Origin of the sequence: Priestia sp. SIMBA_032 (assembly GCF_046535215.1) — a bacterium.
Classification (GTDB): Bacteria; Bacillota; Bacilli; order Bacillales; family Bacillaceae_H; genus Priestia; species Priestia aryabhattai.
Genome location: NZ_JAWRXD010000002.1, coordinates 632898 through 821410 on the forward strand (window position 1 = coordinate 632898; position 188513 = coordinate 821410).

General features: G+C 39.3%; 178 protein-coding genes, 2 pseudogenes and 1 riboswitch (1 of these 181 only partly in view). Of the genes and pseudogenes, 168 read left to right on the forward strand and 12 right to left on the reverse strand.

The window, feature by feature from the left end:
- The 17 genes from SB717_RS09215 to spoVM form a co-directional block, all read left to right on the forward strand.
- Window positions 1–2526, forward strand: the 3' portion of a protein-coding gene (locus SB717_RS09215; RefSeq protein ID WP_071270982.1) for a cation-translocating P-type ATPase. It extends 153 nt beyond the left edge of the window; the window shows 2526 of its 2679 coding nt (coding positions 154–2679); its start codon lies beyond the left edge, outside the window; it ends in the stop codon at window positions 2524–2526.
- Between the two features lie 153 nt (window positions 2527–2679).
- Window positions 2680–3555: a YicC/YloC family endoribonuclease gene (locus tag SB717_RS09220; protein WP_028411458.1), complete on the forward strand. Its 876-nt coding sequence runs from the start codon at window positions 2680–2682 to the stop codon at window positions 3553–3555.
- A 46-nt stretch (window positions 3556–3601) separates the two neighbouring features.
- A complete protein-coding gene (locus tag SB717_RS09225; RefSeq protein WP_013084831.1) occupies window positions 3602–3862 on the forward strand; it encodes a DUF370 domain-containing protein in 261 nt (86 codons plus the stop codon).
- A 13-nt stretch (window positions 3863–3875) separates the two neighbouring features.
- On the forward strand, window positions 3876–4490 hold the full coding sequence (gene gmk / locus SB717_RS09230; RefSeq protein WP_013058927.1) for a guanylate kinase: 615 nt from the start codon (window positions 3876–3878) through the stop codon (window positions 4488–4490).
- 2 nt (window positions 4491–4492) lie between these two features.
- Window positions 4493–4714 carry a DNA-directed RNA polymerase subunit omega gene (gene rpoZ, locus SB717_RS09235; RefSeq protein WP_013058926.1) on the forward strand — a complete coding sequence of 74 codons (222 nt, stop codon included), beginning with the start codon at window positions 4493–4495 and terminating at the stop codon, window positions 4712–4714.
- A gap of 180 nt (window positions 4715–4894) precedes the next feature.
- Window positions 4895–6112, forward strand: coding sequence for a bifunctional phosphopantothenoylcysteine decarboxylase/phosphopantothenate--cysteine ligase CoaBC (coaBC, locus tag SB717_RS09240; RefSeq protein WP_410903602.1), 1218 nt, complete (start codon window positions 4895–4897; stop codon window positions 6110–6112).
- On the forward strand, window positions 6109–8523 hold the full coding sequence (priA, locus tag SB717_RS09245) for a primosomal protein N' (protein WP_074677325.1): 2415 nt from the start codon (window positions 6109–6111) through the stop codon (window positions 8521–8523). The genes coaBC and priA overlap by 4 nt, the downstream gene beginning before the upstream one ends.
- A gap of 70 nt (window positions 8524–8593) precedes the next feature.
- The gene (gene def, locus SB717_RS09250) at window positions 8594–9067 is read left to right on the forward strand and encodes a peptide deformylase (RefSeq protein WP_013084828.1); all 474 of its coding nucleotides are present in this window, start codon (window positions 8594–8596) and stop codon (window positions 9065–9067) included.
- A gap of 10 nt (window positions 9068–9077) precedes the next feature.
- The gene (gene fmt / locus SB717_RS09255; protein ID WP_045290181.1) at window positions 9078–10016 is read left to right on the forward strand and encodes a methionyl-tRNA formyltransferase; all 939 of its coding nucleotides are present in this window, start codon (window positions 9078–9080) and stop codon (window positions 10014–10016) included.
- On the forward strand, window positions 10009–11349 hold the full coding sequence (gene rsmB / locus SB717_RS09260) for a 16S rRNA (cytosine(967)-C(5))-methyltransferase RsmB (RefSeq protein WP_410903603.1): 1341 nt from the start codon (window positions 10009–10011) through the stop codon (window positions 11347–11349). Before fmt ends, rsmB begins: the two co-directional genes overlap by 8 nt.
- A 2-nt stretch (window positions 11350–11351) precedes the next feature.
- Complete coding sequence (gene rlmN / locus SB717_RS09265) at window positions 11352–12443, forward strand: dual-specificity RNA methyltransferase RlmN (RefSeq protein WP_074677967.1); 1092 nt, start codon at window positions 11352–11354, stop codon at window positions 12441–12443.
- Between the two features lie 4 nt (window positions 12444–12447).
- On the forward strand, window positions 12448–13191 hold the full coding sequence (locus SB717_RS09270) for a Stp1/IreP family PP2C-type Ser/Thr phosphatase (protein WP_410903604.1): 744 nt from the start codon (window positions 12448–12450) through the stop codon (window positions 13189–13191).
- A gap of 5 nt (window positions 13192–13196) precedes the next feature.
- Window positions 13197–15242: a Stk1 family PASTA domain-containing Ser/Thr kinase gene (gene pknB, locus SB717_RS09275; protein ID WP_182003761.1), complete on the forward strand. Its 2046-nt coding sequence runs from the start codon at window positions 13197–13199 to the stop codon at window positions 15240–15242.
- A gap of 13 nt (window positions 15243–15255) precedes the next feature.
- Entirely contained in the window at window positions 15256–16137 is an 882-nt protein-coding gene (rsgA, locus tag SB717_RS09280; RefSeq protein ID WP_045290176.1) for a ribosome small subunit-dependent GTPase A, read from the forward strand.
- A gap of 2 nt (window positions 16138–16139) precedes the next feature.
- A complete protein-coding gene (rpe, locus tag SB717_RS09285) occupies window positions 16140–16796 on the forward strand; it encodes a ribulose-phosphate 3-epimerase (RefSeq protein WP_410903605.1) in 657 nt (218 codons plus the stop codon).
- A 116-nt stretch (window positions 16797–16912) separates the two neighbouring features.
- Window positions 16913–17560: a thiamine diphosphokinase gene (locus tag SB717_RS09290; protein WP_074677319.1), complete on the forward strand. Its 648-nt coding sequence runs from the start codon at window positions 16913–16915 to the stop codon at window positions 17558–17560.
- Window positions 17561–17639: 79 nt separating this feature from the next.
- A complete protein-coding gene (gene spoVM / locus SB717_RS09295) occupies window positions 17640–17720 on the forward strand; it encodes a stage V sporulation protein SpoVM (protein WP_016765421.1) in 81 nt (26 codons plus the stop codon).
- 57 nt (window positions 17721–17777) lie between these two features.
- On the opposite strand, the gene rpmB is transcribed toward spoVM, so the two are convergent.
- Window positions 17778–17966, reverse strand: a complete 189-nt coding sequence (rpmB, locus tag SB717_RS09300; RefSeq protein ID WP_013058914.1) for a 50S ribosomal protein L28 — start codon at window positions 17964–17966, stop codon at window positions 17778–17780.
- A 313-nt stretch (window positions 17967–18279) separates the two neighbouring features.
- On the opposite strand from rpmB, the gene SB717_RS09305 reads away from it, so the two are divergent.
- The 127 genes and pseudogenes from SB717_RS09305 (at window position 18280) to spoVK (ending at window position 151813) form a co-directional block, all read left to right on the forward strand.
- A complete protein-coding gene (locus SB717_RS09305; protein WP_013058913.1) occupies window positions 18280–18642 on the forward strand; it encodes an Asp23/Gls24 family envelope stress response protein in 363 nt (120 codons plus the stop codon).
- Between the two features lie 16 nt (window positions 18643–18658).
- Window positions 18659–20326, forward strand: a complete 1668-nt coding sequence (locus tag SB717_RS09310; RefSeq protein WP_410903606.1) for a DAK2 domain-containing protein — start codon at window positions 18659–18661, stop codon at window positions 20324–20326.
- A 197-nt stretch (window positions 20327–20523) separates the two neighbouring features.
- Window positions 20524–21552, forward strand: coding sequence for a PTS sugar transporter subunit IIC (locus tag SB717_RS09315; RefSeq protein WP_074677317.1), 1029 nt, complete (start codon window positions 20524–20526; stop codon window positions 21550–21552).
- Window positions 21553–21764: 212 nt separating this feature from the next.
- On the forward strand, window positions 21765–22427 hold the full coding sequence (sdaAB, locus tag SB717_RS09320; RefSeq protein WP_014458409.1) for an L-serine ammonia-lyase, iron-sulfur-dependent subunit beta: 663 nt from the start codon (window positions 21765–21767) through the stop codon (window positions 22425–22427).
- 98 nt (window positions 22428–22525) lie between these two features.
- A complete protein-coding gene (gene sdaAA, locus SB717_RS09325) occupies window positions 22526–23413 on the forward strand; it encodes an L-serine ammonia-lyase, iron-sulfur-dependent, subunit alpha (protein WP_014458410.1) in 888 nt (295 codons plus the stop codon).
- Window positions 23406–25454, forward strand: a complete 2049-nt coding sequence (recG, locus tag SB717_RS09330) for an ATP-dependent DNA helicase RecG (RefSeq protein ID WP_074677315.1) — start codon at window positions 23406–23408, stop codon at window positions 25452–25454. The genes sdaAA and recG overlap by 8 nt, the downstream gene beginning before the upstream one ends.
- Window positions 25455–25952: 498 nt before the next feature.
- Complete coding sequence (fapR, locus tag SB717_RS09335; RefSeq protein WP_013058909.1) at window positions 25953–26516, forward strand: transcription factor FapR; 564 nt, start codon at window positions 25953–25955, stop codon at window positions 26514–26516.
- A 20-nt stretch (window positions 26517–26536) separates the two neighbouring features.
- Window positions 26537–27541 carry a phosphate acyltransferase PlsX gene (gene plsX / locus SB717_RS09340; RefSeq protein ID WP_074677313.1) on the forward strand — a complete coding sequence of 335 codons (1005 nt, stop codon included), beginning with the start codon at window positions 26537–26539 and terminating at the stop codon, window positions 27539–27541.
- Between the two features lie 3 nt (window positions 27542–27544).
- Complete coding sequence (gene fabD, locus SB717_RS09345) at window positions 27545–28489, forward strand: ACP S-malonyltransferase (RefSeq protein ID WP_410903607.1); 945 nt, start codon at window positions 27545–27547, stop codon at window positions 28487–28489.
- A gap of 1 nt (window position 28490) precedes the next feature.
- Window positions 28491–29231, forward strand: coding sequence for a 3-oxoacyl-[acyl-carrier-protein] reductase (gene fabG / locus SB717_RS09350; protein WP_013058906.1), 741 nt, complete (start codon window positions 28491–28493; stop codon window positions 29229–29231).
- Between the two features lie 138 nt (window positions 29232–29369).
- Window positions 29370–29603, forward strand: a complete 234-nt coding sequence (acpP, locus tag SB717_RS09355; protein ID WP_013058905.1) for an acyl carrier protein — start codon at window positions 29370–29372, stop codon at window positions 29601–29603.
- A gap of 181 nt (window positions 29604–29784) precedes the next feature.
- Complete coding sequence (gene rnc, locus SB717_RS09360) at window positions 29785–30531, forward strand: ribonuclease III (protein WP_045290166.1); 747 nt, start codon at window positions 29785–29787, stop codon at window positions 30529–30531.
- A gap of 77 nt (window positions 30532–30608) precedes the next feature.
- A complete protein-coding gene (gene smc, locus SB717_RS09365) occupies window positions 30609–34169 on the forward strand; it encodes a chromosome segregation protein SMC (RefSeq protein WP_410903608.1) in 3561 nt (1186 codons plus the stop codon).
- Between the two features lie 25 nt (window positions 34170–34194).
- Window positions 34195–35193, forward strand: a complete 999-nt coding sequence (gene ftsY, locus SB717_RS09370) for a signal recognition particle-docking protein FtsY (RefSeq protein ID WP_013058902.1) — start codon at window positions 34195–34197, stop codon at window positions 35191–35193.
- A gap of 273 nt (window positions 35194–35466) precedes the next feature.
- Window positions 35467–35799 (forward strand): putative DNA-binding protein, encoded by a 333-nt coding sequence (locus SB717_RS09375; RefSeq protein ID WP_013058901.1) that lies wholly within the window; start codon window positions 35467–35469, stop codon window positions 35797–35799.
- Window positions 35800–35811: 12 nt separating this feature from the next.
- Window positions 35812–37155 carry a signal recognition particle protein gene (gene ffh / locus SB717_RS09380; RefSeq protein ID WP_013058900.1) on the forward strand — a complete coding sequence of 448 codons (1344 nt, stop codon included), beginning with the start codon at window positions 35812–35814 and terminating at the stop codon, window positions 37153–37155.
- Window positions 37156–37291: 136 nt separating this feature from the next.
- Entirely contained in the window at window positions 37292–37564 is a 273-nt protein-coding gene (rpsP, locus tag SB717_RS09385; protein WP_013058899.1) for a 30S ribosomal protein S16, read from the forward strand.
- Window positions 37565–37575: 11 nt separating this feature from the next.
- The gene (locus tag SB717_RS09390) at window positions 37576–37806 is read left to right on the forward strand and encodes a KH domain-containing protein (protein ID WP_013058898.1); all 231 of its coding nucleotides are present in this window, start codon (window positions 37576–37578) and stop codon (window positions 37804–37806) included.
- Window positions 37807–37957: 151 nt separating this feature from the next.
- Window positions 37958–38341 carry a YlqD family protein gene (locus tag SB717_RS09395; RefSeq protein ID WP_074677965.1) on the forward strand — a complete coding sequence of 128 codons (384 nt, stop codon included), beginning with the start codon at window positions 37958–37960 and terminating at the stop codon, window positions 38339–38341.
- A 12-nt stretch (window positions 38342–38353) separates the two neighbouring features.
- On the forward strand, window positions 38354–38866 hold the full coding sequence (gene rimM / locus SB717_RS09400) for a ribosome maturation factor RimM (RefSeq protein ID WP_074677305.1): 513 nt from the start codon (window positions 38354–38356) through the stop codon (window positions 38864–38866).
- On the forward strand, window positions 38866–39606 hold the full coding sequence (gene trmD, locus SB717_RS09405; RefSeq protein WP_057243091.1) for a tRNA (guanosine(37)-N1)-methyltransferase TrmD: 741 nt from the start codon (window positions 38866–38868) through the stop codon (window positions 39604–39606). The genes rimM and trmD overlap by 1 nt, the downstream gene beginning before the upstream one ends.
- Window positions 39607–39767: 161 nt before the next feature.
- Window positions 39768–40112, forward strand: a complete 345-nt coding sequence (rplS, locus tag SB717_RS09410) for a 50S ribosomal protein L19 (protein ID WP_013084808.1) — start codon at window positions 39768–39770, stop codon at window positions 40110–40112.
- Between the two features lie 181 nt (window positions 40113–40293).
- Window positions 40294–40845, forward strand: coding sequence for a signal peptidase I (lepB, locus tag SB717_RS09415; RefSeq protein ID WP_013058893.1), 552 nt, complete (start codon window positions 40294–40296; stop codon window positions 40843–40845).
- A 21-nt stretch (window positions 40846–40866) separates the two neighbouring features.
- A complete protein-coding gene (gene ylqF, locus SB717_RS09420; RefSeq protein WP_025750333.1) occupies window positions 40867–41733 on the forward strand; it encodes a ribosome biogenesis GTPase YlqF in 867 nt (288 codons plus the stop codon).
- Between the two features lie 107 nt (window positions 41734–41840).
- On the forward strand, window positions 41841–42608 hold the full coding sequence (locus tag SB717_RS09425) for a ribonuclease HII (protein WP_074677301.1): 768 nt from the start codon (window positions 41841–41843) through the stop codon (window positions 42606–42608).
- A gap of 369 nt (window positions 42609–42977) precedes the next feature.
- Window positions 42978–44138, forward strand: a complete 1161-nt coding sequence (sucC, locus tag SB717_RS09430) for an ADP-forming succinate--CoA ligase subunit beta (RefSeq protein WP_013058890.1) — start codon at window positions 42978–42980, stop codon at window positions 44136–44138.
- A gap of 18 nt (window positions 44139–44156) precedes the next feature.
- Window positions 44157–45059, forward strand: a complete 903-nt coding sequence (gene sucD / locus SB717_RS09435; protein ID WP_013058889.1) for a succinate--CoA ligase subunit alpha — start codon at window positions 44157–44159, stop codon at window positions 45057–45059.
- Between the two features lie 63 nt (window positions 45060–45122).
- Window positions 45123–46004: a DNA-processing protein DprA gene (gene dprA, locus SB717_RS09440; RefSeq protein WP_074677299.1), complete on the forward strand. Its 882-nt coding sequence runs from the start codon at window positions 45123–45125 to the stop codon at window positions 46002–46004.
- 154 nt (window positions 46005–46158) lie between these two features.
- Window positions 46159–48234 carry a type I DNA topoisomerase gene (topA, locus tag SB717_RS09445; protein WP_028411437.1) on the forward strand — a complete coding sequence of 692 codons (2076 nt, stop codon included), beginning with the start codon at window positions 46159–46161 and terminating at the stop codon, window positions 48232–48234.
- A gap of 206 nt (window positions 48235–48440) precedes the next feature.
- Complete coding sequence (gene trmFO / locus SB717_RS09450; protein ID WP_025750330.1) at window positions 48441–49745, forward strand: FADH(2)-oxidizing methylenetetrahydrofolate--tRNA-(uracil(54)-C(5))-methyltransferase TrmFO; 1305 nt, start codon at window positions 48441–48443, stop codon at window positions 49743–49745.
- A 65-nt stretch (window positions 49746–49810) separates the two neighbouring features.
- Window positions 49811–50713, forward strand: a complete 903-nt coding sequence (gene xerC, locus SB717_RS09455; protein WP_074677297.1) for a tyrosine recombinase XerC — start codon at window positions 49811–49813, stop codon at window positions 50711–50713.
- 14 nt (window positions 50714–50727) lie between these two features.
- The gene (hslV, locus tag SB717_RS09460; protein ID WP_013058884.1) at window positions 50728–51270 is read left to right on the forward strand and encodes an ATP-dependent protease subunit HslV; all 543 of its coding nucleotides are present in this window, start codon (window positions 50728–50730) and stop codon (window positions 51268–51270) included.
- Between the two features lie 16 nt (window positions 51271–51286).
- Complete coding sequence (gene hslU / locus SB717_RS09465; protein WP_057243086.1) at window positions 51287–52687, forward strand: ATP-dependent protease ATPase subunit HslU; 1401 nt, start codon at window positions 51287–51289, stop codon at window positions 52685–52687.
- Between the two features lie 28 nt (window positions 52688–52715).
- Window positions 52716–53495, forward strand: a complete 780-nt coding sequence (gene codY, locus SB717_RS09470) for a GTP-sensing pleiotropic transcriptional regulator CodY (protein WP_013058882.1) — start codon at window positions 52716–52718, stop codon at window positions 53493–53495.
- A gap of 442 nt (window positions 53496–53937) precedes the next feature.
- Entirely contained in the window at window positions 53938–54327 is a 390-nt protein-coding gene (flgB, locus tag SB717_RS09475) for a flagellar basal body rod protein FlgB (protein ID WP_074677295.1), read from the forward strand.
- Window positions 54328–54329: 2 nt separating this feature from the next.
- Entirely contained in the window at window positions 54330–54779 is a 450-nt protein-coding gene (flgC, locus tag SB717_RS09480; protein WP_410903609.1) for a flagellar basal body rod protein FlgC, read from the forward strand.
- Window positions 54780–54791: 12 nt separating this feature from the next.
- The gene (fliE, locus tag SB717_RS09485) at window positions 54792–55082 is read left to right on the forward strand and encodes a flagellar hook-basal body complex protein FliE (RefSeq protein ID WP_014458432.1); all 291 of its coding nucleotides are present in this window, start codon (window positions 54792–54794) and stop codon (window positions 55080–55082) included.
- Window positions 55083–55131: 49 nt separating this feature from the next.
- Entirely contained in the window at window positions 55132–56724 is a 1593-nt protein-coding gene (gene fliF / locus SB717_RS09490) for a flagellar basal-body MS-ring/collar protein FliF (RefSeq protein ID WP_410903610.1), read from the forward strand.
- An 11-nt stretch (window positions 56725–56735) separates the two neighbouring features.
- Window positions 56736–57755: a flagellar motor switch protein FliG gene (fliG, locus tag SB717_RS09495; RefSeq protein WP_410903611.1), complete on the forward strand. Its 1020-nt coding sequence runs from the start codon at window positions 56736–56738 to the stop codon at window positions 57753–57755.
- Window positions 57748–58536: a flagellar assembly protein FliH gene (gene fliH / locus SB717_RS09500; protein WP_410903612.1), complete on the forward strand. Its 789-nt coding sequence runs from the start codon at window positions 57748–57750 to the stop codon at window positions 58534–58536. Before fliG ends, fliH begins: the two co-directional genes overlap by 8 nt.
- Window positions 58511–59824, forward strand: a complete 1314-nt coding sequence (fliI, locus tag SB717_RS09505; protein WP_074677285.1) for a flagellar protein export ATPase FliI — start codon at window positions 58511–58513, stop codon at window positions 59822–59824. Before fliH ends, fliI begins: the two co-directional genes overlap by 26 nt.
- A 2-nt stretch (window positions 59825–59826) precedes the next feature.
- On the forward strand, window positions 59827–60270 hold the full coding sequence (gene fliJ, locus SB717_RS09510) for a flagellar export protein FliJ (protein ID WP_410903613.1): 444 nt from the start codon (window positions 59827–59829) through the stop codon (window positions 60268–60270).
- Window positions 60271–60279: 9 nt separating this feature from the next.
- Window positions 60280–60912, forward strand: a complete 633-nt coding sequence (locus tag SB717_RS09515; RefSeq protein ID WP_410903614.1) for a MotE family protein — start codon at window positions 60280–60282, stop codon at window positions 60910–60912.
- 17 nt (window positions 60913–60929) lie between these two features.
- Window positions 60930–63170, forward strand: a complete 2241-nt coding sequence (locus tag SB717_RS09520) for a flagellar hook-length control protein FliK (RefSeq protein ID WP_410903615.1) — start codon at window positions 60930–60932, stop codon at window positions 63168–63170.
- 9 nt (window positions 63171–63179) lie between these two features.
- The gene (gene flgD / locus SB717_RS09525) at window positions 63180–63608 is read left to right on the forward strand and encodes a flagellar hook assembly protein FlgD (protein ID WP_410903616.1); all 429 of its coding nucleotides are present in this window, start codon (window positions 63180–63182) and stop codon (window positions 63606–63608) included.
- Between the two features lie 25 nt (window positions 63609–63633).
- A complete protein-coding gene (gene flgG, locus SB717_RS09530) occupies window positions 63634–64428 on the forward strand; it encodes a flagellar basal body rod protein FlgG (protein ID WP_410903617.1) in 795 nt (264 codons plus the stop codon).
- A gap of 35 nt (window positions 64429–64463) precedes the next feature.
- Window positions 64464–64673, forward strand: coding sequence for a flagellar FlbD family protein (locus SB717_RS09535; RefSeq protein ID WP_098433307.1), 210 nt, complete (start codon window positions 64464–64466; stop codon window positions 64671–64673).
- A gap of 3 nt (window positions 64674–64676) precedes the next feature.
- Window positions 64677–65108 carry a flagellar basal body-associated protein FliL gene (gene fliL / locus SB717_RS09540; protein ID WP_029715053.1) on the forward strand — a complete coding sequence of 144 codons (432 nt, stop codon included), beginning with the start codon at window positions 64677–64679 and terminating at the stop codon, window positions 65106–65108.
- Window positions 65109–65128: 20 nt separating this feature from the next.
- On the forward strand, window positions 65129–66130 hold the full coding sequence (gene fliM / locus SB717_RS09545) for a flagellar motor switch protein FliM (protein WP_274447539.1): 1002 nt from the start codon (window positions 65129–65131) through the stop codon (window positions 66128–66130).
- The gene (gene fliY, locus SB717_RS09550) at window positions 66120–67250 is read left to right on the forward strand and encodes a flagellar motor switch phosphatase FliY (protein WP_410903618.1); all 1131 of its coding nucleotides are present in this window, start codon (window positions 66120–66122) and stop codon (window positions 67248–67250) included. Before fliM ends, fliY begins: the two co-directional genes overlap by 11 nt.
- 21 nt (window positions 67251–67271) lie before the next feature.
- Complete coding sequence (locus tag SB717_RS09555) at window positions 67272–67634, forward strand: response regulator (RefSeq protein ID WP_045290124.1); 363 nt, start codon at window positions 67272–67274, stop codon at window positions 67632–67634.
- Between the two features lie 63 nt (window positions 67635–67697).
- The gene (locus SB717_RS09560) at window positions 67698–68339 is read left to right on the forward strand and encodes a flagellar biosynthetic protein FliO (protein WP_410903619.1); all 642 of its coding nucleotides are present in this window, start codon (window positions 67698–67700) and stop codon (window positions 68337–68339) included.
- The gene (fliP, locus tag SB717_RS09565) at window positions 68332–69000 is read left to right on the forward strand and encodes a flagellar type III secretion system pore protein FliP (protein ID WP_098622938.1); all 669 of its coding nucleotides are present in this window, start codon (window positions 68332–68334) and stop codon (window positions 68998–69000) included. The genes SB717_RS09560 and fliP overlap by 8 nt, the downstream gene beginning before the upstream one ends.
- Before the next feature lie 10 nt (window positions 69001–69010).
- Complete coding sequence (fliQ, locus tag SB717_RS09570) at window positions 69011–69280, forward strand: flagellar biosynthesis protein FliQ (RefSeq protein ID WP_016765390.1); 270 nt, start codon at window positions 69011–69013, stop codon at window positions 69278–69280.
- 2 nt (window positions 69281–69282) lie between these two features.
- Window positions 69283–70059, forward strand: a complete 777-nt coding sequence (gene fliR, locus SB717_RS09575; RefSeq protein ID WP_098622939.1) for a flagellar biosynthetic protein FliR — start codon at window positions 69283–69285, stop codon at window positions 70057–70059.
- A 2-nt stretch (window positions 70060–70061) separates the two neighbouring features.
- Window positions 70062–71144 carry a flagellar biosynthesis protein FlhB gene (gene flhB / locus SB717_RS09580; protein WP_098622940.1) on the forward strand — a complete coding sequence of 361 codons (1083 nt, stop codon included), beginning with the start codon at window positions 70062–70064 and terminating at the stop codon, window positions 71142–71144.
- Between the two features lie 30 nt (window positions 71145–71174).
- Entirely contained in the window at window positions 71175–73211 is a 2037-nt protein-coding gene (gene flhA / locus SB717_RS09585; RefSeq protein WP_410903620.1) for a flagellar biosynthesis protein FlhA, read from the forward strand.
- On the forward strand, window positions 73211–74308 hold the full coding sequence (gene flhF, locus SB717_RS09590; RefSeq protein WP_410903621.1) for a flagellar biosynthesis GTPase FlhF: 1098 nt from the start codon (window positions 73211–73213) through the stop codon (window positions 74306–74308). Before flhA ends, flhF begins: the two co-directional genes overlap by 1 nt.
- Entirely contained in the window at window positions 74301–75170 is an 870-nt protein-coding gene (locus SB717_RS09595; RefSeq protein ID WP_410903622.1) for a MinD/ParA family protein, read from the forward strand. The genes flhF and SB717_RS09595 overlap by 8 nt, the downstream gene beginning before the upstream one ends.
- Window positions 75171–75179: 9 nt before the next feature.
- On the forward strand, window positions 75180–76223 hold the full coding sequence (locus SB717_RS09600; protein WP_410903623.1) for a protein-glutamate methylesterase/protein-glutamine glutaminase: 1044 nt from the start codon (window positions 75180–75182) through the stop codon (window positions 76221–76223).
- A 14-nt stretch (window positions 76224–76237) separates the two neighbouring features.
- Window positions 76238–78217: a chemotaxis protein CheW gene (locus tag SB717_RS09605; protein WP_410903624.1), complete on the forward strand. Its 1980-nt coding sequence runs from the start codon at window positions 76238–76240 to the stop codon at window positions 78215–78217.
- 30 nt (window positions 78218–78247) lie between these two features.
- Window positions 78248–78676, forward strand: a complete 429-nt coding sequence (locus tag SB717_RS09610) for a chemotaxis protein CheW (protein WP_074677253.1) — start codon at window positions 78248–78250, stop codon at window positions 78674–78676.
- 50 nt (window positions 78677–78726) lie between these two features.
- The gene (locus SB717_RS09615) at window positions 78727–79221 is read left to right on the forward strand and encodes a chemotaxis protein CheD (RefSeq protein WP_410903625.1); all 495 of its coding nucleotides are present in this window, start codon (window positions 78727–78729) and stop codon (window positions 79219–79221) included.
- 56 nt (window positions 79222–79277) lie between these two features.
- Window positions 79278–80039: a FliA/WhiG family RNA polymerase sigma factor gene (locus SB717_RS09620; RefSeq protein ID WP_074677249.1), complete on the forward strand. Its 762-nt coding sequence runs from the start codon at window positions 79278–79280 to the stop codon at window positions 80037–80039.
- 15 nt (window positions 80040–80054) lie between these two features.
- Window positions 80055–80582 carry a hypothetical protein gene (locus SB717_RS09625; RefSeq protein ID WP_410903626.1) on the forward strand — a complete coding sequence of 176 codons (528 nt, stop codon included), beginning with the start codon at window positions 80055–80057 and terminating at the stop codon, window positions 80580–80582.
- Between the two features lie 158 nt (window positions 80583–80740).
- On the forward strand, window positions 80741–81460 hold the full coding sequence (gene rpsB / locus SB717_RS09630) for a 30S ribosomal protein S2 (RefSeq protein ID WP_013058850.1): 720 nt from the start codon (window positions 80741–80743) through the stop codon (window positions 81458–81460).
- 107 nt (window positions 81461–81567) lie between these two features.
- The gene (gene tsf, locus SB717_RS09635) at window positions 81568–82449 is read left to right on the forward strand and encodes a translation elongation factor Ts (protein ID WP_013058849.1); all 882 of its coding nucleotides are present in this window, start codon (window positions 81568–81570) and stop codon (window positions 82447–82449) included.
- 76 nt (window positions 82450–82525) lie between these two features.
- A complete protein-coding gene (pyrH, locus tag SB717_RS09640) occupies window positions 82526–83248 on the forward strand; it encodes a UMP kinase (RefSeq protein WP_028411409.1) in 723 nt (240 codons plus the stop codon).
- 2 nt (window positions 83249–83250) lie between these two features.
- Window positions 83251–83808, forward strand: a complete 558-nt coding sequence (frr, locus tag SB717_RS09645; RefSeq protein ID WP_013058847.1) for a ribosome recycling factor — start codon at window positions 83251–83253, stop codon at window positions 83806–83808.
- A gap of 134 nt (window positions 83809–83942) precedes the next feature.
- Window positions 83943–84725 carry an undecaprenyl pyrophosphate synthase gene (gene uppS, locus SB717_RS09650; RefSeq protein ID WP_028411408.1) on the forward strand — a complete coding sequence of 261 codons (783 nt, stop codon included), beginning with the start codon at window positions 83943–83945 and terminating at the stop codon, window positions 84723–84725.
- An 18-nt stretch (window positions 84726–84743) separates the two neighbouring features.
- On the forward strand, window positions 84744–85535 hold the full coding sequence (locus SB717_RS09655) for a phosphatidate cytidylyltransferase (RefSeq protein ID WP_074677245.1): 792 nt from the start codon (window positions 84744–84746) through the stop codon (window positions 85533–85535).
- 35 nt (window positions 85536–85570) lie between these two features.
- Window positions 85571–86719, forward strand: coding sequence for a 1-deoxy-D-xylulose-5-phosphate reductoisomerase (dxr, locus tag SB717_RS09660; RefSeq protein WP_074677243.1), 1149 nt, complete (start codon window positions 85571–85573; stop codon window positions 86717–86719).
- A gap of 78 nt (window positions 86720–86797) precedes the next feature.
- On the forward strand, window positions 86798–88057 hold the full coding sequence (rseP, locus tag SB717_RS09665; protein WP_025750292.1) for an RIP metalloprotease RseP: 1260 nt from the start codon (window positions 86798–86800) through the stop codon (window positions 88055–88057).
- 105 nt (window positions 88058–88162) lie between these two features.
- The gene (locus SB717_RS09670; protein WP_098622950.1) at window positions 88163–89860 is read left to right on the forward strand and encodes a proline--tRNA ligase; all 1698 of its coding nucleotides are present in this window, start codon (window positions 88163–88165) and stop codon (window positions 89858–89860) included.
- Window positions 89861–89978: 118 nt separating this feature from the next.
- The gene (locus tag SB717_RS09675; RefSeq protein WP_410903627.1) at window positions 89979–94289 is read left to right on the forward strand and encodes a PolC-type DNA polymerase III; all 4311 of its coding nucleotides are present in this window, start codon (window positions 89979–89981) and stop codon (window positions 94287–94289) included.
- A gap of 365 nt (window positions 94290–94654) precedes the next feature.
- Window positions 94655–95125 carry a ribosome maturation factor RimP gene (rimP, locus tag SB717_RS09680; RefSeq protein WP_045290087.1) on the forward strand — a complete coding sequence of 157 codons (471 nt, stop codon included), beginning with the start codon at window positions 94655–94657 and terminating at the stop codon, window positions 95123–95125.
- A gap of 37 nt (window positions 95126–95162) precedes the next feature.
- Entirely contained in the window at window positions 95163–96275 is a 1113-nt protein-coding gene (nusA, locus tag SB717_RS09685) for a transcription termination factor NusA (RefSeq protein WP_013058839.1), read from the forward strand.
- 13 nt (window positions 96276–96288) lie between these two features.
- Entirely contained in the window at window positions 96289–96570 is a 282-nt protein-coding gene (rnpM, locus tag SB717_RS09690) for an RNase P modulator RnpM (protein ID WP_013058838.1), read from the forward strand.
- The gene (locus SB717_RS09695; protein ID WP_014458470.1) at window positions 96570–96869 is read left to right on the forward strand and encodes a YlxQ family RNA-binding protein; all 300 of its coding nucleotides are present in this window, start codon (window positions 96570–96572) and stop codon (window positions 96867–96869) included. The genes rnpM and SB717_RS09695 overlap by 1 nt, the downstream gene beginning before the upstream one ends.
- Window positions 96870–96891: 22 nt before the next feature.
- Window positions 96892–98760 (forward strand): annotated as a pseudogene (gene infB / locus SB717_RS09700) (translation initiation factor IF-2); the annotation flags it as partial.
- Window positions 98757–99035: a DUF503 domain-containing protein gene (locus SB717_RS09705; protein WP_013058835.1), complete on the forward strand. Its 279-nt coding sequence runs from the start codon at window positions 98757–98759 to the stop codon at window positions 99033–99035. The pseudogene infB and the gene SB717_RS09705, both read left to right, overlap by 4 nt.
- A 14-nt stretch (window positions 99036–99049) precedes the next feature.
- Window positions 99050–99415, forward strand: a complete 366-nt coding sequence (rbfA, locus tag SB717_RS09710; protein WP_013058834.1) for a 30S ribosome-binding factor RbfA — start codon at window positions 99050–99052, stop codon at window positions 99413–99415.
- 92 nt (window positions 99416–99507) lie between these two features.
- Window positions 99508–100425 (forward strand): tRNA pseudouridine(55) synthase TruB, encoded by a 918-nt coding sequence (gene truB / locus SB717_RS09715; RefSeq protein ID WP_033579797.1) that lies wholly within the window; start codon window positions 99508–99510, stop codon window positions 100423–100425.
- 28 nt (window positions 100426–100453) lie between these two features.
- Window positions 100454–101410 (forward strand): bifunctional riboflavin kinase/FAD synthetase, encoded by a 957-nt coding sequence (ribF, locus tag SB717_RS09720; RefSeq protein WP_074677233.1) that lies wholly within the window; start codon window positions 100454–100456, stop codon window positions 101408–101410.
- Between the two features lie 149 nt (window positions 101411–101559).
- Window positions 101560–101829, forward strand: coding sequence for a 30S ribosomal protein S15 (gene rpsO, locus SB717_RS09725; RefSeq protein WP_013058831.1), 270 nt, complete (start codon window positions 101560–101562; stop codon window positions 101827–101829).
- A 168-nt stretch (window positions 101830–101997) separates the two neighbouring features.
- Window positions 101998–104124, forward strand: a complete 2127-nt coding sequence (gene pnp / locus SB717_RS09730) for a polyribonucleotide nucleotidyltransferase (RefSeq protein ID WP_014458473.1) — start codon at window positions 101998–102000, stop codon at window positions 104122–104124.
- Window positions 104125–104266: 142 nt separating this feature from the next.
- Window positions 104267–105247 carry a polysaccharide deacetylase family protein gene (locus SB717_RS09735; RefSeq protein ID WP_410903628.1) on the forward strand — a complete coding sequence of 327 codons (981 nt, stop codon included), beginning with the start codon at window positions 104267–104269 and terminating at the stop codon, window positions 105245–105247.
- Between the two features lie 28 nt (window positions 105248–105275).
- Complete coding sequence (locus SB717_RS09740; RefSeq protein WP_176343469.1) at window positions 105276–106520, forward strand: insulinase family protein; 1245 nt, start codon at window positions 105276–105278, stop codon at window positions 106518–106520.
- 98 nt (window positions 106521–106618) lie between these two features.
- A complete protein-coding gene (locus tag SB717_RS09745; protein ID WP_028410846.1) occupies window positions 106619–106885 on the forward strand; it encodes a YlmC/YmxH family sporulation protein in 267 nt (88 codons plus the stop codon).
- A gap of 188 nt (window positions 106886–107073) precedes the next feature.
- On the forward strand, window positions 107074–107973 hold the full coding sequence (gene dpaA / locus SB717_RS09750) for a dipicolinic acid synthetase subunit A (RefSeq protein ID WP_013058826.1): 900 nt from the start codon (window positions 107074–107076) through the stop codon (window positions 107971–107973).
- Window positions 107973–108578 (forward strand): dipicolinate synthase subunit B, encoded by a 606-nt coding sequence (locus tag SB717_RS09755; protein ID WP_013058825.1) that lies wholly within the window; start codon window positions 107973–107975, stop codon window positions 108576–108578. Before dpaA ends, SB717_RS09755 begins: the two co-directional genes overlap by 1 nt.
- A gap of 191 nt (window positions 108579–108769) precedes the next feature.
- Window positions 108770–109813, forward strand: coding sequence for an aspartate-semialdehyde dehydrogenase (gene asd / locus SB717_RS09760; RefSeq protein ID WP_013058824.1), 1044 nt, complete (start codon window positions 108770–108772; stop codon window positions 109811–109813).
- 39 nt (window positions 109814–109852) lie between these two features.
- Window positions 109853–111085, forward strand: coding sequence for an aspartate kinase (gene dapG, locus SB717_RS09765; protein WP_074677229.1), 1233 nt, complete (start codon window positions 109853–109855; stop codon window positions 111083–111085).
- 75 nt (window positions 111086–111160) lie between these two features.
- The gene (gene dapA / locus SB717_RS09770; RefSeq protein WP_013058822.1) at window positions 111161–112033 is read left to right on the forward strand and encodes a 4-hydroxy-tetrahydrodipicolinate synthase; all 873 of its coding nucleotides are present in this window, start codon (window positions 111161–111163) and stop codon (window positions 112031–112033) included.
- Between the two features lie 194 nt (window positions 112034–112227).
- Window positions 112228–113895 (forward strand): ribonuclease J, encoded by a 1668-nt coding sequence (locus tag SB717_RS09775; RefSeq protein ID WP_410903629.1) that lies wholly within the window; start codon window positions 112228–112230, stop codon window positions 113893–113895.
- Window positions 113896–114000: 105 nt separating this feature from the next.
- Window positions 114001–114753: a ClpP family protease gene (locus tag SB717_RS09780; protein WP_013058820.1), complete on the forward strand. Its 753-nt coding sequence runs from the start codon at window positions 114001–114003 to the stop codon at window positions 114751–114753.
- A complete protein-coding gene (locus SB717_RS09785; RefSeq protein WP_028411391.1) occupies window positions 114750–114959 on the forward strand; it encodes a YlzJ-like family protein in 210 nt (69 codons plus the stop codon). The genes SB717_RS09780 and SB717_RS09785 overlap by 4 nt, the downstream gene beginning before the upstream one ends.
- A gap of 138 nt (window positions 114960–115097) precedes the next feature.
- Window positions 115098–117455, forward strand: coding sequence for an FtsK/SpoIIIE family DNA translocase (locus SB717_RS09790; protein ID WP_047749914.1), 2358 nt, complete (start codon window positions 115098–115100; stop codon window positions 117453–117455).
- A 641-nt stretch (window positions 117456–118096) separates the two neighbouring features.
- The gene (locus SB717_RS09795) at window positions 118097–118822 is read left to right on the forward strand and encodes a GntR family transcriptional regulator (RefSeq protein WP_410903630.1); all 726 of its coding nucleotides are present in this window, start codon (window positions 118097–118099) and stop codon (window positions 118820–118822) included.
- A 133-nt stretch (window positions 118823–118955) separates the two neighbouring features.
- On the forward strand, window positions 118956–120044 hold the full coding sequence (locus tag SB717_RS09800; protein WP_074677221.1) for a BMP family lipoprotein: 1089 nt from the start codon (window positions 118956–118958) through the stop codon (window positions 120042–120044).
- Between the two features lie 119 nt (window positions 120045–120163).
- Entirely contained in the window at window positions 120164–121693 is a 1530-nt protein-coding gene (locus SB717_RS09805; protein ID WP_144643975.1) for an ABC transporter ATP-binding protein, read from the forward strand.
- Window positions 121690–122751 carry an ABC transporter permease gene (locus SB717_RS09810; RefSeq protein WP_074677217.1) on the forward strand — a complete coding sequence of 354 codons (1062 nt, stop codon included), beginning with the start codon at window positions 121690–121692 and terminating at the stop codon, window positions 122749–122751. Before SB717_RS09805 ends, SB717_RS09810 begins: the two co-directional genes overlap by 4 nt.
- A complete protein-coding gene (locus SB717_RS09815) occupies window positions 122748–123707 on the forward strand; it encodes an ABC transporter permease (protein WP_013084750.1) in 960 nt (319 codons plus the stop codon). The genes SB717_RS09810 and SB717_RS09815 overlap by 4 nt, the downstream gene beginning before the upstream one ends.
- Before the next feature lie 257 nt (window positions 123708–123964).
- The gene (gene yfmF / locus SB717_RS09820; protein WP_074677215.1) at window positions 123965–125260 is read left to right on the forward strand and encodes an EF-P 5-aminopentanol modification-associated protein YfmF; all 1296 of its coding nucleotides are present in this window, start codon (window positions 123965–123967) and stop codon (window positions 125258–125260) included.
- A complete protein-coding gene (gene yfmH / locus SB717_RS09825; RefSeq protein WP_410903631.1) occupies window positions 125247–126530 on the forward strand; it encodes an EF-P 5-aminopentanol modification-associated protein YfmH in 1284 nt (427 codons plus the stop codon). Before yfmF ends, yfmH begins: the two co-directional genes overlap by 14 nt.
- Before the next feature lie 63 nt (window positions 126531–126593).
- Window positions 126594–127319, forward strand: a complete 726-nt coding sequence (gene ymfI / locus SB717_RS09830) for an elongation factor P 5-aminopentanone reductase (RefSeq protein WP_410903632.1) — start codon at window positions 126594–126596, stop codon at window positions 127317–127319.
- A 65-nt stretch (window positions 127320–127384) separates the two neighbouring features.
- Window positions 127385–127645 (forward strand): DUF3243 domain-containing protein, encoded by a 261-nt coding sequence (locus SB717_RS09835; protein WP_013058809.1) that lies wholly within the window; start codon window positions 127385–127387, stop codon window positions 127643–127645.
- A gap of 213 nt (window positions 127646–127858) precedes the next feature.
- The gene (locus SB717_RS09840; protein WP_074677211.1) at window positions 127859–128650 is read left to right on the forward strand and encodes a DUF3388 domain-containing protein; all 792 of its coding nucleotides are present in this window, start codon (window positions 127859–127861) and stop codon (window positions 128648–128650) included.
- Between the two features lie 12 nt (window positions 128651–128662).
- On the forward strand, window positions 128663–129670 hold the full coding sequence (locus tag SB717_RS09845) for a helix-turn-helix domain-containing protein (protein WP_410903633.1): 1008 nt from the start codon (window positions 128663–128665) through the stop codon (window positions 129668–129670).
- Window positions 129671–129814: 144 nt separating this feature from the next.
- Window positions 129815–130399: a CDP-diacylglycerol--glycerol-3-phosphate 3-phosphatidyltransferase gene (gene pgsA, locus SB717_RS09850; RefSeq protein ID WP_028411382.1), complete on the forward strand. Its 585-nt coding sequence runs from the start codon at window positions 129815–129817 to the stop codon at window positions 130397–130399.
- A 16-nt stretch (window positions 130400–130415) separates the two neighbouring features.
- Window positions 130416–131657, forward strand: coding sequence for a competence/damage-inducible protein A (locus tag SB717_RS09855; protein ID WP_074677208.1), 1242 nt, complete (start codon window positions 130416–130418; stop codon window positions 131655–131657).
- Window positions 131658–131856: 199 nt separating this feature from the next.
- Window positions 131857–132894 carry a recombinase RecA gene (gene recA, locus SB717_RS09860; RefSeq protein ID WP_013058804.1) on the forward strand — a complete coding sequence of 346 codons (1038 nt, stop codon included), beginning with the start codon at window positions 131857–131859 and terminating at the stop codon, window positions 132892–132894.
- Between the two features lie 281 nt (window positions 132895–133175).
- On the forward strand, window positions 133176–134735 hold the full coding sequence (rny, locus tag SB717_RS09865) for a ribonuclease Y (RefSeq protein WP_013058803.1): 1560 nt from the start codon (window positions 133176–133178) through the stop codon (window positions 134733–134735).
- An 81-nt stretch (window positions 134736–134816) separates the two neighbouring features.
- A complete protein-coding gene (locus SB717_RS09870) occupies window positions 134817–135614 on the forward strand; it encodes a TIGR00282 family metallophosphoesterase (RefSeq protein WP_028411380.1) in 798 nt (265 codons plus the stop codon).
- A gap of 223 nt (window positions 135615–135837) precedes the next feature.
- Window positions 135838–136098, forward strand: coding sequence for a stage V sporulation protein SpoVS (gene spoVS, locus SB717_RS09875; protein ID WP_003181955.1), 261 nt, complete (start codon window positions 135838–135840; stop codon window positions 136096–136098).
- Between the two features lie 76 nt (window positions 136099–136174).
- Window positions 136175–137092 (forward strand): dipeptidase, encoded by a 918-nt coding sequence (locus SB717_RS09880; RefSeq protein WP_144643979.1) that lies wholly within the window; start codon window positions 136175–136177, stop codon window positions 137090–137092.
- 376 nt (window positions 137093–137468) lie between these two features.
- The gene (locus SB717_RS09885; protein WP_013058800.1) at window positions 137469–139226 is read left to right on the forward strand and encodes a 2-oxoacid:acceptor oxidoreductase subunit alpha; all 1758 of its coding nucleotides are present in this window, start codon (window positions 137469–137471) and stop codon (window positions 139224–139226) included.
- Entirely contained in the window at window positions 139213–140079 is an 867-nt protein-coding gene (locus tag SB717_RS09890; protein ID WP_071271139.1) for a 2-oxoacid:ferredoxin oxidoreductase subunit beta, read from the forward strand. The genes SB717_RS09885 and SB717_RS09890 overlap by 14 nt, the downstream gene beginning before the upstream one ends.
- 254 nt (window positions 140080–140333) lie before the next feature.
- A complete protein-coding gene (gene miaB / locus SB717_RS09895; RefSeq protein ID WP_074677200.1) occupies window positions 140334–141863 on the forward strand; it encodes a tRNA (N6-isopentenyl adenosine(37)-C2)-methylthiotransferase MiaB in 1530 nt (509 codons plus the stop codon).
- Window position 141864: 1 nt separating this feature from the next.
- The gene (locus SB717_RS09900; protein WP_013058797.1) at window positions 141865–142296 is read left to right on the forward strand and encodes a YlbF/YmcA family competence regulator; all 432 of its coding nucleotides are present in this window, start codon (window positions 141865–141867) and stop codon (window positions 142294–142296) included.
- A gap of 224 nt (window positions 142297–142520) precedes the next feature.
- The gene (locus SB717_RS09905) at window positions 142521–143066 is read left to right on the forward strand and encodes an outer spore coat protein CotE (protein ID WP_013058796.1); all 546 of its coding nucleotides are present in this window, start codon (window positions 142521–142523) and stop codon (window positions 143064–143066) included.
- Window positions 143067–143243: 177 nt separating this feature from the next.
- Entirely contained in the window at window positions 143244–144641 is a 1398-nt protein-coding gene (bcaP, locus tag SB717_RS09910) for a branched-chain amino acid transporter BcaP (RefSeq protein WP_013084740.1), read from the forward strand.
- 163 nt (window positions 144642–144804) lie between these two features.
- Window positions 144805–147465 (forward strand): DNA mismatch repair protein MutS, encoded by a 2661-nt coding sequence (mutS, locus tag SB717_RS09915; protein WP_074677198.1) that lies wholly within the window; start codon window positions 144805–144807, stop codon window positions 147463–147465.
- 18 nt (window positions 147466–147483) lie between these two features.
- Window positions 147484–149361, forward strand: a complete 1878-nt coding sequence (gene mutL, locus SB717_RS09920; protein WP_410903634.1) for a DNA mismatch repair endonuclease MutL — start codon at window positions 147484–147486, stop codon at window positions 149359–149361.
- Window positions 149362–149461: 100 nt separating this feature from the next.
- Window positions 149462–150412 carry a tRNA (adenosine(37)-N6)-dimethylallyltransferase MiaA gene (gene miaA, locus SB717_RS09925; protein ID WP_074677963.1) on the forward strand — a complete coding sequence of 317 codons (951 nt, stop codon included), beginning with the start codon at window positions 149462–149464 and terminating at the stop codon, window positions 150410–150412.
- Window positions 150413–150444: 32 nt separating this feature from the next.
- Entirely contained in the window at window positions 150445–150669 is a 225-nt protein-coding gene (gene hfq, locus SB717_RS09930) for an RNA chaperone Hfq (RefSeq protein WP_013058791.1), read from the forward strand.
- Between the two features lie 205 nt (window positions 150670–150874).
- Window positions 150875–151813, forward strand: a complete 939-nt coding sequence (spoVK, locus tag SB717_RS09935) for a stage V sporulation protein K (protein ID WP_234483756.1) — start codon at window positions 150875–150877, stop codon at window positions 151811–151813.
- 31 nt (window positions 151814–151844) lie between these two features.
- Here the strand turns inward: spoVK and SB717_RS09940 are convergent, their stop codons facing one another.
- Window positions 151845–152456, reverse strand: coding sequence for a trimeric intracellular cation channel family protein (locus SB717_RS09940; protein WP_013058789.1), 612 nt, complete (start codon window positions 152454–152456; stop codon window positions 151845–151847).
- 277 nt (window positions 152457–152733) lie between these two features.
- On the opposite strand from SB717_RS09940, the gene hflX reads away from it, so the two are divergent.
- The 7 genes from hflX to SB717_RS09975 all read left to right on the forward strand — a co-directional run bounded on the left by hflX (window position 152734) and on the right by SB717_RS09975 (window position 162448).
- A complete protein-coding gene (gene hflX, locus SB717_RS09945; RefSeq protein ID WP_081350893.1) occupies window positions 152734–153996 on the forward strand; it encodes a GTPase HflX in 1263 nt (420 codons plus the stop codon).
- A 14-nt stretch (window positions 153997–154010) separates the two neighbouring features.
- Window positions 154011–155273, forward strand: coding sequence for a methionine gamma-lyase family protein (locus tag SB717_RS09950; protein ID WP_074677959.1), 1263 nt, complete (start codon window positions 154011–154013; stop codon window positions 155271–155273).
- A gap of 190 nt (window positions 155274–155463) precedes the next feature.
- Complete coding sequence (locus tag SB717_RS09955) at window positions 155464–155871, forward strand: MerR family transcriptional regulator (RefSeq protein ID WP_013058786.1); 408 nt, start codon at window positions 155464–155466, stop codon at window positions 155869–155871.
- Between the two features lie 83 nt (window positions 155872–155954).
- The gene (gene glnA / locus SB717_RS09960) at window positions 155955–157289 is read left to right on the forward strand and encodes a type I glutamate--ammonia ligase (RefSeq protein ID WP_013084732.1); all 1335 of its coding nucleotides are present in this window, start codon (window positions 155955–155957) and stop codon (window positions 157287–157289) included.
- Between the two features lie 733 nt (window positions 157290–158022).
- Window positions 158023–159039 carry an N-acetylmuramoyl-L-alanine amidase gene (locus tag SB717_RS09965; protein WP_410903635.1) on the forward strand — a complete coding sequence of 339 codons (1017 nt, stop codon included), beginning with the start codon at window positions 158023–158025 and terminating at the stop codon, window positions 159037–159039.
- A gap of 191 nt (window positions 159040–159230) precedes the next feature.
- Window positions 159231–159371: riboswitch (cyclic di-AMP (ydaO/yuaA leader) on the forward strand.
- Window positions 159372–159534: 163 nt separating this feature from the next.
- Entirely contained in the window at window positions 159535–161361 is a 1827-nt protein-coding gene (locus SB717_RS09970; RefSeq protein WP_074677190.1) for an APC family permease, read from the forward strand.
- Window positions 161362–161470: 109 nt separating this feature from the next.
- Window positions 161471–162448 carry a cation diffusion facilitator family transporter gene (locus SB717_RS09975; RefSeq protein WP_410903636.1) on the forward strand — a complete coding sequence of 326 codons (978 nt, stop codon included), beginning with the start codon at window positions 161471–161473 and terminating at the stop codon, window positions 162446–162448.
- Window positions 162449–162486: 38 nt separating this feature from the next.
- Here the strand turns inward: SB717_RS09975 and SB717_RS09980 are convergent, their stop codons facing one another.
- The 5 genes from SB717_RS09980 to lexA all read right to left on the reverse strand — a co-directional run bounded on the left by SB717_RS09980 (window position 162487) and on the right by lexA (window position 168197).
- On the reverse strand, window positions 162487–163464 hold the full coding sequence (locus SB717_RS09980) for a glycosyltransferase family 2 protein (RefSeq protein WP_410903637.1): 978 nt from the start codon (window positions 163462–163464) through the stop codon (window positions 162487–162489).
- 14 nt (window positions 163465–163478) lie between these two features.
- Complete coding sequence (locus tag SB717_RS09985; RefSeq protein WP_410903638.1) at window positions 163479–163853, reverse strand: GtrA family protein; 375 nt, start codon at window positions 163851–163853, stop codon at window positions 163479–163481.
- A gap of 20 nt (window positions 163854–163873) precedes the next feature.
- A complete protein-coding gene (locus tag SB717_RS09990) occupies window positions 163874–165379 on the reverse strand; it encodes an ArnT family glycosyltransferase (protein WP_410903639.1) in 1506 nt (501 codons plus the stop codon).
- A 543-nt stretch (window positions 165380–165922) separates the two neighbouring features.
- Window positions 165923–167368 (reverse strand): magnesium transporter CorA family protein, encoded by a 1446-nt coding sequence (locus tag SB717_RS09995; protein WP_410903640.1) that lies wholly within the window; start codon window positions 167366–167368, stop codon window positions 165923–165925.
- Window positions 167369–167579: 211 nt separating this feature from the next.
- Window positions 167580–168197, reverse strand: a complete 618-nt coding sequence (lexA, locus tag SB717_RS10000) for a transcriptional repressor LexA (RefSeq protein WP_013058778.1) — start codon at window positions 168195–168197, stop codon at window positions 167580–167582.
- 146 nt (window positions 168198–168343) lie between these two features.
- Between lexA and yneA the strand changes: the two genes are divergently transcribed.
- The 8 genes from yneA to SB717_RS10040 all read left to right on the forward strand — a co-directional run bounded on the left by yneA (window position 168344) and on the right by SB717_RS10040 (window position 176410).
- A complete protein-coding gene (gene yneA, locus SB717_RS10005) occupies window positions 168344–168673 on the forward strand; it encodes a cell division suppressor protein YneA (RefSeq protein ID WP_074677180.1) in 330 nt (109 codons plus the stop codon).
- Window positions 168674–168726: 53 nt separating this feature from the next.
- Window positions 168727–169395 (forward strand): YneB family resolvase-like protein, encoded by a 669-nt coding sequence (locus SB717_RS10010; RefSeq protein WP_410903648.1) that lies wholly within the window; start codon window positions 168727–168729, stop codon window positions 169393–169395.
- Window positions 169396–169464: 69 nt separating this feature from the next.
- Window positions 169465–169695, forward strand: coding sequence for a DUF896 domain-containing protein (locus SB717_RS10015; protein WP_013058775.1), 231 nt, complete (start codon window positions 169465–169467; stop codon window positions 169693–169695).
- 167 nt (window positions 169696–169862) lie between these two features.
- Window positions 169863–171869, forward strand: a complete 2007-nt coding sequence (gene tkt, locus SB717_RS10020) for a transketolase (RefSeq protein WP_013058774.1) — start codon at window positions 169863–169865, stop codon at window positions 171867–171869.
- 148 nt (window positions 171870–172017) lie between these two features.
- The gene (sirA, locus tag SB717_RS10025) at window positions 172018–172458 is read left to right on the forward strand and encodes a sporulation inhibitor of replication protein SirA (RefSeq protein WP_074677174.1); all 441 of its coding nucleotides are present in this window, start codon (window positions 172018–172020) and stop codon (window positions 172456–172458) included.
- 90 nt (window positions 172459–172548) lie between these two features.
- Complete coding sequence (locus SB717_RS10030; protein WP_013058772.1) at window positions 172549–172761, forward strand: YneF family protein; 213 nt, start codon at window positions 172549–172551, stop codon at window positions 172759–172761.
- 90 nt (window positions 172762–172851) lie between these two features.
- Window positions 172852–174615 carry an ABC transporter transmembrane domain-containing protein gene (locus SB717_RS10035; RefSeq protein ID WP_410903641.1) on the forward strand — a complete coding sequence of 588 codons (1764 nt, stop codon included), beginning with the start codon at window positions 172852–172854 and terminating at the stop codon, window positions 174613–174615.
- Complete coding sequence (locus SB717_RS10040; RefSeq protein WP_410903642.1) at window positions 174605–176410, forward strand: ABC transporter ATP-binding protein; 1806 nt, start codon at window positions 174605–174607, stop codon at window positions 176408–176410. The genes SB717_RS10035 and SB717_RS10040 overlap by 11 nt, the downstream gene beginning before the upstream one ends.
- 21 nt (window positions 176411–176431) lie before the next feature.
- On the opposite strand, the gene SB717_RS10045 is transcribed toward SB717_RS10040, so the two are convergent.
- Entirely contained in the window at window positions 176432–176608 is a 177-nt protein-coding gene (locus SB717_RS10045) for a Spo0E family sporulation regulatory protein-aspartic acid phosphatase (protein ID WP_410903643.1), read from the reverse strand.
- Between the two features lie 140 nt (window positions 176609–176748).
- Between SB717_RS10045 and SB717_RS10050 the strand changes: the two genes are divergently transcribed.
- From SB717_RS10050 to SB717_RS10060, 3 genes are all read left to right on the forward strand, one after another.
- Window positions 176749–177456, forward strand: coding sequence for a cytochrome c biogenesis CcdA family protein (locus tag SB717_RS10050; RefSeq protein ID WP_045290019.1), 708 nt, complete (start codon window positions 176749–176751; stop codon window positions 177454–177456).
- 211 nt (window positions 177457–177667) lie between these two features.
- Window positions 177668–178231, forward strand: coding sequence for a DUF2179 domain-containing protein (locus SB717_RS10055; protein WP_074677167.1), 564 nt, complete (start codon window positions 177668–177670; stop codon window positions 178229–178231).
- Window positions 178232–178336: 105 nt separating this feature from the next.
- The gene (locus tag SB717_RS10060) at window positions 178337–178828 is read left to right on the forward strand and encodes a CcdC family protein (RefSeq protein ID WP_013084715.1); all 492 of its coding nucleotides are present in this window, start codon (window positions 178337–178339) and stop codon (window positions 178826–178828) included.
- Window positions 178829–178859: 31 nt separating this feature from the next.
- On the opposite strand, the gene SB717_RS10065 is transcribed toward SB717_RS10060, so the two are convergent.
- The gene (locus tag SB717_RS10065) at window positions 178860–179285 is read right to left on the reverse strand and encodes a DUF2621 domain-containing protein (RefSeq protein ID WP_074677165.1); all 426 of its coding nucleotides are present in this window, start codon (window positions 179283–179285) and stop codon (window positions 178860–178862) included.
- A gap of 276 nt (window positions 179286–179561) precedes the next feature.
- Here SB717_RS10065 and gabT point away from each other — a divergent pair, with 276 nt between their 5' ends.
- From gabT to SB717_RS10080, 3 genes are all read left to right on the forward strand, one after another.
- Window positions 179562–180917, forward strand: coding sequence for a 4-aminobutyrate--2-oxoglutarate transaminase (gene gabT / locus SB717_RS10070; protein ID WP_074677163.1), 1356 nt, complete (start codon window positions 179562–179564; stop codon window positions 180915–180917).
- 148 nt (window positions 180918–181065) lie between these two features.
- A complete protein-coding gene (locus SB717_RS10075) occupies window positions 181066–182436 on the forward strand; it encodes a sigma-54 interaction domain-containing protein (RefSeq protein ID WP_410903644.1) in 1371 nt (456 codons plus the stop codon).
- 31 nt (window positions 182437–182467) lie between these two features.
- Complete coding sequence (locus SB717_RS10080; protein ID WP_047930751.1) at window positions 182468–183892, forward strand: NAD-dependent succinate-semialdehyde dehydrogenase; 1425 nt, start codon at window positions 182468–182470, stop codon at window positions 183890–183892.
- Between the two features lie 36 nt (window positions 183893–183928).
- Here SB717_RS10080 and SB717_RS10085 read toward each other — a convergent pair whose 3' ends face one another.
- Window positions 183929–184171, reverse strand: a complete 243-nt coding sequence (locus tag SB717_RS10085; protein WP_016765337.1) for a hypothetical protein — start codon at window positions 184169–184171, stop codon at window positions 183929–183931.
- 123 nt (window positions 184172–184294) lie between these two features.
- Here SB717_RS10085 and SB717_RS10090 point away from each other — a divergent pair, with 123 nt between their 5' ends.
- Together SB717_RS10090 and SB717_RS10095 are read left to right on the forward strand one after the other, a co-directional pair.
- A complete protein-coding gene (locus SB717_RS10090) occupies window positions 184295–184462 on the forward strand; it encodes a hypothetical protein (protein ID WP_165573659.1) in 168 nt (55 codons plus the stop codon).
- 107 nt (window positions 184463–184569) lie between these two features.
- Window positions 184570–185064: a metal-dependent hydrolase gene (locus tag SB717_RS10095; protein WP_228459494.1), complete on the forward strand. Its 495-nt coding sequence runs from the start codon at window positions 184570–184572 to the stop codon at window positions 185062–185064.
- A 36-nt stretch (window positions 185065–185100) separates the two neighbouring features.
- Here the strand turns inward: SB717_RS10095 and SB717_RS10100 are convergent, their stop codons facing one another.
- Together SB717_RS10100 and SB717_RS10105 are read right to left on the reverse strand one after the other, a co-directional pair.
- Window positions 185101–186333: an ATP-binding protein gene (locus SB717_RS10100; protein WP_410903645.1), complete on the reverse strand. Its 1233-nt coding sequence runs from the start codon at window positions 186331–186333 to the stop codon at window positions 185101–185103.
- Between the two features lie 213 nt (window positions 186334–186546).
- Window positions 186547–187974, reverse strand: coding sequence for a cryptochrome/photolyase family protein (locus SB717_RS10105; protein WP_410903646.1), 1428 nt, complete (start codon window positions 187972–187974; stop codon window positions 186547–186549).
- Between the two features lie 165 nt (window positions 187975–188139).
- Here SB717_RS10105 and SB717_RS10110 point away from each other — a divergent pair.
- Window positions 188140–188513 (forward strand): annotated as a pseudogene (locus tag SB717_RS10110) (hypothetical protein); the annotation flags it as partial.

Consider the following 188513-nt stretch of genomic DNA (forward strand, 5'->3'; position numbering starts at 1 on the left):
TTTCTAGAGCAGTTTAAAGATTTTATGGTACTGGTTTTACTAGCTGCTACGCTTATTTCAGGGCTTTTAGGAGAATACATCGATGCGATTGCTATTATTGCCATTGTGGTAATTAATGGATTTCTAGGGTTCTTCCAAGAAAGAAAAGCAGAGAAATCTCTTCATGCATTAAAAGAGCTTTCTGCTCCTCAAGTAGCAGCCATGCGTGAAGGAAAATGGGTTAAGTTACCGTCTAAAGAGCTGGTAGTAGGAGACATTGTAAAGTTTTCGAGCGGAGACCGTATAGGAGCTGACGTTCGGATTATGGAAGCCAAAAGTCTAGAAATTGAAGAATCAGCGCTTACGGGAGAGTCTTTGCCTGTTGCTAAGCAAATAAAAGCATTGTCAGGAGATGAAGTACCGCTTGGAGATCAGGACAATATGGCGTTCATGGGTACCCTTGTAACGCGAGGAAGCGGAACAGGTATCGTTGTAGGGATTGGAATGAAAACAGCAATGGGACAAATTGCTGATTTACTTCAAAATGCTGAAGCCATGATTACTCCTCTTCAACGGAAATTAGAGCAATTAGGCAAAATTTTAATCGTTGTAGCTCTTGCACTTACTGTATTAGTTGTCGGTATTGGTGTGCTGCAAGGCCATGATTTATACAGTATGTTCTTAGCGGGAGTGTCCTTAGCTGTTGCTGCCATACCCGAAGGTCTTCCTGCTATCGTAACCGTAGCGCTATCACTTGGTGTACAGCGCATGATTAAGCAAAGATCCATTGTTCGCAAACTTCCTGCTGTTGAGACACTAGGGTGCGCGTCAGTCATTTGCTCAGACAAAACGGGCACATTAACGCAGAATAAAATGACGGTTACTCACCTCTGGTCGGGAGGGATGACGTGGAGAGTATCAGGGACAGGGTATGAACCTACTGGCATATTTTCCCGAGAGGAAAGAGAAGTGGATACACGGAGTGAAAAACCGCTGCAGCAGCTTTTGGTGTTTGGTCTGCTTTGCAATCAAACGTCCATTTCGAGAAAAGATAAAGAATATGTTATCGACGGGGACCCTACTGAAGCGGCTTTGCTTGTTGCCGCGATGAAAGCGGGGCTGACAAAAGAAAATATTCAAAAGCAGTTTACGATTATTGAAGAGTTTCCATTTGATTCAACGCGTAAAATGATGAGTGTAGTCATTGAAGACGCATCTCATAAGCGCTATGTTATAACAAAAGGTGCTCCGGATGTGCTGCTTATAAACAGCAAAAATGTTCTGTGGGAAAGCAGACAACAAACGCTGTCGGTAACGGTTCATAATGAAGTAAAAGGAGCGATTGATCAGTTAGCTAGCCAAGCGCTTCGAACCATTGCTATTGCTTATCGGCCGTTAGGAGACCATGAGAGTGTTCATACAGAGAAGGAAGCAGAAAAAGACCTGACTTTCCTCGGGCTTCAAGGAATGATTGATCCGCCAAGACCAGAGGTCAAGCAAGCGGTCAAAGAATGCCGAGACGCAGGCATCAAAACCGTTATGATTACAGGGGACCATGTTATTACAGCACAGGCGATTGCAAAACAGCTCGGAATTTTACCGAAAAACGGTCAAGTCTTGGAAGGAACGGATTTATCCAAAATGACGCAGGAAGAGCTAGAAGAAGTAGTAGATGATGTTTATGTATATGCGAGGGTATCACCTGAGCATAAGCTTAAAATTGTTAAAGCTCTTCAAGCAAAAGATCACATTGTAGCGATGACGGGCGACGGCGTAAATGACGCACCGGCTATTAAAGCAGCAGACATAGGCATTGCGATGGGCATCACTGGGACAGACGTAGCAAAAGAAGCGTCTTCGCTCGTTTTGCTTGATGATAATTTTGCCACTATTAAATCAGCGATCAAAGAAGGGCGAAATATCTATGAAAATATTCGGAAGTTTATCCGTTACTTGCTTGCATCAAATGTAGGCGAAATTCTAGTTATGCTCTTTGCGATGATTTTAGCACTTCCGCTTCCCCTAGTGCCGATTCAGATACTATGGGTAAACTTAGTAACAGACGGTTTGCCTGCGATGGCTCTTGGCTTAGACCAGCCAGAGGACAACGTGATGAAGCGCCATCCGAGGCATCCGCGCGAAGGTATTTTTGCAAGAGGATTAGGATGGAAAGTAGTCAGCCGTGGATTTTTAATTGGAGCTGCTACACTTGCTGCGTTTATGATTGTCTACGACAATGACCCAGATCGGCTGCAGTATGCTCAGACGATTGCATTTGCCACGCTTGTTATGGCGCAGCTTATTCACGTATTTGACTGCCGAAGTGAAAAATCAATTTTTGATCGGAATCCATTTCAGAACTTATATCTTGTAGGAGCTGTTATTTCATCTATTATCCTTATGCTGGTGGCTATCTACTATCCGCCGCTGCAGCCTATTTTCCATACAATGGCCATTGCACCGCGGGAATGGCTCGTTATTTTAGGGCTTGCAAGCCTTCCAACTTTTTTACTTGCTGGTTCACTTTTAACAAGAAAACCTTCATAAATTGTGCTATACTTTAATACAGGCTGTCCCAAATGAGAAAACTCATGAAGGCAGCCTTTACAGGTTGAATAAAGAAGAGAGATTTCTTTTTTTTGCTAACACTTTCTTTTATGATACTTTTTATGTAAGATGTACATAGTGGATGTGATGATAATGATAAAAAGTATGACTGGTTTTGGCCGCGGAAAAGCGGAAGTGGAAAATCGATCAGTAACAGTGGAAATGAAGTCTGTTAATCATCGTTTTTGTGAAATTGTTATCCGTATGCCAAGACAATTAATTGAAATTGAAGATAAAATAAAAAAAATCGTTCAAACATACATAAAACGTGGTAGAGTAGAAGTATTTGTTACTATTTCAGGTGAAGAAATGGCAAAAAAGAAACTGCAGACGGATTGGCAGCTGCTTGATGAATACATGAATGCATTACAGCAAGTGAAAGAAAAGCACGGGCTATCACAATCTGTTCAAATTCAAGACATTTTACACATGCCTGAAGTGATGACAACTTATGAAGAAGAAGCTGATCAGACGAGTATTCATGGTGCAATCTTTGAAGCCGTTGAAGCTGCTGTTCATCAGTTAGTGGATATGCGGAAACGAGAGGGATCAGAGCTGTATCACGATTTAATGGGATACTTACAGGACATTCAAGATATTCGCGAAAAAATCACACAGCTTGCTCCTGAAGTTGCTGAACAATATCGCGAGCGTATTAAAAGAAAGCTGAGCGACTATTTAGAAGGTACTTTCGATGAGCAGCGAGTGCTGACTGAAGTAGCTATTTTTGCTGAAAAAGCAGATATTAGCGAAGAACTTACGCGAATTCAAAGTCATGTTTCACAATTTATTCAAGCATTAAATACACCTGATTCAGTAGGACGCAAGCTGGATTTTCTTGTTCAAGAGCTGAATCGTGAAATGAATACAATCGGTGCGAAGGCAAACAATGGTACTATTGCTCAGTATGTTATTAGTATGAAAGCACAATTAGAACGCATAAAAGAGCAAGTTCAAAATATTGAATAGCCTTCGTGTAAGATAAAGATTATATTGGTATAGCAGGAGGCTTCTTATGAGCGGTAAATTAGTGAACGTTGGATTTGGAAATTTTATTTCTTCTAATCGTATAATCTCTGTCGTTCATCCTGAATCAGCTCCAATCAAACGCATTATTCAAGATGCAAAAGATCGAGGCTCTTTAATAGATGCAACGCAAGGACGCAAAACACGATCTGTTATTGTTATGGATAGCGATCATGTTATTTTAGCTCCTGTACAGCCAGAAACTGTGTCGCAGCGACTTATAAACAAAGAAGAATTATTAGAAGGGTAGGTCACTTGAACCGATGATTGAAAGAGGTTTATTAATTGTTCTTTCCGGACCATCAGGTGTTGGAAAAGGAACGGTACGAAAAGCATTGTTTGAGCAAGAAGACATTAAATTGCAGTATTCTATCTCTGCAACAACAAGAAAGCCCCGCGAAGGTGAAGTAGACGGCGTTGACTATTTCTTCAAACCACGCGAAGAGTTTGAGCGCATGATTGAAAACAAGAAATTATTAGAGTGGGCTGAATACGTAGGCAACTACTACGGTACCCCAGTTGATTATGTAGAACAAACGTTATCTGAAGGCAAAGACGTATTTCTAGAAATTGAAGTGCAAGGTGCTCTTCAAGTGAAAGAAGCATTTCCAGAAGGTTTATTCATCTTCTTGGCACCGCCGAGTTTATCAGAGCTTAAAAGTCGTATCGTAAACCGCGGTACTGAAACAGAAGACTTAATCAATAACCGTATGCGCGTGGCAAAAGAAGAAATTGAACTTATGGACGCCTACGATTATGTTGTAGAAAATGACAAAGTAGAAAATGCTTGTGCTCGCATCCGTGCTATCGTAACGGCTGAACACTGCCGTCGTGATCGTATTTCTGCGCGCTATAAAAGAATGCTGGAGGTAGAATAAACATGCTTTATCCATCAATTGATTCCCTAATGGAAAAATTAGATTCTAAGTACACGCTTGTGACAGTAGCTGCAAAACGTGCTCGTCAATTACAGCTTCACAATGATACGCCGATTGAAAAGCCGGTTTCTTATAAGTTCGTAGGCTGTGCTTTAGAAGAAATTAATGCTGAACAATTAAGCTATAAGCAAGGTGTAGCAGAAGAAGATTCTAAACATCAGTAAGTGAAAAAATAACAACCTACTTTATAGGTTGTTATTTTTTTGATGCTTTTGTTTGTATTCAAGCAGGATAGTGAATGTCTCACTGCAAAAATGGTATAATAATTGAATTGAAAAGCTTTAGATAGTTACCCGAGTAAACAAGCGGATGCTGGTTGAGCGGGATAAATAGATGGGGGCATAATGATGAAGGGAAAACGAATTTTATTATGTGTTAGCGGCGGAATCGCCGTATATAAAGCTGTAGCTTTAACAAGTAAATTAGTACAAGCAGGAGCGGAAGTTAAAGTAATGATGACTGCTTCAGCACGCGAGTTCGTAACGCCGCTTACGTTTCAAGCTCTGTCTCGAAACCCAGTTTATACAGATACGTTTGATGAAAAAGATCCATCTGTAATTGCACATATTGATTTAGCAGATTGGCCCGATTTAATTTTAGTGGCTCCTGCTACGGCTAATATGATAGGGAAAATAGCAAATGGTCTTGCAGATGATATGATTTCCACAACGCTGCTGGCCGCTACTGCACCTGTGTGGATTGCGCCTGCAATGAATGTTCATATGTACGATCATCCCGCTGTTAAAAAAAATATGAGCACTCTTTCATCATTTGGTTACTCTTTTGTAGAACCAGGAGAAGGGTATTTGGCATGCGGTTATGTAGGAAAAGGTCGCCTTGAAGAGCCAGAAACAATTGTTTCACTAATCGGCTCTTATTTTTCCAAAGTATCAGATACACAAAAAATCCTTGAAGGTATTAATGTATTGGTTACAGCAGGACCTACGGTAGAACGCATTGATCCCGTCCGATTTTTCACCAATCGCTCTACCGGGAAAATGGGCTATGCCCTTGCAGAACAAGCTGCTAAGTTTGGTGCATCGGTAACACTGGTAACGGGACCGACGAATTTAGAGTATCCAAAAGGGGTTCAGGTTGTTCAAATTGAAAGTGCGCAGCAGATGCTTGAAGTTGTTATGCAGCGCTATCATGAAGCAGATGTTGTCATTAAATCAGCCGCAGTGGCAGATTACCGGCCAAAGCATGTGTTTGATCAAAAGATGAAAAAGCAGCCTGGTGAAGCAGTATTAGAGCTAGAGAGAACAACAGATATTTTACGCACACTTGGAGAGCGAAAAGAACACCAGCTTTTAGTCGGCTTTGCAGCAGAAACAGAACAAGTGGATGAATATGCACAAAAGAAACTTGCATCTAAAAACTTGGATATGATTGTAGCCAATAACGTGACGACAGAAGGAGCAGGTTTTGGGACGGACACAAATATTGTGACGCTCTATAAGCGAAGCGGAGAGTCTAAAGAACTTCCCATTCTTTCAAAACACGATGTAGCTATCGAGGTGTTAAAAGAAGTGAAGGAAATGTTAGAAGGGCTGAGAAAATGAGTGTAGCTAGTGTAATTGTGGACGTGGCTGCTAAACAAACAGACCGTGCTTTTGACTACGCTATTCCTGACAAATGGAAAGGCATTATTGTTCCGGGTATGCGAGTTGTCGTTCCGTTTGGTCCTAGAAAAGTTCAAGGGTTTGTGGTGGCCCTTAAAGAAGAGGCCGAAGTCAAGCGTGTTAAACCAATTGCTGACCTGCTTGATTTAACGCCGGTTCTGACTCCTGAACTGTTAGAGATTGGGCACTGGCTAACCGAAAAAACGCTTTGTTTTATGATATCAGCTTTTCAAGTCATGCTACCTGCGGCGATGAAAGCAAAATATGATAAAGAACTGTCACTCCTTTCAAAAGAGGCATACGAACAGCTTCATGAGCAAATAAAGCCGTTTTTTCAGTCAAGATCCTCGCTGAAGTGGAGTGAAGTAGAAAAAACAGCCGCTGCTCCTGCTTTTCACCGTGATATTCAAAAAGGTCTAATTGAAGTCGTCTATGTCGTGAAAAACAAAGGAAACAAAAAAACGGCAAAAGGCGTAAAACTGAATCAAGGCCTTGAAGACATTCAGCAGTTTATGAGTGAGTTAAATAAGCAGGCAGAAAAGCAAAAACAAGTGCTGTCTTTTATGCTCGAGCGAAATGAAGAAGTAGCCATAAAAGAAATAGCGGAAGATTTGCAGATTACCTCCGCTCCTATAAAAGCGTTGATTAACAAAGGACTCTTAGCGGAAACGGAAATTGAAATATACCGTGATCCTTATCAAGATCGATACTTTGCACCATCAAAGCCATTTCAATTGACCGATGAACAAGCTGAGGCAATTGCACCGATTCTGCAGGACATCGAAGAAAATCTTCACGATGTGTTTTTAATGTACGGAGTGACCGGAAGCGGAAAAACAGAAGTGTATCTCCAATCAATTGATCAAGTGCTGAAAAAAGGAAAAGAAGCGATTATGCTTGTTCCGGAGATTTCACTTACCCCTCAGATGGTCAAGCGGTTTAAAGAGCGGTTCGGCTCAAAAGTTGCTGTGCTTCATAGCGGATTGTCCACTGGAGAAAAATACGATGAATGGCGAAAAATTCAGCGAAAAGAAGTATCCGTTGTAGTAGGGGCCCGCTCTGCTGTATTTGCTCCATTTGAAAATTTGGGTCTTCTTATTATCGATGAAGAACATGAGACGAGTTATAAACAAGAAGAAAACCCTCGTTATCATGCAAGAGATGTAGCCATTTACCGAGGGCAGCATCATCAGTGTCCCGTCATTTTAGGAAGTGCAACCCCAACGCTTGAGTCATTTGCACGAGCGCAAAAAGGTGTGTATAAGCTGCTGACGTTAAAGCAAAGAATGAATAAGTCATCAATGCCGTCGGTGGATATTGTGGATATGAGAGAAGAGCTTCGCAGCGGCAATCGCTCTATGTTTTCAACTATGCTGTTTGAAAAAATGAAAGACCGTTTGGAAAAAGGAGAGCAAATCGTTTTATTTTTAAATAAAAGAGGTCATTCTTCTTTTGTTATGTGTAGAGACTGCGGTTACGTTCCGACATGTGAGCACTGTGAAATTTCATTAACGTATCACCGCTATCAAAATAAATTAAAGTGCCATTACTGCGGACACGAAGAACATGTGCACACTGAGTGCCCAGAATGCCACAGCGAACATATCCGCTTTTTTGGATCTGGTACACAAAAAGTGGAAGAAGAGTTAACAAAAGTGCTGCCTGAGGCTAGAGTCGTTCGAATGGATGTTGATACGACGAGCAGAAAAGGCGCGCATGAAAAGCTCCTGAACAAGTTTGCAAATGGAGAAGCGCAAATTTTATTAGGGACGCAGATGATTGCCAAAGGACTGGACTTTCCAAACGTCACGCTTGTAGGCGTTTTAACAGCAGATACGATGCTGAACTTACCTGACTTTCGTGCATCTGAAAAAACGTTTCAGCTTTTAACTCAAGTAAGCGGAAGAGCAGGACGCCACAAGCTCCCAGGAGAAGTAGTGATTCAAACGTACACGCCTGAGCACTACAGCATTCAACTTGCGAGTCAGCATGATTACGATGCGTTTTATAAACAGGAGATGGAAATTCGTAAAATGCATAAATATCCGCCTTTTTTTTACTTGGCGCTTGTAACGGTATCTCATGAAAATATTGCAAAAGTGGTGTCTGTTACAGACAAAATTTCGCAGTATCTGCGTCAGAAACTTTCGCCGCAAACAACAATCTTAGGGCCAGTCGCATCTCCGATTGCTAAGATAAAAGATAGATATCGCTATCAATGCATGTTAAAATACAAGCTGGAACCAAGCCTGATTCCGCTGTTGAAATATATATTAGAACGTTATCAAGCGGAAATGCAGAAGGAAAATTTAACGATCACTATTGATTTGAATCCATACTCGATGATGTAACTAGTCGTCTTGATGGCGTTAAAGAAGAAGGTTTTTGGATATAAATAGAAAGAATAAAGGAGGTGCCTATTTGGCTAAGCTTAAGCTTGTTTACCATCCTAATGAAGTACTTGAACAAGAGTGTGAAGTCGTTAAAAACTTTGATAATAAATTAGCGAAATTACTAAACGGCATGTATGATTTAATGCTTGAAGCAGACGGTGTGGGTCTGGCTGCTCCTCAAGTAGGAGTTCTGCAGCAAGTGGCAGTGGTAGACGTGGATGATCGACACGGTAAAATTGAGTTAATTAATCCGGTAATTATTGAGCAACGAGGCGAACAAATCGGTCCAGAAGGCTGCCTAAGTTTTCCGGGCCTTTTTGGTGACGTGGCTCGAGCTGATTATGTGAAAGTACGTGCGCAAAATCGTAAAGGAAAACCTTATTTTATAGAAGCAAAAGGTTTTTTAGCACGAGCAATTCAACATGAAATTGACCATTTACACGGTGTATTGTTCACGGAAAAAGTAACAAAGTATTACGAAGAGGATGAACTAGAAGGGTAGGTTTTACACGATGAAAGTCGTATTTATGGGAACGCCGGATTTTTCAGTGCCGGTTTTACAAACATTACTTAAAGATGGATATGAAGTGGTCGCAGTGGTTACACAGCCGGACCGACCAAAAGGACGCAAGCGCGTATTAACACCTCCTCCTGTGAAAGTTGAGGCGTTAAAACATGAAATACCTGTACTGCAGCCAGAAAAGATTCGTTTAGAAGAAGAATATCAGCAAGTGTTAGCGTATGAGCCTGACCTAATTGTAACAGCGGCTTTTGGTCAAATTTTACCAACCCCTATTTTAGAAGCGCCTAAATACGGCTGTATTAACGTGCATGCTTCTCTGTTACCTGAACTGCGCGGAGGCGCGCCGATTCACTATTCAATTCTACAAGGTAAGCCGAAAACTGGTGTTACAATTATGTATATGGTAGAAAAATTAGATGCAGGTGATATCTTAACACAGGTAGAAGTTCCGATTGAAGAACGTGATCACGTGGGCACACTTCATGATAAACTCAGCGCTGCTGGTGCAAAATTGCTTTCTGAAACCATTCCTTCTCTTGTGAAAGGTGAAATTACGCCGGTTAAACAAAACGATGACGAAGCGACATTTGCTTCTAATATTAAGCGTGAACAAGAGAAAATTGATTGGGCCCGTACAGGAGAAGAAATTTATAACCATATTCGCGGACTTCATCCTTGGCCCGTTGCTTATACAACAGCAGACGGTCAGGTCATGAAAATTTGGTGGGGAGAGAAAGTATCCGCATCAGGCAAACCCGGTACCGTTTTATCACTTGAAGAGGACGGATTTGTAGTAGCAACTGGGAATGAAACAGCTATTAAAGTGACGGAACTTCAGCCGGCTGGAAAAAAACGTATGGATGCAGCGCAGTATTTACGAGGTACATCCGTTGAAGTCGGAACAGTATTAGGGGATGTCAATGAGTAAGTACAACGTTCGAGACATAGCTTTAGATATTTTACTAGCTATTGAAAAAAATCAGGCATTCAGCAATCTATTGTTAAATAACAGTATACAAAAACGTGGTATTCAAGGGAAAGATGCGGGGCTGTTAACGGAAATTGTGTATGGAACGATTCAAAGACGTGATACGTTAGATTACGGGTTAGCCCCTTTCTTGAAAAATCCCAAAAAACTTCAGCCTTGGGTGCGTGTGCTGCTCCGTTTATCTCTTTATCAGATGGTGTATTTAGACCGAGTACCTGACCGGGCAATCCTTCATGAAGCAGTAGAAATTGCTAAAAAACGCGGTCACAAAGGAATTGCCTCGATGGTAAACGGCGTTTTACGAAATATTCAGCGCAGCGGCACGCCTTCTTTAGAAGAAATACAAAATCCTGTGGAACGCTTGGCAATTGAAACGAGTCATCCAGTATGGCTTGTAAAACGCTGGGTGGAACAATATGGATTGGACAAAACACGCGGAATCTGTTTAGCTAATTTAATGGCCCCTAAACAAACAATCCGAGTAAACAGTGCACGCTTTACGCAAAATGAAGTAAAAGAAGCGCTTGAAAGAGAAGGTATTGTTGTAGAACCAGGCCATTTTGTAGAAGAAGCGCTAGAAGTTCAAAAAGGAAATGCAGCTCATACACAAGCATTTCGTGAAGGAATGTTTACCGTTCAAGATGAAAGCTCTATGTTAGTAGCTCATGCGCTAGGCGCAGAGGCAGAAGAGCTGATTTTAGATAGCTGTGCTGCACCGGGAGGAAAATCAACTCATATTGCAGAGCAGCTTAAAAACAGTGGTAAAGTTATTTCCTTGGACATTCATGACCATAAAGTAAAGCTGATTGCTCAGCAGGCAGAGCGTCTGCATCTTACCAATATTGAGCCGACGGTTCAAGACAGCCGCAAAGCCGGCGAACAGTTTGATAAAGAAATGTTTGACCGCATTTTAGTGGATGCTCCGTGCTCAGGTTTTGGTGTGATGAGACGTAAACCTGATTTGAAATATACAAAAACTGAGCAGGATGTAAAGCAGCTGGCGCGTATTCAACAAGATATTTTAAATGCGGTTGCGCCTTTATTAAAAAAAGGTGGGACCCTTGTATATAGTACATGTACAATTGACCGGGATGAAAATGGAGATGTTGTAGCAGCATTTTTAGTAGATCATGCTGATTTTCAAAAAGACGAAACACTTGCTGCACGCATGCCGCAAAAGCTTAAACAAAACGTAAAACATGGTGAAATTCAATTGCTGCCAGATGCACAAAGCGATGGATTTTATATTGCATGTTTACAGAAGAAGGTGTAAAAATGGAAGAAGTAGCTAAAAGAAAAGCAAAAGCAGAAGAAAAAACGCAAAAACCATCTATTTATTCATTAGAAATGAACGACCTAGAAAATTGGTTAGTGGAACACGGAGATAAGAAGTTTCGTGCTAAACAAATTTTTGACTGGTTATACGTTAAACGCGTAACGGACTTTGACGATATGTCAAACTTATCTAAAGGATTACGTGAACAATTAAAAGACAAATTTGCATTAACGACATTAAAAACAGTTGTTCAGCAAACGTCTGGAGACGGCACGATGAAGTTTTTATTCGAACTCCATGACGGTTATACGATTGAAACAGTGCTTATGCGTCATGAATACGGAAATTCTGTCTGTGTAACAACTCAAGTTGGCTGCCGTATCGGCTGTACGTTCTGTGCGTCTACTCTTGGAGGTTTAAAGCGTAACTTAGAGGCTGGAGAAATCGTAGCACAAGTGGTAAAAGTACAAAAAGCGCTAGATGAACAAGGAGAACGCGTGAGCTCTGTCGTAATTATGGGTATTGGGGAGCCATTTGATAACTATGATGAAATGATGCGCTTCTTAAAAACAATTAACAGTGATGATGGATTAAATATTGGTGCACGCCATATCACGGTATCGACAAGTGGAATCATTCCAAAAATCTATAAGTTTGCTGATGAAAAAATGCAAATCAATTTTGCGATTTCACTTCACGCTCCAAATAATGACATCCGCTCACGCTTAATGCCGATTAACCGCGCGTATAAACTTCCAGATTTAATGGAAGCCATTAAATATTATACGGATAAAACGGGAAGACGTATTAGCTTTGAGTATGGTCTATTCGGAGGAGTAAACGATCAAGTAGAGCATGCGGAGGAATTAGCGGATTTGATTAAAGACGTTAAATGTCACGTGAACTTGATTCCGGTAAACTATGTGCCTGAGCGTGATTATGTTCGTACACCGCGTGAACAGATTTTTGCATTTGAACGTACGCTTAAAAAGCGTGGCGTTAACGTGACTATTCGACGTGAGCAAGGTCATGATATCGATGCAGCTTGTGGCCAATTACGTGCGAAGGAGCGTAAAGAAGAGACGAGGTGATTGTATGGCAACTGTCTTCATGACAGACCGAGGGAGAGTTAGACAACACAATGAAGATAACGGAGGGGTATTTTTGAACCAACACAATCAGCTGCTTGCAATTGTGGCTGATGGTATGGGAGGTCATCGAGCTGGCGACGTCGCCAGTGGGATGGCGGTTCAAAAATTGCAAATAGCGTGGGAAGAAGCGGACAAAGTAACGTCTCCTGATGAGGCGACGCAGTGGATTCGTACGCATGTTTCGCAAATTAATCAAGATATTTATCAGTATGCTCAGGAGCATGAAGAGTGTAAAGGGATGGGTACAACAGTTGTACTTGCTTTATGCACCGGTACGTTTTGTGCGATTGGTAATATAGGCGACAGCAGATGCTATATTTCCAATGAATATGGATTTCAACAAGTAACAGAAGATCATTCTCTTGTGAATGAACTCGTAAAAAATGGTCAAATCACAAAAGAAGATGCTGAGCATCATCCACGAAAAAATATCTTATTGCGAGCACTAGGTACCGAAGAAAATGTTAGTTTAGATGTAAAAACAATTGAAGTGGAAAAAGAAGATCGATTATTATTATGTTCAGATGGACTGACAAATAAGGTAACGGAACAAAAGCTGAACGAAACGTTATCAACAAGTTCATCACTTCACGAAAAGGGTACGAGCCTGATTCAATTAGCAAATGAGCTTGGTGGAGAAGACAATATTACACTTGCAATTGTGGACTTTACATCTGAAAGTGGGTGAGAGTGTTGCTAATAGGTAGACGGCTAAACGACCGTTATAAGGTATTGCAAGTAATTGGTGGAGGCGGAATGGCAAACGTCTATTTAGGTCGCGACATGATTTTGGATCGTGATGTGGCAATTAAAGTGCTTCGCTTAGACTTTGCAAGTGACGATGCGTTTATAAAGCGTTTCCATCGAGAAGCACAATCTGCTACGAGTATTGCTCATCCTAATATTGTCAGCATTTATGATGTTGGAGAAGAAGAAGATATTTACTATATCATCATGGAATATGTACCGGGTATGACATTAAAGCAATACATTCTGCAAGAATCACCATTATCTCTTGATAAAGCCATACATATTATGACGCAGATTACATCAGCTATTGCCCATGCTCATCAGTACGGAATTATTCACCGGGATATTAAGCCTCAAAATATTTTAATTGATCATGATGATACCATTAAAGTTACTGACTTCGGCATTGCCGTAGCACTAAGTTCTACAACCATTACGCATACTAATTCTGTTTTGGGCTCTGTTCATTATTTATCTCCTGAACAGGCAAGGGGAGGGCTTGCGAATAAGCGTTCTGATATTTATTCGCTTGGCATTGTCCTATTTGAATTGCTAACGGGTCGAGTCCCTTTTTCTGGGGAATCGGCTGTGTCAATTGCATTAAAACATTTACAGACAGAAACACCTTCTCCAAAAAGGTGGAATCCATCTATCCCTCAAAGCGTGGAGAATGTTGTATTAAAAGCAACAACTAAAGATCCATTTTACCGATACAGTTCCGTCGAAGAACTCGAAGCGGATTTACAGTCTGCTGTTCATCCAAATCGTTATAATGAACAAAGGTTTACGGTGCCTGATGATGAAGAAGTGACAAAAGCCATTCCAGTTATTAAGGAGGATTTTGTTGAATCCGAAGAAACGCATGTACCTGTGAGAAAACCACCTCACTTAGAGCGTGAAGAACAAGAGGAAGAAGAATTAAAGCCTAAGAAAAAAAAGAAGAAAAAGAAAAAAGGCAAAAGCAAGCTGATTGTAACGCTTGTTTTAATTTTTTTGCTGCTGGCAGCTGCTAGCGTAGCCGCCGTTACATTTATTCCGGCTTTATTACTGCCAAAAGACGTAAAGGTTCCTGATTTACATAATCAAGATTATGAATCAGCAGTAACCGATTTAGTTTCTTTAGGCTTTAAAGTGAAGAATCCTAAAGATATATCCGATAATGAGGTGGAAGAAGGCGACGTGGTTAAAACAATGCCAGAAGCGGGAGACGTTATCAAAGAAGGATCTAACGTCATTATTTATCGAAGTACAGGAAAGAAAAAAGAAGCATTTAACCGGTACATTGGAAGAAGCTTTACGGAAGTAAAGAGTCTGTTAGAGAAGCAGAATTATAAAGATATCCAATCCATCGAAGTTGAAAGCACAGAGCCAAAAGGCAATATTACAGATCAGACGCCTAAAGAAACCGAACAAGTCGTGCCGGAAGATACAACGGTTACGCTATGGGTAAGTAAAGGTCCGCCTAAGATTACATTAAAGGATTTCTCGGGCTGGACGGAAAAAAGCGTAAAAGATTATGCATCAGATGAAGATATTGAAGTGGACGTAAAAACAGCATATTCCGACACTGTTGAAAAAGGTCTTGTGATGTCTCAAAAGCCTGCAGCGGAGCAGAGTATCGAGCAAGGTGATAAGCTCACTATTACGGTCTCAATGGGCAAAGAGCCAAAAGCTCCTCAAACGGTGTCAGTGGATGTGACTATTCCGTATAAAGAAGAGGCTGACACGGAAGCAAGCACGGAACAAGGCGACGCAACGGAAACAGGCGATGTCACCGAAACAGAAGAGGAAAAGCCAAAGCCGCAAAAAGTACAAATTTATATCGAAGATGCAGATAACGATATGTCGGTTCCTGCTAAAGAACTAACGATTACTGAAACAACGAAAGAATCATTCGATGTTTTAGTTGATGAAAATGAAAAAGCGTCTTATAAAATTGTCCGAGACGGGGAAGTTATTGAAGAAAAAGACGTTGAATATCCAGAGTGATAGGAGTGAGGTTATGCCAGAAGGAAGAATTATTAAATCCCTTAGCGGATTTTATTATGTTCTTCATGACGGACAAGTAACGCAATGTCGTGGACGAGGTGTTTTTCGTAAAAAGAAGGTAACACCTTTAGTCGGTGACAATGTAGTATTTCAGGCGGAAAATAAGCTTGAAGGATATATACTTGAAATTAAAGAACGTAAAAATGAATTAGTTCGTCCCCCTATTTCAAATGTTGATCAGGCGCTGCTTGTTTTTTCAGCGATTGAACCTGATTTTAGTACAATGCTTCTTGACCGATTTTTAGTGTTAGTGGAGTCTAATCATATTGAACCTATTATTTGTATTTCAAAAGTAGATCTTTTATCACAGCAGCAAAAGCAAGAAATCGAGCAATATGCCGAAGAATATCGTAAAATAGGATATGAGGTCATTTTAACGTCGACAGTCACAGAAAAAGGCATGGAACAAATTCAGCCGTTATTTGAAGATCGCGTAACGGTTATTGCCGGACAGTCAGGTGTAGGTAAATCTTCACTGTTAAATACACTTAAACCAGAGCTTGAGTTAAAGACAAATGATATTTCAATGTCACTTGGAAGAGGAAAGCATACAACACGTCATGTAGAACTGATCTCCTTTGGTGAAGGTTTAGTAGCCGATACGCCAGGCTTTAGCTCATTGGAATTTTTAACGTTAGAAGTAGAAGAGTTAACCGATTGTTTTCCTGAAATGTCGCGTTTGAGTGAACAGTGTAAATTTCGAGGTTGTTTGCATGTGAAAGAACCAAAATGTGCGGTGAAAGAAGCATACGAACAAAAAGAAATTCCGAGTTATCGCTACGAACATTACTTGCAATTTGTTGAGGAAATTAAGCAAAGAAAGCCGAGGTATTAAAAATGACAAAAATCGCACCTTCCATTTTATCTGCCAATTTTTCAAAGCTTGCTGAAGAAATTCGTGAAGTTGAAGCAGGTGGAGCAGACTACATCCATATAGACGTTATGGATGGCCACTTCGTTCCTAATATTACAATTGGACCGCTTATCGTTGAGGCTGTACGCCCTGTCACAACACTGCCATTAGATGTACATTTAATGATTGAAAACCCAGATCAATACGTTCCAATGTTTGCAAAGGCAGGTGCCGATATTTTAACGGTACATGCTGAAGCGTGTACTCATTTGCACCGCACCATTCAATTAATTAAAGAGCACGGCATGAAAGCAGGCGTTGCTTTAAATCCTGCAACGCCAATTGACGTGGTGAAGCATATCTTAGAAGATATCGATCTTATTTTATTAATGACGGTGAACCCAGGCTTTGGAGGACAAAACTTCATTCCAAGTGTACTGCCGAAAATTGAGCAAATCTCTCAGCTTATTGAAATTCGTCAACTTTCTATTGAAGTAGAGGTTGATGGAGGAATTAATGAAGAAACAGCAAGAAAATGTGTGGAAGCAGGAGCAAATGTTTTAGTGGCTGGCTCAGCTATTTACAATCAAGAAGATCGAGCTGGCGCAATCAGTCAAATTCGCACAACTGTTCAAGCGTAAGTAATAAAAGCTGCTGTGTACAACGGGTAGAACTTGTACACAGCAGCTTTTTCTTTTAGGATAAAGAAAACATATTGATTTCGTTCATTTTTTAATAGAAAAGGAGCATATACATAATGAAAATTCATATTCTAGCAGGGGGACCGGATGAACATATGCCACCCCTGCACCAATCAAATGATGTAAAGTGGGTAGGAGTAGACCGCGGCGTATTCCTTCTTCTTCAACAAGACATTTTGCCCGTGAAAGCATTCGGAGATTTTGATTCCATTACAAATGAGCAGCTTAAGCTAGTGAGAGAAGCATTACAAGATGTTGAATTGTATCCTGCGGAAAAAGATGCAACTGATTTGGAACTTGCTTTTGAGTGGGCAATAGAGCAAAAACCGGACAGTATTTGTATCTTTGGAGCAACAGGTGGAAGGCTTGACCACATGTTTGGAAGCATTCAGCTCCTGTACAAAGGGTTAAAAAAGAAAGCGAATGTACAAATGATTGACAATCAAAACGTCATTCAATTGTTTGAACCAGGCACTTATCATGTTGATCGTTTAAAGGAGTTTCACTATATTTCATTCGTTCCTTTTGCAGGCGGTGTAAAAGAGCTTACGCTAGAAGGTTTCAAATATCCGCTCAATAAGCATGAAGTAGAACTCGGCTCAACTTTATGTATTAGCAATGAACTTATTCAACAAAGAGGTACTTTTTCATTTACAAAAGGCATATTAATGATGGTAAGAAGCAATGATAAACGTTGCTTGTGATGAAGTATGGAAAATGAGAGCAGGACATAGGGCTTTCTTTAAAAGGAGATAAAGTGTGGAGACGGTTAGGAGGGACAGTATGAAATTCTATACAATCAAACTTCCAAAGTTTTTAGGTGGCATCGTAAAGGTCATGCTTAATTCGTTTAAAAAAGATTAACAACGCCGGAATAATAAAAGAAGCACCATAAAATATGGTGCTTTTTCATTATAAAGATTAAACGCGTTGAACTTTACCAGACTTAAGGGCTCTAGCTGAAACGTACACACGTTTTGGTTTACCGTTCACTAAGATACGTACTTTTTGAACGTTAGCACCCCATTTACGCTTAGTAGCGTTCATTGCGTGAGAACGTGCGTTACCTGAACGAGCTTTTCTACCAGTTACTACACATTTGCGTGCCATGATTTTCCCTCCTAACACCAAAAAAACTACTCAATTCTGTTTTGAGAAATACTATATTAATTTATCACAGCCTTAAAGAGAATGCAATAGTTCTGGAGAAAAGCTTTCAAGAAATTTTCCTTGACATATAAAATGAATCTATGTTCAATAATATAGAGAGTAGAAATAGGTATAACTTGGCTATTACTTATTTTAAGACAAGTTGATACCTGATACTGTCATCTTTAAAAGGGACAAGCTGGACGCCTCTTTTAAAACGAGATTGATTATAGTAGAATATTTATAACCTATGAAAGTAGAAAGGGGAACGAGTATGTCCATCGAAATGAAAACGAAGTATGGTCAAATTGATATCTCTACAGATGTAATTGCAACAATTGCTGGAGGAGCAGCTGTTGATTGTTACGGGATTGTCGGAATGGCTTCAAAAAATCAGCTTAAAGATGGTCTTACAGAAATTCTTCGCAAAGAAAACTTTACACGAGGTATTGTGGTAAGACAAGAAGAGGATGACGTACATATCGATATGTACATTATCGTAAGCTATGGAACGAAAATTTCTGAAATTGCTCATAATGTGCAAACAAAAGTAAAATACACACTGGAACAAACGGTTGGTCTAACGGTTGATTCAGTAAATATTTATGTGCAGGGTGTTCGTGTAACGAACGTTTAATTAAGGAGGAAGATTCGTGTCAATGACAACGTTGGACGGAAAGCGATTTAGAGAAATGGTGCTTCAAGGGGCCCAGCATCTATCTAACAATGCAGATTATGTAGATGCGCTGAACGTTTTTCCTGTACCAGATGGTGATACTGGAACAAATATGAATTTATCGATTACGTCTGGTGCTAAAGAAGTAAAAAATAAACTATCTGATCACATCGGCCAAGTGAGTCAAGCTTTGTCTAAGGGCTTATTAATGGGGGCGCGCGGTAATTCAGGAGTTATTTTATCTCAATTATTCCGCGGTTTTGCGAAATCGGTTGAGCAAAAGTCAGCGATTACAACAGTTGAGTTTGCTGAAGCTCTTGAGCTTGGTGTAGAAACTGCTTATAAAGCTGTTATGAAACCAATCGAAGGAACCATTTTAACAGTAGCTAAGGATACTGCTAAAAAAGCAGCGGCTGTTGCTAAAAAGCAATCTGATATGATTCTGTTCATGGAAGAAGTACTGAAGGAAGCTAATGCTTCGTTAAATCGCACGCCAGATCTTTTACCCGTGTTAAAAGAAGTAGGTGTAGTGGATAGCGGAGGTCAAGGGCTTGTTTTAATTTATGAAGGGTTTTTAGCTGAATTAAAAGGTGAAAAACTTCCGGGTGTACCCATGTCAGCTCCTTCAATGAATGAACTTGTAAATGCTGAGCATCATAAGCATGCGCAAAGCCATATGAATACAGAAGATATTGAATTTGGCTATTGTACAGAATTTATGGTAAGGCTGGAAGAGGATAAGCCCGCAGCTAAAACATTCTCTGAAGAAACGTTTCGCCAAGATTTAAGTAAATGGGGCGACTCATTGCTTGTCGTATCTGATGATGAAATTGTGAAAGTTCATATTCACGCCGAGCATCCTGGAGAAGTGTTAAACTACGGGCAGCAATATGGAAGTTTAATTAAAATGAAGATTGAAAACATGAGAGAACAGCATAGCAGCATCGTTTCAGATGAAGAAAAGCCTGCAGTAAAAAAGGCTGAAAAACAGCCTTTTGGCATTGTTACTGTATCAATGGGAAAAGGAATTGCTGAATTGTTCAAGAGCCTTGGGGCAACGGTTGTCATTGAAGGCGGACAAACAATGAATCCAAGTACGGAGGATATTGTCAAAGCGATTGAAGAAACAAATGCTGAACAGGTACTTATTTTACCTAATAATGGAAATATTGTGATGACTGCTAACCAAGCGGCTGCTGTTGCCGGCAGTCACGTTTCGGTTGTCCCGTCTAAAACGGTTCCTCAAGGAATGACAGCGCTGCTATCATTTAATCCTCAGCAAAGCTTAAAAGAAAACGAGGAAGTAATGACAGAAGCTCTGCAACACGTGAAAACAGGACAAGTAACGTATGCAGTTCGCGATACAAATATTGATGGCCTTGAATTAGCTAAAGGCGATTTTATGGGTATTGCCGAAAAGAAAATCGTCGTAAAAGATTCAGAGAAATTAGAAGCAGCGAAAAAGCTATTGACTTATATGATTGATGACGAAGCGGAAATCCTTACGATTCTTCAAGGAGAGGATGTCTCAGACGATGAAGCTGAAGCGCTAACATCGTTTGTAGAAGAAACGTTTGAAGAAGTTGAGGTAGAGCTTCATAAAGGAGATCAACCTTTATATTCTTACATTTTTGCAATTGAATAACAAAAAAGAAGCGCCCCTTGGAAGGGGCGCTTCTTTTTTTGGTGTTTTTCAAGTTAAATACGAACTATTTTATTTTTGTATGTTGTAATTGTTCGGTATATTAGGTATATTAGTTGAAAAGAACCCGTTTGTATGATAGTTTTGAAAACTGATTGAGTCAAATGTGAAAGAAAACAGCATGAGAGGAGAGACAAAAAGTGGATATTTTAAAAGGAACAGGTTTATTGTTATTAGTTTTATTTTTATTTTGGTTGTTTAGCAATAAGGCACCTTATGGCATGAAAGCAATGGGGGCTCTGGCAAGCGGAGCGGTAGCTGCGTTTCTTGTAGAGGCCTTTCAGTCATATGTAGGAGGAGATTTACTAGGTATTTCATTCTTAGGTGAAGTTGGAAAGGCTGCAGGAGGAATGGGAGGAGTTGCGGCGGCAGCACTAGTTGCTTTGGCGTTAGGAGTATCCCCTGTATATGCTCTTATGATGGGTGTGGTGTGTTCAGGACTAGGCTTGCTACCTGGATTTTTTGCGGGATACCTTATGGCGTTTGTAGTGAAATTTATTGAGAAAAAGGCACCTGCTGGTCTAGATTTACTAGGCAACATCTTAATTGCAGCACCTTTAACAAGATTAATTGGTAATGCATTCTCACCTATTGTAGATGCGACGCTTTTAAATATTGGGGGAATTATTAAAGATACAACAAGTGCTAGCCCTATTTTGATGGGAATTATTTTAGGGGGAGTTATTACAGTAGTAGCAACGGCTCCGCTTAGCTCAATGGCTTTAACGGCTATGCTAGGGTTAACGGGATTGCCTATGGCGATTGGAGCTCTTGCTGTGTTTGGTTCTTCTTTCATGAACTATGTGCTGTTTGATCGATTAAAAATTGGGGATCGTCGTACAACCATTTCAGTGGCAGTTGAACCTTTAACACAGGCGAATATTATTTCAGCAAATCCGATTCCTATCTACATTACAAACTTTGTTGGAGGTGCACTAGCCGGTGTGGTTGTGGCTCTGTTCGGGTTGGTAAATGATGCTGCAGGCACGGCAACGCCAATCGCAGGACTTGCAGTAATGTTTGGGTTTAATGACCCTATGAAGGTCACAATTTGTGCAGTACTTTGCGCACTAGCGGGCGCATTAGCTGGATTTATAGGTTCAGTTGTTTTTAAAAACTTTAAAATTAAAACAGTGGACGATGTAGCTTCCGAGCAAAAAGCAGCTTAAGGAAATCATCTTTTTCTGCATAATATAGCAAAAAAAGCGGTGTGCTTATCCTATTTTTATGGATAAATACACCGCTTTTTTTGTGCGTGAATCTCTAATAAAAATGAGAATTTTTAAATTTTTTAAGAGCGTGAAACAAAGCTTCCAAAAAGTCGAAAGCTCAAGTAACATATAAGTAATAACAATGTCTAAATAGCAGGGGGAAAATCCTTATGAAATATAAATCTGTCTTTGATATTATTGGTCCGGTCATGATTGGACCATCTAGCTCACATACAGCTGGTGCAGCGCGTATTGGACGAGTTGCTCGAACACTTTTTGGCAAGCAGCCCACAAAAGTTGTGGTTTCATTATACGGTTCTTTTGCTCAAACGTATAAAGGGCACGGAACAGATGTAGCGTTGATTGGCGGTATTCTAGATTTTGATACATTCGATCAGCGTATTCCGCAATCTTTGGACTTAGCTAAAAAAGAAGGAATCGACGTCACATTTGTTGAGGAAGCGGCAATCACAGATCATCCGAATACTGCTCGCATTAAAATGAGCGACGGATTAAAGGAAATTGAAGTTGTTGGAATTTCAATTGGCGGGGGGAAAATTCAAATTACGGAGCTAAACGGATTTGAATTAAATTTATCAGGCATGAATCCAGCTATTCTCGTTGTGCATAATGACCGATTTGGTGCCATTGCGACCGTTACAAATATTTTGATGAAACATTCAATTAATATCGGACATATGGAAGTATCTCGCAAAGAGCGCGGAGAAGTAGCGCTCATGGCAATTGAAATGGATACGAATATTGAAGATGATGTAATTGAAGAGTTAAAAACATTGCCTCATATTATTCAAGTAACAAGAATGGTTGAGTAGGATAGAGCGAATAGGAACGGCTTGAGAGAATAACTGAAGCCGAGTGTTTATAGATGATTCTAAAGTGAAAATAAGACAGAATAATAGCGGAGGTTACTATGTTTCGAAACGTAGCAGAACTAGTAGAATTAGCAGAAAGTCAAAATGTAAAAATTGCAGAGATTATGATTCAACAGGAAATAGACATCACGGGAGTTACCCGTGAAGAAATCATGGAAAAAATGGATCGGAACTTAACGGTTATGGAAGAAGCGGTTGAACGCGGTTTAAAAGGGGTACAGTCTGTTACAGGTTTAACAGGCGGGGATGCAGTGCTGCTTCAAAACTATATTCAAAGTGGAAAATCTTTATCTGGAAATTTAATCTTAGATGCAGTCAGCAAAGCTGTAGCGACAAACGAAGTAAATGCGGCAATGGGGACAATCTGTGCAACGCCTACCGCTGGATCTGCGGGGGTAGTGCCAGGAACGCTGTTTGCAGTGCAAAATAAGCTAAACCCAACTCGTAAAGAAATGATTGAATTTTTATTTACATCAGGTGCTTTTGGGTTTGTTGTAGCCAATAATGCGTCTATTTCAGGAGCAGCAGGCGGATGTCAAGCAGAAGTTGGTTCAGCTTCAGGTATGGCAGCTGCAGCGATTGTTGAAATGGCAGGAGGTACACCGAGTCAGGCAGCCGAAGCAATGGCAATTACTCTCAAAAATATGCTAGGATTAGTATGTGACCCAGTAGCGGGGCTAGTAGAAGTTCCATGTGTGAAACGAAACGCAATGGGAGCAGCGAATGCAATGATTGCAGCAGATATGGCCTTAGCAGGCATTACAAGTCGTATTCCATGTGATGAAGTCATTGATGCTATGTATAAAATTGGTCAAACAATGCCGGTTGCATTACGAGAAACTGCACAAGGAGGCTTAGCGGCAACACCAACAGGTCGCGAGCTTGAAGCGAAGATCTTTGGTATTGCATTAAATAAAAGTGAATGAACTAACAACTATTTCAATTAAAACCATTAAAGGTATTGGAGAGGAAACAGCACAAGCATTAGAGGATATGCATATTCACAGTGTGCATGACTTGTTAGAACATTTCCCATACCGCTATGAAGATTATGAGTTAAAAGATTTGGCTGAAGCAAAACACGACGAAAAGGTCACCGTAGAAGGAAAGGTTCACAGTGTCCCCTCGCTTACGTATTACGGAAAAAAACGTTCGCGCCTTACGTTTCGGCTGCTAGTAAACCGCTATTTGATTACGGTTACTTGTTTTAATCGCCCTTACTATAAATCAAAGTTAGAAATCGATCAAACTGTTACGGTTACGGGGAAATGGGATCAGCATCGGCAAACGATTAACTTGCAGGAGCTTCAATTTTCTCCGTTTGTTAAAAATCAAACGATTGAGCCTGTTTACTCGGTTAAAGGCAGCTTAACGGTCAAAGGAATGCGGAAGTTCGTCTCTCTTGCGTTGAAGAATTATGGCAGTAGCATTCAGGATATGCTCCCGGCCTCTATTCGTTCTAGATACAAACTAGTAACGCGTGAAGAAGCGGTTAGAAGTATTCACTTACCTCGTGATCATGAAGATTTAAAACAAGCAAGACGTCGATTTGTCTATGAAGAATTTCTACTTTTTCAATTAAAAATGCAGGCGCTTAGAAAGCGCGAAAGAGAAGAAACGCCTGGAATGAAGCAAGCATTTGATTCAACTGAGCTGGTAAACTTCACGAACTTGCTGCCGTTTCCGTTAACAAGCGCTCAAAAACGTGTAGTAAACGAAATTACGCACGATATGAAATCGCCTTATCGCATGAATCGCTTGCTGCAAGGTGATGTAGGGTCAGGTAAAACAGTCGTAGCAGCGGTTGCTTTATACGCCACTGTTTTAGCAGGGCATCAAGGTGCTTTAATGGTACCGACTGAAATTTTAGCTGAACAGCATGCTGAGTCATTGACTGCGATGCTGGAAAAGGTAGGAATCAGCGTAGGTTTGCTAACAGGGTCTGTTAAAGGAAAAGCAAGAAGAGAGCTGCTTCAGCGAGTGAAAGACGGAGATGTTCATGTATTAGTAGGTACACATGCCTTAATTCAAGACGAAGTTATATATAATAGTTTAGGGCTCGTCATTACGGATGAACAGCACCGCTTTGGAGTTGGACAGCGTCGGGTTTTACGTGAAAAAGGAGAGAGTCCGGATGTACTGTTTATGACGGCGACTCCTATTCCAAGAACTCTTGCTATTACGGTGTTTGGAGAAATGGATGTGTCCATTATTGATGAAATGCCAGCAGGACGTAAGGCAATTGAAACATACTGGGTAAAACATGATATGCTTGAACGTATTTTACATTTTGTTGAAAAAGAAATACATGACGGCAGACAAGCTTACGTTATTTGTCCGTTGATTGAAGAATCAGACAAGCTGGATGTTCAAAATGCAATTGATGTACATGCAACACTCACTCACTATTTTAATGGAAAAGCAAGCGTTGGTCTCATGCACGGAAGATTGTCACCTGATGAAAAAGAAGAAGTGATGAAACAGTTTAGCGTAAATGGCGTGCAGATTTTAGTATCAACAACGGTTGTAGAAGTAGGAGTGAACGTTCCGAATGCAACTGTGATGGTCATTTACGATGCAGAGCGCTTTGGGTTATCTCAGCTTCATCAGCTAAGAGGACGCGTAGGGCGAGGAGATGCACAGTCGTATTGTATTCTGCTGGCGGATCCGAAATCAGAAGTTGGAAAAGAACGAATGACCATTATGACGGAAACAAACGATGGATTTGTATTATCAGAAAGAGACTTAGAGCTTCGTGGGCCTGGTGATTTCTTTGGTAGAAAACAAAGCGGGATGCCTGAGTTTAAAGTAGCTGACATGGTGCACGATTACCGTGCGCTTGAAGTAGCTCGAGAAGATGCTGCTAAGCTTGTAAATTCCGACAGCTTTTGGACAGAAGATCAGTTTGCACTGCTGAGAATACAATTAGAAGCAACAGGCGTATTAACTGGAGAAAAATTTGATTAGTAAAAGAGACTGAAACAAAGTATTTTAGTTGAAGGAAAATCCGAGCGATCAATCGTTCGGATTTTTTTCCTTGTGATGATGAACGTAGATTTCATGTAGGTGATAGGTATGTAGGTGCTTCTAACTGTCGAGTAAAGGGCAAGGCACTCCTGCGGGGAAAGCGGAATAGATGAGACCCCGCAGAAGCGTAAGGGACGAGGAGGATCACCGGCCGGCCGCGAGCGCAGTCTTGCACGGAAATCAGCAGCGGTGTAATAAGCAATCTATACGAGCTTCTTTATTCCATTTGTTGATCTTTAGATTGAATTGATCTAGTTATGTTTCAATCTCTTTTCGTCTATAAAGATAAAAAGCGGCTTAGAGTGAAAGAGTTAGCGGCTGGTGGCCATTAATACGACGTCAATGCACAGAATACAGCATGTGAAAAATGTTGCAATTAGAAGGCAATGATTATATACTGCTATTAGTACCTAGTATTAAAAGTTCGGATGGTGGACAATGAAGCGCAGTAAAAAAGAAAGACAGCAGCTATTAAAAACGACAATTGAAGAAAACCCATTTATTACGGATGAAGAACTAGCAGACCGTTTTTCAGTGAGCGTTCAAACAATTCGATTAGACCGCCTAGAGTTGTCGATTCCTGAACTGCGAGAACGTATTAAGCATGTAGCTTCAAAACAACTAGACGAGGAAGTGCGCTCGCTTCCGATTGAAGAAGTAATTGGAGAAGTTATCGACATTGAACTAGATCAATCAGCGATATCTATTTTTGATGTGAAAACAGAGCATGTGTTTCAGCGTAATCAAATCGCTCGTGGTCACCACCTTTTTGCGCAAGCTAATTCGTTAGCTGTCGCTGTTATTAACAACGAACTAGCGCTCACAGCAGATGCGTCGATCCGTTATCATCGCCCTGTTAAGCTTCATGAACGAGTGATAGCAAAAGCGAAAGTTCTGTCAACTAGTGAAGTGCGAACCACCGTTGAGGTAAACAGCTATGTAGGACAAGAGCAAGTGTTCTCTGGCACTTTTAAAATGTATCGTTCTACAAAGGATAAATAATAAAAAGGATGAGACGCAACATGAAACTAGCTATTGATGCAATGGGCGGAGATCATGCACCGAAAGCCATTATTGAAGGTGTAGAAAAAGCTACTGCTCAATTTAAAGAATTACATATTACGTTAATTGGAAACGAATCAGAAATAAAGAAGTATTTAACGAATTCAGATCGTATTTCGATTATTCATACAGAAGAAACCATTAATGCAACTGATGAGCCAGTGCGAGCTGTGCGCCGTAAAAAACAAGCATCTATGGTATTAATGGCAAATGAAGTAGCCGAAGGTCGTGCTGATGCTTGTATTTCAGCAGGGAATACAGGTGCGTTAATGACAGCGGGACTTTTTATTGTAGGTCGCATCAAAGGCATTGAACGTCCAGCACTTGCTCCGACGCTTCCGACACTAGATGGAAAAGGCTTTTTAATGCTAGACGTTGGTGCAAACGTTGATGCCAAGCCTGAACATTTGCTCCAGTACGCTGTGATGGGGTCTGTGTATGCCGAAAAAGTACGCGGCATTCAAGCTCCTAGAGTGGGACTGCTGAACATTGGAACTGAGGATAAAAAAGGAAATGATTTAACAAAGCAAGCTTTTCAGCTATTAAAAAACGCTGATCTCAATTTTGTAGGCAACGTGGAATCCCGTGATTTGCTAAATGGCGTAGCGGATGTGGTTGTAACAGATGGTTTTACAGGGAATATGACTCTTAAGAGCATTGAGGGAACGGCGCTTTCCTTGTTTTCAATGATTAAACAAGAATTAATGAGCACGTTAAAAAGTAAGTTAGCTGCAGCGGTGCTAAAGCCTCAACTGCAGGGTTTAAAAGCGAAAATGGATTACAGTGAATATGGAGGAGCAGGGCTGTTTGGATTGCATGCGCCTGTTATCAAAGCGCACGGTTCGTCGGATGCGAATGCAGTATTTAGCGCGATTAAGCAAGCTGTGAATATGGTGGAAAACAATGTGTCCTCCACTATTCAAAAAGCAATCGAACAAACTGCTAATGAAGAAAAGGAGAGATAAGAAATGGGGAAAATTGCTTTTATCTTTCCAGGCCAAGGGTCACAAACTGTTGGTATGGGAAAAGATTTATATGATGGAACAGAGGAAGCGAAAAAGCTGATTCATACAGCTGATGAAGCTTTAGGGTTCAGTCTTTCAAACATTATTTTTGAAGGGCCTCAAGAAGAATTGACTTTAACTTATCACGCTCAACCTGCTCTTTTAACAACGAGTATAATGCTGCTTGAAGCATTTAAAACGAGCGGAATTACACCCGACTTTGTTGCGGGTCACAGTCTAGGAGAATACAGTGCGCTTGTAGCTGCTGAGGTTTTATCGTTTAAAGATGCTGTTGTTGCTGTTCACAAAAGAGGTCGCTATATGGACGAAGCTGTACCAGCAGGTCAAGGTACAATGTCAGCGGTGCTTGGCATGTCAGCGGAAGATCTAGAAGCCGTTACCGCTCAAATTACAAGTGAAGGCGACGCTGTTCAGCTTGCAAATATTAACTGTCCGGGTCAAATTGTTATTTCAGGTACGGTAAATGGCGTAGAAAAAGCAGGAGCTCTTGCCAAAGAAAAAGGTGCAAAACGCGTGATTCCTCTAGTGGTAAGCGGTCCGTTCCACTCTAGTTTAATGAAGCCAGCTGCTGAAAAATTACGTGATACGCTAGAAACAGTGGGCTTTAGCGATGCGAAAGTTCCAGTCATAGCAAATGTAACAGCAAAGCCGGTTACTGACAGTCAAGATATTCAAAACAAGCTAGTGGAACAACTTTATTCGCCAGTGAGATGGGAAGAAACAGTTGAGACGCTTCTTGCAGAAGGTGTAGATACATTTGTTGAAATTGGACCAGGAAAAGTATTATCAGGTCTTGTGAAAAAAGTAAATCGCCGTGCGGCTGTTTATGCTGTTAATGATCTTACATCATTAAAATCAACGATTGACGCACTAAAAGGGGGAGAATAACATGTTACAAGGGAAAGTTGCGGTTGTAACAGGCGCTTCTCGCGGAATTGGTCGTGCCGTTGCAATTGAGCTGGGAAAGCTTGGTGCTAAAGTAGTTGTAAACTATTCTGGCAGCGAAGCGAAAGCTCTTGAAGTTGTGGATGAAATTAAAGGATTAGGAACGGATGCAATTGCTGTACAAGCAAATGTGGCAGAAAGTGATTCTGTACAAGCGATGATAAAAGAAGCGATTTCTACATTCGGTTCAGTAGATATTTTAGTGAACAATGCGGGCATCACACGTGATAATCTTCTTATGCGTATGAAAGAAGATGAATGGGATGATGTTATTAATACAAACTTAAAAGGCGTATTTTTGTGTACAAAAGCGGTTACTCGTCAAATGATGAAGCAGCGCGCGGGACGCATCATTAATATTTCATCAATTGTCGGCGTCAGCGGTAATGCTGGACAAGCAAATTATGTAGCAGCAAAATCAGGTGTGATTGGTTTAACAAAAACAACTGCCAAAGAATTAGCAAGCCGCAATATTACAGTGAATGCAGTTGCTCCTGGTTTCATTGCAACAGACATGACGGATAAATTGAATGAAGAAGTGCAGGCGGAAATGTTAAAGCAAATTCCTCTTGCAAGCTTCGGCCAGCCAGAGGATGTTGCGAACGCAGTTGCGTTTTTAGCATCAGATGCAAGCCGTTATATTACGGGTCAAACGATTCACGTTGACGGCGGAATGGTGATGTAAAAAAGACACTTTACGAAAAGTGTAATTTGGTGATAAAGTACAAAGGGACGTTTACTAGGCGACCGATAAACTTTATTATTCAACCATAGTATTTTAGATGGAAATCATCTATAATGACTTGAGGGGAGGTGAAGAACAATGGCAGAGGTACTAGAACGCGTAACAACAATCATTGTTGATCGTCTTGGTGTAGACAAAAGTGAAGTGAAACTAGAATCTAGTTTCAAAGAAGACTTAGGTGCTGACTCTCTAGACGTAGTTGAATTTGTAATGGAGCTTGAAGAGGAATTCGATATCGAAATTTCTGACGAAGAAGCTGAAAAAATTTCAACTGTAGGAGATGCAGTTAATTACATACAGAGCCAAATTTAATCTGTAGTATATGTATGAAAAGCCCCGTTAAACAGCGGGGCTTTCTCTTCTTTTTAAGATTTTCAAAAAAAGACCTCTTTTTTTTGAAAAGGTAGTGTATCTTTTAGGATACCTCGTTTTATAATGAGAGATGTTAGGAAAAAACTACGAAACAATTGAAGCAGGTAAGCGGAGGTATTTTATGCCTAAACAATATTCAAATCGAGATCGAAAGATGAACGTGAAATTCAAGCAAAATTTTGCAGAGTTTCAAAAGGAAATTGGTATTCAGTTTACAAATGAAGCGCTTCTTTTTCAAGCATTTACACATTCATCCTATGTGAATGAGCATCGCAGAAGACCGTATGAGGACAACGAGCGCCTTGAGTTTTTAGGAGATGCCGTATTAGAGCTAACCGTATCACAGTTTTTATTTAAAAAGTATCCAACGATGAGTGAAGGTGAGTTAACGAAGCTTCGTGCAGCAGTTGTGTGTGAACCGTCGCTTGTTACTTTTGCAAATGAAATGGATTTTGGTAAACTAGTGTTACTTGGAAAAGGTGAAGAGATGACAGGCGGCCGATCTAGACCGGCTTTACTGGCCGATGTGTTTGAAGCATTTATCGGAGCTCTTTATTTAGACCAAGGGCTTGATACGGTAGTAACGATTCTAAAAAAAGTTGTCTTTCCAAAAATTAATGAAGGTGCTTTTTCTCATGTGATGGATTTCAAAAGCCAGCTTCAAGAAGTGATTCAGCGTGATGGAGTTGGACAGTTAGAATACAAAGTTTTGCAAGAAAAAGGTCCAGCGCATAATCGCGAATTCTTATCTCGCGTATCGTTAAATGGTGAAGAGCTCGGCATTGGTGTAGGCCGTTCGAAAAAAGAAGCAGAGCAAAAAGCAGCTCAAGTAGCTATTACGAAAATTAGAGCAAGTCAAACGAAATAAAATGATCCCCCTCTTAACGTATTCGTTATAAAGGGGGATTTGCTATGAAAAGATTACATGTGTGAGGGGGGATTTCTATGTTCCTCAAACGATTAGATATTGCAGGGTTCAAATCGTTTGCAGAAAAAGTATCGATAGATTTTGTGCCAGGTGTAACGGCGGTAGTAGGACCGAATGGAAGCGGAAAAAGCAACATTACGGATGCTATACGCTGGGTGCTTGGAGAACAGTCAGCCAAATCGCTTCGTGGAGGGAAAATGGAGGACATTATTTTTGCAGGAAGCGAATCACGCCGTGCGGTAAACGTGGCTGACGTAACGCTGACTTTGGAAAATGATGACCAGTTTCTCCCGCTTGATTATCATGAAGTTAGTATTACAAGGCGCGTGTACCGCTCAGGAGACAGTGAATTTTTTATTAACAACCAGCCGTGCCGTTTAAAAGATATTGTCGATTTATTTATGGACTCAGGACTTGGAAGAGAAGCTTTTTCGATTATCAGTCAAGGAAAAGTAGAAGAAGTACTAAGCAGTAAATCTGACGAGCGCCGTAAAATCTTTGAAGAAGCAGCAGGTGTATTAAAATACAAAACGCGTAAACGAAAAGCGGAGCTTCGACTTCTCGAAACGCAAGAAAATTTAAATCGAGTGGTAGATATTCTTCATGAAATTGAAGGTCAGTTAGAGCCTTTACAGATTCAATCGTCTATTGCAAAAGATTATTTGCAGAAAAAAGAAGAATTAGAACACATTGATGTGGCTGTTACGGTATTTGAAGTTGAAGATCTTCATCAGAAATGGGAAAAATTAAAAGCTGAAATGGCTCAGCACGAGCAGCTTGAAGAGTCTCTCGCGACGAATATTCGCACGCGTGAAGGAGAAATCCAGACTCTTCGTTTGCATATTCAGCAAATCGATGAACAACTAGACTCTTTACATAAAAAACTATTATATGTAAGTGAAGAAGTGGAAAAGCTAGAAGGCAAAAAAGAAGTATTAAAAGAGCGCAAGAAAAATGCTTCTCAAAATAAAGAGCAGCTGGAGCGTTTAGTAAAAGAGTATACTCATAAGCATCAAGAATTAAGTAAAGCAAAAGATAACGAAGGAAAAGATCTTGAGCAGTCTCAAAAAGAAGTGCAAGAGATACGTCTAAAGCTTACTGAGCAGGAGCAGTTGTTCAGGCAGTACAGTGAGAATTTAGAAGAAAAACTTGAACAGATGAAAAGCGAGTATTTTGAATTAGCGAACGCTCAAACATCCGCTCGAAATGAAATTTCATTTTTAGAGCAGCAAAAAATGCAAACGTTTGAAAAAGAGCAGCGTTTAACAAAATCCAACGAGCAATACGTAGAACAGCGCCGTGAATTAACGCAGCGAAAAGAAGCGGCGATCAAAAGGCTTGCTCAGTTTCGTCAAGAGCTTCAGCAGGCTATACAAGTGTATAAGCAGCAAGGAGAGAAGCTTGAGTCATTGAGGCAAGCCTATCGTAAACAAGAGTCTACGCTTTATCAAGCGTATCAGTACGTGCAGCAGACAAAATCACGAAAAGAAATGCTTGAAGAGATGCAAGAAGACTATGAAGGTTATTTTCACGGTGTAAAAGAAGTATTAAAAGCGCGTGATGAGAAGCTTGCAGGTATCAAAGGCGCCATTGCTGAGTTAATCAATGTTCCAAAAGAGTATGAAACAGGGCTTGAAATTGCGCTTGGAGGAGCAGCTCAGCATATCGTTGTTCAAGACGAACAAAGTGCACGTCAGGCAATTGGCTTTTTGAAACAAAACGGTTACGGAAGAGCTACATTTTTACCACTGACGTCTGTAAAAGACCGTTATGTTCCGGCTCAAACCATTTCTATGCTAGAGAGTCACGAAGCGTATGTAGGAATCGCTTCATCTCTTATTAAATACGAAGCTACCTACGACCGAGTTATTAAAAATTTGCTTGGCACCGTTATTGTTGTCAATGATTTAAAAGGTGCGAATGAACTTGCCCGTCTGGTGCAGCACCGCTATCGTTTTGTGACCGTTAAAGGAGATGTCGTCAACCCCGGCGGTTCGATGACAGGCGGTTCCATGAAGCAAAAGTCCAACTCTTTGTTAGGCCGTCAGCGTGAAGTGGAAGCCATTACGGCAAAAATAGAAGAGATGGAACAAAAGACGCTTGTGCTCGAGCAAGATGTGAAAGATAAAAAGTCACAGATTGAAGAGCTTCAACAGGAAATTAATAAACAGCAGGCATTTGTGGAACGCTTGAAAGAAAAAGAGCAGGAATCTGACCGAGAAGTAAAGCAAATTGACATCGAAGAAAAAGCAGTGAATGACCGCTTAACCATGTATGATCATGATATTGCTAGCTTTAGACAAGATCAAACAAACTTGTCCGCTCGAATTGATGAGCTGCATACGAGTTTGCAGGGAAACCAGCAGCAGGCAAATGTATTAGAGAAAAACATTGAAGAGTTAGCTGCACGCAAGCATACGCAGCAAACGTCTAAAGAAACGGTTCAACATGAGCTTACAGAAGTAAAAGTGCTTCTTGCGAAAAAAGAACAGTTCCTCACAAATCAGCAAGAAAAATATGAAAGAGTGTGCTTTGAGCTTGATCAAACCATTCAGCGTTTGTCCGAAGCTACAGATGATCTTTCTCTTTTAACAAGTGAAATCACGAGCAACGACTCGGGTGAGCTTCAGCTTGAAGAGGCGGCGCATGAGCGAATAAAAGAAAAGACAGAAACGTTACAATTAATGGATGACTGCAGATCAGAGCGCTTGAAAGCTCAGAATAAACTTGAAGACGAAGAGAGAATTGTAAAAGAGCTGCAGCGTCAGTACAAACAAATTACGGATGCTTTAAAAGATGAAGAAGTCAAAATCAATCGAATTGACGTAGAGCTAGACAGCCGTCTGCAGCAGCTGACAGAAGAGTACGAAATTAGCTTTGAAGCAGCAAAAGAAAAGTATCCTTTAACATTGGATATTCAAGAAGCAAGGAAAAAAATCAAGCTCATTAAGCTGGCAATTGATGAATTAGGAACCGTAAACTTAGGTTCTATTGAACAATACGAACGCGTTTCAGAGCGCTATGAATTTTTAAATACGCAGCGAGCGGACCTCGACGAAGCGAAAAATACCCTGTATCAAGTGATTGAAGAAATGGACGAGGAAATGAAGAAACGTTTTTCTGATACGTTCACTCGTATCCGCAATGAATTTGGTACAGTGTTCTCTTCCCTATTCGGAGGAGGAAAAGCGGATTTGAAATTAACGGATCCGAAAGATTTATTAAATACAGGGGTGGAAATTGTTGCCCAGCCTCCTGGGAAAAAACTGCAGAATCTAGGGTTGCTGTCAGGCGGCGAGCGTTCGTTAACGGCCATTGCCCTCCTGTTTTCTATTTTGAAAGTACGTCCAGTGCCATTTTGTGTGCTAGATGAGGTGGAAGCGGCGCTTGATGAAGCAAACGTTCATCGCTTTGCTACGTATTTACGCAAATTTAGTAATCAAACGCAGTTCATTGTTATTACTCACCGAAAAGGTACAATGGAAGAAGCTGATGTACTGTACGGTGTGACAATGCAAGAATCTGGCGTATCGAAATTAGTCTCTGTTCGTTTAGAAGAATCAAAGCAATATGTTTAACTCATAGAATGAAAGGGTGGTACGAATGAGCTTTTTTAAGAAACTAAAAGAAAAAATTACAATGCAAACCGATTCTGTTACACAAAAATTTAAAGATGGACTATCCAAAACGCGCAATTCTTTTTCAGAACGCGTCAATGATCTAGTGTCTCGCTATCGTCAAGTAGACGAAGAGTTTTTTGAGGAATTAGAAGAAATTTTAATTAGCGCTGACGTCGGTGTGGCTACCGTGTTGGATCTAATTGATGACTTGAAATCGGAAGTGAAACGCCGTAATATCAAGGACCCTCAAGATGTACAGGCTGTCATCTCTGAGAAATTAATTGATATTTATGAATCTGGTGAAGAGCAGATTGGTGAATTGAATATGCAGCAAAATGATTTAACGGTGATTTTGTTTGTAGGGGTAAACGGCGTTGGAAAAACAACAACAATTGGGAAGATTGCGCATAAATTCAAACAAGAAGGCAAAAAAGTCGTAATGGCGGCAGGAGATACGTTTCGTGCCGGTGCGATTGAGCAGTTAGAAGTATGGGGAGAACGCGTTGGTGTTGATGTTATTAAGCAATCTGCAGGCTCTGATCCTGCCGCTGTCATGTATGACGCTGTTCAGTCAGCCAAGGCTCGAAAAGCAGATGTTTTATTATGTGATACAGCAGGGCGCCTTCAAAACAAAGTGAATTTAATGAAAGAATTAGAGAAAGTAAAGCGTGTTATTGAGCGAGAAATTCCTGGTGCTCCTCATGAAGTACTCCTGGTGCTTGATGCGACGACGGGTCAAAACGCTTTAAGTCAGGCTAAAACATTCTCAGAAGCAACGAACGTGACGGGAATTGTGTTAACAAAACTAGACGGTACGGCTAAAGGCGGAATTGTTCTTGCCATTCGAAACGAACTGAAGCTTCCTGTTAAATTCGTTGGACTTGGAGAAAAAGTAGACGACCTTCAGCCGTTTGACACAGAGCAATATATCTATGGATTATTTGCCAATGCTGTAGAAGAAGAAACAGAAAAAGAGGCATAAGCTCAAAAGAGACTGGGATAAAAGTATCTAAGTTGAAGAAAGATCCGAACGATTAATCGTTCGGATTTTTTCATTGGTAGGGTGGACGCAGTTCTCATATTTATTCGTCTTTAAACTGAAGCAATTTAGTTATGTTACCATCTCTTTTAAGTGGGAAAATGTGAGGTGTTAAGGAAAAAACTTGACATTCAAACCTAGCCTAGTTAAACTAATAACATGTAAAGGCTTTTCACTTAACAAGGGGGCGGTCAGATGGTTGAAAAGAGCGTGCATATGCTCGAGAAAACAACAAGAATGAATTACTTATTTGACTTCTATCAGGCGCTGTTGACGCCCAAACAAAGAAGTTATATGTCACTTTATTACTTGGATGATTATTCCCTCGGTGAAATAGCGGAAGAATTTGATGTGAGTCGTCAAGCAGTTTATGATAATATAAAACGTACAGAGCAAATGCTTGAACAATATGAGGAAAAGCTATTGTTATTTCAACGGTTTCAAGAGCGTCAATCAATTGTTCAACAACTGAAAGACGAACTTGCAGCCGATTTAAACAAGAACAGTAAGCTTTCTTCTCTTCTTGATTCGCTCGAGAAATTAGATTAGGGGGCGGCGCATATGGCATTTGAAGGATTAGCCGACCGTTTGCAAAGCACACTGCAAAAGTTAAAAGGAAAAGGAAAAGTTAACGAAGCTGATGTTAAAGAAATGATGCGTGAAGTTAGACTTGCCCTTTTAGAAGCCGATGTAAACTTTAAAGTAGTAAAAGACTTTGTTAAGCGCGTAAGCGAACGTGCTGTAGGTCAAGACGTTCTTAAGAGCTTAACGCCTGGACAGCAAGTTATTAAGGTTGTACAAGAAGAATTAACTGCACTTATGGGCGGAGAGCAAAGCAAGATTGCAGTAGCTCCAAAAGCTCCAACTGTAATTATGATGGTTGGACTTCAAGGTGCAGGTAAAACAACAACAACTGGTAAACTTGCCAATTTATTACGTAAAAAATATAACCGTAATCCATTGCTTGTAGCAGCAGATATTTATCGTCCGGCAGCTATTAAACAGCTTGAAACACTAGGGAAACAGCTTAGCATGTCTGTTTTTTCATTAGGTGATCAAGTAAGTCCTGTGGAGATTGCGAAACAAGCTATTGCTCATGCGAAAGAAGAGCATCACGATTATGTATTAATTGATACAGCGGGACGTTTGCATGTTGATGAAAATCTAATGGAGGAGTTAGAACAGATCAAAGAGCTTTCTAACCCAGACGAAATTTTCCTTGTTGTCGATGCGATGACGGGTCAAGATGCAGTAAATGTTGCGGATAGCTTTAATAAGCAATTAGGATTAACTGGAGTTGTATTAACGAAACTAGACGGCGATACGCGCGGTGGTGCAGCGCTTTCTATTCGTGCAGTAACTGATACACCAATTAAGTTTGTCGGTCTTGGAGAAAAGATGGATGCTATTGAAGCATTCCATCCAGAGCGTATGGCTTCCCGTATCTTAGGTATGGGTGATGTGCTGACGCTTATCGAAAAGGCTCAGGCAAATGTAGATGCTGAAAAAGCAAAAGAGCTTGAAGCTAAGCTGCGCACGCAGTCATTTACATTTGATGACTTTTTAGATCAACTTGCTCAGGTGCGTCAAATGGGACCGCTTGATGAGCTAATTGGTATGCTTCCGGGCGCCAATAAAGTAAAGGGGCTCAAAAACCTGCAGGTTGATGAAAAGCAAATTAATCATGTAGAAGCAATCATTCGTTCTATGACGAAAGCGGAAAAAACAAACCCTGAAATCATTAATGCAAGTCGAAGAAAGCGTATTGCAAAAGGAAGCGGACGTTCTGTACAAGAAGTCAACCGTTTGCTTAAACAATTTGAAGACATGAAAAAAATGATGAAACAAATGACAAATATGTCAAAAGGTAAGAAAAAGGGTATGAAACTTCCATTCTTTTCATGATAAAACGCTTAATTTGGACTGAAAAACTAAAGAAAATAAAATATTTTTCTAGTGTTAAGAAAAAAACCTTTACAAACATTTTATCTATTTGATATTATATTATCTTGTTGAAACATATTCGGAGGTGCTTTATAAAATGGCAGTAAAAATTCGTTTAAAACGTATGGGAGCTAAAAAATCTCCTTTCTATCGTATCGTAGCAGCAGACTCTCGTTCACCACGTGATGGACGTTACATCGAAGTAGTTGGAACTTACAATCCTGTAGTTCAACCAGCTGAAGTTAAAATTGATGAAGAGCTAGCTCTTAAATGGTTACAAAATGGTGCTAAACCATCTGATACAGTTCGTAACCTTTTCTCTAACGAAGGCATCATGGAAAAATTCCATAATGCTAAATTAGGAAAATAATTTCACTCGAGATGACATCACTAATCGAAACAATTGTAAAGCCGCTTGTTGATTATCCAGCTGATGTTAAAGTGGAGGAACAAGAAGATGAACGTCAAGTGACGTACATCCTTACTGTTCACCAAGAAGATGTCGGCAAAGTAATCGGCAAACAAGGCCGCGTTGCAAAAGCGATTCGAACTGTTGTGAATGCAGCAGCATCACAGCAAGGTAAAAAAGTGTATGTGAAAATTCAAGAGTAATCAAAAAGGGAGAGGGATAACCTCGCCCTTTTTTTATGTTATGATAAGATGAACGTTTTAATCATAGTAAGTCTTTTGCGAGCAAGAAGCAGCTATTTCAATATGCATGCAAAAAGCACAAGGTCACTATCTTGAGGGCGGAGGGAACGTTTTGAACATTATTCAAAAAGTGGTTGTGAAACAAGTGTTAACTGAAGCAAGCAAACAAGATCTTGAAAATCGTTTTATACACCGCAAGCAGGCGCTTGAAAAGGAAATGGAACAGCTAAAATTTCAGTTAAAGCACATGGAAAAAGCCAATAAAGGTTCTTCTTTATTACATAGTCAATTTGAAAAAGAAAAATCCGCTCGCCTTGAAAAAATTGAAGTGTTGAACTTTCAGCTGACGCAATTAGAAAAGCTTCCTTTAGGGAGCGAACTTGTTGAAACGGAACTGGATGCCTTAGTAGAGGTAAAAATCGGCGATGATTGGGAAAAGATAAAAGAAAGTAAAACAATTATTATAAAAGATAGCAAAGTTGTTGAGATTAGATAGAGGTGAAGAAGCATGAAATGGTTTAAGGTTGGAAAAATTGTGAATACCCATGGTGTAAAAGGAGAAGTTCGTATTGTATCAACTACGGATTTTGCTGATGAGCGCTATGAAAAAGGAAATAAACTTTATATCTTCAAAGAAAAGCAAAGCGAGCCGGTAGAAGTAACGGTAGCAAGCCATCGCAGGCATAAAAATTTTGATCTGCTTACATTGGAAGGCTATCATAACGTAAATGATGTTGAGCAGTATAAAAACTGCGAAGTGAAAATTCCTGAGGATCAGCTAACGGATTTAGAAGATGGTGAATTCTATTTCCACGAAATTATTGGCTGTACGGTAAAAACAGAAGACGGAGTAGAGGTAGGAACGGTAAAAGAAATTTTAACGCCGGGAGCTAATGATGTGTGGGTCGTTAAAAAAGGCGGAAAAGAAGTTCTTATTCCTTACATCGACGACGTTGTACAATCTATTGATATAGATGAAAAAGAGATTGTTATTACAGTAATGGAAGGGTTATTGGACTAATGAAAATTGATGTACTATCGCTATTTCCTTCTATGTTTGACGGTGTTTTTGGTGAATCAATTTTAAAAAAAGCACAGGAAAAAAATGCGGTTGAACTGAATGTGGTTAATTTCCGAGAATATTCTACGAACAAACATCAAAATGTGGACGATTATCCTTACGGCGGAGGTGCTGGAATGGTATTGACACCTCAGCCTATTTTTGACGCTGTAGAGAAGCTGACTGAAACAGCTAAGAAGCCCCGGGTGATTTTGCTTTGTCCGCAAGGAGAACGCTATACGCAGGCAAAAGCAGAAGAGCTAGCAGCAGAAGAGCATTTAATTTTTATTTGCGGTCATTACGAAGGATATGATGAACGAATTCGTGAGCAGCTGGTAACTGATGAGATTTCAATTGGTGACTATGTATTAACTGGAGGAGAGCTTGGTGCAATGGTTGTGATCGATAGCGTTGTTCGCCTGCTTCCTGATGTGCTCGGCAATAATCATTCAGCTGTACAAGACTCACACAGTACAGGTTTACTAGAGCACCCTCACTATACGCGTCCTGCTGATTTTAGAGGCTTAACAGTTCCTGAAGTACTTATGTCAGGAAATCATAAAAAAATTGAACAGTGGCGCCAAAAAGAGTCTTTAAAGCGCACGTTGCTTCGAAGACCGGATATGCTTGAAAAAATGGAGCTAACAGAAGAGCAAAAGAAACTAGTAGCTCAATTAAAAGAAGAAAACCAGCTTTCATAAATCCATAAAATTTATGCATAAACTCTGTTGCATACGGTATAAGAGTGTGCTAAGATAGATTTTGTGGCTTGGGCAGATGTCTGGTCACCTATAACGATGTTCCGCTGCAATGATTGAAAAGCATTGGTATGAGCGTCTGTTGGAAGGAGTTGAAACACGCGATGCAAAAATTAATCGAAGAGATTACAAAAGAACAATTAAAAACAGATCTTCCTACGTTCCGTCCTGGTGATACTGTACGTGTACACGTAAATATCGTTGAGGGTACTCGTGAACGTGTTCAGGTATTTGAAGGTGTTGTTATTAAGCGTCGTGGCGGTGGTATCAGCGAAACATTTACAGTACGTAAGATTTCTTACGGTGTAGGTGTAGAGCGTACATTCCCACTTCATACGCCAAAAATTGCAAAAATCGAAGTAATGCGCCGCGGTAAAGTACGCCGTGCGAAACTTTATTACCTACGTGAATTACGTGGTAAAGCTGCGCGTATTAAAGAAATTCGATAATAGTAAAGGGGAGCTTGTTCATACAAGCTCCTTTTTTCAAATGTTTTTTTAGAACGATTCGTTCTCTGACAGGAAAAAATAGACGTACAAGTCATCATTTTTTTATTCTATTTTATTTATTAGGCGTTTCAAACATTATCGTTTAAAATAAAGGTATGACATAAGAGTTGGAGGACTGAAGATGGCTCGAAAGAAAAATGAACTGTGGGAATGGATAAAAGCAATCGCCATTGCCGTACTGTTAGCTGTTGTAATTCGCTATTTTTTGTTTGCCCCGATTGTAGTAGATGGACTTTCTATGATGCCTACGCTGCATGATCAAAATCGAATGATTGTAAATAAGTTCTCCTATAAGATTGGTGATCCTGATCGCTTTGATATTATTGTTTTTCATGCTACAGCGGAAAAAGATTACATAAAACGTATTATCGGACTGCCGGGTGATCATATTGAGTATCGAAATGATACGCTGTATGTAAATGGAAAAGCTTATAAAGAGCCCTATTTAGATCAGTATAAAAAAGAAGTGATTGACGGTAATTTAACCGAAGATTTTAAACTAGAAGACGTAACGGGTAAAAAGACCGTGCCAGAAGGCTATTTGTTCGTGATGGGAGACAATCGACGCTACAGTAAAGACAGCCGTCAGATTGGCTTTGTGAGCATGGACAAGGTGCTTGGTAAAACGAGCGCTGTATACTGGCCGATTAAAGAAGCGCGTTTTGCAAAGTAAAATATAAAAGGTGAGTAAAATATGACAATTCAATGGTTTCCTGGTCATATGGCCAAGGCCAGAAGACAAGTAACTGAAAAGCTAAAATTGATTGATATTGTATACGAACTGGTTGATGCACGCATTCCGCAATCATCGCGAAATCCGATGATTGATGAGATTATTGTGAACAAGCCGAGAATCGTATTGCTGAATAAAGTGGACAAAGCGGATCCGCGCGTTACTCAGCAGTGGTTAGATTATTATAAAGAACAAGGTATTTATGCCTTAGCTATTGACGCACAAGCAGGTAAAGGAATGAAACAAATTGTTTCGTCTTCCAAAGAACTTCTTCAAGAGAAGTTTGACCGTATGCGCGCAAAAGGGGTTAAAAAACCCCGCGCTATTCGTGCGATGATTGTAGGGATTCCTAATGTCGGTAAATCAACGCTGATTAATCGCCTTGCCAGCAAAAAAATCGCCAAGACGGGAGACCGTCCAGGCGTGACGCAGGCACAGCAGTGGATTAAGGTAGGAAATGAGCTGGAGCTGCTTGATACGCCAGGTATTTTGTGGCCTAAGTTTGAAGATGAAACAGTTGGATATAAGCTTGCGACAACGGGTGCTATCAAAGATACCATTTTAAATATGCAAGATGTCGCTGTTTATGCACTGCGCTTCTTAACTAGCCATTATCCAGAACAATTAAAGCAGCGTTATGATTTAAATGAAATCCCTGAAGACATTGTAGAGCTTTTTGATGCAATTGGGTCGCGCCGCGGCTGTTTAATGGGTGGCGGCATGGTGGATTACGATAAAACGGCTGAGCTTGTTCTTCGAGAAATTCGAACGGATAAAATTGGCACCTTTACATTTGATGATCCAAGTGAAGCTGAACAGCAGCTGTAAGCAATACATTGCGAACTGAAACAAAAAACGCCTCTGCCTTTTTAGCATGAGGCGTTTTTTATGTAAAGGTGCCGTGTGAAAATGTTGATATAAAGAAGGTGGAGCTAATGAAAAAAAGTATTAAGGAGATAAAAGAAGAACTAAAGCAAGTGAGAAGCCCGGAAGATGCTTTATTTAAGGCATATGCACAAGATGAGCGTAAAGGTGTGCAGCAGGTTATTATTCAAAAACAAAGGCAATTTGAAGCCGCTGAGCGTTTGAAGAAACAGTTTGATGAAATGATGGCATATGAAAACGAACTATACAATCAAGGAGCAACCTATATTGCCGGAGTAGATGAAGTAGGAAGAGGACCGTTAGCAGGACCGGTAGTAGCTGCTGCTGTTATTTTGCCTCCGGATTTTTTTCTCCCTGGTTTGACGGATTCAAAGAAGTTATCAGAGGCAAAGCGAGAAGAATTTTATGAAGAAATTTGTAAAAGCGCTGTCGCTATCGGTATAGGTATTATAGGCGCAGAGGTCATTGATTCTATTAATATTTATGAAGCAACAAAAAAGGCAATGACTGAAGCCATTGAACTGCTGGCTGTTCAGCCTGATGAACTGCTCATTGATGCGATGAAGCTGCCGGTGCCTATTTCGCAGCAGTCAATCATCAAAGGCGATGCTACAAGCATTTCGATTGCTGCAAGCTCTGTTATTGCAAAAGTGACGCGAGATCGAATGATGAAAGAACTTGGTGAACGCTATCCTGCATACGGATTCGAAAAACATATGGGATATGGAACAAAACAACATTTAGAAGCAATCGAACAATATGGAATTTTGCCAGAACATCGCCGATCTTTTGCACCGATAAAAAAACAAGTGAAATAGAACATGATACCCGAGCATATCTCTGCTTTTTAGCGCATGTTTCAATGCGGGATTCTAGGCTTAAAAAGAATATAGCGCTATGTAAGCGGAGATATTGGAGCGGGAAAAGTTCGTAAATTCTTTTTTTCTCCGCTTGCTTTAGTTATGAAGGTTGATTTACACAGTCAACCACACGTTTAACGTCCGCAGAGTCTCACCATCTTCATAAGGTATGGTTAAGTACTATCTCCATAAAAATATCAATTTTCTTATTATTTCAATATTTTTCACTAGAATAGTAGACAATTAGACAATTATTTTTATACAATGAAAGCGCAGTCTATTTTGTGCAGTATAGTTTTGTGGTTGATTATGTTAGGAGGATGGGAAATGAATATCCATGAGTATCAAGGAAAAGAACTACTCAGAAAATATGGGGTTGCAGTACCAAACGGTCGAGTAGCTTTTACTGTTGAAGAAGCAGTTGAAGCAGCAAAGGAATTAGGTTCACAAGTATCAGTGGTGAAAGCACAAATCCATGCTGGTGGACGCGGTAAAGCGGGCGGTGTCAAAGTAGCAAAAAACTTAGATGAAGTTCGTACATATGCACAAGATATTTTAGGAAAGACCCTCGTAACGCACCAAACAGGCCCTGAAGGAAAAGAAGTTAAGCGCTTGTTAGTTGAAGAGGGATGCGATATTAAGAAAGAATACTACATCGGTTTAGTTCTTGATCGTGCAACGTCTCAAGTTGTACTGATGGGTTCTGAAGAAGGTGGAACTGAAATTGAAGAAGTGGCGGAAAAAACGCCTGAAAAAATCTTTAAAGAATATGTAGATCCTGCGATTGGTTTACAAGCATTCCAAGCTCGCAGACTTGCATTTAATATTAATATTCCAAAAGAATTAGTTGGAAAAGCAGTTAAATTCATGACAGGTTTATATACAGTATTTGTTGAAAAAGACTGCTCAATTGCAGAGATTAACCCTCTAGTTGTAACAGGTGACGGAGACGTTATGGCATTGGATGCGAAGTTAAACTTTGATTCAAATGCGCTGTATCGCCAAAAAGATATTCTTGAATATCGTGACCTTGAAGAGGAAGATGCTAAAGAAATTGAAGCATCTAAATACGACTTAAGCTACATTTCACTAGACGGTAACATCGGTTGTATGGTAAACGGTGCAGGTTTAGCGATGGCAACGATGGATATTATTAAGCATTACGGAGGCGACCCTGCTAACTTCCTAGATGTTGGGGGCGGCGCAACTGCTGAAAAAGTAACAGAAGCATTCAAAATTATTTTATCTGACCAAAATGTAAAAGGTATTTTCGTTAATATTTTCGGCGGGATTATGAAATGTGATGTTATTGCAACAGGTGTTGTTGAAGCAACGAAACAAGTTGGATTAAGCCTTCCATTAGTTGTTCGCTTAGAAGGAACAAACGTTGAACTTGGAAAAGAAATTTTACAAAAATCAGGCTTAAATATCACAGCTGCTGAATCTATGGCAGACGGCGCACAAAAAATCGTTTCACTAGTGAAATAGAAAGGCTGGGGGATAGGAATGAGCGTATTTATTAATCAAGATACAAAAGTAATTGTACAAGGAATTACAGGCGGAGTTGGCCTTTTTCATACACAGCAAATGTTAGAATATGGAACAAAAATTGTTGGCGGCGTAACGCCAGGTAAAGGCGGCTTAGAAGTAGAAGGTGTTCCGGTATTTAATACGGTTGCCGAGGCAAAAGAAAAAACAGGCGCAACGGCTTCTGTTGTATATGTTCCACCAGCATTCGCAGCTGACTCCATTATTGAAGCAGTTGACGCAGATTTAGATTTAGTTATTTGTATTACGGAAGGTATTCCAGTATTAGATATGGTAAAAGTAAAGCGTTATATGGAAGGAAAACGTACCCGCCTTGTAGGACCTAACTGCCCAGGTGTTATTACACCGGAAGAATGTAAAATTGGAATTATGCCAGGGTACATTCACAAAAAAGGTCATGTAGGTGTAGTTTCTCGTTCTGGTACATTAACATATGAAGCTGTTCATCAACTTTCTGAAGCTGGCATTGGCCAATCAACAGCTGTTGGTATCGGCGGTGACCCGGTGAATGGCACGAACTTTATCGATGTATTAAAAGCGTTTAATGAAGATGAAGATACGTATGCAGTAATTATGATTGGGGAAATCGGTGGTACGGCAGAAGAAGAAGCGGCAGAATGGGTAAAAGCAAATATGACAAAACCTGTTGTCGGCTTCATTGGCGGTCAAACAGCGCCTCCAGGAAAACGTATGGGCCATGCTGGTGCGATTATTTCAGGTGGTAAAGGGACAGCGTCTGAAAAAATTAAAACAATGAATGAGTGCGGTATCCAAGTAGCTGAAACACCATCTGTTATGGGAGAAACACTTATTAAAGTGTTAAAAGAACAAGGCATTTACGAGCAGTGTAAGACTCATTAATAGAAGACATATAGCCTCCTTTGACCGGGGGCTATTTTGTCCATTTAAAAAGGAGATTGTAGAATGTCTGGTTTACGGGAAAAATTAATTCATTTAGCACATTGTCCATCTGTTAATTGGAAACAAATTTTTACGCTACTTCAACAGAATTCTTCATTACAAAATCTCTACGAGTACTCTCCATCACAGCTTCAAAAACTATTGACTCTCTCGATTGAACGTGCTAATCAAATAAAAAAAGATTTGCAAACTATTCCAATACGAGATATTCTAGATAAATATGACGCTGAGAATATTCAATGTGTCACCATCCTAGATGATGAATATCCTGAACTTTTGCGCCATATTTATGATCCGCCTTGGGTATTATTTGCAAGAGGAAACTTGTCTCTTCTACACGCTTCGGCAAGCTTGAGCGTTGTAGGAACAAGAAATCCCACTTCCTATGGAACTGCAGCTCTGACTCATATTGTAAAGCCGATGCTACATGAAGAATTTGTTGTTGTAAGTGGACTAGCCTTAGGAATTGACCAGGCTGCTCATGAACTGGCTATCGCTGAAAAAGCTAAAACGATTGCAGTTTTAGGCGGAGGGTTTTATAATATTTACCCAAGAGGAAACCAAAATTTAGCAAGACAAATTGCGCAGCATCATTTGCTGCTTTCTGAATATGCCCCGTTTATGAAGCCGACGAAATGGTTTTTCCCTCGCAGAAACAGAATCATTAGCGGATTAACAGGAGGCACGCTGGTGGTGCAAGCAAAAGAAAGAAGTGGATCTTTTATTACCGCCGACCAGGCGCTTCAGCAAGGAAGAGAAGTATTTGCCATACCGGGTTCTATTTTTGAAGAAACATCATGTGGAACGAATAAGTTAATCCAATTAGGGGCAAAACTTGTGCAAAGCGCTGCTGATATTACAGATGAAATGATGTATATAAGATGAATGTTTCAAAGTAGTCATATTCTTGCATGGTATGAAATACTAGTGAGATACGTAGGAAAATCGTATGACTTATCTTTTTGACATTTGACAAACAAGAACCAAATATTTAATAATAATGAAGATTTTATTCTACCTCTTGAGGAGGAACAAATAGATGTCTGACTACCTAGTAATTGTAGAATCGCCTGCAAAGGCTAAAACAATTGAACGTTATTTAGGAAAGAAATATAAAGTAAAAGCATCGATGGGACATGTTCGCGATTTACCTAAAAGTCAAATGGGAATTGATATTGAACAAGATTACAATCCGAAATATATTACAATTCGCGGGAAAGGCCCGGTTTTAAAAGAACTAAAAACAGCGGCTAAAAAAGCAAAAAAGATTTACCTAGCAGCCGATCCAGACCGTGAAGGAGAAGCGATTGCATGGCATTTGGCGCACAGTTTGGATGTAGACATTGCATCGGACTGCCGCGTAGTATTTAACGAGATTACAAAAGAAGCGATTAAAGAATCTTTTAAACATCCACGAGCAATTAATATGGATTTAGTAGATGCTCAACAAGCACGCCGTATTCTTGACAGGCTGGTTGGCTACAACATCAGTCCATTGCTGTGGAAAAAAGTGAAAAAAGGATTAAGTGCCGGAAGGGTTCAATCAATTGCAGTGCGGTTAATTATTGATCGTGAAAAAGAAATTGCAAAGTTTATCCCAGAAGAATACTGGACGGTAAAAGCAACCTTTCAAAAAGGAAACGACCAATTTGAAGGCCAGTTAATCGAATATCAAGGAAAAAAAGTAGAGCTATCAAATGAAGATGATGTAACCAACATTGTCAAACAATTAGATGGAAATGAATTTTCAATTTCTAAAGTAACAAAACGTGAGCGAAAGCGTAATGCGGCTCCTTCTTTTACCACGTCTTCATTACAGCAAGAGGCAGCGCGGAAACTGAACTTCCGAGCGAAAAAAACAATGATGATTGCGCAGCAATTATATGAAGGAATTGATTTAGGAAAAGAAGGTACAGTAGGTCTTATCACGTATATGCGTACCGATTCTACTCGTATTTCAGAAACAGCTCAAACAGAAGCTAGAGATTACATTACGAACGCGTACGGAAATCAGTTTGTGGCAACGGAAAAGCGTAAAGAAAAGAAGAATTCAAATGCGCAAGATGCCCACGAAGCGATTCGACCAACTTCAGCTCTTCGTAAACCAGGAGAGGTAAAAGAGTTCTTATCGCGTGATCAGTATCGACTGTATAAGTTAGTATGGGAGCGCTTCGTTGCTAGTCAAATGGCACCTGCAATTATGGATACAATGGCTGTAGATTTGAAAAATGGAGACGTAACATTTAGAGCGAACGGCTCAAAAGTTAAATTTCCAGGCTTTATGAAAGTGTATGTTGAAGGCAATGATGATCAAGTGGAGGAAAAAGAAAATCTTCTTCCAGACTTAGAAGAAGGAGAAGTAGCGTATTCTAAGGACATCGATGAAAAGCAGCACTTCACACAGCCGCCGCCAAGATATACAGAAGCTCGTTTAGTCAAGACATTAGAAGAGCTAGGCATTGGCCGACCGTCTACATATGCTCCAACACTTGATACGATTCAAAAGCGCGGATACGTAGCGCTTGATAACAAGCGTTTTGTTCCAACAGAACTTGGAGAAATTGTACTAGAGCTTGTATTGGAGTTTTTCCCGGAAATTTTAGATGTAGAGTTTACAGCTAAAATGGAAAACGATTTGGATGAAGTGGAAGATGGTAATGTTCAATGGGTGCGTGTTATTGACGAATTTTACAGTGATTTTGAAAAACGCTTAGAACATGCTGAAAAAGAAATGCGCGAAGTGGAGATTAAAGATGAACCTGCCGGAGAAGATTGTGAAGAATGCGGTTCACCTATGGTATACAAAATGGGACGCTATGGAAAATTTATGGCATGCTCTAATTTCCCTGACTGCCGCAACACAAAGCCAATTGTAAAAGAGATTGGCGTAAAGTGTCCGAAATGTGAAGAAGGAAATATCGTTGAGCGAAAATCGAAGAAAAAGCGCACATTTTATGGCTGTGATCGATTCCCGGGCTGTGACTTCGTATCTTGGGATAAGCCGATTGCAAGAAAATGTCCGAAATGTGAAAATCTGCTTGTGGAGAAGAAACAGAAAAAAGGAACTCAAGTTGTCTGTACAAGTTGTGATTATAAAGAGGAAGCTCAGCAGTAAAAGAGAATGGGATGAATTCCCACACTTTAAATTTAAAAATAGCAGTTATATAAGATGCGGCGACATTGCTTCATGTGCTAAAATGGAAACGTTATTAGCGACATTGAGTAATGTCGCATTTTCTTTGTCCCGTTAAAAAAAGAAAAGACAATTGAATGAATAAGGAAAATGATAGAAAAGATAGAAATGAAGTTGGAGGATTTACAATGAATGAACAAGTAATTAATGTTATCGGAGCAGGTCTTGCTGGAAGTGAAGCAGCTTGGCAAATCGCAAAGCGCGGTTTGAAAGTCCGTCTTTATGAGATGAGACCAGTGAAGCAAACACCTGCTCATCATACGGACAAATTTGCTGAATTAGTATGTAGTAATTCACTGCGTGCGAATACACTAACAAATGCAGTTGGTGTTTTAAAAGAAGAAATGCGATTATTAGACTCTGTAATTATTCGTTCAGCAGACGAGTGTGCGGTTCCAGCAGGTGGAGCATTGGCTGTTGACCGTCACGAATTTGCCGCTCGTGTGACGGAAAGCGTTAAAAACCATCCAAACGTAACGGTTGTTAATGAAGAGATTACGGAAATTCCGCAGGGACCAACTGTTATTGCAACAGGTCCGTTAACGTCAAAAGATTTATCGGAACAGCTGCGCGCGTTAACAAGTGAAGATTATTTATATTTTTACGATGCGGCTGCACCTATTATTGAAAAAGACAGCATTGATATGGATAAAGTATATCTTAAATCTCGCTATGATAAAGGGGAAGCTGCCTATTTAAACTGTCCGATGACAAAAGAAGAATTCCAGCGTTTTCATGAAGCATTAATCAATGCAGAGACAGTTCCTTTAAAAGAATTTGAGAAAGAAATTTATTTTGAGGGATGTATGCCAATTGAAGTAATGGCTTCACGCGGAGAAAAAACAATGCTCTTTGGACCAATGAAACCAGTTGGGTTAGAAGATCCGAAAACTGGAAAGCGACCTTATGCAGTTGTTCAGCTTCGTCAAGATGATGCAGCAGGTACACTATATAATATCGTAGGTTTCCAGACACATTTAAAATGGGGAGCACAAAAAGAAGTATTAAGCTTAATCCCAGGTTTAGAAAATGCAGAAGTAGTGCGCTACGGAGTTATGCATAGAAATACGTTTATTAATTCTCCTAAATTGTTAAAGCCTACGTATCAATATCGTGAGCGTGATGACTTATTCTTTGCTGGACAAATGACGGGAGTAGAAGGATATGTAGAATCAGCTGCGAGCGGATTAATGGCAGGAATGAACGCAGCTCGACTTGTGCTTGGTGAAGAATTGGTTGTATTGCCGCAGGAAACGGCGATTGGCAGTATGGCTCACTATATCACTCATACAAGCGCTAAAAACTTCCAGCCGATGAATGCCAACTTTGGCTTATTCAAAGAATTGGAAGTGCGAATCAAAAACAAACAAGAACGAAATGAAACGCTTGCTAAACGAGCATTGGAAACTATTCAGAATTTTACAACAAAATAATCAAAATTGTTTGCAAGGGCTACTTAATTGTGATAATATTTAGTAGCCCTTGTGAGGTGATAACATTGGAATTTGTTAAAGATGTATTAAATTCCTTTCTAGAATATTTACAAATTGAGAAAAATTATTCAAAATATACAGTTGACTGCTATGAAAAAGACATAGGTATCTTCATGTCTTTTATGCAGGAAGAGCAAATACAAAACCTACAAAGTGTTACATATGCTGATGCAAGGTTGTTTTTAACACGCCTATATGAAAAGCAGTATTCAAAAAGATCGATGTCACGCAAAATTTCTTGTTTGAGAACGTTTTATCGGTACTTAAATAGAGAAGAATTAGTAGAAGATAATCCATTTGCGCTCGTTACCCTTCCTAAAAAGGAAGAGCGAAATCCTCGCTTCCTGTATGAAGAGGAGATTGTGAAATTATTTCAAATGAATGACTTAACAACTCCGTTAGGGCAGCGTAATCAGTCTCTATTAGAATTGCTGTATGCCACCGGAATACGAGTGAGTGAATGTGCATCTATTAAGCTTAGCGATATAGATTTTTCACTTCAAACTTTGCTCGTATATGGCAAAGGGAAAAAACAACGGTACGTGCCATTTGGCTGTTATGCCAAGGACGTTCTTAGAGTATATATAGATAATGGAAGAAAGCTTCTTTTAAAAAAGGCTCCTTCTGATACTCATTCGCTCTTTTTAAATTATAAGGGGACACCGTTGACAGACCGAGGCATACGCTTAGTCATTGATCAGTTAGTAAAGAAAACCGCTGAGAATATACATATTAGTCCACACGTTTTGCGGCATACTTTTGCGACTCATATGTTAAATGAAGGGGCAGATTTACGTACAGTTCAAGAAATGCTAGGTCATGAACATTTATCAACCACTCAAATATACACACATGTGACGAAGGATCGTTTAAAGGCAGTTTATATGAATCACCATCCTCGCGCATAAAAGGAGGAGTTAATTTGTCTACTTTCCATGCTACTACGATTTTTGCGGTTCAGCATAACGGTCAATGTGCCATGTCTGGGGACGGACAAGTAACGTTTGGAAATGCTGTTGTGATGAAACATACTGCTCGAAAAGTAAGACGTCTATTTCAAGGGCAAGTTCTTGCCGGCTTTGCAGGTTCAGTAGCTGATGCATTCACTCTTTTTGAATTATTTGAAACGAAGCTTGAAGAGTATAACGGAAATCTTCAGCGTGCAGCCGTTGAGCTTGCTAAACAATGGAGAAGTGACAAAGTATTGCGAAAGTTAGAAGCAATGCTTATTGTTATGAACAAAGATAACTTACTGTTAGTATCAGGAACAGGTGAAGTTATTGAACCGGACGACGGCATTTTAGCAATTGGATCAGGCGGAAATTATGCTTTATCAGCGGGACGTGCATTAAAACAACATGCAGGCGAACATTTAACAGCTAAAGAAATTGCAAAAGCAGCTTTAGATGTAGCAAGTGAGATATGTGTTTATACAAATGATCATATTATTGTAGAAGAACTGTAGGAAAGGGGATTTTTTTATGAATTCTCATTTAACACCTCGACAAATTGTAGAAAAGCTCGATCAGTATATTATTGGTCAAACGAAGGCAAAGAAAGCGGTCGCTGTTGCGCTGCGAAACCGCTATCGACGCGGTCTGCTAGACGAATCTTTACGTGATGAAGTTGTGCCGAAAAACATTTTAATGATTGGTCCTACAGGTGTGGGTAAAACCGAGATTGCACGCCGCTTAGCTAAGCTTGTCGGTGCACCTTTTATTAAGGTTGAGGCAACAAAATTTACGGAAGTTGGCTATGTAGGACGCGATGTAGAATCAATGGTTCGTGATTTAGTGGAAACGTCAGTTCGACTTGTAAAAGAAGAAAAAATGAACGGCGTGCGTGATCGTGCAGAAGAAAATGCAAACAAGCGGATAGTAGAGCTTCTTGTTCCAAGCAAAAAGAAGCAGCAATCGTTTAAAAATCCGTTTGAAATGATTTTTTCAAACGGTACACAGTCAAGCGATACGGATCCTGATCAAGATGAGGAAACGAATATTGCCACGAAGCGCAAGCAGATTGCTCATCAGCTTGCTTTAGGAGAGCTTGAAAATCATTATGTCACAATTGAAGTAGAAGAGCAACAGCCTTCTATGTTTGATATGTTACAAGGTTCGGGTATGGAACAAATGGGCATGAACATGCAGGATGCCTTAAGTAATTTTATGCCTAAGAAACAAAAAAAGCGCAAACTTACTGTTAAAGATGCACGAAAAGTATTAACAAATGAAGAAGCGCAAAAATTGATTGATATGGATGAAGTGACGCAAGAAGCTGTGAATCGTGCAGAACAATACGGAATTATCTTTATTGACGAAATTGATAAAATTGCTCAGAAAAGTGGTAATTCATCTTCAGCTGATGTTTCACGTGAAGGCGTGCAGCGAGACATTTTACCAATTGTAGAAGGATCAACGATTGTGACCAAATATGGCGCAGTCAAAACTGATCATGTTTTATTTGTAGCAGCGGGTGCTTTCCATGTATCAAAACCGTCGGATTTAATTCCAGAATTGCAAGGTCGATTCCCAATTCGCGTTGAATTAACGAAGCTAACCGTTGAAGATTTTATAAACATTTTAGTAGAGCCCGATAATGCGTTATTAAAGCAATATGCGGCATTATTGGAAACTGAAGGTATACAAATTGAATTTTCTGACGATGCTATACGTAAGATTGCAGAAATTGCATATCAGGTAAATCAAGATACAGACAATATTGGTGCAAGAAGGCTTCATACGATTTTAGAACGTTTGCTAGAGGATTTATCGTTTGAAGCACCAGAAGTAACATTAGAGAAAATTGTGATTACTCCGCAGTACGTGGAAGAAAAATTAGAAAAAATCGCTAAAAACAAAGATTTGAGTCAATTTATTTTATAGAACTGAAATCGCAGGAGGAAGAGTACTAATGGATTTATTAGGGAAAACTAGAAAGATTAATGCAATGCTACAAAAAGCAGCTGGTAAACCAGTAAACTTTAAAGAAATGGCTGAAACACTTTGCGAAGTGATCGAATCAAACGTATTCGTAGTAAGCCGTCGCGGTAAATTATTAGGAATCGCTGTTAAACAGCAAATTGAGAATGCGCGTATGAAAGATATGTTAGAAGCACGCCAGTTCCCAGAAGAGTATACTCAAAGCCTATTTAACATTCAAGAAACATCTTCTAACTTAAACATTGAAAGTCAATATACAGCTTTCCCTGTTGAAAATAAAGACTTATTTGATGCAGGACTAACAACGATCGTTCCAATTATCGGAGGCGGAGAGCGTCTAGGTACGCTTGTACTATCTCGTTTAGACCGTCAGTTCGAAGACGATGATTTGATCCTTGCTGAATACGGTGCAACGGTAGTTGGTATGGAAATTCTTCGTGAAAAAGCAGAAGAAATTGAAGAAGAAGCGCGTAGCAAAGCTGTTGTACAAATGGCCATTAGCTCATTATCATACAGTGAGTTAGAAGCTATTGAGCACATCTTTGAAGAGTTAAATGGAAATGAAGGACTATTAGTAGCAAGTAAAATTGCTGACCGCGTTGGAATTACACGTTCAGTAATCGTAAATGCGCTACGTAAATTAGAAAGTGCTGGCGTTATCGAATCACGTTCTTTAGGAATGAAAGGAACTTACATTAAAGTTCTTAACAACAAATTCTTAGTAGAGCTTGAAAAATTAAAATCTAACTAAGTTTATGAACCAAAAAGCACACGGGCTTTGCGCGTGTGCTTTTTTTGTATGCTCTCAGTACGAAAAGATTCGCTGTGGGTTAAGACGATTCGTTCACTAGTTTATAAATCTTTAACAAGCTCCATATAAAAATCTAAAAATTATATTATAGAATCTTTAAATAGTAAAAAGATACTAGTTGATTACAAATCGTTACTTTTATTACATATTGTTCAGGACTTATGGTGTATATTTTGATTTAGAATTTAAAAAATAGAGCTAAAGTATAGCATTGATGTTAAAATATGCTTGGAAAATCGAAGAAAAATTTGGTTTATAGTCCAAAAGTTCTTAAAAAAGGATAGACATTGCATGAAGTTTTTCTTACAATAAGTTCTATGGTACTAAAGTCGAAATTTGTCTCATTTTTGAGGAAAATAGAATAGATAAGCAGGTGTAAGAATTGAGTTTGTTTTCAACTACTTTTCAAACAATTGAAAATGGAATTAGCTATGCGTCACAAAAGCAGCAGACGGTTGCACAAAATATCGCAAACGTTGATACTCCAAATTATAAATCGAAAACAGTATCGCGTACGAGTGAATTTCGAGATTTATTACATAACGAGTTAGAAGCATATCAGACTGATTCAAAACATATCCCATTTTCCGGTTCATCTCAGCGAGTAATTACCCAGCAAGGAAACACTTCCTATCAAGCAAATGGAAACAATGTGGATATGGATAAAGAGATGGCGGATATGGCTGAAAATCAAATTTACTATGAGGCGCTAGTAGATCGTTTAAATGGAAAATTTAATTCTCTTCAAACAGTCATTAGAGGAGGTAAATAAGTTTGACTATTTTTCAAAATATGAATATTACATCTTCAGCTTTAACTGCCAATCGTTTAAGGATGGACGTTGTTTCATCTAACATGGCGAATGCTGAAACGACAAGAGGGACGTACGTTAATGGTGAGTGGCAGCCTTACAAAAGAAAAATGGTTGTCATGCAGTCTAATCGTTCGCCTTCTTTTTCGTCTCTCTTACACTCCGAAATCAATAAAAGTCAAAACAATGGTGTAAAAGTCACAGATATCGTAGAAGATGATACTCCTTTTAATTTAGTATATAATCCGACGCATCCAGATGCGAATGACCAAGGGTACGTGCAGATGCCGAACGTAGATCCCTTAAAGGAAATGACGGATTTAATTAGTGCTACTCGATCCTATGAAGCAAACGTGACGGTCTTTAATACAAACAAAAGTATATTAACAAAGACGTTAGAAATTGGAAAATAAAGGAGAGATAAAATGATTAATGGTATCAGCAATCAAATAGCAATAGCAAAAACAGCAGCTTCTACTAGCACTGGACAAACAACTCAACAGTTTTCAACGTTTTTAAAAGACTCAATCAATGAGTTGAACAATACTCAACGTGCTTCGGATATAGCGACTGAAAAGCTTGCTAAAGGAGAAAATGTCGAACTCCAAGATGTGATGATTACTGCTCAAAAAGCAAGTATTACGATGCAAACGGCTCTTGAAATACGCAATAAAGCTGTTGAAGCCTATCAGGAAATGATGAGAATGCAAATGTAATTGAGCGGTTATTAAAGAAAATGAAAATAGTAATAACCGGAGGAATACCATGAATGAAAGAATAGCTCTTTATCGAGATAAGATGAAAGTCTTTTGGAATAATCGCAAAAAAGGACAGAAAATAGCCCTTATCGCTGCTCCTCTTGCGGCTGTTCTAGTCATTAGTTTAGCATCTGTTTTCTTAAACAAGGATAAATTTGTCCCTCTTTATAGCAATCTATCGGCTCAAGAAACAGGACAAATCAAAGCAGAGCTTGATGCTAGAAGCGTTCCTTCAGAAATCTCTGATAACGGAACGACCATTTCGGTGCCTGAACAAAGCGTTGACTCGCTAAAAGTTGATTTAGCTGCACAAGGAATTCCTGATAGCGGAAGTATCGACTATTCGTTTTTTGGAAAAAATGCCAGCTTTGGTATGACAGATAACGAATTTGATGTGTTAAAACTCGATGCGATGCAAACTGAATTGGCTAACTTAATGAAAAACATTCAAGGAGTCAACGATGCAAAGGTAATGATTACCCTTCCCAATGAAAGCGTATGGGCGAATGAAAAGCAGGGAGAAGCCTCTGCATCGATTGTGCTAAATACAAAGGCTGGTTATAAATTTGATGATCAGCAAATTAAATCTCTTTATCATTTAGTATCCAAAAGTGTGCCAAATCTTCCTACAGATAATATCGTCATCATGAACCAATATTTTGAGTACTTTGATTTAAAAGGTAACGAAACGAATTCAGCTTCTAGCTCATTTGCTTCGCAGAACGAAGCGAAGAAAGAAGTTGAGCGAGATATTCAGCGTCAAGTACAGCAAATGCTAGGAAGACTGGTCGGTCAAGACAAAGTAATGGTCTCTGTTACAGCAGATCTTGATTTTACACAGGAAAATCGCGAAGAAAAGCTAGTAGAGCCTGTTGATAAAGATAATATGCAAGGAATAGCCGTTAGCGCTGAAAAAATTAATGAAACATTTTCTGGTAAAAACGCTCAAGATGGAGGCGTTGCTGGAACAGGAGAAGAAGATACAACAAATTATTCATCTAGCACAGCAAGTGGAGACGGAGACTACGAAAAAAACGAGGAGCGAATTAATTATGAAGTGAATCGAATTCATAAAGAAATCGTCGAAAGTCCATACAAAATTCAAGACCTTGGCATTCAAGTAATGATAGATCCGTCCAATGCAAAAGGGAAATCACAAGTTTCCGATACGCTTGAGTCAGACGTTCAAAAAATGTTAGGTACAATTGTCCGTACTTCTATTTCAAAAGATGCAAATACGAAAGCTCTCTCGGATAACGCGGTCAGCGATAAGATTACCGTTTCCGTTCAGCCGTTTAATGGACAAGAAACAGCTGACGACACATCAAGTTCGATTCCATTATGGATGTATATAATCGGAGGAGCACTGCTGCTTGTTATTGTGGTTCTTATTGTCCTGTTGGTTAGGAAAAGGCGTCAAAACTTAGATGAAGAGGAATATGATGAAGGGTATGATGAAACGTTTGAAGCATATGAAGCGGCACAAAAAGCTCCTGTTTTAAGTGCTGAACAGCAAACAAAAAGCAATCTTGAAACGTTAGCGAAGCAAGACCCAGAAGAGTTTGCAAAACTGCTGCGAACATGGATTAGTGAGGATTAGGAGGAAAGCTAATGGTAAAGGCTATGCAAAAAAATGAGTTAACTGGAAAGCAAAAAGCAGCAATTTTGTTGATTTCTCTCGGTCCAGATGTATCAGCTTCTATCTATAAACATCTCAGTGAAGATGAAATTGAGCAACTAACGCTTGAAATTTCTTCAGTGAGAAAGTTGGAGCCGTCTCTAAAAGAAGCTGTGCTTCATGAGTTTGAACAAATAACGCTTGCTCAAAATTACCTTGAAAAAGGAGGAGTAAGCTATGCGAAACAGGTGTTAGAAAAAGCACTTGGACCAGAGCAGGCTATGATGATTATCAATCGATTAACTTCTTCTTTGCAAGTTCGTCCGTTTGACTTTGCCAGAAAAGCTGATCCTATGCAGTTGTTAAATTTTATTCAGCATGAGCATCCTCAGACGATTGCCCTTATTTTATCTTACTTAGAGCCGCCGCAGGCAGGACAAATCTTATCATCACTGCCTCAGGAAAGGCAAGCGGATATTGCAAGGCGGATTGCAACGATGGGAAGTACGTCTCCGGAAGTCATTAATGAAGTGGAGAAAATTTTAGAGAGAAAACTTTCTGCTACTGTTACCCAAGACTATACCCAAACAGGTGGTGTAGAAGCAGTAGTTGAAGTATTAAATGGAGTAGACCGAGCGACTGAAAAAATTATTATTGATACGCTTGAAATTCAAAATCCGGCATTAGCAGAAGAAATCAAACAGCGAATGTTTGTATTTGAGGATATTGTAACGCTCGATAACCGTTCTATTCAGCGTGTGATACGAGACGTAGAAAATGATGATTTATTGTTGAGCTTAAAAGTAGCAAGTGAAGAAGTGAAATCTATTATTTTTAAAAATATGTCTAGCCGTATGGTGGAAACGTTTAAAGAAGAAATGGAATTTATGGGCCCTGTGCGTTTGAAAGATGTAGAGGAAGCTCAGTCACGTATCGTTGCTGCAATTAGACGTTTAGAAGATGCTGGTGAAATTGTACTAGCTCGAGGTGGAGGAGACGATATTATTGTCTAATATCATTAAATCAACTTATACGAATAAACTTTCAGATGAAAACGCTAAGCACATTCAAGTCATTCCATTTGGTTTTCCGATACAAGATGAATTGGCAGAAGAACATCTTCAGCAAGAAAATGCACAGCACGTTATTGAACAAGCGCATAGTGAAGCTGAAATGATAAAGGTCGAGGCAGACGCTTACCGCAAACAAGCTCGAAACGAAGTTGAACGTTTGAAAAAGCAGTGGGAAGAAGAGAAGGTGCTGCTATTTCAACAAGAAAAAAAACGCGGATATGAAGAAGGGTACGAAGAAGGGCTGCTTCAAGGAAAACAAGAGTACGAACATGTATTAGCCGTATCCCGAAACATTGTTGACGAAACCAAGAACCAGTACTACGAATATATAAATCAATCTGAAGAAGTCATTTTTGAATTAGGTTTCATCCTGGCAGAAACGATTTTAAATGAGCAGCTTCAAAGAGATGAATCATTTTTATCGCTTGTTGCAAGGTCTTTAAAAGAAGTTAGAGAACATAAAGAAATCCAGCTTTTTGTTTCTCCGAAAAAATATGCATATGTATGTGAACATAAACGAGAACTGTTCGATTTACTAAACGGAGAAACCGGGCTGTTTATTTATGCAGATGAAAATCTTCAGGAAATGGATTGTGTCATCGATTCCTCTTATGGGCGTCTTGTTGCTTCTTTTGATAGTCAGTTAACGGAAATGAAGAAAAAATTAAAAGAACGTTTGTTAGAGGAGAGTAAACATGAAAGTCGCACAACTCATTTATGAAATCCCGCGCACATCTTCTTTTAAACGGTACGGGAAAGTCAGCCGAGTAGTAGGAATGATGATTGAATCTAAAGGACCTAGAACGTCAATAGGAGATGTTTGCTTTATTCATCTTAGTGAACGAGGAGATAAAATTCGTGCAGAAGTTGTTGGTTTTAACGGTGAGCACGTCGTTTTAATGCCTTATACGTCTGTTCGATATATCGGACCTGGCTGCCTAGTGGAAACAACCGAAAAACCTCTGCAGGTAAGCGTGGGGAAAGAGTTAATAGGTCAAGTGCTTGATTCCTTAGGGAATCCTTTAGATGGGTCTGAACTTTCTCATTATTTGCCGTTTGTTTTAACCGATCAAGAACCCCCTAATCCCTTAGAACGTCCGCCTATTGAACAGCCTATTGAAGTAGGTGTACGGACGATTGATAGTTTGTTAACCGTAGGTCGAGGACAGCGCATAGGTATTTTTGCAGGAAGCGGTGTTGGAAAAAGTACGCTGCTCGGGATGATTGCTCGTAATACAAAAGCAGATATTAACGTCATTGCCCTTGTAGGCGAGCGAGGAAGAGAAGTTAGAGAGTTTATTGAACGAGATCTTGGAGAGGAAGGGTTAAAGCGCTCCGTTGTAGTAGTTGCTACCTCGGATCAGCCTGCTCTACTGCGAATGAAAGCAGCATATACAGCTACTTCTATTGCTGAATACTTTCGAGATGAAGGGCTGAGCGTCATGATGATGATGGATTCTGTTACCCGTGTAGCAATGGCTCAGAGAGAAATTGGATTAGCCGTAGGTGAACCTCCCACTACCAAAGGTTATACACCATCTGTTTTTGCTAGCTTGCCAAGGCTGCTTGAACGTACAGGAACTAATCAACATGGATCTATTACTGCTTTTTACACTGTATTAGTAGACGGTGATGATATGAATGAACCTATTTCGGATACGGTGCGAGGCATTATAGACGGACATATTGTACTAGACCGGGAGCTGGCCAATAAAGGTCAATATCCGGCCATCAATGTCTTAAAAAGCGTTAGTCGCGTGATGAACCATATCGTAAGTGAACGGCATAAAGAAGCAGCTGAAAAACTGCGTTCATTAATGGCTACCTATGCTAATTCTGAAGACTTAATTAACATCGGTGCCTACAAAAGAGGATCTTCTGCTTACATTGATGAGGCAATCCACTATCATCCTGTCATTTATGCATTTTTAAAGCAAAAAACGAACGAACATCCATCATTTGAAACAAGTGTAACAAAGCTCTGTGAACTGTTTGTGAAAGGTGAGTAAATATGGCATATGAATTTAGGTTATCTAAAATAATGGCAATCAAGTCAAATGAAAAAGATGAACTGCTATCTCAATATAATCAATCCTTACAGCAGTTTGAAACAGCGGGTGAAAAGCTTTATAGAAAGTTAAAAGAAAAAGAAACGCTGATTGAACAGCATACGGGCAAAATGAAGCAGGGGCTTTCCATTTTAGAAATTACATCATTTCAGCAGTTTTTAACAAGTGCCGAACGAGTGATTGAAAGGCTGCAACAAGAGGTCATGTTTGCCAGACAGCAAATGAACTTAAAGAAACTGAAGCTAGAAGAAAAGAACATAGAAGTAAAGAAGTATGAAAAGTTAAAAAAGAGAGACTACGATTCTTATATAACAGCGGAAAAACAGTTAGAAGCGAAGCAAATGGATGAGCTGTCTTTACAGCAGTACATGCTGCATAGAAATTAGGTGAAAAACATGGCTAAACGAAAAGAATTAAGAGAAGAGTACGAAGAAGAAAATTATGAAGATGGGAAATCTTACAGTAAAAGCCAGGTGTTTTTATTTTTAATCTTTATTCCAGCGGTGTTCCTCATCTTGGCAGCTTACATTGTCCTGACACTTTTAGGCGTCAATGTGAATGATAAAGTTTCTGCTGTTACACACGCCATTCCATTTGTATCAAGTGAGCAGTCACAAAAAAATGAAAATATTCAAGAGAGTAATGAAGAAATACAAAAGCAGGTTGAGAGCCTTCAAAAGAAGCTGAGCACAAAAGAAAAGCAAGTTGCAGCTTATGAGAAAACGATCACTACAAAAGATCGTCAAATAGATGAACTAAAAATTGAAATGCGCGATATGGAAGAAAAAGCCGATGACGAAGCGAAAAAACAAAAGAACAATCGGCTGGCTAAAAAAGATGTCATTGCTACTTATGAAAATATGTCTCCTAAAAATGCAGCGCTCATTTTTGCCGAATTAAAAGAGGACAAAGCGGTGGCGATGCTTAAGCAATTCAAAGCAAGTACAAGAACGGCAATCTTAGAAAAAATGGATCCGAAAGTAGCTGCACGCTATACGACATTGTTAACAGATCAGATTGATGAATAAAAGCAGAGGTGAAAACAGTGGAAATTTCACTACGTCCAGCAGCTGCATCAAAGGTAAACTGCGATGAAAAAGCAGCTGCTAGTCAGACTCAGGGTTTTTTTGAAGAAATCGTTCAGCAGCTTAAGCAGCTAGATGTGCAGCCTTTAGCGTGCGGAGAGAAATCATGTGATGAACAAGCGGTAGATCAAGACGTCTTCAAGGCGGTTGGGTTAATGGCGATTCAGTTAAGCGAAACAGAAGATGAAGAAATTGAACCGTCTGTCTTATACGAACATCTAGCCGAAATGATCAGTAGTATTCCAAGTAGTCTAGATTTGGAACAGCCGCTTCTAAAGCTGCAGCACGTGTTAACAGAAATGCAGCATGAGCCTGTTTCATTTAAAACAGACAGTCAAGAACAATATTTGTCTTCTATTTCTAGCTTGTTGACTATATGTAAAAACACGTCGTCTGCGTTTCAAATAGAATTCGCTGAGCTGATGGGAGAACTACAAAAACCGAAGCTGCAGTCAGTGAAGCTTTCAGATTCGCAGCTTCAAGGCTTGCAGAAAGCTGCTGCTGAAAAAATAGAGAAAATTCATAAACAACCACGTGTATTAACCGATACCTTACATGAAAAGCGCTCAGCTGGTTTCTTCGCCGTTGTTCATGCGGCTCGAAAAAGTTCTGTAAGAGATAGGGCCGCTTTTCAGAACGATGAAAAAGTACCGCTTTTGAATCAGCTTCCATGGAAAAAAGATGTGGTTTTAGGTAACCCAAGTATAGATAGTGAAAGTTCTTTCACTGCTAAAACGGCCGGGGTGATGTTAGCAAATAACCCATCAGCTTTTGGAGCTGGTGAAATGCTTAAGATTCAAGAGTTTTCTATTGATCTAGGACAAGCAAACTCTCATCATCAACAGTCTGACAATCTGGTAAACGAGCTGCAAAAGGTATGGAGTAAAGCTTTGATCAGTACTGAAGAAGGAGCATCCAAGCTTTCCATTAAGTTGTTTCCAAAGCAGCTAGGTACGATTTCAATTGAAGTGTTTCAACAAGACAACGAAACGGTTGCACAAGTAGCTGCATCGTCAGCGAAAACAAAAGAGCTGTTAAATGCCGACCCTTTCAGTTTACGACAAGCTCTCGCGTCTCAGCATGTATCGGTTGCACAAGTGGATGCGGCGGACGTTCAAGCAGCTCCAGAAAGCTCTGTAACAGATATGACTGCTTTTGGTAAAAAAGAAAAAAGGCCGCAGTTTTCTATTGATTTAGGGAAAACGAAATCAGATTATGAACAGTCTAGCGATCTGGTAAACAAGCTGGAAAAAATATGGAATAAAGCTTCGATCAGTACTGAAGAGGGGGCATCCAAGCTTTTCGTTAAGTTATTGCCAAAGCAGCTAGGGACGATTTCAATTGAAGTGCTTCAACAAGAAAATGAAAGGGTTGCGCAGGTTGTAGTATCGTCAGCAAAAACAAAAGAGCTGTTAGATGCCAATCTTTTCAGAATACGGCAAGCTCTCGCGTCTCAGCATGTATCGGTTGAACAAGTGGATGTGGACGCTGTTCATACAGCTTCAGAAAGTTCTGTGAAAAATATGAATGCTTTTCCTAAAGAAGAAAAAGCACCGTTTTTTAATCAGCTTCTATGGAAAAAAGATGTGGTTGTACCCAGCGGAAGTATAGATACCAATAGCTTTTTGAAAAATAGTGAAAGTCCGGCAGATACACACACAACCGGGGCGCCAGTAGAGAATCAGCCATCATCCTTTGGAAGTGGAGAAATGCCTAAGCTTCAGCAGTTCTTTATTTATCTAGGGCAAGCAAAATCTGACTATCAGCAGTCTAGCAATTTGGTAAACGAGCTGCAAAAAATATGGAGTAAAGCTTCGCTCAGTACTGAAGAGGGAACATCCAAGCTTCTCATTAAGTTATTTCCAAAACAGCTAGGTGCGATTTCAATTGAAATGCTTCAGAAAGACAGTGAAACGGTTGCGCGAATTGTCGTATCGTCAGCAAAAACAAAAGAGTTATTGGACTCCAATCTTTCAACTTTGCGGCACGGTCTCGCGTCTCAGCATGTATCAATTGATAAAATCGATGTGCTACTGTCAGAACAAGCGATGTCGTATAACAATGAAAACGACCAGCAAAAAGAAAGACAGGACAAAGAAGCGTTTAAAAAAGAAGAGGAAGATCAAGATTCACAACAATTGGAAGAATCGGCATCCTTTCTATCTTCTTTTGAATCAGCGCTCATTAACTACAACGTATAGGTGATAACAATGACAAATGAAATTACGTCTGACTTGTATTTAAGCAATAGGGACACACAAGTGAAGCAAACGGGAAACAGCTCGCTTGGCAAAGATGACTTTTTGAAGCTTTTGATTGCTCAGCTTCAAAATCAAGATCCAATGAATCCAATGGAAGACAAAGACTTTATTGCTCAAATGGCTCAGTTTTCATCTCTTGAACAAATGACAAATATGAGCACAGCGCTCAATACGTTTGTAACGCAGTCTCAGGCTTCTCCTATTTTAAAAGGAAGCGAATTAATTGGTAAAACCGCTGCATGGTTAGATGAAGAAGGAAATAAAAAGCAAGGAGTCATTTCAACAGCATCCGTCAAAAACAATGAGGTATCGTTTACGATCAACGATGAAAATCATACGGTACTTTCGCTAAACGATATCTTAGAAGTAAGCAGTTAACCAACCAAATTTAAGGAGTGATTTTATGTTACGTTCGATGTATTCAGGAATCAGCGGCATGAAAAATTTTCAAACAAAATTAGATGTCCTAGGAAATAACATTGCCAATGTTAATACATACGGCTATAAAAAAGGACGTACAACGTTTCAAGATTTAGTAAGTCAGCAGGTAGCAGGAGCGACGGCACCGGGAGCTAACCGTGGAGGTGTTAATGCTAAACAAGTCGGGTTAGGTTCACAGATTGGCACGATTGATACAGTTCAAACGGCAGGAAGCATTCAGTCAACGGGACGTCCGCTAGATTTAGCTATTTCTGGTGACGGCTATTTTGTTGTAAATGATGGAAGCACAAATTATTACACAAGAGCAGGGAATTTTTATTTGGATAGCAGCGGTAATTTGGTAACGGGTGATGGACTGTACGTACAAAAAACTGGAGGAGGGAATATTAATATTCCTTCAACAAGTAAGAGCTACAGTATAGGAGCAAATGGGAAGGTTAATATCATAGATGCTAACGGAAATATAACTCCAAATACACCAACAATTGAACTTGCTAAATTTGCAAATAGTGAAGGACTCCAAAAGGCAGGAGGAAATTTATTTACTCAAAGCGTAAACTCAGGAAATCCTTTGCTAGGAGCTCCAGGAGCCAACGGTACAGGAACCTTCGTCTCAAGCGCCCTTGAAATGTCCAACGTTGATTTATCCGAGGAATTCACGGACATGATTGTTGCACAGCGCGGTTTTCAAGCGAATACAAGAATTATCACAACATCCGATGAAATACTGCAAGAATTAGTGAATCTAAAACGATAGGTGGGAGGAAGGAGTAGGTATTACTCCGGTTGATTATGATCACTTTAACGAAGCTAAACGGCAAAACATTTACGTTAAATGCTCTTTACATCGAGCAGGTTGAGGCATTTCCCGATACAACTATTACGCTAACAAATAACAAAAAGCTAGTGGTAAAGGATTCAGTTGAAGAAGTGAATGAGAAAGTGACGAGTTATTATCAGCGAATTAACGTATTAGGACTGCAGCAAACGACGGAGGAATAAAGTGTGTTCAAAAATAAGCTAATTAGTAAGATGATTATTATCCTGCTTTCTCTTACTTTAATAGGAAGCATTGCAGTTATTGTGACGTTAAAGTATACGGAGCAGGCCACTACTGAAAAAGGTCCATCTATCGACGATGTGATTAAAGCTTCTGTAGATGTAACGGATATTAAAACCAATTTAAAAAGCAATAACTACATCAGCATCTCCTTTAAAATTCAAATGGATAGTAAAAAAGCGGCAGCAGAGCTTCAAAAAAGAGACTTTCAAGTAAGAGACATTATTATCAAACGGCTCTCAGATATGAGTGCTCAAGATTTTGAAGGAACGCAAGGGCTCAGCACGTTAGAAACAGATATTGCAAAGCAAATTGATCAATTAATGGAAAACGGACATGTTGTTAAAATTTATACAACGTCTAAAGTGTTGCAGTAAAGAAAAAGGGAGGGAAGCTAGTGGCTGGGGATGTATTATCACAAAATGAAATTGATGCCCTGTTATCCGCGTTATCAACCGGAGAGATGGATGCAGATGAGCTAAAAAAAGAAAATAAAAAACAGCGCATTCGTACATATGATTTTAAACGCGCGCTGCGTTTTTCAAAAGATCAGATTCGCAGTTTGACGCGAATTCATGAAAATTATGCGCGTATGCTAATCAACGTCTTTTCGGCGCAGCTTCGTAACGTTGTCCAAGTGTCCGTTGTATCAGTGGATCAAATTCCGTATGAGGAGTTCATTCGCTCTGTTCCGAAAGTAACCATCTTAAATGTGATAGCTGTCCCTCCTTTAGAAGGGCATATCATTATGGAAGTCAATCCGAACATTGCTTATGCGATGCTTGACCGCTTGCTCGGGGGACAAGGTGAGAGCGGTGGGGAAATTAGTAACTTAACGGAAATTGAAACGAGCTTGGTTCGAAACTTGTTAGAGAAAACGTTAGATAGTATGAGAGAAGCTTGGAGTTCTATTGCGGAAATTGAACCTGAAACATCAGAGTTTGAAGTGAATCCTCAGTTTTTGCAGGTGATTTCACCAAATGAAATTGTCATCGTCATTTCATTAAACGTACAAATTGGAGATGAAACGGGCATGATCAATCTATGTATTCCGCACGTGACGCTTGAGCCTATCGTGTCCAAACTGTCCGTTCATTACTGGATGCAATCTTCGAAAAAAGAACCTAATGTAGAAGAGGTTGAGCAGCTAAAGGAACAAATCAATGATGCGGAATTGCAGGTTGTAGCCGAGCTAGGAAAAGCGGATATTTCAATTGAAGATTTCCTAGCATTAGATGCAGGAGATGTTATTCGACTGCAAACAAGCGTTCATAATCCGTTAACTATTTACGTCGGAGAACAGCCTAAATTTATTGCACAGCCTGGAAAAGTCAGTCGAAAAGTAGCTGTGCAAATTCTAGATGATGTTAAGAGGAGGAACGAAAGGAATGAACGATGACATGCTTTCACAAGATGAAATTGACGCGTTGTTAAAAGGAACTTCTTCACTTGACGAGTTTTCAGATCCGAATAAGTCAAGTCAAGTAGACGATTACTTTACGGAAATGGAAAAAGACGCGCTTGGCGAAATTGGAAATATTTCGTTTGGCAGTTCAGCAACAGCGCTATCGGCTTTATTGAATCAAAAAGTCGATATTACCACACCGTTTGTATCGCTCGTATATAAAGAAGAGCTGACGGATGAATTTCCAAATCCTCATGTCGCTGTGCAAGTTCAGTATACAGAAGGCTTTTCTGGTACGAATTTGTTAGTTATTAAACATGAAGATGCAGCTGTTATTTCAGATTTGATGCTTGGTGGAACGGGTGAGAATCCGACGGGAATTATGGATGAAATTAAGCTGAGTGCAGTGCAGGAAGCGATGAATCAAATGATGGGTTCTGCAGCGACGTCTATGTCTACGGTATTTCAAAAGAAAATTGATATCTCTCCGCCGAGCTTAGATATTTTAAATATTCAAAAAGGAGAAGGTACAGAGCTGATTCCACAAGATGACGTCTTTGTAAAAGTCTCTTTTAATTTGAAGGTAGGCACATTAATCGATTCGAATATTATGCAGCTTTTATCGATATCTTTTGCCAAAAGTTTGGTCGAAGAGCTCTTAGTTCCAAGCGCAGAAGGTACGGCAGCTTCTATTGAAAAAGAATCAGATCTTAACGAAAAGCAAACAGAACAGCCAGCAGCTGAATACATACAGCATGAAGAAACACAGCAGGCAGAACCTGTTCATGTACCAGTTGATGTTCAGCCAGCAGCGTTTTCAGAGTTCGAGCACGTGTCTTCTCCTCAAGGGGATTCACGAAATTTAGACATGCTGCTTGATATCCCGCTTCAAGTAACCGTGGAGCTTGGAAGGACTAAGCGAACGGTTCAAGAGATTTTAGCATTATCTTCTGGTTCAATCATTGAACTTGATAAACTAGCAGGCGAACCGGTAGATATCTTGATTAATAGCAAATTAATTGCAAAAGGTGAAGTGGTCGTCATTGACGAGAATTTTGGCGTTCGCGTAACTGATATTATTAGTCAAAGAGACCGTATTAACAAACTAAAGTAATGATTTTTAGGAGGAGTAGAGATGGGAAACCGAATTTTAATTGTAGATGATGCTGCATTCATGCGCATGATGATCAAAGATATTTTAACGAAAAACGGATATGAAGTAGTAGCGGAAGCGGCAGATGGCCAGCAGGCTGTGGAGTTATTTAAAGAGCATACACCAGATCTTGTCACAATGGATATTACGATGCCTGAAATGGACGGAATTACGGCCTTAAAAGAAATTAAAAACATAAAAAGTGATGCTAAGGTGATTATGTGTTCAGCTATGGGACAGCAAGCAATGGTGATTGATGCCATTCAAGCAGGGGCAAAAGACTTTATCGTTAAACCGTTTCAAGCAGATCGTGTAGTAGAGGCAATTTCAAAAGCAATTGGATAAACAACAGATTGGCGGGACTTTCCCGCTAATCTTACACTATGTTGAAGTAAGAGGTGGCAGACATTGCTGCGAAAGTTCGTAATTGCTGCGCTGTTGATAAGCGTATTAGCAGGATCAAATCAAATCGTCTATGCAGAAAGTGGATCTGCATCGGTAAAAGAATGTTTGGAAAAAACGGAGAAGTGTTCAGAGAGTGAGAGTGCTGATTCGAAAGAAAAAACTGAACTCCAGGGGACGCCTGCGCTTTCAGCTGGAGATATCGTGAAGATGATATTCGCGTTTTTACTTGTAATTGGTCTGCTTTTTGCGCTCTTAAAATTTGTTAATAAAAAAGGAAGGCTGCTTCAAAAAAATAAAATAGTACAAAACTTGGGCGGTACAAATGTTGGAAGCAGCAAATCTGTACAAGTAGTCAAAGTTGGAGATCAGCTTTTAATCATTGGAGTCGGTGAAAATGTGCAGCTTCTTTCAGAAATTACAGGAAAAGAGAAACAGCAGCTGCTCACGCAGTATGAGGAACAACAGAAAAACGAGGGCGAATATAAAGTCGTACTACCTTCTTTTTTAGAAAAATTGACTTCTAAAAAAGAAGAGAAATCTAGTCATTCTTTTCAGCAGCTTTTTCAGCGAGAAATGAATGAAATGAAAATAAAAAGGCAAAACGCACTGAAAGAGTTAGAAAGGAACAAAAAGAACGATGAATGAAGTGATGAATCTCTTTAACTCGAGCAGTCCTACAAATGTTTCAACTTCTGTCCAGCTTTTGCTGCTGCTGACGGTGTTTTCGGTAGCTCCTGGAATTTTAATCATGATGACCTGCTTTACACGAATTGTCATTGTGCTTTCATTTGTACGTACGTCGCTTGGGACACAGCAAATGCCTCCTAATCAAATATTAGTTGGGTTATCGCTGTTTTTAACATTTTTTATTATGGCGCCAACTTTTTCTCAGGTAAATGAACAGGCGCTTCAGCCCCTTTTAAAAGAAAAAATCACGTTGAATCAAGCCTATAAAAAAGCAGCTGAACCAATGAAAGAATTTATGAGTGCTCATACAAGACAAAAAGATTTAGCTCTTTTTTTAGAATATGCGGATATAGATAAACCATCCTCTGTTCAAGATATTCCCTTAACTGCGCTCGTTCCAGCTTATGCGATCAGTGAGCTAAAGACGGCATTTCAAATTGGATTTATGATTTTTATTCCTTTTCTCATTATCGATATGATTATAGCAAGCGTGCTGATGTCTATGGGAATGATGATGCTTCCTCCCGTTATGATTTCGCTCCCGTTTAAAATTTTACTATTTGTACTGGTTGACGGCTGGAATTTAGTTGTTAAATCATTATTAATAAGTTTTCAATAGGTGGTAGACAATGAATGGAGAATTTGTCATTTCGTTAGCAGAAAAAGGCGTGTATACGATTTTAATTGTATCTGGTCCTTTATTACTGCTGGCCCTTGTAGTCGGGCTCATTATTAGTATTTTTCAAGCAACTACCCAAATTCAAGAGCAAACTCTTGCTTTTGTTCCTAAGATTGTAGCGGTCTTAGTAGGGATTGTATTTTTTGGTCCGTGGATGTTATCGAAAATGATTTCATTTACATATGAAATTTTTTCAAATCTGTATCGGTACGTAGGATAGCTATGAGTCAGTTGATCTTATCCTATCCCGCGTTTTTACTAGTATTAGTGCGGGTAACGTCTTTTTTTATCACGGTTCCGCTATTTTCATACAAAACGATTCCTGCAGTTCATAAGGTAGGTTTGTCTGCCTCGCTATCCGTCATTATTGCGACAACGATTGATTTACCCGTCGTTTCGTTAGATGCACAGTTTGTACTTTTAGTAGTAAAAGAATGTGCTGTTGGGTTGTTTATTGGTTTGACTGCGTATGTATTTATTATGGCTATTCAAATTGCCGGAGGTCTCATCGATTTTCAAATTGGGTTTGCCATTGCCAATGTAATAGACCCGCAGACAGGGGCGCAAAGTCCGATACTAGGTCAATATTTATATGTATTTGCTCTTCTATTTTTATTATCGACCAATGGACATCATTTATTAATAGATGGCATTTATAATAGTTATTTAATTATTCCGTTAGACAAAGTAGCTTTCCCTGTTGGAAGCCAAGCATTTGCTACACACATCATAACTGTTTTTTCATCGATGTTTTTAGTAGCTGTTCAAATGTCTTTGCCTTTGGTTGGTTCATTATTTTTAGTCGATATCGCGCTTGGCATCGTTGCGAGAACGGTTCCGCAGTTAAATATTTTCGTAGTGGGATTTCCCGTGAAAATCATCGTTGCCTTTATTTTACTAATGGCAGTGATGGGGAGCATGTTTTATATGATGCAAATCATATTTGAACAAATGATAGAAGCGATGCGCGCGATGATCCGCATATTAGGAGGGGGGTAGCTTTGTTTTTAGTAAAAGTTGATTTGCAATTTTTTGCAGGAGAAAAAACGGAAAAAGCTACACCTAAAAAAAAGCAGGACTCTCGAAAAAAAGGACAGGTAGCTAAAAGTCAAGACGTTACCACTGCGCTCATTCTTTTAATGGTTTTTCTTTATTTTTTGTTTGGAGCCAAACAATTTTTACAGCAAATGATGAAGCTGTTAAGAGAAGCTTTTCAAACGTATATGCTTGAGGAAGTGACGGCAGAGCGCGTATTTGCGATGTTTAAGCATCTTCTTCCTTCAATTGCTCTTGCAGCGGGTCCTGTCATGCTCGCAGCTTTTGTTGCTGCGCTCGGAGCGAATTATATGCAGGTTGGCATTCTTTTTTCCACGGAGTCCCTTCAGCCTAAGTTAGAAAAGATTAACCCTATTAGCGGAGCCAAACGGATTTTTGCCGTGAGAGCGCTGGTAGAACTAATCAAGTCAACGCTGAAAATTATGTGTATCGGAGCCGTCACGTTTTTTATCTTATGGATTCACATAGAAGATGTATTAAATTTATCTCAAAAAAGTATAGGGGACTCGCTGGTTGTTCTGTCTAAGCTTGTTTTTCAAATGGGGCTTGCAGCCTCGCTTATGCTTTTATTTTTATCGCTGCTTGATTATTTGTACCAAAAGTTTGATTTCGAGAAAAATATCCGAATGTCAAAGCAAGATATCAAAGATGAACATAAAAACATTGAAGGAGATCCTCTAATCAAATCAAAAATAAAGCAAAAGCAGCGGGAAATGGCAATGTCTCGCATGATGCAAGAAGTTCCAAAAGCAGATGTCGTCATTACAAACCCTACTCATTATGCCATTGCTTTAAAATATGATGAAGAAAAAATGGATGCTCCCTATGTTGTAGCCAGCGGCGTAGATTTTATTGCTCAAAAGATTAAAGGAATTGCCAAAAGTCATGAAATTATCATGGTAGAGAACCGCCCGCTGGCAAGAGCGCTTTTTGATCAAACCAAAGTAGGGGATGCGGTTCCAGAAGAGTTTTTTAAAGCGGTGGCTGAAATATTAGCTTACGTATACCGCATTCAAAATAAAATGTAACGTTAAGCTATTGTAAGGAGAGAAAAATTAATGTCTGCAAGAGAACTGCCAGTTGTTATAGGTGTTGTACTCATTATCGTTATGCTTGTTATTCCGTTGCCTTCATGGTTATTAAGTATTTTAATCATGATTAACATTTCTCTTGCGCTGCTTGTACTGCTCGTTTCCATGAATATGAAAGAACCTTTAGAGCTATCGGTGTTTCCGTCTTTGCTACTGGTCCTTACGCTGTTTCGATTAGGTTTGAACGTATCGACAACACGTTCCATTTTAGGAACAGGAGAAGCAGGCGGAGTAGTGGAAACATTTGGCCACTTCGTGATTGGAGGAAATCCGTTAGTGGGGTTTGTTGTCTTCATTATTTTAATTATCATTCAGTTTCTTGTTATCACAAAAGGAGCGGAGCGTGTTTCTGAAGTAGCCGCACGTTTTACCTTGGATGCGATGCCAGGGAAACAAATGAGCATTGATGCGGATTTAAATGCAGGTATGATTTCAGAAAAACAAGCAATTGACCGCCGTGAAAAAATTCAGCGCGAAGCAGATTTTTACGGAGCAATGGATGGAGCTAGTAAATTCGTCAAAGGTGATGCCATTGCAGGGATTGTCATTACCCTTATTAACATCTTGTTTGGAATTATTATCGGCATGCTGCAAATGGGAATGTCCATCACTGAAGCATCCCAAACCTTTACTTTGTTAACAGTAGGCGATGGATTAGTGAGTCAAATTCCAGCCCTCATGATTTCAACAGCGACGGGGATTATCGTCACGAGAGCTGCTTCAACAGGCAATTTGAGCGAAGATATTACACGGCAGCTGTTTGCTTTTCCCGTTGTGCTTTATGTAACTGGGGGAACAATTGCGGCTCTTGGTTTAATCACGCCAATTAATGATGTCATTACAATGCCTATTGCTATTTTATTAGGAGTGGGAGGCTATTATTTGTCTCAGGCTAAAAATCAGGCGGTTCGTGAAGAAATGGCGCCTACTGAAGAAGAGCTAGAAGACAATGAGATGAAAAGTCCAGAGAGTGTTGTCAATCTATTAAGCGTTGATCCGATTGAATTTGAATTTGGGTATGCATTAATTCCGCTTGCTGATGCGAATCAAGGAGGCGATTTGCTTGATCGAATTGTCATGATTAGGCGCCAGCTGGCACTTGAGCTAGGGTTAGTCATTCCGGTTGTTCGCATCAGAGATAACATTCAGCTTCAGCCCAACGAATACTGTCTTAAAATAAAGGGCAATGAAGTGGCAAAAGGGGAGCTGCTGCTCGATCACTACTTAGCAATCAGTCCGGGAATGGATGATGATTTGATTGAGGGAATTGATACGTTAGAACCGGCTTTTAAAATGCCTGCGAAATGGATTAGCGAGTCGGTGAAGGAGCAGGCTGAGATGTTCGGGTATACCGTTGTGGACCCTCCGTCGGTTGTGTCTACGCACATAACAGAAGTTATAAAATCGTATGCGCATGAGCTGATTGGAAGGCAGGAGACAAAGCAGCTAATTGATCACACAAAAGAAACGTATCCTATTTTAATTGAGGAAGTAACGCCTAATCCGCTTTCTGTTGGAGACATTCAAAGGGTACTGGCAAAACTTTTAAAAGAAAGCGTCTCAATTCGAAATTTACCCGTTATTTTTGAGGTGCTGGCCGACTACGGAAAAATGACGTCAGACACCGATTTGTTAACTGAATATGTCCGGCAAGGGCTCGCAAGACAAATTACCAGTCAATACACGGTCCAAGAAGGTCTGCTTCGAGTTCTTACCCTTTCAGGAAAAGTTGAAAAAACGATGGCTGAAGCTGTTCAACAAACGGAGCATGGGAATTATTTATCACTAGACCCTAACGTTTCACAAGCTATTGTGGAAAGTATAGCTAAGCAAATAGAAACACTTTCTTTTCAAGAACAGTCTCCAATTGTGTTATGTTCTCCTGCGGTGAGGATGTACGTGCGCCAAATCACTGAGCGGTATTTTACCCATATGGCGGTTTTATCATATAACGAGCTAGAAGCAAATGTTGAAGTTCAAAGTGTTGGAGTGGTGGATATCTGATGAAAGTAAAAAAATACGTAGTAGCATCTATGCCGCAAGCTATGAAAGCCATTCGTTCAGATTTAGGGGAGGAAGCGGTTATTTTACATTCAAAACAAATTCGAACAGGAGGTTTTCTTGGCTTATTTACTAAGGCGAAAATAGAAGTATTGGCAGCTGTCGATTCCGTAGAAAAGCTGAGCGTAAAGAAGAACTTAGCACCGCCAGAACCCAGTATGAAAGATAATCAATTTTTTATGAAGCAGCAGCTCAGTGAGTTAAATACTCTTGTCTCACAAATGAGTCAAATGCCAAAGGTTTCTTCAGGTTCATATCCGAAAGCAGTGGAAGATGTGCTTGCCTATTTGCATTTGCAAGAAATAGACGAAGCTATTTTAGAAAACTTGGAGGCTCCTATGCTAGAGTACTACTACTTACATCGCCCTGACTCAAACCAACTCATGAAGTGGACGAAAAGCTGGCTTGTCAATCAGTTTAAAGCAAGTGAATGGAGCGGTCCTTTTAAAAAATATGTAAGTGTAGTAGGGCCAACAGGTGTCGGTAAAACAACCACTCTTGCTAAATTGGCCGCAAAGTGTGTCTTGGAACAAAATCAAAAAATAGCATTTATCACAACGGACACCTATAGAATTTCAGCGATTGAGCAGCTTAAGACGTACGCTTCGATCTTGAATGCGCCTTTAACGATTTGTTATAACGGAGCAGATTTTAAAAAAGCGTTGCTGGAAACAGAAGCATACGATGTGATTTTTATTGACACAGCAGGCCGTAACTTTTTAGAACCGCAATACGTAAATGATTTAAAGAAAATTATTACGTTTCAAGAAGATTTGCAAACGTTTCTTGTTTTAGCCCTAACGTCAAAAGTATCAGATATGAAAGCTGTATATGAACGTTTTGCTAGTCTGCCTGTTGATCACTTGATTTTTACGAAGCAAGATGAAACCACCCGCAAAGGCTCACTTTTAAATATGTTATATCATTACGGCCAGCGAGCTGCTTTTACAACAAACGGGCAGGATGTACCAGAAGATGTTTCGTCATTTAAAATAGAAGAGTTTATCGACGATGTGTTTGGAGATTGGAAAGATGAATGATCAAGCAGCAGTTTTAAGAGAAAAAGTGTTAAAGAAGCATCAAAACTCTTTAAGGAATTGTAAAACAATAGCCGTGTTAAGTGGAAAAGGAGGAGTTGGAAAGTCGAATCTATCCTTAAACTTATCTCTTGCGCTAACGAAAAAAAAGCAAAGAGTTCTTCTTTTTGACATGGATATAGGGATGGGAAATATTGATATTTTGATTGGACAAACTGCTTCCTATACGATGGTTGATTTGCTAGAAAAAAAGCTTTCCATCCAGCAAATTATTAAAAAAGGTCCTCAAGATTTAGCTTATGTGGCTGGTGGAACAGGGGTTTCCTCTGTATTTGAATGGTCTCCATCAGACCTTGCTCATTTAATACAAGAATTGAGTTCTTTAACAAATCAATACGATTATATGATTTTTGATATGGGAGCGGGCATGTCAGAAAGTGTGCTTAAGTTTTTAAAAGCTGTAGATGAAATGATCGTGGTCACAACACCCGAACCTACATCTATCACAGATGCCTACGCTGCTATTAAGCTAGCAGCTTCCTATTCTGTATCAGCACCGGTTCGTCTTATTATTAACAAGACGCTTTCTGACAAAGAAGGAAATGAGACGTATGAACGATTTAACCGAGCTGTTCAGCAGTTTTTGAACATATCTATTTCTCTATTAGGTATTGTGCCAAACAATCAAGCTGTCCAAAAAGCGGTCAATCGCCAAATGCCTTTTTTGCTTCAAAACCCAGCATCTAAAGCGAGTATATCACTAATAGAAATGGTGAATATGCTTATTCCTCAAGACAATAGGACAACGGCTAAAACCGAGGGAATGTTTATTCGGCGCCTCAAACGATTTTTTCTTGAAAGGTAGGAAATTAGAGTGAATGAAATAAAGGTGCTCATTGTGGATGATTCTGCATTTATGCGAAAGTTAATCGGCGATTTTTTAGCATGTGACAGTCGTTTTCACGTTGTGGGTACAGCACGTAACGGTGAAGAAGGGTTAAAAAAAGCGCTCAAGCTGTCGCCAGACGTTGTGACACTTGATATCGAAATGCCCAAAATGAATGGCTTAGATATGTTAAAACAGCTCATGCGTGTGAAGCCTCTTCCTGTTGTCATGTTATCGAGTACAACAATAGAAGGTGCTGAAAATACGCTGACCGCTATGCAGTACGGCGCAGTTGATTTTGTTGCTAAACCTTCGGGAGCTATTTCGCTTGACTTACATAAAGTGAAAGATGAGCTCATCTCTAAACTATTGCTGGCTAGTAAAGCCAACATATCTTCAAGCAGTCATCAGCACATGCAAAAAAGCAGTGTATATAACCTCCCGGCAGGGACGAAGGTGAACAAAATGATTTGTATTGGTACTTCTACTGGAGGGCCGCGTGCGCTGCAAGAAGTATTATCAACTGTTTCAAAAGATATAAGTGCACCCATTTTTATTGTGCAGCATATGCCTCCAAATTTCACAAAATCATTAGCGGTTAGACTAAATCAGCTAGCTGATATTGAAGTGAAAGAAGCAAAAGACAATGAAAACGTTCGCTCAGGATGTGCTTATATTGCTCCTGGAGGTTTTCATATGACGGTTGTAGAGAAAAAAGGACAGCTCAGCATTTGTCTAGACACTTCTTCACCTATAAAAGGACATCGCCCCTCAGTGGATCGATTGTTTCAGTCGATTAGTAAAATTTCAGGTTATCAAAAACTTGCTATTGTGTTGACGGGAATGGGGGCGGATGGAACGGAAGGCATTATTAATTTAAAGAAAAATAAAGACGCGCTTATATTGGCTGAATCTGAAGAAACAGCTGTCATTTATGGAATGCCCAAATCAGCTGTTTCTACAAAGCTTGTTGATTATATTGAACCGCTGCGAAACGTTGGAAGCTTTATTTCTCGCTACGCACAGAAATAGGAGGGAAAGTTACGATGGATATGAATCAATATCTAGAAGTGTTTATTGAAGAAAGCAAGGAACATCTTCAAAACGTTAATGACCAGCTAATGCGTTTTGAAAAAAAAACCGATGATCTTGGCTATGTAAACGAAATTTTTCGGTCTGCTCATACGTTAAAAGGTATGTCTGCAACAATGGGGTTTGATGATTTAGCACAATTAACTCACAAAATGGAAAACGTGTTAGATGCCGTTCGAAATCATCAAATCGACGCGCACACGGAAGTTCTTGATGCTTTGTTTCAATCAGTCGATGCGCTAGAAATAATGGTTCAATCTATTTCTGAAGGCGGCAATGGTCAGCTTGATGTCAAATTGCTTGTTCAAAAGCTGCAGCGTATTGTAGCAGAGGAACCCGCAGCAGAGCATGCGGCTTCTTCTATTGAGTATGATGAATTCGTACAAACGCTGCTCAGTCAAACAGCAGATCAAGGGTTTAATACGTTTGAAATAACCGTACAGCTCGAGCGCACCTGTCTGTTAAAAGCTGCGCGTGCGTATATGGTATTTGATGTGTTAGAGCAAGCAGGAGACGTCATTAAGTCAGTACCAACCGTTCAAGATATCGAACAAGAAAAATTTGAATCATCTTTTATCGTTATATTAGTAACGACCGAATCGCAAGAAAAGCTGCAGGCGAGCATTATGGAAGTCTCTGAAGTAGAAAGCGTGAAACTTGCTGCGGTCCCCATAAAAAAGGAGACAGAAACGGAGAAGCCGGTTTCACAAGAAGCAGCAGCAGCCATACAGGAAGTTACTGTGTCCGCACCTTTTAAACGGCCTGTTGAAGAGAAAAGACAGGCCTCAAATAACAAGACGATTCGAGTCAATATTGACCGTTTGGACAGTCTCATGAACTTGTTTGAAGAACTAGTTATTGATAGAGGCAGGTTAGAACAAATATCAAAAGAATTGAATAACAGCGAGTTAGACGAAACGGTAGAGCGGATGTCCCGTATTTCTGGAGATTTGCAAACGATTATTTTAAATATGCGTATGGTGCCTGTAGAAACCGTTTTTAATCGGTTTCCTCGTATGGTGAGACAGCTTTCAAAAGATTTAGGGAAACAAATTGAACTTCAAATTGTCGGAGCCGACACAGAGCTAGACCGAACCGTCATTGATGAAATTGGAGATCCGCTTGTTCACTTATTAAGAAATGCCGTTGACCATGGAATTGAAATGCCTCAAGTGCGCTTAAAGAACGGAAAGAATGAAAAGGGAACGATTCGCCTTAAAGCTTATCATAGCGGAAATCATGTCTTTATTGATTTAGAAGATGACGGGGCGGGCATCAATCGTGAAAAGATACTGCAAAAAGCGTTAGATCGAGGAATTATCGATGGAAAAACAGCTGAAACGCTGACGGATAAACAAGTGTACGAGCTCATTTTTGCTTCGGGCTTTTCGACGGCTGAACAAATTTCAGATGTTTCCGGACGAGGAGTAGGTTTAGATGTCGTGAAAAACACGATTGAATCTCTAGGGGGTTCTGTAACGATCGATTCTAATGAAGGGTACGGTTCGCGTTTTTCTATTCAGCTGCCGCTCACTTTGTCTATCATTTCTGCTTTACTCGTGCAAATGAGTGAAGAGCGCTATGCCTTGCCGCTTTCTTCAATTATTGAAACAGCTATTGTTCAGCCGAAAGAGGTCATGCACGTACACGGTCAAAAGGTTATTGACTTTCGAGGAGCTATTATTCCTCTTGTTGATTTAAAAGAACTATTTACTGTGCCTAACTCGGTACAAGGGGATCATTATTCAGTCGTTATTGTGAAAAAAGGAGAAAAGACCGCCGGGCTAATTGTTGATTCTTTTATCGGTCAGCAGGAAATCGTTTTAAAATCTTTAGGTCATTATCTGCCCGGTGTATTTGCTATTTCAGGAGCCACGATTTTAGGCGATGGACAAGTAGCACTTATCATTGATTGCAACGCTTTGATTAAATAACAAACACTGTAAAAGGAAAGGGAGAAATGCATGAAAATTATTGTGTTTCAATTAGAGGACGAGGAGTACGGAATTTCAGTAGAAGAAGTGCAATCGATTGAAAAGATTCAGCACATAACACGTGTTCCTGGAGTAAAAGAATATGTAAAAGGTGTTATTAATCTTCGCGGTGTTATTACACCGATTATTGATTTGCGCACTCGTTTTAACTTACAAGAACAGCTTAACCATGAGCTGACACGTATTATTATGGTTCGTCTTAATGATATAGAAGCAGGTTTGATTGTCGATGCGGCAAATGATGTGGTGGATATTGATGAAAAAACGATTGCTTCAGTACCTGAAACAGTTGAAGGAACAGCTGTAGAATACTTGAACGGAGTCGTTAAAGTAGATAGCCGTTTAATTGTTCTTCTCAATTTACCTCAAGTGCTCTCTTTAGAAGACCACCTCCAGTGAGCCAAACGAATAATGGATATCAGGCTGAAGGTTCTAGGAGTTGAAGAATCGTGAGAGATGATAAACAAGTGATTAAGGTAGGAATTGCCGAGATGAATGTTACACATGCACCCGCAGTGCTTCGAACAGCGGGATTAGGGTCATGTGTAGGAGTTATCATTTATGACTCTGTTCACTCAGTAGCTGGGCTCGCTCATGTGATGCTTCCGGATTCAAACGGGGCTAAATGTCCTTTTAATCGAGCTAAATATGCAGATACAGCCGTTTTTGATTTGATAAATATGTTGATTAAACAAGGCGCACATAGAAGATTATTAAAAGCAAAAATAGCAGGGGGCGCACAGATGTTTCAATTTGAACCAAGAAATGATGTGATGCGAATTGGCCTTCGAAATGTTCAAGCAGTGGAGAGAGAGCTGCATAGAAACAGTGTAGAAATTGCGGCAAAAGCTATAGGAGGACACAACGGACGCACAATTGAATTTGATCCCCAAACGGCTATTTTAAAGGTTCGTACGATTAATGAAGGAATAAAAACGATATAAAGCGCGCTCTGACCGTTGACCGTTTAATAGCGCTATAAAAAGGAGTTGAAAGACCCTTGAAAAGTATACAAGAAGTTGAAGAACATAAAATTTGGCAGGAATGGATAGAGACGAGAGACTCATATGCGGGAAACATGCTTGTTAAAAAGTATATGCCGCTTGTTAACTATCATGTTCAGCGGATTAGCGTGGGGTTGCCAAAGAATATTCATAAAGAAGAGCTTCGTAGTTTAGGGTTAATCGGCCTTTACGATGCTTTGGAAAAGTTTGATTACGGTAGAGACTTAAAGTTTGATACATATGCGTCTTTTCGAATTCGAGGGGCGATAATAGACGGGCTTCGTAAAGAAGATTGGTTATCAAGAAGCGCAAGGGAAAAGACGAAAAAGATTGAGCAAGCAACAGAAGCACTTGAACAAAGATACTTGCGCAGAGTTGCACCAAGTGAGGTTGCAAAAGAAGTAGGCATGACAGAAGCAGATGTTGTTCATACAATGAATGAAGGCTTCTTAGCTAACGTTTTGTCAATGGAAGAACAGCCAAAAGAGTATGAAGATGGAGAGCAAAAATACACGATTAAAGATGAAAAAACGCGCTCCCCTGAAGAGGAGCTAATTAACGACGAACGATATCAAGAGCTCGCTGAAGTTATTGAGCAGCTAAATGAAAAAGAGCAGCTTGTTGTTTCATTATTCTATAAAGAAGAGTTGACTTTCACGGAGATCGCGCAGCTGTTAGGGCTATCCACTTCACGCATTTCTCAAATTCATTCGAAAGCGCTGTTTAAAATGCGTACGAGTTTAAGCAAAATAATTTAGTGAAGAGGTAAAAGGATGGGGTTTTTACTCACAGTTAGTTTTTTAATTCATGGTCTATCACTGCTTTGCATTATTCTTTTATATATGCAAGTGACCAAAGTGAAAAGGATTGAAAGCTTGCACCAGCAAAATATAAATAAAATGGAAGCTGCAATGAGTTCATATCTCGCTGAATTTCAGGAACAAAACGAACAGTTTTTACGACAGCTTCGTGAGCGTTCAACTTCGCTTTCTTCCGAAATGGAAGAAAACAGCGCGAAATCACCTTTGGTAGATGAAGAAGACGTGCCTGTTCAAAGGGTGGATCTAAAAAGTGAGCCTTCTCAGTCGCTGCATGAACTTCTCTCTATAGAAGAAAATCAGAAACATATAAGCACATCTTTTGATGAATTAACTACAGACCAAATTCAAGATTTGTCAGGTGAAGAGATAAAAGAATTTTCCGTTTATTTAAAGGAAAAAGGTTTAACAATTGAAGAAATTGCAAAACATTTACACAGAGGGAAAACTGAAATTGAATTATTATTGAAATTTCATCAATAAACTTAATGAAACGCTTGCTTGTGAAAAAAGAGTGTGCTATATTAGTTTTTGGTGTTATTACACACGCTTGTTGATTCGGTTGATGGTGCTACTTTTTGTAGTTTCGGCTGAAGATGATATAAGCGGAGGAGACTTAAAACCATTAGGAGGAAAAACACATGTCAGTAATTTCAATGAAACAATTACTAGAAGCTGGTGTACATTTCGGTCACCAAACTCGCCGTTGGAACCCAAAGATGAAGAAATATATCTTCACTGAGCGTAACGGCATCTACATTATCGATCTTCAAAAAACAGTTAAGAAAGTAGAAGAAGCGTACAAATTCGTTAAAGAATTAGCTGCAGACGGCGGTACTGTTTTATTCGTAGGTACGAAAAAACAAGCTCAAGATTCTGTTAAAGAAGAAGCAGCTCGCGCTGGTATGTACTTTGTTAACCAACGTTGGTTAGGTGGTACATTAACTAACTTCTCAACTATCCAAAAACGTATCAAACGTTTAAAAGATATCGAAAAAATGCAAGAAGACGGTACTTTCGAAGTACTACCTAAGAAAGAAGTAGTTCAACTTAAAAAAGAGTTAGAGCGTCTTGAAAAATTCTTAGGCGGCATTAAAGATATGAAACAACTTCCAGATGCATTATTCATCATTGACCCTCGTAAAGAGCGTATTGCAGTAGCGGAAGCTAAAAAATTACACATTCCAATCGTTGGTATCGTAGACACTAACTGTGATCCAGACGAAATTGATTATGTAATCCCTGCAAACGATGATGCAATTCGTGCTGTTAAACTTTTAACTTCTAAAGTTGCTGATGCTATTCTAGAAGCTAAACAAGGTGAAGAAACAGCAGTTGAAACTGAAACAACTACTGCTTAATTCCGTGAAAGGTGATAAGAGGGAATAGCCTTTTATCACCTTTTTTTGAAAAGATTTAACCCATTTATATACATTAATTACATACCCAAACAAGGAGGCTACACATTATGGCAATTACTGCTCAAATGGTAAAAGAACTACGTGAAAAAACAGGCGCTGGTATGATGGATTGTAAAAAAGCGTTAACTGAAACTAACGGTGATATGGAGCAAGCAATCGATTTCTTACGTGAAAAAGGTATTGCAAAAGCTGCTAAAAAATCAGACCGTATTGCTGCTGAAGGTCTAACTTACATCGAAACTCAAGGTAACGAAGCTGTTATCTTAGAAGTTAACTCTGAAACTGATTTCGTTGCGAAAAACGAAGGTTTCCAAAAATTAACAAAAGAATTAGCTGCTCACATCTTAGCTAACAAACCAGCTGATGCTGCTGAAGCTGCTACTCAAAAAATGGAAAACGGTGCAACTGTTGAAGAACACATCAACTCTGCAATCGCTACAATCGGAGAAAAATTATCTCTACGTCGTTTCGCTGTAGCAACAAAAACTGATGCTGATGCATTTGGTGCTTACCTACATGCTGGCGGACGTATCGGTGTGTTAACAGTATTATCTGGTACAACTGAAGAAGCTGTTGCAAAAGACGTTGCTATGCACATCGCTGCAATCAACCCTAAATACATCTCTCGTGACCAAGTTTCTGCTGAAGAAACTGAGCGTGAGCGCGAAGTATTAACTCAACAAGCATTAAACGAAGGCAAACCAGAAAAAATCGTTGCAAAAATGGTTGAAGGTCGCCTTGGCAAATTCTTCGAAGATATTTGCTTACTAGATCAAACATTTGTTAAAAATCCTGATCAAAAAGTACGTCAGTTCGTTGAGAGCAAAGGCGCTACTGTTGAAAGCTTCGTTCGTTTTGAAGTAGGAGAAGGTATTGAGAAACGTCAAGACAACTTCGCTGAAGAAGTAATGAACCAAGTTAAAAAGTAAGGGTTTGACCGTATAGGGAACACTGTGTGTTCCCTTTTTTACAAAAGAGATCTCACCGTTAACGATGGAGGTAAGCATGAGTCAAGCAAAATATAATCGTATTGTATTAAAGTTAAGTGGAGAAGCATTAGCTGGTGAAGATGGTTTTGGTATTAACCCATCCATCATCAAATCTGTTGCTGAACAAGTAAAAGCCGTTTATGAATTAGGTGTGGAAATTGCTGTAGTCGTTGGTGGCGGAAACATTTGGCGTGGTAAAATTGGTAGTGAAATGGGTATGGATCGTGCAGCTGCTGATTATATGGGAATGCTAGCAACAGTAATGAACTCGCTGGCTCTTCAAGATAGCTTAGAGAACATTGGTGTGCAAACACGAGTTCAGACTTCTATCGAGATGAGACAAGTAGCAGAGCCTTATATTAGAAGAAAAGCTGTTCGACATCTTGAGAAAAAACGCGTTGTTATTTTCGCTGCGGGTACAGGAAACCCTTATTTCTCTACAGATACAACAGCAGCTTTGCGTGCAGCTGAAATCGAAGCTGACGTTATCTTAATGGCTAAAAACAACGTAGATGGCGTTTATAATGCAGATCCTAAGCTTGTACCTGATGCTGTAAAATATGAAACATTAACATATATTGATGTTTTAAAAGATGGACTAGCTGTTATGGATTCTACAGCTTCTTCATTATGTATGGACAACGATATTCCGCTAATTGTTTTCTCAATTACGGAAGAAGGCAATATTAAACGTGCCGTTACAGGCGAAAACATTGGAACAATTGTAAAGGGGAAATAAACATGCCAAAACAAGTGTTGCAAAACGCAAAAGAAAGAATGGAAAAAGCAATTCAATCATTTAGCCGCGAACTAGCATCAATTCGCGCTGGACGTGCAAGTGCGTCACTTCTTGATCGCGTAACGGTAGAATACTACGGTGCACCAACACCGATTAACCAATTGGCGCAAGTAAGTGTACCGGAAGCTCGTATGCTTGTTATTCAGCCTTATGACAAATCACAAATTGGTGAAGTTGAAAAAGCTATTTTAAAATCTGATTTAGGATTAACACCTACAAGCGATGGAACTATTATCCGTTTATCGATTCCTGCTTTAACGGAAGAGCGTCGTCGTGAGTTAGTGAAAATGGTGAAAAAATATGCTGAAGAAGCAAAAGTAGCGGTTCGTAACGTACGCCGTGATGCAAACGATGATTTTAAAAAGTTAGAGAAAAAAGGTGAAATTACTGAAGACGATTTACGCGGCTACAGTGATGACATTCAAAAACTAACGGATGATCATATCGTAAAAGTGGATAAAGTGGCAAAAGATAAAGAAGAAGAAATTATGGCAGTTTAAGTCATTTCAAGGTAAAATATATTGTAAAAGACCCTCTATTGTTTACAGGGGGTTTTTTTGTTAATAATGTGTAGTAAGAAAAAACTCACATAAGCTATACGTTTATGTGAGAGCGTACAACGGGGGACCTTTGCATGTTAAGAAAATTTCAAGCATGGAAGAAAAGTCAAGATTTAAATACACTGTCTTTGTCAGAACGAAAAGATCAAGTGAAACAGCACCCTGTTCCTGAACATATTGCAATTATTATGGATGGGAACGGTCGTTGGGCGCAAAAACGAGCTCTTCCTCGCATGATGGGCCATCATGAAGGAATGAAAGTAGTGCGTCATGTGACCAGACTGGCCAATGAATTAGGTGTTAAAGTATTAACGTTATATGCATTTTCCACTGAAAATTGGAAGCGCCCCAAAACTGAAGTTGAGTTTTTAATGAAATTGCCAGAGGAATTTTTAACAACCTTTTTGCCTGAGCTAATTGAAAAAAATGTGCAAGTTCGTATTATGGGAGATAAAAGTGAACTCCCTGCCCATACGATTCGAGCCGTGGATAAGGCAATTGAAAAAACAAAGCATAACACGGGGATGATTTTAAACTTCGCGCTTAATTACGGTAGCCGTCACGAAATTGTGGGCGCTATTCGGTCATTGGCAGAAGATGTAGAACAGGGAAAAGTGGCTTCCTCTTCTATTTCAGAAAATTTATTTTCTTCCTATTTAATGAGCAAAAGCCTTCCAGATCCGGATTTGCTTATTCGCACAAGTGGCGAGCTTCGCTTAAGTAACTTTATGCTTTGGCAGCTAGCGTACACAGAGTTTTGGTTTACAAAAGTATTATGGCCAGATTTTAAAGAAAATCATTTAATCGAAGCAGTCGAGGCGTTCCAAAAGCGCGGTCGCCGCTTTGGTGGTGTATAAGAAGGTGTGGAAAACAAGATGAAACAGCGCATTATCACCGCGATTGTAGCACTTGCGGTATTTGTGCCGATTGTTTTAATTGGAGGGTTACCTTTTACCCTTATCATGTATGTAATTGGAACAGTTGGTGTAATTGAGCTTTTAAAAATGAAACATTTGAAAGCAATGTCTTTTCCAAGTATCATTAGTATATTACTAACTTGGGTGTTTTTGCTGCCAAACGGAAGAGATGTTGCATTTCAATTCTTAAGTGAACATAAGATAGAAGTAGCGCTTGCTGCTGTCCTTCTTTTATTAATGTACACGGTTGTAGTTAAAAATAAATTTACCTTCGATGACGTTGGATTTATTTTATTAACGACAGTATATGTTGGCTTTGGCTTTCATTATTTTATCGAGGTTCGTCAAGAGTTCGGCTTAGCTTATTTGTTCTTTGCTTTTCTTATTATTTGGGCGACGGATTCCGGAGCTTATTTTATTGGACGAGCAATGGGGAAACGAAAGCTATGGCCGGAAATCAGTCCCAATAAAACAATTGAAGGTTTTGTTGGTGGCGTCGTATGCGCTATTGTAGTAGCCATTGTATTTAAGCTGTTAGCAAATATTGATCAAACGATGATCGAACTACTTGTAATTGGTATTATCGTATCGTTATTTGGCCAGATGGGTGATCTTGTACAATCAGCGTTCAAACGTCACTATGGCGTAAAAGATTCAGGGAAAATTTTACCGGGTCATGGTGGGATTTTAGACCGTTTTGACAGTTTGATGTTCATCATGCCAATTTTAGCTTTTTTATTATCTCTATAAAAAAGATGTCTTTGTTTTAATAGGAGTGAATATACTTGAAGAAAATTTCCTTGTTAGGAGCTACAGGTTCAATCGGTACTCAAACCGTTGATATTGTTCGAGCGCATCCTGAACATTTTGAGCTCTCAGCAATTTCTGTAGGTCGAAATATTAATGAAACAAGAAAGATTATTCAGCAGTGTAAGCCAGCCCTTGTTTCTGTGATGAAGAAAGAAGATTGTCTGTCGCTGCAAGCGGAATTCCCTTCTATTCGATTTGTTTATGGAGAAGAAGGGCTTGTGGAAGTAGCAACTCATCCATCTACAGAAGTGTTGGTAAACGCTGTTCTTGGAAGTGTAGGGTTGACTCCTACGCTAGAAGCAATCAAAATGAGAAAAACAATTGCTATTGCAAATAAAGAGACACTTGTTACCGCTGGTCACCTTGTCATGGAAGCAGCCAAGGAATATGGCGCTGATATTTTACCGGTAGACAGTGAGCACTCAGCTATTTTTCAAAGTTTGCAAGGGCAAGATCAAAAAGCAATAGATCGTTTAATTTTAACGGCTTCTGGAGGGAGCTTTCGAGATAAGACGAGAGCAGAACTACAGGGAGTAACGGTTGAAGATGCGTTAAATCATCCAAACTGGTCAATGGGAGCTAAAATTACAATTGATTCGGCAACGATGATGAATAAGGGACTAGAAGTGATTGAAGCACATTGGCTTTTTAATCTTCCCTATGAGAAAATTGATGTATTGTTACATAAGGAAAGCATCATTCATTCTATGGTAGAGTATTCTGATACAAGCGTTATTGCTCAGCTTGGAACGCCTGATATGCGCGTGCCAATTCAATACGCGTTAACGTATCCAAAGCGCATGTCTTTGCCTAACACCAAGCGTTTAAGTTTGGCGGATATTGGCCAGCTTCATTTCGCTAAAATGGATGAAGAGCGTTTTCGCTGTTTAGCTTTTGCATTTGAGGCTGGCAAAGCGGGTGGAACACTTCCGACTGTTTTAAACGCAGCTAATGAAGAAGCTGTTCAAGCCTTTCTAGATGGGCACATTACATTTTTACAAATTGAAGATGTGATTGAAAAAGCAATGAATGAACATACTGTAATACAGAAACCTTGTTTATCTACTATCAAAGAAGTAGATTTAGAAGCAAGAGAGTTTGTTAGATCCGCCATCTCTCGATAATGTGCGTGCGAGAGAAGCCGCTCACTTATTTCTAGTGGGTGGAGGTTTGACTCTATTACATGAAGGGGGTAATACCCATTGAACACAGTCATTGCGTTTGTCGTCATTTTTGGAGCTCTTGTATTCTTTCATGAGCTTGGTCATTTAGTTTTTGCAAAGCGTGCAGGCATCTTATGCCGTGAGTTTGCCATTGGGTTTGGTCCCAAAATCTTTTCATTTAAACGAGATGAAACAGTTTATACCATTCGCTTACTGCCTCTAGGTGGATTTGTTCGAATGGCTGGAGAAGACCCGGAAATGATTGAAGTTAAGCCTGGTCAAATGGTGGGCCTCATGTTTGATAAGGAAGGCAAAGTAAATAAAGTCATTATCAATAACAAGGAACAGCATCCAAATGCAAAAGTTATTGAGGTAGAGCAAGCAGACTTAGAGCATAATCTATTTATTTCAGGTTATGAAGAAGGTGAAGATGAACGTCTGCAAAAATTCGAGGTAGCAGAAGAATCTTACTTTGTTATGGACGGAGAAGAAATTCAAATTGCACCTTACAGCCGTCAGTTTGCTTCCAAAACTCTTGGTCAGCGTGCACTAGCCATTTTCGCTGGCCCGCTAATGAACTTTATATTAGCCTTTGTTATTTTTATCGTTCTTGGGATTTCTCAAGGATATGTTGTTGACAAACCTGTGATGGGCAAATTAACATCAGATGGAGTAGCCGTTGATGCGGGACTTAAACAAGGAGATAAAGTTCAAGCAATTGATGGACAAAGTGTTTCAACGTGGGATGATGTCGTAAAAGTAATTCAAAAACATCCTGAACAGCAAATTACATTCACGGTTCAGCGCGGCGGCAAAACCCTTGATATTCCGATTACGCCTGAAAGCCGCAAGGTTGGGGAACAGACAATTGGATTAATTGGCGTATATGCACCGGTTGAAAAGTCATTCATTGGTTCGATCACGCACGGAGCTACTGAAACATATACGTGGATGAAAGAAATCTTAACGGGTCTAGGGAAGCTTGTGACAGGACAGTTCAAGCTCGATATGCTTTCTGGTCCTGTAGGTATTTACGCAGCAACCGATCAAGTAGCACAGTCAGGCATTTATTATCTAATGAAATGGGCAGCTGTTTTAAGTATTAACTTAGGGATTGTCAATTTGCTTCCACTTCCTGCTTTAGATGGAGGACGACTATTGTTCTTCGCTGTAGAAGGAATTCGTGGTAAGCCAATTGATCGTCAAAAAGAAGGCATTGTTCATTTTATCGGTTTTGCTTTATTAATGCTGCTGATGCTCGTTGTAACGTGGAACGATATTCAAAAGTTCTTTTTATAAGACATACGCTCAGCGAGGGATATTCCCTCGCTGATTATATGAAAATTGCGGCATGGTCCGCCTTAAAAAAATAAGATAGAGAAGTAAGCAAAGAGGTGCGAGGTTATGAGACAAAGTTCTACATTGATTCCTACATTAAGAGAAGTGCCAGCTGATGCGGATATAAAAAGCCATCAGCTTCTATTGCGCGCAGGTTATATGCGCCAAAATGCAAGCGGCGTGTACAGCTTTTTACCGCTTGGCAAGCGCGTATTGCAAAAAGTTGAACAAATTGTTCGTGAAGAGATGGACCGTGCAGGTTCTGTCGAATTATTGATGCCTGCTTTACAACAAGCTGAATTGTGGCAAGAGTCTGGCCGCTGGTATTCATACGGACCTGAGTTGATGCGTATGAAAGATCGTCACGGCCGTGAATTTGCTTTGGGAGCAACACACGAAGAAGTTATCACAAGCCTGCTTCGTGACGAAGTGAAGTCATACAAACGTTTACCGCTAAATTTATATCAAATTCAAACGAAGTTCCGCGATGAAAAACGTCCACGCTTTGGCTTATTACGCGGTCGTGAATTTATTATGAAAGATGCATATTCGTTTCATGCTTCTCAAGAAAGTTTAGATGAAGTGTATGACAAAATGTTTGCTGCCTACAGCCGCATCTTTGAGCGCTGCGGATTAAATTTCCGTGCGGTTATCGCTGATTCAGGTGCAATGGGCGGAAAAGATACCCATGAATTTATGGTTCTTTCTGAAATCGGGGAAGATACAATTGCTTATTCAGATACATCTTCTTATGCAGCAAATGTTGAAATGGCACCGGTTGTAAATACGTATGAAAAATCAACTGAAGCTGAAAAAGAATTAACAAAAGTGGAAACACCAAATCAGCACAGCATTGAAGACGTAGCTGCTTTCTTAAATGTTGAAGCGACTTCTTGTATCAAGTCCCTTTTATTTAAGGTAGATGATCGTTTTGTGCTTGTACTTGTTCGCGGGGATCACGAAGTAAACGATATTAAAGTGAAAAACTATTTTGAAGCTTCCGTTGTTGAACTGGCAACTCCAGAAGAAACAAAAGACGTATTAAAATGCGCAGTTGGTTCAGTAGGCCCGATTGGCGTAAGTGATTCAGTAGAAGTAGTAGCTGACCATGCTGTAAAAGCAATTGTTAACGGTGTATGCGGAGCAAATGAAGAAGGTTATCACTATACAAATGTAAATGAAGTTAACTTTAATGCAACTTATGAAGATTTCCGCTTCATCCAAGAAGGAGATCAGTCACCGGATGGACAAGGCGTTATTAAGTTCGCTAAAGGCATTGAAGTCGGACACGTCTTTAAACTGGGAACTCGCTATAGTGAAGCGATGGGAGCAACGTATCTAGATGAGAACGGACGCAGCCAGCCAATGATTATGGGCTGCTATGGTATCGGTGTTTCTCGTACAGTAGCTGCGATTGCAGAACAATTTAATGATGAAAACGGTCTTCTATGGCCAGAAGCTGTCACGCCTTATCAAGTGCACGTTATTCCAGTTAACGTGAAAAATGATGAACAGCGTGAACTAGGTGAGAAATTATATAATGAGTTATTAGATAATCGCTTTGAAGTGCTGTTAGATGACCGCCAAGAGCGTGCAGGAGTAAAATTTGCAGATTCAGATTTAATTGGTCTTCCTGTTCGAGTAACAGTTGGTAAACGTGCATCTGAAGGAATTGTAGAAGTAAAAGTACGCAAAACCGGGGAGTCATTAGAAGTGTCAGTTGACAATCTTGTTTCAACAGTGAAAGAACTGTTAGCGAAATAATGAAGCAGCGGGGATTTGTATCCCTGCTGTTTTTATGTTTATAAACAGAACATATGACAGAATAGAAGTCATTTATGTTAAAATAGATTGCACTCATTTATAAAAGGAGGCAGAAAACTTGGAAGCACAAACGCTAGGAAAAAAAGAGCGTTTTAAGTTGCTGCTGCAGCAGTTAGAGCTGACGAGTGATCAAATTGTTCCTTACTTTGAAAACGCAGCGATTGAAAAGCTCGTCATTCAGAAAGAACAAAAAAAATGGCATTTCCATTTTTCTTTAGAAGGGTTATTACCTTTTGAGATCTATGAGTTATTCCATGCTCGCATGTCTTCAGCTTTTTCTCATATTGCGAGTGTTTCTTTTTCTATTCAAACCGTTAAGAAAGAATGTACGGAAGAGCATGTACAGTCATATTGGAAGCATTGTGTTGGAGAAATGCAGGGCATATCTCCGCTTTTGCAGTCGCTTTTACAAGATCAAATGCCGAGATTGAACGGTGCCAAATTGATTGTGAATGCACGACATGATGCAGAAGGAACGGCTTTACGTAAAAAGTACAGTCAGTTAATTGCTGATCAGTATGCATCCTATGGGTTTCCGAACCTTCAGCTAATGACGGAAGTTGTACATTCAGAAGAAGCATTTCAGCAGTTTGTAGAGCAACGAAAACAAGAAGATACAGAAAAAGTATTACAAGCCATCACAGAAATGCAAAATAAAGAAAATGAAAAAAGTGATGGGCAAGACCTGCCAAAAGGTCCGCTTACAATTGGATATACGATTAAAGACGAGACGGTTCGCCTGGACTCCATTGTGGATGAAGAAAAGCGAATTGCCGTTGAAGGATACGTATTTGATGCAGAAACTAGAGAATTACGAAGCGGACGTACGCTTCTTATTTTTAAAGTGACAGATTATACAAACTCTATTATGGTTAAAATGTTTTCGCGTGACAAAGAAGATATTCCTTTACTTCAAGCGATTAAAAAAGGAATGTGGGTGAAGGTTCGCGGAAGTGTGCAAAACGATACATTTGTCCGTGATCTAGTTATGATTGGAAATGATGTTAACGAGATTACCGGTCCTGCTAGACAGGATAAAGCGCCTGAAGATGAAAAGCGTGTGGAGCTTCACTTGCATACGCCAATGAGTCAAATGGATGCCGTTTCATCTGTTGGAGCTTTAGTCGGACAAGCCAAAAAATGGGGACATCCGGCTGTAGCGATAACTGATCACGCGGTTGCACAGTCGTTTCCTGAAGCGTATGGAGCCGGGAAAAAGAACGGCATTAAAATACTGTACGGAGTGGAAGTCAATTTAGTGGACGACGGCGTGCCAATTGCCTATAATCCGCAGCATGTGGATTTGACAGAAGCAACTTACGTAGTATTTGACGTCGAAACAACCGGTTTGTCAGCCGTATACGATACGATTATTGAACTTGCTGCCGTGAAGATGAAAGAAGGCGAAATCATCGATCGATTTGAACGGTTTGCAAATCCTCATCATCCTCTGTCTGCAACAACAATTGAACTGACGGGTATTACAGATGATATGGTCCAAAATGCGCCTGAAATCTCAGAAGTACTTCGTGATTTTCATGAGTGGATGGGCGACAGTATTTTAGTTGCTCATAATGCAAGCTTTGATATGGGATTTTTAAATATGGGACTGCAAAAAATCGGATTAGAAAAAGCAGCTAACGGCGTTATTGATACGCTTGAACTCGGAAGATTTTTGTATCCGCATATGAAAAACCATCGTTTAAATACTCTTGCTAAAAAGTTTGATATTGAACTTGTGCAGCATCACCGCGCGATTTATGATGCGGAAACAACCGGCTATTTGTTAAATAAAATGCTGAAAGATGCATTTGAACGCGAAATTACGATGCACGATCGCTTAAATGATTATATGGGAGAAGGGAATGCATATCAGCGGGCCCGTCCTTATCATGCGACGCTTTTAGCACAAAACGACGTAGGGTTAAAAAATCTATTTAAAATCGTTTCGATTTCTCATTTAAATTACTTTTATCGAGTGCCGCGAATTCCAAGATCTCAGCTCGACAAATATCGAGAAGGCATCTTGATTGGAACCGCATGTGACCGAGGCGAAGTATTCGAAGGCATGATGCAAAAAGGAATCGATGAAGTAGAAGGAGCAGCTGAATTTTATGATTACATCGAAGTACAGCCTCCTGACAACTACAAGCACTTAATTGAACTGGATTTAGTGCGAGATGAGAAAGCTTTAAAAGATATTATCAGCAATATTGTGAAGCTCGGTGAAAAGATTGGAAAGCCGGTTGTAGCAACAGGAAATGTTCACTATCTCAATCCGGAAGACAAAATTTACCGAAAAATTTTAATTGGTTCACAAGGCGGGGCTAACCCGTTAAACCGTCATCAGCTGCCGGATGTTCATTTTAGATCAACGGATGAGATGCTGAATTGTTTTTCGTTTTTAGACGGGGACAAAGCAAAAGAAATTGTTGTTCATAATACGCAAAAAATAGCCGATATGATTGACGATATTAAACCAATTAAAGATGATTTATATACGCCAAAAATTGAAGGTGCAGACGAAGAAATGCGTGAAATGAGCTATGCGATGGCACGCAGCATCTACGGTGAAGAGCTGCCTGAAGTAGTAGAAGCTCGTCTAGAGAAAGAGTTGAAAAGTATTATCGGCCACGGGTTTGCCGTTATTTACTTGATCTCGCATAAACTCGTTAAAAAATCCTTGAATGATGGTTACTTAGTTGGTTCACGTGGTTCCGTAGGGTCTTCATTCGTTGCGACGATGACGGAAATTACAGAAGTAAATCCACTGCCGCCGCATTATGTTTGTCCAAAATGTAAGAAATCCGAGTTTTTTAATGACGGTTCCGTTGGTTCTGGATTCGACTTGCCGGACAAAAGCTGCGACGATTGTGGCGTACCATTTATTAAAGATGGACACGATATTCCGTTTGAAACGTTCTTAGGATTCAAAGGAGACAAAGTTCCCGATATCGATTTGAACTTCTCCGGAGAGTATCAGCCGCGAGCTCACAACTATACAAAAGTACTGTTTGGAGAAGATAATGTATATCGCGCGGGAACAATCGGTACAGTAGCCGAAAAAACAGCTTATGGCTATGTAAAAGGCTATGCCGGTGACCGTGATTTACATTTGCGAAACGCAGAAGTGGATCGTTTAGTAGCAGGATGTACGGGCGTAAAACGTACAACAGGTCAGCATCCAGGGGGGATTATCGTTGTACCGGACTATATGGATATTTTCGATTTTTCACCGATCCAGTTTCCAGCTGACGACCGTAATTCCGAATGGAGAACAACCCATTTTGACTTCCATTCGATTCATGATAATTTATTAAAACTTGATATACTCGGACACGATGATCCGACCGTGATTCGCATGCTTCAAGATTTAAGTGGAATTGATCCAAAAACGATTCCGACGGATGATCCTGAAGTGATGAAAATTTTTAGCGGAACGGAATCACTTGGCGTAACAGAAGAGCAAATTATGTGTAAAACAGGAACGCTTGGCATACCTGAATTTGGAACGCGCTTTGTGCGTCAAATGTTAGAAGATACGAAGCCAACGACGTTTTCAGAGCTTGTTCAAATCTCGGGACTGTCGCACGGGACGGACGTATGGCTTGGTAATGCGCAGGAGCTAATTCGAAATGATATTTGCAACTTAAGTGAAGTAATCGGCTGTCGTGATGACATCATGGTTTATCTGATTTATCAAGGTCTTGAACCTTCACTTGCCTTTAAAATTATGGAGTCTGTGCGTAAAGGGAAAGGGCTAACACCTGAATTTGAAGAAGAAATGATCAAAAATGGTGTTCCGGACTGGTATATTGATTCTTGTAAAAAGATTAAGTATATGTTCCCTAAAGCCCATGCGGCTGCTTATGTACTGATGGCCGTGCGTATTGCTTATTTCAAAGTGCACCACGCGCTTCTTTATTACGCAGCATACTTTACGGTTCGTGCAGATGACTTTGATATTGATACGATGATCAAAGGCTCAACTGCCATTCGAGCGAAGATGGAAGAAATCAATGCCAAAGGTTTAGATGCATCTCCTAAAGAGAAAAACTTATTAACGGTGCTTGAACTTTCTTTAGAAATGTGCGAACGAGGCTATTCATTTAAAAAAGTAGATTTATATGAATCGAGCGCAGACGAATTTTTAATTGACGGCACGTCTTTAATTCCACCGTTTAATGCCATTCCCGGTCTTGGAACAAATGCAGCGCTGAACATCGTAAAAGCTCGTGAAACGGGAGAGTTTTTATCGAAAGAAGACTTGCAGCAGCGAGGCAAAGTATCAAAGACGATTTTAGAGTATCTAGACAACCACGGATGCCTTGAATCATTACCTGATCAGAACCAGCTTTCTCTTTTCTAACATTTGCATAAAATAAGCGGTTATGATATAGTAATTGTGGAAATGCTAAGGATACGGACGAGAAAGAGTGGGGAAACCCGCTCTTTCTTATTGATATGAACTTACTGACATAGTAAGTAGTATGGAGAACGAATCGGCTTCTAGCATGATTCGTTTTTTCTGTAGATTTGTCAATCACCATGATTGATTTATTATGTGACGTTTAAAATCCTGCAACACAAATGACAACATTTCCACTCTAGTAGGTTAGACCTCTTATAGAGTGCAAAATAAAAATAGCAAATAAACCACTCTTTTTTGATATAAGAGACATAAAAAACGCGTAACCTAAACATACCATGCAATGTCTCGAAGGGAGGATTAGAATGAGTAAAAATGTGAAACAAACAGTGGAAGAAATGGTTTCCCCTATCTTAGAGGAAATGAATTTAGAGCTTGTTGAGATTGAATACGTAAAAGAAGGAAAAGAATGGTTTTTACGTGTGTTTATCGACTCTGATACCGGCGTAGATATCGAAGACTGCGGGGCAGTAAGTGAAAAATTGAGTGAGAAAATGGATGCAGTAGATCCAATCCCTCATAACTATTTTTTAGAAGTGTCATCGCCTGGTGCGGAACGCCCATTAAAAAAAGATAAAGATTTTGAACGTGCAATTGGTAAGCATGTATACATAAAAACATATGAACCAATTGAAGGTGCAAAAGAATTTGAAGGCGAATTGCAATCATTTGACGGAGAAACTGTCACATTATCTATTCGTATCAAAACACGCACAAAAACGGTGATTTTACCATATGACAAAGTCGCTTTTGCTCGATTAGCGATTGTATTTTAATGTGTAGGGGCCAATATTAAAGGGGGATTATCCAACGATGAGCAGTGAGTTATTTGATGCCTTAGTCATTCTTGAAAAAGAGAAAGGCATTAGCAAAGATGTAATTATTGAAGCAATTGAAGCAGCGCTAATTTCTGCTTACAAACGTAACTTTAACCAAGCGCAAAACGTACGCGTTGATTTAAATTTAGAAAGAGGTTCAATGCGCGTGTTTGCTCGCAAAGATGTGGTTGATGAAGTGTATGATCCACGTCTGGAAATTTCGGTTGAAGAAGCACAAACAATCAACCCTAACTTTCAGCTAGACGATGTAGTTGAAATCGAAGTAACGCCAAAAGACTTTGGACGCATTGCGGCTCAAACAGCAAAACAAGTTGTTACACAGCGTGTTCGTGAGGCGGAGCGCGGCGTTATCTATTCAGAGTTCAGCGATCGCGAAGAAGATATTATGACAGGTATTGTTCAGCGTCAAGATTCTCGCTTCATTTATGTGAGCCTTGGCAAAATTGAAGCATTGCTTCCTCAAAGCGAGCAAATGCCAAATGAGCAGTATAAACCTCATGATCGTATTAAAGTGTATATTACGAAAGTAGAAAAAACAACAAAAGGACCACAAATCTACGTTTCACGTACGCACCCAGGTCTTTTAAAGCGTCTTTTCGAAAAAGAAGTACCAGAAATCTATGACGGTACAGTTGAATTAAAATCAGTAGCTCGCGAAGCTGGGGACCGTTCAAAAATCTCCGTTCATTCTGAGTATGCTGAAGTAGATCCGGTCGGTTCTTGTGTTGGGCCAAAAGGTCAGCGCGTACAGGCTGTTGTGAATGAACTAAAAGGCGAAAAAATTGACATCGTTCGCTGGTCAAATGACCCAGTTGAATTTGTTGCCAATGCTTTAAGTCCATCTAAGGTAGTAGATGTGATTGTAGATGAAAATGAAAAAGCAACAACTGTTATCGTTCCTGACTATCAGCTGTCACTTGCAATTGGTAAACGTGGACAAAATGCACGTCTAGCCGCTAAGCTGACAGGCTGGAAAATTGATATCAAAAGTCAATCAGAAGCTGAGCAAGAAGGTATGGTTGTAAAAAACAGCGATGATATGCTAGTAAGTCAACATGCATTTGATTCAGATGAAGATATGGAATAAGAGGTGAGCCAAGGTGAACAATCGTAAAAAAGTCCCGATGCGAAAATGTGTGGCCACTGGAGAAATGAAGCCTAAAAAAGAGCTAGTACGCGTTGTACGCTCAAAAGAAGGCGACGTTTCAGTTGATGTAACGGGTAAAAAGTCCGGGCGCGGAGCTTATGTAAGCAAGGATAAAGAAGCAATTTTATTGGCAAAAAAGAAAAATGTGCTTTCGACACATTTAGGCGCGTCAATAGATGAAGCGGTTTACGAAGAGTTGCTAGCGCTTGTAGAAAAGGAGAAACAGTCACGCTAATGAATGAACAGTGGATCTCCTTTTTAGGGCTTGCAAACCGTGCACGCAAATTGATTTCTGGAGAAGAACTTGTGGTTAGAGAAGTTCGGAAACAAAAAGCAAAGTTAGTCCTTTTAGCAAGCGATGCGTCTGAAAACACAAAGAAAAAAGTAACGGATAAATGTTCTTACTACAACGTTTCGGTTAGAATCGTTCCCGATCGCTACACGCTAGGTCAAGCGATTGGTAAAGATGCTCGAGTTGTGGTAGCCGTTATGGACGAGGGGTTTGCTAAAAAGCTAGCAACGATGCTCGGTTAATTTTATGGGGGTGAAAGTATTGAATAAAAATACAAAATCAACAGCTAACAAAGGAAACAATAAAGGTAACAAAAAGCCACAGGCACAAAAGTCACAGGCACCAAAAGGTAGACCAGCTCCAGCAGCTGCAAAAGAGTTACCGGAAAAAGTAACGTTTGTCGGAAGCTTAACGGTTTCTGAGTTAGCAAAAGAATTAGGCAAAGAGCCTTCTGAAATTATTAAAAAATTATTTATGCTTGGTGTAATGGCAACAATTAACCAAGAGTTAGATAAAGATTCTATCGAACTAATTGCCGGAGAATACGGTGTAGAAGTTGAAGAAGAAGTAGTAGTAGATGACACTGCTTTTGAATCATTAGAAATCATTGATGACGAAAAAGATCTTCAAGTGCGTCCTCCAGTTGTTACAATCATGGGTCACGTTGACCACGGTAAAACGACACTTCTTGACTCTATCCGTAACACAAAAGTAACGGCTGCAGAAGCAGGCGGTATCACGCAGCACATCGGTGCTTATCAAGTTGTGGTTGACGAAAAGAAAATTACATTCCTTGATACACCAGGGCATGCTGCATTTACAACGATGCGTGCTCGCGGTGCGCAAGTAACGGATATTACAATCCTTGTTGTGGCAGCAGACGATGGTGTAATGCCTCAAACAATTGAAGCGATTAACCATGCAAAAGCGGCAGAAGTGCCAATTATTGTTGCGGTTAACAAAATGGATAAAGAAGCAGCAAATCCAGATCGCGTTATGCAGGAACTAATGGAGCACGGCCTTGTAGCTGAAGAGTGGGGCGGAGAAACAATCTTCTGTAAGCTTTCAGCCATTTCAGGTGAAGGTATTGATCAATTGCTTGAAATGATTTTACTTGTAAGTGAAGTAGAAGAGTTAAAAGCAAATCCTAACCGTCGTGCAGCAGGTACAGTTGTAGAAGCACAGCTAGATAAAGGCCGTGGGTCTGTAGCAACTCTTCTTGTTCAAACTGGTACACTACGCGTAGGTGATCCAATCGTAGTCGGAAATACGTTTGGCCGCGTTCGAGCAATGGTAAATGATATCGGCCGCCGTGTGAAGGAAGTAGGACCATCTACTCCGGTTGAGATTACTGGCTTAAACGAAGTTCCATTAGCTGGAGATCGTTTCTTAGTATTTGAAGATGAGAAAACTGCTCGTCAAATCGGAGAAGCTCGTGCTCAAAAGCAGCTTGAACAACAGCGCGGTGAAAAATCTCGCGTAAGCTTAGATGATTTATTTGAAAAAATTAAACAAGGTGAAATGAAAGACTTAAACCTTATCGTAAAAGCAGACGTACAAGGTTCTGTAGAAGCATTGGCTGCTGCTCTTCAAAAGATTGATGTAGAGGGTGTAAATGTTCGTATTATCCATACGGGTGTAGGTGCAATTACAGAATCTGATATCATTCTTGCAACTGCTTCTAACGCAATCGTTATCGGATTTAACGTGCGTCCAGATGCTGGAGCAAAACGTACAGCTGATGTAGAAAACGTAGATATTCGTCTTCACCGCATTATTTATAAAGTAATTGAAGAAATTGAATCTGCGATGAAAGGAATGCTTGATCCTGAGTTTGCTGAAAAAATCATCGGTCAAGTGGAAGTACGTCAAACATTCAAAGTATCAAAAGTTGGTACGATCGCAGGAAGTTACGTAACAGACGGTAAAATTACGCGTAACAGTGGAATTCGTTTAATCCGTGACGGAATTGTTATCTTTGAAGGTGAAGTAGATGTGCTAAAACGCTTTAAAGACGATGCAAAAGAAGTCGCTCAAGGATATGAGTGTGGTATTACAATTAAAAACTTCAATGATATTAAAGAAGGCGATATTATTGAAGCATATGTAATGGAGCAAATTGATCCTAAATGATTGGACTAGTGGAGTGTGAATGCTTAATTTACGATGCTGCTTCTCTTAAAGAAAAACGTGCCGTGCTTCAGCGCATCTTGATGCGCTTGAAGCAGCGGTTTAACGTATCGGTTTCAGAAACTGATTTTCAAGATGTGTGGCAACGAACAAAAATTAGCATTGTCGCAGTCTCGTCTAGCCGTGTCACAACGGAACAAGAACTGCAAAAAGCGCTAAGCTTGATTGATTCTTTTCCAGAGATTGAACGTACCATTACAACTTTTGATTGGTTATAAAAGGGGTGACACAGATGAACATAAGAGCAACTAGAGTCGGAGAACAAATGAAAAAAGAGATGGGCGAGATTTTAAATCGTAAAATCAAGGATCCGCGCATCGGTTTTGTGACTGTAACAGATGTTCAAGTATCAGGCGATTTACAGCAAGCGAAAGTTTATATCTCTGTTTTAGGAGATGCTGAACAGCGTGAGAATACGTTAAAAGGCCTTGCGAAAGCAAAGGGATTTATCCGCTCAGAAATCGGTCAGCGCATTCGCTTACGTAAAACACCTGAAATTACGTTTGAGTTTGATGAATCAATTGATTATGGTAATCGAATTGAATCATTGCTTCATGAAATTAAAAAAGAAAGCGATGACCATCAAGAGAACGAATAAGATCAGTGAATGTAGAAACAAAAAAGGGTGTCTCAAAAGTGGTTTTTGCTTCTGAGACACCCTTTTTTAAATGAAAAGGAGATGAAGAATGAGTGGACGGTGTTTTAGTTTTACATAAACCAGCTGGCCTGACTTCGCACGACTGTGTGTTTAAAGTCCGAAAGCTGCTTCGCACTAAAAAAGTAGGGCATACAGGCACATTAGACCCAGACGTTACAGGGGTATTGCCTATTTGTATTGGTAGAGCTACTAAAATTGTAGAATATCTAACAGGAGCTACTAAAACCTATGAAGGGGAAGTTACACTCGGATTTTCTACAACAACAGAAGATTCTTCCGGAGAGGTTGTAGAAGAAAAGAAAGTAGCGGATTCTTTTTCACGTGCTCAAATCGAAGAAGTGCTGTCTTCGATGACAGGAGAACTTCAGCAAGTCCCTCCAATGTATTCAGCAGTAAAGGTCAAAGGTAAAAAACTATATGAATATGCAAGGCAGGGAATCGAGGTAGAGCGCCCCGTTAGAACTATTCATATCTATAACTTTGAACTGCTGGATGATCGCGCTACATTTGAGGGAGAACAAATTTCTTTCAAATTCCGCGTAACGTGCAGCAAAGGTACATATGTGCGAACGCTTGCTGTGATGATTGGAGAAGCTCTTGGCTATCCATCTCATATGTCGTATTTGCAGCGAACGGGTTCCGGGCAGTTTTCACTAGAAGATTGTGTGACATTTGAAGATATTGAACGGGCGGTAGAAGAAGAAACGATCAATGAGAAACTACATTCGATCGAAGAAGCTCTTAATCATTTGCCGAAACTTCAAATTAGTGATACATTAGCAGAGAAAGTGAAAAATGGCGCGGTATTGCCGTGTACGGAAGATGAAGAGTTAAAAAAAGAACCATTCTTTTTAATGATAAATTCTGCAGGTAAGTGCTTAGCAATTTATGCTCAGCATCCAACAAAAAAACATTTAATGAAGCCGGTTAAAGTGTTGGCAATCGACTAGGCCGGTTAGGGAAAAGGTGAACTGTGTTTTGGAAACGATTGAAATTCGACATCCACACCACTTTCAACGAGAAGCTGTTCAACAATCAGTGTTAGCGCTTGGTTATTTTGATGGTGTGCATTTAGGGCATCAGCAAGTGATAAATTCAGCAAAAAAGTTAGCCGATGATAAAGGTATAGCTAGTGCTGTGATGACGTTTACTCCTCACCCTTCTGTGGTGCTCGGGCGCAATGTGCAGCACATTGATATGATCACACCGCTTCAAGAAAAAAAGAAACTCATTGAGGAAATGGGAATTGACTTTTTATATATCGTTCATTTTGATAAACAGTTTGCAGCACTATTGCCTCAAGAGTTTGTTGATCAGTATATTATTGGACTGAATGTACAGCATGTGGTAGCTGGATTTGACTATACGTATGGAAAGCTAGGTAAAGGAACAATGGAAATACTACCATTTCATTCTCGATCAAAATTCACGCAAACAACAATTGATAAGTTAACAAATGGCGAAGAAAAAATTAGTTCAACGCTTATTCGCGAAAGTTTAGCAAATGGAGATATGCATCGAGTAAAAGAGTTGCTTGGCCGCTATTATGAAGTGTCAGGTACAGTAACTCATGGAGAAAAGCGAGGCAGGCAAATAGGTTTTCCTACTGCTAACATCGCTTTAGATGATGAGTATTTACTTCCGCGCATCGGCGTGTATGCTGTTGAGCTTCAGCTCCACGACAATTGGTATGCAGGAGTGTGCAACGTGGGCTATAAGCCGACTTTTCACGATAATTTAGAAAAGCCAACAATCGAAGTCCACTTATTATCATTTGACGAGCAAATCTACGATCAGCACGTAACGGTGAAATGGCACCAAATGATTCGTTCAGAAAAAAAGTTCAGCGGCATCGAAGAGCTTGTCGGTCAGATCTCAAAGGATAAGGAAGAAGCCCTTGCTTATTTTGAAGGAATTCAAAAACATAAGAAATAAAAAAATATATATAAATAGCTGCTACGACTTGCTTTTTGTTCTAATAAGTAGTAACATAACACTTGTATGTAAAACAACCATTGCTTGGCATTACGATTCACCAACGTTTTGCTCGGTAACTGGGGTTTAATAATAAGGAGGTGAATAGGATGGCTATCACACAAGAGCGTAAAAATGAAATCATTAGTGAGTACAAAACTCATGCGAACGACACTGGTTCTCCAGAAGTTCAAATCGCTGTCCTAACAGAGCAAATTAACAATCTAAACGGTCACTTACGTACTCATAAAAAGGATCACCATTCACGTCGTGGTCTTTTAAAAATGGTAGGTCGACGTCGTAACTTACTTAACTACCTACGTAACAAAGACGTTACTCGTTATCGTGAGTTAATCAACAAACTTGGTTTACGTCGATAATAAGAAGAAAGCGGGAGCATTCCCGCTTTTTTAGTATGTACATTTAAGAAACATTAAAGATGCTACATAATGTGAAAAAAGCTATTGTTTTTGGATATTTCGTTTATAATAAAACTATCACATTTGATTACATACATATTTTATATGTAGAGAGGGGTACTCGTCGATATGGAACAAGAAAAACGAGTGTTCTCCGTAGATCTAGCTGGACGAAAGCTAGAAGTTGAAGTTGGCCAGTTGGCAAAACAAGCAAATGGCGCAGCATTAATCCGCTATGGAGACACAGTTGTATTAAGTACAGCAACGGCTTCAAAAGAGCCTAAAAATGTAGATTTCTTCCCGTTAACAGTAAACTATGAAGAACGTTTATATGCAGTCGGTAAAATCCCAGGTGGATTCATTAAGCGTGAAGGCAGACCAAGTGAAAAAGCAATCTTGGCTAGCCGTTTAATCGACCGTCCGATTCGTCCTTTATTCGCAGATGGTTTCCGAAACGAAGTTCAAGTTGTCAGCGTTGTAATGAGCGTAGATCAAAACTGTTCTTCAGAAATCGCAGCAATGTTTGGTTCTTCATTAGCATTATCAGTATCTGATATTCCATTTGAAGGTCCTATTGCAGGCGTAATCGTAGGCCGTGTAGACAATGAATTTGTTGTAAACCCAACGGTAGATGAGCTTGAAAAAAGCGATATTCATCTGACGGTTGCTGGTACAAAAGACGCGATCAACATGGTTGAAGCAGGCGCTGATGAAGTACCGGAAGAAGTAATGTTAGAAGCAATTATGTTTGGACACGAGCAAATTAAAAAATTAATTGCGTTCCAAGAAGAAATTGTAGCAGCAGTAGGCAAAGAAAAAGTGGAAGTTGAGCTTTATACTGTTGATGCTGACCTTGAGCGTCAAGTTCGCGAAATTGCAGAAGGTGACATGAACCGTGCTGTTCAAGTTCAAGAAAAGCATGCGCGCGAAAATGCGATTAAAGAAGTGAAAAGCGCAGTAGCTGCAAAATTTGAAGAGCAAGATGTAGAAGAAGAAGTACTAAATCAAGTGAATGAAATTTTGTCGAAGCTTGTTAAAAGTGAAGTGCGTCGCTTGATCACGGAAGAAAAAGTGCGTCCTGATGGCCGTAGTATTGACGAAATTCGTCCACTTTCTTCTGAAACAAACTTGCTTCCGCGTACACACGGATCTGGATTATTTACGCGTGGACAAACTCAAGCGCTTAGCATCTGTACATTAGGTGCACTTGGCGATGTGCAAATTTTAGATGGTTTAAGTGTAGAAGAATCTAAACGCTTCATGCATCACTATAACTTCCCTTCATTTAGTGTTGGTGAAACTAGACCGATGCGCGGACCCGGTCGTCGTGAAATTGGACATGGTGCGCTAGGCGAACGTGCACTTGAGCCGGTTATTCCAAATGAAAAAGATTTCCCATATACAATTCGTCTTGTATCTGAAGTATTAGAATCAAACGGTTCTACTTCACAAGCAAGTATTTGTGCAAGTACGCTTGCAATGATGGATGCTGGGGTTCCAATTAAAGCACCTGTAGCAGGGATTGCCATGGGTCTGATCAAATCAGGTGAACACTACTCGATTCTAACGGACATTCAAGGAATGGAAGATCACCTAGGAGACATGGACTTTAAAGTAGCAGGTACGGAAAATGGCGTAACTGCGCTTCAAATGGATATTAAAATTGACGGGTTATCTCGTGAAATTTTAGACGAAGCCCTTCAACAAGCGAAAAAAGGCCGTATGCAAATCTTAAATCATATGATGTCAACGATTGCTACGCCTCGTCAAGAGCTTTCTCAATATGCGCCTAAGATCCTTACAATGGCTATTAACCCTGATAAAATTCGTGATGTTATTGGACCAAGCGGTAAGCAAATCAATAAAATCATCGAAGAAACAGGCGTTAAAATTGATATCGAACAAGATGGTACAATCTTCATTTCTTCTATTGATCAGCCGATGAATGAAAAAGCGAAGAAAATCATTGAAGATCTTGTACGCGAAGTCGAAGTCGGCCAAATGTACTTAGGAAAAGTAAAACGAATTGAAAAATTCGGTGCATTTGTAGAAATCTTCAGCGGAAAAGATGGGCTTGTTCACATTTCTGAGCTTGCAGAAGAGCGTATTGGAAAAGTAGAAGACGTTGTAGCGATTGGTGACGAGCTTTTAGTTAAAGTCATGGAAATTGATAAACAAGGTCGTGTTAACTTATCTCGTAAAGCAATTTTAAAAGAACAAAAAGAAAAAGAAGAAAAAGCAAAAGAAACAAAATAATCTTCTTTTACTACTATATAGATATTGTGAAATCGTCCATACATGAAGAAAATCCATGTTTAGGGCGATTTTATCGTTTGTAGATGTTTGTTCTACCTTGTCCTCTTTATACATATTTTAAATGGTAAAGGGGGAAGGATAAGTGAAGAGAACCATTGTGCAATTTACAGCATTTCTATTTTTACTGGCAATTACATATAAATCTATTTATAATCCTTTTGCTGAAGCATATATAGAAGCACTTAAATCCGATGTACAACTTGTATCAGCTCAGCATGATGCGTTATATCAAAAGATTGAAGAAAGAGCAAAAGATTATGAAAAGCCAGCAGCGAATGCACGAATCGATCCCGTTTGGAAACGGGTTCCTGGCTATAACGGCATAAAAGTTGATCTTGCTGCTTCTTATAAAAATATGAAACCTGCGGGTAAATTTGATGAAAAAAAACTAGTGTACAAACAGGTTAGACCAAAGGTTCACTTGAGGGATTTACCACAGGAACCTATCTACCGTGGACACGATGAAAAGCCTATGGTATCGTTTACAGTGAACGTAGCATGGGGGAACGAGTATTTGCCTAAAATGTTAGAAGTGCTGAAAAAGCACCATGCTAAAGCAACCTTTTTTTTAGAAGGGAAATGGGTTAAAAATAATCCTGATATGGCAAAAATGATTGTAGACGCAGGGCATGAAGTAGGGAACCACTCTTATTCTCATCCTGATATGGCCACTTTATCGGCTAGTCAAATCAATCAGCAGCTTAAAAAAACGAATGATATTATTACATCTACTACGGGACAAAAAGTAAAATGGTTTGCTCCGCCGAGCGGCAGTTTTCGCCCCGAAGTAGTAACGCTTGCTTCTCAGTTAAAAATGAGTACAATCATGTGGACAGTTGATACAATCGATTGGCAAAAGCCAAGTTCAGAAGTGTTAATTAATCGAGTAATGAAAAAAATTCATCCAGGGGCTATTGTACTGATGCACCCGACTGAATCAACGGCTGAATCGCTTGACCAATTGTTAACCGATATTGAACGCAAAGGTCTGAAAGTTAGCGATGTGTCAACAATGCTAGATGAAGAAAGAATGATGAAAATACCTTCTTCTACTAAGAAGTAAGTGAGATAAGCAAAAGGGAGGCACTAGCTTGATAAAACGATATACGTGCAAAAATGGTGTAAGAATTGTATTGGAAAATATCCCAACTGTTCGATCTGTGGCCATTGGGGTATGGATCGGAACGGGTTCTCGAAGTGAACACCCTGAAATTAATGGTGTATCACATTTTCTTGAACATATGTTTTTTAAAGGAACAAAAACAAGATCTGCTCGTGAAATTGCAGAAAGCTTCGATCGCATCGGGGGACAAGTAAATGCATTCACTTCTAAAGAATACACATGCTACTATGCAAAAGTATTAGACGAGCACGCAGATCAAGCGCTAGATGTGCTGGCGGATATGTTCTTCAATTCTTCATTTGATGAAGAGGAATTAGCTCGTGAAAAAAATGTTGTATATGAAGAAATTAAAATGTATGAAGATACACCTGATGATATTGTACACGATCTATTAGGAAAAGCCGTATATGGCAATCATCCATTAGGCTATCCAATTTTAGGAACGGAAGATACGTTAAAAACATTTAACGGTGATTCGCTTCGTCAGTATATGGAGCAAATGTATATTCCTGAAAACATCGTTATTTCAGTAGCTGGAAACATTGATGAGAGTTTTATTCAACAGGTGGAAAACTATTTTGGTACATATACGTCAAGTCATTCCGCTCATCAATATGTTCAGCCAGAGTTCTATACAAATCATATTGCGCGCAAAAAAGAGACAGAACAGGCTCATCTTTGCCTTGGATTTAAAGGTTTGCCAATCGGCGGAGAAGATGTATATAGCTTAATTGTATTAAACAACGTGCTTGGTGGAAGTATGAGCAGTCGTTTGTTCCAAGAAGTCCGTGAACAGCGCGGTTTGGCTTACTCTGTTTTCTCTTATCATTCTTCTTATCGAGACAGCGGTCTTGTAACGATTTATGGGGGAACGGGAAGCCATCAGCTCGACGTATTATATGATACGGTTCAAGAAACGCTTTATGATCTGAAAGACAAAGGTATTACGGATAAAGAACTTGCTAACAGCAAAGAGCAGCTGAAAGGAAACTTAATGCTGAGTCTTGAAAGTACAAATAGCCGTATGAGCAGAAACGGAAAAAATGAGTTAATGCTAGGCTATCACCGTTCATTAGATGAGATTTTAGACCTTGTTAATGCCGTGACTAAAGATAGTGTAAATGGTCTTGCAAGAGATATTTTCAAAGATGAATTTGCTCTTTCGTTAATAAGCCCGAGTGGAGATTTACCTAAAGGATTTAAAGGAAACTAAACAGTAAAAGTAAGGTTGGCTAAAATAATTGAGCCAGCCTTATTTTTTTGTCATTTTTTGTATAGTTGTTCAATAAATTAGATGAAAGGAGGGATTCTATGAGATTAAGCGAACTGAGTGGAAAAGAAATTGTAGATGTTAAGCGAGCAGAACGTTTGGGTATTTTAGGGCAAACAGATCTTGAAATTAATGAACATACGGGACAAATTAATGCGCTTATTATTCCATCTGTGAAGTGGTTTGGGTTTCGAAAGCAAGGAGATGAAGTGCGAGTGCCGTGGGGGAATATCGAAAAAATTGGTACAGATATGGTGATTGTAAATGTCCAGCAGCTAGAAGACATAAACAATGAGTCAACAAAATAAGAAACGAGATGCTTCCTGCATCTCGTTTCTTTTATTTTCAGGGATAAAGATTCACCGATTCCTGTGTGTTTACATAGTATGTTGAAGAAAAGCAATAGGCATTCTAGGGCGTAATGATAGCACTTTACATCTCGATGGTTTAAGCGAAGGATACATCTATTTAATGTTAAAGAAGGTGAAAATGAAACATGTTAACGGATTTGCACATAGCTGTAATTGGCGGTGATGCTAGGCAGCTTGAAGTCATTCGAAAATTAATTCAATTAGATGCAAAAACATCTCTTATTGGTTTTGATCAGCTAGATCATGGTTTTACAGGTGCGACGAAATATCAGATAGAGGAGCTGGATTTTTCAGATGTTGACGCCATCATCCTTCCAGTTCCTGGAACAAATCACGAAGGGCAAGTAGATACTATTTTTTCAAATGAAAAAGTAGTGTTGACTGAAGAAATACTTAAAAAAACGCCTGAGCACTGCATTATTTATTCTGGTATTAGCAATGGGTATTTAAACGAATTAGTTAAAACGACAAACCGTAAACTCGTTCAGCTATTCGAGCGTGATGATGTAGCAATTTATAACTCTATTCCTACTGTTGAAGGTACGATCATGCTTGTTATTCAACATACGGATTTTACCATTCACGGTTCAAATATTTCTGTCCTAGGTTTAGGAAGAGTAGGAATGAGCGTAGCGAGGTCCTTTGCTGCACTTGGTGCCAATGTAAAAGTAGGAGCTAGAAAATCTGAACATTTAGCACGTATTGCTGAAATGGGTTTGCAGCCTTTCTATCTTTCTGAACTTGATAAAGAAATTGCTGATAGTGATATATGTATTAACACGATTCCATACCCCATCTTAACGGCTAAGACATTATCTAATGTCCCGACCCATGCGCTCATTATTGATTTAGCTTCAAAGCCTGGAGGAACCGATTTCCGCTATGCAGAAAAACGAGGAATTAAAGCTATTTTAGCACCTGGTCTTCCAGGAATTGTGGCTCCAAAAACAGCAGGTCAGATTGTCGCTAATGTATTAGTGAATTTATTAAAAGACGCTGCGGATGCGAGAGAGGAGAAAAAATAATGTCATTAAAAGGTAAAAGAATAGGATTCGGCTTGACCGGATCTCACTGTACGTATGATGCGGTTATGCCAGAAATTGAAAAGCTTGTTAATTTGGGAGCAGAAGTGTTACCGGTTGTTTCTTACACTGTACAATCCACGAATACTCGCTTTGGAGATGGAGAAGACTGGGTGAAGAAAATTGAGGAATTAACAGGTCACGCCGTCATCAATACAATTGTAAAAGCAGAGCCTCTAGGGCCAAAAATTCCGCTTGATTGCATGGTGGTTGCCCCAATCACTGGGAATACGATGAGTAAGTTTGCAAATGCAATGACTGAATCTCCGGTACTCATGGCAGCTAAAGCAACGCTTCGTAATAATAAGCCGGTGGTACTGGGAATTTCGACTAATGACGCACTAGGGCTAAATGGTGTAAACTTAATGAGGCTAATGGCGACTAAAAATATTTATTTTATTCCATTTGGTCAAGATGACCCGGTGCTTAAGCCAAATTCAATGGTAGCGCGTATGACGATGTTATCAGACACGGTGTACGCAGCGCTTGAAGATAAACAGATTCAGCCTGTTATTGTCGAAAGGTTCCGCGACGGTCAAGAGTCATAGGACATATATGCCTCTTACTGTTGCATGAATCTATTCAATACTGCGGCTGGAAGAGAACTCTCAATCTCAAAGAAGAGAAGATTTTAAAAATCTTCTCTTCTTTGACGCAATGAAGCATAATAATATGTTAAAATAGTCAGTATATGCAGATAAATGTTGAGTAGTTGAAAATTGTTGGAGGCGGTATTAAAATGACAAGAGAATTACATGTAGCAGTAGTAGGAGCAACAGGTGCAGTAGGACAACAAATGATTAAAACCCTACAGGAGCGTAATTTTCCAGTTGGTAAATTAACGTTATTATCTTCAGCTCGTTCAGCTGGTAAAAAAGTGTTGTTTAACGGAGAAGAAGTTGTTGTGCAAGAAGCAACTCCTGATAGCTTTGAAGGCGTAGACATTGCTTTATTCAGTGCAGGCGGGAGCATTTCAAAAGCACTTGCACCTGAGGCAGTAAAACGCGGAGCAATCGTTGTAGACAACACAAGCGCTTATCGAATGGATGAAAATGTCCCGTTAGTTGTGCCGGAAGTGAATGAAGACGCATTACACGCACATAACGGAATCATTGCTAATCCAAACTGCTCTACAATTCAAATGGTAGCAGCATTACAGCCATTACGCGAAACATACGGCTTATCTAAGGTGCTAGTATCAACGTATCAAGCCGTTTCTGGGGCAGGCGCTGCTGCAATTAATGAATTAAAAGAACAAGCTAAAGCTATTTTAGAAGAAAAAGAGTTTACACCGGAAATTTTACCGGTTGGTGGAGATAAAAAACATTATCAAATTGCTTTTAATGCCATTCCGCAAATTGATAAATTTCAAGATAACGGTTTTACATTTGAAGAAATGAAAATGATTAATGAAACGAAGAAAATTATGAGCATGCCTGAATTGCCAGTAGCTGCTACTTGTGTTCGTCTACCGGTTGTAACAGGTCATTCAGAGTCAGTGTACATTGAAATTGAAAAAGACGGTGTAACGGTAGCTGATGTGAAAAATTTATTGGCTGATGCACCTGGTATCGTATTGCAAGATGATCCAGAAAATCAAGTATATCCAATGCCAGCAGATTGTGTAGGTAAACGAGATGTGTTCGTCGGCCGTATTCGTAAAGATTTAGATCGCGATAACGGTTTCCATATGTGGATCGTTTCTGATAACTTGTTAAAAGGTGCAGCTTGGAATTCTGTACAAATTGCAGAATCACTTATTAAGCTTAGCTTAGTAAAATAAGCGCAACCAGAGTGTCTCGGAACATGATGAGGTGTAAGTATGAAAATAATCGTCCAAAAATTTGGAGGAACTTCCGTTCGTAACGAAGAAGGAAGAGCAAGAGCAATTTATCATTTAAACAATGCATTAAGTGAGGGTTACAAAGTAGTCGTCGTTGTATCGGCAATGGGACGAAAAGGTGAGCCGTATGCAACGGATACATTGCTGTCACTTGTTGATGGAAATAAAGCGTCTCTTAACAAACGTGAGCTTGATATGCTTATGGCATGCGGAGAATTAATTTCATCGGTTGTGTTTACAAATTTATTAAACGAAAATGGTATTAAAGCTACAGCATTAAACGGTGCACAGGCCGGGTTTGTGACGAATGATGATTTTACCAATGCCAAGATACTAGAAATGAAATGCGACCGTTTGTTAAAAGAGTTAGAAGAATATGATGTCGTTGTTGTAACAGGCTTTCAAGGGGCAACTACTGAAGGTGATACAACAACGCTTGGACGCGGAGGCAGCGATACATCTGCTTCAGCTTTAGGTGCAGCCCTTATGGCTGATTACATTGACATTTTCACGGATGTAGAAGGTGTGATGACGGCGGACCCGCGTATTGTAGAAGATGCAAGACCGCTATCCGTTGTCACATATAACGAAATATGCAATATGGCTTATCAAGGTGCAAAAGTAGTTCACCCACGTGCCGTAGAGATTGCCATGCAAGCAAAAGTACCGATGCGCGTCCGTTCCACGTATGCTGATTCAGAGGGTACGCTCGTTACATCTCAAGGTGAAGCACAGCAGCGTGGAAGCGATGTGCAAGAACGTCTTGTAACAGGCATTGCGCACGTATCCAACGTCACTCAAATTAAAGTTTTTAGTAAAGAAGGCCATTATGATACGCAAGCAGAGGTATTCAAAGCAATGGCACAAGAAAAAATCAGCGTAGATTTTATCAATATTTCACCGAAGGGTGTTGTATATACGGTAACAGATGAAGCAACTGACAAAGCAATTGATGTGCTTCATGGGCTAGGGTATGAGCCGGCTGTTATTCGCAACTGTGCCAAAGTATCAACGGTTGGAGCAGGAATTGCAGGGGTGCCTGGTGTTACATCTAAAATTGTTACAGCTCTTTCTGGCGAAGGTATTCAGATTTTACAATCTGCTGACAGCCATACGACGATTTGGGTGCTTGTAAAAGAAGAGGATTTAAAGAAAGCCGTTAATGCTCTTCATGGTGCCTTTGACTTGTCAAAAGCACCGCAAAAGAGATAAACTACATGTTCCGTTAGCTATCAGCTAACGGTTCATTACATGAATAGGGATAATGCAATTTCAAGGAGTGAAAACATGATTGATTTTGGGAAAGTCGCAACAGCGATGGTAACGCCTTTTGATCATAAAGGAAACATTGATTTTGAAAAAACAACGCAGCTTATTAACTATTTAATCAGCAACGGTTCGGATGCGTTGGTTATTGCAGGAACAACGGGTGAATCTCCTACGCTTTCAACAGAAGAAAAGCTGGCACTGTTCCGCCACTCAGTAAAGGTAGTAGATGGCCGTGTACCTGTTGTTGCAGGTACAGGAAGCAATAATACGTATGCATCAATTGAATTAACGAAAAAGGCAGAAGAAATCGGCGTAGATGCGATTATGATTGTAGCACCTTATTACAACAAGCCGAATCAGGAAGGCTTATATCAGCACTTTAAAACAATTGCTGAAAGTACAGAGCTGCCTGTCATGTTATACAATATTCCAGGGCGATCCGTGATCAATATGTCTGTTGATACAATTGTACGCCTAGCTGAACTGCCAAATGTTGTAGCGTTAAAAGATGCAAGCGGAGACCTTGACGCAATGACAGCAATTATCGCACAAACAAGCGATGATTTTGCTTTATACAGCGGTGATGATGGCTTAACACTGCCGGTATTAGCAATTGGAGGAACTGGCATTATTTCTGTTGCCTCTCACGTTATTGGAAATGAAATGCAAGAGATGGTTAAGTTGTATGAGTCAGGAAATCCGAAAGAAGCAGCAAAAATTCATCAGCGTATTGTACCTGTGATGAAATCTCTTTTTGCGGCTCCAAGTCCAACGCCTGTTAAAACAGCTTTACAGCTAAAAGGGTTAGACGTAGGATCAGTACGATTACCTTTAGTTCCGTTAACGGAAGAAGAACGTCAAACGTTAGTCAGCACATTAAATACGCTATAAGCTATAAGTATGTTTTTTAAGCGTCTCTTCATTGACCGTATATACGAGTCGATGAAGAGACGTTTTTTTCTTATAAGATAATAGAAGAGCAGATGACGGAAATAGACGAATGAAATTTCTTGTATTCCAATTCTTACTTCAGTTATAATGTAAGCAAATGAAATTGTACGGGTGAAAGTAAGTAGGAGGAACTTATGGTACTAGAAAAGACAGAAAATATTAAAATTTCAGCCTTGGGTGGAGTCGGAGAACTTGGAAAAAACATGTATTTGGTGGAAATCAATGAAAACATATATGTGTTAGATGCAGGATCAAAGTTTCCGGGAGGGGAAATGTTAGGAATTGATATTGTCATTCCTGACATTACATATTTAGTAGAAAATCAGCAGAATGTAAAAGGCATATTTGTTACTCATGGACACGAAGAGCAAATTGGGGCTATTCCCTTTATACTTCAGAAATTGGACGTGCCGGTATATGGTACAGAATTAACGCTAGCACTTATTAAAGAAAAGTTAAAAGAGTATGGAATTAAAAAATATGAAGCTTTACATCCTATCACTTCGTCAACGGTTTTATCGTTTGAAGGAGTGGATATTTCATTTTTTAGAACGCAGCACAGTATACAAGATTCAGTCGGCATTTGTTTACAAACAAATCAAGGTGCGATTGTATATACAGGTGATTTTAAATTTGATCAAAATTCAGTCAGCATTCAAAGCGCTGATATTGGAAAAATGGCTGCCATTGGGGAAAAAGGCGTCCTGTGTCTGCTTTCAGACAGTACAAATGCGGATAAGCCAGGCTATACGGTTTCCGAGGCCGTTATCGGACAAAATATTACCGACGCTTTTTATAAAAGTAAAGGTCGAATCATTGTTGCTGCATACAGTTCCAATCTGCACCGTATTCAGCAAATTATTCATGCCGTATATCAGCATGGCCGTAACCTGGTCGTTATGGAAAAGAGTATGCTGAAAATCATTGATATTGCAGCAAAACTTGGACATCTGCAGCTGCCTGAGGATTTAATTGTTCCTGTGCAAAAGCTAAAAGACCTTTCAGAACATGAAACAGTTATTTTAACAACAGGTCATCACGGAGAGCCGATTTCAGGTCTTACTCGAATGGCTAAACAGTCCCATAAATTTATTCAAATCAAACAAGATGACACGGTCCTGCTGGCTGCTACACCTATGGCGGGGCACGAAACGACCTTTTCAAAAACAATTGACGTCATCTTTCGTTTAGGAGCAAGCGTAGTATTTGCTCAGAAAAAAGTCCAGGCTTCCGGACACGGCAGTCAAGAAGAATTAAAATTTATGATTAACTTAACAAAGCCGAAATATGTCATGCCTGTAAATGGAGAGTATCGAAAACAAAAAGCTTATGCAAAGCTGGCCGGTCAATTAGGAATATCAGAAGATCATATTTGTTTGCTTGAAAAAGGTGAGCGAATTGAATTTAAAGATGCTCGTATGTACCCTAGCGGTTCTATTCAAGCGGGAAATACGCTCATTGATGGACTAGGCGTCGGTGATATTGGAAATATCGTTCTGAGAGATCGCAGGCTGCTGTCACAGGACGGAATCTTAACGGTAGTAGTTACGATTAATAAACGCCAAAAAACAGTAGTAGCGGGACCAGAAATCATCTCCCGCGGATTCGTCTATGTAAGAGAATCAGAAAAGCTTTTAGAAGAAGCAACGAAGATTGTTCAGCAAATTTTAGAAAAGTGTATGGAAGACAAAGTGATTGAGTGGTCTTCATTAAAATTAAAAATGAGAGAAAGTTTAAATCAGTTTTTATATGAAAAAACCCGTCGTAAACCGATGATTTTACCGATTATCATGGAAATTTAATGTGAAGCCTTCCCGCTGGGAAGGCTTTTTATTTGCAGCTGATGCGGATGTAATAACTGTGAGAAGTTCATACTACTACTATCAATAAGTGAAAGGAGCTAGAATATGTTTGAAAATAACGAAAGATTACATTCTGATGAAGCGCCTCAGCAGCCCAATAAAAATGAAGAAAGCAAGGGCGGAATATTAGATAAAATTCAACAATTAGGACAGACCAACGTGGCTCAGCTTCCTCAGGATTCTAATATTCACTGTTTAACGATTGTAGGACAAATCGAAGGGCACATGCAGCTGCCTCCTCAAAATAAAACGACAAAATATGAGCATGTCATCCCGCAAATTGTGGCGATCGAACAAAATCCAAAAATTGAAGGATTGCTTATTATTTTGAATACAGTAGGTGGAGATGTAGAAGCGGGTCTTGCCATTGCTGAAATGATTGCTTCGTTATCTAAGCCTTCTGTGTCCATTGTGTTAGGAGGCGGACATTCAATCGGTGTTCCGATTGCGGTCTCAACTGATTATTCGTATATTGCCGGTACAGCGACCATGACCATTCATCCTATTCGCTTAACGGGTCTTGTTATTGGTGTACCGCAAACATTTGAATACTTAGATAAAATGCAAGAGCGCGTGATTAACTTTGTGAGAGAACATTCTCATATTTCAGAAGAAAAGTTTAAAGAACTTATGTTTTCAAAAGGGAACTTAACGCGTGATATCGGAACAAATGTAGTTGGCGGAGATGCTGTTTCATACGGGTTAATTAATGAAGTAGGCGGAGTTGCTCAAGCAATCAAAAAATTGAATGAACTGATTGAGCAAGGACGTCAGAATGAAGAGCAGCTGCTGCAATGATTTTATATACAATGATGCCGCAAGAACTGATTTTTCAGCAGTCTTATCATCAAGAGCAATCTCAGCCAAAGCTTATTAATCACAATGGAATCCCGGTTATTGTTGAAGAAAATGAACAAAAACAACAGCAAATTGTGAGGGTTTTAAGCACGAATCCTCAAGATTATTTGAATGAAAATTATTATCCTGGTCAAATTTTGTCGTAAGGATTTCAGTATAATTATGGTGAATATGGTATAATGAATATGACGAAGAAGGCAGCCGCTGTATTGGCTGCTTTTTTATTCAACTGATAAAAGAAACAAAATCAACATAGGGTGTTGGACGTTGATTGGAGTGGAAAAATGGCAAAGAAAAAACGAAGAGGTCAAATAAAAAAGGATGAATGGAAACGGATATTGCGCTTTGAGCTTATTGGCTTATTTTTATTAGCGTTAACGTTAATTGCCATGGCAGGACTCGGTGCTGTAGGACAGGCTCTTGTACTAGTGGTCCGCTTATTTATCGGCGAGTGGTATATGCTGTGTTTAATCGGAATGGTTATTCTATCTGTTTATATCATTTGGAAAAGAGAAATGCCTCCTTTAGTGACGCGGCAGCTTATCGGTACATATCTCATTATTTTATCTATCTTACTGTTTAGTCACGTGACGTTATTTGAAAATTTATCGAAAAACGGAACCTTTACAGATCCATCTGTCATTATGAATACGTGGGATTTGTATATGCTCGAAGCAACTGGCCAATCGAATCACAGTGATTTAGGTGGAGGGATGATAGGGGCTATTATGTTTGCCATGTTCTACTATCTGTTTGATAGCTTAGGAACAGAACTTATCGCTGCCTTGCTTATTGTGATTGGGGTACTGCTCATTACCGGACGTTCGCTTCACGAAACGGTATTAAAACTTCTGTCACCTCTAGTGAATTTTTTAACAACGGAGTTAAAAGAAGGCTGGCAAGATATTCAGACGTGGAAACATAAAAAGAAAAAAGCCCCTAAAACAACAAAAAAGAGACGCCAAGAAAAAGCTGTTCAAGAACCTGAAGAAAGCGTGGAAATAGAAGTAGAAGCACCTTCGCCTCCAATTATTGAACACTTTGATTATGGAGAGGAAGAGTCTAGTCAATCTCCTGCTGCTCCTATAGCTCCGGTGCCGCCGGTTATGGAATCGAAGCCCGTAGCTGCTGCACCGCAACAGCCAAGGCCGCAAAAGGAACAGGAAGAAGAAAAAGCTCCTATGATTACCTTTACTGAAACGGAAAATAAAGAGTATGAGCTTCCTCCTATCAAGCTATTAACGATGCCAAAGAAAAGTAACCAGGCAAAAGAGCATAAAAACATTTATAAAAATGCCGAAAAACTTGAAAAAACGTTTCAAAGTTTCGGCGTAAAAGCAAAAGTGGCAAAAGTTCACCTTGGGCCAGCTGTTACAAAGTATGAAGTATATCCTGATGTAGGAGTCAAAGTAAGCAAGATTGTCAATTTAAGTGATGATCTAGCACTTGCATTAGCTGCCAAAGATATTCGGATTGAAGCTCCAATTCCCGGGAAATCAGCGGTAGGAATTGAAGTGCCGAACGAAGAAGTAGCGATGGTTTCACTTAGAGAAGTACTTGAAGCAACTGAAAATAACCGACCGGATAAAAAGCTATTAGTTGGTTTAGGAAGAGATATTTCAGGAGAAGCTGTGCTAGCAGAGCTTAATAAAATGCCTCATATGCTTGTAGCAGGGGCAACAGGAAGCGGAAAAAGTGTGTGTATCAACGGTATTATTATTAGTATTTTAATGAGAACAAAGCCTCATGAAGTAAAATTAATGATGATTGACCCTAAAATGGTTGAGCTCAATATGTACAATGGTATTCCTCATTTATTGGCTCCTGTTGTAACCGATCCGAAAAAAGCTTCTCAAGCCTTAAAGAAAGTTGTAAGTGAAATGGAGCGACGCTATGAGTTGTTCTCACACAGCGGAACGAGAAACATTGAAGGATATAATGATTTAGTAAAACGCATGAATGATGATGGAGACGCCGATGCAAAACAGCCGACTCTTCCTTATATTGTGGTGATTGTTGATGAGCTGGCTGACTTGATGATGGTTGCCTCATCTGACGTCGAAGATTCGATCACACGTCTTGCTCAAATGGCTCGTGCTGCCGGCATTCATTTGATTATTGCTACACAGCGACCATCAGTAGACGTTATTACTGGAGTTATTAAAGCAAACATTCCTTCCCGAATCGCTTTTAGTGTATCTTCACAAACTGACTCTCGTACAATCTTAGATATGGGAGGAGCTGAGAAGCTTCTAGGAAGAGGAGATATGCTGTTCATGCCTGTTGGGGCTTCAAAACCTGTGCGTGTGCAAGGTGCCTTTTTATCAGATGAAGAAGTAGAAGAGATTGTTGATTTTGTAATTGCACAGCAAAAAGCACAGTATCAAGAAGAAATGATTCCAACAGATGCTCCTGAACAAGTCGATGATTTTGCAGATGAGCTATATGACGAAGCGGTTCAGCTTGTGGCAGAAATGCAAACAGCTTCTGTTTCTATGCTGCAGCGACGCTTTCGAATTGGCTATAACCGGGCTGCACGCTTAATCGATGCGATGGAAGATCGTGGAGTGGTTGGACCGTATGAAGGAAGTAAGCCGCGTTCGGTGCTGATTTCTCAGCAAAATGAAGATGTTGGATCTTGATAATGTTACTAGAAAAGATGAGGCTGAGACAAAAGTATTTTAGCCCAAGTGAGAAACGAACCATTAATCAACATGTTTGATTAGCGGTTCGTTTTTTTTTGTTATGGTGAACATAGGTTTCATCTGTTTAATTCCTTCTAGCAGTTGATTGAAGGGCAAGGCGAAGACTCCTGCGGGAAAAGCGCAAGCGACGAGGAGGCTCATCGCCTGCCCGTGGAAACCGAAGTCTTGCACGGAAATCAACTGCGGTGTCGCAAGCGGTTCAGCTCATGTATCCCATTTGTTCGTCTTTAGATTGGGTTCATTTCGTCATGTCTCAACCTCATTTTTTTATGGAAGAAGAGACGGTAAGAATAGTATTATACAAAAATATGTCATGCTAAATGAATGAAATAAAAACGAATATTTAAAAATTTAATGACTAAAATGTTTGGGTTTTATCTAATATTAGAAGAAAAGTAGGTTGTTAGGTATGCTGACATTAAAAAATAACAAAAATTCATTTTTTTAAAAAAATATTAAAAATTTTAACAAAAAATTAATATAACCTATTTATTTATCTGTCGAAAAATGATATATTATTTTCGATTAAGTAGTCGAACATCAGAGGTCTGATGACTTTTTAATATGGAGGAAGAGTGATGTCTATACGTGCGGATAATCGGCACTTGTATTTACAAGTGATTGATAAAATTAAACAAAATATAGAAAAAGGAATTTTTAAAGAAAAGGAAAGACTCCCTTCAGAGTTTGATTTATCAAAGCAGCTAGGGGTTAGCCGCGCAACGCTACGTGAGGCACTTCGCATATTAGAAGAAGAGAATATTATTGTTCGCAGACACGGCGTGGGAACATTTGTCAACACGAAGCCTACTTTTTTGTCGGGGATTGAGCAATTAAATAGTATAACACATATGATTGAACAAGCTGGTATGAAGGCCGGAACAATCTTCTTATCTTCTCAAATACAAGAGTTGTCTGAAAATGATTTAACACGTTTTGCTTGCGGGGAAGACGAACAGATTTTATTTGTTGAACGGGTGAGAACGGCAAACGGAGAGCCGGTTGTATATTGCATGGACAAGGTTCCTCAAAAAATATTGCCTGAAAATTTCGAATACAAACAGGAATCTTTGCTAGAAATTCTTGAAAAACAAGCAGGTAAGCACATTTCATACGCCGTGGCAAACATTGAGCCTCTAGGCTATCATGAAAAAGTTTCTCCTCTTTTACAATGCGAACCAGAAACCGCGTTGCTTGTGCTGAAACAAATGCATTATGACCAGTATGATGAACCCATTTTATATTCCATCAATTATTTTAAAGCAGATCAATTTAGTTTCCAAGTATTGCGTAAACGCGTCTAGTTTTTTTGTGGTTAAATGTCAGAAAATTTACAACTATTTAACATTGTCCTTTTAAGGAGGTGTCAAATGTAGGTCACAAGGACGAAATAGAAAATTGGCTTTATACTTTTAAAACTATTCAGGGGGTTAAAACATGTTAAAACGTAAAACGGGACTTGCATTATCACTAGTATTAGCGGCAGGAACACTTTTAAGCGCGTGTGGCTCAGATGACGCAGATAAGAGCGGCGGAGATAAAAAAGCAGCGGATTTTAAAGTGGGAATGGTAACAGATACGGGCGGAGTAGATGATAAATCGTTTAACCAATCTGCTTGGGAAGGTCTGACAAAGTTTGGGAAAGATAACGGACTTGATGAAGGGACTGGATACAAATATTTGCAGTCTACAAAAGCATCTGAATACGAGAGCAATCTTTCTAAATTTGCTGAGAGTGGCTACAACTTGACGTATGGAATTGGCTTTTTGTTAAAAGAAGATATTAAAAAAGCAGCAAAGCAGTATCCGGACGCTAACTTTGCATTAGTAGACGATACGCTAAAGTCAGAGAACTTAGATAACGTGGCAAGCATTCTATTTAAAGAAGAGCAAGGCTCTTTCTTAGTAGGTGTAGTGGCAGCTAAACAAACGAAAACGAACAAAATCGGCTTTGTCGGAGGCGTTGAATCTCCTTTAATCAAGAAGTTTGAAAACGGATTTAAAGCAGGTGTTAAATCTGTAAACCCAGATGCTGAAGTTATCTCTCAATACGCAGAAAGTTTTAACTCTCCAGAAAAAGGTTCAGCTATTGCTTCTACCATTTACAGCAAAGGCGCCGATATTATTTATCAAGCGGCTGGCGGTACTGGAAACGGCGTATTTACAGAAGCTAAAAACCGTTCAAAAGGCGGTAAGGACAAAAAGGTTTGGGTAATTGGAGTTGACCGCGATCAGCATGAAGAAGGTATGCCTGAAAACGTAACGTTAACGTCGATGGTTAAACGCGTTGACTTGGCTGTAGAAGATGTTGCAAAAAAAGCGATGGACGATAAATTCCCAGGTGGTAAAGAAGTTGTGTTTGGCTTAAAAGAAGACGGAGTAGGAATTGCCCCATCACAAGATAATGTAAGTAAAGATGCGTTAAAAGCAGTTGATGAGTATAAACAAAAAATTCTAGACGGTGACATTACAGTGCCTCAAACGGATAAAGAATTTAAAGAGTTTGAAAAAACGCTAAAAAAATAAGCTGACGTCTGTTAAGCAATGATTATATGAGTATAAAAGGCTAGTGAAAACTAGCCTTTTTCATAGCCAAAAAACGGAAGACAGAATCCTGTAGCAGGCAGGAATAGGGAGTGAAAGCAGTGGAATATGTTATTGAAATGCTAGATATTCGCAAAGAGTTTCCCGGTATTGTCGCTAATGACAATATTACACTCCAAGTGAAAAAGGGAGAAATTCATGCTTTATTGGGAGAAAATGGTGCAGGTAAGTCAACGCTGATGAACGTTTTATTTGGACTTTATCAGCCTGAAAAAGGACAGATTCGTGTAAACGGCCAAGAAGTCAAAATTACGGATCCTAACGTAGCGAATGACTTAGGAATTGGGATGGTTCATCAGCATTTTATGCTTGTTCAAAACTTTACAGTAACAGAAAATATTATTCTTGGGAACGAACCGACGCGGACGGGGAAAATCAACATTAAAAAAGCAGCTCGAGATATTCAAGAGCTTTCAAATCAATATGGATTATCGGTAGATCCATATGCAAAGATTCAAGATATCTCAGTTGGCATGCAGCAGCGAGTGGAAATTTTAAAAACGCTTTACAGAGGAGCCGATATTCTTATCTTTGATGAACCTACTGCTGCCTTAACACCTCAGGAAATTACGGAATTAATTCAAATTATGAAAAAGTTAATTCAAGAAGGAAAGTCAATTATTTTAATTACGCATAAATTAAAAGAAATTATGTCAGTGTGCGACCGCTGTACAATTATCCGAAAAGGCGTGGGAGTTGGCACGGTAAACGTAAAAGAGACGAACCCTGATGAACTTGCTGCTTTAATGGTAGGGAGAGAAGTTCATTTTAAAACTGAAAAGAAAACAGCGACTCCAAAAGAAGCTGTGTTAACAATAAAAGAATTAGTAGTAGAAGACAGCCGAGGAGTAGAGGCTGTAAGTTCACTTAATCTAAGCGTTCGGGCAGGCGAAATTGTAGGCATCGCGGGTGTTGATGGGAATGGTCAAACAGAGCTGATTGAGGCAATTACGGGTCTGAGAAAAATAAAGTCGGGCTCGATCACATTAAAAAATCAAGAACTGTCTACGTTATCCACTCGTAAAATTACGGAGTCTGGAGTAGGGCATATTCCGCAGGATCGCCATAAGCACGGACTTGTATTAGATTATACAATTGGTGAAAATATCGGTCTTCAAACGTATTATCAAAAGCCAATGTCTAAATCAGGTATTTTGAATTACAAAGAGCTGTATAAAAAAGCAAAAGAACTAATTGCAGAATATGATGTGCGAACGCCTAGTGAATATACGCAAGCGCGATCGCTATCGGGCGGAAATCAGCAAAAAGCCATTATTGCTCGTGAAGTAGACCGCAGTCCGGAACTATTAATTGCAGCTCAGCCAACGAGGGGACTGGACGTAGGAGCCATTGAATTTATTCATAAGAAACTGATTGAAGAAAGAGATAAAGGACGGGCAGTGCTGCTCGTTTCGCTAGAACTAGATGAAGTGATGAATCTAAGCGATCGCATTGCGGTTATTTATGAAGGGGAAATAGTCGACATTGTAGATCCAAAAGAAACGAATGAACAAGAGTTAGGATTATTAATGGCAGGCGGTACGCGTGAGAAAGCGGGTGGAACAGCATGAATAAACTTGTGAAAAATGAACGTGTAATGATGATTTTGATCCCTGTTGTATCGGCCATATTAGGACTCATTGCGGGAGCGATTATTATGTTACTAGGCGGCTATGATCCAATGCTTGGCTATCAATCTCTTTTTGACGGGATGTTTGGAACGCCAAAAGCCATTGGAGAAACGATTCGTGCCATGACTCCTCTTGCTCTGGCCGGTATCGCGGTTGCGTTTGCTTATAAAACCGGTCTCTTTAACATTGGAGTAGAAGGACAGCTTTTAGTTGGCTGGTTGGCTTCAGTATGGGTTGGGTATGCGTTTGATTTACCAGCAGTCATTCATATTCCTCTAGCTGTATTAGCAGCAGCTGCAGCTGGAGCAATTTGGGCGTTTATTCCAGGGTTTTTAAAAGCAAAATTTCATGTTCATGAAGTAATTGTTTCCATTATGATGAACTATATTGCCCTTTATACAACGAGCAGCTTAATCCGTACGTATTTATATGCGGGGAATGAAAAATCGTATGATATTAAAGAATCGGCATCTTTAGCATCAAGCTTTTTAGCACAGTTAACTAATAACTCTCGCCTTCATTACGGCATTCTTATTACCATCGCTGCGGCCGTCGTCATGTGGTTTATATTGAATAAAACAGCTAAGGGATTCGAGCTAAGAGCTGTTGGTTTTAATCAACATGCTTCACAGTATGCAGGAATGAATGTAGGCAGAAACATTGTGTTATCCATGGCGATTTCAGGCGCTTTTGCCGGGCTTGCCGGGGCAATGGAAGGGCTTGGAACATTTCAGTATATGGGCACATTCACTGCGTTTACGGGTACGGGGTTTGACGGTATCGCCGTAGCTCTTTTAGGAGCTAACAGCGCAATTGGAATTTTATTAGCTTCATTCTTTTTCGGAGGATTGCAAACTGCGGCTCCTCAAATGAACTTTATGACAGGCGTACCGTCTGAATTAATTCAAATTGTCATTGCGCTTATTATCTTTTTTGTTGCATCTAGTTATTTAATTCGCTGGGTGCTTGGCCGTTCAGGCAAGGGGGGAGCAAAATGAACTTCTTAGAGGTGTTAGCCATTATTATTCCAGCGGCGCTTTATTCAGCTGCACCGCTTATCTTTACCGCGCTCGGAGGGATATTTAGTGAACGTTCCGGGGTCGTGAACATCGGATTAGAAGGGCTGATGATGTTTGGCGCGTTCACAGGTATTGTTTCAACCCTTTTACTTCAGGATTCATTAGGTGCTTGGGCCCCGTGGGTAGCGATAGTAATTGCAGCTGTTGTTTGCGCTGTGTTCTCGCTGATTCATGCTGTTGCAAGTATTACATTAAAAGCAGATCAAACTGTAAGTGGCGTAGCGCTGAATTTTCTAGCTGCAGGTCTTTCAATCTTTTTAATCAAAAAGATTTTTGGGAAAGGACAAACAGATTTTATCCAATTCCGTATCGATAAAGTAAGTATTCCAGGTCTATCAGACATTCCAGTAATCGGTAAAATTCTGTTTTCGAATGTTCCTATTACGTCTTATATTGCAATTGCGCTAGCTTTTGCTGTATGGTATATCATTTATAAAACGCCGTTTGGTCTTCGTCTTCGTTCAGTTGGTGAACACCCAATGGCAGCAGACACGATGGGAATCAAGGTTGTGAGAATGCGTTACGTTGGCGTTATGATTTCCGGCATGTTCGCGGGAATCGGCGGAGCGGTGTATGCCACGTCTATCGCTACAAACTTTGCAGCGGGAACGATTGCTGGACAAGGGTTCCTTGCTATTGCGGCCATGATTTTCGGGAAGTGGCATCCTATTGGTGCTTTAGGTGCAGCCATGTTTTTCGGATTAGCACAGTCTTTGAGTATCACGGGAGCTCAGATTCCGGTTATTCAAGACATCCCATCCGTCCTTTTAACCATTGCACCGTACGTGTTAACAATCTTAGCGCTTACTGGTTTTGTAGGACGTGCTGAAGCTCCTAAAGCGCTGGGCGTTCCTTACGAAAAAGGCCGCCGCTAATAAATCCTCTATACGAGGTCTAACAATGACTAAAGTTGGATAAATATAGAAGGTGGAGACAAAGAAATCATATTCTTTTCTCCGCCTTTTTTCATTGAGAGAAAGAATATGAAAAGAAATGAGGAAGCGCGCGGCAAGTTACTTGAAAATGTTTCCTTGAATTCGATATAGTGGTTATAAGACTAAAATTAGCGTTAAAGATTCAAAATAGAAGTATTGTCTAGTTAATACATCAAAATTTAAAAGGAGGTTTATATATGAAATTATTGACTGAACAAAAACATGAACTAGAAGGATTGACCGTTCACACCATTCAAACAGCTAAGTACAAAACAAACACGTTCATTTTAAAACTAAATGCCCCTTTAGATCAGAAAACGGTGACAATGCGTGCCCTTTTACCTTACGTGCTTCAAAGCGCTACCGAGTCGCTGCCGTCTACGACAAAGCTTCGTACATATTTAGATGAGCTTTATGGTGCTACTTTACAAGTAGACTTAACAAAAAAAGGTGATAACCACGATATTACGATTCGCATTGATATAGCGAATGAAAAATATTTGAAAGATTCAACTCCGCTTTTACAAAAAGCGTTAGCGCTTCTTGGCGATATTTTATTAAAGCCAGCAGTTGAAGGGGACTCTTTTTTAAAGGATATTATGACAAAAGAAAAGCGTTCGCTTCGTCAGCGAATTCAAGCCGTATTTGATGATAAAATGCGCTATGCTAATTTAAGACTAGTCGAAGAAATGTGTAAAGAAGAACCATACTCTTTACATGTAAATGGCCAAATTGATGATGTGGAAGAAATTACAGGTGAAAGTTTGTACGCTTATTATCAGCAGGTGTTAAAAGAAGACGCCATTCACCTTTATGCTATTGGAGATTTGCAGGTCGAAGAGGTTTTACAAACAGTAAAAGAAACATTTACTTTACCAAAGCGCGAGCAAAAAGACATTGAAGATTCTATTACGTCTAAAGATATCTCAAACGTAAATGAAGTGGTGGAAAAACAAGAAGTGAAACAAGGGAAATTAAATATTGGCTACCGCACAAATGTTGTATACGGAGATAGACAGTATTTTGCTCTGCAAGTATTTAACGGTATATTCGGAGGTTTCTCACATTCTAAGCTATTTATCAATGTGCGTGAAAAAGCAAGCTTAGCCTATTATGCCGCTTCAAGGGTAGAAAGTCACAAGGGATTACTGATGGTCATGTCGGGTATTGATGCTAAAAATTACGACCAAGCCGTTACCATTATTAAAGAACAAATGCAGGAAATGAAGCAAGGGTCATTTACAGACGGTGAAATCGCTCAAACAAAAGCCGTCATTCACAATCAGTTGCTTGAAACGGTGGATACTCCACGAGGACTAGTAGAGGTTATGTATCATAATGAATTAACAGGCAAAGACATTTCAATTGACGAATACTTAAAGCATATTGATGCGGTATCTAAGCAGGAAATTATTAAAGTGGCTGAGAAAATTGAAATGGATACAATTTATTTCTTAACAGGAACGGGCGGTGAAGAAAATGGAGAAAATTGAATTTTCGCAGCTTCAGGAACAGCTATATCATGAAAAAATGGATAACGGGCTGCAGGTATATATTTTGCCAAAGCCGGAGTTTAACAAAACGTTTGCTACTTTTACAACGAACTACGGATCGATTGATAATCAGTTTGTCCCACTGAATGAAAATGAAATGACCAAAGTTCCGGACGGAATCGCACACTTTTTAGAGCATAAATTATTTGAAAAAGAAGACGGGGATGTCTTTCAGCAGTTTAGTAAACAAGGTGCTTCTGCCAATGCATTTACTTCTTTTACCCGCACAGCTTACTTATTCAGCTGTACGTCAAATTTTGAAGAAAACCTTGAAACATTAGTGGACTTTGTACAAGAGCCGTACTTTTCAGAAAAAACGGTAGAAAAAGAAAAAGGCATTATCGGTCAAGAAATTACAATGTATGACGACAATCCGGACTGGCGCTTGTATTTTGGTACCATTCAAAATATGTACAAAAACCATCCTGTTAAAATTGATATTGCCGGCACAATCGAATCGATTTCACATATTGATAAAGATTTGCTGTACACATGCTATGAAACGTTCTACCATCCGAGCAACATGCTGTTGTTCATTGTAGGTCCTGTTGATGCGGAAAAAGTAATGAAGCAAGTTCGTGACAATCAGCAGAAAAAAGATTATAAAGAAATCTCTGACATACAGCGTCATTTTGACGAAGAGCCTGAAACGGTGGATCAAGAAAAACAAGTATTAAAAATGCCGGTTCAGTCTTCTAAATGTATGGTGGGGCTAAAAGCGAAAAATCCGCAGCGTTCAGGTGGAGAAATGCTTAAATACGAGTTAGCAATGAATATTATTTTAGATTACGCGTTTGGAAAAAGCTCTTCATACTATGAGGAGTTGTATGCAGACGGGCTCATTGATGAAACGTTTGCTTATGATTATACGGAGGAAAGAGGATTTGGTTTTGCTCTTATCGGAGGAGATACGGACCAACCGGAACAGCTGTATAATCGAGTTAAACAAATATTACTTGAAATGAAAACAAAATCACTAACAGAAGAGGAACTTGAGCGTATCCGTAAAAAGAAAATCGGCGGATTCCTACGCTCATTAAATTCACCTGAGTTTATCGCTAATCAGTTTACACGCTATGCATTTAATGATATGAATTTATTTGATATTGTTGAAACGCTAGAAAAGCTGAAGGTGAACGAAATAAAAGATGTGCTAAACGAGATTATTGATGAAAAGAACTTTACGGTTTGTGAAGTAGTACCTAAATAAAGATGATTGTTGCCAAAAAAGCTGATGTTCATCAGCTTTTTTGCATGTAAAGGAGAGAAGGTCATGGAGAAATTTGCCCTTGTGACAGGTGCAAGCGGAGGAATTGGCACAGCGATTGCTAAAAAATTGGGTGAGGATGGATATTCGCTTATCTTGCATTACCATCAGCGAAGCGACAAAATAGAGGCGCTTGCACATGAGCTGGCTGAAAAGGTAAAAACCGTGTTTACGGTACAAGCAGATTTATCATGTAAAGAGGGAGTGGAGAAGTTTTTAAAGGGAATTATTGTTCCGGTAGAAGTTATTATTCATAACAGCGGACGAAGCGTTAGCGGGTTAATGACAGATACTCCGGCAAAAGAAACCGAAGAAATGATCTATCTTCACGTTACGGCTCCCTTTGTTATTACCAAAGCTTTATTACCTAAAATGATTAGTGCTAAAAGCGGACAAATCATCATGATTTCTTCCATTTGGGGACTTACAGGCGCTTCGTTTGAAGTCCTTTATTCCATGGTAAAAGGTGCACAAAATACGTTTGTAAAAGCTTTGGCAAAAGAGGTTGCACTAAGTGGAATTCGAGTCAACGGAGTTGCGCCCGGGGCGATTGAAACGGATATGATGGCCAGCTATTCAAAAGAAGAGGTTAAAGAGCTGGCTGAAGAGATCCCTTTAGGAAGAATTGGTTATCCAAAAGAAGTGGCAGATGCCGTTTCATATTTAATATCTTCACGAGCTTCCTACATAACGGGACAAATATTATCGGTTAATGGCGGTTGGTACATATAAAGTGTGCATAAAATCAAAAACAAGGTACAAACTATGATATGAATAAACCTTAAGGAGGGCTACTCATGTCAGTATTAGAAAACTGGGATAGCTGGAAAGATTTTTTAGGCGACCGTTTACATCATGCGCAAAACGAAGGAATGCAAGAAGAAGTTATTCATGATCTTGCTTATCAAATTGGTGGATATTTAGCAAACCAAGTTGATGCAAAAAATGATCAAGAGCGAATTTTAGCAGACCTTTGGAGCGTTGCTTCTAAAGAAGAGCAGCATGCGATTGCGAGCAGCATGGTGAAATTAGTTCAAAATAACGGATCAGTAAAATAAGTTATCGTTTCTAAAAAGGAGCTAATTCACTGCGTGTGAGAGCTCCTTTTTTCTTAGAAATAAATAGTACAAATAAATAAGCGCTTACATACATAACAAATGTAGAACTACTTGTCTTTAGGGTTTATAATATAATGGAAATCATTTATAGTTAAACTAGGTGAAAAAAAGGGGGCACCTCTCGAAGGCCAGCCAAGAAATGGGAGGGGTTTGATGGAGAAAATTGAGTGGTATTTAGAATATCAAATACAAAAAAATCGTCCGGGTCTTTTAGGTGATATTTCGTCGCTTCTTGGAATGTTGTCAATTAATATTGTCACAATTAATGGAGTGGATGATATTCGCCGTGGATTATTGCTGCGCTGTGATTCACATGAGCAAATAGACAGGCTTGAATCTATTTTGAAAACAATGGATAATATCGTTGTGACAAAAATGAGACCGCCTAAATTGCGTGATAAGTTAGCAGTGCGTCACGGTCGCTATATTCAGCGTGACGCAGATGATAAAAAGACGTTCCGTTTCGTAAGAGATGAATTAGGTTTGCTCGTAGATTTTATGGCGGAACTGTTTAAACAAGAAGGTCATAAGCTTATCGGCATTCGAGGTATGCCGCGAGTAGGCAAAACCGAATCCATTGTAGCAGCTAGCGTATGTGCGAACAAAAGGTGGCTTTTTGTGTCTTCTACACTCTTAAAACAAACGATCCGCAGTCAGCTTATTGCTGACGAATACAACGCTGATAATATTTTTATTATTGACGGGATTGTATCGACAAAACGAGCGAATGAAAAGCACTGGCAGCTTGTTCGAGAAGTAATGAATGTACCCGCGACAAAAATTGTGGAGCATCCGGATGTATTTGTACAAAATACCGAGTATTCATTAGATGATTTTGCCTACATTATTGAAATAAGAAACGACCCCAATGAGAAAATTACATATGAAATAATGGAAGGTCCTCAAATGTTTCAAGACGGTGGATTATCGATGTTTGATTTTTAGCATAATTGGTAGGTGTTAGCATTGACAGAGTTAGGACAAAGGTTAAGACAAGAACGAGAAAGCAAAGGATTGTCGTTAGAGGATTTACAAAAACTAACGAAAATTCAAAAACGCTATTTACTGGGCATTGAAGAAGGCAATTATGAGGTTATGCCGGGGAAATTTTACGTACGAGCGTTTATTAAGCAATACTGTGAAGCAATTGGGTTGGACACAGATGCTATTTTTGAAGAATACAAATCAGACATTCCTTCAACTCAAACAGAAGACATCCCGCAGCAGCTTTCACGCGTTCGCAGCCGCAAAGAAATTCCTCAGCATACAAAAGGAGTTTCAAAAGCATATGACTACCTTCCAACTGTTCTAGTGGTGGCGGGAGTTGTAGTTGTTGGGATTATTATTTGGGTAATCGCTCAAAATATCGTCTCGGATAAAAACAAGGAGCAGGCTAATCAAGAAGCTCCAAACAGTGAAATTCAGCAGTCTAACACGCAGGAAGAAACGAATGAAACTACTGCCAAAAATGACAATAGCACGTCAGAAGATGACCAAAGCGCTGCTGATAAGAAAGAAAAAGAAAAAGCTGAAAAAGAAAAAGCTGAAAGAGAAAAAGCTGAGAAAGAAAAAGCCGCAAAAGAAAAAGCTGAGAAAGAAAAAGCTGAAAAAGAAAAGAAAGACAGCGGTAAACAAGAATACAAGGAAGTTCAAAAAACAGGCAGAAGTGCTACGTATGCTCTTTCCGGTACGGATGCATTTAATCTAGAAGTAACATCCACTCAAGCAGATACTTGGTTAGATGTGAAAAACGGAAAAGGAAATGCTTTCTTTAGCTCCATTCTAAAAAAAGGTGAAACAAAAGAATTTGATTTGACGAAAGAAACGGAAGCTCGTGTCAACATCGGCTATTCACCTGGAGTAGAGCTAAAAGTAAATGGAAAAGCGGTTGACCTGCCGTTTGATTCGTCCAAGCAAGTTCGACAAGTTGTAACGATTCAATATCAGCCGGCAGAAGCACAGTAAACAGCCTGTTTTAAAAAGTGGTCAGGGTGTAAATAAAGATAATATGTGAATTAAACACTCATTCACGCTATAATAAAACCAAAGCCGTGCAAACAACTTCGTTTGCACGCTTTCAGTTTGTAACAGTAATTGGAGGCAGAAGAAGTGAATTTACCAAACAAGATTACCATTTCGCGAATTTTTCTAATTCCCGTATTCCTCATTTTTATGATGGTGCCGCTACCATTTGGCACAGTGGAGGCAGCAGGAAAAGAGATTCCGATCGCTCATCTATTAGGGGCGGCATTATTTATTATTGCATCTACAACGGACTGGATTGACGGATACTATGCAAGAAAGTACGATTTAGTCACGAACTTGGGCAAGTTTTTAGATCCACTAGCAGACAAGCTGTTGGTTTCAGCTGCGCTTGTAGCTATTGTTGACTTAGATTTAATTGCAGGTGCAGGTTGGGCTGCTATCATCATTATTAGCCGTGAATTTGCTATTACAGGTTTAAGACTTGTACTAGCAGGGGAAGGAGAAGTTGTAGCAGCAAATATGTTAGGTAAAATTAAAACATGGACTCAAATTTTAGCTATTTCAGCTATTTTGTTGTACAACTTGCCTTTTGAATGGATTTCCATTCCGTTTGCTAGCGTAATGCTTTGGATCTCAGTAATTTTTACGGTTATTTCAGGCTGGGACTACTTTGCTAAAAACAAACAGGCTTTTGTTAATTCAAAATAAGTAAGATGGAGATGATATGATGAACGCTGAAATTATTGGAGTCGGCTCTGAGCTGCTGCTTGGACAAATTGCCAATACAAACGCTCAGTATTTATCGAAAAAATTAGCCGAACTTGGAATTAATGTTTACTATCACACGGTAGTAGGAGATAATGCACAGCGCTTGAAAGAAGTGATTGCTACAGCTCAAACACGTGCAGAGTTAATTATTTTCACAGGCGGGCTTGGTCCTACAAAAGATGATTTAACAAAAGAAACAATTGCGAGTGTGCTAGGAGTAGAGCTGACAACAAATGCGGAAGCACTTGAAAGCATTGAAGCCTATTTCAAACAGTCAAATCGTATCATGACACCTAACAATAAAAAACAGGCAATTGTGCTAGAAGGTTCGACAGTGCTCCCTAATGATTACGGAATGGCTCCAGGCATGGGGCTTACAGTAGAGGGAAAACACTATATGCTATTCCCAGGGCCGCCAAAAGAGCTCTATCCAATGTACGAATCATATGGTCAAGAATTTTTAGCTCAAAAGCTTGAATTAAAAGAAAGTATTGAATCACGCGTTCTTCGCTTTTTCGGAATAGGAGAGTCACAGCTTGAGACGGAAATTGAAGATTTGCTTGATGCGCAAACAAACCCGACGATTGCGCCGCTTGCAGGGGATGGAGAAGTAACGCTCCGCTTAACTGCCAAGCATGCTGATGCCGCTGAAGCACATCGTATGTTAGATGAAGTGGAAAAAACCATTTCAGAGCGCGTAGGAGAGTATTTATATGGCTACGAAGCAACTTCTTTACATAATGAATTGGTAAAAGAATTAACGGCACAAGGCTTGACGATTGCTTCGGCCGAAAGTTTAACCGGTGGTTTATTCAGCGAACGTCTAACAACCGTGTCAGGTGCTGGAGAAGTTGTAAAAGGCAGCCTGGTAGCCTATCATTATGAAATCAAGCAAAATATTCTCGGAGTTAGTGAACACACGCTGAATCAGTACGGAGCCGTTAGCGAGCAGTGCGCAGCTGAAATGGCTCAGCGTATTCAACAGTTATATAAAACGGATATTGGCATCGGTTTTACGGGTGTAGCTGGACCCTCTAAACAAGAAGGACATCCTGTAGGAACAGTGCATATAGGGGTCGCTTATAAGGATCAAACTCCTCAAGTTTACAGCTTGCAGCTATCTGGAAGCCGCCAAGGGATTCGTTCACGAACGGTTAATTACGGCTGTCATTACGTATTAAAGACGATAAAAAAATAAAGAAAAAAGGCTGCTTAGTTTTACCAAAGCAGCCTTTTTTTTATTTCACAAAAAACGAACATTTATTCGCTTTTTGCTTGTCAAACGACTCAAAAACTAGTATAGTAAGTTATAGAAAGTTGTTAATTCGACATTGCTACTACATCGTAGTAAGTTTGCAGTTTATAGATGATTTCAAAGAGACAGAGGAGGAAATTGAGTGAACGATCGTCAAGCAGCCCTTGATATGGCTTTAAAGCAAATTGAAAAGCAATTTGGTAAAGGTTCGATTATGAAATTAGGTGAACAAACGGAAAAAAGAATTTCTACAATTCCAAGTGGTTCATTAGCATTAGATATAGCTTTAGGCGTAGGTGGATATCCACGTGGACGTGTAGTGGAAGTATATGGCCCAGAAAGCTCAGGTAAAACAACAGTTGCTCTTCATGCGATTGCAGAAGTTCAACAGCAGGGCGGACAGGCTGCATTTATCGATGCGGAGCACGCGTTAGATCCTGTATATGCTCAAAAATTAGGCGTTAATATTGATGAGCTGTTATTATCTCAGCCTGATACAGGAGAACAAGCTTTAGAAATCGCAGAAGCTTTAGTTCGAAGCGGCGCAGTAGATATTATTGTTGTTGACTCAGTAGCAGCGTTAGTGCCAAAAGCGGAAATTGAAGGAGAAATGGGAGACTCTCACGTGGGTCTACAAGCTCGTTTAATGTCTCAAGCATTGCGTAAACTATCTGGAGCTATCAACAAGTCTAAAACAATCGCTATCTTTATTAACCAAATTCGTGAAAAAGTCGGCGTAATGTTTGGTAACCCTGAAACAACTCCTGGTGGACGCGCGCTTAAATTCTATTCTTCAGTGCGTCTAGAAGTGCGTCGTGCAGAACAGTTAAAGCAAGGAAACGATATCGTAGGTAACAAAACAAGAATTAAAGTTGTGAAAAATAAAGTAGCTCCGCCTTTCCGTGCTGCTGAAGTAGATATTATGTACGGAGAAGGTATTTCAAAAGAGGGTGAAATTTTGGATATTGCTTCTGAACTAGATATCGTCCAAAAAAGTGGATCTTGGTATTCGTATAATGACGAGCGTCTAGGTCAAGGCCGTGAAAATGCAAAGCAATTCTTAAAAGAAAATACTGATATTCGTCAGGAAATTGCGGGACAAGTGCGTGAACATCATGGTTTAGACCAAGATGGAGAGCCAGCTCCTGAGGATGACGATCAAGGCGATTTAAATATTTAATTTGCTGCGAGATAAAAAAAAGACTCCTCTATTTCAAAGAAGGGGTCTTTTTTTTGTAAAAATTGTTAATGCTAGAAAAGTAACATACGAAATTTCAATATATACTGTAGAGGCAGGCTTGACAATAAAAATGCACAGATTTACAATTAAGATGTATATTTTCCCTTTTTAAAACATTTTAGCGTTTAAAAGCCTTTGTGTGTATATTGAAAGGTGAATACGATGTACATGCCGACATGAAATTTAAAACTTACAAGTTTATAGCAAGGGGAGGTGAAATGATGGATACTAATACAATCATCTTCGCTTTGCTTGGCCTAATCGTCGGTGCAGTTGTTGGCTTTTTTGTTTGTAAATCGATTGCTGAAGCTAAAATTGCGGGAGCAAAGTCTAGTGCAGAACAAATTATTGATGAAGGAACCCGCGAGGCGGAAGCTTTGAAAAAAGAAGCTTTACTAGAAGCGAAGGATGAAATCCATCAGCTTCGTACAGAGGCAGAACAAGATATTCGTGATCGTCGAGCAGAACTTCAAAAACAAGAAAATCGATTAATGCAAAAAGAGGAAAATCTTGATCGTAAAGACGAGTCACTTGATAAACGTGAAGCGTTACTTGAAAAGAAAGATGATTCTCTTACTGTTAAACAACAGCATATTGAAGAGATGGAAAGCAAAGTTGAAGAAGTGGTACGTGCACAGCAAACAGAGCTAGAGCGCATTTCAAGCTTAACAAGAGAAGATGCAAGAGCGATTATTTTAGATCGTGTTGAAAATGAACTTTCCCACGACATTGCAATAATGGTAAAAGAAACAGAAAACCGTGCAAAAGAAGACGCCGATAAAAAGGCGAAAGAAATTCTTTCACTTGCTATTCAGCGTTGCGCAGCAGATCATGTTGCTGAAACGACTGTCTCAGTTGTTAACTTGCCAAATGACGAAATGAAAGGCCGAATTATCGGTCGAGAAGGTCGAAATATCCGTACGCTTGAAACTTTGACAGGAATTGATCTTATTATTGATGATACGCCAGAAGCAGTTATTTTATCAGGATTTGACCCAATTCGTCGTGAGACAGCAAGAATTGCACTTGATAAACTCGTTCAAGATGGTCGTATCCATCCCGCACGTATTGAAGAAATGGTTGAAAAATCTCGCCGTGAAGTGGACGAATATATTCGTGAAGTTGGTGAACAAACGACGTTTGAAGTTGGTGTTCACGGGTTGCATCCAGACTTGATGAAAATTCTTGGTCGCTTAAAATTCAGAACAAGCTATGGTCAAAATGTGCTGAAACATTCAATGGAAGTAGCGCATTTATCAGGACTTATGGCTGCTGAATTAGGTGAAGATGAAACGTTAGCCAAACGAGCAGGATTGTTACATGATATTGGTAAAGCAATTGACCATGAAGTAGAAGGAAGCCACGTAGAAATCGGTGTTGAATTAGCTACAAAGTATAAAGAACATCCGGTTGTTATTAACGCGATTGCTTCTCACCATGGAGATACAGAACCAACATCAATCATTGCTGTACTAGTTGCAGCAGCGGATGCATTATCTGCTGCAAGACCAGGTGCTCGCAGTGAGACGTTAGAAAACTACATTCGTCGTCTTGAAAAGTTAGAAGAAATTTCAGAGTCTTATGAAGGCGTTGAAAAATCATTTGCTATTCAAGCAGGACGTGAAGTTCGTATTATGGTGAAACCAGATACGATTGGTGATCTAGAAGCGCATCGACTTGCTCGAGATATTCGAAAACGAATTGAAGATGAGCTGGATTATCCTGGCCACATCAAAGTAACCGTTATTCGTGAAACAAGAGCAGTAGAGTATGCAAAATAAAAATGAAGTGGCGTTTCGCCACTTTATTTTTTTTCGTAGAGATGAAGATACAGATTAAGAATGAAGTATAGGAGCTTTTACATGAGAATTTTATTTATTGGAGACGTAGTTGGTTCTCCAGGCCGTGAAATGGTTGAAGAATATTTACCAAGATTAAAAAGAAAATACTCTCCGGGACTTACAATTGTGAACGGAGAAAATGCAGCTTCAGGAAAAGGAATTACCGAAAAGATTTATCGTCAGTTCTTACAAGCTGGGGCTAACATTATTACTCTTGGTAACCACGCGTGGGATAAACGTGAAATTTTTGATTTTATTGATGATGCAAAAAATCTTGTTCGCCCAGCAAATTTTCCTGAAGGTACACCGGGCAAAGGAATTACGTATTTTACGTACAATCAGCTTGAGGTAGCCGTAATTAATTTACAAGGGCGCACGTTTATGGCTCCGCTTGATTGTCCATTTCAAAAAGCAGATGAACTAATTGAAGAAGCACGCCAGCGCACTCCGCTCATTTTTATTGATTTTCATGCTGAAACAACAAGTGAAAAGCAAGCGATTAGCTGGTATGTGGACGGTCGTGTCAGCGCTGTTGTCGGCACTCATACGCACGTTCAAACAGCTGACAATCGTATATTGCCAAAAGGAACAGCCTACATCTCTGACGTAGGAATGACGGGACCTTATGACGGCATTTTAGGGATGGAGCGAGAAGCAGTTATTAAGCGTTTTTTAACGTCTCTTCCTGTTCGATTTGAAGTGCCAAAAGAAGGAAGAACGCAGCTTAGTGGAATCGTTATTGATATTGATCAAAAGACGGGGAAAGCAACAAAAACAGAGCGAATTTTAATTAACGAAGACCATCCGTTTTTTGAATAAAGGGAAAAAGTCAATGTGTCGAAAGACGATACGTTGGCTTTTTTATTTTGTCAAAAACGTAAAAAGAAAAAAGAAAGGTGTAGAAATATAAGTTTTTGAATATTTAGGAAAAACAAGCAGGAATACGTTTGGCATATCGTGAATATAGTAACATTGAAATCAATTAAGTCATTGGTCTAATGATCTCTCATCATACATTGTAAAGAATAAGGAGGAGCTAGATATGGAAATATTAAAAGTTTCAGCAAAGTCTAATCCAAATTCAGTTGCTGGTGCCTTAGCAGGCGTGCTGCGCGAACGCGGCGCAGCAGAAATTCAAGCCATTGGGGCCGGGGCGCTTAATCAAGCAGTAAAAGCTGTAGCAATCGCAAGAGGGTTCGTTGCACCAAGTGGGGTTGATTTAATCTGCATCCCAGCTTTTACAGATATTCAAATTGATGGAGAAGAGCGAACAGCCATTAAATTAATTGTAGAGCCGCGATAATTATAAAAAACCACGGACCTGTAAAGCATAGAAGCCAAACAGGTCCTTTTTGTATAGAGTTAAAGGGGTGTGGGTTGTGATATTTGATGCTCATTGTGATGTATTGATGAAGCTCTGGTTAAATAAACGTTTATCTTTTACATATGATTCAGCGCTGCACGTTACGTTAGAAGGAATAAAAAAAGCAAAAGGAAAAGTTCAGCTATTCGCTATTTATATTCCGGAAGCGGTTCCGGCAGCTCAGCGCTTTGATGTTGCGTTAGAAATGATCCAGCTGTTTCAGAGTCATATTTTATCGCTTCCCGGTATGAAATGGGTTCGTTCAAAGCGCGATATAGATAGTTTAAAAAAAGATGAAATAGGAGCAATGCTGACGCTTGAAGGGTGCGATGCCATTGATACAAGTTTAGTTCGCTTAAAGACGCTTTTTTCACTGGGTGTACGTTCAGTAGGTTTGACATGGAATTACAGCAATGCTGTGTGTGACGGTATTTTAGAACCTCGAGGCGCCGGATTATCTTCTTTTGGAAGAGAAGTTGTTGAATTGAATAATGAACATAAAGTTTGGACGGATGTCTCTCATTTATCGGTAAGAGGTTTTTGGGATGTGATTGAGCTAGCGCATTATGTAGTGGCTACTCATTCCAATTCACACGTATTGTGTTCTCATCCCCGGAATTTAAGAGACGATCAAATTCATGCTTTAATAAAGCGAAACGGCGTGATTGGCATTACGTTTGTCCCTGAATTTTTAACGAGTTCTGCCAAAGTGCAAATAGCGGATGTGATTCGTCATCTTGATTACATGTGTGAAAGAGGAGGCGAATACTCGGTTGGTTTTGGCTCTGACTTTGACGGCATTGACAAAACGGTTCATCGTCTCGGAAGCTATGAACAGTATACGAATTTAATCGAAGAACTTCTTAAGCATTACACTGAGGAGCAGGTAAAACGTTTTCTGTTTCAAAACTTTGCTGATCGTGTATGCAACTAATAAAAAAGAGCTTTTTCTTCTTGGAAAAGTTCTTTTTTATAGAAGTCATTTATATAATAATGCCTCATGTGAAGGCAGAAAAGATCATTAAAAAACTTCATCTTATTCATTAAATATAAATATAATTAAAACGATTGAGAATTCAATGGAAAGGGTTGCATTTTTCTGGCAATCGGAATAAAATTGAAAACGGATTATGGAGCTGTTCAAGCAGAAACGTATCCTGCACAGCGACAAGGTGCTGTGGGAGTTTTGCGGATGATTTTGGTTCGTGAAATGCAGAAGCAATGAAATCGTTTGCTATTTTACCTTTTTCAGTTTTTATCAATAAAATAGATTTCTATATTAAGAGCAATTAAAGGAGTGGCGTTGATTTATGGTACAGCAACTTTCATGGAAAGTTGGCGGACAGCAGGGTGAGGGAATCGAAAGTACGGGAGAAATCTTTTCAACCGCTTTAAATCGATTAGGTTATTACTTATACGGCTATCGTCATTTTTCTTCTCGTATCAAAGGTGGACATACAAATAACAAGATCCGAGTGAGTACAACTCAGGTTCGATCTGTGTCAGATGATTTGGATATTTTAGTTGCGTTCGATCAGGAAACAATTGATGTAAACGTCCATGAGCTCCGCGTAGGAGGCGTTGTAATTGCAGATGCGAAATTCAATCCAAGTCTGCCTGAAACATGTACAACTGCTACGCTATACGCTGTTCCATTTACCGAAATTGCAACGGAATTAGGAACGTCGCTAATGAAGAACATGGTTGCTGTAGGCGCTTCAAGTGCTGTACTTCATATTGACACAGAAGTATTTGAAGAAGTAGTGCTTGAAATCTTCGGTAAAAAAGGCCAAAAAGTTGTACAAAAAAACATGGAAGCTATTAAAAAAGGTGCAGATTACATTCGTGAACAGCTAGGCGAACAGTTAGAAACAATGAAACTAGATCCAGCGGATGGTAAAAAACGTATGTTTATGATTGGAAACGATGCGATTGCGCTAGGCGCTTTAGCCGGTGGCGCTCGTTTTATGCCAGCGTATCCAATTACCCCTGCTTCAGAAATCATGGAATACTTAATTAAAAAGCTTCCTCAATTTGGTGGAACCGTTATTCAAACAGAAGATGAAATCGCAGCATGTACGATGGCTATCGGAGCTAACTATGCAGGCGTACGTGCGCTGACAGCATCAGCTGGACCTGGTCTATCATTGATGATGGAGTCGATTGGATTAGCGGGCATCACTGAGCAGCCTGTTGTGATTATCGATACGCAACGGGGCGGTCCAAGTACAGGGCTTCCAACTAAGCAAGAACAGTCTGATTTAATGGCAATGATTTACGGTACGCACGGTGAAATTCCGAAGATCGTCATGGCGCCAAGTACGGTTGAAGAAGCATTCTACGATACGATTGAAGCGTTTAACTTAGCAGAAGAATATCAGTGTCCAGTTATTATGCTAACGGATTTACAGCTTTCACTTGGAAAGCAATCAGTAGAACCACTTGACTATAACCGCGTTGAAATCCGCCGCGGTAAGCTTCAGCAAGGAGAGCTAGAAGAGCTGGAAGAAAAACAATACTACAAGCGCTACCGCGTAACAGAAGACGGCGTATCGCCACGCGTCATTCCAGGAATGAAGCATGGTATTCATCACGTGACGGGAGTAGAACATGATGAGACAGGAAAGCCATCTGAATCTCCGGTGAACCGCGATGATCAAATGAATAAGCGTCTTCGTAAGACAAAAGGAATTCGTTTTAATACGCCAATTCATGTTCACTCTCATGAAAAAGAGTCTGATATTTTATTTGTTGGATTTAATTCGACGCGTGGAGTTATTGAAGAGGCAATGGAACGTTTGGAACAGGACGGTATAAAAGTAAATCATGCTCACATTCGTTTGATTCATCCTTTCCCAGCTGACGAACTGCTTCCTTACGTGCAAGGAGCTAAAAAAGTAGTCGTCGTTGAAAACAATGCTACTGGACAGCTTGCTAATATTTTAAAAATGAATATTGCAAGTCATGATAAAATTCAAAGCGTATTGAAGTATGATGGAAATCCATTTCTTCCGCAAGAAGTATACGCAAAAAGTAAGGAGATGTTTGTGTTAAATGGCAACGTTTAAAGATTTTCGTAACAGTGTAAAACCTAACTGGTGTCCGGGGTGTGGAGATTTCTCCGTACAAGCAGCCATTCAACGCGCATCTGCTAACGTAGGTTTAGAACCTCATGAGCTTGCTGTTATTTCAGGTATTGGATGTTCTGGACGTATCTCCGGTTATATTAATTCATATGGTTTTCACGGTATTCACGGACGTGCGCTTCCAATCGCTCAAGGTGTAAAAATGGCTAATCGTGACTTAACCGTTATCGCATCTGGGGGCGATGGAGATGGGTTTGCTATCGGTATGGGACACACGGTTCATGCGATTCGCCGAAACATCGATGTAACGTATATCGTAATGGATAACCAGATCTATGGTTTAACAAAAGGACAAACATCTCCTCGTAGTGAAGTAGGATTCAAGACAAAAAGTACGCCTGAAGGATCAATCGAGTCGTCTTTATCTGTCATGGAGCTTGCGTTAACTTCTGGGGCAACGTTTGTGGCTCAAAGCTTTTCAACAAATTTAAAAGAGTTAACAAGCTTAATTGAACAAGGCATTCAGCATAAAGGCTTTTCTTTAATTAACGTATTTAGCCCGTGCGTAACGTATAACAAAGTGAACACGTATGATTGGTTTAAAGAAAACCTAACTAGTCTTAGCACAATTGAAGATTATGATGCGAACAATCGTATGCAAGCTATGCAAACGTTAATGGAGCATAACGGCTTAGTAACAGGGCTTATTTATCAAAATGCGCATCAGCCGTCGTATCAGCAGCTTGTTCACGGTTATAGTGAAGAGCCGCTGTCAAAAGCAGACTTAGGTATGACTGAGGAAAAATTTGATGAGCTAGTAGCTGAATTTATGTAAAAGAGGCTACCATAAAAGTAGTTTAGTAGAGGGAAGATCCGAACGGTGGATTGAGATTCTTAATGGAGAATCCAACTCGTTCGGATTTTTTCATAGTGATAGGTATAGAAAATAGGTATATGATTGTGTTCGCTACTTGAAAGTTATATACTATGTTAATGTGATGAGTTTTATGCATAAGCATAAGGCTGTCACATTTTTTTGCGATTTACAGGTGCAACGTGACAATTGTCATGGCGAAAGGAGATTTTTTTATGAACGAAAAACAACGTTTAGAAAGCAACCAAGTTAATCCAGCGGACAAAAAATCCGAAAAGGATTACAGCAAATATTTTCAAACAGTATACATGCCGCCTTCTTTAAAAGATGCGAAAAAGCGAGGAAAAGAAGAAGTTTCCTATCACAATGATTTTGCAATCGATGAACAGTTTCATGGAATGGGACAGGGGCGTAAGTTTTATATCCGTACGTACGGCTGTCAAATGAATGAGCACGATACAGAAGTAATGGCTGGTATTTTTCTAGGCCTTGGCTACGAGCCAACTGACTCTGTTGAAGATGCTCATGTTATTTTACTGAATACGTGTGCGATCCGTGAAAATGCGGAAAATAAAGTGTTTGGTGAATTAGGACACTTGAAGGCCTTAAAGCGCGAGCGCCCTGAATTATTAATCGGCGTCTGCGGATGTATGTCTCAAGAAGAGTCAGTTGTAAATAAAATTCTACAAAAACATCAGCACGTGGATATGATTTTTGGTACACACAACATTCACCGTTTGCCTCATATTTTAAACGAAGCATACTTAGCAAAAGAAATGGTGATTGAAGTATGGTCTAAAGAAGGGGACGTTATTGAAAACCTTCCAAGAGCACGTAAAGGCAGCGTTAAAGCATGGGTTAACATCATGTACGGCTGTGACAAGTTCTGTACGTACTGTATCGTTCCGTACACGCGAGGAAAAGAGCGAAGCCGCCGTCCAGAAGACATTATCCAAGAAGTCCGTCATTTAGCTGCTCAAGGCTACAAAGAAATTACGCTTTTAGGTCAAAACGTTAATGCATACGGAAAAGATTTTGAAGACATCACGTACGGCTTAGGCGACTTAATGGACGAAATCCGTAAAATTGACGTTGCTCGTATCCGTTTTACAACAAGTCATCCTCGTGACTTTGATGACCGTTTAATTGAAGTTCTGGCTAAAGGCGGAAATCTTGTCGACCACATTCACTTGCCTGTTCAATCAGGAAGCAGCGATATCTTAAAAATTATGGCACGAAAATATTCTCGTGAACATTATTTAGAGCTTGTTCGTAAAATTAAAGAAGCCATTCCAACAGCATCATTAACAACTGATATTATTGTTGGTTTCCCAAATGAAACGGATGAGCAGTTTGAAGAAACAATGTCGCTATATCGTGAGGTTGAATTCGATAGTGCTTATACGTTTATTTATTCACCTCGTGAAGGTACGCCGGCTGCTAAGATGCAAGACAATGTACCAATGGAAGTGAAAAAAGAGCGTCTTCAGCGTTTAAATGCTCTTGTAAATGAAATTTCTGCAAAGAAATTGAAGGAATATGAAGGTAAAGTTGTCGAAGTATTAGTAGAAGGTGAAAGTAAAAATAATCCTGAAGTACTAGCAGGCTACACGGAAAAAAGTAAGCTTGTAAACTTCAAAGCACCTAAGTCAGTGATTGGGAAACTTGTAAAAGTAAAAGTTACAAAAGCCAAAACATGGACATTAAACGGGGAAATGGTAGAAGAAACAGCAGAGGTGAAGTAATATGGCGCAGTATAACAAGAGTGACGTAATTAAACGTGCTCAAGAGCTGGCAAAAATGATTGCTGAAACGGAAGAAGTAGATTTCTTCAAGCGTGCCGAAGCTCAGCTTAACGAAAATCAAAAAGTTCGTGAAACCATTGCAAGCATTAAAAGCTTGCAAAAACAAGCTGTTAATTTCCAACATTATGGTAAAACAGAAGCGTTAAAACAAGTGGAGGCAAAAATCGATCGTTTACAGGAAGAGCTGGATGAACTGCCGATTATTCAGCAGTTTCAAGAGTCTCAAATAAACGTGAATGATTTGCTTCAACTTGTTGCTAATACTATTTCAAACACAGTAACGGATGAAATTATTGTGTCTACAGATGGTGATTTACTGCGCGGTGAAACAGGTTCACAGGTGCGAAACAGCCCTGGATCTAGCTGCTCATAAAGAAAAATGCCTCAGCAATTTGCTGAGGCATTTTTTTGTGCATCCCATGGCATGAAAATTGGGCAGATTTTCTCTCTAATAATTGTCACGTTTTTCTATATCCTTGCATACAATGGAACATAGGTTTTTTATGCCTTAAACCTAGTTTCTTAAAAATAATGTGCAAACAAGTGAATGAGCCTGCATAGGATGAAATGAAGATAGTTTGAGGAGGGTATGCTCACATGTCACAACACTATAGAGAAATTATTACAAAAGCAGTCGTAGGTAAAGGTCGCAAGTTTACACAATCGTCTCATACGCTTGCACCGAAAAATCGACCAACAAGCATCTTAGGGTGCTGGGTGATTAACCATGAGTACAAAGCAAAAAAAAGCGGCAGCAATGTAGAAGTTGACGGCAGATATGATATTAACATCTGGTATTCGTACAATAATAATACAAAAACCGAAGTTTGGACGGAAACCGTATCATACAAAGATAATATTAAGCTGCGCTATAAAGACGAAGATTCGATTGGAGACGATTACGAAGTAATTGTTCGCGTGCTGCAGCAGCCAAATTGCCTAGAGTGCACAATTTCACCAAATGGCAATAAAACGATTGTTCAAGTAGAGAGAGAATTGTTGGCGGAAGTGATTGGCGAAACCAAGGTTTGTGTTGCAGTAAATCCGAAAGGCTGCGATGATGAAGACGAGTTTGATTTAGACGTAGATGACGATGAATTTGAAGATTTGGATCCTGATTTTATATTAGGAGACGATGAGTAACTAGGAAGAAGTTCTTCCTAGTTTTTTTATTTTTACTATTTTAAGAAAATTCTTATAAAAATAAAAAAATATATTGCTTTTTGTCGAATGCGCAGTGTATAGTAAATCTAAAGAAAATAATGCATTAATTTTCAGAAAATTTAGTTATATCAGATAAGTATTTTTTGGGGGTTTACTATGAGCTTATTTCGTAAAAAATCAATTCAAACGTTAATTAGTGAAACCAACTCTAAAGGTGTTAAATTAAAAAAAGATTTAGGCGCTTTCGATTTAACAATGTTAGGAATTGGTGCCATTATCGGAACCGGAATTTTTGTATTAACGGGCGTAGCCGCTGCTGAACATGCCGGTCCAGCTTTAGTTATATCTTTCATTATGTCAGGACTTGCGTGTGTGTTTGCAGCTCTTTGTTATGCAGAGTTTGCCTCAACAGTTCCTGTTTCAGGAAGTGCATACACTTACAGTTATGCAACATTTGGTGAATTAATCGCTTGGATTTTAGGGTGGGATCTTATCTTGGAATACGGTCTTGCATCTTCTGCTGTAGCGAGCGGATGGTCGGGGTATTTCCAAGGATTGTTAGCAGGGTTTGGTATACATTTTCCAAAAGCTTTAACAAGTGCATACAATCCTGCAAACGGCACGTATATTGATATTCCAGCAATTATGATTGTTTTCTTAATTACCTTGCTTTTAACACAAGGAGTAAAAAAATCTTCACGTTTTAATGCTATCATGGTTATTATTAAACTGGCTGTTGTACTTCTGTTTATCGGGGTAGGAGTTAGCTATGTTAAGCCAGAAAACTGGACGCCGTTTATGCCGTTTGGTTTCTCCGGAGTAGCGACAGGAGCAGCAACTGTATTCTTCGCCTACATTGGATTTGATGCTGTAGCAACAGCGGCCGAGGAAGTACGCAAGCCTCAGCGGGATATGCCAATCGGAATCATCGCATCTCTTGCGATTTGTACAGTCCTTTATATCGTCGTATCGCTTATCTTAACAGGAATCGTACCTTATACAGAATTAAATGTTAAAAACCCTGTAGCATTTGCTTTAAGCTACATTAACCAAGATTGGGTAGCAGGATTTATTTCATTAGGTGCAATTGTTGGTATTACAACGGTATTGCTCGTTATGATGTATGGACAAACTCGTTTATTTTATGCGATCAGTCGAGATGGTCTATTACCGAAGCCTTTTTCAAAAATCAGTGAGAAAAAACAAACGCCAGTAGTAAATACGTGGATTACATGTTTACTAGTATCCATTTTCTCTGGTTTAGTACCATTAGGAAGATTAGCAGAGTTAACAAACATCGGTACTCTTTTTGCTTTCATGACCGTATCAATTGGAATTTTATATTTACGTAAATCAAAACAAACTTCAGAATCGACTGGGTTCCGCGTACCGTTCGTGCCGGTGATTCCAATTTTAGCTTTTGTGTTCTGTTTATACTTAGCACTTCAGCTTCCAAAGTTAACATGGATTAGTTTCGTAATTTGGCTTGTACTAGGGCTAGTGGTTTACTTCTTATACGGACGTAAGCATAGTCATTTGAACAGCAGTAAATAATGAAAAGCTTCGGACAAGCTTCTTCCTTCGTCCGAAGCTTTTTTATTTGTGTTATGAAAAGAAATTGAAGATTGTTCTATTTGAATAAATTAAGTTTAAGAAAGACTTATGTTATAATACGTGTAGCAAAAACGCACAACTAGATGTGGTATGGAGGAATAGTATGGCAGCGTATACGCCAATGATACAGCAATATTTGAGAATTAAGGCAGAGTATCAAGATGCCTTTTTATTTTTTAGACTAGGTGATTTTTATGAAATGTTCTTTGAAGATGCTACGACAGCTTCTCAAGAGCTTGAAATAACATTAACAAGTCGAGACGGAGGAGGACAAGAGCGAATTCCGATGTGCGGAGTTCCGTATCACTCTGCTCCTACGTATATCGAGCGTTTAATTGAAAAGGGATTTAAAGTAGCTATTTGTGAGCAAGTAGAAGACCCTAAGCATGCAAAAGGTGTTGTAAAGCGAGAAGTGGTGCAGGTGATTTCACCCGGAACACTGATGAACGAACGCGGACTGCATGAAAAGGAAAATAACTATATTTGTTCTGTTACTGAGTTCGAGGATCAAACGTTTGGTCTTGCTCTTTCTGATTTGTCTACAGGAGAAAACAGCGTAACGCTTGTCGGTTCGTTTCACGATATAGTCTCAGAGATTTATGCAAAAGAAGCAAAAGAAGTTGTTGTAAGCTCTGAGTTTCCCGCTGACTTATTACAAACACTAAAAGAGCGCATGACGATTACCATTTCTTATGAGAATAGTACAGAGCAAGTAGACGGACTAGAGTATTTAGTAGAGTCGCTTCAGCAGCAAAAGCTTATTACAACGTTTGCGCGTATTCTTCAGTATTTAACTCGCACGCAGAAGCGTTCGCTTGAACACTTACAGCCCGTGCAGTTTTATCAAATCAATGAATATATGAAAATTGATTTGTTCTCTAAGCGAAACTTAGAGTTAACCGAAACGATTCGTTCAAAAGGAAAGAAAGGCTCGCTTCTATGGTTATTAGACCAGACCGTTACGGCAATGGGCGGCCGTTTATTAAAAAATTGGATTGACCGTCCGCTTTTAAAACAAGCCGATATTGATAATCGTTTAAATATGGTAGATGTCTTAATGAAACAGTTTTTTGAACGGGAAGAACTGCGTGAGTTGCTAAAAGACGTATATGATTTAGAACGCTTAGCTGGTCGAGTAGCTTTCGGTAATGTAAATGCTCGTGATTTAATTCAATTAAAAAAATCATTACAAAATGTGCCTCATATTCAAGAGGTTGTGAATCGTTTAAATCATCCTTATGCCACAAAGCTTGTTGAAGACATTGATCCTTGTGAGCGATTAGCTAATCTTCTTGAAAGAGGATTAAAAGAGCACCCTCCTTTGTCAATTAAAGAAGGAGACATTATTAATGACGGCTATCATGAACAGCTTGATCAATACCGAGATGCAAGCCGAAACGGAAAAACGTGGATTGCGTCACTTGAACAGCAAGAGCGTGAGAAAACAGGAATTCGCTCACTGAAAATTGGTTATAATCGCGTGTTCGGCTATTATATAGAAGTAACGCGGGCAAATCTGCATCTTTTGCCTGAAGGAATGTATGAACGAAAACAGACGTTAACCAATGCAGAACGTTTTATTACGCCTGAGCTGAAAGAAAAAGAAGCGCTGATTTTAGAAGCGGAAGAGAAAATTGTAGAGCTGGAATATGAATTGTTTTTACAAATTCGTGAAGAAGTAAAAGCATATATTCCAAGGCTGCAAGAACTCGCTAAAAAAGTAAGTGAGCTTGACGTACTGCAGTGCTTTGCAAAAATCAGTGAAGAACGTCATTACACGAAGCCTATTTTTTCAAGTGAAGATATTTCGATTCAAAACGGACGTCATCCAGTGGTAGAAAAAGTAATGAATTCGCAGGAATATGTGCCAAACGACTGTCAAATGACGGATGATAGTTCAATTTTACTGATTACAGGACCAAATATGTCTGGTAAAAGTACGTATATGCGTCAGGTCGCTTTAACGGCGATATTAGCTCAAATTGGCTGTTTTGTGCCAGCGGACGAAGCGGTCCTGCCGATTTTTGATCAAGTGTTTACACGTATCGGAGCAGCGGATGACTTAATTTCAGGTCAAAGTACGTTTATGGTCGAGATGCTAGAAACGAAAAATGCAGTGACAAATGCCACTCAGTCGAGTCTAATTCTGTTAGATGAAATTGGGCGCGGCACGTCTACGTATGACGGAATGGCTCTTGCTCAAGCAATTATTGAATACGTCCATGAGCATATTGGCTGTAAGACACTATTTTCTACTCATTATCATGAATTAACCGTACTCGATGAGTCGCTTCCTGCGCTTAAAAATGTTCATGTAAGCGCGGTTGAAAAAAATGGGAAGGTCGTCTTTTTACACAAAATCAAAGATGGTGCCGCAGATAAAAGTTATGGTATTCACGTAGCAGAACTAGCAGAACTTCCGGATCCGCTTCTAGAGCGAGCTCGCGTCATCTTACACGATTTAGAACAATCTTCTGAGCGTGAACCTGTAGTACGTCAGGCTCCAAAAAGAGAAGAGATAACACAACAAGTTCCACAAGAAGGTGCTTCTTTGGTTCAAGAAGGACGTATAGATAGTAAAAAAGCAGATGAGGCCAATCAGCTTTCGTTCTTTGAAATAGAAGAGAAAAAAGAAAAGCCTGCGCTTTCAAAACGAGAAAAAGCAATTATCGATCGTTTAAAAGAGCTGGATATTTTAGAAATGACGCCTTTAGACGCAATGAATGCGATGTATGAACTGCAAAAATCATTAAAGAAGAAATAGATTGAGAGGAGTGAGTCTGTGGGTAAAATTGTGCAGCTTTCAGACGAACTTTCAAATAAAATTGCTGCTGGAGAGGTTGTTGAACGACCTGCTTCGGTGGTGAAAGAGCTAGTCGAAAATGCTATTGATGCAAACAGTACAATTATTGAAATTGAATTAGAAGAAGCTGGGCTTTCAAAAATTCGTATATTGGATAATGGAGACGGCATTGCTTCTGAAGACTGCTTGACCGCGTTTAAAAGACATGCGACAAGCAAAATTAAAACAGAACAAGATTTATTTCGAATTCGAACTTTAGGATTTCGCGGGGAAGCTTTGCCAAGTATTGCTTCGGTTTCAATGCTTGAACTCAAAACGAGTACGGGAGAAGAAGCCGGCACCCATCTTAAACTTAGAGGCGGAGAAATCGTTCATCACGAATTAACGTCAAGCCGAAAAGGTACCGAACTTGTTATTGAAAACCTATTTTTTAACACACCTGCACGTTTAAAATATATGAAGACGGTAAACACGGAGCTTGGTAACGTAACGGACGTAGTCAATCGCCTTGCGATGTCTCATCCTGAAGTTTCAATTCGGCTGATGCATCAAGGAAGACAGCTTCTGTATACGAACGGAAGCGGCGATGTGCGTCAAGTGCTTGCAGCTATTTATGGAATGGCAGTGGCCAAAAAAATGATTCCGATTAACGTTCAGTCTCTTGATTATGAAGTGAATGGTTACGTTGCTCTTCCTGAAATTACACGAGCTTCTCGCAACTACATGTCGACCATTATTAACGGTCGGTTTGTTAAAAACTACGGGTTGTTAAAAGCGGTACAGCAGGGCTATCATACTCTTTTACCTATCGGCCGTTTTCCAATCGTGTTTTTAACCATTACAATGGACCCCTTGTTAGTGGACGTGAATGTTCATCCAGCGAAACTAGAAGTGCGTTTAAGTAAAGAAGCGGAGCTGTTTGAGCTTATTGAACAAGGAGTGAAAGCTGCTTTTAAAAAGCAGCAGTTAATTCCGGATGCTGTAGTACCAACCAAGTCAAAATCAGCTGTGCAGCCAACTGAGCAGCAGACCTTTACATTTGATCATCAGTCTAAACCGTCTGGCTATCAGCCGTCTGATACGGTTCGCGAGCCTAGCTTTAAGGAGGCTCCCGCTCGTGTAGACGAGATCATGCCGCCTGTTAAAACAGAGGTCATGCACCAAGGTGAAGAACTTGAACCAACGTTTCGAGAAATAGAACACTATGAAGAATCGGTAGAAGAAAACGCTCCTATTCCAGAACCAAATCGTTCAGCCAAAGAGCAACCAGAACCGCGTGTTCCTGCAATGTACCCAATTGGCCAAATGCACGGAACGTATATTTTGGCACAAAATGAAAAAGGATTATTTATTATTGATCAGCACGCGGCGCAGGAGAGAATTAAGTACGAATATTTTAAGCGAAAGCTTGGAGAAGTAGATTCAGAAGTTCAAGAACTGCTTATGCCGCTTACGCTAGAGTTCTCGGGAAATGAAGCCTTGATTTTAGAAGAATACAAAGACATGCTTGCTGAAGTAGGAGTTTTTTTAGAACCGTTTGGACAAAACTCCTATATAGTTCGTTCACATCCGCAGTGGTTTCCAAAAGGAGAGGAACAGGAAACCATTGAAGAAATGATTCAGCAAATCTTTACGATGAAACGAGTCAATATCGAGAAGTTAAGAGAAGAAGCGGCTATTATGATGAGCTGTAAAGGATCGATTAAAGCGAATCATCATTTGCGAAACGATGAGATTTTTGCTTTACTTGAAACATTGAGAAAAACAACGGATCCATTTACGTGTCCGCACGGACGACCAATTATTATTCATCATTCGACGTATGAAATGGAAAAAATGTTTAAGCGAGTGATGTAGGCAATGCGGCTAGCTGCAGCTAGCCGTTTTGTTGAATAAATCATGGCCATTTGGATAAAATGGAATGATGTGAATGCCTATAGATGAAAGTAGTGTTGTTATGACGGGAGAGAAACCAAAACTTATTGTCATTATTGGACCAACTGCGGTTGGTAAAACAAAATTGAGCATTGAACTTGCCAAACAGTTAGACGGAGAAATTATTTCAGGTGATTCGATGCAAATTTATAAAGGGATGGATATCGGAACAGCGAAGGTATCAGAACAAGAGATGCAGGGTATTCCCCATTACCTGATCGATATTAAGGAGCCAGATGAATCGTTTTCTGTGGCAGAATTTCAAGAGATTGTAAGAAAACAAATCGAGGATATTCACGCTAGAGGAAAAATGCCGATGATTGTTGGAGGGACGGGTCTTTATATTCAATCCGTTATTTATGATTATCAGTTCACAGAAACTCCTAGTGATGAAAAAGTTCGTGAACGAATGGAAGTATTCATTAAAGCTCATGGCATTGATCCCCTGTATGAAAAGCTAAAAGAGATTGACCCGGACAGTGCAGCTGCTATCCATAAAAATAACCATCGCCGTGTAATTCGAGCCCTTGAAGTTTATGAAGTAACCGGTAAAAAATTCAGTGACTATACAAAAGAACAGTCGCAGGAGTTATTATATGACGTAAGCATTATTGGACTTACAATGGATAGAGACGTATTATATGAGAGAATTAATCACCGAGTCGATATGATGATGCAGGCTGGACTGCTTGAGGAAGTCAAATCATTGTACGAAAGTGGTCTGCATGATGTACAATCAATTCAAGCTATCGGTTATAAAGAGCTTTATGCTTATTTTGAGGGACGCTGTACGCTCGAAGAAGCCGTTGAACAGTTGAAACAAAATTCACGCAGATATGCAAAGCGTCAGTTAACGTGGTTTCGAAATAAAATGCCTGTAAAATGGATAGAGATGGAAGTTGACAAATTTCCCGAAAAGTTTACTGAAATTTTTACATATATTGCAGGAAAGCTGAAGAAAGAAGCGAATTAAGTAAACAGATAGAGAAACGAGGAGGCCGAATAATGAAACAATCAGTTAATATTCAAGATCAATTTTTAAATCAATTACGTAAAGAAAATATCTATGTGACGGTATTTCTTTTAAATGGTTTTCAATTAAGAGGACTAATTAAAGGATTTGATAATTTTACTGTGTTAATTGAATCTGAAGGAAAACAGCAGCTGATTTATAAACATGCTATTTCGACATTTGTACCAAATAAAAATATTACAGTAGAACTTGAATAGAGATTAAAGAGAAGCATCCGCATTTTCGGATGCTTTTTTTATGCAAATAAAGGCTTAAAAAAGTTTCTTAACATTGTTTTTACTCATTGAACATAAACCTTATAATAGACGATTATTTCTTCGGTAATAAGAGATCATTGTCTTCGTATCGTTCATCGCATGCAGCTATGCGATACAGAGAAGTGGGATGAAACGAGAGGTGAACATGGTGGAACAGCCGATAACTCTTAAAAATAATGGGCAAATTAATATCATTTTAAATAATGAAATAAAAAAAGAAAAATCGTATACGACATCAATTCCGCGTCCTGCCAAAAAAGCTGTGATAAATCATGAGCCGCTTCGGGAAATTGAACGAGAAATGAGCGGACTGGTTGGAATGGAAGAATTGAAAAAAATGATAAAAGAAATATATGCGTGGCTATATATTAACAAAAAAAGAGAGGAACAGGGCTTAAAAGCGGGAAAGCAGGCGCTGCATATGATGTTTAAAGGAAATCCCGGAACAGGGAAAACGACGGTAGCCCGCCTGCTAGGTAAATTATTTTTGAATATGAACATCTTGTCTAAAGGACATTTAATTGAAGCAGAGCGAGCAGATTTAGTTGGAGAATACATTGGTCATACCGCTCAGAAAACGAGAGATCTTGTAAAAAAAGCGCTTGGAGGTATTTTATTTATCGATGAGGCTTATTCTCTTGCAAGAGGAGGAGAAAAAGATTTTGGAAAAGAAGCGATTGATACCTTGGTTAAACATATGGAAGATTCAAATGATAAGTTTGTATTGATTTTAGCTGGTTATCCAAGAGAAATGGAAAATTTCTTAAGTCTTAATCCAGGGCTGCGCTCTAGGTTTCCGTTTATTTTTGATTTTCCTGATTATGATGTCAATGAACTGATGGACATTGCGGGTCACATGATGAATGACAGGCAGTATCAGTTTAGTACAGAGGCCTATAAAAAGCTAAAAGATCATTTCATGGACGTGAAGTACAATCAGACGCCTAGGGATTTTAGTAACGGTAGATATGTGCGAAACATTATCGAACGTTCCATACGCACTCAATCCATGAGGCTTTTAGAAGAAGAAAGTTTTGAGCGCAACGAGCTTCTAACTTTAACGTCAAGCGATATTCAGCTGTAAAAAAAAGCCTTTCGTCATGAAAGGCTTTTTTTTACATATTTGGTTGTCGAATCGTTTTAATCGGCAGGCGCCATTTGTAAATATATGAACACATCCGAAGACCTACAAGTAAGATAAATAATGTATAAAGTTCTACAGGCGTGTTTGTAATATGCAGCCCTACGCTAAATCCTGCGATAATCGCCCATACGGCATAAATTTCATCTTTAAGAACAGTAGGCTTTCGGCGTGCTAATAAATCTCGGATAATCCCCCCGCCGCTTCCTGTTAAGACCGCAGCTACAATAACCGCGCTAAGCGGATGGTTCATATGAGTGGCATAAAGCGCTCCTTGAATCGCGAATGCTGCAAGGCCAATGGCGTCCGAAAAGTTTCCCCATCGCTTCCAATGTTTTAAGATATTGTTTGGAAATAAAAAAGTGGCAGTGATAGATAATAAAGCAATCTGAAAAAAGAGTCCTTGTTCCCAAAGGGCAGACACTGGTACACCGATAAGCAGGTTTCGAATGGCTCCTCCGCCAAAAGCCGTTACGATTCCCAGTATGTAAACGCCTAAAATATCATACTCCTCTTCCATGGCAATGAAAGCTCCGCTGATTGCAAAAGCAATCGTTCCAATAATGCTAAGTACGTCCCAAGTCATGATGCTATCCCCTTTATTCTGTTTTCACCAAGTAGCGACTATTATTTTAAAATCAGGCAGTCTGATTCAAATTTCAATAAGTAAACCAATTCAAATTGTATACAGAATTTCGTGATATTTCAATGTTTTTTTAATCATCGTTTTATAGATTTTAAAAAGGGTGTTAAACTAGTAAAAGACAATGTATTCTGTCTCTTTTGCAAAGATGGAGAAATGGACATTTTTTTGATATGATATGAATGATTTGTCAATTTAATAGTAAGGGAAGGAAAAATCTTTGACAGCAGAAATGAATACTGAACTTGAACGCGTAATTTTAGTCGGATGTCAGCTTCACGACGATGACGAACGTTTTGAATATTCAATGGATGAGCTAGCATCTTTAACTGAGACTGCAAAAGGCGAAGTGCTGGTAAGGTTAACGCAAAAGCGCGATCGCATTCATCCGGCTACTTATATTGGAAAAGGGAAAGTAGAAGAACTTGTGGCTCTTGAAGAAGAGTTAGAGCCCGATTTAATTGTATTTAATGATGAATTGTCGCCGAGTCAAATCCGCAATTTGTCAGCAGGGTTATCTGCGCGTGTTATTGACCGCACGCAGCTGATTTTGGATATCTTCGCACAGCGTGCTCAAACGCGAGAAGGAAAAATGCAGGTGGAACTGGCTCAATTAAATTATCTGCTGCCTAGGTTAGTAGGACAAGGTACCGCTTTGTCGCGTCTTGGAGGCGGAATTGGCACAAGAGGTCCTGGTGAAACGAAGCTTGAAAGTGACCGCAGACATATTCGCCGTAAAATTGATGAAATTAAGCGTCAGTTAAAGACAGTGGTAAGTCACCGCGAACGTTATCGAGAAAGACGTAAGCGTAATCATGTCTATCAAATTGCAATTGTGGGCTATACGAACGCTGGTAAATCGACGATCTTTAACCGCTTAACAGAAGCTGGTATTTTTGAAGAAAATCAGCTGTTTGCAACTCTTGATCCAACGACAAGACAGTATACGCTTCCGTCAGGATTAACGGCTCTGTTAACTGATACGGTTGGATTTATTCAAGATCTTCCAACAACGTTAGTAGCCGCGTTCCGTTCAACGCTTGAAGAAGTAACCGAAGCTGATCTTGTTCTGCACGTGGTAGATTCATCTAATCCAGATTACAACAACCACGAAAAAACAGTGCATCGCTTACTAGAAGAGCTGAACGTAACGGACATTCCGATGCTGACAGTTTACAATAAAGAAGATATGCAGCATGAACTATTTGTCCCATCCGCTTCGACATCGTTATCAATGAGCGCTTTTAAAGCTGCTGATTTAGTGAAGCTTGGGGAAAGAATTCAAGAAGAAATGAAAAAAGAAATGGCGTTTTTTCATGTGCTGCTGCCGGCTTATGAAGGGAAAATGCTCGCTGAACTCAAAACGGTCTCTATTCTTGAGTCGTTAAAATTCAATGAAAAAACTGAGAAGTATCAGTGCAAAGGGTATATTGCAAAAGAGCATCCCCTTTACAAAAAGCTACAAACGCTTGAAGAAAGTTGAGGAACAAAGAAATGATGTTTGATCAGTTAAAAAACGGGGCACGCATTCGGGAACTTGCTGCAAAAGTAGAAAAACAAATTAAGCCCGTACATGAGAAAATTGACGAGCGTATTGAAGCAAATCAATTTCGGGTGCTGCAAAGCTTTCAGCAAAATCGAGTGAGTGATTCACATTTTAATCCGACAACGGGGTATGGGTATGACGATCTAGGCCGCGATACGCTGGAGAAAGTATACGCAGACGTTTTTGGGACAGAAGCTTGCCTGGTGCGTCCGCAAATTATTTCAGGTACGCACGCAATTGGCATTTCGCTGTTTGGTGTACTGCGTCCTGGAGATGAACTATTATATATAACTGGCAAGCCCTATGATACCCTTGAAGAAATCGTTGGTATACGAGGAAGCGGCGTAGGCTCTTTAAAAGAATATAATATTAGCTATAAATCAGTAGATTTAACAGCGCAAGGCCAAGTGGATTTTGAAGAAGTGAAAGCGTCTATTCATGAGCACACAAAGATGATAGGCATTCAGCGCTCAAAAGGTTACGGCATTCGTCCTTCTTTTACAGTCGCGCAAATAAAAGAAATGATTTCTTTTGTAAAGAGTATTAAGCCTGACGTTGTAGTATTTGTCGATAACTGCTACGGTGAATTTGTAGAAACAATCGAGCCAACGCATGTAGGAGCAGATTTGATGGCGGGGTCGCTTATTAAGAACCCGGGTGGAGGCCTTGCTAAAATCGGCGGTTATATTGCAGGACGAAAAGATCTAGTGGAAGCTTGTTCATACCGAATGACAACTCCTGGAATCGGTGCAGAAGCTGGAGCGACGCTGTATAGCTTGCAAGAAATGTATCAAGGTTTCTTTTTGGCTCCGCACGTAGTCGGTCAAGCCTTAAAAGGAGCAGTTTTCTCATCCGCTATGTTCGAAGAGCTAGGGATGCAAAGCGAGCCAAAGTGGAACAGTGAACGAACAGATTTAATTCAATCCGTTCAGTTCGATGACCGCGATAAAATGGTTGCTTTTTGTCAGGCAATTCAATTCGCTTCGCCAATTAATTCACACGTAACGGCTTATCCTGCTTATATGCCAGGGTATGAAGATGATGTGATTATGGCGGCAGGAACTTTTATACAAGGAGCCAGCCTCGAGCTGACGGCAGATGGACCTATCAGGCCTCCGTATGTCGCTTACGTGCAGGGCGGGTTAACGTATGCTCACGTAAAAGTAGCAATATGCATGGCAGTAGATCAAATGCTAGCGAAAGAACTTTTATAAAATATAAGATAGAAAGACTATTTTCTCCCCGCTAAGAAAGAAAAGATAGGCTTATAAAAATAAACGAAGTACTATTTATTTGTATAGAAGAAATGTTCAGAAAAATTTATGTTAGAATTACTAACATTCGGTTGACAGGTGAACTAACATAGCATACAATGTAAATAGTTAATCCAAAGGAGGAACTGAAATGAGTGACAACATTCGAAGAAATACGCCACTTTTCCCAATTGGAATTGTGATGCAGTTAACTGAGTTGTCGGCTCGCCAAATTCGCTACTATGAAGAACATGAATTAGTTGCACCAGTAAGAACAGAGGGAAATCGACGATTATTCTCATTTAACGATGTTGATAAGCTGCTTGAAATCCGTGATCTTATTGAACAAGGTGTAAACTTAGCAGGTGTAAAACAGCTGTTTCATCTTCAAAAGGAGCAAAAAGGGCATAAGCAAGAAGAAAAAGTTGTGGCAGCAACAGCAAAGCCAGAATTAACGGACGATGAATTGCGAAAAATGCTTCGTGCAGAACTTATGCAAGCAGGCCGTTTTAATCGAGCAACTTTAAATCAAGGAGATATGTCCAGGTTCTTTCATTAATAAAGTTATCAATATTTATGCCGTTCGTATATGAGGGGTATAGATTATAAATATTATATAGAGATTTAGGGGAGGATCACACGATGGCAAAGTACACAAAAGAAGATATTTTCCGCAAAGTTCAAGAAGAGAATGTAAAGTATATTCGTCTTCAGTTCACTGACATTTTAGGAACAATTAAAAACGTTGAAATTCCAGTAAGTCAATTAGAAAAAGCGTTAGACAACAAAATGATGTTTGACGGTTCTTCTATTGAAGGGTTTGTACGTATTGAAGAATCAGATATGTACCTATTCCCGGACATTGATACATTTGTTATTTTCCCTTGGACATCTGAAAAAGGTAAAGTAGCACGTTTTATTTGTGACATCTACAATGCAGATAGAACTCCGTTTGATGGCGATCCACGTAATAACTTAAAACGTGTGTTAAAAGAGATGGAAGAGTTAGGATTTACTGATTTTAACCTTGGACCTGAGCCAGAGTTCTTCTTATTCAAATTAGACGAAAAAGGCGAACCTACATTAGAATTAAATGATAAAGGTGGCTACTTCGACTTAGCGCCAACTGACCTTGGTGAAAACTGCCGTCGTGACATCGTATTAGAGCTTGAAGAAATGGGCTTTGAAATTGAAGCATCTCACCATGAGGTAGCTCCTGGACAACACGAGATTGACTTCAAGTATGCTGCTGCATTAAAAGCTTGTGATGATATTCAAACGTTCAAACTTGTTGTAAAAACAATTGCACGTAAACATGGTTTACATGCTACATTTATGCCAAAACCATTATTTGGTGTGAACGGTTCAGGCATGCACTGTAACGTTTCATTATTTAAAGATGGCCAAAACGCATTTTATGATGAGAACGGTAATTTAGAGCTAAGTGATACTGCTCGTCAATTTATCGCAGGTATCATCAAGCACGCACACAGCTTTACAGCAGTAACAAACCCTACTGTAAACTCTTATAAGCGTCTAGTACCTGGATATGAGGCTCCTTGTTATGTTGCATGGTCTGCTCGCAACCGTAGCCCATTAATCCGTATTCCAGCTTCTCGCGGCGTAGGAACTCGTGTTGAGGTACGTAGCGTAGATCCAGCTGCTAACCCATATTTAGCAATGGCTGTTCTATTAAAAGCTGGTTTAGATGGAATCAAGAACAACCTTGAAGCTCCAAAACCTATCGATCGTAATATCTATGTAATGACAAAAGAAGAGCGTGTTGAAGAAGGTATCGTAGATTTACCTGCAACATTAGCTCAAGCTTTAGATAGCTTCCAATCAAACGAAGTTATGGTTTCTGCATTAGGTGAACACTTAGCAGAACACTTCGTTGAAGCGAAAGAAATCGAATGGGATATGTTCCGTACACAAGTTCATCCTTGGGAACGTGACCAATACATGAGCCAATATTAATTCCTAAAAGTCCGAGAGGTCGTTTATACGTTCTCTCGGACTTTTTTGTTTTTTAAAATGATTAACATTCTGCATGCGTATATTAAATATCGAACTAAGCTGTTCATAAAACAAGTATAGCTGTCTGTCGTACAATTTACGGGAGGCTTTTTATTGTTTTGTTAGATAAAGGAAATAACTTGGTTATATGAATTAAAAAGGATAATCTTTTTGTCTCATTGAATCTATATGTAAAAGTAGTGTATAACAGATAGAGAGATTGTTTATGTGTTCACTCTGCACTTCAGTATAACTTCAGAGAATTTTCAGCCAGTCGTAGTATCATTAGAAAATACTGTGGGAGAGGAATGGAATGAAAATGCAAGAAGGAAATTTTTTTAAAGGCTTAGTAATAGGCATATTAATAAGCCTTCCAATTTGGATTATTCTCATTGTGATAGGCGTTCTGCTTTTTAAATAGGCTCGTTCTCATAATAGAATAGACAAAACTTTCCTTTTAGTGTATACTTTAAATGAAAATGATAATTATTATCATTTAATCAACGAATCAACACTCTGCATATAGCTGTCACTCCTTGAGAGCTATCCCTATTTAATATTCTGTCTACAACGCAGAATAAACCGCTACCTTTGAGTAGCGGTTCTTTTTTTAGTAATTTTCTACTTAGTAGGCTAGTATACGTAGCACTTTTTGCCTTCATGCATATGTTAAAAATAAGGAGGGACAAGTAATATGAAAAAAATCTATCTTGATGCAGGACATGGTGGGGCAGATGCAGGAGCAGTTGGAGCGAACGGACTGTATGAAAAAAACTTAGTTTTAAAAATTCAACAATATTTAATAAGCTATTTAAATAGCACCTACAGTGACTTTACGATTAAAACCACTCGTACCACAGATACTTTTTTATCGTTATCTCAGCGTGCTTCTCAAGCTAATTCGTGGGGGGCAGATGCATTTATGTCTATTCACGTAAATGCCGGTGGAGGAACAGGGTACGAAGATTATGTTTATAGAAGCGCCAGCAATGCCAGTAAAGCGTTTCAATCAATTGTACATGGCCAAGTACAGCCAACGCTGTTGTCGTATAATCATCCGAATCGCGGACGAAAATCAGCCAATTATGCGGTGCTTCGCTTAACAAATATGCCCGCAGTTCTCACTGAAATAGCCTTTATTGATAACAGCACAGATGCAGTACTTCTTCAAAACGAAGCATTTTTAAAAAGCATGGGTGAATCGTATGCAAAAGGAATTGCCGTCTATTTAAATTTACCTCGTCGTGCAGTTCCAACACCAAATCCAAATCCTTCACCTTCTGAACCGGGTCCAAAAACGTATATGATCAAGCAAGGAGATACGCTGTACAGTATTGCACAGAAGTACGGAATAACAGTACAAGCGCTTCAAGAAGCGAATACAGGGCTTTCTGATCCTTTAACCCTACAGGTTGGAAAAACAATTGTTATTCCTTCAGGAACTTCACCAACACCAACACTACCTTCGGAACAATATCCACTTCCAAATGGAATTTTAAAACAAGGTGATTCTGGAGAAGCTGTGAAACAGCTTCAAAGAGCATTAAACGCGGTGAATTTTAAAGCAGGGTCAGTAGACGGAATATATGGAGTACAAACGAAAGATGCAGTCAGACGTTTTCAGCTTGTGTATCTTCCTTATGATGTAGATGGCATTTATGGTCCTCAAGCAAAAAACAAGCTAGCAGCCGTTTTAAAAGCAAAAAGTTAAAGCAAGAAGGTCTTCTGCAAGCAGGCAGAAGGCCTTTTGTTTTCCCCTTAAAAGCGCCTTAAGCACTATTTTCTAGTTTACGTAAAATAATGCTTTACAAACCATTTGTACGGGAGTATATTATCTAAGAACAAAGGATAGTTATGAAAGAAACATGTTATCAATCATACTCTTTAACCGAAAATTATATTGACCTGTTATCGCTTAATTCGTCAGAAGTGGGGGACCCAAATTTGTGCATTGTCACTTGGGGTGAATCCTTTTTTAAAGGTAGGGCTACTCTCATAGCCCGAATCCGACAGCTAACCCCATAAGCGTTTTGGAGAGGAGGTTTAAGCTGTGTAAAAACGCTGAGAACCCTTAGTGTTTTTTTTGTGCGCTTTTTTAACATAAAAAGGTATTTTTTTAGGAATAATATCACTTATTCGTCAACTTGTAACGGAGCTTAGCAACGAACAGTAAATAGTAGCTAAGCAATCATCGGAGGGAAATTACGTGAACTATTCAGTTCTCAAGAGATTATTGATTGGAAAGCCGCTCAAAACAAAAGAGTTAGGCGATCAAAAGCTTAGTAAGCTTAAAGCACTGGCTATTTTATCATCAGATGCCTTATCTTCAGTGGCTTATGGAACAGAACAAATTTTGATTGTACTTGCGACAGTCGGCGTCCTTGCTTATTGGTATTCAATTCCAATTGCGATTGGGGTATTGGTGCTGCTGACGGCTTTAATTCTTTCATATCGTCAAATTATTTATGCGTATCCGCAAGGCGGAGGAGCTTATATTGTTTCGAAAACCAATTTAGGAGAAAATCCTGGGCTTATCGCTGGGGGATCACTGTTAGTAGATTATATTTTAACAGTTGCCGTGAGTGTTTCAGCAGGAACCGATGCTTTAACTTCGGCTTTTCCAACGCTGCATCATTATAATGTAGTAATTGCGTGTTTGCTGGTGATTTTTATTACCGTCTTAAATTTACGAGGTGTAACAGAATCCGCTTCTGTATTAGCTTATCCGGTTTATTTATTTGTTATTGCTCTTATTTTGTTAATAGCGGTGGGCTTCTTCAAAATAGTGACAGGTCAAGTTTCACCTGAGCTTCATACATCTCTCGGTACAGTGGTGCCAGGTATTAGTTTATTTTTATTATTAAAAGCTTTTTCGTCAGGCTGTTCGGCATTGACTGGTGTAGAAGCTATTTCAAATGCAGTGCCTAACTTTAAAGATCCAGGTGCAAAAAATGCTGTTCATACATTAATGCTGATGGGCGGTATTTTAGCCGTTTTATTCTCCGGCATCACGTTTTTAGCTTATTGGCTTGGCATTTCTCCAAAAGCAGATGAAACGGTTGTATCACAAATTGCATCGAGTGTATTTGGACGAAATGGATTTTATTATTTTATTCAAGGCACCACAGCTCTAATCCTAGTGCTAGCGGCGAATACGGGCTTTTCAGCTTTTCCTTTGCTTGCTGTAAACTTATCGTCTGATAAATACATGCCAAGAATGTTTCAAATTCGTGGCGATCGACTAGGCTATTCTAATGGAATTGTGACTCTGGGAATTGCTTCTATTGTCTTACTTGTAGCTTTTAAAGGAGCAACGGAACAATTAATTCCTCTTTATGCAGTTGGAGTGTTCATTCCATTTACGCTTTCTCAAACAGGAATGATTGTCAAATGGCTTAGAGAAAAGCCGGCCGGCTGGCAAGGAAAGCTAATTATTAACTTAATTGGTGCACTCATTACATTAACGGTGTTAATTATTTTGTTTACAACGAAGTTTTCACAAGTGTGGTCCGTTCTCGTTTTCTTACCGGTTATCGTTTATATTTTTCATCGCATTCATACGCATTATGAAGCGGTAGGAGAGCAGCTTCGCATTAAGCAAGGAGAAAAGATTGGAAAGCTTGAAGGAAGTGTGGTCATTGTTCCTGTAGCAGGAATGACAAAAGTAGTAGAAAATTCATTAAATTATGCAAGAACGATTGGCGATACCGTTATTGCAGTGCACGTGGCCTTTGATCGAGAAAGCGAAAAGAGAATGGAGGAGAAGTGGGAGAAGTGGCAGCCTGATATTCGTATTGTTACGTTTCATTCTCAATACCGCAGCTTAGTGCGGCCGCTGTTTCGATTCATTGATATGGCTGAGGAAAAAGCACGGGAAAATAATATGGCTATTACGGTCGTTATTCCGCAATTCATCACGAAAAAAAGTTGGCAAAACATCCTTCACAATCAGTCCAGTCTGCTGTTAAAAGCACATTTGCTTTACCGTAAAAATGTAATTGTTACAACTGTACCGTATCGTTTTAAAAAATAATGAACCATGACTAAAAACCTCCAACTTGTATGTTGGAGGTTTTTAATTTTTAAATTCACATACACTAACCGTAATCCAATCTCATCAAAGGCGCAAACGGAGGGGTTGCATGAGTGAATTAATTAAATTGTTGCGAAAAGGAAATAAATCGGCCCTCATGGCTGCTATAGTTAATACCATTATCTCTATCATTAAAGGGATTGCTTTCGCTTTAACAGGGAACGTAGCAATGTTTGCTGAGACGATGCACAGCTTAGGAGATGCAGCTAATCAGTTTTTTGTTTTTATAGGTTCGGCATTAAGTAAAAAAGCCCCGACCAAACGATTTCCAAACGGCTTCGGACGATTGGTTAATCTTGTTCTATTAGGAGCTGTTCTTGTAGTAGGAATTATGGCGTTTGAAACGATTAAAGAAGGATATCATCACATCCTCCATCCGACGAAGTCTTCAGGCTTTATTTTAAATATTGCAGTACTTGGCATCTCGGTATTGCTTGAGATGTTTGTCCTATTTAAGGCAATGAAAGAAATTTTGCACGATGTCGGGATCAATACCGCAGAGGTCAATGTTTTTACGCAAAGCTTTTTTCATTTAAGGAAAGCAAAGCCAGCAACTAAGCTGGTCTTTATGGAAGATCTGGTAGCTACTGGAGGAGGCGTACTGGCATTAATAGCGGTTTTTATTTCACGGTTTACACCTTTTCACCAAGCTGAAGGAATTGCTTCTATTTTAATTGGGCTTATGATGTTTTTTGTAGTAGGACGAGTATTTTTAGACAACGCTGCGGGAGCCCTTGGCGAAGCAGATAAAGAAATGGAAATAAAAATTGGCGCGATTGTCATGCAAGATGTACAAGTGCGTGATATTCAAACATTAATGGTGATGAAAGAAGGAGAAGAGCTTCACGTTGAATTAAAAGTAGAAATTGATCCTTCTTTAACAGTGGCCGAAGCTGATGATATTAAAGATCGTCTGGAAAATCGTATTTTACAGGAAAAAGGAGTAACGGATGTCATTATTGAGTTTGATGAAGATGATGGAATTCCGGACTGGGTGTCAAGTGATTTACAGCTTCAAAAAGAATAAAAACAAGGAAGAAAACAGTTGTTTTCTTCCTTGTTTTTTTAGCTATATACTTTTTCACGTACGTTTGGAGAATCTGTTGAAGCTTCCGAGAAGTTAATGGTTTCACGTACAACGTAAATAGGTCTATTTTTACTTTCATCGTAAATTCTTGCGATATATTGTCCGACTAGACCTAAACCAAGTAGCTGAATACCGCTAAAGAAGGTGATAGCTACCATAATGGAAGTCCAGCCAGGCTGAATGTTTTTACCTATCAGCCAAACAACAATCGAATAACTTAAAACTAAAAGTGATACAAAAACCGATAACAGGCCAATAACCATTACTAAACGTAAAGGTTTCGTTGAAAACCCAATAATTCCATCTGAAGCAAACTTGATCATCTTTTTTAAAGGATATTTTGTTTCACCAGCAAAGCGCTCATCGCGCTCATATTCTACATATGTTTGCCTGAAGCCAATCCAAGACATCATTCCCCGTACAAAACGATTACGTTCAGTCATTTTTTTGAATACATCCGCTACTTTTCGATCGATAATACGAAAATCTCCCGTATCTTTCGGGATTTCAATATCGGACATATAATTTAAAAAGCGATAAAAATACTTAGCCGTGGCTAATTTAAAAAAGGTCTCTCCGCTTCGTTTCTTGCGCTTTGCATATACAATTTCATAGCCTTGCTGCCATTTAGCAATTAATTCAGGAATCATTTCAGGCGGATCTTGTAAGTCTGCATCAATAATAACGATAGCATCCCCTTCAGCATAATCAATGCCTGCTGTTACGGCAGTTTGGTGCCCAAAATTACGAGCAAAATCAATAACTTTTACATTAGAATCCATAGCAGCTACGTCCTTCAAGATTTCAATTGTTCGGTCTGTGCTACCGTCATTGACGAAAATGAATTCATAGTTAATGTGGTTTTTATGCATGACGGAAAGTAAGCGATTGTAGCATTCATTAGCTACTTCTTCTTCAAAATACATAGGTACCACGATTGAAATTAGTTCTTTCATGCTTTACCTCCTATCTAATGATTGTTTGTATGCTTAAACGTCCATATTTTATTGAGGGAAAAATTGATAAACATTCCTATACAAGTAGACAACAGTTGTCCAATGATTGGATTAGCAGGTGTATAGTGTACAAGAAGGAATAAGCAAGATGTATTAATTGCTAAAGTAATAAGGTTTACGATGAAAAATTGAGCTAACATCCATTTATGTACAGTTGCTTGAAACACCCACGATTTGTTCCAATAGTAGCTGTTTATGACGCCAATGAAATAAGATAGTACGTTAGCCAATATATAATTCATATCAAAGTGGATGAGTGCTAAGTAACTGATAATGGTGAGCAGGGTATTCATTATCCCTACAAATCCGAATTTCAGGAATTTTATCACGGTTGCATAATCCCTTCCATTTAATTTATCTCTTCACATTTTGTCTGAGGCTTATTTTTAGTAAATCGTACTATTAAATAAGATAGAATCACTGAAATACCAAACCCTTCAAGCAGCATAAAGCTTGGAAAAATAAAGAATCGATAGCGAGTTTGAATTTCAATAAGCAAGTGAATAAGAACGTACCCTATGATTAGTAATAAAAACAGTGTATACGGATATTTATCCTGCTTCTTCAGGAATAAACATATAAGTCCAATAATGGAAAGAATAGTAGTTGAAACGTAAATGATTCTTTCATAACTTTGAGCAGCACTAATTAATTTCTCTTTATTAAAAGGTACATCTTCTTGAGGAGTTAATGAAATACTCCAAAATGTAGATGCATCCGTTCCTCCCCACATATTCAGGAATTTAATGTGAAAGAGATCTAAAAGTTGCTCTTTATCTGCTACACGCTCTTTAATTACTTCTTTTTCTGCTTCAGCTCGTTTTTCTCCAATTGGCATGCCCATAAAACGACTAGCATCCTCTGAAGAATAAGAACCGCTTGTTTCGTAATTAAAGCCAATGACGAATTTCCATAAAGGATCTCTGTTACTTAAAGGATATTTAGAAATACCGCTAGCTACAAAAGAATAGTTGATCAGCGCATTTGCAATAAAAAAAGTAGCCAGTACGCCTACGAGGTTTTTTCCTATTTTCTTTCGACGAGTTTTTAACTCAGCAGCATCCTTCTTTTTAATGTAAGGTTGAAGAATTTGCAAGATGAAATAAATGAAAACAGCAACGATAATAATCGGTCCTAGAGGGCGCATTAAATTTCCTAACGACAATAGAAGGCCAATATAAAGCCAGCTAAACTTGTTATGAGCAAATCTTTTTATAATAAGGTAAAAAGCTGCATAAAATAAAAAAGTAGCTAAATGCTGATTGGTTAACACTGAGCTATAGAGAATGTTCGGAATGTAGAACGCATATAGAAAAGCTGCCATTCTCCCAGCAAGTTCGTTAAATACTTTACCGCCAATTAAATAAATAAAAATAACGGTTCCAGTGGAATAAAAAATATTTAACAATTTTAATATAAAAATGTTATCTCCAAAACAGCGAATAATAACAGATTCATAGAATGAAAAGCCTAGCTGATATACCCATGTAGTGAAATAAACGCTTTGATTAAATTCATAATTACCTTTTGCTATATTACGCGCGGCATCTAACATGACAAGAAAGTCAGATTTTACAGGCGTTTGAACAGAAAGCATCCATGCTAATCGAATACCTAAGGTCAAAACGATCAGTGAAATAAAAAAAACAGTTTTGTTCATGTATCTACTTGCAATAGCTATTAGAAAAATGACAAGGAAAGTGATAAATATTCCTTCAATAATAAATGAATTACTTAAAGCCAAGCCTTTTAATTCCAATGAATTTGTCATCGCGCTATAACTGCCCCATAGAGACCACGTAAGAATAATGACACATAAAAGAATCAGGCTTTTGGATAAAAATGAGTTAAGCATATTACCTCCTGCAAATTATTTCATAGATAAGGTACAAAATTCCTACCCTATGATACCATATTTTATTATTTTGTATATATTTTTCTTATAGAGGATAATGTTAGATTGTTCTGAAATTACAATACCGGCATAATGTTTGATAAAAGGTTCAGCGGAGTAGGCAGTGATTTAGTAATAGATAAAAGAGGTTGGAAAAAAAGGATTTTAGTCGAAGTGAAAAACGAACCATTGATCACCATGTTTGATTAGTGGTTTGTTTTTTTATGGTGAACGTAGGTTTCATTTGTTTAGTTCCTTCCGGCAGTTGATTGGAGGGCAAGACGAAGAATCCTGCGGGAAAAGGTGAGACCCCGCAGGAGCGTAAGCGACGAGGAGGCTCATCGGCCGCCCGTGGAAAGCGTAGTCTTGCACGGAAATCAGCAGCGGTGTAACAAGCAATCCCTATTAGCTTATTTATTCCATTTGTTCCCCTTTAGATTCGATTGATTTATTTATGTCTTTATCTCTTCTTTTTTATCATGTGTTTTCTGATGCGAACAGCTTTTATGTTTTAAATCGATCTTTTAATAAATTCCATAGGGAACTCACTCCGAGACTAATGCTGATCAAAATTCCTGATAAAGCTACTATTAAAGCGATATATTCAAAGATAGAAAACTGCTTCATACTATCCCAATGGATGTTTCCCTTTAGTTTGCTAATAACTAAATTCATTCCGTAAATACCGGAAAGAACGGTATAAATCGTTAAAATTAATAATAAGTAATTGTGACGCTTGGCCGCGATTTTTTCTTGATTTTGATACAAAGTGCCAAGGGTTTCTTTGACTTCTTGATAAAGAGAATTGATGTGGAAGATTTTTTTGAAGAGCTCAGAAAACTCTTGACCTTCTGTGCGAGAGCTAATTTCTAAAAATAAATATTTACCTGAAAATACGGTAATAGAGCGGATTAGTCGTTCAATGCCCTCTGAATTTTTATGAAACGTGAGCTGAGAATACTCATAAGATAATTTTAACAACACGATTTTATAGAAAAAATGTAAAAATAAATTATAGTAATGCTGGCCAAATAGATGATTCATCAAAAGCTGATCCGTTTTAGAGTCTGTCGATTTAGAAATACACGAAAACACATGGTCTGTTATGACGTAATAGGTTTCAGGAGCCCATCTGGAATACACGTGTTTGGTATTATACGTTTTAATATACTCATGGTTGTGTGCAGAGATAAACGGCTTTCCGTCAGGCGTATAGCTATTTAGCTGCCCAGTACGAAATAACGTTGTGGAGTTAATCTCTTGCTCTTGATTTACCGTTACATAACTTAATACAAACATCCGTTCATCGATAAAATAAGGAAGACTCCCGACGTGCTGTTCACGTGTGGCTTCTTTTTTGATGTGTTCGTTCAAAAATGGCGCGAGCTGTGAAAAAATATAATCCTGTACTTTGCTATAGCGATGATGTTCATAGGTAATGGTGGATCCATGCTCTTCAGCAAGCTTCGGTTCTAATACACGAAAATGATTCATGAATTCTAAAATATCATCATAGGTGTAATGATTATGACTCATCTCAGTGCGAATGGTCATGACGCCAATTTCAAAAGGACATAAAAAAACATCCACAGACAGCACGTTGCTAGACACGGTGGCGGAGGAAGTTTGTAGCGTAACGGTATGGTCTATTTTTTTTGAAAATCGAAGCAACCCTTCTTTTTCGCATGAATCAGGAAATAGAATACATTCAATGTAAGGAAGAAAATATTGATCCAAGCTATCATGAGATACGTAATACTGTTCTCCATAGTATTCTTTTTCTAAATGTTTGTTTTGAATGGAAAAAAACTCGAATAAATTTTCTTTCAGTGCATGAACAAGCTGCTCTTTATTTTTTCGATCAAAGGAAAAAGGAAAAAGAAACATGTGCATTGCTTTGGTAGGCATAATAGTTTGAAATGGTTCTGTTTTCCTTGGTGTATTGGTCATAAACTACATCCTTCTTATGGTCGGTAGTATTTCCTTTTGAGAGTCGAAAAAATGCAGATAGAAAGTAAAAGGTAAAACAGGCTTTATAAAAACCGCTCTACCTGCCTGCAATGATCCGACGTATCATTTATAATATGCCAATTTTTTTAGAAAACAAACGTAAAAAAACCAACTAACATCATGATTAGTTGGTTTTACATACAGTGTGTGATTAGTGAATCGTGCGATATACACCAGTTACTTTTCCTAAAATCGTTACGTGGCGAAGAATAATAGGCGCCATCGTTGAATTTTCAGGCTGTAAACGAACGAAATTTTCTTCTTTAAAGAAACGTTTTACCGTTGCTTCGTTGTCCTCGGTCATAGCGACCACAATATCTCCATTATTAGCAGTTTGCTGCTGGCGTACGATTACCATATCGCCATCTAGAATACCTGCTTCAATCATACTTTCTCCCATAATTTCAAGCATGAATACATGATCATCTGGAGAAACGAATTTATCTGGAAGAGGGAAATATTCTTCCACATTTTCAACGGCTGTTATAGGAAGACCCGCTGTTACTTTACCGATAACAGGAACATTAATGACATTGCTTTTAGGGATGTTGACTTCGTCTAGTTGAAGAACTTCGATTGCTCTTGGTTTTGTTGGATCTCTGCGAATTAACCCTTTGCTTTCTAAACGAGCTAAATGCCCGTGTACAGTGGAGCTAGAGGCTAATCCTACCGCTTCCCCAATCTCACGAACAGAAGGCGGATAACCTTTTAATTTTACTTCGTGCTTAATAAAATCTAGTATGTCTTGTTGACGTTTTGATAGCTTCATATTTTTCACCTCGATTTTAGCTATTCTTTAGGTGAATTATACCACGTGATGTGTCAATATACAAACATAAGTTCGAAGAATTCCATTGACAGAAACAAATGTTCTCAATAAAATAAGAACATATATTCTGATAGGGGGATCATAATATGCACCAATTCTTACATTCTATGAAACATTACGCTATTTTTTTTGCAGTTATCGCTGCACTTACATATGTATTGACGCTGGTTTTAGGAGCGGATAAAGTAGATTTAGACAAATATTCAACGGTTACTATTACAAAAGGGGATACGCTTTGGGAATTGTCCAACAAGTATCATAATCACCATCATTTGACCACCAATGAATTTGTCAAATGGGTTGAAGACGTCAATGATTTAAACTCAGACACTGCCCAGTCTTTATCTCCTGGAGATAAATTATATATTCCTGTTTTAAAAAAAGAGTTACGTAATCAAGTGGCAATTGAACAGTAGTGTGTAACGGCCGTTCCTGAATATTGTTAGAAGCCGAAAAGGTCGTGATAAAAGTGGACGCCATTATTTATTGCCGTGTCAGTACGGATAAAAAAACCCAAGAAACATCTTTACAGCGCCAGCAAGAAGAATTAAAAAAGCTTGCTGGTCTTCATCATCTAGACGTAAAAAAAGTCGTAATGGAAAAAGCAAGCGGATATGAAGTAGACAGAGAGGGTATTTTGGATGTTCTTCATACAATGAAGGAAGAAAAAATATCCGTGCTGCTCATTCAAGACGAAACACGATTAGGCAGAGGAAATGCCCGAATTGCGCTGCTTCATGCTTTTCATAAAGAGAATGCTACGATCTATACGATTAGTCATCAAGGTCAGCTTCAGCTTTCAGAATCTGATTCGATGGTGTTAGATATTATTAGCTTAGTGGAAGAGCATCAGCGGAAATTACATAATGCTAAAATTAAAAGAGGAATGAAAAGAGCCGTAGAAAACGGTTATCGTCCGCAGAAAAATTTAAAAAATCAAGGAGTTAACTCGGGAAGAGAAAAAAAAGAAGCGCCGATTGAAGAAATTGTCCGCCTTCGTCATAACGGCTTAACCTTTGCTGAAATTTCAGTTACGCTAAAAGGTTTTGGCTATAATATTTCAAAAGCGACGGTACATCGTCGCTATCAAGAGTACCAAGAGAGTGCTCAATCTCTTGATAAAACGAAAGAGATTTAGTAAGATGACTACATGTTGCCGGAACGGTTCGGTAATTTTAATTATTGATTATAAGGAGATAGGTTTTATATGCTATCAAAAGATAAACTTGCTCGTATTAATGCTCTTTCAAAAAAGGCAAAGGCTGAAGGTCTGACAGAATCTGAAGCGAAAGAACAGCAAGAGCTACGTCAGGAATATTTAAAAGTTTTCCGACAATCTATGACAAATCACCTTCATACGATTAAAGTTGTAGACGAAGAAGGTAAAGATGTTACGCCTAAGAAGTTAAAAGAGAGTAAAAAGAAGCGTCTTCACTAAGACGTTCTAGTAAAACTAGAGGGAGTGCTCCCTCTAGTTTTTTGTATATTTTTAATAAGGCGCACAAAAACTATAAAAGTGGAAATTTTTTTGGTTCAAGTATTGTACAAATAAGCAAATCATTAGTATGATAACATATGTACATAGTTTTGAAAGGAATGAAGAGTATGACACAACGTATTGAAGATCTTTCGATTGCAACAATTCGTACCTTATCAATCGATGCGATTGAAAAAGCAAATTCAGGTCACCCAGGTATGCCAATGGGAGCTGCTCCAATGGCATATACATTGTGGACAAAATTTATGAACATCAATCCAAAGAATCCAAACTGGTTCAACCGTGACCGCTTTGTATTATCAGCAGGACACGGATCGGCACTATTATACAGCTTGCTTCATTTAGCTGGATATGACTTATCAATTGAAGACCTTAAAAACTTCCGTCAATGGGGAAGCAAAACACCAGGTCATCCGGAGTTCGGTCATACAGCAGGTGTTGATGCAACAACTGGCCCACTAGGACAAGGTATTGCAATGGCTGTTGGTAAAGCAATGGCAGAACGTCATTTAGCTGAAACATACAACAAAGAAGGTTTAGAAATTGTAGACCACTTTACGTATGGTATTTGTGGTGACGGAGACTTAATGGAAGGTGTATCTGCTGAAGCAGCTTCATTAGCGGCACACTTAAAATTAGGACGCTTAGTTGTTTTATACGATTCAAATGATATTTCTTTAGACGGAGATTTAGATCGCTCGTTCTCTGAGAACGTAGAAGATCGTTTCAAAGCTTACGGATGGCAAGTAATCCGCGTTGAAGACGGCAATGACTTGACAGCGATTGCAAACGCAATTGAAGAAGCAAAAGGCGATTTAACACGCCCAACACTAATTGAAGTAAAAACAACAATCGGATTTGGTTCTCCAAACCACGCGGGTACTTCTGGCGTGCACGGTTCTCCATTAGGTTCCGATGAAACAAAATTAACAAAAGAAGCTTATGCATGGACATTTGAAGAAGATTTCTATGTGCCAGAAGAAGTGTATGCTCACTTCAAAGCTACAATTGCTGAAGATGGCCAAAAGAAAGAAAACGAATGGAACGATGTATTTGCACAGTATAAAGAAAAATATCCTGAACTAGGTCGTCAATTTGAACTAGCAGTAGAAGGAAAATTACCGGAAGGCTGGGAAGAAACGCTTCCAGCATACGAAACGGGTTCAAGCTTAGCTAGCCGTGCTTCTTCTGGAGAAGTATTAAACGCAGTAGCACAAGCTGTACCTCAATTCTTCGGCGGTTCAGCTGACTTAGCTGGATCAAATAAAACAATGATTAAAGGTTCAGAAGACTTCACTGCAGCTGATTACAGCGGACGTAATATCTGGTTCGGTGTACGTGAATTTGCAATGGGAGCTGCATTAAACGGTATGGCTCTACACGGCGGTGTAAAAGTATTCGGAGGAACATTCTTTGTATTCTCTGATTATCTTCGCCCAGCAATTCGCTTAGCAGCTTTAATGAAACTTCCTGTAACATATGTATTTACACATGATAGTATCGCAGTTGGAGAAGACGGCCCAACACATGAGCCAATTGAACAATTGCCATCACTTCGTGCAATGCCAGGTCTTTCAGTGGTTCGTCCTGCAGATGCAAACGAAACAGCTGCTGCATGGCGCTTAGCATTAGAGTCAACTGACCGCCCAACAGCGCTTGTATTGACTCGTCAAAACTTGCCAACGCTTGAAGGGACAAAAGAAAATGCATACGAAGGCGTGTCTAAAGGTGCATATGTTGTATCTAAAGCTGGTAAAGACCAAGCGGATGCATTAATACTTGCAACAGGCTCTGAAGTAAGCCTAGCAGTAGAAGCACAAAAAGCATTAGCTGCAGAAGGCATTGACGTATCTGTAGTAAGTATGCCTGCATGGGACCGTTTCGAAGAGCAATCTGCTGAGTACAAAGAAAGTGTTATCCCTAAATCAGTGAAAAAACGTTTAGGTATTGAAATGGCTTCTACACTTGGCTGGGAACGCTATGTTGGAGACGAAGGACAAGTTCTTGGTATTAATCACTTCGGTGCATCTGCTCCTGGTGAAACAATCATGAAAGAATTTGGTTTTACAGTTGAAAATGTAGTAGCAAAAGTGAAAAGCTTGCTTAATGCATAATTCTTTTTCACAAGAAAGAGCAGACTCCTATGGTCTGCTCTTTTTTTCGACAAAAAAACAAAGGAATTTTTTCATCGATAGACAAGCATTGCGTACACCATTCGGTATAATGGTACAAAAAAGAACGAGCCGAAAGGGAGGATGAATCGTGAGAACGTATGAAGTATATTTAATGGAGGAAGAAGTTGCATCATCCTATTTTCGAAGAGAAAAGCTCATTTATCAGCTGCTGATTGAATATAGAATGAAACGTCACTTGCAGGAAACGCACTTACAAAAACAAGTTCATTACATTACTCGCCAACTGCCCATTTCATTTATTCAACGAGAATTGCTTCAGGCGTTTTCTCATTATCCTCATTTTTTTGCTCATCAAGAGACGTTTGTGCTGGAATATCCTTATAAAAAAAGTCGAGCATCTATAAAATTAACGAATCGCTGTATAACAATTGAAGGAGATGGCAATGTTGATGCTGAGACAGCTTTTTTTGAAGTATTACGCAAGCTAGATCCTTGTTTTTTAGCAGTGAATTATGGAGCGGATGAATACGGCTGGCTGAGGCCCGTGAAAACAAGAAAATTTGTGTAATTATTTAAGGAAATTGGAACGGAAATATTGTATAATAGCGTATGGTCTAGTACACTGTAAGTTAGACAACACGAAGGAGGAAGTAATACCATGGGAATGTATATTCTAGTTGGTGTTCTAGCATTAATTGTTGGGATAGCGCTAGGATTTTTCATTGCTCGTAAATATATGATGAGCTATCTGAAGAAAAATCCACCAATTAATGAACAAATGCTAAAAATGATGATGATGCAAATGGGCATGAAACCATCGCAGAAAAAAATTAACCAAATGATGAAAGCAATGAACGGCCAAATTAAATAATGGTTAATTGGACAGACACTCTCTATTCAGAAGGGTGTCTTTTGTTTTATGATAGATACAAGAAAATGGTTGTAGGGCTAGGGGGATACGATGAAAATTTTTCGAGAGTTATGGTGGTTTTTCAAACAGGAAAAAAAGTCTTACATAACGGGGGTAGCGCTGCTCATTATTGTGGCAGCATTAGAACTTCTCCCGCCTAAAATTATTGGTTTAACGGTAGATGGCATTAAAGAAGGGACGCTGAATGGAAAGCGCTTAATGCAGATGGTTGGCATTTTGCTAGGAGCTGCTGTTGTGGCCTATTTCACAAGGTACATATGGCGTATTATGATATTTGGTTCATCTGTTAAACTAGCCAAGCAGCTGAGAAATACCCTCTACACTCATTTTACCAAGATGAATCAAGCCTTTTATCAACGGCGGCGAATTGGGGATTTGATGGCTCATGCAACAAACGATATTCAAGCTATTCAACAAACTGCAGGTTCGGGCGTTTTGACACTCGTGGATTCCATTGTCACAGGAGGGCTTGTTCTATGCACAATGGCCCTTACAATCAGCTGGAAACTAACGCTTATTTGCCTTATTCCTATGCCGCTTATGGCCGTTTTAACAAGTTACTATGGTACATTGCTTCATGCGCGGTTTCATCACGCACAAGCAGCATTTTCTACTTTAAATGATAAGGTTCAAGAAAGCATTAGCGGAATTAAAGTCATTAAGACGTTTGGGGAAGAAGCAGCTGATGTCGAAGAATTTCGCATTAAGTCTGCAGATGTTGTCCAAAAGAATATGAAAGTAGCCCGAGTAGATGCATTGTTTGATCCGACCATTTCGATTATTGTAGCATTTTCTTTTTTACTTGCTCTTATTTTTGGCAGCAAGATGGTTATTAATGAAGAGTTAACACTGGGGCAGCTTGTTACCTTTACAACTTATTTGGGCCTTCTTATTTGGCCGATGCTCGCGTTTGGCTGGCTATTTAACATTGTGGAACGAGGAAGAGCATCATATGACAGGGTATTTTCTTTATTAAGAGAAGAAAATTCGATTGAAGAAGCAGCGCATCCTAGTGCTGAAATGCCAACAGGAAGTATTGAAGCTGTTATTCATAGGTTTTCGTATGGTAAAGAAGATGAATATACGTTAAACGAAATTTATTTTACACTTTTTCGCGGTCAAACGTTAGGTATTGTCGGAAAGACGGGGGCTGGGAAAACCACGCTTTTAAAGCTGTTGCTTCGTGAATTTGATGTAAGAGACGGAGCTGTTTTATGGGGAGGAAAAGACATTAAAGACTATGCTTTTGATTCATTGTACAAAAGCATTGGATATGTTCCTCAAGATCACTTTTTGTTTTCAACAGCAGTTGCTGATAATATCGCTTTTGGAAAAAGAGAAGCAAGCAACCAAGAAATCCAAGAAGCGGCTCAAGTTGCAAATGTACATAGAGACATCCTCGATTTTACAGATGGCTATCAAACAATAGTAGGTGAAAAAGGCGTTTCGTTATCTGGTGGACAAAAACAGCGGATCTCGATTGCAAGAGCTCTTCTATTAGATCCTGAGCTTTTAATTTTAGACGACTCGCTATCAGCGGTAGATGGAAAAACGGAAGCGGGTATTTTACAAGGGCTAAAGCAAAAACGTCAAAATCGAACAACGATTATTACAGCGCATCGGCTGAGCTCGGTTACTCATGCAGACCTGATTCTTGTCCTTGATAAAGGGAAAATTATTCAACGAGGAACTCATGAAGAACTTCTTAGCGTGAGCGGCTGGTACCAGGATATGTACGATAGACAGCAGCTTGAACGTGCGGTAGAAGAAGGAGAGACGAAAAATGAAAATTGAGCATTCTTTGGTACATAAACGTCTGTTTCGCTATACAATTCCGCATAAAAAATCATTTTTTTTAGCGTTCACACTATTATTAATTGCTACGGCTGCTGATTTATTAGGGCCCATTTTGATTAAAATTTTCATTGACGATTATTTAACTCCTAAGTATTTGCCTCTTCAGCCTCTTGTGTGGCTTGCAAGCAGTTATTTGTTTTTACAGCTTTTAAAAATTGTCGTTCAATACTTTCAGCTTCTGCAGTTTCAAAAAATTGCGCTTCAAATTATTCAGCAGATTCGAATTGACGTTTTTTCTCATGTTCATCGTTTGGCGCTTCGTTTTTTTGACAACACGCCAACGGGAAGCCTGGTTTCTCGAATTACAAATGATACGGAAGCTATGAAAGAAATGTTTGTGGAAGTCATCGCGGTTTTTATTCAAAATGGGGTATTTTTGGTCGGTATTTTTATAGCCATGTTTATGCTAGATGTGAAGCTGGCTTTTTATTGTTTAATTCTTCTCCCATTTATTTGGGGACTTATGAAGCTTTATCAGCATTACAGCGCTATTTACTACGGACAGCTCCGAGAAAAGCTAAGTCAGTTAAATGCGAAGCTTCATGAGTCTTTGCAAGGCATGTCCATTATTCAATTATTTCGTCAAGAAAAGCGGCTTCGCTCGGAATTTGAAGAAATTAATGATGAGCATTACAAAGCCGGCATGCGCAATATTAAGTTAGATGGTTTGCTGCTGAGGCCTGCTGTCGAAATTCTTTATATTTTAGCCGTTATTCTTGTGCTCAGTTATTTTGGTATTTCCGTAGCTGACAGTCCTGTTAAAATTGGGGTTCTTTACGCGTTTATCAACTATTTGGATCGTTTTTTTGAGCCTGTTAATGAAATGATGCAGCGTCTTTCTATGTATCAGCAAGCGATGGTATCAGCCTCCCGGGTATTTGATTTGATGGATGAGGAAGAAAAAAATCCAGTGATGACAGGAGAACAAAAGCAGGGGGTACAAAAAGGAACGGTAGAATTCAGAAACGTAACGTTTTCCTATGACGGTGTTCGAGATGTGCTTTCTGATATATCATTTACGGTACACGAAGGAGAAACAGTGGCTTTAGTAGGCCATACTGGAAGCGGGAAAAGCTCCATCATTAATTTATTGATGCGTTTTTATGAGCAGCAAAAAGGAGACATTTTGATCGATAATAAGCCGCTGTCGTCCTTTTCAAATAAACAGCTTCGAGATCAGGTAGGGCTGGTGCTGCAAGATGCCTTTTTATTTGCCGATACCGTAAAGCGAAATATTACGCTGCATGAAGACCATTTTTCTGATGAACAAGTAAAAGCAGCGGCGAAATTTGTGCAAGCTCACGCATTTATCGAAGCTCTTCCTAATAAATATAACGAAGTGCTAGTGGAAAGAGGCTCAACTTTATCAAGCGGTCAGCGTCAGCTCTTAGCATTTGCAAGAACGGTGATTCGAAACCCTAAAATCCTTATTCTTGATGAAGCAACAGCCCATATTGATACAGAAACGGAAGAAGCGATTCAAGAAGTGTTAAGAGATATGGGAAAAGGCCGCACAACGATTGCGATTGTTCATCGTTTATCAACTATTCAACACGCCGACTGTATTTTAGTATTGCATAAAGGGAAAATCGTTGAAAAAGGAACGCACGCTGAACTGCTAGATAAAGGCGGTTTGTACTATAATATGTATCAGCTGCAGCACAGTGAAAAAGAGGAAAATTTCAATAAAGAAACAGGAGTAAAAGAGATTTATACAGAATTGATAGAGTGAAGGCAAAAAAAGAAACAACCTTCATGAAGAGGATGTTTCTGTTGTTTGGGCAGGGAATTCATTGTAAACGTTTAATAAATGATCTAATTCTTGACTATGTTTAATAGCAGGTGGAGAGTTTAATCCACTTACTCGGACTATGCGGATGAGTTCTTCTCGTTTCTTTTCAATCGCTAATAGAATATCTTTTTTGGCCAATGCTATGTATCCCTTCTAACAAGTCGTTTACCTAATTATACAAGATAATGGTACTATTTGAAAGAAGTGAGATAAGACAATTTGGTTACAAAATGGTAACGAAAAAGAACAAAAAGAACAAAAAAAGGGAAGTGGGAAATATGGGAGATTTAAATTTGTTTTTGGCATTTGGCGCGGGCTTTTTATCGTTTATTTCACCCTGCTGTTTGCCTTTGTACCCAGCTTTTTTATCGTACATAACGGGAGTATCAGTTAGCGAGCTAAAGGAAGGCGCTAAGTCACATCAGCGCAAAGCTTTTATTCACACAGCTTTCTTTCTGCTGGGATTTTCTATCATTTTTATTATGATTGGTTTTGCGACGTCCTTTATTGGTCAGTGGTTTTTTAACTATAAGGATTTGATCCGGCAGATTGGCGCTATTCTTATTATTTTCTTTGGTCTAGTTGTACTAGGGATTTTTAAGCCTCGAATTCTTATGCAAGAACATAAGCTTAGATTCGCAAATAAGCCGGCTGGTCTCTTAGGTTCTTCTTTCATAGGCATGGCTTTTGCTGCGGGCTGGACTCCCTGCACGGGCCCTATTTTAGTGTCGGTTATGGCGCTTGCAGCGACAAACCCAGGCTCTGGCCTTTTGTATATGATAGCTTATTCACTTGGATTTTCTATTCCATTTTTTATTATGACGTTTTTTATTGGGAAAATGAACTGGTTAAAAAAACATATGAATTCCATGATGAAAGTTGGCGGATATGCAATGATTGGCATGGGGTTTATTTTATATTTTGACTGGATGACAAAAATTATTATTTATACAACGAGCGTATTTGGAGGGTTTACGGGCTTTTAAAAAGGGAAGATGATACAAAAAAGAATCTGAGAATTGGCAGATTCTTTTTATTTTTCAAAAGACAAAATAGTTACTTTCGCTCTTAGGAAATATCCAAGAATATGGTGTGAAAAAATATATAGAAAAAATTTTTTTTTACTATATCTTCTATAAATACGGAGTGATACAATGAAATCGTCATATTTTTAATTGTTAAAAAGAGGTGTATAAATTGAAAGATATTTTGTTAATCTTGCTTTTGCAACTGATCTATGTACCGATCTTGACGCTGCGCACAATTTTTTTAGTCAAAGGTATGAGTATGTATGCCTCGGTTTTTGGATTTGTTGAAGCGTTAATTTATGTATTCGGCTTATCCCTTGTATTTTCAGGAGATCAAAGCACGCTTGCTATGGTTGTATATGCAGTTGGGTTTGGAGTGGGAATTATCCTTGGAAGTTATATCGAATCTAGGCTTGCTATCGGATATACAACATTCTTAGTTAACCTTATGACCAAAAATGAAGAGTTAATTAACCGCCTCCGACAGGAAGGTTTTGGTGTTACTGTTTACCAAGGTGAAGGAAGAGACAGTGCACGCTATAGATTAGACATTTTAACAAAACGAAGTAGAGAAGAAGAGCTATTAGCATTAATTGAAGAATATGAGCCTCGTGCTTTCATTATTTCATACGAGCCGCGTAAATTTAAAGGCGGGTTCTTACTAAAAGCAATGAAAAAGCAAAAACAAAAACAAAAGCAAAAAGCAAAAGCAGATATTAGCTCTACTAAATAAAAACAGAAGAGATCCTCTTCTGTTTTTTTTGTTGCACTTTTACTTCTGATGTTTTTTGGATTATAATATAAGTAAACACTAAACTATAGTAAAGGAAGGATTTCATTGGTTATTGCTTCAACACTTGTCGCAATTTTTATGGCTTCTTTCATATTAGTTGTTCGAATGAAAGCAGCTGATAAACCAACGAATGCAAAAAAAATTATACTTCCGCCTTTTTTTATGAGTACGGGAGCATTAATGTTTATCTTTCCAATGTTTCGAGTAACGGGTGCAGAACTGCTTGAGGCGTTAATAGCAGGCATGATCTTCTCAATCCTGTTAATTAAAACGTCTAAATTTGAAATTCGTGACGATCATATTTACTTGAAGCGTTCAAAAGCTTTTGCATTCATTATTATTGGTTTGCTTATTATTCGAATTGCAATGAAAATATATTTAAGTTCTTCAATTGATGTTGGCCAGCTTGGCGGTATGTTCTGGATTTTAGCATTTGGTATGATTGTACCTTGGCGCATTGCGATGTACACATCGTACAAAAAGCTCGAACGAAAGCTGCACAATGATCGTCTTGGGAATACAACGATATTAAACTAAAAAAGGTGGCTACGCAGCCACCTTTTTTGATTTAAAATAAATGCTGATAGGGGACGGCATCTATTTTTTGCTTTTTTAATGTTTTTAATAAAAATTTATGATCACGTTTAGGCGTAGCTAAAATGTATCCACGTACGATTAAGTCTTCCGTTATAGAGGCTGCTTGTTCCTCAATTGCAAGTTCCCCAATTTTTCCAGCGATTTTTTGTTTGGCTACATCGCGAAATAGTTCAGGTACTGGTTCAACAAGAACGTTTAATAGCTGCTTTTGATCCGCTGACCAAAGGTGAATGGTTTTGGAAAGATAGTGATCTTGCCAATCGAGTTCAGACATGCCGTCTTCTTTTGGTAAGCGCTTTAAAAATTTTCTGAACATAAAAAATCCGCCGATAGCAAACATGCTCATTAAAAAAACAACCCAAAATAAAATAACCCATAAAAACCAGCCCTCTAGCATATTTTTCACTCCTTTACAAAGAGATTAATCATAACATTACTATATTTATACATTTATTATAAAAGCCTTGTTCCTTTGATGGCAATATAAAATTCCTGCACTTTATATGAGGATAAAGTCCTTTTTGACTTACCGATAAGTTCATAATGACTTATTAAAGAATGAAATATCGTTAGAATTATCTAAAAATGCTTATTTTTCAACTTTTTAAAAGTTGGCACGTTTTTTGCATATAAACTAATTGAAGAATTATTTAATATGAGAGGAAGATAAAAAATGAGTCAAACTTTTAGCAAAGTAGCAACAAATTTACCGGGAGAAAATGCAAAGCAATTATTAGATAGAAGACACCGTGCCATTCCGAAAGGTGTAAGTTATGGCATTCCGACATTTGCTGATACAGCTGAAGGGGCGATCGTTAAAGATGTCGATGGCAATACGTTTATTGATTTCGTAGGCGCAATTGGCACAATCAATGTAGGGCACAGTCATCCAAAAGTAAAAGAAGCGCTTCATAAGCAAGTAGACCGTTTTATTCACACAGGATTTAATGTAATGATGTATGAGTCATATGTAGAGCTTGCAGAAAGATTAGCAGCGATTGCACCTGGTGAATTTGACAAGAAAGTATTACTTTTAAATAGCGGAGCAGAAGCTGTAGAAAATGCAGTGAAAATTGCTCGTAAATATACAAAGCGTCAAGGAATTATTTCATTTAACCGAGGTTTCCACGGCCGTACATTAATGACAATGACAATGACAAGTAAAGTAAAGCCATATAAATATGAATTTGGACCGTTTGCTCCTGAAGTATACAAAGCTCCATATCCTTATGAGTATCGCCGCCCACAAGGCTTATCAGTTGAAGCATACGAAGAGTTTATGATTACTGAATTCAAAAACTTCTTAAATACAGAAGTAGCACCAGAAACGATTGCAGCTGTTGTAATGGAGCCAATTCAAGGCGAAGGTGGTTTCATTGTTCCAGGTAAACGCTTTGTGCAAGAAGTGTATCAACTATGTAAAGAACACGGAATTTTATTTGTATCAGATGAAATTCAAGCGGGTTTTGCACGTACAGGCCGTTATTTCGGTATTGAACATTTTGACGTTGAGCCGGATTTAATTACGGTATCTAAATCACTAGGAGCTGGCGTTCCGATTAGCGGTGTCATTGGTCGTGCTGAAATCATGGATGAATCTAATCCTGGTGAGCTTGGCGGAACGTACTGCGGAAGCCCTCTTGGATGTGAAGCGGCTTTAGCCGTACTTGATATCATTGAAGAAGAAAAGCTAAATGAACGCGGTGAGTACCTTGGAAAAGTAGTAACATCACGATTTGAAAAATTAGCAGAAAAATATGACTGTATCGGTGATATCCGCGGATTAGGAGCTATGTCTGCTATCGAGCTTGTGAAAGACCGCGAAACAAAAGAAGCGGACAAGGAGCTTACACAGCGTATCGTAAAAGAAGCAAACAAGCGTGGATTATTACTGCTTAGCGCAGGAGTATTTGGAAACGTTCTTCGTATCTTAATGCCGATTGTTATTACAGATGAGCAGCTAGAAGAAGGCTTAGCTATTTTTGAAGCAGCACTAGAAGCAAGCGTACAGCAAACGGTTGAAGTGTAAGAGAAATTGAGACATGAGTGAAGAGAGAACTCTTCACTCATTCTTCATGAATCACAAAGAATGGGTATGTTTGGACACTCTATTTATAGATTTTTCATTTTCTGATAAAATAAAATAATAATTATTTTTTGACGAAAAGGTGATTCAAATGACCATTCATAAAAAGCATATTCAGCAAATTAACGACGAACTTTACGATATATTTGAGTCATCATTTGATGAAATCTTTGTAACTGATGCAAATGGATATGTATTAGTTGTAAATTCAGAGTGTGAAAAAAATTATGCTTTGAAAGTGGAAGATTTTATTGGAAAGCACGTAAAAGAACTGCAGGAAATGGGGATCTTTTATCCTTCGGCCACGTTAAAGGTGATTGAATCTAATCAAGCAATTGAATTGGTTCAAAAAACAAACTCAGGCCGATATCTTCATGTGCGGACAAGGCCAGTATTTACCAATGATGGGCAATTGAAAAGCGTTATTAGCTATTCTCGAGATCTCACAGATTTAATGGAATTAAAACGAAAAGTGGAAGAGATGGAAGAACAGCTTGAAAACTATAAAAAAGAGTTAAACGAATCCGTCGATTTAGAAGGCATCGTGACAAAAAGCGAAGCGATGAAAAAAGTTTTTTCGACCATTCAACGAGTTGCTTCTGTAAATACAACCGTTCTTTTACTTGGAGAAACAGGGGTAGGAAAAAGCAGAGTAGCAAAACTGCTTCACCAGCTTAGTACAAGAAAACAGCAGCCTTATCATGAGCTTAATTGTGCAGCGCTTCCTGAACAGCTTATTGAATCAGAGCTATTTGGCTATGAAGGCGGTACGTTCACTGGAGCATTTCGAGAAGGGAAAAAAGGGATCATTGAGCTTTCGAACGAAGGCACGCTTTTTCTAGATGAGATTGGTGAACTTTCTCTTTCAGCACAAAGTAAGTTGCTCCACGTGCTGCAAGACCGTACAATTCGTCCCGTGGGTTCAACAAGAGCAGTATTAATAGACGTACGAATTATTGCTGCTACGAATCAAAATCTGGAGCAAATGGTCGAAGAAGGAAAGTTTAGACGTGATTTGTACTATCGACTTAACGTGGTGCCCATTACGATTCCACCTTTACGAGAGCGAAAAGAAGATATTCTGCCTCTTGTCTATCAGTTTCTTCATCATTTCAATACGGTATATGAACGTAATGTACGCTTATCACCAAAGGCATTAGATGCATTTTTAGGGCAGGAATGGAAAGGAAACGTTCGCGAAGTGGAAAATATCATTGAGCGTCTGGTTGTTACAGGAGAAGAAATGATTACGCTTAAAGACTTGCCATTTGCAAAAGAGTTTGCTATCGATCAACCTGTGCATACGCTTCCTGAAATGATTGAACATGTGGAAAAAGAAATGGTCATCAAGGCGTTTGAACAGCATAGGTCATCTTACAAAGTAGCCGAACAGCTTGGTATTAGTCAATCACAAGCGAGCCGTAAAATTCGAAAATACGTGTCAGACAGTACCGAACAGTAGGTAGATAAATTTAAGCAGGGAGTGAAGAAATATGAAGCAAGCAAACTTATATATTAACGGAGAATTTGTTTCAGCAAACGATACATACGAAGTGGTAAATCCAGCAACAAATGAAGTAGTAGCTACTGTTGCAAAAGGCGGAGAAAAAGAAGCAAAGCTAGCAGCAGATGCTGCTTATGAAGCGTTTCAAACATGGTCTAAAAAAACAGCAGAAGAGCGCGGTAAATTATTATTTAAATGGCATCAGCTGATCGAAGAACACACGGATGAATTGGCTGAAATCATGACAGTCGAGCAAGGTAAGCCTCTTAAAGAAGCAAAAGGTGAAATTGGCTATGCCAACGGATTCGTTTCATGGTACGCAGAAGAGGGAAAACGCATTTACGGAGAAACAATTCCAGCTTCTTCTCCTAATAAACGATTATTTGCTCATAAGCAGCCTGTGGGAGTTATGGCAGCTATTACACCTTGGAACTTCCCGGCAGCTATGATTACGCGTAAAGTAGCCCCAGCTTTAGCAGCTGGATGTACAGCGGTTATCAAACCGGCAGAACAAACGCCACTAACGGCTCTTCGTCTAGCAGAACTGGCGCAGGAAGCAGGTATTCCAAAAGGCGTAATCAATGTCGTTACGGGAGATGCAAAAGCAATTGGAGAAGCGTGGCTTCAAGATGGACGCGTACGCAAACTATCGTTTACAGGCTCTACAGAAGTAGGAAAACTGTTAATGCGCGGAGCAGCTGATACGGTTAAAAAAGTGTCTTTAGAATTAGGAGGACACGCTCCGTTTATCGTAACGGCAAATGCTGATTTAGATAAAGCAGTAACAAATGCAATTGCTTCTAAATTCCGTAACGCTGGTCAAACATGCGTATGTACAAACCGCATCTACGTGCACGAGTCTATTGCTAAACCGTTCGCAGAGCAGTTTGCAGCGGCTGTTAGTCAGCTGAAAGTCGGAAACGGCTTAGAAGAAGGTACGGATATCGGACCTTTAATCGATGAAAAAGCGTTAGAAAAAGTAAAGCGCCACTTAGATGATGTTGTAGCAAAGGGTGGAAATGTCTTAACTGGAGGGGCTGTACGCGAAGAGGGAAGCGGGCTTTTTGTTGAGCCTACGGTTGTAGATGGTGCAACGGACGACATGCTTTGTATGTACGAAGAAACATTCGGACCAATTGCTCCAATTGCGACGTATCAAACAGAAGAAGAAGTTATTCGCCGTGCAAATAACTCGCCTTACGGATTAGCAGCTTATGTGTTCACTGAAAATATTTCAGAAGCTATTCGTATTGCTGAAGCTTTAGAATATGGTATTGTAGGGCTAAATGATGGACTACCTTCTACACCACAAGCGCCGTTTGGCGGCTTTAAAGAAAGTGGACTTGGACGTGAAGGCGGACATTATGGAATTGAAGAATATTTAGAAGTAAAATACATTTCTTTAGGCTTTTAATAAAAAGTGATTTCGCTTTCCTGCGAAATCACTTTTTTAGTAATAGTACACGTGGGGAATTTGTGCATGGATTGATTGAAAATTCATGAATAAAAAACAAAACTCCTCAAGAGTACAGCATTCAAGGTCTTCGCAATCGTGAGAATTAAAAAAATCTTCTAGTATAGTTGGCTCGGCGTCTTTAAATAACCAGTGGTGTTCAACATCTTCAAATTTGCCTCGATAAACCTCGCTCAGTCCATAGAAGTCAAATATATCTTCCAACTGCTTTTGGTGCATAGCCATCCCTCCTCTTCTTAGTATAAGAAAAAGAAAGAGATATTAAACAAGCCGTCATACTACTTTGTTTTTTTTATAAAATCTCGTATAGTTAATAGTAATGACAAGCAAAGGAGTTTCGGCATGTTTACATATATCACGTTATTTGGTTTTCTTGGATTCGCTGTGTATTCGAGTACGTGGATTTATTCCATTGTCAAAAAAGATGGAAGAGCAAAGAAAAATGGAAAGGGTACTCTTATTAGTTTTCTTGTGATGCTTATCGGGTTAGTCGGTATGCAGTTTACGTAACTATAGATTATTTTGACATTTTTACCACCTTCACTTATAGTTAACGTTGGGCGAACATATGTATGATTTTGGTCACGATGCTTGCCTTAAGTTGAAAAAGAAAGAAGGTGGCATATTTGAGATATCACACACATATTGCAACATCGATTGCTGCCGGTGCCGGTGTGGCTATAACAGGGGACGCTTCGTTTACATTTCCTTATGTTGTAGGCATTGCGATTGGAGCGCTGCTTCCTGATATTGATGAACCAAATTCATATATTGGTAGAAGATCTCTTGGTCTCGCAAAAGTCATTAAATCTATTTTTGGACACCGAGGTATTACGCATTCTATTCTTGCAAGTGGACTTATTTTTTATTTACATACGATGTATAACAACGATTTTACATTAGGAATAGCCTATGGATACGCTTTTCATATTCTTGGAGATTTCTTTTCTAAACGAGGGGTACCTTTTTTCTCTCCTCTTAGCAAGAAGAAGTTTAAGCCTCCTTTAACATATGAAACAGGTGGTGGAGCAGAGACTCTCATCTTTTACCTGGCAGTGATAGGAAGTTTTTATATGCTTTATAAGTATCAGCTGTACACCCAGCTGTTTTAAAGAAAGAGGCCATCTGAGTAAATCAGATGGCTTCTTTTACACTTCTACCACATAAAGTTCAGGCGTTTTCATAGGCAGGGTAATGGTAATGCTTGTGCCGTCATTTTCTTCACTCGATACGTGGAAAAAACCATTATGCTCATTAATAATTTTGTTACAAATGGTTAGTCCCAGGCCTACTCCTCGCTCTTTTGTTGTATAAAAAGGCTCTCCTATATGAGGGATACGCTTTGAGTCAATTCCACATCCGTTATCTTTTATCACAATACATAGCGTTTCTCTAGCCGATTTTTCAATCGATACAGCCAGCTTGCCGCCGCTTTCCATCGAATCAATGGCATTTTGTATAATATGAATAAATGCTTGGGTTAGCTGTGTTTTTTGCCCACTAATGAGCAGGGGATGTTCTTTTGGATAATGGCGAATGATGTGGATATTTTTGACTTCGGTAACCGGTTCAAATTGCTTTAATACCTCATCTAGCAAGTCTGTCATAACAAGGCTTTCTGTATATGCGTACTCTCGTTTAGCTAAACTCATAAATTCTGCGATAATATGTTCAATTTGTGAGAGTTCATGCTGAATGAGATCTCGATAAATCATTGTTTTTTTCGGCTGCTGTGTCTCACTGAACAGTTGTACAAACCCTTTAATGGTTGTCAAAGGATTTCTAACCTCGTGTGCGATACTTGCAGCAAGGTGACCAATGACAGAGAGTTTTTCTGAATTCTGAATCTTTTTCTCTGCTTGTCTTTTCTCTGTTACGTCTCGTGAGACAAATACAAATCCTTCGATTTCTCCAGTAGCTGTGACAATTGGAGCGCCTTTACATTCTAATAAAACGATGGTGCCATTCACGTGAAACTTTCGGTATTCAAATGTGGAGGCACCTTTTGTTTTGCTCATGTTAGCTAAAATAGTCGAGATTAGGTGTTTGTCTTCAGGATACGCGTTGATAAGCACATGTTGTCCAATAAGTTCATCAGGATAAACCCCTAATGTTTTAGCGTAAGAAGGAGAAGCGTATTCATAAATGCCATCTTCAGTAATAGCACATACTAAATCATGGGTATGAGATAAAATAGCTTGATGCTTTGGTTCATTGTCATCCGTCATGATTCGATCTTTTAATGGATAAAAAAGCTGATCTTCTTGGTTGGTGAAGGCGTGCCGAACTTGAGTGCCGCACATTCTGCAAAAATTATAATTTTCTTTATAGTTACAAGAAGGACAAACGGGCATCGAATCACTCCAATCAGATCTATGCAATGAGAGAGTTCCCAAGCATATATAATCATTATTATATATTCAAATTATAGGAAAAAATATGAAAAATCAAATGTGCTATAGAGAGGGGGATTGGGCTTGAAAACCCTATAAATAGATTTCAAATACATGTTTTTAGTTGCAAATAGATGTAAAATGGAATTTTTTACACATTTAAAAAATTCAGCATATCAAATAAGAGGCTTGATTTACCTCTTATTTGATATGCTGATAATGCTCTAGCGCTCGCTCTCTAGCTGCTTTATGATCGACAATTGGAGTCGGATATGTTTTATTAAGTGTAACGTTTGCTTTTTCTAATACGTCTGCTGGGGCCTCCCAAGGTTTATGAATATAAGAAGAAGGAATATCTTTAAGCTCTGGAAGCCACCTTTTAATATATTCTCCTTCTTTATCAAATTTTTCTGATTGAGTAATTGGATTAAAAATACGAAAATATGGCGCGGCGTCTGCTCCCGAGCCTGCAACCCACTGCCAGCCCATTGTGTTGTTAGCTAAATCTGCGTCTACTAAGGTATCAAAAAACCAATTTGCTCCGTTTTTCCAATGAATTAAAAGGTGCTTTACTAAAAAGGAAGCAGCTACCATTCGAACTCGATTGTGCATAAAACCTGTTTCCCACAGCTCCCGCATTCCGGCATCGACAAGGGGATAGCCGGTTTTTCCATTTTTCCAAGCTTGAAGCTCTTCATTGCCGTCAGCCCACTGAAATTGCTTGAATTTTTCATTAAGCGGTTCACTTGTAGTGTGTGGGAAATGATAAAGCAGCTGATAAGCAAAATCTCTCCATACAAGTTGACGAATAAACATTTCAGCTTGATGTTCAAAAGCATCGGAGCGTACTTTTTCTGCTTTATTTCTTAAATAATGAAAAAGGACTCGAGCTGAGAGCTGTCCTGAAGCAAAATAAGGAGATAGAAATGAATTTAATGCTTCAGCGGGAAAATCTCGTCCTTTTTCATAGTGAAGCAGCTTATTCTTTAAAAACGTTTTGAAGGCATTAACAGCGCCTTTTTCCGTAGCTTCCCACGTCGACTTAATCGTTTCATCCCACGGTATGCTTGGAAGCAAATCGAGATCTGAGACCGAAAGAGATTCAATTGGTTTAGAGAAGGCCTGTATGGAAGTAACTTTTTTTACAGCAGAAGATACGGAATGTTTTTGAGAAGCTTTATAATAAGCTGTAAATACTTTATAAGGGTCTCCATTTTCTTTTGTGATTTTCCAAGGTTCGTGAAGGAGAAATCCCTCAAATGTGCGAATATTTATTTGTTGCTCTGAAAAAAAAGCTTGAAGCTCTTTATCTCTTTTTAGCGAACGTGGTTCATAGCGTCTGTTCCAATAAATATCTTGTGCATTCGTTTCATGGAGTAATTTTTGCAACACATCTTTAGGGTTTCCTTTTCGTACAATCAACGTTCCTTCTATTTTTTCGATCGAGGTTTTAAAGTCATTCAGCGCATGGTGAAGCCACCATTTACTTGCACTTCCCATTGAGCTTTCTTCATGGTCGTCATGGATATAAACAGGTACAACCATTCCTTCTTTAGCTGCGTGAAATAGAGCTGGGTTATCAACCAGCCGAAAATCTTTTCGAATCCATACGATAATGGTTTTATTCATCATGTGCCACCTTTCTATCTGCAATTTGCCTCGATTATAGCTTTTTTCTTATACGTTCTACAATTTTGAATGTGTAGAAGGCCTATTTTCTTATGGACGAATTTCAGATTGATGGTAAAAAGAATAACGTAAACAGAGTAAGAGAATGGGAAGGAGCCCTTAAAAATGAGAAATTCGTATGGAATGAAACAAACCGGACAACCGATATCCAATCCATATATGCAAGCAGCACCTAAGCCTGCTAAAATGCCACCTATGCCTTCTGCAAAAGAAATGCAGGCAATGCCGATGCAAGAAGGCGCAAATCAAATGCCGATGTACGGAGAAATGCCCCCTATGAAAGATGGAATGCCATCGATGCATGGGGGAATGAGTCAAATGCCAACTATGCAAAAAGACATGCAGCAAATGCCAATGTATGGAGAGCTACCTCAAATGCACGGAGGAATGGACCAGATGCCGATGCAAGGAGGAATGCCGCCAATGCACGGAGGAATGGACCAGATGCCGATGCAAGGAGGAATGCCGCCAATGCACGG

Excerpts from the sequence above, each read along its gene's own strand:
- SB717_RS09220 (WP_028411458.1), top strand. The coding sequence starts at position 2,680 with ATGATAAAAAGTATGACTGGTTTTGGCCGCGGAAAAGCGGAAGTGGAA.
- SB717_RS09225 (WP_013084831.1), top strand. The coding sequence starts at position 3,602 with ATGAGCGGTAAATTAGTGAACGTTGGATTTGGAAATTTTATTTCTTCT.
- gmk (WP_013058927.1), top strand. The coding sequence starts at position 3,876 with ATGATTGAAAGAGGTTTATTAATTGTTCTTTCCGGACCATCAGGTGTT.
- rpoZ (WP_013058926.1), top strand. The coding sequence starts at position 4,493 with ATGCTTTATCCATCAATTGATTCCCTAATGGAAAAATTAGATTCTAAG.
- coaBC (WP_410903602.1), top strand. The coding sequence starts at position 4,895 with ATGATGAAGGGAAAACGAATTTTATTATGTGTTAGCGGCGGAATCGCC.
- priA (WP_074677325.1), top strand. The coding sequence starts at position 6,109 with ATGAGTGTAGCTAGTGTAATTGTGGACGTGGCTGCTAAACAAACAGAC.
- fmt (WP_045290181.1), top strand. The coding sequence starts at position 9,078 with ATGAAAGTCGTATTTATGGGAACGCCGGATTTTTCAGTGCCGGTTTTA.
- rsmB (WP_410903603.1), top strand. The coding sequence starts at position 10,009 with ATGAGTAAGTACAACGTTCGAGACATAGCTTTAGATATTTTACTAGCT.
- rlmN (WP_074677967.1), top strand. The coding sequence starts at position 11,352 with ATGGAAGAAGTAGCTAAAAGAAAAGCAAAAGCAGAAGAAAAAACGCAA.
- SB717_RS09270 (WP_410903604.1), top strand. The coding sequence starts at position 12,448 with ATGGCAACTGTCTTCATGACAGACCGAGGGAGAGTTAGACAACACAAT.
- rsgA (WP_045290176.1), top strand. The coding sequence starts at position 15,256 with ATGCCAGAAGGAAGAATTATTAAATCCCTTAGCGGATTTTATTATGTT.
- rpe (WP_410903605.1), top strand. The coding sequence starts at position 16,140 with ATGACAAAAATCGCACCTTCCATTTTATCTGCCAATTTTTCAAAGCTT.
- SB717_RS09290 (WP_074677319.1), top strand. The coding sequence starts at position 16,913 with ATGAAAATTCATATTCTAGCAGGGGGACCGGATGAACATATGCCACCC.
- spoVM (WP_016765421.1), top strand. The coding sequence starts at position 17,640 with ATGAAATTCTATACAATCAAACTTCCAAAGTTTTTAGGTGGCATCGTA.
- rpmB (WP_013058914.1), bottom strand. The coding sequence starts at position 17,966 with ATGGCACGCAAATGTGTAGTAACTGGTAGAAAAGCTCGTTCAGGTAAC.
- SB717_RS09305 (WP_013058913.1), top strand. The coding sequence starts at position 18,280 with ATGTCCATCGAAATGAAAACGAAGTATGGTCAAATTGATATCTCTACA.
- sdaAB (WP_014458409.1), top strand. The coding sequence starts at position 21,765 with ATGAAATATAAATCTGTCTTTGATATTATTGGTCCGGTCATGATTGGA.
- sdaAA (WP_014458410.1), top strand. The coding sequence starts at position 22,526 with ATGTTTCGAAACGTAGCAGAACTAGTAGAATTAGCAGAAAGTCAAAAT.
- fapR (WP_013058909.1), top strand. The coding sequence starts at position 25,953 with ATGAAGCGCAGTAAAAAAGAAAGACAGCAGCTATTAAAAACGACAATT.
- plsX (WP_074677313.1), top strand. The coding sequence starts at position 26,537 with ATGAAACTAGCTATTGATGCAATGGGCGGAGATCATGCACCGAAAGCC.
- fabD (WP_410903607.1), top strand. The coding sequence starts at position 27,545 with ATGGGGAAAATTGCTTTTATCTTTCCAGGCCAAGGGTCACAAACTGTT.
- fabG (WP_013058906.1), top strand. The coding sequence starts at position 28,491 with ATGTTACAAGGGAAAGTTGCGGTTGTAACAGGCGCTTCTCGCGGAATT.
- acpP (WP_013058905.1), top strand. The coding sequence starts at position 29,370 with ATGGCAGAGGTACTAGAACGCGTAACAACAATCATTGTTGATCGTCTT.
- rnc (WP_045290166.1), top strand. The coding sequence starts at position 29,785 with ATGCCTAAACAATATTCAAATCGAGATCGAAAGATGAACGTGAAATTC.
- smc (WP_410903608.1), top strand. The coding sequence starts at position 30,609 with ATGTTCCTCAAACGATTAGATATTGCAGGGTTCAAATCGTTTGCAGAA.
- ftsY (WP_013058902.1), top strand. The coding sequence starts at position 34,195 with ATGAGCTTTTTTAAGAAACTAAAAGAAAAAATTACAATGCAAACCGAT.
- SB717_RS09375 (WP_013058901.1), top strand. The coding sequence starts at position 35,467 with ATGCTCGAGAAAACAACAAGAATGAATTACTTATTTGACTTCTATCAG.
- ffh (WP_013058900.1), top strand. The coding sequence starts at position 35,812 with ATGGCATTTGAAGGATTAGCCGACCGTTTGCAAAGCACACTGCAAAAG.
- rpsP (WP_013058899.1), top strand. The coding sequence starts at position 37,292 with ATGGCAGTAAAAATTCGTTTAAAACGTATGGGAGCTAAAAAATCTCCT.
- SB717_RS09390 (WP_013058898.1), top strand. The coding sequence starts at position 37,576 with ATGACATCACTAATCGAAACAATTGTAAAGCCGCTTGTTGATTATCCA.
- rimM (WP_074677305.1), top strand. The coding sequence starts at position 38,354 with ATGAAATGGTTTAAGGTTGGAAAAATTGTGAATACCCATGGTGTAAAA.
- trmD (WP_057243091.1), top strand. The coding sequence starts at position 38,866 with ATGAAAATTGATGTACTATCGCTATTTCCTTCTATGTTTGACGGTGTT.
- rplS (WP_013084808.1), top strand. The coding sequence starts at position 39,768 with ATGCAAAAATTAATCGAAGAGATTACAAAAGAACAATTAAAAACAGAT.
- lepB (WP_013058893.1), top strand. The coding sequence starts at position 40,294 with ATGGCTCGAAAGAAAAATGAACTGTGGGAATGGATAAAAGCAATCGCC.
- ylqF (WP_025750333.1), top strand. The coding sequence starts at position 40,867 with ATGACAATTCAATGGTTTCCTGGTCATATGGCCAAGGCCAGAAGACAA.
- SB717_RS09425 (WP_074677301.1), top strand. The coding sequence starts at position 41,841 with ATGAAAAAAAGTATTAAGGAGATAAAAGAAGAACTAAAGCAAGTGAGA.
- sucC (WP_013058890.1), top strand. The coding sequence starts at position 42,978 with ATGAATATCCATGAGTATCAAGGAAAAGAACTACTCAGAAAATATGGG.
- sucD (WP_013058889.1), top strand. The coding sequence starts at position 44,157 with ATGAGCGTATTTATTAATCAAGATACAAAAGTAATTGTACAAGGAATT.
- dprA (WP_074677299.1), top strand. The coding sequence starts at position 45,123 with ATGTCTGGTTTACGGGAAAAATTAATTCATTTAGCACATTGTCCATCT.
- topA (WP_028411437.1), top strand. The coding sequence starts at position 46,159 with ATGTCTGACTACCTAGTAATTGTAGAATCGCCTGCAAAGGCTAAAACA.
- trmFO (WP_025750330.1), top strand. The coding sequence starts at position 48,441 with ATGAATGAACAAGTAATTAATGTTATCGGAGCAGGTCTTGCTGGAAGT.
- hslU (WP_057243086.1), top strand. The coding sequence starts at position 51,287 with ATGAATTCTCATTTAACACCTCGACAAATTGTAGAAAAGCTCGATCAG.
- codY (WP_013058882.1), top strand. The coding sequence starts at position 52,716 with ATGGATTTATTAGGGAAAACTAGAAAGATTAATGCAATGCTACAAAAA.
- fliE (WP_014458432.1), top strand. The coding sequence starts at position 54,792 with ATGATTAATGGTATCAGCAATCAAATAGCAATAGCAAAAACAGCAGCT.
- fliF (WP_410903610.1), top strand. The coding sequence starts at position 55,132 with ATGAATGAAAGAATAGCTCTTTATCGAGATAAGATGAAAGTCTTTTGG.
- fliG (WP_410903611.1), top strand. The coding sequence starts at position 56,736 with ATGGTAAAGGCTATGCAAAAAAATGAGTTAACTGGAAAGCAAAAAGCA.
- fliI (WP_074677285.1), top strand. The coding sequence starts at position 58,511 with ATGAAAGTCGCACAACTCATTTATGAAATCCCGCGCACATCTTCTTTT.
- fliJ (WP_410903613.1), top strand. The coding sequence starts at position 59,827 with ATGGCATATGAATTTAGGTTATCTAAAATAATGGCAATCAAGTCAAAT.
- SB717_RS09515 (WP_410903614.1), top strand. The coding sequence starts at position 60,280 with ATGGCTAAACGAAAAGAATTAAGAGAAGAGTACGAAGAAGAAAATTAT.
- flgD (WP_410903616.1), top strand. The coding sequence starts at position 63,180 with ATGACAAATGAAATTACGTCTGACTTGTATTTAAGCAATAGGGACACA.
- flgG (WP_410903617.1), top strand. The coding sequence starts at position 63,634 with ATGTTACGTTCGATGTATTCAGGAATCAGCGGCATGAAAAATTTTCAA.
- SB717_RS09535 (WP_098433307.1), top strand. The coding sequence starts at position 64,464 with ATGATCACTTTAACGAAGCTAAACGGCAAAACATTTACGTTAAATGCT.
- fliY (WP_410903618.1), top strand. The coding sequence starts at position 66,120 with ATGAACGATGACATGCTTTCACAAGATGAAATTGACGCGTTGTTAAAA.
- SB717_RS09555 (WP_045290124.1), top strand. The coding sequence starts at position 67,272 with ATGGGAAACCGAATTTTAATTGTAGATGATGCTGCATTCATGCGCATG.
- fliP (WP_098622938.1), top strand. The coding sequence starts at position 68,332 with ATGAATGAAGTGATGAATCTCTTTAACTCGAGCAGTCCTACAAATGTT.
- fliQ (WP_016765390.1), top strand. The coding sequence starts at position 69,011 with ATGAATGGAGAATTTGTCATTTCGTTAGCAGAAAAAGGCGTGTATACG.
- fliR (WP_098622939.1), top strand. The coding sequence starts at position 69,283 with ATGAGTCAGTTGATCTTATCCTATCCCGCGTTTTTACTAGTATTAGTG.
- flhA (WP_410903620.1), top strand. The coding sequence starts at position 71,175 with ATGTCTGCAAGAGAACTGCCAGTTGTTATAGGTGTTGTACTCATTATC.
- flhF (WP_410903621.1), top strand. The coding sequence starts at position 73,211 with ATGAAAGTAAAAAAATACGTAGTAGCATCTATGCCGCAAGCTATGAAA.
- SB717_RS09595 (WP_410903622.1), top strand. The coding sequence starts at position 74,301 with ATGAATGATCAAGCAGCAGTTTTAAGAGAAAAAGTGTTAAAGAAGCAT.
- SB717_RS09605 (WP_410903624.1), top strand. The coding sequence starts at position 76,238 with ATGGATATGAATCAATATCTAGAAGTGTTTATTGAAGAAAGCAAGGAA.
- SB717_RS09610 (WP_074677253.1), top strand. The coding sequence starts at position 78,248 with ATGAAAATTATTGTGTTTCAATTAGAGGACGAGGAGTACGGAATTTCA.
- SB717_RS09625 (WP_410903626.1), top strand. The coding sequence starts at position 80,055 with ATGGGGTTTTTACTCACAGTTAGTTTTTTAATTCATGGTCTATCACTG.
- rpsB (WP_013058850.1), top strand. The coding sequence starts at position 80,741 with ATGTCAGTAATTTCAATGAAACAATTACTAGAAGCTGGTGTACATTTC.
- tsf (WP_013058849.1), top strand. The coding sequence starts at position 81,568 with ATGGCAATTACTGCTCAAATGGTAAAAGAACTACGTGAAAAAACAGGC.
- pyrH (WP_028411409.1), top strand. The coding sequence starts at position 82,526 with ATGAGTCAAGCAAAATATAATCGTATTGTATTAAAGTTAAGTGGAGAA.
- frr (WP_013058847.1), top strand. The coding sequence starts at position 83,251 with ATGCCAAAACAAGTGTTGCAAAACGCAAAAGAAAGAATGGAAAAAGCA.
- uppS (WP_028411408.1), top strand. The coding sequence starts at position 83,943 with ATGTTAAGAAAATTTCAAGCATGGAAGAAAAGTCAAGATTTAAATACA.
- SB717_RS09655 (WP_074677245.1), top strand. The coding sequence starts at position 84,744 with ATGAAACAGCGCATTATCACCGCGATTGTAGCACTTGCGGTATTTGTG.
- SB717_RS09670 (WP_098622950.1), top strand. The coding sequence starts at position 88,163 with ATGAGACAAAGTTCTACATTGATTCCTACATTAAGAGAAGTGCCAGCT.
- rimP (WP_045290087.1), top strand. The coding sequence starts at position 94,655 with ATGAGTAAAAATGTGAAACAAACAGTGGAAGAAATGGTTTCCCCTATC.
- nusA (WP_013058839.1), top strand. The coding sequence starts at position 95,163 with ATGAGCAGTGAGTTATTTGATGCCTTAGTCATTCTTGAAAAAGAGAAA.
- SB717_RS09695 (WP_014458470.1), top strand. The coding sequence starts at position 96,570 with ATGAATGAACAGTGGATCTCCTTTTTAGGGCTTGCAAACCGTGCACGC.
- SB717_RS09705 (WP_013058835.1), top strand. The coding sequence starts at position 98,757 with ATGATTGGACTAGTGGAGTGTGAATGCTTAATTTACGATGCTGCTTCT.
- rbfA (WP_013058834.1), top strand. The coding sequence starts at position 99,050 with ATGAACATAAGAGCAACTAGAGTCGGAGAACAAATGAAAAAAGAGATG.
- rpsO (WP_013058831.1), top strand. The coding sequence starts at position 101,560 with ATGGCTATCACACAAGAGCGTAAAAATGAAATCATTAGTGAGTACAAA.
- pnp (WP_014458473.1), top strand. The coding sequence starts at position 101,998 with ATGGAACAAGAAAAACGAGTGTTCTCCGTAGATCTAGCTGGACGAAAG.
- SB717_RS09745 (WP_028410846.1), top strand. The coding sequence starts at position 106,619 with ATGAGATTAAGCGAACTGAGTGGAAAAGAAATTGTAGATGTTAAGCGA.
- dpaA (WP_013058826.1), top strand. The coding sequence starts at position 107,074 with ATGTTAACGGATTTGCACATAGCTGTAATTGGCGGTGATGCTAGGCAG.
- SB717_RS09755 (WP_013058825.1), top strand. The coding sequence starts at position 107,973 with ATGTCATTAAAAGGTAAAAGAATAGGATTCGGCTTGACCGGATCTCAC.
- asd (WP_013058824.1), top strand. The coding sequence starts at position 108,770 with ATGACAAGAGAATTACATGTAGCAGTAGTAGGAGCAACAGGTGCAGTA.
- dapG (WP_074677229.1), top strand. The coding sequence starts at position 109,853 with ATGAAAATAATCGTCCAAAAATTTGGAGGAACTTCCGTTCGTAACGAA.
- dapA (WP_013058822.1), top strand. The coding sequence starts at position 111,161 with ATGATTGATTTTGGGAAAGTCGCAACAGCGATGGTAACGCCTTTTGAT.
- SB717_RS09775 (WP_410903629.1), top strand. The coding sequence starts at position 112,228 with ATGGTACTAGAAAAGACAGAAAATATTAAAATTTCAGCCTTGGGTGGA.
- SB717_RS09780 (WP_013058820.1), top strand. The coding sequence starts at position 114,001 with ATGTTTGAAAATAACGAAAGATTACATTCTGATGAAGCGCCTCAGCAG.
- SB717_RS09785 (WP_028411391.1), top strand. The coding sequence starts at position 114,750 with ATGATTTTATATACAATGATGCCGCAAGAACTGATTTTTCAGCAGTCT.
- SB717_RS09790 (WP_047749914.1), top strand. The coding sequence starts at position 115,098 with ATGGCAAAGAAAAAACGAAGAGGTCAAATAAAAAAGGATGAATGGAAA.
- SB717_RS09795 (WP_410903630.1), top strand. The coding sequence starts at position 118,097 with ATGTCTATACGTGCGGATAATCGGCACTTGTATTTACAAGTGATTGAT.
- SB717_RS09800 (WP_074677221.1), top strand. The coding sequence starts at position 118,956 with ATGTTAAAACGTAAAACGGGACTTGCATTATCACTAGTATTAGCGGCA.
- SB717_RS09810 (WP_074677217.1), top strand. The coding sequence starts at position 121,690 with ATGAATAAACTTGTGAAAAATGAACGTGTAATGATGATTTTGATCCCT.
- SB717_RS09815 (WP_013084750.1), top strand. The coding sequence starts at position 122,748 with ATGAACTTCTTAGAGGTGTTAGCCATTATTATTCCAGCGGCGCTTTAT.
- yfmF (WP_074677215.1), top strand. The coding sequence starts at position 123,965 with ATGAAATTATTGACTGAACAAAAACATGAACTAGAAGGATTGACCGTT.
- yfmH (WP_410903631.1), top strand. The coding sequence starts at position 125,247 with ATGGAGAAAATTGAATTTTCGCAGCTTCAGGAACAGCTATATCATGAA.
- ymfI (WP_410903632.1), top strand. The coding sequence starts at position 126,594 with ATGGAGAAATTTGCCCTTGTGACAGGTGCAAGCGGAGGAATTGGCACA.
- SB717_RS09835 (WP_013058809.1), top strand. The coding sequence starts at position 127,385 with ATGTCAGTATTAGAAAACTGGGATAGCTGGAAAGATTTTTTAGGCGAC.
- SB717_RS09840 (WP_074677211.1), top strand. The coding sequence starts at position 127,859 with ATGGAGAAAATTGAGTGGTATTTAGAATATCAAATACAAAAAAATCGT.
- SB717_RS09855 (WP_074677208.1), top strand. The coding sequence starts at position 130,416 with ATGATGAACGCTGAAATTATTGGAGTCGGCTCTGAGCTGCTGCTTGGA.
- rny (WP_013058803.1), top strand. The coding sequence starts at position 133,176 with ATGGATACTAATACAATCATCTTCGCTTTGCTTGGCCTAATCGTCGGT.
- SB717_RS09870 (WP_028411380.1), top strand. The coding sequence starts at position 134,817 with ATGAGAATTTTATTTATTGGAGACGTAGTTGGTTCTCCAGGCCGTGAA.
- spoVS (WP_003181955.1), top strand. The coding sequence starts at position 135,838 with ATGGAAATATTAAAAGTTTCAGCAAAGTCTAATCCAAATTCAGTTGCT.
- SB717_RS09885 (WP_013058800.1), top strand. The coding sequence starts at position 137,469 with ATGGTACAGCAACTTTCATGGAAAGTTGGCGGACAGCAGGGTGAGGGA.
- SB717_RS09890 (WP_071271139.1), top strand. The coding sequence starts at position 139,213 with ATGGCAACGTTTAAAGATTTTCGTAACAGTGTAAAACCTAACTGGTGT.
- miaB (WP_074677200.1), top strand. The coding sequence starts at position 140,334 with ATGAACGAAAAACAACGTTTAGAAAGCAACCAAGTTAATCCAGCGGAC.
- SB717_RS09900 (WP_013058797.1), top strand. The coding sequence starts at position 141,865 with ATGGCGCAGTATAACAAGAGTGACGTAATTAAACGTGCTCAAGAGCTG.
- SB717_RS09905 (WP_013058796.1), top strand. The coding sequence starts at position 142,521 with ATGTCACAACACTATAGAGAAATTATTACAAAAGCAGTCGTAGGTAAA.
- bcaP (WP_013084740.1), top strand. The coding sequence starts at position 143,244 with ATGAGCTTATTTCGTAAAAAATCAATTCAAACGTTAATTAGTGAAACC.
- mutS (WP_074677198.1), top strand. The coding sequence starts at position 144,805 with ATGGCAGCGTATACGCCAATGATACAGCAATATTTGAGAATTAAGGCA.
- miaA (WP_074677963.1), top strand. The coding sequence starts at position 149,462 with ATGACGGGAGAGAAACCAAAACTTATTGTCATTATTGGACCAACTGCG.
- hfq (WP_013058791.1), top strand. The coding sequence starts at position 150,445 with ATGAAACAATCAGTTAATATTCAAGATCAATTTTTAAATCAATTACGT.
- spoVK (WP_234483756.1), top strand. The coding sequence starts at position 150,875 with ATGGTGGAACAGCCGATAACTCTTAAAAATAATGGGCAAATTAATATC.
- SB717_RS09940 (WP_013058789.1), bottom strand. The coding sequence starts at position 152,456 with ATGACTTGGGACGTACTTAGCATTATTGGAACGATTGCTTTTGCAATC.
- SB717_RS09950 (WP_074677959.1), top strand. The coding sequence starts at position 154,011 with ATGTTTGATCAGTTAAAAAACGGGGCACGCATTCGGGAACTTGCTGCA.
- SB717_RS09955 (WP_013058786.1), top strand. The coding sequence starts at position 155,464 with ATGAGTGACAACATTCGAAGAAATACGCCACTTTTCCCAATTGGAATT.
- glnA (WP_013084732.1), top strand. The coding sequence starts at position 155,955 with ATGGCAAAGTACACAAAAGAAGATATTTTCCGCAAAGTTCAAGAAGAG.
- SB717_RS09965 (WP_410903635.1), top strand. The coding sequence starts at position 158,023 with ATGAAAAAAATCTATCTTGATGCAGGACATGGTGGGGCAGATGCAGGA.
- SB717_RS09975 (WP_410903636.1), top strand. The coding sequence starts at position 161,471 with ATGAGTGAATTAATTAAATTGTTGCGAAAAGGAAATAAATCGGCCCTC.
- SB717_RS09980 (WP_410903637.1), bottom strand. The coding sequence starts at position 163,464 with ATGAAAGAACTAATTTCAATCGTGGTACCTATGTATTTTGAAGAAGAA.
- SB717_RS09990 (WP_410903639.1), bottom strand. The coding sequence starts at position 165,379 with ATGCTTAACTCATTTTTATCCAAAAGCCTGATTCTTTTATGTGTCATT.
- SB717_RS09995 (WP_410903640.1), bottom strand. The coding sequence starts at position 167,368 with ATGACCAATACACCAAGGAAAACAGAACCATTTCAAACTATTATGCCT.
- lexA (WP_013058778.1), bottom strand. The coding sequence starts at position 168,197 with ATGAAGCTATCAAAACGTCAACAAGACATACTAGATTTTATTAAGCAC.
- yneA (WP_074677180.1), top strand. The coding sequence starts at position 168,344 with ATGCACCAATTCTTACATTCTATGAAACATTACGCTATTTTTTTTGCA.
- SB717_RS10015 (WP_013058775.1), top strand. The coding sequence starts at position 169,465 with ATGCTATCAAAAGATAAACTTGCTCGTATTAATGCTCTTTCAAAAAAG.
- tkt (WP_013058774.1), top strand. The coding sequence starts at position 169,863 with ATGACACAACGTATTGAAGATCTTTCGATTGCAACAATTCGTACCTTA.
- SB717_RS10030 (WP_013058772.1), top strand. The coding sequence starts at position 172,549 with ATGGGAATGTATATTCTAGTTGGTGTTCTAGCATTAATTGTTGGGATA.
- SB717_RS10035 (WP_410903641.1), top strand. The coding sequence starts at position 172,852 with ATGAAAATTTTTCGAGAGTTATGGTGGTTTTTCAAACAGGAAAAAAAG.
- SB717_RS10040 (WP_410903642.1), top strand. The coding sequence starts at position 174,605 with ATGAAAATTGAGCATTCTTTGGTACATAAACGTCTGTTTCGCTATACA.
- SB717_RS10050 (WP_045290019.1), top strand. The coding sequence starts at position 176,749 with ATGGGAGATTTAAATTTGTTTTTGGCATTTGGCGCGGGCTTTTTATCG.
- SB717_RS10065 (WP_074677165.1), bottom strand. The coding sequence starts at position 179,285 with ATGCTAGAGGGCTGGTTTTTATGGGTTATTTTATTTTGGGTTGTTTTT.
- gabT (WP_074677163.1), top strand. The coding sequence starts at position 179,562 with ATGAGTCAAACTTTTAGCAAAGTAGCAACAAATTTACCGGGAGAAAAT.
- SB717_RS10075 (WP_410903644.1), top strand. The coding sequence starts at position 181,066 with ATGACCATTCATAAAAAGCATATTCAGCAAATTAACGACGAACTTTAC.
- SB717_RS10080 (WP_047930751.1), top strand. The coding sequence starts at position 182,468 with ATGAAGCAAGCAAACTTATATATTAACGGAGAATTTGTTTCAGCAAAC.
- SB717_RS10085 (WP_016765337.1), bottom strand. The coding sequence starts at position 184,171 with ATGCACCAAAAGCAGTTGGAAGATATATTTGACTTCTATGGACTGAGC.
- SB717_RS10090 (WP_165573659.1), top strand. The coding sequence starts at position 184,295 with ATGTTTACATATATCACGTTATTTGGTTTTCTTGGATTCGCTGTGTAT.
- SB717_RS10105 (WP_410903646.1), bottom strand. The coding sequence starts at position 187,974 with ATGAATAAAACCATTATCGTATGGATTCGAAAAGATTTTCGGCTGGTT.